Genomic DNA, 215,965 nt, shown 5'->3' with positions numbered 1-215,965 from the left:
GGCAAAGTCCACACTCATTATCTTCTTCCAATCCTCCATACCTACCACCTCTCGCACTTTTGAGGCCTAACGGCCTCGACAGAGAATAAGGCTCAATGACTTTTAAGCACTGAACCAAAAAAATGGAGAAATCTCCCGAAACGGGAAAAACAGTTCGATTAAACCGTTTTCTCCAGCTTATAGCTCCTGTGATAGAGGTGCTTGATCACCATGCTCACCGACACGTCCCGTGGAGAAACGCCAAGCTCTCTCGCCAGCCTCTCACGAACCCTCAACACAATCTCCCTCGCCTCTTGGTCAAGGTAAACCCCCACCGGTCTCACCACCCACTTATCGATGTTTAGACATAAAACCCTAACGCCAGCCAGACCACGACAGCCAACCCATAAATGTAGCCGACCAGGAACTCGACCACGTCCCCTAGAGTAGCAGCCGGTTTCTCCGATTCACTGATCTCATACAGGAGTGAACATAACCAAAACTACTAAGCTCCATGCCAAAAGGAACGCCGAAGCAAAGCCAAGGAGAGCATGGAACACCGAAAGCCAGTCATCAAACAGGTACTCCCTCGCCATGGCATCACCCGTAGTGCCTCGTCCTCCTGATGACCAATTCACGCTTGATCACCCTCACCTTATCCGGCGGAACAAACTCTACCAAATCGTGCTTTCTCAACTGATCGTTCAACTCAGAAAACCCTGGAATCATTCTGTTGAGGTAGATGATGTCATTCGGAACGTAGTGCTGGAAGATAAAATGCCGCTGCGCCTGACGAAAGAGGAGCTTTGGAAAATCCGCTATCGACTGAGTAATCGCCACCGTGTAGAGCCTCCCATCACGACCCTCCCTAAACAACTGCTCCAACTCCTTCCCCGGCCTCCTCGAGGACGGATTATACCTATGAGCCTCCTCCACCACAATAATCCTATCTCGATCCCGCCTGAACAGCTCATCCAGAAGAGGCTTATAGTACTGCTCCACAAGGCCGTCCACGCCAATCCTGCTGATAGTCCCCCTCGTAGGGACCACGAGGACCTGATCAAAATCAATGAGCTTTTTCCAGTTGTACCTCGCACCCACCTTTACCTTGAGCAGCTTAACCCCAGGAAGGGTAACCAGACCGATGTGGTTCTTAACCTTCGTATCCAGCACGATGAACCTTCGACCCCTCTCATAAGCCTGCTCAATAAGCCACCCAGCGAAAAAGCTCTTCCCGCTCCCCGTGTTCCCATAGATTAAATCAATGCTCCACGGCGGAATATCCACGTCCAGAATCGCCACGATCCCACCTCCAAAAAGAGAAATCAAGAACCAAGGTTCTTCTGAATCTTATTCAAAAGCTCGCTTTTAGGAGGCTCAGGCTCCTTCGGCTTCGCCTTCTCCCTCAAGGCCTCGGCCTCAGTCTTAACCGGCTTCTCAGGCTCACCCGTCCTCTTCTCACCCCCAGCAGCCGGACCCTTATCGGCCTTCTCTTTACCCTTCTTCTTCAAAGCACTCCTATACATCCACGTCAGGAGAAGCAAACTCCCAGCACCGACTAGAAGGCCAAACTTCCCGCTCACCTGGAGACTCTGACCCTCGACCTTCTCCATGTACCAGAGGCCAGCATTGAAGCTCGGCCGGCCAACGTCCCACCACAGGGAAAAGTCCACATCCAACCCCTGCTCCCTCGCCTTCCTCTCAAGGTTCTTCACGTAAAAATTGGCAAAGATTGTGAGACTGTGATCCTTCTCCTGGAACTCATCAATCCTCGCGTTGAACTCCTCCTCAGTCATTAAGCCTGAAGTCCCGGCAACCTCTTCAACCTCGGCCTCCCCCTCATTCAGTAGCTCCTCAACCTCCTCGAGGTCCTTATCAACATCCTCGACGAGAGAGGTAATGTCCTTCTCGTCCAGGACGACCTCTTGAGCAACGGCTTCCTCACTCATCACCCTCACCCTTAATGACCATTTTCATATCAGGTTCAATGGCCTCCTCAAGGTCGAGGAGATACCGCTTAGCTTTCTCAAGGTAAAGAACCGCCAACCCAATCTGCCGTAACGTAGCCTCAGCCTGTCCAATGACTTCAAACACACAGTCCCCTGTCTCAGAAATCGTTACAATCACCCGCAAATCACTCATCACCAATCACCTTAAAGCTCGCAACAAGCCTAAGCTTCCTCTTCTTACCCAGCTCAATCACCAGGGAATTCCGGTCCTCCAGGTGTTTCACCTTCGCCTTGCTGAGGAGAGTCATGACGGCATCCTGAAAGTCCTCGCTCTCCGGCGGTTCAACGTCAGTCTCATCCAACGCTTCCACCAGGGAATCAACCCAATCACTGAGCCTCTTCACTTTCACTGCAGTAACAGGGTTTGCCATCGCCATGGCAAGTTTCGCCTTATCAAACACCCTCAACCCCTCCTCACTCAACTATTTTGTACAGGATAATCCCAATTATAACCTCGGCAGCTCCCACAATCCTCTCAGAGGGATCATTTGAAACCACGACCCTCCTACCACCATCTATTGCCAGAAATCCACTGCTCATCTTCCACGCCTTAGTGAAAAGGTCTTCTCTGGCCACTTGCATTACCCCCTCCTCAGGTTCTCCTCAATCTTACCCAGAACAGGACTCGACCGGACGACCGGCTTGTCCTCCTCATCCTCCTTGGCGTCCTTTAACGCGCCGAGCCTCTTCAGGTGATCAAACAACGCATCGAACCAGCCAACCTTATAGAGATAGTACGAAAAAGCCAGGCCAATGCCAATAGCGTAAACCTTCCACGACAGCTTAGGCCTCGGCAGAGAAAACCGCTTCACCCTTTCACCCTTCACCTTCTCCCCCTTCTTATCCCCCGAGTTCACCCGGGGGATTTTGGGTGAATCACCCTTTTTCACCTGGGGATTCTTGGTGATTTCGGGGGATTCACCCATTTTCACCCTATCTCCCCCACTTTCACCCGGGGATTCTGAGGGATTCCCCTCAACATCCCCCGAAACCACCTTAGAATCACCCTGAGAATCCCCCGATTTCACCCTTTCTCCCTGCTCATCCCCATGTACCTGCTGAACCTTAAAGCCTCCAAGAAGCTTCTGCTTCTCCTCTTCAGGAAGCTTCAGAAAGTCCTCGTAAAGCATGACCCTCTTAGACTTGCAAACCGAGCACTGAGGCTTCTTAGCCCTGCTCCAGAACCTATGGCCGCACCTCAAACAGATGTAGTACTTCCTCTCGCCATCACCCACCGGTCTCACCACCAGAATCCCCCAATTTCACCGGGGGATTTCGAGGGGATTCACCCTTTTTCACCCGGGATCCTGGGTGAATCACCCTCAATCACCAATTTTCACCCTGGTGATTTAAACACTGAACCAGAAAAATGGAGAAATCTCCCGAAACGGGAGATCACCCCACCAACTTCAATCTATTAGCCTCAACCTCCGCAACTCTCCCATGAGTCATAAGATCCCGTAGGACCTGCACCACCTTCTCCTTTGGATAACCCTTCTCCACCATAGCATCCACCACAGTCCCCCAAGGAACCCCATTCGGGAACCAAGAAGAGGCTTCCCTCAGAAAACCAATCACCCTCTCCTGAAGGTCCAGCACATCACTCGGCACCCCAACCTCGAGGATGGCCAAGTCATACTGATCCGTCTCAGGATCATACGCAATCATCCTGATCGAAGACTCAAAGAGGTTCACCGCTCTCTCAACATCAACAGGCTCCACCGTCTCACTCAACCTCAGCTTAGCAAAGGCCTCCGCGATCCTCATAAGGCCATTGAAATAACGCAGATTCAGCGCGATTTTCCCACTCTTATACTTCTTCCTTAACTCCTTGAAGCCAGCCTTAATGGCCTCCTTAGCCTCCTCCGAGAACCTCGGCCTCAAACTCCTCGCGTAAACAAAGAACTTCCTCAACAGGTCCTCAGGTATAGGTCCCGCTGCTCCAGCATCGTTCACCTCCATCACATAGTCCAGGACATCATCCCCCTCCTGGTAATCGTCCAGGACGACAAAAGCCAGGTCAAAGCGATTGAGAAGCGTCGGCGGAAAGTCAATCTGCTCGATGACAGTCTTATCCCTGTCAAACTTCCCACCCTTCGGGTTAGCAGTTGCCATGATCGTCGTGTCAATCTTGAGGACCACATTGACCCCAGCCTTATTGATCGGGATAAGCTGCTGCTCCATGGCCGTGTGTAAAGCCTTCCGCTCATCCTCCTTCATCTTCTCCAGCTCATCAATAAGACATACTCCCCCGCTCGCCAGGACCAGCGCACCGCCAACGATCATCCAGTCCCCCTTACTGACCTCGTTCCTCTTAACCGTCGCCGTAAGGCCAACACCACTCGACCCGGGACCAGAGGTAAAGATCGCCTTAGGCGCAACCCTCTCCACGGCCCTCAACAGCTCAGTCTTACCACACCCAGGATCACCAACGAGCAAGAGGTGAATATGACCCCTCGGCTTCGCCTGAGTCGGGACGCCACCAACAATAGACACAGCCGCACCCAACTTCTCCCTCTCCAGGCCGTAGAGATTCGGCGCAATCGAAGAAGCCACCACAAAAGGCAGCTTATCCCCATGCACCCTCGCCAGCTCCCTGACCCTCCTCAGGTCCTCCTCACTCAGCTCCTCAACCGACATGGCCTTGTCTAGAACCTCCACATGATTCACCTCCAGAACCCGCTCATAGACCGGAAGATCATCCTTCTTGTAAACACGCTCCCGAACAATAGCGCTCAACCTCACCCTCATACCACCCTTCAGAATCCCAGCCTGAGGACCAATCACGTAAGCCAGCCTCTCCGACGGCTCACCACCACTCAAATCCTCAGGCGAATCCTGCACCTTGAAGAACTGGAAGTCCAGCTTATCACTCTCCTCCTCGAGCAGTTCAACGTTCCTCGAACCACAGGCCTCACACCTCTTTGGCCTCACCAGAGGCTTCAAAGGCTGCTGCAGCCTCGCCATCCTCGCGCCACAGTCCAAACACACGAACACCGCCTTCCTGTAAAACGACCGAACATTGCTCACCCCAGTAACGAGGCCCTTGATCTCAACCAGCTTCCCAACATGCTCCGCCCTAACATCATCAGGCTTCAGCTTATCCCTAAGATTCGTGAAGTGAACCGACCACTCACCCCTGACCTCGACCATCAGGTCCTCCTCAATGAACCGCCTCAAGGCATCATTGAAGGCCTTGATGGCAACAACAGGACGCTCGACAACGGCCTCCGCCAGCTGAGGCAGGACAGCATTAAGCTCCATCCAGTCCACAACAATAAACCGATCCCTCGAACCCGTCAAAGCCTCCGCGATCCTATCCCTGTAAAACTCCCTAAAGAACTCACGAGCGAGATTCACTAAGTCCTCATGATCCTTAGCCTTGGCCTCCTCCAGCTCCCTGAGCTTAGCCTCAACCTGAAGAACATTCAGAATCTCCTCCACTGCCTCAGGCTTCAGCTCATAGTAGGTAATGCCGAGCTCCTTGTCCTTCACCTCGAGGACGTTGGTCTTATCACGGCGAAGAACGGATAAAGCTACTTTTAAGGAACTGTGAGTATATGGCTTAGGTAAATGGCTGTTGTATTCTTCCATTATCTCCTTCAACTTTGTTAAGCTGAGTCTCCCATTGGTCCAGAGAACATAATAGGGTAGGGCTTCAACAGTTCTTTGTAGATTAAACGCTTTCTGGATTAGGTTTAGAAACTCGATTACATTCCGATACTTTTCGGTTACCTCAGTTACATTCCGATACATCTCATTTGTAACGCCAGAATTGTCTTTATTTTCCGAAATCTCGCCTGTAACGTCTGTAACTTTTGTTAACATCTCACCCTCTCTCTCACTCATTCTCTCTCCCTCCCGCATGATTTTGAAAGATTTTTGCAAAGAAAAGAAAGCATGGTCAGGACCTCTTCATCTCGTCCCTGAGCAGGATCCCGAAGGAGATCCCTATCATGCTCCCGAGCATGAAGCCGAAGAGGAAGAACACCCAGTCCATACCCTATCACCTCCGAAAGGGTTAAGTCCGCAAAAACCGAAAGGGTGTCGGGTGGTAGAATGGCCGAGGATAAGGTTGATTTTGAGATACCTGAGACTCCCAAGGAGTCTCTAAAGGCCGTTGATAGGGAGTTACTGGAGACTTTGAATAAGGCGATAAAGGCTGTTGAGCGGCTTGGGGACAGGTATTTTGATGTTAGGGAGAAAGATATTACCTCCCGAAAGGAGCTTGAGCTGGAGAAGTACCGATACTGGAGCAGGACGGTTATCACTTTATCAATTCTTGCGATAACTCTGATTAGTGGGGTTCTGTACCTTGGTAATGAGAAGGTTCTGAGTAACGAGGGTGTTTCGTTTCTTCTTGGCACTATAGCTGGGTACCTGTTCAGCATCCTTGGCGGGCTTATCAGCGGCGGGGTTGTGAGGGAGAAGCGAGCTGAGGAGTGATTCACAGTTCCTCTAGGCATCTCTCTATCACCTTTATTGGAGTTAGGATAGTAGTTTTGACGGCCTTTCCTGTGGCCTCAACGGCTCCTGGAGCATATTTCTCTATCAGAATCCCGAGCAAGAGGCCGAGGCCTACCTTTTTGATGTCGTCCATTCTCTCACCTCTCCATCAGCCTCTTCAGAAACCTGTGAACCATCTCGCCGTGGTTGTAGCGTTCGGCCTTGTCCAGTGGAAGGAGAACTATCTTCCTCCCGTCGGCGAGCTTTCTCCTCACGGCGAGGCCTCTCTCGACCTTCCAGACGAGCCACTTCACCCGCGTCTTGACCACGTAGAAGACGGGGACGCCGAGGTAGTTCCCGAGGTCCTCGAGGAAGGTGTATTGAGGCTCATCGAAGATGGCGTAGCCGTCGCTCTCCTGGAGCTGGTGGCGGTTTTTGACTTCGAGTAGCGCTATCGGCATGGCGTTCTTGAAGTCCCAGATGATCATGTCCACGTCGAAGACGCCGATCCTGGTGATGCCGTACTTCTCCTTGGCCTCCTGGACGAGGTCGGAGAACTCTTCGTGTGCGCTGAATCCCTGAAGCTGGTTGAAGATGGCGCTTATGGTCTGCCTCCTTACTTTCCTGATCTCTCTGCTGGTCGTGATGAGGTTCCTCCTGTCGCCGTCGTTGGTCATTCAGCATCCCTCCTTTCTGGCCGGAGCATGGTCGTGATTTCGTATCTGTAATGTAGTACGCTACCAGCCTGCGAGCGGAGATACTCTAAAAGTAGCTCATCAGAACCGAGGATTGTCACTCCGTCGTACTCCCAGCACTTTGTTATTTCGTTGAACTTGTATCTGATGACAACCCACTCCGTCATGCTACCACCACCGCACCTGGGAGAGCATTTTTGACAAGCTCGATGGAGTCCTCGGGGACGTTGAGGATGACCGCGATGTCGTCCTCGATTGTAGTGATTTTCTCGACTTCAACGGGGACGATGATTCTAAGCTCCTCGATTCTCTGGAGAGCCTTGGAGAATTCCGAGAGCTGGGAAACATCAAAATAGAGAACGGCGCGGGTCATGCTCTCACCCCTGTTTCTTCTGGAAAGTTCCTGAGCTGTTCAAGCTCTGAGAAGCTGAAGCGCCTCACTCCAGTCTCCTCAACCGCGAGAATGCTTAAATCACTCTTTCCAGCCTTACTCCTCCTGACCTCGAGGTTGAGGTCCCTGACGATCTTCTCGATGTCGGCAGAGGTCGGAAGATCTCTCACGTGAACCTTCTCCCCACCCCTGAGGAGAAGATCCACCTCGATGTGTTCTCCGCCGCCGTAGAGGCTGTTCATGATGACGATCTGTTGAACTTCAGAGAGATCTACGAGCCTGATCTCAAACTCCTCCGCGAACCTGCCGAGAACCGCCAGCCAGCTCATTCCCTCACCCTCCCGAGGTTTTTGAGAGAGTAGCTCGAAAAAGGAAAGCTCTGTTTGACGATGAAGCGAGCCGTTCTCTCGGCTTCCTCCCGCGTCTTGGCTTGGATTATTATCTCGCGGTTTTCTCTCCCGTGTATTCTCACAAGCCATGCCTTGAGAACGGGTTTTCTCCCGCGCCTGCTCATGGTCTCACCTCCTCGAGAATGGCCGTTATCATCCTGACCAGCTCTTTCACATCTTCAATCTCTTCATCAAGCACCTCCGCCTTGAGGGCGTCTTCAAACAGCTCCGGAGGGTACATAGTGTCATTGTAGCCATACTTCCCTTCCTCTATAGCCACGTCTGCAACGAATTCCCTGGCTTCCCTCAGCCACTCCTCAAGCTCAGCCTTTTGCGATTGCAAGAGTTTCCTGAGCTTTTCCTCAAGGTCAGCAGTCATGCCCTCACCTCCTCACCAGTCCCCACCGACGTGTTTTGTGTCGTAGAACTCGATTTCGAGGAGTCCGTGCCTTATGTCGATGAGGACCTCCAGGTTGCGCTCCTTTGCGAATGTGAGGATTCTTTCCAGGTCCTCCCGGTACAGCTTTGAGGCATGTACCCTTAGCACGTAGCTGTCGTCAGCAGGCCAGTAGTTGTTGCCAACGCAGGGGGTCAGTCCGATATCGCCGAGGTGGCGGGGTAGGTCCTTCATCAACTCCAGAACCTCCTCACGCCTCATGGTCTCACCCTCCTGTAGTAGTTGCGCGGCCTCTTAGGGTGTGAGGCAGTTTTCTCCCGTTTCGGGAGATTTCTCCAGTTGTTGGCGGGGATGAATTCCCTGTACAGGTCGGCCGGGTAGAAGAGGCTGTCCTCGTCGAGGACCCAGTCGGCTTCCCTGAGCTTCTTCATGGCTTCCTCAAGGGGAAGCTCCCTCAACTCAAACACCGAGACAACGCGCATTGGCGACACCTTGACATTTTTGTCAAAAATGTCATTAATGTCATCGCAAATAAGGTTTGTGGTAAAAATGTCGTCATTGTTTTTGATGTCATAATGTCATATATGTCAAAAATACAAAACCGTTAGGTATTTATGTCAAAAATGGCAAAATGTCTTAGGTGGTGCTCGTGGCGAAGGTGGACAACGTCGAGATTGTTGGAAGGGTCAGCGCGAATGGGAGGGTTGTAATCCCGAAGGATATCCGGGATCTTTTGAACATAGAAGATGGAGACTTTGTGAGGCTGGTGATCACAGAAGTCATAAAAGTGCCAAAATCTGCTAAAACAGGATCAAACAACAAGAAGAAGCGATGAGGCCAAAGTCTTGAGGTTGTTCCGGTGGAGGGTTAGGTTTATTTTTCTTTTGTGAGTGCGTAGAGTAGGCCGAGGAGGAGGATTATCGCGAGGAGTGCGTTGAAGTCTTTTTGTTCTTCGGCGATTTTCTTTTCTTTTTCGAGGATTTGTGCGAGTTCTATGGCTTCGTCTCTGGTTATGGTTCCTGCTCGGAGTTTTTCGGTTAGTTCTCTTCTTCTTTGGACTTCTTCGAGTGTTAGTTTAGTCATGGTGCTCACCTCTTATGATGCGGTTTTCGAGGTTTGCCAATTCTTTTTCGAGGGTTGTGAGGATTAGGGTGGGGAGGTCGTCTAAGCCTTTTTCTACTTTGCTCATTCTTTCTTTTAGGTCGAGGATGTTCTTGTTTATGTTTTCTATTGTCTTGTTCATTTTGTCGAATTGTTCGGTGTTTTCTTTTATTTTCTCTTCGTTCCTTGCTGAGCGTTCTCCGAGCTGGTAAACCCGTATGATCAGGAAGGAGATTATTATGCCGAGAACTGTGTTTGCTATTTGGGAGATGTCAATGTTTATTGTCGTCATTTTTGGCACCGTTCATTATTTGGTGCTTCTTAAGAAAAACTTTTATCCAAGAATTCTCAATGAATTTTGGCGAGGTGATGAATTGTGGTTGGTATAGTCTCGTATTGGCAAGAGAGGTGGTGGGTTCTTGAACTTGTGGGAATGGTCTCATTGCCTGGTGTCATCTCGGGAGCGGTGGGAGCGTCTTTGTGGATGCTGACTGGGAACTTCTGGGTTTCAGTCCTTGTTGCTGGTGCTCTGTTGTTTTTCTTGACGCCTCCCTTTGAGGAGGAGGCCGTGAGATTCTTAAATAAGAGAACGAGAGGGATTGCAAGGGAAAAGGTTTCTAGTGTTCAATCCAGCATTCAAGATGTGGTTAGGTCTGTAAAGGAGGAAAGGCCTGAGAACGATCCTGAGCGTAGGGAGTTGGAAGAGCTTCTTCGAAAGTTTAGGCGGTATGGTCCTGAGGCCTTGACTTGTAATGAATTCATGAGGTTGAAGTATTTGTTGGGAAAATACCGGCCGGGGGATGAAGATGTACTTCTCTTGGCGATGTATGCTGTGGGAATGTTAGTTGGGTACAGGTGTTTTGGGAAGGGGTCTAAGACTTGAGAGTTGTTCTGGCGGTGGGTTTTTACTCTCTTTTCGTCATGTGTCGTTCCTGGTTGAATGTCCTGCTGCCGAGCTGCTGCAGGACCGGGACAAAAAGAAGGCACGAGCGGGCTTTTTTGGTGTTCTTTTCTGTACTTTACGACGGGTGTCGGGTTAAAGTTGTTCAATTCGTAAGGCTTTTAGGCTAAAAATTTATAAAGTCTGGTGGGTGTTTTCGTCATGGTAAAATCGTCTGGTGTGTCTGGACACTCCTATGCTGGGGAGCGGGAGCAGGCTGGAGCGCGGAAGCGGAGGAAGCCGAGGCGCCTTTCACCGCGTCTGCACATTACGCTACCGCCAGAGATATACTGGAAGGCCAAGGAGCGCTGGGATAACGTGAGCCGCGTGGTTGCGAGCTTGCTTGAGGTGGCTTTGTCTGAGGATTTGACGGTTGAGGAGGTCGTGACGGCGGTTACGCTTATTAGGAGCGGCGCTTTGGTGGTGAATTCGCCTTTGGGTGCGGGGGTTGCCGAGCCTGGTCAAAGGCGGTGGACTCAAGATCCACTCCCGCAGGGGTTCCGGGGTTCAAATCCCCGCCCCCGCACCACAGAAACTTTGCTGGGCAAAGTTTCATCAAAGATGGAATGTCCTTTTGAGTGCCCAGCTTTTCAGTGATTCTCACCATAAATTGGAAATCCTCAAGGGGTTTGCTCGCAGTATAACGCCCGAAGGGCGTTAAAAAGAAGAAAAACCCTATTCATCTGCAAATTTGTCATGAGAATCCCAATCCTCAGCCAATATCACGAAGACATTCAAACTTTTGGTCAAGCTTTTTTCCAAAAGCTTCAGCGCCGCTTTCACTAGCGTTCAAGCGTCCTCAACGGATGGTGGAAAGTTGGATGCGTTTTTAAGCAGGCAGTCTTCCACAAGAACCGTCCAAGGAAAAATCAACACAGAAACTAAGAAGAAAAGAAAGAATCAGTAGTCAATTTCTCCCTTCTCCTTGAGTTCTCGGTACATCCTCCAAGTAATTACTGGCTTCTTCGCCGCTAGGACGTCGTCGACCCTCCTGACGGCGGTGTTGTGGGGTGCGCTCGTGACGATTTCAGGATTGCTGTATGCTTCCTCGCTGATCCTCTTAAGAGCGTCAACATATGCATCAAGCTCCTCCTTGCTGACGGTCTCAGTCGGCTCTATCATAAGCGCTTCATGGACTATCAGCGGGAAGTAGATGGTCGGCGCGTGCATGCCGAAGTCGAGTAGCCTCTTCGCAACGTCAAGGGCCTTAACGCCCGTCTCCTTCTTCATCGGCTCTGCTGAAAAGACAGTCTCGTGCTTTCTAAGCTCTTTGCCTGGGAGTTCGTAACCGCGAGTTCCCTTGAGCTTCTGGGTAAGGTAGTTGGCGTTGAGAACGGCGACTTCACTGACTTCCTTAAGACCGTCTTTACCCATTATCTTGAGGTAGGTCAGGGCCCTAACAATAACCGCAAAGTTGCCGTAGAGCTCCTTTACCTTGCCTATGCTCCTCGGAACGTTGTAGTCGAGGTAGTAGCGGTCGTTCTCTGCATCGTAGCTTACGAGCGGGACGGGGAGGTAGTCCTTGAGGAAGTCCTTCACTCCAACGGGCCCGCTTCCCGGGCCGCCGCCACCGTGGGGAGTCGAGAAGGTTTTGTGAAGGTTGAGGTGAACGACGTCGAAGCCCATGTCCCCCGGCCTTATCTTTCCGAGGACGGCGTTAAGGTTGGCACCGTCGTAGTAGAGCAGACCACCTGCTTTGTGGACTATCTTCGCTATCTCAAGTATCTCGTCCTCGAAGATGCCCAATGTGTTCGGGTTCGTTAGCATTAGGCCGGCCGTCCTCTCGCTCACCGCGTTCTCAAGGGCCTCAAGGTCAACCGTTCCGTTCTCGTTTGAGGGTATCTCTATGACCTTGAAGCCGGCCATGGCTGCGCTTGCAGGGTTCGTTCCGTGGGCGGAATCAGGAACGAGCATCTCCGTCCTCTGGGTCTCACCGCGGTCAATGTGATAGGCGCGGATTATGGAAACTCCAGTGAACTCGCCGTTCGCTCCGGCAGCCGGCTGGAGGGTGAAGCGGTCCATTCCAGTTATTTCCTTAAGCCACTGCTCAAGCTCCCACATTATCTTGAGCGCTCCCTGGACGGTTCCTTCGTCCTGATACGGGTGTACATAGGCAACACCTGGATGGGAAGCTATCTCTTCATTGATCTTGGGGTTGTACTTCATGGTGCACGAACCGAGCGGGTAGATACCTGAATCAACGCCGTAGTTCATCTCGCTTAGACGGGTGTAGTGTTTAACAACCTCGGGCTCGCTCAGCTCCGGGAGGTTGAGTGGGCTCTTCCTCCTCAGCTTCTCAGGAATATCGACATCAACGTCCTCGATGGGCTTGGGTAGGGTGTATCCAATCCTTCCGGGACGGGAAAGCTCAAATATAGTAGGTTCATCCCATTTTGCCTGGTGGAACATCTTCATCACCTCACAGCTCGGCCTCTCCTATTATCTCCCGAAGGGCATCAACGAGACCATCGACCCATTCCTTCCTCGTGGTTTCAGTAGCGGCGAAGAGAGCGGTCTCCCCAAGCTCCTGGAAGTGTTTTCCGATGTAGTAACCGCCGTGAATGTTCCTCTCAAGGAGCCTCTCGTGGATCACGCTGTACGGAACCTCAAACCTTACCGGCACGTCCTTGAAGTTCACTCCGTCAAAGACTATCTCCCCGACCTCAGCCAGGCGCTTCTTCAGGTAGGCAGTGTTCTTGAGTATGACCTCGCCGAGCTCCCTAACCCCCTTCGGGCCAAGTGTAGCGAGGTGTATGGCTGCCGCAACTGCAACGAGGGCCTCGTTGGAGCAGATGTTCGACGTTGCCTTGGCACGCCTTATGTGCTGCTCCCTCGTCTGGAGGGTCATCACAAAAGCCCTCTTTCCGTCCGCGTCCTTTGTCATGCCTATTATCCTTCCTGGCATCTGCCTAATCAGCTTCCTGTCGTTTCTGACCGCAAAAATTCCAGCCCTCGGGCCTCCGAAGTTCATGGGGCTACCAAAGTAAGCGGCCTCGCCAACGACTATATCAGCCCCAAGCTCTCCGGGGGCCTCGACTATCCCGAGGATCGTGGGGTCAACACCGACAACGAAGAGTGCACCAGCATCGTGGGCTATCTCGCCGATTTCCCTTATGTTCTCCTCAAGAAGGCCGAAGAAGTTCGGCATCTCGATGTAAACGCCGGCGGCACCTTCAACCGCTTCCTTGAGCTTCTCGATATCCATCTGCCCCCTCTCGTCCCAAGGAACCTCAACCGTCTCAAGGCCCGGGCCGGCGGTGTAGGTCTTGAGGACAAGCTTCTTCTCGGGGCTGAGGTGCTTCGGAACGACGAACTTGTTCCTCTTCGTCACGCGGGCTGACATCAGGGCGGCTTCAGCCATTGCTGTTCCCCAATCGTACATCGAGGAGTTAACAATGGGAAGGCCGACGAGTTCAGCTATGAGGCTCTGGTACTCAAAGAGGGCCTGAAGCATACCCTGGCTTATCTCCGGCTGGTAGGGGGTATAAGCGGTGAGGAACTCGCTCCTCTCAATAAGGTACTTCACGTGGGCCGGAACGTAGTGGAAATATGTTCCCGCCCCAAGGAAGCTCGGCATCTCAAGGACTGTCTTGTTTTTGCTCAGCGTCTCGTTGAGCTCCGTGAAAACCTCGTACTCGCTCTTACCCTCGGGAAGGTTGAACTCCTTCACCATTCCTTTTGGAACGTCCGAGAACAGGTCTTCAATCGAGGAAAAGCCGATTTCCTTCAGCATTTCATCTTTATGGGCTGAGTTCGGGATGTAGTGTTTGCCCATACTTATCACCTTCTAAGCTTTTAAATGCTCATTGAAAGTTAGTGCAGGATAATATATGCTTTGTGGCATGATGGACTGAATTAGGGATATGGACAAAAAGCGACATCAACATTACCCTATCCACACCAAAATAGTTTCAAAAAAGTTAAATCAAAATCGAAAGATCACCCGCTGACACCAACGTCCTCGAAGAACTTCTCCATGAGACCAGCGACGGCCCTGATGTCGTACTGCATGGTCTCGTAAACCGCCCACTGAACCTTGCTGTACTCCCTTCCGTCGAGGGTCTTGAAGCCGCTCGGAGCGTTGACGTCGAAGTTGGCGTGGAGTTCGATGTTCCTAATGGCCCAGCCGTCAACGTCGTCGTCAAGCCAGTCGTCCTTATCAACATGGGTGTAGATATAGACGGTATCCCCTGGAACGGTGACGCTCGTATCCACCAGCGGGTTTGGATCCTGAGCGTAGCGCGCTATGAGGTTCCAGTTCTTGTCGTATATCTCGACGTAGCCGAGGGTCTTGAAGTAGGCGTTCTGCATGTCTATGTCCTTGAAGACAATGGTTATCGAACTCGCTCCAAGGAACTGGAGCTTGAGTATGCTCCAATCACCCTTCTTAAGCTCCTTCGTCCAGAAGTAGCTTCCGAGATGGCCGCGCTCGCTCCAGAGATTGATGTCCTTCCCTGTGGAATAGAGCATGTAGCGCCAGGCGTTGTGGGCTATCATGTCCGCGTAGGCCCAGGCGACGCCGTGGGAGAGATCCATATGACCGTTCTCGTTGTCTGCAACGTAGATCTCCTCACCGATTATAAACCTCTGCTTCTCCTGGGGTATCTGCCACCACTTTATGGGCATGAGGTCGAGGGGAACGCGGTTGTTGAGGATGTCATCGGCGACCGTCGGAGAAATCTCGTTCTCAACGAAGTCGTGGGCCTCTTCCGCGTAGCTGAACTCGTCGAGGGTCTCAAAGAGGTGCGGAGTAGTATGGGCTATGAGCATGCTCATGTCCTCAAGGATGTGGACGGCCCTTCCGAGGTAGAGCATGGCCTCTTCCTTCTTTCCCTGCTTCCAGAGCTGAACGGCCTGATCGTAGAGCTGCTGGGCCATGTCGGCGGCGGAAGACTTTCCGTCGCCAAAGAGGTCAACGGTTATCAGCTCGGCGTGATCCATAGGATCCAAGAAGTGGTACTGGCTCTGGAGGGTGTACACTTTCCCGTTGAACGTTATGTTCCCACCGCGCCAGTCCTCGTCGTAGGCGCCGTAGAGGAGCTGATCCTTGTACTGCATGAGGATAGCGCCGAGCCCGGGTTGTCTGCATAGACCGCCTCGATGGCCTTGTATGTCAGCTTCTGGTGGACGTTCATCGGGTCGTCGAGGGTCGGGCCGTTGGTCGGCCACGCACTTACAAAGCCTAGATTACCGAGGAGTAAAGCCAGAACCGCCAGGACTTTAACGGCCTTCATTTTACCACCTCGAAATTTTATGCATGGCGGATACAGGAGATAGGCCTAAAAAATTAACGGCGCTCGAAATACTTTTAAAAGTGGCTGGCCCTTCCAAGATGTTATGAACTGGAAGAGGGTCACCGTGATCGCGATAGTTAGTCTTATCCTAACAATAGTCCATTTTTCCTTGGGATGCCTGGGAACTTCCAAAAACAACCCTCACCCCCAGACTGAACCAGTACAGTGGATAGCTAATGGCAAAATAAGCAGTGGCGAATACACAGTAGAAAAGAACGTTGGTGAAATGTCCCTTCACTTCCGCGTTGAGAACGACACACTCTACGTCGGAATTTCCGCTGAAACCCATGGCTGGGTGGCAATTGGTTTCGGCGGCGGACCTGGAATGAGGAACACCGACATAGTGATAGCATATGTTCTCCCCAACGGGACTGTTGAAATAAGCGACTCGTACTCGACGGGCTTCTCTGGACCGCATAATCCCGACACGTTCCTTGGGGGACACACCGACATACTATCTTACGGCGGACGCGAGGACGAGAACGGAACCGTTGTTGAGTTCTCAAGACCGTTGAATACTGGTGACGGGTATGACTACGTTATACCCACAGAAGAGTCTTTCAGGATCATCTGGGCCTACGGGCCGACAGACGACTTTCAATCGATGCACATAAAAGCAGGTCACATTTACGTAACGCTGGAGGAGGATGGGAAATGATAATCGCCTTCGACTTCGACGGGACTCTTGCCGATACTTATTCATGCATCGAAGATGCTTTTAAGCGTGCTCTAGAAAAGCGCTACCGCTGGCTCCCAGGAAAAGCCCTCTGGGCGAAGCTGCTCACCAAAATAGAGTTTCAGTTCGAGAGGCCAACCTTTGGAAAGCACAGGGGCAAAATTAAGTCCCCATTCTTCATGAGAACGAAGTTCTTTGAGACCTGGTTTGAGGAAAGGGCCAAGCTTAGCAAGCCGATTGACGACGCACCGGAACTCCTGAAGAAGCTTAAGGAGCAGGGTCACACTGTAATTTCCTTCTCGGCCGAAGACTTCATTGACGGAATGAAGGTCAAAAGGCTGAAGGCGATGGGGATATACGACCTCTTTGATGACGTCATTGTATTCGGAAGGGATTTGACGATAGAGGAGGCATTCAAGCTGGTGCGCGAGAAGTATGGCGACGATATCTTTATCTGGGTTGACGACAAGCCGTGGCGCTTCATAGGGCACGGCGATGAGAACACGGAATACGTCTGGTACTACTTCCCCATTACGGCGAAGTTCGTGGAGAAGAAGCGAGAGATGCTGGCTCTAATACCCCACCTCCACGTGATAAGGGATCTGTGGAGTCTGTTCGATGTAATCAAAAACGTCGAGAGGCAGAGGAGAAGTGCCAAAGAAAAAGCATAAAGTATTTTATTCTCTTTTTCCTACTTATTCCTAGGAGATGCCCATGACCAATCCTCTAAAAAACAGGGTATTGATCCTCCTGCTGGTGCTGTTCGTGGTGATTACAGTACTATCAACAACCCCCTGGATGAACAAGATATCAGAGAGCATAAGATCAGCGGAACCAAATGTAACAGCCGTTTACATTGGAACCACAGCCCCCAACGGAACGTGGCAGTTCAAAGTAGAGGATAGGGTACTGACTGACTGTGTAGTGGCTTACGTTTACAACTACACCCCCCCTGGGAAGCTTGTTGTTTATGAGCTGGATTCTAAAGCACTCAAAGTAATTAACCCCTCCGAAGAAATACCTTCGTCCGAGTGCAAGGGAGAGCCAATATATGGATACCTCACTGCGAACTTCACGAAACTTCCTGAAACGTTAACCATAGACGTTTGGGTCGGAACAACCTCAACAAACGATGGGTACATATACTTCCGCCAGATTGGCGACTGGATGTTCATAAACGGCTCATACGTTGGATATAAAGCTCCCTCCCTAAGCAACAACTACATGCTGATGCCCATCAAAGAACTGGGAAAAATAACGAACTCGACCGGGATTCACGTGGTCAATCGCCGCTGAGGTACTCCAGAGTGTCTTCAACAAACTCGTCATAATCTTCTTTTTCAGTTTCCTCAAGTCTCAGACGAAACTCCTTACCCAGCGACCATCTTATAGCAACGTCCCCCTTGTTTGTCTCAGCAATGATAAGTCCAAACGGGGCGTCGCCCATCCAGTGGTGCTTTGAAAAACCCACTTCAAACCCCCGCCTTCTCAGTTCATCAAGTATCGTCTCATAAGTTTTTGAAGGATTGTAAGGACTTCGAGCGAACCCAATGTAGGCCATCTTTACTCACCCCTGTGAAATACTGGTCAGAAGTTAAAACCTTTTCGGTTCCCCTAACAAAACTTAAAAGCCAAAGCACAAACTTTCTACCATGAAACCAAAACCTCTACCAGAGAAAGCACTAAAACTGGGAAAGAACGTTATCATAGCCGACGTTCACCTCGGCTACGAAATAGCGATGGCCAAAGAGGGGTTCTATCTCCCCAGGGTCTTTCACGACGTTGTTAGGAATTTGAAAAACATCATACAAAGGGAAAAGCCGAAGGGGCTGATAATAAACGGGGACTTCAAGCACTCATTTGTTCCTGAGTGGCGGGAAAAAACAGAGCTCAGAGCTTTTCTTGAAGAGGTGTCTCCCCTGGTATCAGAGATAATCTTAGTGAGGGGCAACCACGACGTCGGCGTCCTTTGGCTGAAGGAACTCGGCGTTGAGATTGTGGATGAACTTGAAATTGGAAGATGGAAGCTCGTTCATGGGCACAAACTCGTGGAGGGTGAGAACTTCATAATCGGGCATGAACACCCCGCAATAAGGCTGAGGGACGAGGTTGGGGCCGTTATCAAAGTGCCTGCGTTTCTAATGGGGAAACATCTGATAGTCCTGCCAGCGTTCAGCCCTTGGGCCTACGGCAACGATGTTTTGAGGGAGATCGTGTCCCCTTTTTTGAAGTACAGACGAGAGGACTTTAGAGTTTTAGTACCTGTGGGCAGGGAGGTTCTCGACTTTGGAACTCTATCAAAACTTCAGGAAGCCCTAAAAAGGCTGTAGCAAAAGGTTTAAACATCAAAGGCCAGAATAAAATGGAGGTCGCGAAGATGAGTCTCATAACGTATATCGCGTTCTTTGCCTACGCCCCAGCGCTCGCCATACTATGGTACTTTTACCACAAGGACAAATATGAGCCAGAGCCAAAGAGATACGTGATAGCAACGTTCCTACTCGGAGCCACTCTGTCAGTCGGAATCTCATATATTCTTGAAAGCGTGCTCACTATAGGGGGGATAATAAAGCCGATCCTACCTGCAACGGCCTTTTACGTTGCGCTAGTGGCGGGGATTGTAGAAGAGCCCGCAAAGGCACTCGCAATAAGGTACCCCTTCGCGGCGGGCCAGATAGACGGCATTATGGACGGGCTTGTCTACGGTGTCGCGGCAGGCCTTGGGTTCGCCGCCACTGAGAACTTCCTCTACGGACTCGGCTGGGGAGTGGGAGTCACAATAGCGAGGGCTTTCTTAACACCATTTGCTCACGCCACGTGGAGTGCCATAGTAGGCGTGGGGTACGGGCTGGTGTCCGAGGGAAAAGCGTATTCAACGGGAAGCTTTCTGATCCTGGCAATGTTCCTGCACGCGATCTGGGACTATTTCGCGTTCCTCAGCGCTGGAATCCCTGCCTACAATCTAGTACTTATATTCCTTATCCTGCTAAACGCTGCAATACTGCGCTACTTCCTCATGCTAGCCGAGATGGAGGAGAGAAGCAAACTCTGGTACTACATATTCAGGAGGGGTATGCGGTGAAGGGGAAGGATGTCCTAGATGAAGCACTCTTCGAGGCGAGGCCTTACGTTGAATACTGGGACAGGCTTAAAGAACTAGTTGAAAAGCTGTGGGAAGAGTCTACGGATGAGAAAAACTTCATCGAGCTTCTCAACGAGGAAATGGAGAGGGCAGAGGAGCCGTTCAAGACTGACCTCAAAATATTCCTTCAGAAATTTACGGCGTTGATAAGCGGATGAACGGAGGTGAGCCCAAATGAAGGGCTCACGAGCGGTTCTAGGGGCTCTCATAATTGGATTAGTTGTCCTTGGGGGCTACCTCTACACCCAGAGGGCCAGTGACCACTCGCCTCAAGTAGACACCAGTAGAGCACAGATTTTAGCCTATCTCGGCGGTTTGGACTGCTATTCCTATCATGAAAACATCACCACAATCATCGGGGACGAAACCATTGAGTCCTCAATAAATGGGGGCAGGATAAACGGGACGTACTACTTTGAGGGCCAGCGCTCCGGACTGCACTGGTACGCCGTCGTCATCAACAACACGCTGAAGGAGCGTATCATGACAAACAGGACCACGAAGGACGTTAACATCACTCTCTCAAAGGACGAAAGGGCCATGTTCTTATCGGTTGATCCAGTTAAAATGGGTCTTCAGGCCGTCGGGGTGGGAAAACTTGTGGAAAAGAATAAGGACAAAATTACATACGCCTTTGAGATAACTCTGTCACCGAGCACAGACTTCAGAATGAACGGCACTGTTACCGTCCTCTGGGATGGTGGAAGGGTCACCAAACTTATATTCAACGTGGAAGTGTGGACACAGGGAAGACAGAGTGAAAATAGAACAATTATCGCAGCAATAAAAGAGAACTGTGTACAGCCCAAATGGCTCAAAGAACTGTCCCCATAGTTTCTTCTGGATTGTCAAAGACCATTACATTATCTCACCTTTTCCCAATCTAGTGTTTTCGCATGTTTAAATATCAAACTAATTGCAATAACTCAGTATTCCAAAAAGTATTTAAACTCAGATTCAAGGTTTATTATGAAACAACATACGGAGGTAATAATATGAGAAAAATCCTAACAACATTCCTCCTAGCTGCGATAGTAGTTATGAGCGGCTGTATTGGAGAAAATGCTGGACTCACCAAGGAGAAGGTTCTAACGGCTATCCAGAGCATAGAGACTGCCCGCTACAATGAAAGCTTCTCCATGAGCATGAACATATTTGATCCGAACACCAACAAGACGGTCAACGTGACGATGTCAGGCAGCATAGCCGGAGTCTTCAACAAGAGCGCGGGCATTGAAGCAGGCAATATGAACTTAACAACCCGCATGATGGGGATGGACATAAATATGAACTGGCCGTATTTCACCAACGGCTCCGACGTATACTTTAATATCGACGGCAAATGGTACTTCGTCCCATCCAACAATGACCTCCACAACAGAGCCAGAGCCTCTCTAAATGTGGACTATATAGAGAAGCTCCTCAGGGAGAAAAACGTGACTTTCAAAAAACTAGGCGATGTCTACGCCTTCCGCGTTAACGTAACTTTCTGGGAGTTCGTCAACGCTACTAACCAGACCACATACCTCAACGAGGCGTGGGGCCCGCTCTCCGACAACATAACGGTCAACACGAACGCTGGCTGGGTCGAGGTCCACTTCAGAGACGACGGGACTCCAACGTTTATTGAGACCTACATGGACTTAACAATAATAATCCCTGATGAATTTCTGCAAGAACCTGTAACCATTCGCGAGACAATCCACGATTCAATGGTCTTTTCAGACATAAACAAGCCAGCCAACATAATAATTCCAGAGGGAATAGAAAGCGCAGGAGACTTTGAGGAAGTATTTGGGTGAGGGGCTAAGCGCCCCTCGTGGCCACTATTTTTATCCCTTCCCACTCCGCAACCACTTGGCCAACGCTCACCGGTGCCTTGAGCTTCAGATTTGCCAGGAACTTCATCAGCTCTGGTATCTTTTCCTTGGGAACGGGCTCCGCTGTTTTAACGCTCACCGTCGGGAGGGCACCGCCTTCAACGGGGACAACGCTCATGACGACCCTTTTTGGACTGGTAACTTCCTGAATTGCCCACTCCATTCCCCTAGGGCATTTACAACCCCTTACTTCCTTGACCTTACCGTTTTCGACGTCAACTTCAATGGAGCATCCTAGGGGGCAGACAATACATGTGAAGCGGTATATCATGCTCTCACCACCTCAACGGTGAGCCTTTCGCCGGCTTTCTGAATCTCCTCTGCCCTCAGCTTCAGCCGTATCATCTCGGCGGGTTTAACAACCGGGAGTCTGAGCTTCTTTCCAATCTCGGGAATCCTTAGCTCAACGTTCTCCATCGGCCTGGCGACGCGGAGGTAGAGATAAACGTCGCGGTCGCCGCCGAGGTAGTGCGGAGCAATCAGGCGGACGTTCTGGCCCTTCTCAACTTTCACCCACTTCCTGCTCTCTATTCCGCCATTCTCTATGAACTCCTTGGCACTCTTAGCCGCTAACTCTCCCTGCTCGGCCACGTAGTCAACGAGGTCGTTTATGAGGAGAGAGTTTCCGGCAACGAAGATTCCAGGAACGCTTGTCTCAAGCCTGTCGTTCACAACCGGTCCGCCGGTGGCTGGGTCTATCTTGACACCTATCTTCTTGAGCTTCTTAACGCTCGGGATTAATCCAGCTGAAATGACGAGGGTGTCGGCCTCAATCCAGAACTCGCTTCCGGGGACTTCGTTAAGGTTCTCGTCCACCTTGACTACCTTAACTCTCTGAACTCTTCCCTTTCCGCGGACTTCAACGACCTTGTGGCTCAAATAGAGGGGAATGTTGAAATCGCGAAGTATCATGACGTTCCTCGCAAGACCGCCAGGATAGGGCATGAGCTCAACGACCGCCTTCACCTTTGCACCCTCAAGGGCGAACCTGCGCGCCATTATTAACCCCACATCTCCAGAGCCGACGATGACGACCTCTTTGCCCGGGAGGACGCCGTAAATGTCCATGAGGGTTTGGGCCTCTCCTGCCGTATAGATTCCAGCGACACGGTCTCCTACGATGCCGATCTCAAAGGCGTGCCTCTCTCTGGCGCCTGCCGCGTAGATGATGGCCTTCGCCCAGACCTGATAAACTCCGGCGGGCGAGGTGAATATCACCACCTTCTCAAGGTCGGAGTAGTTCTTTATCTCCAGCACCCTCGCGGCTGTCCTGTACTCAACGCCGAGCTCCACCAGGCGCTTAGCGAGCCTCGACGCGAACTCCGGGCCTGTAAGCTCCTCCTTAAAGTAGTGGAGACCAAAGCCTGGGTGTATGCACTGCGGGAGGATTCCGCCTAAATAATCGTTCTCATCGAGGAGGAGTACGTTGAGCCCAAGCTCCTTGGCCTTTGCCGCGGCCGCCATTCCAGCTGGACCACCGCCAATGACAACGACGTCGTAGGAGAGCATCGGTATCTGGGGCATCGGCTCCATCATGCTTCCTCCCCCCTGAGGAGGGCCTTAACGTCGCCTATTCCAATCTCACTTCCCTTCCCCTTGAGGGTTACCTCCCAGGGCTCGACGCCGTATTCGCTAGCAAGGAGTTGGACGATCCTCGGCCTGCAGAAGCTCCCCTGGCAGGTTCCGGTTGTTGCCTTCGTCCTGAACTTTACGGAATCAACGCTCGGGGTTTTAACTCCTATGAATTTCATCCTCTCGATGGCTTCAAGGATGTCGCCCTCGCTAACGTGGTTGCATCTGCAGACTATCTTTCCGTAGGAGGGGTTCTTCTTTATCAGCTCGTTCGCCTTCTCTGGCGGGAGCATGAAGAAGTGCGTTATCTCCTTTCTGTACGGGTTCCACTTTTCCTTCTCCACGAGATTAATTCCGAGGTCGCGCTGGAGGATCTCCGCAACCTCATATGCTATGGCGGGAGCGCTAGTTAAACCCGGAGAGCGTATTCCTGCGACGTTTATGAAGCCCCATACCTCTTCCTCTGCCTTGATTATGAAGTCCCCTCCTGTGGGCTCAGGTCTCAAACCTGCAAAGGTCCTTATCACCTTGCTCTTCGGCGGGAGGTTCGGCCAGAGCTTTTTAGCGCCTTCCCAGACCTCTCTTAGTCCCTCCTTCGTCGTGGCGAGGTTGTCCTTCTCCTCGGGCGGAAGGTCCTGGGCGTTCGGCCCTATCATGAGGTGGCCGCTTATCTCCGTTGTAACAACGATACCCTTGCTTATCGGCGTCGGCGTCGGGAAGAGAACCCTTCTCGGGCCGGGAACATCGTCGTCAAAGAGGTAGTACTCACCCTTTCTCGGATGTATCTCGAAGTAGTCTATTCCTGCCATTCTGGCAATCTCATCGGCGTAGAGGCCTGCGGCGTTTATAACGATGTCCGCCTCGATGAAGCCGTTGTTGGTCTCGACGCCCTTAACCTCGCCGTTCTCGACCTTTATGCCCCTAACTTCCGTCTCAAGGTGGGTTTTGACGCCGTTTGCCACGGCGTTCTCAACCAGGGCTATAACCGCTGGAATCGGGCCAATCTGGCCAACTATCGGAACCCATAGAGCACCTATCGCCTCCCTCGTGAGGCCCGGCTCAAGGTGAAAGAGCTCGTCCCTATCGACAATCCTCATTTCGGGGACGCCGTTTCTCCGCCCGCGCTCCAGAAGCTTCTCCAGCTCGTCGAAGTCCTCTTCCTTCGTGGCGACTATCAGAGCGCCGTTCCACACATGAGGAATTTGAAGCTCCTTAACCCACTGGTGCCAGAGGCGGTTTCCCCTGATGCAGAGCTTTGCCCTCATAGGGTATCTGTCCGGATCGTCGTCATAGCCGCCGTGGATGAGGGCAGTGTTGGCTTTACTGACACCCCAGCCAACGTCGGGAGCTTTCTCTATCAGATGAACTTCCAGGTTCTCATATTTGCTCAAGACGCGCGCTATACTCGCACCGCTTATCCCAGCACCGATGATGGCAACCTTGGTCTTCATGTCCACACCTCCAAACTAAAAGGAAGAACTGATTCTCCAGTTTTAAAGCTTTCTTTAACCTTTAGTTTGGCTTAACGGAGATTAAAGAACGATTTTGGGCACAAAAAGGGAGAACAGAGGAGAACATGCCTCAAATGTATGAACATGTCCATGCCCTATTTAGTATTCCTCTGCTTCATTCTCCATTTCTGTATCTTTAACCATTATTAGTAGGGTGTTTATCCCAACGGATCCCTCTGGATGCTCAGGATCCTTAGGGAATTCAGGCCCAGATGGATTATCAAATGGATTCAAACCAATGAAGTATTCATCAGTATTGTCAAATCTATTGAACTGAGAAACTAAGTAGCTTAAGTACATCCCTCTTTGTAGCTTGTTCTTCTTTTTTAGCCCTCCCAATGTTGAAACTCTATGGGCAGTATCACTTAGAAGATCATGGATGATATGATTCCATCCACACTGACGGGAGCTAGAAAGACTAAGATTTGTGGAAAACGCCCACCCGTCATAACCTATCATCATTCCATAAATAGAACATCCAAATGGATAATTATGGCAACAACACCATGGGAAATAACAGATCCATGGGGGGCAATAGTATGACTTGTCACTGTCTAAAAATTCAAGTCTTGTTGTTTCACATTCCGGATAAATTCTGAGGTATTTTAAACCCCGTGATCTAGGTCTTCTCCAAGGGAATCTACGAGAATAAGTTTGGGGGTTTTGGTTTCCTTGTGTTCTGTGTCCACAGTTTTGTGTAGTAATACTGCAGGAGTTATTTTTAATATTACATTCGTCCGGTCTAGAAAACCTAAATCTAACATTCTCTTCGTATAATACATATTGGGCATCCTCCACTGGGTTATTACCAATCTTGGCTTGAGACAGAAACGCCCTGTTTATTAGAGGAAGGTTGTTCTGATCAACAAACGTGAATATAACGAGGAGATCACCTATTTCGCATCTCTTTTTGGATAGCCCACGGACACGAGGGTGATTGGGATCCAATTCTACTATGGGACTTTGATGGACAAAGATTCCCCCAAACTTTAGTTGAAAACCCTCTTTATCAAGTTTGTTTCCAGGTTTAGAATTAGGGAGAACATTGTTTAGATATTCGAGACCATATCTTAGATATGCTCCTACATAAGTTGGTTCACTAGGGCGAGGATGATTTCTTACATGTGAAAATGCGTACCGCCAGCTGTTTTCTGAAAATATAAGAATTTCTCCCCAGTGCTTTTTTATTATTCTTCTAAATTTTTGATACCTGGATTGAATAGTGTATTTTCCCATTACCATCACCAGAAAAACTTTGTTGAGAAATAGTTTTAAATATTTTGTTATAAACATCATAACAAGAGATACTAAAAATGAGGATAGTCGAAATTGAGGTTAATAATTTCAGGTCACTAAGAGCTGTAAAAATGCCCCTCGATGAACTTACAGTGTTGATCGGGAGAAATGGAGCTGGAAAATCATCGCTATTGCAGGCATTAGATTTGTTTTTTAACCCAAATGCCAAGTATTCCGAGGAAGACTTCTATAACAGAGATACGAGCAAACCCATACGAATTGCCATTAAATTTAGACTTGAGAACGATAAAGAACGTGAGGAATTTCAAAAATATGTGATAAATGAAGACAATGATCATGACTATATAAAAGTCGTGAAGATTATGAAATTTCCAGCATCAAAATCCAACCAGTCTTACCATGGAGTTGTCAAGAGTATTCCCCAGTTTTCAAACTTACCTTCGAGGAAAGAGGACTTAATAGAAAGATACAAAGGGCTACAGAAAGAATTTCCCGATTTACCCCATTTAGGGAGTAAGCCTACTAAGAAAAAGATTCTTGAAGCACTTGAAGAGTACAAAAACTCGCATCCTGAGAAATGGGAAGAAACACTGCAAGAAGACCAGTTTTTTGGATATAAAGAAGTCGGTCATGGAAAGATTGACAAGTTTATAAAGTTCTTATTAGTGCCCGCAGTTAAAAGTGTCTCTGAAGAGACTGAATACAAAAAGGGGAGTATTATTACAGAACTTACCCAATTGATAATAGAAGAACATATAAGGTCAATTCCTGAGTTTAATCGTCTAGAAAAGAGGTATAAACACTTACTTAAAAGTCTAGAGGCACACAGAAAAACAGGAAAGGATAAGCTATTCTCTGAACTTAGCAACGAGCTAACACAAATCCTAGAAAAATTTGCACCAAATACACAAGCCAACATCAGTTGGGGTAATCTAGATGATTTCAAGATCCCACTACCAGTCCCAACTGTGTTAGTTACAGAAGACGGTTTCGAAACGAGTGCCGAACGAGTTGGTCATGGTACGCAAAGGGCTCTTTTGTTCTCTTTATTGCAGTATATGACTGCAAAAAGACATGAACTCAATAAAATGAAAAATGTGGGTAGAGATTCAGATGAAAAAGATCAGAAATTAACTCTACTTTTGGTTATTGAAGAACTAGAGTTATATCAACACCCTCAGCGTCAAAAGCATCTGCACAAATTATTCAAGGATCTTGCTGGGAATACTTTTGGTGGATTTAATATACAGGTAATGTACTCCACTCATTCTCCTTTTTTAATTAGTACTGACACATTTGATAGCCTGAGAGTATTCAAGAAAATTAAAACCCAAAAATCACGTAAACTAAGAGAGACCAAAATTTATTGGTATCCACAACAGGAACTTCAGAAAGACCTAAAACGCTACGGGATAGACTCCCCATCAAAACACGTTAAAAAATTCACGACTACAGTAAATCCTGTGATGAGTGAAGGATTCTTCGCGGATAAAGTAGTATTAGTTGAGGGAGAAAGTGACAGAGCCGCTCTAGAGGTCGTTGCTGAACATAACGGTGTTGACCTCAATGGCAACAATATTTCAATAATCCCCGTAGGCGGGAAGGGGAACATACTTACGGCATATTTAATGTTTAATGGATTTAATATTCCAACGTACCCTATATGGGATCTAGACCTGTATCCCGATGAAATGAACAAAAAATTGTTTAGTGCAGTACAGTACAAAACTAAAAGGACACCTACTTCCCCTATTGTGAGGAAGAATTTCGCAGTCTTTAACAAAAATTTAGAAGACGTAATAAAAAACGACTTAGGTGAGAAAAATTGGGGGGTGTTGTTTAGTAAACTAAAACGAGAAAATCTTGTCATTAGTGGAAAGGATTTAAAGAATTATACCCCCATGAGACGATTCATTGAACTATGGTATTATCCACCAAATGACATCAAAGACAGGTTATCCCGCGATGCCTCTCTTAAAATACTGGAAAGAATAGTTGAAAAGATATCACGATTGTAGGGTATATCAATTTGATTTTGCACTATCAACGACCTTTGCCCACCCCATAGCCCTCTTTACCGCTTCTTTCCAGCCTTTGTAGAGTCTCTCTCTAGTTTTCTCATCCATCTTCGGCTCGAAAATTCTTTCAGCCTTCCACAGCTCGGCTATTTCTCTCGTGTCCGCCCAATAATCAACGGCAAGCCCCGCGAGGTAAGCGGCGCCAAGAGCCGTTGTCTCCTTCACGACGGGCCTTATCACCTTTCTGTTCAAGATGTCCGCCTGGAACTGCATGAGGAAGTCGTTTGCGGTGGCGCCACCATCGACGCGGAGCTCCTTGATCTGGACGAGCTTTTCCATCTCGTCAACGACATCCCTGGTGAGGTATGCTATCGCCTCAAGCGTCGCCCTCGCGAGGTGCTCCCTGCCCGTGCCGCGCGTTATGCCGATTATAATGCCCCTGGCAAACTGATCCCAGTAGGGAGCCCCTAGACCAACGAAGGCGGGAACGAAATAAACGCCTTCGTTGCTCTCAAGCTTTGTGGCGAGTTCCTCTGTCTCAGAGGCATGCTTTATGATTTTTATTCCGTCTCTGAGCCACTGGACTGCCGCTCCAGTTACGAAAATGCTCCCCTCGAGGGCGTAGCTGACCCTTCCATTTAGGCCCCATGCTATCGTCGTGAGCAGGTTGTCCGAATAGAGCACCATCTTGTCCGTGTTCACGAGGATAAAGCTCCCCGTACCATAGGTGGCCTTCACCATTCCCGCCTCGAACGCCGCCTGTCCGAAGAGGGCCGCCTGCTGGTCACCTGCATCGCCGCTTACGGGAATCTCAGCCCCGAGAAGCTCCTTCTTTGTGTAGCCGTAAACTTCACTAGACTCCCTGACCTCAGGTAAAACGCTCTCAGGAATGTCGAAGAGCTCAAGGAGCTCATCGTCCCAGTCGAGCTTCTTGATGTTGAAGAGCATCGTCCTTGATGCATTGGAATAGTCCGTAACGTGCTCTCCTGTGAGACGGTAGATGAGGAAGGTATCGACCGTTCCGAACATCACCTCGCCTTTCTCGGCCTTCCCCCTTAAACCTGGAACGTTGTCAAGGAGCCACTTGAGCTTCGAGGCAGAAAAGTAGGCATCGGGGACGAGGCCGGTCTTCTCCTTTATCATCGTCCCGTACTCACGCTTTATCTCCTCAACCATTTCAGCCGTTCTTCTGCACTGCCAGACTATTGCGTTGTAGAGCGGCTTACCCTTTTTGTCCCATACAAGCGTCGTCTCGCGCTGGTTGGTGACTCCTATAGCCGCTATCTGATTCGGCTCTATTCTAGCGCTCTGGATGGCATCTTTTATTGCCCTGAGCTGGGCGTCCCATATCTCCTCGGGATTGTGCTCGACCCATCCCGGCCTTGGATAGTGCTGGGGGAACTCATACTGGCCTATTCCGTGGATGTTGCTCTCCCTGTCGAAGATTATTGCCCTGGCGGAAGTTGTACCCTCGTCAAGAGAAAGAACGAACTTTTCCATCTGCAATCACCTAAGAAAAATTAGAGGAAAGAGAACTTATTAGACTTGCTCATCTCAGCCCGAGCTTTTTAAGGTACTCTATCATCCTCACCACGTCGTTCGCTATAACCACTTCAAAGAGCCCCTTGAGCTTGGCGAGGTTATCGTCCTTGTAGAAGAGAACGTCGTTTTCAGTCCACAGAACAACCTTCAGGCCCAGGGAGCGGACCCAGTGAAGGGTCTGGAGGGTCTTTTCAAGCCCTATGAGCGGTATCGCCTCCATGGGGACGTTCACCGACCAGAGGTTGAGCTCATCCTTGAGCTTCGGGATTAAAGGCACCACTTCCTCACGGTCTATGAGGAGGCCCATCGTGGTCTCATCGTCGTACTTTCTGTACTCGCGGAGGGCATCCATATCGAAGGATGATATCATTACCCTTTCGGGATTGTTCTCGGCAACGATTTCAGCAACTTCGCGGGCGGCGTCCCTGTCCTTCAGCTCAACGTTCACAAGCGCATTCCTCGGAATGGCCTCAAAGACCTCTTCAAGCGTCGGAATTCTCTCACCCTGCCCCACATCCGCCTTCTTGAGCTCTTCGAGGGTCATGTCCTTCTGCCTGCCCTTCATGTTGCTCGTCCTGTCTATGGTCTCGTCGTGCATCACCACTACGCGCCCGTCCTTTGTAAGCCAGACGTCCAGCTCTATGCCGTCCGCGCCGGCCTCAACAGCCTTCCTGAAGGCAAGAAGGGTGTTTTCGGGGTAGTCGCTCATGTACCCCCTGTGTCCGAGGACGATAACCCTATCGCGCTCCCACATAACAACCGCCTCGCGTTCAATACGCATCGTTCATAAAAGCTTTTCTCAGGCGGGTAGGATCGTCGGAAATTACTGCATCAACAAATGGCAGAAGTCTTGGAACCCATGTCAGCTCGTCCATCCTGTAGTTCCAGAGGAAAATCTTGAGCCCCCTTTTCCGGGCAGCCCGGAGAATTGCAGTTAGGTTCCTGAAGCCAATGTATGAAACTGCATCTATTGGAACGTGAACGGAATAGAGCCCCTTTAAAGTTGGAAGGACAACGGCGTTTGAATATCCAATTATTGAGAAGCCCACCCTGCAAGCAGGACACTCGGAGATCAGTTTCTTCCCGATATCGGGATTATCTGCAGAAAACACCGAAGATGTAAAAAGGGAGTTCCTCTCAATCAGGTTCAAAAGCGGTTCCACTGCTTCAGGTTCTTTAACATCAAAATCGAAAAATCCTGAAACACTCCTGATCACTTCCTCAACGCTTGGAACGAGCTTTCCAAGAGGGTGAAGGCGCTTTATTTCAGCAAAGGTTAATTCAGAGACGCGATAATACTCTCCATCGCTCCAGAAGCCCTCATCGTGGTGGGCTATAATCTTACCATCCCCAGTAACCCTGACGTCCATCTCAACACCGTCAGCCCATCTGAGGGCCCTTTTGAAGGCTGGAATGGTGTTCTCAATCTTCCCCCTGCAACCCCTGTGTCCCAACGTGAGCACTCTCATCCTGCCCGATTATGTTCAAAAAACCCTTAAAAATGCTTCTTCCATAGATTTGGAGACTATAAACGACAATAAAACAAGGGGTGATGGAAGTGGCGGAGTTCAAATACAGCAGGATTTTCCTGCTCGGCTTCGGTTTCTTCGGTATAAGCATAATATGGGCTCTTTACAACGCATACATACCGCTATTTCTCCAAGACACGTTCCACATGAACAGGACGATAACTGGATTCATAATGACGATAGACAACCTCTTTGCAGTCCTGCTTCTGCCCTTCCTGGGCGCGCTCAGCGACATGACGAGGACAAGGCTCGGAAGGAGAAAGCCGTACATCCTGCTCGGCGCACCTTCAGCCGCGCTGATGTTCGCGCTCATTCCCGTGGCGAGGGAACATGGCAACCTTGCTCTTTTCATGGGCACAATAATCTTCATGAACTTCTTCATGGCGCTCTTCCGCTCACCGGTCGTTGCGTTCATGCCCGATATAACCCCCAGCGAAAAGAGGAGCCAGGCTAATGGTATAATCAACTTCATGGGCGGCCTCGGAGCCCTTTTAGCATACTTCGGCGGCAAAGTGCTCTACGACATGAACTACGCCTACCCGTTCTACGCGGGCGCCCTTATTATGCTCCTTGCAAATCTGCTGGTTGTGCTCTTTGTTCCTGAGCCCGAGGAATACCGCGTTCCGGGTAAAAAGATAAACTTGAGAGAACTCCTCTCAGAGACCTCACGCAAAAGCTTCGGCGAGCTCAAGGAGAACCTCAAGGACGTCTTCGCCAGCCACGAGAGGAGCCTTCTTGCAATACTCCTGGCGATATTCTTCTGGTTTATAGCTTTTAACTCCCTTGAGACGTTCTTCACAAGCTACGTCAAGTACCACCTCTATGGAATTCCCGTTGGAGCGGCTGAAACGGAGATAACGAGGAAAATAGAAAGCACGGGTGCCTTCATGCTTGGAATGTTCAGCCTCAGCTTCATGATCTTTGCAATACCCGCAGGATTCCTTGGAGCGAGAATAGGAAGAAGGAAAACGATAACCCTCGGTCTCCTAACGATAATCGCGATAATCCTTGCGGCGTTCTTCATCGGCGAAACATCAAAGCCACAGGAAGTTGCACTCACAGACCCCGTTATCATGAAGTTCATGGGCCTGTTCTTCGTCGGGGGAATAGGCTGGGCCATGATTAACGTCAACTCGCTACCAATGGTCGTTGACATGACCGTGGACGAGAAAGTCGGCGGCTACACAGGACTCTACTACTTCTTCAGCCAGGCGGCCAACCTGGTGGCGCCGCCTTTCGCAGGTGCACTGCTTGATCTGATAGGCTACGAAACCCTCCTGCCGTTTGCAATGGCGTTCTTCCTGCTGGCACTGATAGCGATGCAGTTCGTCAGGAGGGGTGATGTCAAGGGTGGCGCCGAGGACGTTTACGAGTACGTCCCCGATATGGACTGAAGCTTCCTTTCCTTCTTTGCTGTTTTTGTCTTTGGAAATCCAAAAGTGTAAAAAGTCACGACAACCAGAATTTTGTTTAGTCTAGATACATCTAGCGAAACAATGGGAAAATTAGGGGGGTGTTAACATGGAATCCGAATCGAACCAGGGTGTTGTGAGGAAGGGCTTCAGCTGGGGTCTTGTCCTTGGTCTCGCCCTGCTCGGTTTCAGTAGGAGCGTTGGATGGGCTCTAAACAAGGGGCTGTCCTTCCCGCTGTTGTCGAGCTATACCCAGTCGGCGTTTGTTAAAGGTACGATACTGGCCCTCGAGGGATTGATCGGAATACTTGTCCCACCGCTCCTCGGCTATTACAGCGATACCCTGAAGTCGAAGCACGGGAGGAGAAGACCTTTCATTATGATTGGAGGCCTTCTGGCGGGCATAGCAGCTATAATGATATACACCGCCTACGCCATGAGTGTTCCGCTGATCGGCTTCGCCCTGACGCTGGCGTTCTTCTATCTCTCAATGCATCTCTACACGGCCCAGTTCAGGGCCCTTATGCCCGATACAGTTGAGAGCGGAAAGCGTGGAACTGCGAGCGGCGTTATAACCTTGCTGGAGTGGGCCGGTAACCTCTTCCTCTTCGGACTGGCCGGCTACCTAATCGCTAAGGCCGTGGACATGACTGGGGAGAGTGAGGGAATAAAGGCACTCACCCAGACGCCTTACCTCAAGATACCCTTCCTCGTCACGGCGTTCTTCCTTATTGGTGCAGCAGTCTTTGTCTACCTCATTGTCAGAGAACCCGAGGCACCCGACATCGAGGAGAACGAGAGCCTTGGAGAGTACCTCTGGAGCATCGTCAGGAACAGGGACTTCCTCAAGTTCTACGCGGCTCAGACTCTCTGGTGGATGAGCTTTGAGTTCATCGCGGTTTTCCTCTACGGAATCCTCGCGTTCATACTCTACGGTTCAGCAACGGAGGAGAACATCAAGGCGGTAACATCCCTCGGCCTTTACCTGATGGCGCTCTTCAACGTCGCCGTTCTTCTCGGTGCCCTGCCAGGAGGAATCATCTACGACAAGCTCGGCAGAAGGCTGAGCATAGTCCTTGGAGGCCTGATCTTTGCAATTCCGCAGCTTTGGGGATGGTTCATAACGACCAAGGCCCAGATAACGATAGCCTTAGGAATAGCGGGCATAGGCTGGGGAATCCTCATGGCGGCATCGTACCCAGTAATCGGCGACCTTCTGACCAAGTTCGAGAGGGAAGCGTTCACGGGCAGATACTACGGCTTCTTCGAAGCCACCCGCTCCCTCCCGGTGCTCCTCGCAGGAACGATCGGTGGGGCAATCGTTGACCTCGCGGGCGAGAACTACAGGGTTCTCTTCCCGATAGGTGCCCTCCTCGTACTCCTCGCGCTACCGATGGTGTGGATGATGAAGAACCTTGACGTCGAGGGAGGGAAGGAGTAATGGGATTGCTCCTTTCCATTTTTGTCCTTGCAGTCATTGTTTTTCTCGCGTTTGTGGCCTTCGTCGGCTACAAGATGGTCAAACCCCCGAGGCTGGTTGAGGACTGGACACCAAAGGACTTGGGCTTTGACTACGAGGATGTCGAATTTACCACAGAAGACGGCCTTAAGCTGAGCGGCTGGTGGGTTGACAACGGGAGCAATAAGACTGTAATTCCGCTCCACGGTTACACTGCGAGCAGATGGTACTCCCTCTACATGAAGCCGACCGTCGAGTTCCTACTAAAGGAGGGCTACAACGTCCTCGTCTTTGACTTCCGCGCCCACGGAAAGAGCGAGGGGAAGTACACAACGGTTGGCGACAAAGAGCTCTTGGACGTTAAGGCCGCCGTGGAGTGGCTGAAAAAGACCCACCCGGAGAGGGCAGACAAGATTGGACTCATCGGCTTCTCAATGGGGGCTATGGTCACCATAAGGTCGCTCGCTGAGATTGAAGACGTCTGTTGTGGCGTTGCCGACTCACCCCCAATGGATCTTGACAAAACTGGGGCAAGGGGCCTGAAGTACTTCGCTAACCTTCCAGAGTGGCTTTACGTCTTTGTCAAGCCATTTACGAAGCTCTTCAGCGGTGGAAAGGAGATACATCCCATCGAGTACGCGGACAGAGTTAGGAAGCCGCTCCTCATTATAGCAGGAGAGAAAGACCCGCTCGTTAAGGTGGAAGAAGTCAGGGAGTTCTACGAGAGGAACAGGAAAATCAACCCGGACATTGAGCTGTGGGTTACCGATGCACCCCACGTTAGAACCCTCAAGTTCCACCCAGAGGAGTGGAAGGCAAGAGTCAGGGAGTTTTTTAACAGAGCCTTCAACAACCCATGAATTACCCTTTTTGATTTTTTGTAGCAACACTTTTAAAAGGAAACTACATCACTACCCCTATGAAAAAATTGCTGGTAATAACAACGGCACTTATCCTGGCAATCGGGGCGGGCATCTTTCTGTATGAGAATCGGGAATATTACTCTCCGGATTTGTCCATAACACAGAACGATAGTGTGTCAGAGAGTCACGCCAACACATCCAGCACATTTCCTAGCTCCTGTCGGCTTGTTATCCTCGTCCACGATGTAAGCCCGGTTTACCTCAAAGAGCTTAAGGAAATAACCGAGATAATCGACGAATACGGCATGGCCAACAACACGTACTTCTTTGTGATCCCAAACCACACGGGAAAACATCCCATAGATAAGGATCCCGATTTTGTAAATTTCCTGAAAGAGTCCCAAGCTAAAGGTTACCATATAGAGCTCCACGGCTACATACATGAATACAGAGAGTTCGACTGCGACGCGGGAACTGCGCGCAAGAAGCTGGAGCTTGGCCTGGAAGAGTTGAGGGCACTGAACTTTTCGCCCAGCTACTTCGTACCTCCCAACTACGCCATATCTGAAGATGCCCTGAAGGTAGTGCTATCCCACAATCTGAGCGTTATAACCAAAGACACATTGTACACTCCCCAAGGAACTTCATACAAAATCATGAACAGGGAGTACACCTGGTACCTTTCGAATTCAAGTACTAAGTTCAGCCTCACATTGAAAAGAGCAAAACATGACTATACGAGATGCAGGGGCACCTTCTACTTATCAATTCACCCAAAGGCCGTAAACTATGGGGCAGGACTCAAGTTTCTGAGGGAGTTCCTCTCCTTCGCCGTTGAAAGGAACTCTCCCAACCACGAACGTTGAATTCAAGAAAAACCCAAGGATTCTTGAAAAGAATGAATCGTGGCCTCGGCTAACCCTCTTTTCTTCATCAGTCAGCGTGGCTAACGCTCGTCATCGGCCGAGGAGAGTTAGGGAGAACTCTTTTAAAAAGCAACCGGAAAATAAGACGGGGGATGAAGAGCGTTTACCGGTCTGATTAGCTACCGGATGAAGAGACTGGCACTGGCCGACCCCTTCACTCTTCTCCGAGGAGCGTCTCAATGAGCGCGATTATCTGGTTGTGGACGGTCTCAACGTCCTCCATCGCGTTGATTATCTTCATTTCAGGGAACATCTCGGCCAGCTTTAGGTAGTTCTCCCTGACCTTTCTTTGAAGCTCGAATATCTTGTCGAACTCGCTCTTCACTTTCCTGCTTCTTATTCTGTTCATGCTCTCCTTTACCGGAAGGTCAAGGAGAAAAACTATGTCGGGCTTTACGGCGAAGCGGTTGAGGTCTATGAGCCACTCAAGGTCAAGGCCCCTCGCCCACTGATACGCGAGGGACGAATAGAAGTAACGGTCGGATATAACGACTTTTCCGGCCTCAAGGGAAGGCTTAATCAGCTTGTCAACGTGCTCAGCCCTGTCGGCTGCGAAGAGAAGTGCCTCAGCCTCATGGCTTATTTTAGCACCGTCTATTATCCCTTCTTTACCACCCGTAAGAACGAGCCGCCTTATGAGTTTACCAAAAGGAGTGTCCGTTGGTTCTTTCGTTAGAACAACTTCGTATCCTCTGTTTTCAAACCACTCCGCCAGTAGCTTTGCCTGCGTGGACTTGCCGGCGCCGTCTATTCCCTCGAGTACGATGAACATCAGTGCCACCCCCAAAATAGGACAGATAGTAGAGAGGAGCAGCTCTTATAAAACTGCCGCCCTCACTTAAAGACCCTCTTGAGGTAATCAAAGAGGGACCACATGCTCGTAAACGTCTTCTCCTCGCCGTCCTTGTAGAACTCGGCTATCCCGTCCGGCCTGAAGCGCAGTCCGAAGGTGTAGTCGCCCTTGTTCAGCTTGTGGAGGAAGACTTCCTTCGGTTTCGGCGGGATGTAGCTGGTCATCATGTCGTTTATAAGCTCAGCCTCAAAGCCGAAGTGCTCGCTGAGCCTGGGGAAAAAGAGCACCGCAGGAGTGTTCATAGCATCCACAAGGGCCTTTCCGCCGATCTTAAAGTTGTAGCGCTTGAAAAGGTCGTGAAGGAAGTCATCGAGGGCGTTTGGATAATAAACGGTGGCACCTATGTCGTTTGGATGGGCCTCTATGAAGCTCCTGCTCTTCAGGATTGCCTCAACCTCATCAACGTCCAGGCCGTTCACCTCGACCCTAACGCCCCCGTGGTAGTAAACGTAAGCTAAGGGCATCCCTTTGCTGTGGGCAAAGTCCTTCAGCGCTATCAGCGGGATAAGCCTAACATCCATTATCGTTGAGCCGGTACTGACTATGCCCACAACCATGGCACGCTTTCCATACCTCGATATCGCCCTGCCGTCTCTGCCGACTATTACCGTCCCCTGGGCCACGGTACCAATGGCCCTTCCCAGAAGGGCAAGCTCTTCGGGGTTGAACTTTTCAGAGTAGTATAACTCCACTTCTTTTCACCTCCTTGTATCACCGTGAGTGTTTAAAACCATCCCATTTTTGAGGTTATCGGTAGCTTTCGATGTCCGTGTTTATTCGTTAGAGTACTTAAACTTACCGACAAACTATTTTAATACATCGGAGCATCACCTCTGGAGGCGGTATCATGAACGCTCTTGAACGGCTTGAAAAGCTCCTTGATAAGGAGCAGTTTGAGAAGGTAAAGGCCATAGACAACCCAGAACTCCACGAATTTCTGGCGGAATGGATTGAGTGGCTCGAACCGGACAAAGTTTTCGTCTGCACCGACAGCCCCGAGGACGAGGGGTACGTTCGGTGGAAGGCCCTCTACTACGGCGAAGAAAAGATGCTGGAAACGCCAAACCACACCGTTCACTACGACAACTATTACGACCAGGCAAGGGACAAGGCCAACACCGCTATCCTTCTCCCTGGAGGCAAGAAGCTCCCATACATCAATACCAAGGACAGAGACGAAGGCCTGAAGGAGATACGCGAGCTGATGAAGGGAATCATGAAGGGCAAGGAGTTATTCGTGTGCTTCTTCGTCCTTGGGCCTAAGAACTCGATATTCACAATTCCAGCAGTCCAGCTCACTGATTCGGCCTACGTTGCTCACTCGGAGTTCATCCTTTACAGGAAGGGCTACGAGGAGTTCAAGCGCTTGGGTAGGAGTGCGCGCTTCTTCAGGTTCGTTCACAGTGCTGGTGAGCTCGACGAGAGAAAAACCAGCAAGAACCTCGACAAGAGGAGAATATACATCGACCTCGAAGACGAGACGGTCTATTCTGTCAACACCCAGTACGGCGGGAACACGATAGGCCTCAAGAAGCTCGCCTTCAGGCTCACAATCAAGAGGGCCGTTGAGGAAGGCTGGCTGAGCGAGCACATGTTCCTGATGCGCGTGAACGGCCCGCACGGCAGGAAGACATACTTCACCGGGGCCTATCCGAGCATGTGCGGAAAAACGTCAACCGCCATGATACCCTGGGAGAACATCGTCGGCGACGACCTGACTTTCATCCTGCCTGTGAACGGAATCGCAAGGGGAGCGAACGTCGAGAAGGGCGTCTTCGGCATAATCCAGGGTGTAAACCCAGAGGACGACCCAATAATCTGGCAGGTTCTCCACTCTCCGGTCGAGATAATCTTCTCCAACGTCCTCGTCAAGGACGGAAAGCCCTACTGGAACGACATGGGCATAGAGATTCCAGACGAAGGCGAGAACCACAGCGGAAAGTGGTGGCGCGGAAAGAAAGACGCTGAGGGCAACGAGATACCGCCGAGCCACAAGAACGCGCGCTTCACAGTTTCGCTCGAACACTTTCCGAACGTCGATATGGAGGCCCTTGAGAACCCGTGCGGCGTGGAAGTCGGCGGCATGATATTCGGCGGCAGGGACGCAGATACCTGGCCGCCGGTCAGGGAAGCCTTCAACTGGGAGCACGGCGTCATAACGATGGGTGCCTCACTTGAGAGCGAGACCACCGCGGCGACCCTCGGAAAGGAGGGAGTCAGGGCCTTCAATCCCATGGCCATCCTCGACTTCATGAGCGTCCACCTTGGGGACTACCTCAGGAACTACCTTGAGTTCGGCAGGAAGCTCATGAAGACTCCGAAGATATTCGCCGTGAACTACTTCCTCCGCGAGAACGGCGTCTGGCTCAACCACAAGCTCGACAAAGCCGTCTGGCTTAAGTGGATGGAGCTTAGGGTTCACGGCGACGTTGAGGCCATAGAAACCCCCATCGGCTACATTCCAAAGTACAAGGACCTAGCCAAGCTGTTCAAGGACGTCCTCAACAAGGAGTACACAAAGGAGGACTACGAGAGGCAGTTCAAGATAAGGGTTCCAGAGTTACTGGCGAAGATAGACAGAATCGAGGAGATTTACAGAAAGCTCGACAACGTTCCCGAAGAGCTGTTTAGAGTTCTTGAAGAGGAGAGGCAAAGACTTCTTGAAGCCAGGGAGAAGTACGGGGACTACATAAGTCCCTTCGCCCTTGAGGGCGAGTGAGCCTTTTCTCCTTTTTTCGTCATTCGACGAGCGGCAAGACTTTTTAAGTCCCACTCCTATTGGGTATCACCGAAGATGATACACGGGTGATGGCTATGGTGAACGTTTCCAATGCCGTTGAGGATGAAATAAGGAAAAAGCTCCCGTATCCGCTTGGAGACCTCGCCGATCTGGCCTACAACTACTGGTGGAGCTGGAACAGGAGGGCCACGAAGCTCTGGGAGTACATTGACCCTGAGCACTGGAGGGAGTACAAGAACCCGGTAAAGCTGCTCCTCGACACTCCAGAGGAGCGGTTTAAGGAGCTCGTCCGCGACGACGACTTCATGAACCTCTACGAGCTGGTGATGGATCAATTCCACGCCTATATGAACCCGCGCTCGACCTGGTTCTCCACCAACTACCCCAAGTGGGACAAGCCCATAGTCTATCTCTGTATGGAGTACGGCATAAGCAAGAGCCTGCCAATTTATTCTGGCGGCCTTGGAATCCTCGCCGGAGACCACGTGAAGACCGCAAGCGATCTGGGGCTTCCGTTCATCGCTATAGGCCTCCTCTACAAGCACGGCTACTTCAGGCAGGAGATAGATGGAAACGGCAGGCAGGTCGAAATATTCCCCGAGTACAAGCCCGAGGAGATGCCGATAAAGCCCGTCCTCGACAGGGAAGGAAAGCCGCTCCGCATTGAGGTTCCGATTGAGGACAGGATTGTCTATGCAAGGGCCTTTGAGGTAAACGTCGGCAGGGTGAAGCTCTACCTCCTCGACACCGACGTCCCAGAGAACAGCCCCGACGACAGGACGATCTGCGACTACCTCTACAACGCCGAGATGGACAAGAGGATAAAGCAGGAAATCCTCCTTGGAATCGGCGGGATGAGGCTTCTCAAGGCCCTTGAAATCGAGCCTGGGGTCATTCACCTCAACGAGGGGCACCCAGCCTTTGCGAACCTCCAGAGGATAGCCTGGTACATGGAAGAGGGTCTGACCTTCACCGAGGCCCTGAGCATCGTGAGGGGAACGACGGTCTTTACAACCCACACTCCTGTTCCAGCAGGCCACGACAGGTTCCCGATCGAGGAAGTCAAGAAGAGACTCGCAAAGTTCCTTGAAGGAAGAGAGGAACTCCTTGAACTCGGAAGAGAGGGAGATCAGCTCAACATGACCCTTCTTGCCATAAGAACATCCAGCTACGTTAACGGCGTCAGCCAGCTCCACGCTGAGGTAAGCAAGAGGATGTGGAAGGATCTCTGGCCGGGAGTTCCGCTCAACGAGATACCGATAGAAGGAATCACGAACGGCGTCCACACCATGACATGGGTGCACAACGAGATGAGAAAGCTCTTTGACAGGTACATCGGCAAGGTCTGGAGGGAACACACGAACCTTGAGGGCATCTGGTACGCCGTCGAGAGGATTCCTGACGAGGAACTGTGGGAAGCCCACCTCCAGGCAAAGAGGGAGTTTATAGACCTCCTGAGAAGGAAGGCCATAGAGAGAAACAAGAGGCTCGGGGTAGACGACCCCATACCAAACATAGACGAGAACGCCCTCATAATAGGATTCGCGAGGAGGTTCGCGACCTACAAGCGCGCTACACTTCTCCTCACGGACCTCGAGAGGCTGAAGAAGATTGTGAACAACCCGGAGAGGCCCGTTTACATAGTCTTCGGCGGCAAGGCCCACCCGAGGGACGAGGGAGGAAAGGAGTTCCTCAGGAGAGTGTACGAGGTCTCCAAGATGCCCGAGTTCAGGGGTAAGATATTCGTGATGGAGAACTACGACATGGGCAGCGCGAGGCTCATGGTGGCAGGCGTCGATGTCTGGCTCAACAACCCGCGCAGGCCTATGGAAGCCAGCGGGACGAGCGGAATGAAGGCCGGGCTGAACGGCGTTCTGAACGTCAGCATCTACGACGGCTGGTGGGTCGAGGGCTACAACGGAAAGAACGGCTGGGTCATTGGAGAAGAAACTACCGAACCTGAAACGGAAGCGGACGACCCGAAGGACGCTGAGAGCCTCTACACCCTGCTTGAGGAGGAAGTCATACCAACCTACTACGAGAACAGGGCAAAGTGGATATACATGATGAAGGAGAGCATAAAGAGCATAGCCCCGCGCTTCAGCACCCACAGGATGGTCAAGGAGTACATGGACAGGTTCTATTCCAAGGCCATGAGCAACTACATCTGGCTCACAAGGGAAAACTACAGCGGCGCAAAGGAGATAGCGGCGTGGAAGGACAGGGTTAGGGCCTCGTGGGACAAAGTGGAGATAAGGGACGCCAAGGCCGAGGGCAACAGGCTTGAGGTAAGGGTTTACCTCGATGGTCTCAAGCCGGAGGACGTTGAGGTTGAGCTCTACTACGGCGTCAGGGCGCAGGGCTACGAGATTGAAAAGCCCCACATCGTTGAGCTCAGACACCCAGAGCAGGTGGGAGAGGGTGAATGGCTATACACCTACGAAGGAAACGCCCTCAGACACCTGGGAGACCCGTGCTGGCACTACGCGGTCAGGGTTCACCCGCACCATGAAAAGCTTCCGCACAGGTTCCTGTTGGGTCTGGTCAAGTGGAAGGGGCTTGACTGATTCCTTCCCTTTTTCAATATAACAATTCGTTCTTTTTCCCCACCAAATACAAATAAATTAGTACCAAAGTTATAGATTAGCCCAAAATTAACAAGAGCAATAGTTTTAAGGATTACTTCGGTAAACTTCCCGATATAATAATGGGGGTGATAAAATGGATCAGACACAGAAGTGGACGATGTATCTGATATTCCTCGTGGCTGGATTCGCAACGGGAATTGGGAGCCTCGGCCTGTTCCCACAGTTCTGGCTCCACTACGGGTTGACTGGCCTGGTAGTGCACCTCGGATTCCTGCTGGTGTTCACTTTGGTGGCCATATTTGAAACAGAAAGGGTAATGAAGTCTGGCTACTACTTCGTAGAGCTGTACAGAAAAGTCCTTCAGAGACCAGCGATGATACTCGCCATCGCAGTAACTATAATAGCATTCCTATCTTACTACACGGCAAACGTTATGCTAATTCTTCTCGGTCCGTACGTTGGTACTGAAACCATCGGCAGACTCGTAGCGAAGATCATAATGCTGGCGCTGATATTCGTGATAATAACGAGGGCAAAGGAAAAGACCTTCACAATCATGTCCCTTGGATCGCTGTTCTTCATAGCGGTTGCTATCATTACTGCCATCCTTTTCAAAGTCAAAATACCCCCAACGGCGGCCTTCCTTGCAACTGCAAAGCACATGGCCTACAGCTGGCAGCCTTTAAGCCTCTCACTGATTAGAGCAGCCGCTGAGAGGGCACTTTACGGCGTTGGACTTGGCTTCGGCTTCTACATAATGCTTGGCAGTTTCATAAACGAGCGCTTCAACGCTAAGACGATCATAGGGGTCGGTATCCTAATGCAGGTGATGGTGAGCCTTTTGGCTACCCTGACAATTATCTACGCAATAGCCCCCAGCAGTCCCGAGAGGCTTTTCTTCTACGCATATGGGGGAGAAGAAGACGCTCTCCAACTTATAAAGGACTTACCAGACATACTATCTGGATATTCCTACCTACTAATCCTAATAGGGCTCTCCATATTCTTCGCAGGGCTTACAAGCATACTGCCCACAGCTGAGGTTGGAGTTCAGATAATAGCGTCCGTGTTCAGAATTTCCAGAACAAAAGCGGCCACGTATCTCATAGCAGCATCACTGCTCCTCGGCATTCCAGATTCGGTTCCATCCGTGGCCGATATGATGCTAAGAGCAGTTACCATAGCCACGTTCTTCATGGCAATATATGAGCTATACCCAGTAATATCCAGCAGGGCGCTTAAGATTCTGAACTCAAAGCTGTCGCCGCTTGAAATGGGAGTTGCTGCAGTGGCCATTACGTTCTTCATAGTCGAGGGCCTTTACTCAATGTACACAGCAGCAAAAAAGGGAGACTTGTACCTCCTCTCTCCAGTGATCGCCCTGATAATAATTCTGTTTGGCATCTTAGGCGACAAAATATGGGTTACGGAAGCCCCCGAGTGAGGGGGCTTTTATCTTTTCACTTGTGGGCAAAAATCGCAACAACTTTCTCTGGCCTGACGTCGTCGATTCTAACGAAGCCGAAGCGCTCGAACTGGACGATGTCGTCCACCTTAACGTCCGCGTCGCTCTCAAGAAGCCCCTCCCTGATGATCAGCTCGTCTCCCTCGGGAACCCAGACCTCACAGGCCTTTCCTTCTGTGACCCAGTGAACCATCCTCCAGCGGTTCTCCCTCGCGACTTCGTATTCAAAGCTGTGGAACCTGGCCCTAATGCCGTCCTCATTCACTTCCATGATTTCAACGTTGAAGAGATCCTTGAGGCGGACGAAGTTCCCGGGCTTGAACAGATCCATGTCGTCCTTTGAGACGTAGACAGGCTTATTCGGCTCAAACTTGAGCCTCCTAACTCCCCTCTCCGGGTAATCTGGATGGAGGGGTATCTCGGCCGTGAACTCCTGGGCACCTTCAACGTACATCGGAATCGGATCAGCGACGAAGAAGTAGCGGTTGGCTATCGGCTCGACTATCTTCCTGTTTATCGCCGCAAGGTTGTCCCAGCTTATAGTGGTGTCGCTCCTCTTGAGACCGACCTCTATGATGAGCTCCCTTATGGCTTCAGGTTTTATGCCGCGCCGTCTAAGGGCCCTTATTGTTCCAAGGCGCGGGTCGTCCCAGCCGAGGTACTTGCCTTCTTCGATTCCCTTTCTCGTCTTGGATTTGCTGAGGATCACGCCCTCGATTGAAAGCCTTCCGTGGTGGACGGTAACGGGATACTCCCAGCCAAAATACTCATAGACATACCTCTGCCTCGTCTCGTTCTCTGCATGCTCCTGTCCGCGGAAGATGTGGGTGACCCCAAGCTCGTGGTCGTCAATGGCAGAGGCGAAGTTGTAGAGCGGCCAGACGCGGTACTTGTTTCCAGTCCTCGGATGGTTCGGGTTGTCTATTATTCTGAGGGCTGGCCAGTCCCTTACGGCAGGATTCGGGTGGTTGAGGTCGGTCTTTATCCTCACCACCGCCTCGCCCTCTCTGTATTCGCCGTTGAGAATCTTCCTCCAGCGTTCGAGCTGGACTTCAACTGGCTCCTCCCTGTGGGGGCAGGCTATCCCCTTATCCCTGAGCTCGCGGAACTTCTCGGGCTCACAGGTGCAGACGTAGGCCTTGCCCATCTTTATGAGCTTCTCAGCGTAGTCGTAGTAGATTTCAAGCCTGTCGCTCGCTATGTGGATCTCATCTATCCTGAAGCCGAGCCATTCGAGGTCCTCCTTTATCCACTCGTAGAATATCGGCTCAGGCCTCTTGACCTTGGGGTCTGTGTCATCGAAGCGGAGAATGAACTTGCCGTCGTACATCCTGGCGTACTCATGGCTAAGGATCGCTGCCCTAGCGTTCCCGAGGTGGAAAGCACCGTCGGGGTTCGGGGCAAAGCGGGTAACGACCTTACCCCTCTCGGCCTTCGGGAGCGGGGGAAGACCCTTCTTTTCCTCTTTTTTCTCATTCTTCTCTTCAAAGAACTCTGGATAGATTTCTCTAAGCTTTGCCTCCTGCTCCTCAAGTGAGAGGGAGTTCACTTCATTAACGACCTCGTTCACAAGGGGAATTATCTCCTTTGCCCTCTTTCTAAGCTCTGGGTTCTCACCGAGGACTTTGCCGATGACCGCCTTCGGGTTTGCCTTTCCCCTGTGCGTGTAGGCGTTTATGAGCGCGTACTTCAGGACAAGCTCCCTAATTTCCCCCATCTTTGACCACCGGGAAAAGAAGAGGTGGGGACGTTATAAAGTTTAGTCCTAGTGTTCCCCGTATTCAGGTGTTTCTTCAATCTTCTCTTCTAGTTCTTTCCAGCCCTCATGGAGCAGGATCACAAACCCGACGATCCCAAAGAGAAGTCCGAGCAGTCCAAACTGAAAGAGCGTCAGCAGGATGGCCCAGAGCAGCACTCCAATCGCAAAGAGCAACACATCTATCCTCATCATGACATGCCCAGAAGAAGTTTACCTTCAAAAGTTAAAAATATTGCGAAGAAAATTAGAAAAGAAATCACTCAGCGAAAGTGATGATCTTGAGACTGACGGGCCTTCTAACGACGTTGTACTTGCGAGCGCCTACGATATACTTAACCCCGCTTTCACTGACAGTATCAATGAGCCTCTGGGTTATCACACCGTTGAAGACAACAGCGTAGACGTCCTTGCGCTCTTTCAGCTGGTTCGTCAGCTCCCTCACTGGGATCTCAGTTATTACGTTCTTGTTCTCGTCGAGGAGCAGCGCAATGCCGTCTTTCTTTACCCTCTCTATAAACTCCCTGAACTCTTCAAGCTCGGGTGCACTCTTCGACGTTTCAATGGGCTTTACTATCTTCTCGGCTGAAGGCCTAACGACGGTAGCTGGCTCCCTCTTTTCTTCGGGCGTTTCAGCCTTGGGCTGAGCCTTAACGACTTCAGGTTCGGGCTTGGTCACCTGCCTTGGCTGCCTCTCACTCTCGCTCTCCCTCTCCCTGATCAGCTCGTAGAAACTTCTGCCCTTGTTGAACATCTCGTTGATGACCTGCTCAGCCGGTACCTTGCTCCTGAGGGCCTTCACGATCTCCTTCTTGGTGAGCTCTTCAACTTCCTTGCCCTCAGGTGCCCTGGCAACGTAGTCAACATCCGCCACCTGGAGAAGCTCCTTGAGGATGAGCTCACCGCCGCGGTCTCCGTCTGTGAAGGCCGTAACTATTCTCTCCTTGCTGAGCTTGATTATCGTCTCCGGTATCGAAGTTCCCTCGACGGCTATGGCGTTCTTTATGCCGTGCTTGAGCAGGTTGAGAACGTCAGCCCTACCCTCAACGACGATGATTGAGTCGGAGAACGGCACGTGCGGGCCAGCTGGCAGCTTCTCCGGGCCGTACTCGATCAGCTCCTTGGCACGGACGGCCTTCTTAACCTCTTCGGTTATCTCCTGAGTCTCTGGTATCTCCTGCTCCATCAGGGTTTCAAGGATCTCCTTCGCCCTCTCAATGATGTACTTTCTCTTTGTAGCCCTGACGTCCTCAATGCGGAGAACCTTTATCCTGGCCTCTGCTGGTCCAACCCTGTCAATGGTCTCCAAAGCAGCGGCTAGAACCGCGGTTTCGACCCTATCCAGGCTCGACGGAACCGTTATCGTCCCGTATGTCTTGCCAGCCTTGTTGTGAACCTCAACCCTTATTCTGCCGATCCTTCCGGTTTTCTGGAGTTCCCTCAGGTCGAGGTCGTCTCCAAGAAGACCTTCGGTCTGACCGAAGATTGCACCAACGACGTCGGGCCTTTCAACGACACCGTTTGCCTCAAACTCAGCGTAAATGACGTACTTGGTCGTTCCGAACTCGTCCTTTCCGGACATACCATCACCTTCCTTGACCTTTTTTCGTTTTTCGGACAAAATCTGCTGGAGCACGGTTTTCTTTCTCTTCATTGGATTCCCTCCAGCAGGGGGTCAGAAACGGAGACTACCCGAAGGTAGAGGCCGTACAGGTCTTCAACTCCCTTTATGTCCTTTCTGACGAGCTTCCTGAGTTCCTTCCACGTCTCTATGTCCACACTGCAGGGATAGCCGGCCAGATAGTTGAGGAGTTTTTTGGCCAGCTCTTCCCCCTTCTTATCAAAGTCTGTGAGTATCATGACCTCTTTGTGGGATGATGCAATGAGCGCCACCTCGGACAGGGGAAGGCGTGAGAGCCTTATTATCTCCGCTCTGACCCCCAGATTCCTTAGAGCCACCTCGTCTCGCAGGCCCTCCACTATGAGGGCACCCTCAAACTCTCGCAGTTTGTCTATAAGCTCCAGGAACCTTTTATAGTTTTCGGGGTACATGAGACCCTCGCAGGTAGATACTCACTGGAGTTATAAGGTTTTGGGTCTATGTGTATCTAACAGACCTCCCTAACTCTCCCGTGATACGCCATAGGCTCCTCGTAGAACTCCTCTATGAGCCTCTGAAGCCTCCTAGACAGCTCAATCTGCTTGCCCCAGGAGCCCTCAATCTTTCCCTTCGCGGCCATTCTGCCGAGGAACTTCTTCATCTCATCGCTTAGAGGCGATGGCCTGCACCTCGACCATGGAGTTCCCGGAAGGGGCATGAAGTAGTGCGCCCGTACCTTTCCACCCTTCGCCATAATCCACTTCATCAGCTCGATGCTCTTTCTCTGGCTTTCCTCGGTCTCGTTTGGCAGTCCAACAATGAAGTCAACAACAGGCTCAAAGCCATATTCAAGCATATATTCAACAGCCCTCTGGACGTGCTCGACCCTATGAAGTCTGTGCATGGCCTTTAGCATGGCGTCGTCACCGCTCTGTGCACCTATGGCCAGTCTCCTGTTGTCGGCGTAGTCTATGAGAAGTTCGAGGGTTTCAGGTAGAACAAACTCCGGCCTTACTTCGCTCGGAAACGTCCCATAGAACAGCCTCCTGCCCTCCTTCCTCAGCGGCTGAAGGGCCTTGAGTAGGGCCTCAAGTTTGTCGAGTTTTAAGATTGCACCCGGGCTTCCGTAAGCAAAGGCGTTCGGCGTTATATAACGCATGTCTTTCATTCTCTTCGAGTACTTAACGATCTGGTCTATCGGCCTGTGCCTCATGCGGAAACCCTTAATGTAGGGTGTCTGACAGTAGTAGCAGCCGAAGGGACATCCGCGGGTGATTTCTATCGGCGAAATCAGGCGAACGCTCTCGGGGTAAGGCGGGAAGCGCCAGAAGTCCTCGACCTTGGCGAAGCCCGTAAAGACGAACTCACCGTTTAAGTAGAACGCAAGACCCTTAATGTTGGCGAGCTCTTTCGTGATTTTATATCCCGTCTTCTTTAGAGTCGTGAGGAGCTGGTAGAGAACCTCTTCCCCCTCACCAATGACCGCTATGTCAAAACCGAGCACATTTAACGTATGTTTTGGCATGGCTATCGCATGATAGCCCCCCGCAACTAATAGAGCCCCCCGTTCCTTTAAAAGTCTGATTTCATCCCTCAACGAGCCCCAGATCTCCTCGGTGAAGAAAGAGTACAGGACAACTTTAGGTTTAGCTCTGAGTATTTCATTGAAATCCTTGGTGATCAGGAGCTCTCCTAGATCAAAGCCCTGACTCTCCAGGGCACCGAGAAGGTGAACGAACGCGTTGTGGTTCCTCTTAGTCATCCTTACGGCTATCTCTGGCATGGGTTCAGAGCAGTAAAAGGGTCTTAAAATGATAACGGTGGGGAAACGAGAAGAGCAAAAGCGGAAAAGGGCCAAAAAGGCCTTCAGGCCTTAATGGCAAGCTTGATGTCCTCGGCCTTGACGGTCTTCCTGCCAGCGTGCCTGGCGAAATCGACGGCCTTCTTGCTGAGCTCGATGGCGTACTCCTCAAGGTACTCGGCGAGAACCTTGGCGGCATCCTCACTGACCCTCTCAGCGCCAGCCTTCCTTATAAGCCTGTCAACCGGGGCAATCGGAAGCTCGGCCATTCACAACACCTCCTTAAAGGGCTTTTCATTAAGCTTTAGGCAATTGGAGATATATAAAGATTTCGGTAAACGGAGCTATTTCTCAGGGTCTAACAACGAATGAACCCTTAGATACATTCAATTTTCAGAGATGAGTGCTACTAATAATTTAATCATGACCTCAATTCAGGAGAGGGAAACTAAACCCTATCAAAGGGCTTACCCAGGTGAAGTGGTTTAATTGGATTTAAAGGCGTTTAAAAAGTAAAAAACCAAAGACAACCATTCTAAGCGGAGTGGATTATAATCGGGCCAGAAAAAACAATGAAAACGAACAAACAGCTGATTACCAACGTCGGTTACCGTTTCCTTTTTGAGAGCGCTAGATGTTTGCTTCCCTGGTAATTTCCACGATAGGGGTTTTTAGCAGGCCCCTCCAGCCGGATAAACGCTATCTGAACAAAGCGCTCGCCGTATTTGAGCTCCACAGATTCGTTGGAAGCGTTGAACAGGGCTAGAGTGAGATTTCCATCCCATCCAGGGTCAACCCAGGCAAAAGAACCGATTAAGCCCTCTCTGGCTAGACTGCTCCTAAGCTTCATGTCGCCCATTACATCATCCGGAAGCTTGATCCTCTCGAGAGTCAGAACCAAGGCGTAAGTCTTTGGGGGTATTGTAACTCCCCCCGCATCCTTAACGTCGAGTATTTCACCGTTTACGTAAGCTTCGCCTCCAACCCTTAGGTCATATCCTGCAGGCTGCAGGGATTCTTCACTGAAAGGCTCGATCAAAATTTCCTTTCTAATCTTCCAATCGGGAAGCATCATTTAGACCACCGAAAGAGCTATATAAGTGAGAACTATAAAAACCGCACGGCCGAGGATGAGCGGTTTGGCCCGGCACTGACCTGTGCTGAGGGCCACCACATCTGAGGCGGGATGGGCCGGTGGCCTAGTCTGGACGGGGCGTCGGCCTCCGGAGCCGAAGGTCGCGGGTTCGAATCCCGCCCGGCCCGCCATCAGCCCTTGCTTGCGCAAGCGCTGGTGGAAGATGAGTATGCGTTTTTAATGAGCTGGCTTTTGAGCGGGTTTGCTTATCTAGTTGCTAGATTTACAGGATTTCCTCACAGTATAGCGCTCAAAGAGCGCTAAAAAGAAAGTTCGAAATCACAATTAACGAGAGATTTTGAAAGTAAACCCACGCGAACTTGCTTTCTGGAAGAGCATACGCTCCTCAATAAGCAAAGTTCGAGAAGAAGGGCACACTTTTGGTCAAGCTTTTTCCAAAAGCTTGAAGGGCAAAGTTTCATCAAAGAGGGAATGTCCTTTTTTACACTGCCGAGTTTTCAGTGATTCTCTCACTTCAATTGGCTATTTCAAGGGGTTACTCACAATATAACGCCCAAAGGGCGTTAAAAATAAGAAAACCCACACTCCTCTACCTATTCCTACCTATTCATTGCGAGAATTCCCCAATCCACAGCCAACTCCAAGAAGACATTCAAACTTTTGGTCAAGCTTTTGGAAAAAGCTTCCTGCGCGAAGTTTGATGAAGGTTTGTGGTTCCTTTTGAAATTGCCCTTCTACAAGGAAATTCTCTCAAAATGACCCGTCAGACAAGAACCACAAACTTTGCCTTGCAAAGGTTTCTTTGGTCAAGCTTTTCCCAAAAGCTTGCTGCGCGACGTTGAAGCTCCGCTTCAACGCACGGGACGATAGTCCCATTGAGTTTGATCAAGGTTCGTAGCTCTTTTCCAGAATGCCAATTCACTATGATTCTCCCAACAAACGGCTGTTCTTGAACGCGAGAACCCTTAATCAACTTCAAGACAAAGCTTTCCAAAAACCCAATGAAGAATTCTCATCCAAGAATATAGAGAAAATAGGGGAAGAGGACTTCAGCCGAAGAGGGCGCCGAGACCGGCGAGGGCCTCCTCCTCGCTGGCCTCCTCCTCTTCTTCCTCTTCCTCCTCCTGGGCAGCCTCAGCGGCACCGCCCTCGGCGGCCGGAGCGGCGGCAACTGCAACCGGAGCGGCGACCGGCATAGCTGCCTTCTCGATGACCTCGTCGATGTTGACGCCCTCGAGAGCGGCAACGAGAGCCTTTATCCTGGCCTCATCCGGGGTAACACCAGCGGCCTCAAGGACTGCCTTGAGGTTCTCCTCAGTTATCTCCTTACCAGCGGCGTGGAGCAGCAGAGCGGCATACACGTACTCCATCTTTCGCACCTCCAATCATCTTCATCCTTTTTTCTTTTATCACGGGTTGAGGGATACATGGGAAAGGAAATCAGCCGAAGAGCGCGCCCAGTCCAGCGAGCGCGTCCTCCTCAGAGGCTTCCTCCTCTTCCTCTTCTTCCTCCGCCTCCTCAACCTTCTCCTCGGTCGGCTGAGGAGCGGCGGCAACTGCCATTTGTGCCTGAGCGTTTAAAAGTTCTTTGGTCTTCTCGTCGAGCAGATCCTCAGGCAGGTTCTGTGCTATGAGCAGGACGGCACGTATAGCCCTGCCAAAGATGTCCTCCACAGTGTCCTTGGTGATGTAGCCGGCCTCGACTGCAACGTTCTTCGCTCCGAGATAGGCTTTCTGGAGGATGGCCTCGATTGTCTGCTTGGTTGGGTAGGCTATGTTGACTGACAGGTTGAACGCGTGCATGTAAGCCTTCTGGAGCATGTTGATGTACTCGCTCTCGTCGATTGCAAGGACGTCCGGGGTGTAGACAATCCCGTCCTCGTAAGCAGCGAGCAGGTTGAGACCGACTTCGAGCGGCTCAATACCTAGGGCGTTGAGGATCCTCGCGAGCTGCTCGGTTATGACCTCACCTGCCTTAAGGACGGTGTAGTCCTTCTGGATGCTGACCTTACCCTTCTCAATCCTCGCCGGAATGCCAAGGGCCTGCATCTCACCAACGAGCGGGCCTGGGGCTAGTGACGTCGGCCCAGCGGGAATTACAACATCCTTTGGAACGACTGCACCGGCTTTAGCAGGAGCCGGGGTCTTGCTCTCCTCAAGGAGCTTGTAGAGCTTGAACGGGTTCATCTCGGTGGCGAGTATTGCAGCACCGCCCTGAATGTGGTCGATGAGCTTCTCAAGCTCCGGCTTTCCAAGCTCCTGGGCAGCCCTCTTTATGGCGAGCTCTATGAGAGTGTTTCTGCTGACCCTGAGAAGGGCCTTACCGCGGAGCTTGTCACGCATCTTGCTGAGCGGGTACGCTGGGACACCGGCCACGTCAACGAGCGCTATCACTGGGTAGCTCTTGATGATGTTGGCAAGCTCTTCAACTTCCTTCTTCTTCCACTCTGCCACGTGAGCCATCTCCCTCACCTCTCAACCTTAACGGCCGGGCCCATTGTGGTCTTGATGTACACTGACTTCACCTGGTTTTCACCGCGCTCAAGCTTGTTGATGATGGCGTTGAGCACTGCCTCGGCGTTCTCGGCAAGCTTCTCGTCGTCCATGTCCTCGGTTCCTATTGGGGCATGAACTACAGGGTTGTTCTTGAGCTGTATCCTGACGGTCTTTTTGAGCTTCTCAACGATGGGCTCGAGGTTGGTCATTGTCGGCGGAACAACCTGCGGCATCTTGTTCCTTGGACCGAGGTACCTACCTAGGTACTTACCGATCTTCGGCATCAGCGGAGCCGCTGCTATGAAGAAGTCGTATTTTTTAGCGAGTTTTCTGGCCTGGCGTGGGCTCTTAGCCAGCTCCTCCAGCTCCTCACCACTAATCACATCAAGCCCGAGCTTTTTAGCCGCCTCGGCCACGGCACCATCAGCGATGACCGCGATCTTTGGCTCCTTCCCACGACCGTGGGGCAGCACAACCTCAAGCTTAAACCTGTTCTCCGGCTTGCGGAGATCCACATCCTTGAGGTTGACTGCCATCTCGACGGTCTGTGTGAAGTTGCGCGGCTTAGCCCGGGCCTTCGCCTCCTTCACCGCTTCCACGAGTTTCTGCCTGTCGAAGGCCACTTTACAGCCCTCCCTCTCATTTTCGTTGATTTAAACAGCCAAACGGAGAATCAAAGATGCCTTTAGGAATGTGTTTTTAAAGTTTTCCCCAAACGGGAAGGGAAAAAGAGGCCTCACTGGGCCTCCTCAGCCTTTGCAAAGAGCTCGTCATAGACACCCTCGTCGATCTCTTTCTGAACTTCCCTGGGATCCTTGCCCTCAACGGTAACGCCCATGCTGAGCGCAGTTCCGATGACCTCCTTGGCGGCAGCCTTAAGGTTCGGTGCGAGCATCTGGTCGATCTTCATCTTGGCTATCTTGATGACCTGCTCCATTGTAAGGTTGCCCACCGGAGTGTGGCCGGCTTCGCTTGAGCCCTTCGGAATGCCGAGCTCCTTCTTGATAAGCTGGCTCGTCGGCGGGATACCGACCTCGATGCGGAAGGTCTTCTTCTTGGGGTCTTCAACGATAATCTTGACGGGAACCTGCATTCCCTCGAACTCTTTGGTAGCCTTGTTGATCTCGTCAACGACCTGCTTGACGTTGAGTCCGAGCGGACCGATAGCCGGACCAAGGGGCGGTCCAGGGGATGCCTTTCCACCTTCGACAAGAACTTCAACAACCTGTGCCATTTATCTCACCTCTCAAACTTAGTCCTGTTGCCCGTCACTCCTTCTGGCGTTTGCTTATAAGTCTAACGTATTCTCCCCTAACAGTCACGGGGATTGGCACCACAGAGCTGACGAGTTCGACGACTATTTCATCCTTACTCTCGTCAACGCGGACAACCTTGGCTTTCTCACCCTTGAAGGGACCTGCAATGAGCTCGACGATGTCTCCTGGCTCGAATCCGCTGACTGCCGGCTTCTCTTCGAGGAAGTGCTCTATCTCACTGAAGGGTATCTCCCCTGGCAGAACGCGCTTTGCATGCCTGATGCCCCTGATTGCTTCCTCAACGGCACTCTTGTTGGGAGCCTCGATGAAGATGTAGCCTTTAACCTTGCTTGGAGAGAGGATAGCATAAAGGGGCAGGTTGTAAGTCTTGGCCTTGCTATAGATGAGATTGGCCGTGGTTGTCTCCTGACCAACGGTTACGCTCACTGTGAATATCTTTCCCTCTGCCATGTGTATTCACCTTTTAGAGCCGTTAGGAGCCCGTCACGAGGTAGCCTATTATTCTTATTATCATGCCAATGGTTCCAATAAGGATCATACCGATGCCAGTTATCTTAGCAGCAAGCTTGAACTCCTTCATTCCTGGCTTCTTTGTAACGAGCAGTACCCTCTTGGACTCCGCCAGGAAGGACTTGACCTTTTCGGTGAACTCTGCCATCCTTACCCCTCCTTAAAAAGATTTCATGAATTAAAGCTCGTCGAGGTCGAGCTTTATCGGCCTTCTCTCCTCCTCACCAAAGTATGACTCCTCCTCTTCCTCGGCAACCGAATAAGGTGAACTGACACCTGTGACGACGAGGAGGATCCTTATCATCTTGCCGAGCTCTTCGTCAAGCTGGATACCCCAGATGACCTGAGCCTCTGGATCGAGCTTGCTGGTGACGAGCTCTATGATCTGCTGGGCCTCCTCAAGCTTGACGTCGCTTCCGCTGATGCTTATGAGAGCGCCCTTGGCACCGCTGATGTCAACGTCGAGGAGCGGACTGTTGAGGGCCTGCTGAGCGGCTTCAAGAGCACGCTTCTCGCTGTCACTCTCACCGATACCGATCATTGCAACGCCGCCGTCCTTCATAACGGCCCTAACGTCGTTGAAGTCGAGGTTGACGAGGCCAGGCTTGGTGATGAGCTCGGTTATGCCCTTGACCGCCTGGACGAGTATCTCGTCGGCGACCTTGAAGGCCATGTGGATCGGCAGGTTCGGAGCAACCTCCATGAGCTTGTCGTTCGGGATTACTATGACGGTGTCGGTGTTCTTCTTGAGCCTTTCAAGGCCGTACTCGGCGTTCTTGATTCTCCTTATGCCCTCGACGGTGAACGGAAGGGTAACAACTGCCACCGTCAAAGCTCCCATCTTCTTTGCGATCTCCGCAACGACCGGGGCGGCTCCAGTACCGGTTCCGCCGCCGAGACCGCAGGTAATAAAGACCATGTCAGCGCCCTCGAGAGCCTCTCTAATTTCTCTCTCACTCTCTTTGGCTGCCTCCTCACCGATCTTTGGGTTGTTTCCAGCACCAAGCCCTCTGGTAAGCTCTTTACCGAGGAGTATCTTTTTGTGAGCCCTAACCTTTAACAAATCCTGGGCATCGGTGTTCATAGCGATTATCTTGGCACCCTGGATTCCAACCTGCATCATCCTGTTTATCGTGTTGCAGCCCGCACCGCCAACACCGACGACATATATCTTCGCCTGAATCTGCTCAAGGAGCTTCTTAAGCTCCTCGTCAATATCGGATTGAGTTCTAACCTCAGGAGCGCTGGCCTGCGGAGCGGCGGAGGTCCTTTCAATCGCATCTTCAATCAGCTTTAACATGGGTTCACCCTCCAAACAGTTTAATTCCCTCAATTTTTGAGGGAGAGTGGTATATAAACATAGCTAACCCAAACTGAAGGGTAAATGGCCAGTATATCCTTTAAATGTTTCGGCCTTAATCCCTGATGAACTCAAGTCCCAGCTCCTCCGCAACTGCCCTCGCCATCTGTCGGGTCTCCCCCTTGCTACCCTTCCAGTCAACGTAGATTGCATCAACGCGCTCGGCTGTTCTCTCGATGGCCTTTAGGAGGAGCTCCTTGTTGAGGGAATGTGCATATTTTGGGGCTATGTGCCCAAACGCCAGATCTGTCTGAAGTGCCCTCTTTGTCTGCTTCGGTGCATAGTGCCCCCCGCCAATACCAACGGCGACCTTGAACTTCGAATTCTGGTAGTTCTCAAGGACGTATATTATGGTTTCGGCTACAATCTCGCCGGCCCTATCGTTGACCCATTCTTCCTCGCTCGAACCGATCTCTATAAAAAAGCTTGGCACATCAAGCTCGCTTGGCCCGTGGTGGGTTGCCTCGTAGCAGACAGTCCATCCAAGGTCATTCAGTTCATTCATCTTAAGCAGAGCAAGCTTCATAGCACTTGGCTGTGCTATTGCAAGGCTTTCATCCTTCCCGCCATAAAGAGCTTTTCCCCAGTTTCCTGTCACGTGGGTCGTAAGGGCTGGGAGTTTCTGTTTGCTGGAGTGCCTGGAGGCAAATGCTATAATCTCGGGCTTTATTCCAGTCTGACGCTCGATAGCCCTATCGAGGCCATCATAGTAAATCATCTCCTGATTGGTTGTCAGTATCACTACATCATCCTTCTGGTACACTGGATTGCCGTCAAAGAGGAGTTCATCCTCTTTAAAACCAAAGTTCTCGATGAGCTTCTCCCTGATGTTCATTGACGCGAGATCTACTTTTGTAGTCATCACAACTTTCATTTTCAAAACACCTCAAAAAGAAGAGGGAACCTGTTTAATAGCGTTTCCTTCAACGTCCAGATGACGTCATATTCTTGAGAATCTCCGATATTTCCTTAGTAGTCTGGTTGATTTGTACTGCCACGTTCTGTGCAACTTCATGAACGTACCTGATAGTAATCGTGACCATAATAAGGGCCAATGCGACCATGAATAGGTATTCCAAGGCTCCCTGTGCGCGTCTCATCATTTTACTCACCCCACATAAATAAAATGGGGTAGGAATATATAACCCTTTGGTATAAAAACCCAAGTAAATAACTCAATCAACTAGTACAGCATTACCTCGAAGCCAAGTTCACTCAGCAGGTCTGAAAGCTCCTCCGGGTCAACATAGGCTAAGAGATGGTGATTCCCGAGCGTGCCATCAACGAATTCTGGAGCGTCCTCAAGTTTCAGCCTTACTTGCGTCCTGCACCGCGACTCAAGGAACTCGTTGCCCTCAACTTCAACTCCAGCAACAACTGCATGCCTCCCCCGTATCTTGAAAAGGGTAGCCTTGCCAGGAGGGAACTCAACGGCAACACCGACTCCCCTGCCGCTCTCAAAGTGAGTTCTAAGGATGTACTTTGACACCAGGGGTGCTGTGCAGTGGGCGATGACCACATGGTTTTCGTCGAAATCTGCGAGATTACCCATAAATGCAGGTTCATCAAAGAACTTCCGGATTATCATCATGCCAATCAGGGCGTTGAGTTCACCCTCGCATGCAGCAGGAATGCCCTGAGCATTGAACATGGCAAGGGCAAGGCAGGGTGTAGTTCCAATCTTCCCGATAAGGTCAAAGCACCCAACTGTAAAGCCCTCAAGATGATAGTCTTCAAGAATGCGCTTTATGGCAACGTACACCCTTCCAGCCCTCGTAAGGGACTCCCTATCTGGCTCCTTAATTTCCTCAGCGTTTTCAACGATTTCCTTAACGGCCTCCCAGCCTTCCTCAGCGGTTGTCTTCTCATAGTACTCATAGAACTTTTTGAGGCTTATGCGGGTGTAAGGTATGTCCAGCTTCTCGTTTATCAGCCAGGGGGAAACCCTCCCTATAAGGCCTATTCTGGCTCTAAGAAACCTGTCGAGAACATCTTTCATATCATCATACGCAAGGAGAGCGGCTTTAAGCTCCTCCGAACTCTTCACAACGGTGGAGGGAATGAGCCTGTCCCTGAAGTACTCCCTGAGTTCGATTGCGGCTGCAAGGGAGTTGTTGAAAGGGTTCCCGTAAAATACAGTTGGACGCCTAAACACGGAAAACTCCTTGAGAAATCCCTCCGTCCCACCTGTCAGAGGGAACAGGACCAGAGCGTCAACATCGTTGAAGTTTATCTTCTCTTTCAGGTTCCTGAAGTCGCTCCGTGACTGGATTATTTCCCCACCAACAACATCAAAATCTGGCTCAAGTACTCTGACAAAGTTCGCCGCCTCTCCTCTAAAAGCCTCAGGACTTGCCAGTTCACTGACTCCAAAAACGAGACCGACCTTCATCGAATCACCCAGATTTTTAAGGGAGAGCACCTTAAATAAAGTTGTGGTGGGCATGAAGTTCGTCCTCGATACCAGCATATTCGTGAATCCCGAGGTCAGAAAGAACTTCGGGGATAATCCCACAGAGGCCATGAAGACCTTCCTGAGCTATGCCGAGAAGCTCTTCGGTAAGGTCGAGTTCTACATGCCACCAGGGATATACAGGGAGGTCATGCATTTCGTCGACAGCGAAGAGCTAAGGCCCGCAATAGAGCTGTACATCATCAAAAAGCCCCCAAATGTCCACGAGTTGAAGATACCGGCCTTCGTTGTTTACGAGCTTATAGAGGATATCCGGCGGAGGATAGACAAGGGGCTCAGAGTGGCAGAAAAGGCCGTGAGGGAGAGCGTACTGGACACCGATAACGTTGACAACATAATTCAAAAGCTGAGGAGGAATTACCGGAGGGCGTTGAGAGAAGGAATCGTTGACAGCAAGGAAGACTTTGAGCTTATACTCCTGGCGATGGAACTCGACGCCACCATAGTGTCAGCGGACGTTGGGATACTCACCTGGGCACAGAAGATGGGGATAAAATGGGTAGACTCATCCGTGTTCAGGGAGGTTCTCGAGGGACTCGTTGAGAAGCTCGAAGGGAAAAATTTATAAAGGCTCTTCGTCATCGTATCAACGACGCCCCGGTGGCTCAGCCTGGTGGAGCGGCCGCTTGGTAAGCGGCAGGTCGCGGGTTCAAACCCCGCCCGGGGCTCCACAACAGCTTTTCTGGGGACATACTCTAACACGACATTTTTGAGGATCTAAGATGAAACTCCTGCTGTTCTTAAGGTTCTTCACGGGACAAGCGAAAAGCTTAAGAAGTACAGGCCATAATCAGCACCGCCGTCCTGGGGGGGCCGTGGGGTAGCTTGGTCTATCCTGCGGGCTTTGGGAGCCCGTGACCCGGGTTCAAATCCCGGCGGCCCCACCAGTACAAACTTCGCCTGCGCGAAGTTTGATCAAGGCTCGTGGTTCTCTTCCAAATTTGCCTTTCTACGAGGATTTTCAAGATACTCAAGCCAAACATCAGTGAATTCCCCTAAGTTTCAGCCTGCTGAAAAGGAGTTTTCTCACCTTGACGCCCTACGGGCGCCGATTAAAAAGCAAACTCAAAAAAGAGGGAGCGAATAAAAGTGGAATTCACAACCCAAGACAGCATTCAAAAAGAAAATCCTCTCGAAAGACCTGTCAAACAAGAACCACAAACTTTGACGAAACTTTTCGCCAGCAAGATTTTCCCAAAAGCTTGACCAAAAGTGCACCCTTCTCCTTGAACTTGCCTGTTAAGAGGGTGTATGCTCGTTCAGAAGGCAACTTTGTACTGGTTTACTTTCAAAATCTCTCGTTAATTGTGATTTCGAACTTTCTTTTTAGCGCTCTTCGAGCGCTATACTGTGAGGAAATCCTGTGAATCTAGCAACTCGGTAAGTAAACCCACTCGAAAGTCAGCCCGTTAAAAGCGCATACTTTTCTTCCGCCAGCGCTTTCGTGAGAAAGGGCTGCTGTGGTGCGGGGGCGGGGATTTGAACCCCGGAACCCCTGCGGGACGGGACCCTAAATCCCGCGCCTTTGGCCAGGCTCGGCTACCCCCGCACTGCCCGATAGAACGAAAATTGTGGAACTTATAAATTTAACCCAGTGGGCAAAAAAGAAAAGTTCACCTCTCCATTCTCTTAACGCCTTCTGGAGTCCCAACGAGGATTATGTCGGCGATGTCGGCGAATATTCCGTTTTCGACGACGCCAGGTATTGTGTTAAGCTCGATTTCGAGGTCGAGCGGATCCTCGATGCGGGCGAACTTGGCGTCCAGTATGAAGTTGCCGTTGTCCGTAACGACCGGGCCGTCCTTCTTCACTGCCATTCTGAGCTCCGCTGTCGCGTTGAAGACCTCAAGTTCCTCAGCGATTGCCCTCCACGCGGCAGGGATGACCTCAATCGGTACGGGCATCTTCTGGCCCAGGTACTCAACGAGCTTGCTCTCATCGACCAGGACGATGAACATCCCGGCCCTATACTCGATGATTTTTTCCATAGTGAGGGCAGCGCCGCGCCCCTTTATCAGGTTCATGTGCGGGTCAACTTCATCGGCCCCGTCCACGGCTATGTCTATTGCATCCACTTCGTCAAGGCTCACAACGGGAATTCCCGCCTCAAGGGCAAGAAGTCTGGCCTGGTGAGAAGTTGGAACGCCGTAAACGTCCTCAAGCTCCCCTTCCATGAGGAGCTTTCCGAGGTACTTGATGAAGTAGGCGGTCGTTGAGCCGGTCCCAAGCCCAACTACCATCTCATCCTCAATGAACTTGAGAGCCTCTTTGGCTACGGCCTTTTTCATTTCTTCAACGTTCATAAAATCACCCCGTAATGTTGAAGACGCACTTTATTGAAGCGTTTCCACTTTCAACCATTTTGTAGAGCAGGCTCTGGTTTGAATAGCAGACTGGCTGGAAGTCCGTCACGAGGGTGTAGGTCATCATCGTGAAGAAGAGCCAGAACAGGAACCAGCCCCAGAAGGCCTTTCTGAGTATCATCCTCGGCTCGGGGATGTCCTCCGGAAGCTCCTTCACGACTGCCATCACGAACTTATCAACCAGAACGTACAGGAGAAAGCCCAGCAGCCAGCCGGCATCATTGTAATAAGCGAGCAGACCGCTGACTATCCCAGTGATTGCTCCCCACAGGTAAACAGTTAGCGAAAACTTGTGCTCGACCGTCAGCTTCACTCTCTCTCACCTAAAGCCAATTGTCTTGGGTGGGCTTTAAAACCTTTCCCGAAGAGAAAAAGAAGAGGAATCACTTGAGCCTTATAGCATCTAGGTTGTTGGGAGCGCGGGTTGAGATACCGAACTTCTTGTGGATGCTGGAGCTGAGGTCGAGACACTTGTGGGCCTCTCCGTGGACGGTTATTATCCTCTCTGGCCTTGGCCTCACCCTTGCCACGTAGCTCATGAGCTCCCTCCTGTCGGCGTGGCCCGAGAAGCCGTCTATTGTGTGGACTTCCATGTTGACGTTGATAACCTCGGTCCTGCCGTCCTCGCCGACTATGGGTATCTCGCGAAGTCCCCTCTGAACCTGCCTTCCGAGGGTTCCCTCGGCCTGGTAGCTGACGAAGATTATGCTGTTCTTCGGGTCCGGTGCGAGCTGCTTGAAGTACTCAACGCTCGGTCCGCCGACGAGCATACCAGAGGTCGCTATGATTATGGCCGGCTCTCCTGAGTCTATTATGTCCTGCCTCTCCCTGCTGTTGGCGACACTCTTGAATATCGGGTTCAGGAACGGGTTGTAGCCCTCGTGGAATATCTGCTCGCGGATGTGCTTGCTGAGGTACTCCGGATAGGCAGTGTGGATTGCCGTTGCCTCCCAGATCATTCCGTCGAGGTAAATAGGAACTTCTATTCCGCCGACGCGGGCGTACTCCTCGAGGACCATCATTATCTCCTGCGCCCTACCAACGGCCATCGCCGGGATGAGCACCTTACCTCCGCGCTTCAGCGTCTGGTGAATTACCTCTATAAGCCTCTTCTCAGCTTCCTCACGCGGCATCTGGTAGTCGTTGCTTCCACCGTAGGTTGACTCCATGACAAGGGTCTCCAGGCGCGGGAACCTGCTCACCGCCGGTTCAAAGAGCCTCGTCGGTATGAACTTGAAGTCGCCAGTTATGGCTATGTTGTGGAGGCCGTTGCCTATGTGGAGATGGACTATCGATGAACCAAGAATGTGGCCCGCGTTGTGAAGGGTGAGCCTTATGTCGGGCGCTATGTCCCTGACCTCGCCGTAGTCAAGGGTTATCGTGTGCTTTATGACCTCCTTGATGTCCTTCGGCCTGTAGAGAGGCTCGACGCCGTTCATATGCTGTATCTCGATGAAATCCTGCTGGAGGAGGGTCATCAGGTCCCTGGTTGGAGGCGTTGTGTAGATCGGCCCATCGAAGAGCTTGTAGCGGAAGAGATACGGCAACATTCCGCTGTGGTCGAGGTGGGCGTGGGTGATAATTATTGCATCGAGGAGGCCCTCATCAAGAACGTACCTGAACTCCGGAGCATCAAAGTGTGGATAGGCCTTTGTCGGATCCTTGAGGGCGGCGATGTTGACACCGAAATCCACCAGAACGTAGCTCTCGTCGGTCTGGACGAGGAGAGCACTTCTACCTACCTCTCGGAAGCCTCCGAGACCCGTTATTCTTATCCATCTGCTCTTGTACTCGGACTTCCTGTAGATGTTCCTTCCGACCTGCCTCAGGAACTTCCTTCTGTCCTTGCTCTCAGTCTGGAGGATGCTCCTTATCGAGTATATGGTCTGGCTCTGTATCGGCGGCGTCCTCACTACCCTTGGCGCCCAGTGGACTTTTTGGGTGATGAGCCTGAGGGTCTCTCCGTTCTTTCCAATTACGAGACCGGGTTTCCTGGCTTCGATGAGGACTTCACCAACAGACGGATCAAAGCTTATGTTGGTTATCTCGGCCTCAGGTGGAACGAGCTGCTTTATCAGTTCCTCAGCCTTCTCTGGAGGCAGTAGAATGTCGGGATCCGGGCGGACGCTTATGCGCTTTTTGAGGACTTTGGCGAGGTTTTTAATCAGCTCCCCGTCCTTCATCATGGCCTCAGGATTCTTGACGTATATGACAAGCTCCGGCCCTTCGAACTCAACGTCGGTAATCCCTGCTTCCCTTGGGACCATCTGGGCTATTATCTCCCTGATTTCCTTGAGAATATCGTCAACAAAAGTTTCACGGCGTATCATAGAACCACCTCACTCAAGAAGAGACTTCAGCTCCTCCTCACTCCACTCACGGTAGCCCTCCTCAGTTATCGTTACGAGAGTAACGCCACCACCCGTGAAAACATCCCTTTTTGTGGCGGCCTTGATGGCCTTGAGAGCGAGTTTAACACCTTCCTCAAGGGGAATACCATCACGATAGTTCTCCTCCAGAACGGAGAACGCAAACTCCATGCCAGAACCAGCAGCTGTAAAGCGGTCTTCGGTTACACCACCCGCGGCATCTATGGAGTACAGCCTCGGGGCGGAGTCATAGCCACCGACGAGGAACCACGCCATATAGGCGAAACCCCTGCCGCTGTGGAGTATGTTCGATGTAAGGGTCGCAAGTGCCTTAACGCTCATCTCCCTGCCGACCTTGGCACGGTAGAGTTTTGCCTCAGCCCTGAGCAGTCTGACGAGGCTGAGGATATCCCCGACCGTTCCAGCTCCGGCTATCGCCAGGTGGTCGTCTATCTGAAACACCTTTGTTACTCCCTCAGAGAGCACCATGTTGCCGAGCGATGCCCTCCTGTCGGCCGCTAGCACTACGCCGTCCTTACATACAATACCGACGGTGGTGGTACCCTTTAGCTTCTCAGTCAAACTACAACACCCCTGGATTTGGTTTTTAGAATAGAAGAACCTCTGAAGGGCCTTTAGGGAAAGAGTATTTAAAGGTTTCGCCAAATTCTGGAGGGGTGTGCTGAAATGAGGAGGGAAGTAATACTCCTCACCGGACCACCGCTCAACGGCAGGGATGAGTACATAGGTGAAGCCCTCGAAAGGGCAAACGGAGAGAGCTACGCCTACTACCACGTCTTTGACTACATTCGCGAGGTGGGAAAGGAACGCGGGGTTAGGATTACCCGGAAGAACGTTCTTGACTTTGCGATAAGCCACCCCGATATAATGAACGAAATAAGGGACAAGGCCTTTGAGAGGATAAGAAAGGAAATTGACGAGAGCGATAAGAGAGTTCACCTCGTATCAACTCCAAGTCTCTTCCGCTGGGGAAGTGGAAGTGTCATTGGATTCACGCTGAGCAATCTGAAGCTTTTGAGGCCAGACAGGGTCATCATAATCCTCGATGACGTCCTTTCTGTCAGGAGAAGAATAATAAACGACCCGGAGTGGTTCGAGCGCTTCGGTGAAAACCCCGAGAACATCAAGCTGACCACGTTGGTTATGTGGCGTGAGGACGCGATAAACCACGTCAAAACCCTCGTCCACGAGCTGAAAAAGGAGGGAATAAACGTCCGCTACGTCCTTCAGTTCGGTATAAGACACCCCCACGAGGTCTTTCTCGACCTGATATTCCGGGAGAACGAAAAGCCGCTGGTGTACCTAAGCTACCCCATGACTGGCCATGAGGAGGAGTACTACCACCGCGTCAGGGGATTCTACGAGAAGCTCAGCGAGCACTTCACGGTTCTTGACCCCGGAGCGCTGGACGACTGGTGGGTAGTTGCCGAATACGACAACCAGGTCAACCAGAACCCGAACATCAAGAGGATTAAAATCAAACACCTCCTCGATGGTGACGTTGTTGAGGAGCTTGAGAGGGAGGATATAGAGCAGGCGACTGACATACTCAGGAGACAGCTCGTTGAGAGGGACTTCAACCTCGTTGATGTGAGCAAGGCGATAGCGGTTTATCACTACGCCGAAGGCGTTTCGGCTGGCGTTATCAGTGAGATGGCAGAGGCTTACAGGACTTTAGCTGCGATATACCTCTACTACCCATTCAAGAGAAGGCCAAGCCCGTTCATGGAGTTCTACGGCATGCAGAACCCGTCGAGAAGGACGATGTTCAAGGACGAGGACGAGATGATAAGGGCGATGGTTGAGGAGAAGGAGTACTGGACGAAGGCTTAAACTTCTGTTTCGTTTTTATTTAGTTTTTTGAATAGCGGCAAGTTGGTTTTTTAATCTTTAGAGAACCATCAGAACGTCAGAAAAGTAAGGACAAGGGAAAAGGGAGAAGAAATCACTTCTTCACCCATCCGCGGTGCTTCATTGCCTCGTAGACCCTGCTGACGGCGACGACGTAGGCAGCGTCCCTCATGTGGATGTTCTTCTCCTTGTGGGTGTTGAAGACGTCCCAGAAGGCCTTGGTCATCTTGTCGTCGAGCCTCTTCCTGGTCTCCTCGACCGTCCAGTAGAAGCCGTTTATGTTCTGGACCCACTCGAAGTAGCTGACGGTGACGCCACCGGCGTTACAGAGGAAGTCTGGGATCTGGAGGATGCCCTTCTCGTGGAGTATCTCGTCGGCCTCTGGGGTGACCGGACCGTTGGCAACTTCAGCGACGATCTTGGCCTTGACGTTGTCGGCGTTCTCTTTGGTTATGACGCCCTCAATGGCGCTCGGGGCGAGGATGTCGACCTCAAGCTCAAGGAGCTCCTCGTTGGTGATGTTCTGGGTTCCGGGCATGTCCTTGACTGAGCCGTGCTCCTTCTTCCACTTGAGAACCTCGTCAGCCGGCGGAAGTCCGTCCGGGTTGTAGATGCCGCCCTTGCTGTCGCTTACCGCGACGACCTTCATGCCGAACTCCTCACTCATTATCTTGTGGAGGTAGTAGCCGGCGTTACCGTAGCCCTGGATGGCTATGGTCTTGCCCTTGAGGTCGTCCCAGCCGAGGGCCTTAGCGGCTTCCCTGATAGTGAAGGCGGCACCGCGAGCGGTGGCGTCCATCCTGGCGACGATACCGCCAACTCCCGGCGGCTTTCCGGTGATGACACCGAAGGCCGGGCCCTTTCTCCTCATTATGGTCTCGTACTCGTCCATCATCCAGGCCATGATCTTCGGGTTGGTGTAAACGTCAGGGGCCGGGATGTCGGTCCACGGGCCAATGACGTCGTAGACGGCCCTTATGTAGCTCCTAGCGAGCCTCTCCTGCTCCCTCTCGGAGAGCTTCTTCGGGTCAACGATGATACCACCCTTACCTCCACCGTAGGGGAGGTCAACGACTGCGACCTTCCAGGTCATCCAGGTGGCGAGGGCCTTAACGGTGCTGAGGGTCTCGGCCGGGTGCCACCTTATACCACCCTTGGTCGGACCGCGGGCCCAGTTGTGCTGGACACGGAAACCGGTGAAAACCTTGACAGAACCGTCGTCCATCTCGACGGGAACGCTAACCTCAACAATCCTCATGGGCCTCTTGAGCCACTCAAGGGCCTCTTCGCTTATGTCCATGAACTGGGCAGCCCTCTCAAGCTGCTGGACGGCCATCTCAAACGGGTCAATCTCGACCATTCATACCACCTCATTTCGGTAATCTGCGAGGTTAACTTAGGCGTTTGCATATATAAACCTTTCGATAAACAGGCTGGAAAACAGTCTGTTTTGAACAAAAAGTTAGATACTGAAATTTCCAAAAGAACAAAGGCCAATTCTCGGAGATTTCGCCAAAAGAAGCGATGTACATCGAGGAATTTTTATACACTAAAGGACTTTTACGTTCATCAAAGTTCATAAAAATGATGAAATGCCCTCAGCGAGAAGTCGGTCATCATCTCTCAGCTCACTCTCTTTCCAATCATCGGGCAACGGGCCATAGGGAGGTCGTGTTTAAAATTATTTTCCACTCATCTCAAAATTGCCGGGATGTCTAAAATCACTTAACGAGCCAAGATAGATTTGAAAAAGTGACAAAAATTGGATATTGATTATTTTATGCCCAAGTAAATCGTCTTTTGTCGAAAACTACCGTTCAAAAGCTTTTTATACCACGACCGAATATATACATAGTGCCCGTACTGTGGGCACTTCAGCCCGATTAAATACCAACGGAATCGGAGGTGGGATATAATGGAAGCCCAAAGGGATCAATGGGCGACCAAGCTCGGTTTGATTTTAGCAATGGCTGGAAACGCAGTCGGTCTCGGTAACCTCGTAAGGTTCCCGACTCAGGTTGCCCAGAACGGTGGCGGCGCCTTCATGGTGCCGTACTTCATAGCGCTGTTCTTCCTCGGTATTCCAGTGATGTGGGTTGAGTGGGTTGCCGGTCGCTACGGTGGCAAGTATGGCCACGGTACCCTCGGCCCGACGTACTACCTCATGGCGAGGGAGAGCCTCAAGCCCAGGAGCGCGTTCTGGTTCGGTGTGATATCCGGAATGCTGGCGTTCTCGCTGACCGTGCTCCTCAACAGCTACTACCTGCACCTGATCGGATGGTCGGCCGCTTACACCTACTTCAGCGCGGCGGGTTCCTACTTCGGACAGCCCACAGGAGAGTTCTTCAGCAACTACCTAAGCAACCACGGCCAGGTCATGCTCTTCTGGGGCATAACAGTGATCCTGCTCGCAATCGCAGTTGGCCAGGGTGTCAGCAAGGGTATCGAGCGCTGGGTCAAGGTTATGATGCCACTCCTGTACGTCTTCGCAATCCTAATGATAATATACATATTCACCCTCGGCTCCCCAGTTGACCCGAACTGGAGCACCATAGATGGCTTCCGCTTCATCTGGACTCCGAACTGGAGCTACCTCGGCGACCACCTCTGGCAGGTAATGCTGGCCGCGACTGGACAGATATTCTTCACGCTGTCCCTCGGTATGGGTATCATCCAGAACTACGCAAGCTACCTCGGCCCGAAGGACGACGTCGCCCTCTCTGGTATAGCCACAGTCTCGCTCAACGAGTTCGCCGAGGTTGTTCTCGGTGGTTCAATAGCCATACCGCTCGCAACTGCCTACGCTCCGAAGATAGTTCCGCCCGATGTCCTCCAGCAGGGCAAGACCGCAGCACTCGAATGGATAGGACAGAAGTTCGGCCTTGGCTTCTCCTACACCAGCCTCCCGAACGTCTTCGTCAGCATGGGCGACATCGGAAGGCTCTTCGGCGCCCTCTGGTTCCTCCTGCTGTGGTTCGCGGGCTTCACATCAGCCATAGCTATGTACAACTACCTCGTTGCAATGCTTGAAGAGGACATGCACATCAAGAGGTCAGTGGGCACCTGGGTGATATTCCTCGTGTACCTCATAGCGGGTCTCCCCGTCATCTACATCGACGGCTACATGGACCAGGTCGACGCGTGGGTAAACTTCCAGCTAACCCTGCTGGCGTTCTTTGACATAATCATTGCAGTGTACCTCTTCAAACCAGACAACTTCTGGAGGGAGCTTCACGAGGGAGCCTGGATCAAAGTTCCAGGGTTCTACAAGTGGGTCACTCTCTACATCGCACCACTACTGCTCCTGATACCCATGATCGGCTACTTCAAGCCGCTGGTTCAGACAACACTTGAGTGGCCGGCTAGACTGGCAATAATCCTCATGTGGACCCTCGGTGCCATCGAGAGCTACTACGCAATCAAGAAGAAGTACAAAGAGGAACTCGACAAGAACGAGGTAATCATCAAGGTCTGAGGTGATGACAATGGAGAGCTGGGTAATCTACATGTTGATAGCATGGACAGTAATTCTCGGCATGGTGTACTGGAGCGTTAGCAAGCTCCTGAGCGCCGAGAAGGAAGCAAAGGGGTAAGGTATTAAATCCCTTCTTTCCCTTTTTGATTTGGGGGTGTTCTCGTGAAAAGCAGGGATATTCTTCTGGAGACAGCCGAGGTTCTTGAGTCCACACTCGATAAAATCGACAGGCTCAAGGTGCTCTCGGAGAAAGAGAAGGAGGCCGTTAAAACCAAACTAAAAAACGCTGCGGCGAATTTCAAAAAGCTGGCCGAGGAAGCTGAGAAGGACAACGAGGAACTGGCTGAGTTCTTCCTGAAGAAGGCGAAGGAGCTGAAGCTGGCGAGCGTTGATAAGAAAATCGAGGAGATGGGGAAGAAAGAATATCTAAAACTGGTTAACAGGATTGAACTCTACTCCCGTTCAGCTGAGTACGACTTCAAGCCAGAAAAGCTCGCCGAGCTGAAAAGAGTCTATCGTAAGTACATCTTCGGAATGACGTCGTTCTTCATACTGACGGGAATTTACTTGAATCAATTCCTGGCGGTGACGGCTCTAATCCTTGCGATACCGATAATACTCTCGATGCTGTCCCTCCAGAGGAGGGGCTACCTCGGGCTTCTGCTGGCATATTCAGCCATACCAATACCGCTGATAGTCGGCGCAATGGCGGCAAGCTACGGAATCAGGGCCCTCAACGATCCAGCAAAGATCGCGGAGATAGCGGGACACCTTAACAAGAGCACTACCTTCGCGCAGGGATACCTCGTCGTCCTAACGCTCCTCGCCGCGGTAGAGCTCTACCTCCTGGTCAGCGCAGCGGTGGGGCTTTACAGGCACAGGCACGCTTTCCTTTAGTGGAGGGCCTCTTCTCCCCTTTCTCCGGTTCTTATTCTCACGACATCGTATACCGGAAGCACGAATATCTTGCCGTCCCCAGGGATTCCTCTCCTGGCATGCCGCACTATTATCCCAATGACATCGTCAACATCCTTGTCTGGGACAACGATCTCGATCTTCATCTTCGGCAGGAGGTCGTAGGGCGGAATACCACCCTGAACGCCGCGCCCCTGGACGGGATAGGCCGTCAGAGAAACGTAGCCTGCACTCTTCAGCGCCTTCTTGACGGTCTCAAAGTCTTCGGGCCTGAGAACTGCCTCAACCTTCTTCATGATACCACCAGAATAATTTGGAAAAAGTTGCCAAAAAGGTTTCGAAAAGGAAAAGCTCACTCCACTTGAGCTATGAACTTTTTCAATCTCTTGGTAGATATGCCGGTCTTTCTGGCGAGGTCTTCTATGTTGGCGTTCTTCAGGTCTTCGATAGTTTCAACGCCAGCCCTCTTGAGCTTTTGGAAGGTCTTCGGACCGATGCCCTTTATGGACAGCAAGTCTGAAGGCCCTTTTGAAGAAGCTTTCTTACTTACTTTTCGGGGTAGCCTTTTTGACTTTGAGGACTTTCTCTTCCCCCTCTTTGAGGCTTCGACGGCCTTTTTCTTAACTTCCCTGGTCTCTTCCTTTACCGGCTTGACCTTCTTCACGGCCAGTGCAAGGGAAGTTGCCTTCTCCGTGAGAACCTTGGGCTTTTCCTCAGTTTCCTCCTTCTCTGGCGGAACTTCTGGAGGTTCAACGTACTCCTCAAGCTCCGGCGGGTTTTCGCTGACGTAGGGCCCGACAACGACGGGCCTGAACGGGTTGTCACGCTCCTCAAGCTCTTCGAGGAGCTTAACGTCGAACTCGCCGGTCTTGACGTACCTCACCAGTTCGTTGGCCAGCCTGTGGAAGTCTCTGCTGTGAATGAGAACCCTCCTCTTGGCGTACTCCTTTGCCTGTCCAGTCGTTATTAGGAACTGCCAGTCGCTTGCCTCCAGTATCAAAAGCTCCCTCGCCAGCTGCTCTATCGTCCTGTTCGTGAGCTCATCCCCTCCGCGGAAGCGGCTCACTATAGCCACCATCCTGTCCTCCGCGCGGTAGATGTGCGGCCATGTCCACTCAGTCTCCTCGTTCCACCAAGTTGAGTGGTCGGAGTTGGCTCCCCATGAACCTTCTGGAAGCTCTATCTCGTGCTTTTCTCCTGAGTACTCCTCAAGGAACCTTGAGAGCGTCGGTGTCTCAACTCCCCTCTGATAGAGGAGCTCTAAAACCCTGCCGAGCCATTTAACACCCTCGAACCACCAGTGGCCGAAGAGCTCGGTGTCGTAGGGAGCTACTATGATGCCCTTCTCGCCGAACTTCTCCTCGTGCTCTCTCAGGAGTCTCTCAACTAGCGAGACGAAGTGCCTGGCGTGCTCTTCAACGCGCTCCATCGCCTTGTCCGGGTCGTAGAACTCCTTCTCTCCAAGGTCAACTTCCTTGCTCGTTATCCTCCAGTACTGCCCGCCACTCTTCGGGGCCTTTTTGTGGAACTCCCTGTACCAGAAGTCGCCAGGATAGCCGTAGTGGGCACTCCAGACCTGGTGGCCAGTCTCTCTGTTGCGGGCGAATACAGCGACGTTTGAGCCCTTTATCCAGTAGGGCCTCAGGGTGGTCTTCTCGGTATCCGCGAGAAGAACCTCCCCATAGACATTGCTCGCCGGGCCCTCATCGATGAGCCTGCTCTCCACGAAGAAGTATCTCAGCCCGAACTCCTCAAGGAACTTTTCTATACCCTGTCTCTTTACTTTCCTCCCGCCGGGAAGCTCCCACTCGCCGGCAGGTCTGTAGGCACATTCGGGAAGCCAAATCCCCTTCGGCTTCCTGCCGAAGTGCTTCTCGTACGTTGCAACACCGTTGGCTATCTGAGCCCTTATCGCCTCGTCCCTTCCGAGGAGCGGAAGGTAGCCGTGGGTCGCGGCTGAGGTAATAACCTCGACGTAGCCCTGATCCTGGAGCTCCCTGAGCTTGCCTATTATATCTCCGTTTATGGCCTTCCAGTAGTCGTAAACCTTCCGGAAGTAGTTGAGCATGTATGAGACTGCTTTTTCGTCGTACTTCCTGGACTTCAGGTCTTCCTCCATTGCCTTCAGCTTTCTTTCCATGTACTCCTCAAACGCCTTCTTCATGTACTCGTCGGTTAGCTGTTCTGCCAGCACCGGCGTCACGTTTACCACTATACCGAACTTTACTCCCGAGTCCCTGAGCCTCTCAAACTCCATGAGCAGGGGAATGTAAGTCTCGCTTATTGCCTCAAAGACCCACTCCTCCCCGAAAGGCCACTTTCCGTGCTTCCTAACGTAGGGGATGTGAGTGTGAAGGACAAAAGTCAGGTAACCCTTCATAGTATCACCTGGAGTGGTTACACAGCTGAGTATTTAACGTTAGCGTGTCCTCAGTTGGGCCTCGGCAAAAAGATGTACATCAACAACGTTGGGGAAAAGTTAATTTAACATCACTCGCTAAACATTAAAAGGTGAGCCCGATGGAGTCCCTAAAAAAGGAAGCCGGTTCGGGCATTCTGATGGGCATCGTTGGAGTGCTCCTGCTGGGGGCGATAATAAGGACCCTCGCAATGCCCGTCAGCGCTGCCCTAAAGCTTGGGGGAGTTATCTTCGACATAGGCGTTGCTGGGCTGGCATGGGTATTTCTTGACGAAGCCATTGAAAGTGCTGAATCCGACATATACCGGGCCATTCTGGCAATAGCCGCCGCTATCCTTGTGGCATTTGCGTGGTAATTCTCCGAGAGATAAGTCCTTATAAACTTCTTTCCTCAACTTTTCCCGGGTGAGAGAATGAAGGAAGAGATGAGCAGCGTTGACATACGCTATATCGTGCGCGAACTTCAGTGGCTGGTCGGTTCTCGCGTTGACAAGGTTTACCACGACGGCGACGAGGTGAGGTTCAAGCTGAGGACGAAGGAGGGGAGAGCAGACCTAATCCTCGAAGCCGGGAAGAGATTCCACCTCACGAGCTACATCAAAGAGGCCCCCAAAACCCCCTCGAGCTTCACGATGCTCCTGAGGAAGCACCTCGGAGGGGGCTTCATAGACGCCATAGAGCAGCACCAGTTCGACAGGATAGTCAAGATCAGAATAGGAAACTACACACTCATCGGCGAGCTCTTCAGGAGGGGCAACATAATCCTCGTGGATTCCGAAAACAAAATAGTCGCCGCGCTCCGCTACGAGGAGTACAAGGACAGGACAATAAAGCCGAAGGCGGAGTACAAGTTCCCTCCTGCCAGAGAGAACCCTCTCGAAGTGTCTTTTGAGAGGTTCCTCGAGCTGATGAGGGAAGAGCCTGAGCTTGAGCTCGTCAGGGCTTTGGCGAGGAAGCTCAACATGGGCGGGATGTACGCGGAGGAGATTTCCCTGAGGGCGGGCTTCGAGAAGACGACGCCGGTCAAGGAGCTGAGCGACGAAGACCTGAAGAGAGTCTATGACGAGATGATAAGAACCTTCAACGACGAGCCCAAGCCGAACATCGTCTTCAAGGACGGGGTTATGCACGACGTCGTCCCGATAGAGCTGAAAATCTACGAGGGGTTCGAGAAGCGCTATTTCCCCACGTTCAGCGAGGCCCTGGATGAGTACTTCGGGAAGATAACGCTTGAAAAGGCCAAAATAGAGCAGACCAAAAAGCTCGAAGAGAAGAAGAGACAACTTATGGCCACCCTCAGGAAGCAGGAGGAGATGCTCAAGGGCTTTGAAAAGGCCATGAGAGAGAACCAGGAGATAGGCGATTTAATCTACGCCAACTACACCCTAATCGAGCGCCTTCTGGAAGAGTTCAGGAAGGCCACCGAAACCCTCGGCTGGGACGAGTTCAAGCGGAGGATAGAGGAGGGCAAGAAAGCAGGAAACAAAGTCGCGCTCATGGTCAAAGGAATGGACCCGAAAGAGAAGGCCGTAACGATAGAGCTCGACGGCAAAAAGGTGAAGCTCTACCTTGAGAAGAGTATAGGCGAGAACGCCGAAATCTACTACGAGAAGGCCAAGAAGTTCAGGCACAAGTATGAGGGGGCCTTAAAGGCCTACGAGGACACGAAGAGGAAGCTCGAGGAGATTGAAAAGCTCATCGAGGAAGAGCAGAAGAAGGAACTGAACGTGAAGAAGCTAGAGAGGAGAAAGAGGAAGTGGTTCGAGAAGTTCCGCTGGTTCGTCTCGAGCGAGGGCTTTCTGGTTCTGGCTGGAAAGGACGCGAGCACCAACGAGGTTCTCGTCAAGAAACATATGGAGGATAACGACCTCTACTGCCACGCGGACGTTTACGGCGCTCCGCACGTCGTCATAAAGGACGGTCAGAAGGCGGGAGAGAGGACGATCTTCGAGGCCTGCCAGTTTGCTGTTTCCATGAGCAGGGCTTGGAGCCAGGGCCTCTATTCAGCAGATGCCTACTGGGCCTACCCCAACCAGGTAACGAAGCAGGCCCCGAGCGGCGAGTACCTCGGCAAGGGCGCCTTCATGGTCTACGGAAAGAGGAACTGGATGCACGGCCTTCCGCTCAAGCTAGCTGTGGGTGTGATAAACTATGATGGCGAAGAATACGTAGTCTGCGCGCCGGTTGAAGCGATTAAGGCCCACACCGACAGATACATCGTCATAAGGCCCGGCTCAATGAAGAAGGGAGAGCTCGTGAAGAAGCTCCGCGGAATACTCAAGAAGTGGGGCTACGAGGTGAGGGAAGAAGACCTGAACGCCATCCTCCCGCCGGGAGGGGGAGAGATAGTGGAAGTGGTGGGTTAGACGAGCTCCTTCCCGGTTCCCGTCATGACGAGTTTGCCGTGCTTCACTCCCTTGAGGCTCAGGAGCCTGTCCGCGATTTCTTTTATCCTCTTGGCCTTCCCCTTGACTATAACAACCTCAAGGCAGTTGTGTTCGTCCATATGGACGTGAATGCTTGAGATTATCTCGTTGAGATAGTCATGCTGGAGATCGAGGAGCTCCTTAACAACGTCAGCTTCATCATGGTTGTAGAGCATCGTTATCGTCCCGGCCACCTCTTTATCGCCCGCTTCCCATTCGTGCCGCACTATGAAGTCCCTCATGAGGTCCCTTATCGCCTCGCTCCTGTTAACGTAGCCCTTCTCCGCTATTATCTGATCGAACTTCTCAAGGAGTTCTTCAGGCACGGACACACCAAATCTTATGATCTTCATGCCACCACCTTTACGGTGTTCTCGCAGAAGTTAAAAAGGTGTTCGAAGAATAGTTCCGCCGGGGGTAGGAATGGGAGTCGAAGAGCTCTATCAAATAGCCAAGGGAGAATTCGCGGAGGACTTGATATTTGAGTTGGAGGGCGTCCCAATCACTGTCTCCATAAAGGGCCTGCTCCTGGCGAGAGTTAAATCAAGCACGTACAACTTTTCGTTCTTCGAGGTAACTGAGACCGAGAGCGTTCTCGCCGTTCAAATGAAGGACTTCGTTGTTTACCTCGCCTTTGAAACGGACGAAGAACTCAGTGAAGAGGAGTTCGCAGAAATAGGAAAGGCCCTTCTGGAGTACCTGACTCCAAAGATAGCACTTCTGACAACGAAGGCGGAGAAGCTCTACAGAGGAAATGCCGACATCCTGCTCGATGATGGCATGAGTCCGGACTTGAGGGAGTTTATGTACTCCCTCCTCCTAAAGCACAGGAAGGGTGAGAGTCCGTACGAACAGACCGAGGTCGCTTAGGGTGGTGGAAATGAGCAGGCTTTCAAAACGGCGTTAAGGTGCTGATGCTCCTGTACTCAAGCGAAGACCAAGTAAAATACGCTGAATACATTATGAAAAAGAAGGACAGGGGCCTGCACTTTCTCAGTGGTGATGCCGAGGATTACAGGGTGTTAATAGCTTTGAAAGGCAGGAAAGCCGACGTAAAAGCCGTGGAAACGGCACTCCAAGGTCCGCCAGTTAGATGAAACGCCAAAATTTTAGCCCTGTTTCTCCCTTTTTCCGTCATTTTTACAGGAGTACGGGCAAAAGACATATAAAGCCTGAACTCTTCAGAACTCCGATGCCCAATGAGTGCCAGGAGTGATTGTTTTTGGCGTTAGGAGTTTGCCCCTTCTCAAGATGGTTAGCCTGAAAACTGACGGGCGGGATCGTTTTTGGAGTGATTAGGGGGGCTTGCTTTTGGCCTCTGCTGTGAAGGTACCAAAACTTCTAGCTTAGCATTAACGTTCTTCGTCTTCACAGCTTTCACGCTCATTATTCCCTCGTTTTTGGGACTTGTTCTTTCTAAAGCGGAGTTTAGCTCAAAAACTCTGGAGGTGTTAGAATGAAAGCCGTTCTGCCCGATTCGAAAATACCAAAGAAGTGGTACAACATCCTGCCCGACCTCCCTGAACCGCTGGCGCCACCGCTCGACCCCGAGACGGACGAGCCTATGGAGCCGGAGAAGCTCCTAAGGATTTTCGCGGAGGAGCTTGTGAAGCAGGAAATGAGCGCAGAGAGATACATCGAAATCCCGAAAGAAGTTAGAGGGCTCTACTCCAAAATAGGCCGTCCAACACCGCTCTTTAGGGCAACAAACCTTGAGAGAGCTCTCGGCACTCCGGCGAGAATTTACTTCAAGTACGAGGGAGCAACGGTAACGGGAAGCCACAAGATAAACACCGCCCTAGCTCAGGCTTACTACGCCAAGAGGCAGGGAATAGAAAGGCTCGTAACCGAGACTGGAGCAGGCCAGTGGGGAACTGCCCTAAGCCTCGCCGGGGCACTTCTTGGTCTCAATGTAAGGGTGTACATGGCGAGGGCGAGCTACCAGCAGAAGCCCTACAGGAAGACCATAATGCGCTTGTATGGTGCTGAAATCTATCCGAGTCCAAGCGATAGAACAGAGATAGGCAGAAAGTTCCTGGCCGAGGATCCAAACCACCCCGGAGGTCTCGGTATAGCGATAAGTGAGGCCATCGAAGACGTTTTAAGGGACGAAAAGGCCCGCTACGCCCTGGGAAGCGTCCTCAACCACGTCCTCATGCACCAGACCGTCATAGGTCTTGAGGCCCAGGAGCAGATGAAGGAGTTCGAAGAGCCCGACGTTATAATCGGCTGTGTGGGCGGAGGAAGCAACTTCGCAGGCTTGGCTTATCCGTTCGTCAGAGACGTTCTGAAAGGAGAGGCTGAATATGAGTTCATAGCGGTTGAGCCTAAGGCCGCTCCCTCGATGACGAGGGGAGTTTACAAGTACGACTACGGTGATTCAGGAGGATACACGCCGAAGATGAAGATGCACACCCTCGGCCACACATACTACGTCCCGCCGATCCATGCGGGCGGTCTGCGCTATCACGGACTTGCTCCGACGCTCAGCGTCCTTATAAACCACGGGATAGTTAAGCCCGTTGCCTACCACCAGAACGAGGTCTTCCAGGCGGCTCACCTCTTCGCGAAGACCGAGGGGATAGTTCCAGCTCCAGAGAGCGCCCATGCCATTAAAGGGGCCATAGACCGCGCCCTGGAGGCAAAGCGGGAAGGACGTGAAGAGATCATACTCTTCAACCTCAGCGGGCACGGCTTCCTCGACCTTAAGGGCTACGAGGATTACCTGGATGGAAAGCTTGAGGACTACGAGCCGGACTACTTCCCGGCTTTGGAGAGCTACTGACCTTCTTTTTTCATTTCTTAAGACGATTAAGGAAGAGAAGAGAGGGATTACTTCAGATAGCCGAGCCTGTGGGCCAGCTCGGCGTTGAGAACCGAACCTCCAGCGGCACCCCTGACGAGGTTGTGGCCCGTTACCACGTACTTGAAGCTCCCGCTGCTCTCCTCAAGCCTCCCGACCGTAACGGTTAGGCCCCTTCCCCTGTCCCTGTGGAGCCGCGGCTGGGGAACATCGGAGTAGACGAGGGGCCTCTCGTAGCTTGGAAGGCCGAGCTCTCCAAGCGGATCGAAGGATTCGAAGGCCTCCCTGACCTCCTCTAGGCTCCCCCGCTTAAGTTTGACGAAGACAGCCTCAGTGTGCCCGTGTAGCACTGGAACGCGGGTAGCTATTGCGCTTATTCTGAATTCGGCGGGCTTTACCTCCACTCCGTCGAGCTCGCCGAGGATCTTCCTGCTCTCGTTTTCGATCTTCCACTCCTCCCCTGGGATGGAGGGAATCACGTTGTCCTGGATTGCCAGGGCAGAGAGGCCAGAATAACCTGCCCCGCTTATTGCCTGCATCGTCGCCACTTTGACCTCCCTGATTCCGAAACCGCGGAGCGCCGCGAGCGAGACCGTGAGTATGGCCGTCGAGCAGTTCGGGTTCGTCACTATGAAGCCTTCCCAGCCCCTCCTCTCCCTCTGAACATCTATCAGCTTAAGGTGCTCCCGGTTGACCTCGGGAACTAATATTGGCACGTCATGGTCGTAGCGGTGGCTCCTCGCGTTGGTGAACACCGGAAGGCTTTGAGCGAGCTCCTCCTCCACCCCCCTTGAGATCGATGCTGGAAGGGCGTTGAAGACGAGGTCAACGTCCGGGTCTCCGAGAAATTCAGGGAGGGAAGTCACCTCCACATCTCTGAACTCCTCCGGCGAATCATCGACCAGCTCTCCGTACTTCCTTCCGGCACTCCTCTCAGAGGCAACCAGTTTCTCAACTCTGAACCAGGGATGGCCAGCAAGAAGCCTCACGAAGGTTCTCCCGACCATTCCCGTGGCACCGAGAACGGCAACCCTCATTTCGACACCTCCAAAGCTTAAAGCCAAAACGCACCAACCCCTGCGCGGGTAATGTAAACCTCGGCATCGACGCCGATCTCCAGAAAGGCCTCGGCAATCGCTTTCCCAATGGCGTGAAGATCTTCACCCAGCGCGAAGATAGCGGGCCCCGAGCCAGACACAAAGGCCCCGTAGGCACCTGCATCAAGGGCGGCTTTCCAGACCCTTGCGAACCACGGCATTAGCCTCAGCCTGTAGGGAAGGGCTATCCTGTCTTCAAGAAGCCTCCCCACGGTTTGGACGTCTCCGCTCGTTAAGGCCTTAACCAGGGCCCCTGCGAGTGCCACATTTCTTACCGCGTCGCCCATCGGAACCCTCTCGGGCAGAATCCTTCTGGCTTCTCTAGTTGGAACCTCAATCTGAGGCAGAACAACCACCAGCGGAAAATCAACTGGTATTCTATGAACCCTCAAGGGGTTAAGGGACTCGATTATCGTGAAGTCTCCATAGTAAGCCGGAACCACGTTGTCCCCGTGAGCACTTCCCGAGGCAGCTTCCTCTCCCGCGAGTGCCGCCTTTATTATCAGCCCATCATCCTCGATGCCCAGAACCCTTGCCGCCGCCAACGCTCCTGCTAGGGATGAGGCCCCCGAACTACCGAGCCCGCTCCTTGGCCTTATCTCCTTTCTGAGCTTCATCCGTAGGTAAAGTTCCTCACCGACAAGCGTAGCGAGGGCCCTTGCCGCAACGACCGCCACGTTCCTCCCGTCGGTAGGGACGTCGTAACCCTCCACCTCAATCTCCCATTCGTCAGATTCCACGAACTTGAGCTCATCGTAGGGTTCCCCTATCCCTACGCCGAAGACGTCGAAACCCGGCCCGAAGTTCGCTATTGTCGCTGGAACCCTGATTCGCATATCCCCCACCCCACGGAACGGAAGACCTCTAAACGTTGCCAGCACTGACTCCCCCGCGGATAATGGACAGAGCCCTCGGCGGGCTTATTCTGTCCGCTATCAGCCGAAGATGTATGAGATTGAGGGTGCTCCCTAGGCGGGCACTCGGGACGGTCAGCCTGACCAGGGGAATACCCAGTTCAGAACCGTTTTCTCCATCAAAGCCTGGAACTTCCGCAACTCCGACAGCGGTTATAACCGCCTCCTCGCCGGCTACCCTGTGGACCAGGATCGGCAGGCTGGACGACTCGTAGCCCGCTATTGTTCCGATACTCCAGTCCCTCGTTCTGCCGAAGATTATTGGGATACCCCTCACGACATCAATTGCCCCGTGGTGTATCGCCTTCATCCCGGCCTTTGATGCCACGTAGAGCTCGTCGTAGGATACGAAGGGAATAAGCCTTGCTGAGACGACTCTTCTTGGATCCGCCGTGTAAATGCCGTCAACGCCGCTCATTATCAGGACGGCCCTCGCTTTCAATCCTTTACCGAGAACCGCGGCGGTGTAGTCGCTCCCCTCCCTTCCGAGGGTCGTTCTGAGGCCGTTGTAAGAGCCGACGAAGCCTGGAATGACGGCAACCCTGCCCCTCTCCAACGCCTCCTCCACGACCTTGAGGTTTCTGGAGGTCTTCGCTATGTCAACCCTGGCGTTACCGAAGTTCCCGTCGGTCTCTAGTATTTCCCATGGCTCAAAGAGTTCCACCTGTATGCCCTCCCGCCTCAAAGCCTCAGCAAACGCCAGCCCCGAAAGCCACTCCCCGTAGGAGAGCACGTGGTCCCTGTAGGCCTCAAAGGAGGGGAAATCCTCTCTTGAGAGTTTTTTAAGCTCCCTCAATGGAGCGGCGAGGGTCTCAAAGGGAATCCCGTACTTCTTCGCGAAGTCCCTGTGGACCTTCTCTATCCATTCAAAGCCCTCCCCAGTTCTTGAAAATTTTAATAGGGCGTCGGTAACGCCCTTAATCGCCGAAACCACCAGGGCCACTTCGTTCTCGTCCCAGAGGCGGGAGACGAAGGTAACCGCCTCCCTAAAGTCGTCCCTGACCGAGGTCCCTCCGAACTTGACCACGAGTCTCCCGCCCGAGTAGAGCACTATACCTCCCTCCTGAAGGGTATGGAGGTTTTGCCCTCCCTCGCCAGCTCTCTCCTGACGATCTCGACGCCCTTAACCATGTTCACGAGCTTCTGGTAGGCGATTCTCCTGTCGAGCAGCTTGAGACCACAGTCGGGGTTGATGTAGAGCCTCTCTGGCTCAATGTATTCCATAACCTTGCGGATGGCCTTCGCTACTTCCTCCGGGCTCTCGACGCGCGGGTTGTGGACGTCAACTACTCCAAATCCGAGCTCCTGGTGGGTGAGCTTCTTGAGGTAGTCCAGATCGCGGAAGTTTCTGTTGGCGGCCTCAAGGGCGAACTGGGAAACCTTTATGTCGTCAAAGTAGTCCGCGAGCAAGTAGTAGTTCGAGTAGCAGACGTGAAGCCCGAACTTCACCTTAACGCCCTTTACGGCCCTGTTTATTGCTTCAACTGCTATGGAAACCTCATCCGGGTGGTTGAGCATGGCCGGCTCGTCGATCTGGATGAAGGTTGCCCCCTCCTTCTCCAGAAGCTTGAACTCCTTGTTCAGAATCTTCGCCAGGTCAAAGGCGAGCTCCTCCTTGCTCGAATAGTACTCGTTGAAGCTCCACTCGGCTATCGTGTATGGCCCCGTTATCGGGACTTTGATTATCTCCCTGGTGGTGTTCTCCTTGACCCAGCGGAACTCGTCGAGTACGAGGGGTTCCCGGTACTCGAGTTTCGAGACGGCCGCCGCCTTGTTGAAGTAGGCGTTTCCCCAGACCCTAATTGGTCCGTAGAATTTGAAGCCAGATATTTTGGCGGTGAAGTATTCAGTCATCTCGCTCCTGCCCATCTCACCGTCCCAGGGGATATCAACGCCCGCCCTCTCGTGCTCCCTTAGGATGGCTACACTCGCATCTCTAACGGCCTCCCTGAAGTCCTCCTCCGGCAGTCTACCGAGCTCCCTAAGGTTGTACATCCTCAGGAGCCATCTTGGTTTGGGATAGCTCCCAATGATGCTGGTGGGAAGTATTGGAAGCTCCATTTCACTCACCTCCGAGCTTTCCGAGAAGCTTGAGCTTTCTCCAGGCGACGCTCTCCGGGAGGAAGTCCAGGAGCGTGTTCGGGGTGACGTAAATCCTGCTGTGCTTTCTGAGGTAGGGCCTCAGCTTGTCCTCCAGGCGGTCCCTGCGCTCCATCCTGGTCTCTCTAGCGTCAACTATGCCCAGACCGAGCTCTCCAGAGTACTTTTCCGGAACCGAGCCGCTGACGAGGTCGACGTTCAGGATGACGTTATTCGGGAGAACCTGGGGGGTTCCGAAGTAAGTAACAACCCAAAGCTTCTTGACCTTTGAGAGGCGCTCTATCAGGGTCTTAGCGGTCTCCTTCGATACCTCGTCGCTCTTTTCCCTCGTGGCCCTTGAGAGCTCAGCCGCCAGGGCGGGTTCCTGAATTTCCACGAGCTCAACCGGAAGCTCCTTGATGGCCTCCTCAATCACTCCCGCGTAGGCCTCTGAGAGTTCGTCGAGGTTTTTGTAGTACTCGTTAAGTGAGTGGTAGGCCAGGGTTACCGGGCCGGGCAGGACGGCCTTAAGCGTTGCCCCGGGGTAAACTTCCTCCTTTATGGCCAGCGCCTGGTTGAGCCACTCGGGAAGAGGGTTCTCGCGCAGGGAAAGCTCCCCCCTCACGATTGGCGAGCGGTAGAAGAAGTTGTTCTCATAGAACTTGAAAAGTCCGTTGACCTCAATCCCCTCTATGAAGCGTATGAAGGGGTTGAAGATGTCGTCCCAGCGGTAGAGGCCATCGGTGATCACCCGTATTCCGGCCTCCCTGAGCTTGATGAAGGCCCTCCTCGTGTGCTCAAGGTAGGCCTTTTCGAGGTCTTCCTCCCCAAGTCTTCCTATCGAGTACTGCTCGATTTTCTTAGCCAGGGAAACGGGTCTTGGAAGGCTTCCAATAAGGGCTGGCACTATCATTCAAACACCCCCTTGATTATTTCTCTGGCCTCCCTCCAGAGGCCCAGCCATTCCTCCAGACTCCTGGAGCTGACTATGAGGTTGAGGCCCCTCACAGCCTCCACGGCCTTTAACTCCTCCAAAAGGGCCTCGAATGGCTCATCCCCCACGGGTATGCCCAGAGCCCTAAGGAAGGGCTTCATCTCCTCCTTCATGGGGTAGAGCACCGATGCGATTATCGGGACATCAACGTCCGCGTATTTTTTGAGCTCTTCAACGATCTTTGAAATCCCAGTTGCGCTCTCCCCCGCCGCTACCACCTGGGTGAAAAAGGCCTCACTTCCCGCTATCAGCTTCCTTGCCAGTCTCCTTGCCTCCAGTTTGGGTCTGTAATGAGGGTTCATTGTGCTCGCAACCCGCGGCCTGCTCTCGACTTCAAGGACTTCCTTGGTCGGCATCACCCCTGCAAAGACGAGCCTGGCCAGGCGTATCAGGTTCGAGGCGTCAACGTCAAATACGGGCCTGCTGGGTACCGCAAAGCCCGGCCAGTCGCCGGTTGTAAGCAGAACGGCCTCACAGCCGAAGACCTGGGCGGTCCTGAGCTCCGACGTCAGGGCGTTCAGGTTCCTGTCCTTTGCGGTGATGTGTGGCATTACTCCAGAGCGCAGTCCCAGGGATTTAAGGTAGCAGGCCACCGCAATGGGGTCGTAGTGAGGATATCCAAGGGGATTATCTGGCACCGTTACCAGGTTAGCTCTGATCTCTCTAAGAACCTGGAGGGATTCCTCGGGCTTTGAGACCGACGCCACGGGAAACTCAACGCTGAAGGCCCTTCCCCTCTCTAGGTTCTGCCAGAAAGCCGAATCCCTGGGCCTGGAGTCTCTCTCCACGAGGTCTTCGAGCTCAAGGAGTAATGGATGCTCTTCAAAGAGAGTCGCGGGGTCAACGTTGAACCTCTCCAGTATCCTGACCCAGGGGCATTCTTTTCCATCCACCTCGCACCTCTCGTTCAGCGCCCCCCCGCAAGGACCGTTGAGGAGATCCTTTGGACACGTTGTCACCTGGATATCAACCACCCCCCAGGGCCCTGTCTATGTCCTCGATGAGAAGATCGGCGTCCTCAACGCCAACCGAGAGCCTGATGAGGCCCGGGGTAATTCCGAGGAGCCTGCGCCTCTCCTCTGGCATAGTCTTGGCGGCACTCATCACGGGGTAGGATGCCAGGCTCTCAACGCCCCCAAGAGAGGGCGAGGGGAATACCCTCTTCAGCCTCCTGAGAAACGCCTTAGCTCCGCTTTCCCCCTCCCTGTGGAGGAAGCTGAGGACTCCGCCGAAGAGGGGCTTTGAGAATATCCTCCTGGCGGTGGAATGGTATGGATCGTCCTTGAGGCCAGGGTAGTGAACTTTTTCAATCTTTGGATGCTCGCTCAGGAACTCGGCTATTGCATGGGCAGTCCTGCTCTGTCTCTCAAAGCGCAGCTCCAAAGTCTTGAGGCCCCTGATTACCAGCCAGGCCTCGAAGGGCTGGATTATCGATCCAAGCCTCCTCCTCCAGTGCCAGAGGTTTTCAGGATCAAGGTCGCCCCATATCAGAGCCCCGCCCATAACGTCATTGTGGCCAGCTATGTATTTGGTGAGGCTGTGGATTACCCCATCTGCCCCAACTTTTAGCGGCTTGAAAATCAATGGAGAGAATGTGTTGTCAACTACGACCGTTGCCCCCACCTCTTTCGCCCGCCTTATGACTTCAGGAACGTCTATTACCTTCAGGGTCGGGTTGGTGACTACTTCTGTAAGAACCAGCCTGGTGTTCTCCGTTATCGCCTCATTGAGGGCTTCTGAACTCGGATATGCAAGCTTGACCCTCACACCGAACTTCCTCAGCTCCTCTGCGAGCTGGATCGTCGTTCCATAGCCCTCCATGGGAAGAACTACTTCTTCGCCCGCTTTGAGAGTGGAAATGTATAGAGCGCTTATGGCTGCCATCCCGCTGTTGAATGCCAGAGAATCCGTGCCCCCCTCTATAGAAGCAACTTTCTTTTCCAGGAGCCTTACCGTTGGATTCTCTTCCCTGGAGTACTTGAGGTCAAAACCCCTGTCCGAGAGCCCCGTCTCGCCTGCCTGCTCAAAGGCAACCGTGAGGTACACTGGATCATGGAGAGGCTTCACTGCAACCACCCACGTCCACTTCCCCCACATCTTTATATATTTTTCGACATATTTTTTGGCATTAAATATTCCTTGTAGTTATTCAACGCTGGATAGTTAGAACGGCAGAAGGTCATCCCCCCATTTTGGCAAAAAATAGACATGAAAACTTCAATAAACTCAAAAATTATAGCTATTATAAACAAATAAATGCAAATATTGAAGAAACGCTAAAGCTTCCAGACAATAGTTCTAGGGTAGAAGTTCAGGCTCGCCCTCGCCTCGGGTATTTCCATTCCTATATTTATCCCAAGGCTCATCAAATCCCTCGGGCCCCTCACTTCCCACCTGCTCTCTGCGGAAGACGTGATAAACCTGGGGACGCGGTACTTCTTCACCAGCTGCCAGGTCTTCATCATGAAACGGAGAATCTGCGCTCTCCCATAGGGATTAGCATTCAGGAGGGGTGAGAGGGAGAACCCTATCGCAACTCCCCGTCTCGCGGCCATTCCGGCCAAAGTATGGTCAAAGCCCGGATCCTTTCTGCCGAACCATGGACTAATCAGGGCATCTACACCGCTCTCTATTGCCATCCTGTTTATTCTCATGTCGCCGCCCTGAACGTAGAGTAGGGCCTTGAGGTTTCTGCTCTTTACTTCCCTGATGAGGCTCGGCTTTCTGGTCACGAGGAGGAGTGCGACCTTTCCGTACTTCCCGCGGAGCTCCTTGAGTTCTTCTTTTAGAGAGCCCCAATCTGGAGGGTCTTCGAGGACGAGCTTTTTTGTGAAGACTACTTCGTCAAACCAATCGCTGGCAAGTTCGTGGGCCTCTTCATCCCTAACGTCCATCTCGACGAAGTAGTCACGTGAAAAAGAAACTTCCTCCTCGCTCATTCCTCCAGCCACTCCCTAATCGCTTTGACGACCGCTTCCTTCCTCATCGGGAAGGCCTTGACCTTTATCCTAACCTGAATGACGTCGGGCCCCTCGTCAACCTCTGCCTCACCGAGATAGGCCTTCTGCTTGTTGAAGCGGACGTAGAAAGTCCCCTCCTCGTCAACCTTCTCGTCGAGATGGTCGAGGAGGTACTTCTTGTCTTTCTCGCTAAGCAGTTCCTTGAAGTACTCCAGGAACTTTCTTACCGCTTTGCTCCTCTTTATCTCGACGTTCACAACCTTTATTGGGTTCCCGAAGTAGCCCTCCGTCTCTAGGATGTCAAAGAGGACGTCGTCCTCGTCTATCTCCTCTGGAATGAACGTTGCTATTGCGTCGAGCACCTTGTCCTCGTCTTCCGTCGCCTGGATGAAGGTCGTGAGCCTGACGTGGTGTGCCTTGAGCTGCGCCATCTTTCTCACCGGAGAAGGGTTTGGCGAGGGGCTTAAAAACCATTTCACTGTGCGGTTCTGAGAGAATGGCTTGACTGGTAAGGTTAGCATGGGAATGTTCATGGAAAATCATGAATCCTTCAAGAGGTTTTCCAGGGCCTGTGATGCGCTTATCCCCCCACTTCCCTTACCCTTCCCTTCTCCACCAGCACGAGCCTGTCCACGAGCTTGGTTGTGGACGGCCTGTGGGATATCGCGACCAGGGTTATCCCCCTGGCTTTTATCTCCCCGATTATCTCCGCCTCCACGTCCGGATCAACTCCCGAAAGGGCTTCATCCAGGATGAGAACCTCTGGTTTGCGGATCAGGGCCCTGGCCAGGGCTATCCTCTGCCGCTCTCCCAAGGAGACTTCCCTGTAACTTGGCCCGATCTTCTCGTCCAGGGGCAGGTTCACCTTCGCAATACTTACGGCTTCCCTAAGCTCCTCTTCGTCGAACTCTTCCCAGAGGGTTACGTTCTCCCTAACAGTGCCGGGGAATATGAACTCGTTTGTTTCCACCAGGATTATCTTTCTCCTCAGGTTCCCGAACTCCTTGGCAGGGATGTCGTTAACCAAAACTTCTCCTTCCTCCGGGCGGTAGTGGCAGGCGATTACGTTCGCGAGGGTCGTCTTGCCGCTTCCGCTCTCCCCGACGATGCCCACACTCTCCCCGCGAGATATCTTGAGGTTCACGTTCTTCAGGATCGTGCCGTACGAGACGTTTTTCAGCTCTATGCTCTCAACCCGAGTGAGGGTTCTCTCTCCAAACTTCTCCCCCTCCATGTTGAGGGCCTCATCGATTCTCTTCAGAGCGGGGTAAGATTCTGGAACGTGGCCGAGGTCGTTTAAAATTACGACCAGGGGCTCTATGATCTCTCCCGCCATCATGTAGAACGCCACCAGAGTGCCTGTGTCCATCCTCCAGAGGAGCCCGACCAGAACGCTGATAAGGGGTACGAGCCTGTAGAGGGTGTGGTAAAGATACCTGTACTTCAAAGACGCGAGCACGAGCCCCTTGACCGAGTTGTACCATCCCGTACACTCGTCGTTCAGCTTCCTCATGGCCCCTCTCAAAGAGTCCGTGTTTTTAATGCTTTTTCTCCCTTCGAGGTTCGTCCTTATCCTCTCAATCAGCATTGAGAACCTGTCCCTCTCTTTCGAGGACACCTTGGCGAGTTCCCCGACCTGCTTTTTGAAGAGGAGAACGGTCGCTATCAAAAACGGGAGCAGGACGAGGGAGAGCCTTGGACTCAGGAGAAATAGGGCTATTAGATAAGCCCCAAAGCTCACCGCGTTCACGATCAGAGCCGGTATAAGGGCTGCCGAGAGCGAGCTGACGTAGACGACGTTTGAAACCAGGTCAGTAAGGTATTCCCCGGGAGTTTTCACCCTGAAGGTTTCCTCCTTTGCGTGGAGGATTTTCTCGTAAATCCTGCCTATTATCTCCACCTGCATTGCCCTCTTGGATACGTCAAGGAGGTAGGTAACCACGAAGCTCAGGGCGTTTATCAAGACGAGAAAACCTCCAAGGATGAGTATTCTGCTCGTGTTCGGGCTGTTTATCGTGTCCCTCAGCATCAGGGCAAAGCGGACGTTCAGGTACGAGACAATCAAATTCAGGAGAATGATGAGCGCCTGCCTCTTCCTCAGCGTCCTGGAAAGCTCCCAGTACTTGGAAAACGAGTACCTGAGCACGCCCATCACAGTACCTCCTTTGCAAGCGGGGTCTTTTATCCCAATATCTCAATGCAGATAAATAAACTTTACTAAATAACAACCTAAGGTTAACAACTCTATATTATGAGCATAAGCATTCAGAAATGTTTAGTCCCCCAGCAACTATTGTGGATGAAATAAAACAGTCCTGCTTATTCGGGATCCTCAAGCATTATCCCCTTAATCCCAACCTTCTCGTAAACTGTGTCCGAGCTTATTTTGCCGCGTGGAATGCATCGAAGGCGTTAGGCTGTACTCCCCAATGCCACTGGATAACCCTCACCATCGGTGAGTGCCGAGATTAAAGTTAAAAATAGAAACATCAACGCTCTCTCACCCCCTCAGGATTAACTTCAACTTCGAATTTCAGCGCATCCGTTGGGACAATCATCCTGTTGGCAATGTTGAACTTCGCTTGGGCTTCAAAGGACAACCGGGCATTGTTCTGCGTGGAGACGAGGATAACGCTCGGATTTGCATCGAGGATCATCCCATAAGCGGGTCGCGATAGCCTCCCATTTCCAATCTTCTTCACAAAGTCATAGTGGATAAACTCAACATCCCTGCCAATCTCACGACTCTTAACCTTCCATCTAAACGTGATACCATCGTTGGTATCCTCACTAGTTGATGCAGAGGCCGAATAACCGAGCGTGTTCCCGTCCACGCTTATCTGTGAGGTGTACGAGTAGTATCTTTTGGGCCCCCCGTCCATTTGGGGGAGCCACTTGCTTATCCATATCTTCGAAAGGGGTATTTCGGCGGGAACACTGACATCAACTACCATTTCATCAACGGCTATATCATGTCTCTTGGGTTTGGCAACCTGATGAATCCCCACCAGATAGTAAATCATCCCAGATGTTGTGGAAACGTAGCTGAACTCCGCAGTTACCCCCATCTCCATTGTCGTCCCGATAGAAGCCTTTTTCCATGTGATCGCACCGATGTCGGTCCAATTCCTAGTTCGTCCCAGCATCGATGCTTCTCTAAATGTTGGTCTCTGCGAGAAGTGCCTAGCATTTTTGATAAAGTCCCTCAGAGCAGCCTCCTTTTTTACGGGCCCCTCAACAATGTAGTAATACACCCTACCGTCTGGATTCTCGTACACTCCAAGGAACGTTATTCGGGATAACTCGTAGTTGAGAACTATTCTTAGGGTCATGTTTTTGTGTTCAAGCTCTGTCAAGGCTTTCACAGCATCTCCGCCATAGAAGTACATCGTTTTGCCCAGTGGTGCTGGGGGAAGTTTGATGTCCAACGTATTGTTGGATTCTGTGGGCTTGACCATTGGGCGGCTTGTTTCAGCCATCGCTATTCCTACCATCAGCAGTCCCAACAGGACTGCGAACAGGGGCTTCCACTTCACGAAGTTCACCTATTTTCAGTTTTTTACATTATTCATTAATCAACTCATCAACTCATCTTTATAAATTTTTCCTCTTACTTAGCATAAGAAATCTTTCTTTTTTCAAATATTAATTAGTTCCAAGTTGAATTTTTAGTTTAGAACGAATCAAAAGAAGGTCAGGTCAAAGAATTGCCCGGAAATGCAAAAGTTGAACCATGGAAGCAGAGATGTATTTCAATGGAGCCTTAAGCCACTATCATAAGAACTCAGAATTAAAGGAAGGGGGAGAAAAATCACTTACCCTTACCCTGGTGGGCCCTTATGCTGGGCCTGACCTTCTCGGCGCCCTTACCCTTGTTGAGCAGGCCGCGGCTCCTCTTACCAGCGCTTGTCAGACCGCGGAAGACCCTGCCCTTGTGGGCCTTGCCGGCTATCCAGGCGATCTTCGGGTCGCTCTTGATGACCGGGTGGTGCGGGTCAACCATTATGACCTCAAACCACTTGTACATACCATCCTCGCCGACCCAGTAGGAGTTGAGAACCTCGAGGTTCGGGAACTTCCTAGCGGCCTTCTCCTCGGCTATCCACTGGAGGCTCTTCTTCGGTGAGTACTTGACCATACCCATCTTGCTCGGCTTTCTACCGCCCTTCCACCTGGGCCTCTTCCTTCCGCCTCTCCTAACGCGGACGCGGACAACGACGTAGCCCTGCTTGGCCTGGTAGCCGAGGCTCCTGGCCCTGTCAAGCCTCGTCGGCCTCTCGATCCTCTTAACTACCGGGTCCCTTCTCCACTGGATCATCCTCTTCTTGAGGAGCTCTCCCACGTAGCTCTTCTTCGGGCTCTTCCAGGCTTCCCTAATGTACTTGTACATTCCCATCTCGTTCACCTCTTCCCTGTTTGTGGTTCTCCCTTACGGGAACATCCCGCGGGTCTGCCCCGCCTAGTCGGTCGTGGTTCGAGGGTGAGTTTTTAAGGGTTGCGGAATACCAGAACCGGTGGTGTCCATGCGCGTAGAAAAACTGGCCGCCCTGATGGAAGAAAGGGGCTTCAATGGAGCTCTTGTAAGCCCCGGAGCGAACTTCTACTACCTAACAGGTCTCAACATCCACGAAGCGGGCGAGAGGCTGACGGTTCTTGCGGTCAACCCTGATGGGGAATACCACCTCCTCGCCCCGAGCCTCTACCAGAACGTCATAAAGGACTTTCCCGTTACGTTCTGGAGGGACGGTGAGAACCCGTACTCAAAGCTCGGGACGATAATGAAAGAGCTTGGAATCGGCGGGAAAGTTTTGGTCGAGAACACCATGCGCGCTGACTGGCTCATCGGGATTTTCCACAGCGACAACCGCTTCGATCCCTATCCTCTCAGCATGCTCATGAGGGAGCTGAGAATGCGGAAGGACAAGGAGGAGCTTAAGCTTATGCAGAAGGCCGCCGAAGTCGCAGACAGGGTGTTCGAGGAAATACTTGGCTGGGACATCGTTGGGATGACCGAGAAGGAATTAGCTCTCAAGATAGAACTCAGGATAAGGGAGCTCAGCGATGGAATATCCTTCGAGCCGATAGTGGCGAGCGGTGAGAACGGGGCGAACCCCCACCACGAGCCGGGCGACAGGAAGATACGCAAAGGGGACATGGTGATCCTCGACTACGGAGCGAGATGGAAGGGCTACTGCTCGGACATAACTAGGACAGTAGCCATCGGAAAGCCCGATGAAAAACTCCTCGAGATATACGGGATAGTGAAAGAAGCGCAGGAAAACGCCTTCCAGAGCGTCAGAGAAGGGATAAAGGCAAAAGAAGTTGACAGAGCTGCGAGGGAGACGATATCAAAAGCCGGCTATGGGGAGTACTTCACCCACAGAACCGGGCACGGCCTCGGTCTTGACGTTCATGAGGAACCATACATAGGGCCGGATGGGGAAGTCGTCCTTAAAAACGGCATGACCTTCACAATAGAACCCGGGATATACCTTCCAGGCCTCGGAGGAGTCAGAATTGAGGACGACGTCGCTGTCATCAATGGCAGAGGAAAGAGACTGACCAGAGCGGACAGGGAGCTGGTGATCCTCTGAAGTTACCCCTACAGTTATTTTCAAGAAGGCCAAAAATAGGGCAGAATCAAAGGCGCTGAGAGACTATTCCTCCTCTATCTGCTCTCCTTCTTCACCTCTTTCATTGGACAGCTCTCTGAGTCTGTCAATACCAGAGCCAACGGCTATGAGCACGTCCCCCTCCTCGATGGTCTCATCCTTTGAAGGGTTGTATATGTACCTTCCGCCCCTTTTGATTGCGATGAGCCTAACTCCGACCTTGGTCGGGAGCTTAAGCTGCTTGAGGGGCTTTCCTATGAGTATTGAACCTTTGTTAACCTTTATCCGGCCTATCTCCTCATCGACGTCGTGCATTATCTTCCTGATGATGGGGTGGGGCTCCACGTCCCTGAGAACGAGGTCGGCGATCTCGTAGGCCGAATCACTTATCTGCTCGTTTATGGTCGCCATCTCTATGACGCTGAGTAGTTTTTCAGGATTTTCCTCGTGCTTCGCAGCTCTAAGGGCGAGCTTTTTGACCCTCAGGGTCAGCTCGTCCATCTTTTCCTCAAGGATGTAGACCTCGTCAGCTATGTCCTCGCTGTCGTACATGACGGCCGAAAACGCGAGGTCGACCATGAGTGATGAAAGGTTCTTCATCTCGATGAGGCAGTTCCGTATTTCCTCAAGCTCTTTCATCGCCTACCACCCTTATGACTCCCCTGGCTATCTCCTTCAGGTGCTCAACGGAGGTGTGAGTGCCCCTGCCGATTAAAACGTCTCCGGGCTTTATCTTGAAGTCGCCGTCGGGGGCTATTATCCATCTCTTGCCCCTTCTCACCGCTATTATCCAGACTCCAGTATTGCTTGCTAGGGCCAGCTCTCCCAGAGTCCTGCCCACGAGGACGGAGTCAGGCTTTACCTGGATCTTCGCTATTATCTCCTCACTCTCGAGTATTGCCTCCGTGATAACGGGGTGAAGCTCAAGGCCCTCAAGCACCATCTTGGCGAGATCCCCAGCGGCGTTGGAGATGTCCTCTATGGAGTTCGCCATCTGGAGAACTGAAGTTATCTGTTCTGCCTCTTTGGGATTCCTAGCGGCAAGAACGGCGTGGGTCATGAGGTGGTAGTTAAGGAGATCCATCCTCTCCTCCAGGTCCAGCACCTCTTCGGCAATCTCCTTGTCGTTGAAGAGCACGGCACTGTAGGCGAGGTCAACCATGAGCTCGACGATGTTCTTCATCTCGATGAATATCTCCTTCACGCTCTTGGGCCGATACTCAAACTCCTCAAAGTCCTCCATTCTTTTTCTCCTCCTGCCCTTCTTAGGCCCCACCTCTTTAATCTTTTTCGGGGCTAGACGATCATGTGGGCAACGGCAACGATAAAGAGGGTGGAGATTATGTCGGCTATGGTCGTTATCGTGGGCACGGTGGCGTTGTCCGGGTCGAGGCCGGTCCTGTCAAAGATTATTGCCATGAAGTAGGCCATCCACATCACGCCGAAGATGAGGATCGGATAGAGAACCAGGAAAGGCTTTACCAGACCCACTCTGGCTCCAAGGGTCACCTTCACAACGAGGATGGCTATGATGTTGGCCAGCAAACCCAGCAGCGCACCCACAGCGCTGTAAACGAGGATCTCAACCAGAATCTTTCTGTTGAGGAAGCCTTCCAGCTCTCCAAGGTGGATCCTTGTGGATGTTTTTGTACCGATTATCGCGCCCAGGTTGCCGGTTGTGGCCAGGACGGCAGGATACATGACGCTGAATATCACCGAGGCGTAGATCAGCCCGCTGTAAGTCTCAAGGAGGCCTCCTGAGACGCTAGACAGGAGTGCCAGGGCACCCACAACCCCAAGTACTTCTGCGAGCACTCTCCTATCGCTTTTCTCTATCTTTGAGAACTTGGCGAGCAGTCCGAGGAGAACCAGCCCCGCCACGAAGAGGGCGTAGAACTCAACTGAAAATTTTTCATAGAGGAGCACAAAGCTGACGAGGAGGGGAACGGTTATCAGGTCGGCGGCGGAAGTGACTATGGGGGCCGCTACGGCATCAGGGTCGATCTCATGTTTGAAGGGGATTATCGTTGCGAGGGCCGTTATGTAGCCGAGCACTATGCCAGCAAAAACAGTCGAGGCTATGATTATGAGCAGAACGGCAATCGCTATCTCGAGGCTCCTTATTTTAATCGCACCTATGCTCCAGAGTATCAGAACTGGAACGAGAGAGAGAATGATTGAGATAAAAACGTTTTTCGTGACGTTTCTGTCTTTGATTGTAGGTGTCATTTCACCAAGATGGAGCATTGTAGTGAAGCGGGAGGCAAGCGAGCCGTAGATGTTTCCCCTGAGCCCCATGAGGCCGGGAAGAATAACGAGGATTATGGGGTATTCGTTCATAATCTTGTCGAAGAACTTACCTAGAAAAGCTCCCGCGAAGAAGTCCAGCAGGAGGCACAGCAGGAGCGCTGGAAACGAAGCGAGCATTACTTCCCTTATGAACTCCCTGAACTCCTCTGATATCCAAGCGCGGACTACTGCCATTTCCATCACCCTCCATTGCCGCTTCCCTCCTTTGGAACACTGTTTGCTATCACCTCAACTTTTTTCAGGGCGTATAAAAACGTTTTGTCGCTTTCATATTGAATTTTAGGCCAGTAGATAGCCCACACAGCCCCTAAGTTTGACTGTTCAGCGTATTTGACTGATTATTGCCACCTTCTGAACCATAGGCGAATGTCCCAATAAGATTGGTTTGGCCAACCAAAAGGGCAGTAGAGAACAATCAAACCCATCCAAATTTCTGTTCCAGCTCGGTCCTCAGCGTTCCATTTAATTAAACTACTTGTTTTTTGATGTCTTTAGCCCAACAAAGCTCAAAACCATTCTTAAACATTTGAAACGTGCGTTTCAGGGGCTTTTTCACCGTGTCCCTAAAATAGGAGTTCAGTACTACACACTATCGAGGTGACGGCCATGAGGTGGCTGAAGGTATGGTTGATAATAGGCCTCCTGCTGGGAAGCATAGTCCCGGCAGGGATGGCACTTGCAGACGAGGCCGGGACGGCCCCACTGCCGCCGGAGATTCAGGACAACAGTACCACCGAGACGCAGGTTGTAGCAGAACACATAGTCTCCGCCCTTGAGAGGCTCCACAATGTAACATCAACGATAATTGAGAAGGCAAACGTCAGCGAGAACTCAACGGTCTTCGAGCACTACCAGAAGGCAGAGGAGTACCGTGAGGCTGCCATCCAGGACTACCAGAATGGAAACTACGAGGGTGCAATAGCAAACGGCATCCTTGCCATGAGGCACTACAAGGTTATCCTCGAGAAGGTCAAGAACGTGAGAAACGATGTCGGGGAGAGGCTCCAGGAGGAGCTCAGGAGGATGCAGGGCTATTTCATGGCTGCTGAGAAGACCATCAGAAAGGCCCAGGAAGAAGGGATAGACGTTGGAGACGCACCCCAGCTCCTTAATCAGACAAAGGAAGCCTACAGGCAGGTCATGGAAGACATAAAGAACAAAGACATTGAGAAAGCCAAGGAAGACCTAGCGGTAGCAAGGGAGCTCAAGAAGGGGCTCGATGAGAAACTGGTGGAGATAAGGAAGGAGCTCGCCTACGCAAACGCTGACAAAATAGTAAACGCTTTCCTCAGAAGGGGGGAGAACGCAATGAAGTTCGCCCAGAGAGTCATAGAGAAGGCAAATGCTAGCGGTAGAAACGTTACTGAGCTCCAGGAGATGCTGGAAGAGTTCCAGGCAGTCTACGAGCAAGTCAAGGAGTTGGCCGACCAGGGCAACTACACGGAAGCGCTCGACGTTATAACCGCCAACAAGGAGACAATAGGAAAGTTCCACAAGGCCATTGAACTGACCAAGAGGAAGATCCACGAAGTTGAAGTCAAGGAAAAGATAAAGAACATGGCCAAGCTCATCGGAGAGCTCAACGAGCGCATTGGAAAGGACGCAAGGGCACTCGCTGAGCCCCACAGAAAGGGAGTTGACACCAGGACCGCCCAGCTCAAGCTCAAGACAGCAGCCCAGGAGGTTCGCCTCAGCGCGGAGCTCCTCAAGCGCGGAAAGAAAGCCGAGGCCAAGGCCCACCTGCTCATAGCCCTCGACCTGCTCGAAGACGTTGAGAGCTTCATAGTTAAGCACGCCTGATATTCTTTATTCTCTTTATTCAATTCAGGGGAAGTTAAAGCCCCCAGTATGTCTGTCCAGCAAAACTTATATCCCCTTGCTTTTCAGTATTTCTGGTGAAGAACTGTGGATGAGATTAAATTGCTCACATCAGATTTAGAAAAGCTCGTGGAAATGAGTTCTATCCCTCTTGACTCGCTTAACGAAGTAAAAAGAGAACTTAAAACTCGGGACATGGTTGAGTACCTGGATGCGATAGTTGAGAGGGCCAAGCCCGAAGAAAGCCTGAGGCAGAACTTCTTCTACAAGGGAGCCCCGATAATGAAGCTTCTCGGAGTTAGAGGCTCCCCAGAAGTAAGGATAGGTTCAGGCTACGTGGATCTGGTGTTGAGGGATTCCCTCGGTAGGAAAATCATCGTCGAATTCAAACGTCTCTTCGAACTTAGAAGGAACAAGCTTCTGAGAACTGACTTAAACTGGAAAGAGCATGAGGAGCAAATAAAGAAATATGTTTTTTCTGAAGAGTCCAGATTTGTCGTGTTGACGAATCTCTACGAGTGGTACTTCTTCAGCTCCAAAACGATAATAAGAAAATCCGAACCGTTTTACTACGCTACTTTTATTGACCTCGTCCATGACATAGAGCAGTATGGGAGCCTCTACGATCTTCTTGAGAGGAAGGAACACGGAATACAAAAAGGGGAGCTTGACAACAGATTTTTCAAGAGCCTACGTGAGTGGATAAAGACCCTCGAGGATGTTGAGTTCAAAACAGACGAGAGAATCAAGATGCACCTGATTTTGCATCTCATTAACAAATTCATATTCATTCAGACTCTCGACGATTATGGGGTCGTTGAGTTCAACTGGCTCTATAAGAAGTGGATGGGCTTCTCCGACAGAATTCGGCTGGCGGAGAGACATAAAGAGAAGCCCGAAGTAGCGGGGAGGCATTACAAGTCCTTCATAGAGAAGTTCCTCGGGGAGATAAACGACTTCTTTTACCCATTGTATGACACAGAGCTTTTCTCAGACAGACTGATTGAGTTTATAAAAGATGAACCCGAGAACTGGGCACGCTTTTACAAGGCCTTAGAGACCGTCCTTGGATTCGCCCCGTGGCAGGAGACCGGTCTTAAGATGGGCATAACCCAGTACGACTACAGCCAGATAGACGAGGACATCCTTGGAAGAGCTTATGAGACATACCTGGCTGAAAAGAGGAAGGAGAAGGGAATCTACTACACCCCCAAGTACGTTACCCAGTTCATAGTCGAGGAAACCCTTGGGAAAAGACTAAACGAGCTTAAGGAAGGAATAACAACCGCAATACGGGAGAACGACTTTGAGACTGCGGAAAGGCTCAGCAAAGAGCTTTTTGAGATTAAAGTAGCAGATCTCGCCTCGGGTTCAGGCTCGTTCCTCATCAAAGTTCTCAGGGGGCTCTGGGATACATATTCGGCGGTTATTGACGAGCTGAAGAAAAAGGAAGAAGAACTGATCGGCAAGAAGACCTCAGATCTCTCCGCCCTCGTCCAGAGAAAGGACATCATAGAGGGCATAGCAAAAATGAGAGAGCTCTTCCCGAGTGATGAGAGGATTCTAATGTCCCAGATGGTTCTGAGGCACGTCTTTGCGGTTGATCTCGACGAGAACGCCGTTGAAGTGGCCAAGATGAACCTCTGGAGAGAGCTCATAAAGCTCAACCCCAAGGCCTTCCGCTGGGATAACCTAGGAGAAAATGAGCACGTCCTTCCAAACCTGAGCCTGAATCTCGTGAGCGGGGACTCGCTACTCGGCTTTGCTGACCCCAAGATTTTGGAGGGCAGGGAAGAAGTAAGAAAGCTTATGGAGCTGTGGGAGAAGTTCATCGAGAACCCCGAAGACCTGGAGGTTCTTAACGAGATCAAAGAGATAAAGGAAACCCTCAGAGGAGAACTCGATGAAAGGTATCGGGAGCTGTTGAGGGAGAAGCTTGGAGAGAAGGCCGAAGCCCTGAACAACAGATTTATTCACCACCCGTTGGAGTTCTTCATGGCCTTCTTCAATCCGGACGGCTCGCTTAGAGGAGGTTTTGACTTCATAGTCGGCAACCCGCCCTACGTCAGGATACAGAACCTCAAGAAGGAGAGCCCTGAGTACGTGGAGTTCTTGAACAGGTTCTACGAGAGCGCACACAAGAACTACGATTTGGCAATTCCATTCATTGAGAGGGGCTACAACCTGCTTAGGGAAGGCGGAGAGCTTGGCTTCATAGTCACCAAGAAGTGGATGAAAATAGATTACGGTGAAAAACTCAGGGGACTTTTGTCAAGGGAGAGAGCCGTCAGGTTAATCATTGACTTCGGCGATGAACAGGTCTTCAAGGGAGCAACGACGTACACCATGATACTTGTTCTGAGGAAGGAGAGGAACGATAAGCTAACCTATGCCAAGGTGGAGGAGCTGAAGGAAACCGTTGACCAGCTCAGGGCCGTGAATGAGCCGGACAAGTGGAACTCGGAAAGGTTGAGCGTCATCAAAGTTCCCACCAAGGAGCTTTCCGAAAAGCCCTGGGTGTTTTTGACCGAGGAGGAGAAGAAGATCGTGGAAAAGATCTACAATGGAAGCAAGAGGCTGGGAGAGGTTACCGATATCTTTGTGGGGCTTCAAACAAGTGCTGACCCAGTTTACATTCTCGAATACGTTGGGGAGAGTGGTAACTACTACATAGTCCACTCAAAGATTACGAACCAAGAACACAGGCTTGAAAAAGATCTACTCCATCCTCTCCTGAAAGGAGAGGAAATAAGACGCTGGATGATCCCAGAATATCGTTATCTCATCCTGTTCCCGTACAAAGTACATCTGGTAAACGGTGAAAGAAAAGCAGAGCTAATACCTATCGAGGAGCTTGCGAGCAAATATCCAAGGATCTGGGAGTATTTAAACATTTCAGAGGTTAGAAAAAAGCTTGAAGGGAGAGAGCGAGGTAGCCTTAAAGGTTCTCCAAAATGGTACAGCTATGTTTATGAGAAGAATCACGAAAAGTTTGAACTTCCAAAATTAATAACGGGCGTTCTTTCAAGTGAACCTCGCTTTGCACTTGACAAAAACGGAGACTATTACTTTGTCGGTGGCGGAACCGCAGGAGGCTATGGTGTCCTGATAAAGGACGATTACAAAGATAGGATTTCCCTGCAGTTCATTGGAGCGCTTCTTAACAGTTCACTCCTTGACTGGCGTGTAAAGCAAATAGGAAGCGAGTTCGAGGGTGGATTCTACTCTTATGGAAGGGCATCAATAAAAGACCTTCCAATCAAACTCCCCTCAACCGATGAGGAAAAAACCCTCAAGGAGGAAATAGAGGACACCGTCGAGGAGATAATCGCCCTCCTTAAAAAGCACTACGTAGTAAAATCCCTGTGGAGGGAGTGGAGCAAAAAGCTGGCTAACAAGGGAACCACACTAGGAAAGCTCATCGAAGGCTGGAAGAAGGGCGTCGGAAAGCTCCCGCCTGAAAAGCTCTTCTTCACGGATGTGAGACTCATCTCGAATGAAGAAATGGAATACGAAGGCTTTGAGCTTGAGCTGAAGGACGGAACTCTAAGGCTCTTCGGAAGGGAGTGGGACATGCTCACGCCCATTCTCGAGCTTGAGGGGGACGAGGAGATACTCGAACACGTTTATCTTTCGATGCTCGAACTCCTCGAATCGAGGCAGAGGGTCAAAAACCTCAAGGACATCCTGAACAAAACAAGAGTCCTCACCATAGGAAATGATCCCGAGGAAACAAGGAGGATCGTTAAAACCGTTAAGCAAAGGGCCGGTGTGAAGCACCTAACTTCATTTCTGGAGCTCGTTAGAGAGAACGAGGCATACCTCGACGCTCTCGTCTTCAAACTTTATGGACTGAGTACTGAAGAGGCTAGGATCGTTCTCAGAAACCTTAACAAAACTCAGGACTACATTGACTCCGTCGTCAGGCACCTCTGACTTTATCTTTTTACTCTCGATGTCACTTTTCCAAAAAACTTAAATACCCAAAACTGCTACTCGCTCCGATGCCGATGAGGGGGGAGTACCTTCTCCACCGTTCAGCGGGCGTTTCGCTCTGATTACCTAAATGGCCCCCCTATTCTGGACTCTGAATCGCGCGCTCTTTTGAAAAACTTTTGAGGAGGTATAGCCATGGCTGAGCTTAACTTTAAGGCCATCGAGGAGAAGTGGCAGAAGCGCTGGATGGAAGCGAGGGTTTTTGAGCCAGACAGGAAGGCAAAGCCCAAGGAGAAGAAGTTCTACATAACGGTTGCGTTCCCATACCTCTCGGGCCACCTTCACGTCGGCCACGCGAGGACGTACACGATACCCGATGTTATAGCCCGCTTCAAGAGGATGCAGGGCTACAACGTGCTGTTCCCGATGGGCTGGCACATCACAGGCGCGCCGATAGTCGGTATCGCCGAGAGGATAAAGAACCGCGACCCCAAGACAATCCACATCTACCGCGACGTTTACAAGGTTCCCGAAGAGATACTGTGGAAGTTCGAAGACCCGAAGGAGATAGTTAAGTACTTCATGAAGGCCGCGAAAGAGACATTCATAAGGGCCGGCTTCTCCGTTGACTGGACGAGGGAGTTCCACACAACCAGCCTCTTTCCGCCCTTCAGCAAGTTCATAGAGTGGCAGTTTTGGACGCTCAAAGACATGGGTCTGGTCGTCAAGGGCGCCCACAGGGTCAGGTGGGATCCTGTCGTGGGCACTCCCCTCGGCGACCACGACATAATGGAGGGTGAGGACGTCCAGATACTGGAGTACGTCATAATCAAGTTCATCCTTGAGGAGAACGGCGAGACCATCTACCTGCCAGCCGCGACCCTGAGGCCCGAAACTGTTTATGGAGTCACTAACATGTGGCTGAATCCAGAGGCAACCTACGTGAAGGCAAAGGTGAGGAAGGGCGACAGGGAGGAACTCTGGATCGTCAGCAAGGAAGCAGCTTACAAGCTCTCCTTCCAGGACAGGGAGATAGAGGTCATCGAGGAGTTCAAGGGCGAGAAGCTCATCGGAAAGTACGTCAAGAATCCGGTGACGGGTGACGAGGTTATAATCTTGCCAGCCGAGTTCGTTGACCCTGACAACGCCACGGGCGTCGTCATGAGTGTCCCAGCCCACGCACCCTTCGACCACATAGCCCTCGAAGACCTGAAGAAGGAGACCGAGATACTGCTCAAGTACGACATCGACCCGCGCGTCGTGGAGGAGATAAGCTACATCTCGCTGATAAGCCTAGAGGGCTACGGCGAGTTCCCGGCTGTTGAAGAGGCCGAGAGGCTCGGAGTCAAGAGCCAGAAGGACAAGGAGAAGCTGGAGCAGGCGACCAAGAACATCTACAAGGCCGAGTACCACAAGGGAATCTTCAAGATAGAGCCCTACGCCGGAAAACCCGTGCAAGAGGTCAAGGAGCTTGTTGCCAAGGAAATGATGGAGAAGGGCATCGCCGAGATAATGTACGAGTTCGCCGACAAACCTGTCATAAGCCGCTTCGGAAACCAGGCCGTCATCAAGATAATCCACGACCAGTGGTTCATAGACTACGGAAACCCAGAGTGGAAGGCCAAGGCGAGGGAAGCACTTGCTAATATGACCATCTACCCCGAGAGCAGGAGGGCGCAGTTTGAAGCAGTTATAGACTGGCTGGACAAGAAGGCCTGTGCCAGGAAGGTTGGCCTTGGAACACCGCTCCCGTGGGACCCGGACTGGGTTATCGAGAGCCTTAGCGACTCGACGATCTACATGGCCTACTACACCATAAGCAGACACATCAACCAGCTGAGGAAGGAAGGTAAACTCGACGCCGAGAAGCTCGACAGGGAGTTCTTCGACTACATCTTCCGCGAGCCCTTCAGCGAGGAGAAGGAGAGGAAACTGAGCGAGAAGACGGGGATTCCGGCGGAGACCATCCACGAGATGAAGGAAGAGTTCGAGTACTGGTACCCGCTCGACTGGCGCTGTTCGGCCAAAGACCTAATCCCGAACCACCTGACGTTCTTCATCTTCAACCACGTGGCCATCTTTGATAAAAAGCACTGGCCCAAGGGAATAGCGGTAAACGGCTTCGGAACGCTGGAAGGCCAGAAGATGAGCAAGAGCAAGGGCAACGTGCTGAACTTCATTGACGCAATCGAGGAGAACGGCGCCGACGTTGTGAGGCTCTACATAATGGGCCTGGCCGAGCACGACAGCGACTTCGACTGGAGGAGGAAGGAAGTGGGCAAGCTGAGGAAGCAGGTCGAGAGGTTCTACGAGCTGGTGAGCGAGTTCGCCACGTACGAGGCCAAGGAAGGCGTCGAGCTGAAGGACATAGACAGGTGGATGCTCCACCGCCTGAACAAGGCCATTGAAGGAGCAACCAAAGCCCTTGAGGAGTTTAGAACGAGAACCGCTGTGCAGTGGGCGTTCTACACCGTCCTCAACGACCTCCGCTGGTACCTGAGGAGAACGGAGGGAAGGGACGACGATGCAAAGCGCTATGTCCTGAGAACGCTCGCCGACGTCTGGGTCAGGCTGATGGCCCCGTTCACGCCTCACATCAGCGAGGAGCTCTGGGAGAAGCTCGGCGGAGAGGGCTTCGTCAGCCTCGCTCCCTGGCCCGAGCCGGTTCCGGAGTGGTGGAACGAGACGGTTGAGGCCGAGGAAGACTTTGTCAAGTCCCTCATAGAGGACATCAAGGAGATCATAACAGTCGCAAAGATAGAGAACCCGAAGAGGGCATACATATACACCGCTCCAGAGTGGAAGTGGAGGGTCGTTGAGGTAGTTGCTGAAAAGAGGGACTTCAAGGCGGCGATGGCAGAGCTGATGAAGGACCCTGAGATGAGGAAGCACGGCAAGGAAGTTAGCAAGCTCATACAGAGGCTCATAAAGGAAAGGGCCTTCGAGGTGAAGCGCATAGACGAAGAAAAGGCCCTTAGGGAAGCGAAGGACTTCATCGAGAAGGAGCTCGGCATCGAGATAATCATCAACCCGGAGGAGGACAGGGGCGGAAAGAAGAAGCAGGCCATGCCGCTGAAGCCCGCGGTGTTTGTGGAGTGAGGGGGTTTCTCTTCTTTTTTTTCTAAGTTTGGTCAACTCCCTGAAACAGTTCCCTGTACTCCCGATTCTTTGTTTTGGTACTCTGTGTAGCCTCCTAAGAATCCCACTAGAAGGCTTGCAACTGGCCAATAGCCGAGAATAAACATAATTGGGATTATAACAACGAGAATCAGGGCAGTGAATCTTGGTAATTTGCCGTTAAGGACCGACAGAGTTCCACGCTGAAATATTGAGACTCCCCACAATGCAATAGCAATGGAGAATGCGAGCTCTAGGGAGTTCCCTTTAATCCACGCTAGAGGACTTATCAAAGAATAGATTACTGGACCTGCTATCACTCCTAAAAAATAAATGAGAAGCATATCTTCAAAAAAGGTAAATAGGACTTCAGATAAGTACCTTTCCACCGTCTCCCACCTTTTTATTCTTTGAGTGTACACAGTAGCCTGTTGAAATGAATAACTAAAGCAATATCACCTCCTGTTTATGAACCATGGGTACATTTCCACTGTGAATTCAATTGGAGGTGCTTGGACGGTGTGCCTTGGGTGGGAAACCCAACAATTGTAGCCCAAGCAGATGATAACATCCTCTTCATAAACGAACTCTGCTTCACCCCTTAGCTTAAGCTCTATCATGTGGAATGGTGTTCCCTTTTTAACGAATGGGACAACAACAGGGTGTGCCACGAATATTTTGCCCCACGCGGGAGAGCTGCTCAGTAACCCTTTTTTCTTCAGGTCATAAAACTGAAATTCAATATCGCGGTTGGCATCGATGTCGTCCGTGTACCATTTGAAAATGAGCCCCTTAGTGTAAGTCTCACTGAAGCCTGCTGCTGCACTTGGAAGGCCCTTAGCGTCGATCCCTATATTTAAGCCCCAAGTGACGGTTGGCTCTGATGAAGAACCACTGCCTTCTGGCCTGAAACTCCCCACGCCAAAGTAGGCTTGTTCAGGTGAGGGATTAAGGATCGTTGCCCTTTCTCTGACCTCCTTAACTGCCACTCGGAAATTCTTAGGGAAATCTCTCTCACTGGGCACTTTTGCCTCATGGCTCATGTAGACGTAGTAATAATATCCCATTCTTGCTTCGGCTACCCAAAAATCAGCACCAAGCTTGTTGTACACATGAACTTTGTGCCCCTCTCTGATTGTTATTTCCTCTGATGTAGTCACCGTGCTAATCCGGCCTATTGACGTCCACTCTCTTGGGGGTTCATCTGCGAGCGCACCTCTAACTTTGAGAGGGAGCTTTCCGAACTTTCTGGCCTCAATGTAGAAGCTTTTCGTCATGACTTCAACATCCGAGGCCTTAACATCGTACCCGAGGTAATACAATGGGGCATACGCTCCTGAGGGAAGTCTTCTCAGGGCAATACCAACGAAAGTAGCATTACTGAACTCCTCAAGGTTTATCCTGAGTGTTAGCCTATCCCAGTATTTCTGCAAAAACTGTTCAGCCATTTGTGTACTGGATTTTCCGGAAAAAGTTTTCAATGCAACATTATCCCCTGGGACTGGCAATGGCAATGAGGGCTCCTTTTGAGGCGATGGAGAAACTCCAACCTCTTCATACCCTCGAACCTCGGCAAGTACTACGCTGCCAACCACAAGTAGCCCCAGCAGGACTGCGAACAAGGGCTTCCACTTCATGCTTGCACCTCTTACAGTTGTTTGCACTATATTTTGCGACAGACACATTTATAAACTTTACTATTCAAAGTTTTTAAAATGACTATGCCAATAGTAATTTTATTAATACTTCTAAAATTCCGACTTCTCTGGGAAAATAAGCCGTGAGTAAAAAGTGTTGCATGGGGATGTAAGTGAGCCGTAGAGACTTATTAAATCAAGCCTTTTGGGAGAAACCCTGAAACTCCAAAATTTCTCCCTGCCATTAATTCAACACCGCCTTATAAAACATTTTCCCAAAAACGCTTTAAACAGAGGTTCTTTAGCTCTCTTTGGTGTTCTCCATGCCTGCCAACGAAGAAAAGTTTAGAGAAGAGATCCTTTCCAAAATCCCACCCCGGAACGAGCCACCTTTGCCTCCCAACTGGTTGCATATTGAAATGCTCGAACGATTCCGTGTCCTCAGGTTCGCGCCCCTAAGAGAAGGCATGAACGTCCTCGAAATCGGCTGTGGTGCTCACGCGATAACAACAGTTCCGCTCGCTTACCTCGTTGATGAGACCGGTAGGGTAGTTGCCGTGGATAAAGCCCGCTGGCACTTCTTCGAGGAAATAACATCCGTTGCTGGACTGAAACACAGGATAATCCCCATGAAACTCGACGCGAGAGAGCTGCCCTTTCCATTCAAAGCGTTTGACCTGGCAGTTCTCGTCCACGGCATCAGAAGTCTGAAAAACGAAGAAACCATCGTAAAGGTCATATCTGAGATGCTCCGCGTTTCTGATAGAGTTTTCATAGCCGAGAGCCTCCCAATAGCAAACAACGAGCGCCAGAGGGCACACCTTGAGCTGTACAACCTGAGGCAGGAGATATTCGAGGCTTTGTTCGGTGAGAAGGACGACCTGCACTACTTCCCGCTGGAAAAGCTGGAGGAGTTTGTGGAGCGCGCCGGAGGACGGATCGTTGAGAGCGGAACCTTCGAGCCCAACCTGCCGCACTACCTCGCATACATACCGCGGGAGTACGTATCGCAGATAAAAGACGAGAAAAAGCGCACTGAACTCCTGGAGCGCTGGGATAGGGCCTATGAAAAGTGGAAGAACGGGGCCGAACATCCACCCGTGGGATGGCTGATTGCCGAAAGCGAGGTCAACCGAAACCCTTAAAATTAATAACGCGATATTAAATACCATGATATTAAAATTCATCGATCGGGAAGAGGAGCTCCGGGCACTTGAGGAGCTTTACGCCCAGGACAAGGCTCACCTCGTCCTCATCTACGGCAGGAGAAGGGTGGGAAAGACCGAGCTTGTGAAGCAGTTCATAAATGGAAAGAAGGCCTTCTACTTCCTAGCTAAAAAAGAGCCGATGGAGCTTGAGCTGGATAGGCTCGTAAGGGCCTTCAACAGGAAGTTCAACGTCTTCATCGAGGCTGAGAACCTTGAGGAGTTCTTTGAGAGAGTAAAAGAGTTCGGAAAGATAGCCTTCGTAATAGACGAGTTCCCTTACTGGGTTGAGGAAGATAAGGGGATTCCCTCAACATTCCAGTACATCTGGGATGAGGTGCTGAAGGACTCAAAGGTTTTTCTCGTTCTGCTCGGTTCTTCGATCTCGACGATGGAGAGCCTTATGAGTTACAAGAACCCGCTCTACGGCAGGAGGACTGGTCAGATAAAGCTCCGTCCCCTTGAATTCTTCCACCTGAAGGAGGCTTTCCCGCGCTACAGCTGGGAGGAGCTCGTTAAGGTCTATGGAACTATAGACGGAATTCCAGCTTACTTCCAGTACTTCGATGACTCTCTTTCAGTGGAGAAAAACATCGAGAACAACTTCTACAACCGGGTGAGTGTCCTCTATGAAGACGCCGAGAGGTTGCTGAAAGACGAGCTGAGGGAGCCGACTACGTACCTCAACATCCTGAAGGCCATAAACGACGGAAAGGCGAAGCTCACGGAGATAGCTAATGAGACGAGGGTCGCTGTGACGAACCTCCCGAAGTACCTCAAAGTTCTTGAGACCCTCGACCTCGTAAAGAAGGAGTACCCGATAAACCAGAGAAAGCGCGGGCGCGGTGTTTACAGGGTGAAAGACTTTTACCACCGCTTCTGGCTCCGCTTTGTCTACCCCTACCGCGATGACATAGAGATCGGAGCAATAAGCTTCGAGGACTTCCAGAGCGACTTCAACCGCTACCTCGGCGAGGTCTTCGAGAGCGTTGCCGGACAGTTCCTGATCAGGATGAACCGTCTCGGAAAGCTGCCCTTCAGGTTTACGAAGCTCGGAAGGTGGTGGCACAAGGGGGAGGAGATCGACTTGGTTGCCCTCAACAGCATCACAGGGGAAGCGGGCTTTTTCGAGGCCAAGTGGAAGAACTTGAGCGAGAGAGAAGCGAGGGGAATCCTGAAAGACCTTGAAAGAAAAGCGGAGCTCACGGGAATACCAGGGAATTACTTCGGACTGATCGGGAAGAGGATAGAAGGAAAAGAGAGCCTCAGAGAGAAAGGCTACCTCGTCTTTGACCTCGAGGATTTCAATGAAGTTGGGGAGGAAGGGCGCTGACTACTCCCTCACCAGCCTCCTCGCCAGCTCAGCGTAGAGCGCCGGCATCTTACGGAGCGAGTCTACCTCAACGTACTCGTTCGGGCCGTGGATGTTGCCTCCCCTCGGGCCAAAGTCTATAGCCTTCACTCCGTAGGGCGTGAAGAACCTTGAGTCAGCCGCGCCAGGCCCCTCCACTGGTTCCGCCTTCTCGCCGAGCTCCTCAAGGACCTCCAGAGTTACCCTGACGATCTTTTCCTCCGGGTGAGTGAAGAGGTAACCTGCCTTCTCATTGGTGGTAACTTCAACCTCTGCCTCTGGATGGTTGAACTCCGCCACTTCTCCCATCGCACGCTCAATCTCGTCCTTTGAACGGCTCATAGCCCTAACGTCGAACTTGAGGACGTGCTTCTCATCTTCGATGGAGTACAGGTTAGGCGTGATCGAGACCCCGTAGTCGCTGTACTTCTCCGCTTTTATCGGCGCCCTCACAAAGGGGACCACGGCCTTGAGGAGCCTCGTGAGGCCGAGGTCTACCTCGACTTCATCGCCCTCGCCAGGAACAACGTACGTAAGGGTCACTTCACCCGGCACGACGTTGCCCTTGAGGAACTTCCCTTCGAGCGAAACGGCGAAAGCCTCTCTGTTCCTGAGGAAGTGCGAGGCCGCTATGAGCGGGTGGATATCAACGCCGGGCAGGAAGTAGGCAGCGTGCCTCGTCTCCACCACGGGCGTCCTTATCCTGAAGGTCTCGCGCTTAACGGTACCCTTAACTTTCGTTTTCTCCGAGGGGACGCTCACGGTAACTCCAAAACCCTTTCTTCTCCTGATTATCGGCTTCATTCCAATCCCATCAGCGTTCACCATGTACTCAGGAAGTTTTCCCTCTTGAGCAAGCCTTTCAGCTAGGTGCATGGCCATCCTGCCGCCGATTTCCTCATCGCCCGTGAAGGCAAAGAGAACCTTCCCATCGAGCTCCTCCTTTGAGAGCTCCTTCAGCGCGAGCATTATCGAGGCAACGTTGCCCTTGTCGTCGGCGCTCCCCCTCCCGTAGGCGCGGTCTCCTTTTACTGTGAGCTTAAAGGGATCGGTCTCCCACTCCTCCCTGTTTACGGGCACGACGTCGAAGTGGGCCATAAAAAGGAGCTTCGGCTTTCCTTCCCCAATCTCACCGTAGACCGCGTAGTAGCCGTCGCGCTCGATCAGCTCGCTCTCTATCCCCCACGATGCGAGCGTATCCCTTATGAAGGCCGGGCAGTCCCTGGAAGGCCTTATCCCCCTGGCCGGGTCGTTCACAGTCTCAAAGGACACAAGGCTTGAGAGAAGTTCGAGAACGTCCATCTAGACCACCGTTAAGATAAACGTCGAAATGGTATTTAAGGGTTGGTCTGGTTTGAGACATAGACTACCTCAACCTCCGCCCTGAAGTTTGCCGCAATAACCAGGATAACCAAAACAAGGAGCAGAACTAATCCTTTGGAGACCCAGCTCGGATAAGGTTCAGGAAATTCGATTTCTGACTTCATAACTGTGCCTTCGTCCCACACAGGGGCTTCAGACGGCATCTTTGAGAGCACGAGGAGTATCAAAAAGTCCCCCGCCATTCCAGCGGTGTTGAAGATGTATAGGAGTGCCCAGAAGGGAGAGCGAGTAAGCCACGAGACTAAGAAGGCAGCAATGGAAATTAAAATAGGAGCCACTATCACGTATCTCGCTTTCTTAACTGTCAAGGGAGTCCTAAAGCTGATGTAAGGCGTAACCATTCCATACTTGGCTGAGATCCCAAAGCCGACGTCAGCGCCGCAGAGCTTTGCCACAAGGGCGTGAAACCCCTCGTGAAGAAGGACGGTAAGGACGAGCGGAAGAGCAAGGTAGTAAAGGGTATCCCAGTATGAACGAAACGACACTTCAAGCCAGGGTGCTGTTAGGGCAGAGCCTATGAGCAGAAGCAGGGATAGGATTATGACGTCGTTGTAGTACTTGAAGATGTCAAATTCTCCTCCCGAAACGTCCTCCCCCATCGCCATTCCAGCACAAACTAACGATGGAAAGTTAAAAAGATTTTGACCAACAAGTGAGTGAGAGAAAGAGGCCTCAGAACTCCCTCTCGACGAGGAACTCCGCGAGAAGCTCAAGGTCTCTCCTGGCTTCGCTCTCAGGGAGAACCTTGAGGGCCTCGTTCGCTTCCCTGATGAGGTTCTTGGCATAGTTTGCCGCGTAGTCTATGCTGCCGTACTTCTTGAGGAGTTCGATGGCCTTCGCGACCTCCTCCTTGACGTTCTCGTCGTGTATCAGCGCATCGCCCTTAGCATCGCCAGCATACTTGCCGAAGACTTTCAGGAACTCGGCCTTGTCCTCCTCGCTCGCGTGCTCAAAGAAGTGGCTCACTATGAGCGTCTTCTTACCCTTCCTTATGTCGCTTCCAACGGGCTTTCCGAGCTTCTCCTCGTCGGCAATCAGATCGAGGACGTCGTCCCATATCTGGAAGGCTATTCCGACGTTCATGCCCCACTTTGAGAGGGCCCTGATGTACTCCTCGTCCTCCGTGCCCACTATGGCACCTATCTCTGCCGAGCCCTGGAAGAGCGCCCCTGTCTTGCCGCTTATCATCTTGAGGTACTCCTCAACGGTAACCTCTTCCCTCGTCTCGAACTCTATGTCGAGGGCCTGGCCTTCACAGAGAAGGTTGGAAGTCCTGACGAGAACATCCAGGATTCTCGCCTTCTTCTCGGCTGGGACTTCCGCTTTGGCTATCGCCTCGAAAGCCTTGCTGAAGAGCAGATCACCAGCGAGGATTGCCATGTTCACGCCCCAGAGCTTGTGGACGGTCGGCCTGCCGCGCCTGAGCTCGTCCATATCCATTATATCGTCGTGAACGAGGGAGTAGTTGTGGATGAACTCGACGGAGGCCGCTGGATAGAGGGCCTTCTCCGGGTCGCCGCCCACAGCCTCTGCCGCGCGTAGGACGACGAAGGGCCTAACGCGCTTTCCACCTGCAAGAGGGTAGTGTCTAGCAGCTTTATAAAGCTCAAGAGGCTCCTTTTCGGGAACAAGTTCGAGAATGACCCTATCAACGTCCTTCGCCTTCTCCTTAATCCTTGCAAACAGCTCATCGTACTTTCCCATGATACCACCCCGTGAGCAATGAAAGTGAAGCTGAAAAAAGAGAGAAGGTATCCTTTATCAGTTTTACCCTCACTCAATCTCAACCGTGTATCCGTTCCTCGACACGAAGACATCTCTGCCGATCAGGTAGCCCTCTTCCTCGGCAAGCTCGGCGTAATGGGTGAGCATCCTGAACTCGCCGTGGGCCGGAACGATGTTCTCAGGGTTGAGCATCCTGAGGAGGTAGCGGTGGTCTTCCCTGCTCGCGTGGCCGGAGACGTGGAGATCTTTTATCATCCTGACGCCCTTCATCTTGAGTTTTGTCTCCAGGATGTAGCGCTGGGCCCTGTTGAGGGGGTTCGGTATCGTTCCAGCGGAGAAAACGACCGTATCCTGCTTTCCTATGTCGTAGAGCTCACCGTTCGCCATCCTGGTCAATACTGCCCCCGGTTCACCCTGATGGCCCGTAACAACGAGGAGGTAGTTCTCCCTCGCTCCAGAGACTTCAGCGAGGACTTTCTTTATGGCGTTCGGGCTTCTGACCGCTCTCGCTCCCTTCATCTTTATCAGGCCGAGCTGTTTGGCTATTCCGGTGTACTTCGCCAGAGACCTGCCAACGAAGACGGCCTGCCTGCCCATCTTGTTGGCTATCCAGATGAGCTCCTGGAGACGGGCTATATGGCTGGCAAAGGTGGTCGCTATGAGACCCTTCTCGTCCATACCTTCGTAGAGGAAGAAGTCTTCCAAGAGCATCTGGGCAACGGCCTCGCTCGGCGTCTTAGTCGGCTCTGCAACGCGGGTTGATTCGGCTATGAGAACCTTGACGCCCTCCTTGCCGAGCTCCTTTAGACGTTTGTAGTCGGGCCTCTCACCGAGCGGGTTGTTGTTGTCGAACTTGAAGTCGCCGGTGTGGACGACCGCACCCTCGGGAGTGTGGACAACCACCATCGCCGCCTGAGGTATCGAGTGAGTTGTCCTCACGAACTCTATCGCCAGGTTCTCGCTCACCTGGACTATCTCACCAAATTCCGTTTCGTACATCGGGTTATTGACCTCGAAGTACTGCTCGCTCTTGACCTCGCTCTTGGCCAGCTTTATCGTGTAAGGAGTTCCGTATATCGGAACGTCCGGGTAGTGAGGTGCTATTTTCCCGACCGCTCCAATGTGGTCGAGATGGCCGTGGGTGAACGTTATCGCCACGACCTTCTTGTTTCTCAGAATTGAATCATCGGGTATTGCACCGAGCCTCTGGAGCTCCTTGGTCGGGAACTGCTGAATGTTGACATCCTCGTGGATGAGAACGCGGTCGAGCCTTATGCCCATGTCAATTATAACGACTTCCTCTTTCCTGCCGTCAGAATAGCCGACGGCGGTCATGTTCTTACCGACTTCCTCGTAGCCGCTGATTGTGTAAACTCTAATCATGCCTAATCCTCCTCCTGCCCCAGGCCCCTCTCGAGGCGTGGGGCTGCGTTGCTCATAGTTGTTGTCATGGGTTTAAAAAGGTGTGCATTTGAAAGAAGTACGAGAAGAAAGAGGGAAAGCGCAAAGGACGGAAATCAGATGCCCCTGTTCCTCAAGTAAGAGGGCAGGTCAATCCTCTGCTCCAGCCACTCCCTTGTGAAGCCCGTTATTACGAGCGGAACCTTTCTCAGCTCCTCGACATTTCTGGCCCCGACGAGGAACATGGCGTTTCTTATCTCCTCTATGTAACGCCTGAGGATTTTTATCACGCCCTCAACATCGCCCTTGACGGCCGGCTTGAGGAGTGGCAGAGCAACACCCGCGAAGGTGGCTCCCATCGCTAAAGCCTTCGCCATCGCTATGCCGTCCCTCATCCCGCCTGTGGCTATTATCGGGAGTTCTGTGGCGTACCTAACTTCCGCAACGCTGATGGCGGTCTTTATGCCCCAGTCCCAGAAGCGAAGGGCTAAGTCCTTTCCGATCTCATCTTTCGCACGATAGTACTCCACACCGCTCCAGCTCGTCCCGCCGAGGCCACCCACGTCGATGGCGTCGATACCTATGCTCTCAAGCCTCACCGCGACCTCCATGGAGACCCCTGCCCCGGTCTCCTTCGCGATTATCGGATACGGAAACTCGGCCTTCAGCTCTGCTAAAGCCTTCAAAACGCCCCTGTACTGTGTGTCCCCCTCGGGCTGGACGCTCTCCTGGAGAGGGTTCATGTGGATGGCCAAGGCATCGGCCTGGATGGTCTCAACGGCCTTAAGCGCCTCCTCAAGGCCGTAGCGCTCCCTGATTGTCTCGGAGAACTGAGGAGCACCGAGGTTTCCAACGAGAAACACATCGGGAGCAACGTCCCTGACGTAGTAGCTCTCCCAGGTCTCGGGCTTCCTTATCATAGCTCTCTGACTGCCAACGCCCATCGGAATGTTGAGCTCCTGGGCGGCTTTGGCAAGGGTTTTGTTAATCCTCCCCGCGAGCTGTGAACCCTTCGTTCCGCCGGTCATTCCAGCGATGAAAATCGGATAGTCGAACTTCCTCCCAAGAAACTCGACGCTCAGGTCGATTTCATCCTTGTCAATCTCGGGCAGGCTCATGTGGACGAAGTGGACATCCTCAAAACCGTTGGTGACATGCGCCTGGACGTTCCTCTTGAGGCAGTGCTCTATGTGCTCGAACTTCCTGATGATCGTGAGTTCCTCCCTATCAAACTCCCCCATTACAACCACCGAAGGAATAGAGGAAAAGAAGTTAAAGAAGTTTCCGCTCACTCCATCGCCTTCTCGATGAGCGCCCTCATGTGAATCTCTGCGCTGTCGAGGACTTCTATGCTAACGTCGCCGGGCTTTATTGCCAGCGGGAGCTCGGTACAGCCCAGGATTACACCTTCAACGCCTTCCCGGGCGTACTTTTCAATCAGCCCAACGAGGTACGGCTTGCTCTCAAGCTTGCCCAGGGCCAGCTCGTTGAATATTATCGAGTTTACCCTCTCGCGCTCTTCCTCGTCTGGAACTACAACATGGAAGCCCTTCTTTTCGAGAGCCTCCCTGTAAAACGGCATTTCCATCGTGGTTTTTGTACCGAGCAAGAGGAGCTTTTTAAGGCCGCGTCTCCTTGCCTCCTCCGCAACTGCACCTATTATGCTAACCATTTCAGCGTTCACGGCCTCCTGAACGTCCGGGAAGACTAAGTGCGGCGTGTTCGCGGCGATGCCGATTACCTCCGCTCCGGCCCTCTCAAGGGCCTTAGCCGCTTCGATGAGCATCTCCTTCCTCCCTTCCCAGCCGCGCGGGTTGTCCTTGAAGGTCTTGAAGTTCATCGAGAAAACAACCAGCTCCGGGAAGAAGTAGGGCTCGAAGAGCTCCCTCGATATTTCGATGTATTTGCGGTAGTAGTACTCGGTTGATTCAGGGGTTGTTCCGCCGATGAGACCTATCCTTTTCATCGGGATCACCAACGCAAGTGGACAGAAATGGTTAATAGTCTTTCCAATGAAAGGGATTTCAAGAAAAGAAGGAAGTGAAGGTCAGGCCTCTTCCAGCCTTATTCCCCTGCTTTCGAGGTACTCAACAGTTTTCTCCAGTTCTCCTTCGTCTTCTGCAAAGATTATCAGCCCTATGTACTTCCCGAAGCCTTTGGGAGAGGAGTGAATTCTGACATTGAACCTCTCAAGCGCCTCCCTGAGAATGGGAGCCAGCTTGCTCTCGTCGGTTATCTCGGCCAGAAACTTCCTCTGGACGAACTTTCTCCTTCCAAGTCTTGGAAGGACTTCCTTCTCAAGCATGGCCTTCATTTCCCTTGGCATACCTGGGAGGACGAATATCTTCACACCCTCATGCTCGATGAAAGCCCCTGGCGCGGCTCCCTCAGTGTTCTCAAGCGGCTCAGCCCCCTCAGGCAGGTAAGCCATCTTCTTCCTCCCCTCGTTGAGGTTCGGGTCGTCTATGTAGCCCTCGCGGTGGAGCCTCTCGTAGAAGGCCTTTATCTTCTCAAGGCACTTCTCGCAGAGGACGAGCTTTCTCCCGAGGGCCTCCGCAACTGCCAGCATTGTAACGTCGTCGTGGGTCGGACCAAGGCCGCCGCTGATGACAAGAACTTCCGGCTTTCTGGCGAGTATCTCCCCAATTACTGCCTTTATCTCCTCAACGTCGTCTCCGACCGTCGTTATCCTCCTCACCCAGTAGCCCCGCTCGGTCAGCTTCGAGGCTATGAAGGCAGAGTTGCTGTCAACGGTATGGCCGGTCAAAAGTTCATCGCCGATGGTGAGGATTTCGGCAAACATAACCCTCACCTCAGCCTCGTCCCGAAGCCGTCCCCCCTAATAGCCCCGCTCAGCCTTCCGGGAACTTTACCGTTTACGAACCAGACTTCAGAGTAGTGGGCCATCTCGTAGGCTTTCCTCAGCTTGTTGCATATCCCCCCGGTAACGTCCGTCCCTGAGGCTGTACAGTGAAGCCTTTCGAGGAGGGCAGGAACTTGCTCGCGGGCAAGTTCCGGAATGAGAGTCCCCTCGCCAGGTTTTCCGTCGTAGATGCCGTCAACGTCCATGAGGAATATCGCCTTCTTCGGCTTGAGCATTTTCGTGAGGTACGCCATTATCTGGTCGCCTGAGAGGATGTCTATTCCCTGGGCGACATCAACGGAAACATCACCGAAGAGGATTGGAATGAAATCCAGCTCAAGGAGCTTCTCAATGACCTCTATGTCGGCGTAGAGTATCTCCCCTCTTTCCGTTATGAACAGGGAGGAAGTGGATATTGAAAACCCTGGAAGGTTGTGGTCAGTAAATATCTCAACGAACTTGGAATTGGCCCTAAGCATTGACTGATGAGTTAGTGAAAAGCCGAGTCTCCTCCAGCTGTCAATCCCCCAGCTCCCGGAAAGCCCCTCTCTTATGGAGTACTCTTTAGCATAGTGGTGTCCAAAGCTGCCTCCCCCATGGACTATAACGAATTTTTCATCGGGATAGAACTCAGCCAGCTCTCTTGCAATTTCCTCAACGACGTCCGTCCTGAAGTTTTCTGGCTCCCCCCTCTTATCACTGAAGACGCTACCGCCGATCTTGATGAGTATCACTCTTCCACCTCCTCAATCCTCAGGCCTTCCCTGCTTATCCTAGTCACCATTGGCGTTCCGCCGGCTATGGTTATGGCCGTTGCCACCTCGCTCTGCTTCCCAGGGGCAAGGGCGTACATACAGCCACCGCCACCAGCACCGGTAATTTTTGCTCCAAGAGCGCCGGCGGTTCTGGCAGCGTAAACCAGCTCGCTGAGCTTCTTGGTCGAGACGCCAAGAGCATCGAGGAGGCCGTGGTTTATGTTCATTAGCTTCCCGAGTGTCTGGAACTTCAGTTCCCTGTCGAGGTCGGAGGTGATGACTTCCCTGGCCTTCTCAACGAGCCTGCCCATTGAGTTCAATATCGGCTCGAATATCTCTGGCATCTCCTCGTAGTTTTTCCTGACCATTGCAACGAGCTCTTTGGTTGAGCCGCTCGAACCTGTGTATCCAACCACGATTGGAAGCTCCATGAAGGGAAGGTGCTCGAACTTGCCCTTCTGGTAGTGTATGAAGCCGCCTATGGCGGAAACTGTTGGATCGATGCCGCTCGATGCGCCTTGGACGAGGAGCTCAACCTTGTGGCCGAGCTTTCCAACCTCCTCGTTACTAAGCTCGAGGCCGAGGAGCCTTGAGACAGCGCCTATGGTCGCAACGGCAACGGCAGCAGAGCTTCCAAGACCAGCGCCGACGGGAATCTGGGAGGTTATCGAGACGGTTATACCCTTCCCGTTTGCGCCCGCTTCCTCTTTCACGAGCTCTATCGCCTGTCTAACATAGCCTAGAACCTCGGCGGCCTTTCCGTAGTCGCTTTCAAAGTAGATGCTGTCCTCGGTGAAGGAAACTATCAGGCCCGGCGTCCTTATGTCGTGGGCCTCTATCTTTATTGCCCCCGTATCGTTGAACTCGGCGCTGACGTACGTCCTCAGGTCTATGGCAGCCGCTATGGCGGGTTTTCCGTAAACAACGCTGTGCTCTCCAAAGAGGATAATTTTAGCCGGTGCCGAGGCAAGAACCCTTTTAACGCTCATTTTTGACCCTCCAAAAACTTCTCTATAGTCTCAATGAACTCATAAATGTCATCTAGATGCTCGCGAAGTGCCTCAAAGGCAAGTTCATCGTTTATCCTGCCGTATCTATGAACCAAGACGTTTCTAAAGCCCTTCATGAGCCTCAGCTTTTGGGCCAGCCCCTTGGAGATGATCCCTCCTCTAACAAGTCCTTCAAATACGTCCTCTTCCTTCTCAGGGATTCCCAGCTTTAGGTCAGAGTTTATGATTGCGCAGATATCGATGACGTTCTGTATAGCAAACTCAACGCGCTTGTAAATCCCGTCCTTTATGAGACCCAGCGACTGGAAGGTCTCGAAGTCCTCTGGCAGGTGCTCTTCAACCAGCTTCAGGCTTTCTAGTATTTCCTCGATCTTCGAGCGTATCAGCTCAACCCTCATTCTATCGCCTCCAGGCCGAGGTAGTCGTAATAATAGCGCTTGAAGTCCTCCCACTCCTTCAAAACCTCATAGGCGAGGTCGTAGAGAAAAGTCTCGTCGCGACAGAAGAGAATCTTCCCCTTGAGGCACTCCCTTTTCAGGGGCAGAGGAAGGAGCTGGAAGATCTGAACGTCATATTTGTCCGGAAGGTTTCCCAGAACGAGCACCCTGAACCTGAAGGCCTCCTTTTCGTTCCCTTCGTAATAAACGCAGAGGTCGTAGTCGCTGTCTTTGCGAGCGTCTCCCCTCGCCCTCGAGCCAAAGAGGATTATAAACTTGACCTTATCTCCACCAAGCTGGAGGATTCTGGCAACGGCCTCGTCGAGGTTCATAGTAGAAAATATGGAAAAGGGCTTATCACACTTTCGCTAGCGCCTGAAGACTATGCTCGCGTACCCGACAACTGCTTCTGTTGAGCGGCTCACCTCAAAGCTCGTTGTGTAGTGGAGAAGCTCAGCCTCGACCGCACCAGCGAGGCGGGAGTAGACTATTGCAGTCCCTACACCGCCAGGCCCGCACATGGTGTGGTTCATCTCCCTTATCTCCTCAAACATCCCCCTTACGTCGAAGTCGAGGATTCTCCTTATTATCCTGAAGTCCCACTCCTTTATCCTGTGGGGGAGCTCGTCCGCCCTCGCTCTGAAGGGCACGTAGCCGTAGATCTGGCCGTAGTGCATGAAGTCAGTGCTCGCTATGACCACCACGTCCTTTCCTAGCTCCCTGCTCGCCTCGAAGATGGCTCTTCCAAGGTCTTCGGCAACGTCTTCGTCCTGAATACCGAGTGTTATCGGGACGATCTTTACATCTTTCCCTGCCTTCTCCGCGAGGTACTGTATGAACGGAACCTGAACCTCGATGGAGTGCTCGTACTTGTGGGCGAGGTCGTCAAGGTCAGCTATGCCTGAGATTTTTGCTATTTCCCTGGCAAGCTCGCCGTCGACCTCAATCTCGCCGAGCGGCGTTATCCAAGTGCCCGGAGGGTGAACCGCTATCGGAGAGCCGAGGCCGGTGTGGTTCGGCCCGAGGATCACGAACGTCTCCGGAAGACCGTCCTCAAAGATGGCCTTATAGGCTCTGCTCGCCGTGTAGCCGGAGAATATGTAGCCCGCGTGGGGAGCAACTCCTGCAGTTATTCTCCTCTCGCTTCCTTCCTCGCCGAGGTCGCTGAAGAACCTCTCCAGCATGAGGACTAGCTCCTCGTCAGCGGGATAGAAGCTTCCAGCTACAGCGGGATACCTTACCACCATCTCCATCACCCCCAATGGATTTTAGCTCGAGAGTTTAAATACCTTCGGTTATTTTAAGGCCCGAACCAGATAGGGGAAGGAGAACTTTGGAACCTTCGGGTATTTCACCCGAATCCACGAGCTTCCACATCCCAGCAAGAACAACGGCAGATGTCGGTTCTACAAGGAAGCCCGCGTTGATGAGCCACTCAAGCGCTTCCCTCGTCTCGGCCTCACCAACGCTCACGCAGAGGCCGTTGCTCTCCTCCAGAGCCCTGAGCATGTCCTCCTTTCGCGGAGGCTCGGGAATTGCTATCCCGTCGGCGAGACGGTTTTTCATTACGGAGCGCTCGCAGAGGCTCTCGTAACCTTCTGCCTGGACGGCTACAAGCCGGGGAACCTCGTTTATCTCCCCCATCTCCCTAAGCTCTCTAAAGCCCTTCCAGAGACCGAGGAAGAGCGTTCCAGAACCGGTAGGAGCCAAGACATAGTCAGGAACTCCAACCTGCTCGTAGGCCTCGTAGGCGATGAGCTTCGTCCCCTCGATGAAGTAAGGGTTGAGCCAGTGGGTCACGTAGGTTATACCCTCCCTCTTCGCGAACTCTATAGCCTCTTTGTGAACTTCCATTCTGTCCCCATCAACGAAGTGAATCACCGCCCCAAGCCGCTGGAGTAGGGAAATCTTTGCGGGCATTGCATCATAGGAGACGAAAGTGTGAACCCGGATTCTAGCGGGAAGTGAGTAGAGGGCGAAGCTCAAAGCCGCGTTTCCCGAGCTGTCGATTACTACTTCACTTACCCCCTCCTCCATCAGCTTTGCCACAGTCACCCACGTGCCCCTGTCCTTAAACGAGCCGCTTGGCTGGAGGTAGTCGAGCTTGAAGAGAGCAGTAACAGGGCCGACCTGAAGTTCAACCGTTGGCGTTATGGCGGGTACTGGCGGTGGAAGAAGGTTACCGCTAACGGGCAAAAAGTTGATGTATCTCCTTGCATCAAGGTAGGGCATGAGGCTCCCGAAGAAGTCGAAGTACTCCCTCTCCACAAAGAGCGTTCCGCTGCAGTCGCACTTCAGCATGAAGGTCTCAGGATAGGTTTTTCCGCACCTTGAACACCTGAGCATGCCATCACCTTTTTTAGGTCTTGGGAAGAGTAAATGATATCAAGTTAAAAAGGTGGTTGCCATGGTCGAGAAGTTCGTTTCCGCAGAGAGACCGCAGACCGAGGAAGGAATGCAGTACCATATAGCCTGCAAGCCGGGCGATGTTGCTCGCTACGTCCTCCTTCCGGGCGATCCAGAGAGAGTACCCAAGATAAGCTCGCTCTGGGATGAGGCGAGGGAGATAGCATTCCACAGGGAGTACAGGACGCACACCGGAAAGTACAAAGGCGTGCCGATAAGCGTTACCTCAACGGGCATAGGCGGGCCATCAACGGCCATAGCCATCGAGGAGCTTGCGGCAATAGGGGCCGACACCTTCATCCGCGTTGGCTCCACGGGTGCAATACAGCCCGGGATTGAGATAGGAGACCTCATCATAGCGAAAGCCGCTGTTAGGCTTGAGGGAACTTCAAAACAGTACGTCAGAATCGAATATCCTGCCGTTGCAGACCTTGAGGTCACCCTCGCCCTCATAGAGGCCGCCGAAAGCCTTGGAGTGAGGTACCACATAGGAATAACGGCTTCAACCGACAGCTTCTACCTCGGACAGGGTAGGCCAGGGCTGAACGGCTACTTCCCAAGCTTTGCCAGGAACCTTGTTGACGACCTCAGACAGGCCCGCGTGACGAACTTCGAAATGGAGGCCGCGACCCTCTACACACTCGCCAACATCTACGGGCTCAGGGCGGGCTGTGTGTGCGCAGTATTCGCCAACAGGGTAACAAACGAGTTCGGTAAGGCTGGCGAGAAGGAGGCTGCTTTGGTCGCGAGTGAGGCCGTCAAGATACTCGCGGAGTGGGACGAGGAAAAGGAGAAGGCCGGAAAGAGGGTATGGCACCCTGGCCTGAGGGGTTGAAATGGACGAGAGGCTATTCATTATCAAAACCCTGCTGAGGGATGGAAGAAGGGAAGAGGCGCTCAAAGAAGCCCGGAAGATTAAGGACTCCTACTGGCGCTCCTACGCGCTCCGGTGGGTTGCTGAGAGCTATGCAACAGAACCTGAGAAAGCCCTTGAGGTAGCGAGTGAAATAGAAGAGCACTCAATCAGGGACGAGACCCTCGCCTCCCTTTCCTACCTTTTCTCAAGAAATGGGGAGTTTAAGAAAGCCCTAGAAGCGGCGAGGCTTATCAAAGACCAGTTCGTCAGGAAGAAGGCCTTCAGATCGGTGAGCAATCTTCTGGCAATAGCGGTTGCACGCGGCGGGACTGAGATAAGGCTCAGCGACCTGAAGCTGGATGAGAGGGACATTGAGGAGTTGAAGCCACTCCCCCATGGAATCGTCTACAAGGACGGAAAGCTCATGCCCGGAGCCACCCTGCACAGGATAAAGGGAGAGGTTCAGACGGGAGTAGTGGAGCGTTTTGAAAAGAGGCCCAAATGGAGGCCCCCAGAACCAGAGTTCGAGGAGAAAGGGCAGACCAATGAATACGTATTAAGCTACATAAACAGGCTTTTGAATGAAGGGAAACTTGAAGAGGCCGAAAAACTTGCCAAAGGACTTCCTGAGCCCGTGAGGAGCGCATATCTTGAGAGGGTGGGCATTGAGTATCTAAACAGGGGCAATGCAGAAAAGGCCGAAGAGATATTCTCCCAGCTTGAAGTCGCAAATACTCTTGGGCACGCCCTAATACACCATTATGGATACGAGGTTGATAGGGCACTTGAATACATCAAGAAGGTTTTCGATCCCCTTCCCAGGATGCTGATAGCCTACGAGCTCGCAAAAAAACATGGCGCAAAAGAGAAAGCCATTCTTGAAGTTCTTTCGTGGAGGGGAACCCCCTCAAAGATAGCCAGGGTTCTCAAGTTCTTGGCCTTTGAAATGCTAGAAGAGTCTAAGAAGTCAAAGGATGATGAGATGAGAAAAACTTCTAAGGAGCTCTTTGAGCTGGGCAGGAAAATTGAAACTGGAGAACACGCTCTTTAGACCCTTTTTAGCGCCTAAACCTGCCGGAAACTGAATTAATTAGGTGTCCAAAAGGGCTACGAAATAAATTGCCACGAGAAGAAGCTTTGAATGCTTGGAAAGCCCAGAAGATTGTGGTGCGGTGGCCGGGATTTGAACCCGGGCCAGCGGCGTGGCAGGCCGCTGTCCTAGCCAGGCTAGACTACCACCGCAGTTCCAGCCCGTAGGATACTCATTGGGGACTCGTTTATAAATCTTTCGGTCTGTTCCGAAGGTTAAATTTATAAAGAGTCTTCAGAAAGGGTTAGCGGGCGTGCCCCGGTGGCCTAGTCTGGATAGGGCGCGAGGCTGCGGACCTCGAGGTCCGGGGTTCAAATCCCCGCCGGGGCGCCATAGAAACTTTTCTGGCGAAAAGTTTCATCAAAGAGGGAATGTCTTTTTAAACTGCTGAGTTTCAGCTATTCTCATTACCAAATTAGCAGTTTTCAAGGGGTTTGCTCGCAGTATAACGCCCAACGAGCGTTAAAAAGAAGAAAAACCCAAATTCTCTTGCCTGTACATTAGGAGAATCTCCATTCTCAGCAAATATCACGAAGACATTCAAGCTTTTGGTGAAGCTTTCTCCAAAAGCTTCCTCGTGAAGTTTGATCAAGTTCGTGGTTCTCTTGAAATTGCCCTTCTAAAAGGATTTTCACGATAAATTAGCTAAAAGTGAGTGAATTCTTCGAGCATACTTAATTGGAAAGGAGTTTTCTCGCCTTGACGCCCTATGGGCGTCGATTAAAAAGCAAACTCACAAAGAGCGAGCGAACAAAAATGGAATTCACAATCCAAGACAGCATTCAAAAGGAAATCCTCTCAAAACAACCCTCTAATCAAGAACCACAAACTTTGATGAAACTTTGCCGGGCAAAGTTTCTTTGGTGAAGCTTTCCCAAAAGCTTGCTAGAAAATGAAAGGGGAATTCAGGCCCCCGCTCTCAGCTTTGCCAGAGCATCCTCCGCTGCCTGGAGTATCTGGTATCCGACTGGAGAAGCCGTGAGGAGCGGGTGAGTCGCTATCTGGAGGGTGTAGAGCTCGCTAGCCGTAAGCCTCTTCTGTATGGCCAGTGCAAGAACGTTGATCATCTCGCCAACGCTCTTTCCACCGGCTAGCTGGGCACCCAGAATGGCCCCCCTGTCCCTGGAGAATATAAGCTTGACCGTTACCATCGAAGTATCCTCGAACTTTGCTGGATGTCTGTCGGGGCCAGTAGCCCGTCCAACAATGACCTCAAAGCCCTCTCTCTTGGCGGCTTCCTCAGTTAGTCCTGCGGCGGCTAAGGTCAAGCCAGCAACGTGGGTGGAGTAAGCGCCTATTGTCCTCCTGTTCTCCCTGACTATCTGGAGCTTAAAGAGGTTCGCCCCTGCTATCCTCGCCTCGAAGGTTGCCGTTGAGGCCAGCATCAGTGGGAAGGGCTTTCCTGTAAAGAAGTCCCTGTGCTCGACGCAGTCGCCGACGGCGAATATGTCCGGGCAGGAGGTTCTCATGTACTCGTCAGTCCAGATGCCGTATCTTGTAACTTTTAGACCTGTTTTTACTGCCAGCTCAACGTTTGGGCGGTAGCCCGTTGAGAGAATTACCAGATCGGCGGGGATTTCCCCACCTTCGACGAGCTTGACACCTTCAACGCGCTCTCTGCCGACTAGCCTCTCCACGTGCCCGTAAACAACGTTTATTCCAACTTCCTTGAGCCTGTTCTCGATCATCTCACTGAATTCGGGGTCGAAAGAGTTTCTCAACAGCCTGCTTCTGACAACTATCGTAACGTCCTTCCCGAGCTTTCTGATCTCGTCCCCAACTTCAAGGGCTATGAAACCGCCGCCGATAATGACAACCTTCTCGGCATCCTCTACTCTCTTCTTGAGCTCTTTGAGGTAGTGGTAGTCCTTGGAGACGGTGTACACACCCTCAAGCTCAACGCCGGGGATGTCAGGGATCTGGGGTCTCGAACCAGTCGCCAGAACGAGCTTTTCCCAGCCTATCTCTCTCCCTGACTTCGTCAGGAGTGTCTTGGACTTGGGATTTATTTCCGTGACTTCATCAACCAGAACGTCGATGCCGAGGGGTTTGAGAAACCTCTCCGTTGGGAGAACATCATCCTCAACGCTCCTCAGGGTACCGAAGATGTACGGAATCCCGCAAGGAATCATGGAAACGTCCTCTTTCTTGATCACGAGGACGCTTTTGTCGGGATAGAACCTCTTGGCAGAGATCGCAGCCGTTAGACCGCCAGCACTTCCACCTATAACAACCACATCGTACTTCATTAACCTCACCAAAGAGAGTTCTCAAAAGACTATTAAACACTTTCTTTAACTCGAGGTTTAAAACGTAAGCACAGTTAAGAAGAAGGGAGAACGGAGAAGGACACTACTCGCCGGTCGCGCCCTTCAGTGCATCCTTGCAGGGGCACCTTCTTTCCTTTGGAATGTACTCGATGGCCTTCATGAGCAGGAGCTTTATCTCGTTGGACTTCTGGGCCATAAGCTCGACCACTTCCGTGTGAGTGAGCTTGTTGGGGCTTATGCCAGCGGCGTAGTTGGTGACTATGGCAACGCTCGCGTAGCACATCTCAAGCTCCCTCGCGAGTGCCGCTTCTGGACACTGGGTCATTCCAACGACGTCGGCCCCGAGGATCTTTAGCGCTCTTATCTCAGCCCTCGTCTCAAAGCGGGGCCCTTCCATGCAGGCATAAGTTCCCGTGGGGTGATATGTAAAGCCCAGCCCCCTGGCGGCGTTCATCAGGGCTTTTCTCAGCTCGGGACAGTAGGGTTCAGTAAAGTCAACGTGGGCGACGAACTTTCTATCGTGGGGGCTTTCTTCACCGTCGTAGAATGTGTAGTGCCGGGTCTTAGTGAAGTCAATAAGCTGGTCGAGAATAACGAAGTCACCAGGCTTCATGTCTAGGTTGAGAGAACCAACGGCCGAAGTCGAAAGAATCCTCTCGACGCCGAGCTCGTAGAGTGCCCAGATGTTCGCGCGGTAGTTTATCTTGTGCGGTGGAACGCTGTGTCCCTCGCCGTGCCTGGCGAGAAATACTATTTCCTCGCCGTTGTACTCGCCGATCTTGACTTTGACCGTTCCATAGGGTGTTTCAACGGTCTCTTCCCTGATGTTGGTCAGAAGTGCGGGGTCGTAAACTCCAGAACCACCTATTATCGCTATCCTTGGCATTCGCATCACCTAGACAGATAAAAGAAACGTGCCTTAAAACGTTATTCATCTGCCCACAGGCGCTTTTGCTCCTCTGCCCGCTCCTCTATATCCTCAACCACGCGACCACTGGCCTGAAGCTCTGCTATCTTCGCCAAAATCTCGCTGAGCAACCATGAACCCCACCTCGGATCCTTAACCTCGAGGGCCGCGTCTATGGCTCCATCTATGTCGCCCTCTTTGAGCTTCTCGATTGCTATACTCCCAAAGGCGAGGGAGCGCAGGTGGGGGTCACTTATAGAGGAAGCAAGATTCCAAGCCCCCTCATAGTCATGGAGTTTCGAGAGATAACGGACGGCCTTGACCTTCAAGCGTTCCGAAGAGACAAAAGAGCCTATTTTTCTGACGAGTTCTAGGTACTCCGAACTTGGAGGCCTTTCAAGAAGAATATCCAGCACATATCCCGCTGCGAGTAGTTTAGCATCCTCAGGCAGCGAATCAATGAACTCCTCAACAAGCTCCACTCTATCGATTATAGAGGATACAACGGCAGATATCACCTCATCCCATTGCTCACGGGGGATTCTCTCAAGGGACTCTGAAACGAACTTGATTTCACCCTGGACCGCCAGACTGACAAGGAACGATTTAAGAACGTCAACGCTAACATCCGACGAAAGGCCGACTATAAACTGGAAAACTTTCTCGTAAACCGCGGAGTCCAGACTGCCCGATTTTTTGAGGTAAACAGCCACAGCCTTCACGGCCTCACCAAGCCAGTAATCACTCTTGAACTGAGAAAGCATGCCCAGAGCTGTGCCAAGCTCATCTCTTTTGAGATGCTCCTTCAGGATATTGAAGAGCGCAAGCGACTTCCAAGGCTCGTTTTGGATTTTTTCAACAATTTTGTGCGCATTTCTCAGATTGCCATCCTGGATGTGCTTATTCAGGATCAGGAGTAGTGCATCATTTCTTTTAACTTCGTTTTCAATCTCCAAAGAATACTCAAACGCCCTGTCCATGAAGTCTATTTGAACGAGTTTTTTCACTAAGCGATAGAGGAAATCATCCCTTGGTGCTTGCGGCATTTTGAGTATTGCCTCATAGGCGCTTTCGAAAACACGGTTAGCACTCTGAGGGTTTATACTGCTCAAAAGTGTCCCGACCTCAATTAGAGCGTGAACCATAAGGGGAGGATTTTCAATCGAGGCTATTGCCCGGAGAGCAGAAGAGAACGCATCTTTATATTTGGGACGTTTGGCTAGATACATATAGTAGCCGATTCTAGCATACGTAAGTGCCCTTAGATAGGGGTCTTGAATACTACGGGCTATTGACAGCAACTCAAAATAAACGTCTTTGGACAAACTATACCACCCCAAAAAATATCCAATGATGTTGTATTTATATGTTATGCCCCCATGTTCAAGATCAAAACACATAAAAGTTACAGAAATCCAAAAGAATCAGCTGAGGTCGTCGTACACAACTCCAACGACTTCCCCATCGTCCAGGGAAACGAAGCTGACCTTTGTCTTCTTTCCGGTTTTCGGATCCACAACGACAAAATCCGGGCTGGCCAAGTACTGGCTCGAGGGCATCTTCCAGACATCGCCGTAATGGATGCGAAGCTCCTTCAAAAACCTCTTGGGATCGCGCTTGATAACCGTTGGCATAGGTATCACCAATGATATATACAACTTCAACATATAAAAAGCTTTCCTAAAGACATTCGTTAAAAAATGATTCGACAATCGACGAATAATTTGAAAAAGCACCCAATCCGTCCGACGAAAACCATAGAAATGCTAAGAACAGCCAAAAAAAGAAAAACAGCCCTATCAGACTCACCTACGGAGCATCTCAACGTACTCAAGCTCCTCAGGAATCGGCCTTCTCTTTCTCCTCTCGTTCTCCTTGGTGAACATGTACTCGTAAACGAGCATCCACGGAAGCATTCTCTCACCCCCTATGTTTCTCTCCGTTAGTCAATAGCATTTTCAGGCTTAAAAACTTTTGTAGATTGTTTTTTCACAGAAATGAACCGAAAAGAACTCCAAACTCAATAAAAGAGACCATAGAATTGGATTTAGCTTCAATGTACAAAAAATTACATCTTAAGCGGCTCTAAAACGGCTGATTAAACGAAATGAATACATTTTACAAGAACTCAAAGACCCAACCGTTTATAAGGTTATGGTTCATCTCTAAACAAGGTGAGAAAAATGGCACTTGAGAAGCTCGGCCAAGCACTGAACAGCGCTCTCAAAAAACTCGCCCGTTCGAGCACCGTTGATGAGGCCACGATCAAAGAGATTGTGAGGGATATCCAGAGGGCACTACTCCAGGCAGACGTTAACGTCAAGCTCGTCCTTCAGTTAACAAAGCAGATACAAAAGCGTGCGCTCGAAGAAGAACCCCCCGCAGGGGTCAGCAAGAAGGAGCACATAATAAAGATCGTGTACGAAGAACTAACCAAGTTTCTCGGAACCGAAGCAAAGCCCCTTGAGATAAAGCACAAGCCGACCGTTATCCTCACGGTTGGAATCCAGGGTTCCGGAAAGACGACAAGCGTCGCAAAGCTCGCCCGCTACCTTCAGAAGAGGGGGTACAAAGTCGGCGTTGTCTGTTCCGACACCTGGAGACCGGGAGCTTACTACCAGCTCAGACAGCTTCTCGACCCGTTTGGCATAGAGGTTTTTGGTGATCCAGAAGAGAAAGACGCAGTCAAGCTCGCGAGGGAAGGCGTTGAGCACTTCCGTGAGAAGGGTGTTGACGTCATAATAGTCGACTCCGCGGGAAGGCACAAGGAAGAGAAGGGCCTCATCGAGGAGATGAGGCAGATAAGCGAGGCCATTAAGCCCCATGAAGTCATACTTGTAATAGACGGTACTATCGGCCAGCAGGCGTACAACCAGGCAATGGCCTTCAAGGAGGCAACCCCCATAGGATCAATAATCGTGACGAAGCTCGATGGAAGCGCCAAGGGTGGTGGAGCGCTCTCAGCAGTAGCGGCGACGGGTGCTCCGATAAAGTTCATCGGAACCGGAGAGAGGATAGACGACCTTGAGCCCTTTGATCCAAAGCGCTTCGTTTCGAGGCTGCTCGGTCTCGGCGACATACAGGGCCTCCTGGAGAAGATAGAAGAGCTCCAGAAGGAGCAGGAGTTCAGGGAAGAGGACATGGAGAAGTTCCTGCGCGGAAAGTTCAACCTCAAGGACATGTACGCCCAGCTTGAAGCGATGCAGAAGATGGGCCCTCTGAAGCAGATACTCCAGATGATACCGGGACTTGGCTATTCCCTCCCGGAGGACGCAGTTAGGGTAGGAGAAGAAAAGCTAAAGAGGTACAAAGTCATAATGGACTCAATGACGGAAGAAGAGCTTGAAAACCCGGAGATCATCAACTATTCGAGGATAAAGCGCATAGCCAGAGGATCTGGGGCAACAACGGCGGAAGTAAGGGAGCTTCTCAACCAGTACAATCAAATGAAGAAGATGTTCAAGAGCTTGAATAAGAGAAAGCTCGCGAAGATGGCCAAGAAGTTCAATTTCGGGGGGCTGGGAATATGATAGAGGCAATCGTTCTGATAGTTGTGAAACCCGGAAACGAGGAAAAGGTCTATCAGGAGATAATAAAAGACCCCCGCGTTAAAGAGGCCTACAGAGTATACGGAGAGTACGACATTATAATCCGCATCGAAGTCCCCAGCATTGAGGAGCTAGACAGGTTCCACGACGAAGTTCTCAGGAAGATCAAGGACATTGAACTAACGGAGACCCTTATAGCAAGCAGCTACCGGAGGTGAACGAATTGAAAAGGTGGGTCGCGACAGTCGACCTAGTCACTTTGGAGGTCGAGTCCGACCCAACCTTCAAATTTAAGTGCATTGAGAACTGCGGACTTTGCTGTGAGAGGCTTGAAATCCCGCTCAGGGATGAGGACATAGAGAGAATCGAAGGATTGGGCTACAATACCTGGGAGTTCGTGGACTATGAAAAGCTCTTCTACAGAGGGGATAAGTTTCTCGGGTATGCGATAAAGAAGAACCCCGTTACTGATGCATGCGTCTTTCTCGATCCAGAAACAAAGAAGTGCAAAATCTACAACCACAGGCCACTCGCATGCAGGCTGTATCCATTTGTCTTTGTTAAAAACGGGGAGAGAATGGAGATCTATATTAAGGAAGATTCATTCTGCCCTGGCATTAACCATCCCGACGGTAAACCAGTCACCAAAGATTTCCTCATGAAAGAATACTGGGACATCATCGAGGAATACAGACAAAAAGTAATCCACAAAGGCCAGAAAACCCAGGTGAATGCGAGCGTTTAGACCGAAACATATTTATACATTTTTTTGTTAATCCCTGGCCACCTGGAGGTGAGAGGGTGAGCCAGTTAAAGGCAGTTCAGGAAAAGCTGAGACTGATAAGAATCCTGAGGCTGTTAAAGAAGTCTTACACATACGAGGAGCTGTCCCGCATAACGGGATTGCCAATAACGGTCCTTAACCGATACGTTAGGGGAAAGGTACTACCAAGCTCCGAGAGGACTAAAGAGCTTATGGAGCTGCTTGCACCCTATATCAACATTGAAGAAGAGGTTCGCAAGAGGATAAAGTTCGATGAAAGGGGATTCTTCGACAACATGCCCGCCCTGAGCGACACCGCGCTGATGAGTCTGATAGCGGAGGAAGTTGCCAGCAAGTACATGGACAAGGACATTGACAAAGTCCTCACAGCCGAAACCGACGGCATTGTCCTGGGAACGCACATAGCGAGGGAGCTGGGGGCAGACCTGATATACGCAAAGAAGAAGAAGGAAGTCGGCGTCGAGAAGTTCTACGAGGTGAACTACGTACCAAGTGCATCGGGAAGCGTTATGACTCTCTATCTGCCACAATGGGCACTGAAGAAGGGAGAGACCGTGCTCATCGTTGACGATGTCATAAGGAGCGGTGAGACCCAGAGGGCGCTCGTGGAGCTGGCACACCAGGCCGGTGCAAAGCCCGTCGGCATGTTCTTCCTGATAAGCGTTGGAGACGAAGTGGAAAAACTCAAAGGGGAGTACCCATTCCCCGTTGAGAGCCTCATAAAGCTCTGAGGGATTTCCATGAAGGGGTTCATTTACAACGCCGCCGGGCTGAGCATCCCAGTCGAGTTCACGCCCGGCGTTCCTTTTAGATTTGAGTGCCCCGAAGAAGACTGCGGAAAGGTTGTGGTCATAGAAGGCGTGATAGAAGAAGTCGATGAAGTTGAATTCACAAAGGTTCTCGAGAAAACAATAAAGGAAAATCCGTCCTTCAGCAAAATCAGGGAGATAACTTCCAGAAGGTTTGTTTTCAAAGGGAAAGTTAATGAAAGGGAAGTAACTCTTCCCGTGGAAAGTTTTCAGGACTTTACCGAAAGATTCCTCAGGGAAGTCCTAATCCTCAAGGGATAGTCTCGGTTCCTCTTTAACAACCTGCATGACCACGCTCGTGTTCGTTTTTTCAACGCCGTCGAGCGACAGCAGCCATTTTACAAACCTGTTCATATCAGCCCTGTCCTTGAACTTTGCGATTACGAATATATCGAACTCTCCCGTAATGTCATAGACCATCATGGCCCTGCCGCTCTCCGCGATTTTTCGCTCAATCTCAATTATTTTCTTCCCCTGGGCCTTAACTCCAACTAGGGCAGTCAAACCAAAACCCAGCTTTTCATAGTCAACAATCGGGGCGTATCCCTTAATAACCCCGCTCTCCTCAAGACGCTTAATGCGGTTGTATACAGTGCCGACAGCCACCCCCAGCTCCTTCGCTATCTCCCTGTAGGAAAGCCTAGCGTTTTTCTGGAGTAATGACAGTATCCTCATGTCAAGCTCATCGACCACAATCACCACCGGAGAGAATACACCGTAAACTTTAAATACCCTTCTCTAAGAGGGATTAGCGGGCAGTGGACCGGTAGCCTAGCCAGGATAGGGCGGCGGCCTCCTAAGCCGCAGGTCCGGGGTTCGAAGCCCCGCCGGTCCGCCATCAGCCCTTGCTTGCGCAAGCGCTGGCGGAAGATTGGTATGCTTTCTTTTTAGATATGCCTGCTTTTGAAGGGTTTACTTCCAATTGGCTGATTCAAAAGGATTTTCTCACCGTATAGTGCCCGAAGGGCACTAAAAAGAAAGTCAAAAATCACAATTAGCGCGGGGATTTTGGAGTTAAACCCGCGCGAGCCTGCCTTCTTGAGAGCATACACTCCCTAACAGGCGAGATCGAGGAGAAGGGCACACACTTTTGGTGAAGCTTTTTCTAAAAGCTTCCTGCGCGAAGTTTGATCAAGGTTCGTAGCTCTTTTTCGGAATGCCAATTCACCGTGATTTTCCAACTCAAATGGCTTTTTGAGAGTGAGAACCCTTAATCCACCCTGCCAACGTGTGTTTAACTCAAAATCGACGCCCAAAAGGCATCAAAGAAAAGAAAACACCCTCTTCAAGAAGCTTCCTAAAAGGTTCTCACTCAAAAATGAGCACTTGCAGTCTAAAATCTTAAAATAAAACTCTCCTTGAAGAAGAGCTACAAACTTTTGGTCAAGCTTTTCCCAAAAGCTTCAGCGCCGCTTTCACTAGCGTTCAAGCGTCCTTACCGGATGGCGGAAAAGAGGTATGCGTTTTTAATGAGCTGGCTTTTGAGCGGGTTTACTTTCGAGTTGCCAGACTTACAGGATTTTCCCCACAGTATAGCGCTCGAAGAGCGCTAAAAAGAAAGTTCGAAATCACAATTAACGAGAGATTTTTAAGAACAAACCCACACGCGAACCTGCTTTCTGGGGAGCATACACTCCCGATAAGCAAAGTTCGAGAAGAAGGGCACACTTTTGGTCAAGCTTTTTCCAAAAGCTTGCTGGAAACGAAAGGCTTAAATACTTCAACACTTTTATTTTCTTCAGGTAAGAAAAAAGGAGGTGGTGGCCATGGTGTACGTGGCCGTTCTCGCGAACATCAACGGCAACCTTCCAGCACTGGCAAAGGCCCTTGAAAAGATAGAGGCCCTAAAGGAGGAAGGGTATGAAATAGAGAAGTACTATGTTCTGGGCAACATCGTTGGTCTATTCCCCTACCCGAAGGAAGTCCTTGACACTCTTGACGACCTCATCAGGAACAACACAGTCAAGGTCATCAGAGGTGAGTTCGACCAGGTAATAGCCGAGAGCGACCCCCACGCGGAAGGACCGGACTACATTGACAAGGTTGAATATCCCGACTACATAAAGAAGGCCCTCAAGTACACCTGGGAAGCCCTTGGTCACGAAGGGCGCGAGTTCATAAGGGACCTTCCAATATACCTTGTCGACAAGATTGGAAAGAACGACATATTCGGAGTCTATGGAAGTCCTCTGAACCCGTTTGGAGGAGTTGTACTGCCAGACCAGCCGACCAGCTACTACGAAGCCATCATGAGGCCGGTCAAAGACTATGAGATACTCTTTGTTGCATCACCCAAGTATCCGGTCAACGCTATGACCCGTTACGGTAGAGTCATCTGTCCCGGAAGCATTGGATACCCACCAGGCAAGAACCACAAAGCAACCTTTGCCCTCGTTGATGTGGACACTCTACACACCAAGTTCATAGAAGTGGACTATGATGACGAGAAAAAGCTCATAGAGGAGAAAATCAAGAAAGAGGGCCTTCCGGAAGAGCTCATCAAGATACTCTATCATGGAAAGGTCTGACCCCTTTAACCTTTTTTGAACCCTAAGTAGAAGCCTGCAACAAACGCACCGGTACCTGGGAGTATCCCAAGAGCCTTCTGTCCAAGACCTAGTACCTGCTGGGTCACGTTCTCACTCAGGTTGAAGAGCTTGTCAGTGTTTATTGTTATCACTCCCTTCTGCTGGAGCCAGAAGAGGCTCAAAAGGTAGGCTCCTATTAATGTCATCACGATTTTCACGAACTTCTTCAGAGCGTATCCTGTTACAAAGCCCACTATTGCACCGACACCCAAGTCCCCAAACATCCCGCCCATGTCGAACTCCATGAGACCACCACTAGCAAATCGGGCGAGAAGAAAGATAAACCTTTTGTCGGCAAAACCCTTAAATTATATGGATCTAAAATATTTCACAAAGAACAAAAGGGTGAGAGTATGACAACCCCCCTAGAGAGATTGCAAAACAAGATTACAAAGGAAGTTCTATGGCTCTACATACTCCGGCTTTTGAAAGAGCGCCCCATGTACGCCTACGAGCTAAAGGAGAAGATAAAAGAGGCTTTCAACTTTGAACCTGCCACAGTCAGCTCTTACGTGGTGCTTTACAAGCTTGAGAAAGAGGGATACGTAACCTCAGAATGGCAGGAGACGACCGGGGGTAAACCCGCCAGGAAGTACTACAAGCTTACACCAAAGGGAGAAGAACTCCTAAAAGAGGGAATAAACTTCCTCGAAGAAACATTGAAAAAACTGAAGGGGGAGTGATCAGCGTCCTCCACCGCGCGGTTCTCTGGCCTTCGGGCGAAGGCCCTTGTAGCCGCACTTTCTGCACTTCTTTGCGCCCCACGGGTTAGTGGCACCGCAGCGCATGCACACGAGTTTCCTAAAGATCCTAGCCTCAGCCTCAGGGAATCTCGCCATTCTTATCACCTCGATAACCTTAAAGCCTGCAACCCTTTGATCTGGAACTTTTAAACCTTTGGTGCGGGGGACGGGATTCGAACCCGCGCAGCCCTACGGCAGCGGATCTTAAGTCCGCCCCCTTTGGCCAGGCTCGGGCACCCCCGCGCGAGGGAAAGTAAAGCGAGGGGCGTTAAAAATTTTCCCCTCAGGTTCTTATGATCCTCATCTCGAAGTCCTCAACCGGTATCTTGAAGTCTTCCCTGCTCTCGATCTCCTTCCTGTTGTAGAGGACTTCCCTGGCAAGTATCCAGTAGATGAGGGCGAGAGCCTTCCTGCCCTTGTTGTTGGTTGGGATTGCGATATCAACGTAGCTCAGGAAGTTCTCGGTGTCAACGAGGGCCACTATGGGTATTCCAATCTCAACGGCCTCCTTAAGGGCCTGGTGGTCGGCCCTCGGGTCGGTAACTATGAGAACGTCGGGCTCAATGAAGTTCTTGACCTGCGGGTTGGTCATAGTTCCTGGAAGGAAACGACCGGGTATAGCTTTGGCGCCAGTGACCTCACCGAACTTCTTAACGGGCCTCTGGCCGTAGAGCCTGACGCTCACGGCAAGTATGCTCTCGGGGTCGAACTTGGCAAGGAACTTTCCAGCGACACGAAGCCTCTCATCGGTCTTCCTAACGTCGAGGACGTAGAGTCCGTCCTGCCTTACCCTGTATATGAACTTCTTCATGTCCTTGGTCTTCTGCTGGGTGCCGATGTGGACACCGGCAGCGAGGTACTGGTCGAGCGGAACGAGATACTCCTCCATCTTTCACACCTCCTCATCCTTCAAACGTTATCACCCTACCCCTTTCACCAAGGTCTTCGGCTATCCTTATCAGCTCGTTGAGCTTGGCGATGGAGTCCTTGCGGAGCACCACCGCCGGACACCTAAAGCCCACGGCCATGTGGGCGAGCGCCTCGTCGGAGGACTCAAAACGAGCCTCCGCGAGGATCGGAACAATCCTCTCCGACTTTGCGTCGTTAATAAGATTGTATAAGTCGGTGAGCGTGCCCAGATTTATCGGCTTTATGGACAGGGCGTTGTAGTAGCGCCTGTCTAGTATGTCCTTCTGGCGGAACAGGTACTCTCCATCTATAAAAACACCGTGAGTTCCGGCAATAAGCTCAAGGAAGAGCTCCTCGTCACCTATTGGTTTTAGATAAGCCACGTTGTTGTCTTCAACGAGGGTCAGCAGTTTTTCCATGTCCATGGGAGCCTTCTGGGCGAGTCCCAGAGCAACATCGAGACCGAGCTCACTGCTGGCTTTTTCTGTTGCCTCCGAGTACCCTTCAACAGTCGCCTCTTTGAGGTTGGAGAGCACGCCGTTTACGGCATCGACAACATCGGTTATCTCCATCAGGTCGCGCACCATTACGTAGTAGTCAAACTCACTGTCGCTCGCGAACTCAAGTATCGGGACTGGGAGTTCAGTGGTGAACGTCCCGCCAAGGTAAGTGTAGAGCGGAAGGTTCTTCTCGCTGGCTGCTGCCTTTGCCGTGGCAACCGATACAGCTAAGGCCGTGTTTGCACCGATGTGGCTGAAGTCCTCGGTGCCGTCTATCTCCCACAGATAGCTGTCTATAAGCTCCTGCTCCGTTGCGTCAAACCCGATAAGCTCTGGCCCTATTATCTCGTCAACCTCACTGACGGCCCTGTGGGCTTCCGCTATGTAGAGATCCGGATTCTCGTCTACCGGGGCGGCGAACCTGCCAAAACCCGAGCTAGTTATAACGTCAACCTCAACCGAATACCTGCCGCCCCTGAGTACTGTTACCCTGCCGACTATGTTCTCTATCACCGTCATCTCTCATCAGCTCGGCCTTATTACGGTGATCGGTATCACACCTTTCTCGAACTCGAGGAGAGCCGCCTGAAGGGGAGTAATTCCCTCGGGTACATCGATTAGCACCGGGGCTCCCATCGCTATCTGGAGAGCCCTGGCTCCAATGATGCGGGCCTTTTCAAAGCGGGTGTACCTAAACACGACTACCACCCCACTTCCTGTGCACAGATCAAATTTTGGTGGGGCCGCCGGGATTTGAACCCGGGTCTCCGGCACCCCAAGCCGGGAGGATAGACCAAGCTACCCCACGGCCCCGCCCAGAAATGCGGTTTTTAGTAGACTTTATAAACCATTACCTGGTCGATCAGCTCTACGTGGCTCAGCAGGGTTCTCCTGCAGCAGTACCTCTCAACACCGAGGTCGTCGAGGACCTTACCCGGGTCTTCCCCGGCCTCAACCCTCTTCTTGAACTCGTAGTACTTGTCTGCGAGCACCTTTCCGCAGGTGAAGCACCTGACGGGGACTATCATTTTTCACACCTCAAAGGGTTAAAGGAAAGGCATCAGCGGTATGACTTCTGCCTCTTGGCCCTCGGACCCTTGGTTGAGCGGTTGGGCTTGTGGGGCTCGGTTCTCCTGCTGTCGCCGACGAGCATTGTCCTGTCGTACTTCATAAACTTTTCCTTCAGGTTCATGTCGTTGGTCCACTCAACGAGGGCCCTGGCTATGGCAACTCTAGCTGCCTCAGCCTGGCCCATGAAGCCTCCGCCCTCAACCTTGACGTCTATGTCAACCTTGCTGACGATCTCTTCACCTGCAAGGATGAGCGGCTCCATGATGGTGAAGCGCGCTATCTCCGGCTCGATGATCTCGACGGGCTTGTGGTTGATCCTGACGCGGCCCTTTCCTTCCCTTATAGTGGCCCTCGCAACGGCCGTCTTCCTCTTACCAGCAGTCTGGATGACCCTCATTTTTCTCACCTCAGAACTTTCCACCGAGGAACTTCGCGACCTCTCCAACGGTAACGTACTTCGGAGTGGCAAGCCTCGACATGTGGGCCTCGCTTATGGTCTCGAACTCCTTGCCCTCGAACTCCTTGGGAACTCCGACGTAGACCTTGAGCCTCTTGAAGGCCTTCCTTCCGCGGTCGGTCTTCCAGGGGAGCATGCCCCTAACAGTTCTCCTGACGATCTCGTCGCTCCTCTTCGGATAGAACGGACCCCTCCTCGGGTTGGTCCTGGTTCTGAGCTCGGTCCTCTGCTTGTACTTGGCGAAGATGTCCTCCCTGTTGCCGGTGATGATGGCCTTTTCGGCGTTGACGATGACTACCTCCTCGCCCTCGAGGAGCATCTTGGCGACCTTCGAGGCGAGCCTTCCGAGTATGAGTCCTTCAGCGTTAATTATCCTCATGGCCCATCACTCCATTATGATTACTCCACTACCCTTCGGGTTTCTCTCCATAAGCTCCTCAATGCTTATGGCCTCTCCACCGGCCTCGATTATCTTCCTCCTGGCTGCCTCGCTGAACTTCCAAGCTGCAACGACGACCTTGTGCTCAAGCCTTCCTGCACCGAGGACGCTTCCCGGGACGATAACAACATCGCCATCCTTGGTGTAGCGGTTGATCCTGCTGATGTTCACCTCAGCCCTCTGCCTCCTGGGCTTCTCAAGGCGCCAGGCGATGTCCTTCCATATCTTGACTCCTTCCTCGTTTGACTTTTTCCTGAGGGTGCGGATGAGCCTTCTCAGGTTAATATCGGTCGGTCCAGTTCTCTTAACCATGAACATACCTCCTCACAGCTCTCGCAGGGAAACCGACAGTCGGACGGGGTGAGCGTAATTATGGTGCGGGGGCGGGGATTTGAACCCCGGAACCCCTACGGGACGGGACCCTGAATCCCGCGCCTTTGGCCAGGCTCGGCTACCCCCGCGTCAGTCGGCTAATTTATGGAGCTCGTTTATAAATCTATCGCTCTTCCTCATGAGTATTTTGAGCGCTATGCTCACGATTTCCTCAACGGGAAGTTCACCGTTCGTTTCGACGGTAAACACGAATGAACCGGGCACTATCTCCTCTCTGATCCCCCTACCCATGTGCTCCTCGAACTTCCTGGGCAGGTAAAAGGCCTTTATCGTGGTTATGACTATCTCCTCATCACTCTCCTCGACGGGGAGTCCGCGCCTCTCAGCGAGCTCTTTGAGCTCCTCCCAGTCGGGAACGTCTTTGCTGACGTGTATCTTGGTCAGGTACTTGTAGTACACGAAGCCCGGTTGCCACTTGGCGTGATCCTTTCCGCGGCCGAGCCTCGCATAAGCGTTGAACGTTAGTCTCTGACCTTCTGCGAGCTTTACTATGGGGATGTTCGGGTTGGCGGGCTTTACATCTCCATCGCTACTCTTGAGGTCGCCCGAGTACACCATGCCAGGGCCCTCAGCCTCAAGCGAGAGGGTAACCGTGTAGTCATCAAGCTCAAGGGCATCGAGCGAGAACCTCTCATGAGGAGTCGTGAGCGGTATCATGGCAAGCCTGTGCGCTATTATCTCGTCGAAAAGTGCAGAATCGTTCTCTAGGAACTCGACCTCATCAACGGCAAAGGTTGGGACTTCCGAGAGAATAGTCCTTCTAAGGGCGTTCGCGAACGGTACATCAACGCCGCTGACGATGAACTTTATTGAGTCGGGCCTCTTCTCAAGAATCTTGAACTCTACCATTGGCATCACCAAAAAAGAAGTTGTAGGGGATCAGACGCGCCTGCCCCTTCTCCCGCCCTTCGGCCTGGTACCGTCGTGCGGGATCGGGGTGACGTCCTCAACCCTTCCAATCCTAAGGCCGGCCCTGGAGAGGGCCCTAATGGCTGCCTGAGCACCTGGTCCCGGGCTCTTGCTCTTGCTTCCTCCAGGGGCGCGGACCTTGATGTGGACGCCGGTGATGCCCTTCTCCATGGCCTCTTCGGCGGCCCTTCTCGCGGCTATCATAGCAGCATACGGTGAGGGCTCGTCCCTGTCGGCCTTGACGACCATACCACCGCTCCACCTGGAGATGGTCTCGGCCCCGGTGAGGTCCGTGATGTGGATGATGGTGTTGTTGTATGAGGAGTAGATGTGGGCGACACCCCACTTCTCCTTCTTCTTTATGTTAACCTGAGTGGTCTGCTCCTCGCTCATGCCTCACCACCCTGCTTAGCCTGTTCGATAACCATCCTCTCGGGGTGGCCCTCCTTGGCGAAGGGTGAGCCCTTGGCGTAGGTTATCGTGTCCTCCTCCTCGCGGAGGACGAGGTAGCCAGGAGAGCGGATGACCTGACCGTTAACCTCGATGTGGCCGTGAACGATGAGCTGCCTAGCCTGCTTCATAGTCCTGGCGAGGCCCTTCCTGTAGACGATGGTCTGAAGCCTCCTCTCAAGGACGTCCTCAACGGTGAGCGAGAGAACATCATCGAGGACTGCATCGGCCGGAAGAAGGCCAAGCCTGTAGAGCCTCTGGAGGAGCTGCTGCCTCTCGATTTCGGCCTGCTTTCCACGGGCCGCAAGGAGCCTTCTAGCCCTACGCCTGAACTCCTTGAGCTGGGTCTCGTGGCGCCAGAGCTCCTTCTTGTTCTTGAGGGCGTAGTTCCTCTTCAGAACCCTCTCGCGGTCAAGCCTCTCCTTAATCCACGGGTGAGAGGGAGTTTCGTACTTCTTCCTCTGCCTCTTCGGGTCTCCCATTTACACCACCTCACTTCTTCCTTCTGCTCACACCGACGGTTGTACCGTGCCTGAAGTTGGACCTGGTCCTCTGTCCCCTGACAGGGAGACCGAGCTCGTGCCTTATACCGCGGTAAGCCCTGATCCTCCTGAGCCTGTTGACATCCTCACGCCAGGCCATAACGAGCTTGGCAGTGATGAGGTGCATGTCCTTGCCAGTCTCGTAGTCCTTCGGCCTGTTTACGGCCCAAGCGGGTATTCCGTGGGCGACCGGGTCAGCGAGTATCTCCTCGATCTTCTTCACCTGCTCGTCGGTGAGGTAACCTGCCTTCATGAACGGGTCTATTCCTGCAACCCTGAGCACCATTGTGGCGAAGTTTATGCCGATGCCCTTTATGCCCGTAAGGGCCCACCTAACCTGCTTATGTCCGTCTATATCCACTCCCGCAACACGGACGATGTGCCTAAAGTTCTCGGTCATTACGAATACACCTCCACATCCCTTTGAAACGATAAGGGATTTTGGCGCCGGGACGGGGATTTGAACCCCGGTGGCCATACGGCCACGGGCTCTCAAGGCCCGCGCCATCCCAGGCTAGGCGATCCCGGCATACACCCGATAGCCGCTCCCCTTCGCGAGCTCTCTCACTTCGGTGAAAGTCTCATCCATGAGGGACTTAATATACTTTGCCCCCTGCTTGGTCTTGATGACCAGCTGGAGGTAGCCACCATCGTTCAGATGCCGTGGAGCGTTTATAACTATTTCCCTCAGGACTTCCTTCCCTGCGTGCACAGGGGGGTTCGTGATTATGGAGTCGAACTTTTCTCCAGCGACCGGTTCGTAGAGACTCCCCCAGCGAACCTCTGCGTTCCTAACGCCGTTGATTTTTAAGTTTTTCTTCGCTATGCTGACCGCCCTGCGGTTTACATCAGTCATGACGACATAATCCACAAAGCGAGAGGCAACGATGCCTATGGGACCGTATCCACAGCCGAGGTCAAGGACCCTCCACCCTGGCTGAAGAACCATGCTCTCGATGAGGAGTTCCGTTCCCCTGTCGAGCCTGCCGAAGGAGAAAACCCCGCTCGCTGTGATGAACTTGAAACAGTGCCCTCTAACGCAGACTTCGATAGTCTTCGTCTTCAGCGGAGTGCTCGGCTCTTCTGAGTAGTAGTGGCTCATGGTCGGGGATTCGATAAGGGGTTTATAAAGGTGAAGGAAAGCTAAACTCCCCGTATTAGATTCCACGCAATAGCTGCACCCAACACCGCAACAAGGAGGAGGACAAGGAAGCCAAGCTTCCCCCGCTTCGGGAATAGATAGGCCTCAACGGTACCAAAGGCGGCACTCTGAGCGGACAGTAGAAGAAGGTCTTTGAAGAGCTGATCGTTTCTGCCCAACCTCAAAAGTTCATCGACCATCTCAATGGAAGAACTTTCTACAATGTGTCCCAGGAGGTAAACACCAACCAGCAAACCGGCACCGAACAGAGAGGTCTGTATAATCCACAGGCCGAGGTCCCTAGCCGATGTTACCGTCCATTCCTTCCCAGAGGCGAGAGCATACAAAGTGAAGGGAATGTCTAATATCCACTGCACCATGAGGAGGAAGATAGGGATAAACGAAAAAATTTCCAGAAACATGGCGACCACGGAAATTGCCGCCCCCACAACGTTTCCGGTCAAAAAGAGGGCCATGCCGAGCAGATACCAAACGATTATGTGATGACCAATTATTTCCTGTACATCCTTCACAAACCTGTCCCTGCCCCAGTTCTCCTCGAGGATTACGTGGAGCCGCTTAACGTCTTCCCTCCGATAGCCGTGCTTCTCAAGATAGCGGCCGATGAAAAAGAGAGCAGAAACTCCGAAGAGCGGGAGAAGTGCAAACATCGTCACGAGCAGTCCAGCATCTATGGTTTCTCTACCACTGCGGGCCCCCAAAAAGAGGAGGGCCATTAATATGGAAATCATACCAACAACGGTCTCAATTACCAGCTTGAGGCCCTTCCTCCCCTCCATGAAAAGCACCCCAAAGAAGGGAAAGAGAAATCACTCTTTCTCCTTCCACAGCTTGGGATACCAGTCCCTCGGCATGAAGACCTTGTCCACATCGACCGCTATGCCCTTGCTCTTCTGGAGCATCTCACCGGTTGTCATCATGGCTTTGCCTAGTGCAACAAGCTCGTCCTTGAGGGTCATTATTGCAACGAGGTCTCCCTTCTTTATTCCCTTGTGGAGCTTGACTACGCCAGGAACTGCTAAATCAGCGCCGTGAGTAACAGCGGCAACTGCAGAGTCCCTTATCCAGACCTTGGGCAAATGTTCTACTGCCTTCTCCATCGGCTGGATTGCCTTCCTGAAGTACTCCTCAACCCCGTCCTCCTTCCAGAAGTGGTAGTAGTCCACGAGGTCATGGAGCGTTACGAGGGTCTCATCCTCCTTGAAAGGGCCACTTCTCGTTCTCCTGAGCTCGGCCATGTGGGCACCGACCCCGAGGGCGAGGCCGAGGTGGTGTATGAGCGAACGGATGTAGGTTCCAGCCTCGACTCCAACCCTGAAGAGAACGTCCCTGCCCTCTATCTCCAGCACGTCTATGTAGTAGACCTTCCTCGTCCTGAGCCTCCTCTTTACCGCACTCCTCAGCGGCGGCCTCTGTATTATCTCTCCCTGGAACTCCCTCATAACGGCGAGTATCTTGTCCTCGGGAACGTCGCCGTGGAGGTGCATCAAAGCCACGTACTCCTTTCCAGCTGGCAGAAGGGCCTGCACAACCCTTGTTGCTCTCTCCAGGGCAACCGGAAGGACTCCACTGACCTTCGGATCTAGCGTTCCACCGTGTCCTGCCTTGTTAAGGTTCAGTATCCTCTTGACCCAGGCGACGACCTCGTGGCTCGTCGGCCCGGGCGGCTTGTCGAGGTTGATTATGCCGAACTGGATGTGCATCTCGATTGGCCGTTTCTCCGGCGGAAAGCCCCACTTCGGATTCGTCTCGGCCTTCTCGTCCTTCACAACCACTTCCCTCTTGATGTCAGCGGGAAGGATCCTCCTCACTTCGTCCCTCGCCATGATCATCACCAATAAGCGTTATCGGTCTAAGTTTGTTCCCCGCTTTATAAATCCACCTAATATCTGAAGCGGTATGTAAAGACGGGCCAGTTGGGCAGGTATTTAACGAGCTTCAGGTAGCCGGGCACAAAGACCTCACGCTTGTTCTTTTTAATGCCGTTAAGCACCGCATCGGCTACCCGCTCAGGTTCGATTGACCCCCTGGGAATCTTACCCTTCCAGAACTCGCTCTTCACCTGCTTGGGATAGACTCTAATCGTGCTTATTCCCAGCTCCGCCAGCTCCTTCTCTAGGTTCACAGTTAGATAATGGAGCGCACCTTTGGTGGCGCAGTATGAGGGGATCTCAGGGACATTGACAAAGGCAACGCCGCTTATTACAAAGACGACCTTTGAGCCCTTCCCGAGAAACGGGAGGAGCTCCTTCGTAAGCCAGATGGGAGTAAAGACGTTTACTCTGAATATGTTCTCAAGCTCTTCACTGGAATGCTCCAGGAGGGGCTTTCTGATGGCGTAGCCAGCGTTGTTTATGAGCAGGTCGAGCTTTCTTATTCCCATACTAGCTAAAGCATCCCTGATTTTGGCCGGAGCTTCCGTGTCGGAAAGGTCAGCAGCTATGTAATCAAAGCTTTTCAGGGCCTTGGATAGCTCCCTGAGCTTATCCTCTCTCCTCGCAACACAGATTACGTGGTAGCCCTGCCTAACAAGCCTCTCTGACAGTGCCCTCCCAATGCCGCCGGTGGCGCCAGTAATTAGGGCAGTCTTCATAACCTCTCACCAAAGTTTATGCCCAGAACAGGGCTATAAAATCTTGGGATACAAAAGGCAGAACAAAGAACCAGAACCGAGAATGAGAATTGTGAGGGGAAGGCCCCTCACTCGAGGCTGATTCCAGCCCCCTCGAGGGCAGCCTTGATCTCCTCGTCGGAAGCGCCGCGCTGAATGTTGACCTTTTCCGGAAGGGGCTCGAGGTGCTTGACGTTCATCCTCCTGCGCTTGACCTTGTTGAGGCCAGCACCGGTAACGAGGACGAAGTTCTTGTCGATTATGTCGGCAACGACGACCTTCTGTCCAGCCCTCCTTCCGGCGATAACGACGGCAATCCTTCCAACCTCAATAGCTGGCATTCATCCCACCTCCTTTTCTTTTTCATCCTCCCCCGCGTCACCGCTGGGGGAAAGGTGGTCGATGGCGGCCTTCACAATCGCGAAGACGCCATCGGGGCCCCAGTGGGCCGTGTTAATAATCAAGTCATAAATGGACTTGTCCTCGATGTCGATTCCGTAGAGGTTTAAATACCTTTTCCTGTTCTGCTTCTCCCTCTCGGCTATCTTAACGAAGGCCTCCTCAACGGAGATGCCTTCCCTCTTGGCAACCCTCTTGGCGCGCTCCATTATCGGAGCGTCAAGCCAGATTTTCAGGTCAGCATTCTTGACCATCCAGCCAGCGAGGCGGCCTTCAATAACGACGTTGCACTCCTTGGCTGCCTCGATCTGCCTTCTGTCAATTTCCCTGTCTATCTCAGGGTGTAGCTCCACGTACTTCTGAAACTCCTCGAGGGTCATACCCATTTCCTTGGCCATCTGTCTGAATATAAGCCCGGCGTAGACGTGCTTGAAGCCGTAGTGCTTGGCGAGGTTCCTGCAGAGGGTTGTTGTGCCGGACCCTGCCAGACCGCTGACGGTTATGACGAGGCAGCCCTTGGGCATTCCGCACCACGTCAGGCAGTGATTGAAGCCCTAACCTGGGCCTTCATGACCTTCCTCATGCAGCTCGGGCAGAGGTTCGGGTAGGGCCTCTCGGGCCTCTTCTTGGTCTTCGGAAGCTTCCTGAGCTCGCTAGGCCTGCCGCGCGGGACGCCGTTGAGCGGCCTGCCGCACATAGCGCAGTGGGCTATCTTTGGCTTCCTTCTCTCGAAGTGGATGACGGTCCTTCCACCGGGAGTCCTGACGTACTTCCTCCTCCATGACCTTGACCTGTACATGGGCTTCATACTCTCACCTCGCAACCTCATTTTGCAGAGCGTTTTTAAATTTATCCCATATTAAGGAACTTCCTCAGTATCATACCGACCGCGTAGCTGGTCAGGAAGTACCAGCCGACGTATCCGAGCTGGTCGGGCGGCAGCGCCGAGTGCTGCCAGCTGTGGAACCAGTCAAAGAGGAAGAAGTTGAAGGGGGCTTTGACTATTCCAACCTCGACGTACCAGCGCCTGAGCCACGCGAAGAATATCCAAAATACGGGAAGCGTCAGGAACATTGGGATCATCTGCTGCTGCATAAGTTCACTCTGCATCTTCATAAGCTCCATCTGCTTCTTTTGAACTTTTTTAAGCTTCTTTTCGTCGCCACTCTTCTGAGCTTCACGCATCTCCTTCTGGAGCTCTTTGGCAAGCTTCTGCATGTGCCTCTGCTTCTCAATATCCGTGAAGAAGTAGTAGATCAAAGTGTAAGTCCCGCCGATTATTGCCCCAGCTACCGTAATGACCCACATGGGATGGTAGCCAGTTATGAACGGTCCAAACAGGTTGTCAAGGAACGCGTATATTCCCTCAAGCATACTCACTCACCGCCAGATCGAGTACTTTAACGAGCTCGTTTACGGCCTCTTCAAGACCTTTATCCTCGTGGTTTTCAATGATTTTGATAAGCGCGTTAGAGTGCATTGCGTACGCTATGGCCGCGGCCCTGTTGAGATCCTGATGCCTCGCTATCTGCTCCTCGGTCTCAACGTCCCTATCCCTCTTGAGGTCACGCAGGCGCCTTCCGAGGATTTCACTCGGGGCAGCCTCAATAATGACTATAAAGTTCGGATTGAGGATTTCTATAACCTCCCTTGGAAATCCGAGAAGGTATCCAGCGGGGGTCCGGATAGTCGCGTGGGTATCGAGCAGAACGGGTTCTTTCCTGGCAATCTCAACAATCCTCTGGGCGACTTTAAGCTGAAGTTCCTTCTGGGTCAGGGGGTCAAGCTTTCTCATCTCGTCCCTGTGCTTCACAAGCCCCATATTGACGGCCTCTTCGAACATCAGATCCCCAAAATTGACGAGTCTAAACTTGGCTCGGGTCTTTTTGAGGGCCAGCTTCGTTATGGTGCTCTTGCCCACACCTGGAATACCCGTGATCACGACAACAAACGGCATGGCTCTCACCCAGAGGACTCAAAGATTTACTCCAAAAGGATACAGAAAAACGAGCTTAAAAGGTTTTGCAAAAAGGAAAGGGTCACTTGGCGAAGAACTTCCTGAGTGCAGGGAACATCTCGGTGGCCTGTTCCCTGGCTATCTCCTCGTAGAACCTGTAGAGTATACCTACCGTCAGGAGAATTCCTGTTCCAGTACCGAGAGCACCGAGGAAGTCCGCCAGCACTGCCACGAGGGCTATGGTGAAGGAGCCCCAGAATGTCACGTATGGAATGTACCTCTGAAGGACCCTCTCGAGGATTCTTGGATCCCTCCTGAAACCGGGTATCTGGAGACCAGCGTTCTGGAGCTGCCTTGCAATGCTCCTAGCGTCAAGGCCCGTGAGCTCAACCCACAGGAATCCAAAGATCAGCGACCAGAATATTGTCATTAACGCGTACACCAGCGCCCTCACTGGGTCGTTGATCACGTGGAAGATGTCCCTGGGCGGGTAGAGGTATATGACGAAACCACCGACTGGATTGCCTGCGCTGTCGAACTGGCCAAGGATTGGGTGGCCGTAGTTGGCGAGGAGCCTAGCCCAGAGCTGTATGTTGGCGTAGAGTGCCATAGTAAGGATGATCGGAATGTTGCTGACGTACATGAACCTTATCGGATACCTGCCGCGGACAGTAACACGGCCGTAGCTGAGGGGTATCTCGACGCGCATGCTCTCCAGATAGACGACCACGAGGAAGACCACTATCGTTCCAATCAGCTTTACGATGTCTGGAAGGGTTCCACCACGGTATATTGCGCCGCTTATGTCCCCTTTGAGGATGTGCTGAATGAAAGCAGGAATCGCACCGACCAGGGCAGGTTCTCCGGTGAGCGGGTCTATGTACTGGTTGCTCTGAACGGGAGCCAGGGATTTGTAGATAACCGTCTGGGAGACACCCGCAGCAATGAAGAGGCTGATACCGCTTCCGATGCCCCACTTGCTCACCAGCTCGTCCAGGAGTATGAGCAGTGTCGAGGCTAGACCGAGCTGGAGAACGATGAGGAGTGCAAGGCCTATTCCAATGTAGATCGGCCCGTTGGGGATTGAAACGGTCTGGAACGCACCTATTCCGGTGTTCACCTTACCGAAGGCACCGGCGAATACATAGATGAACGCCTCGAAAAAGCTCATGAACACGGCGAATACCCTTTGGGTGGCCTGGTAAAAGCGCCTGTCCTCGGGATTTGAGAGGTCGAGCCTAACTATCTCAGAACCAACGAGAAGCTGCATGATTATACTGGCGGTAACGATTGGACCGATACCGAGGGTCAGGAGCGAGCCGCTCCTACCTGCGAGCACGAAACGGAGTGTTGCAAAATAATCCTGAACCTGCTGGGGTATTCCATAGAGGGGTATCTCGGCCAGAACGAAGTAGAGCAGCAGGGCAATCCCTGTCCACATGAATTTTTCCTTTAGGGGAACGTGCCTCTTGGGCCTTTCAACTTCTGGGAACCAGCGTTCGATGGCGTAGACTACTTCCCGGACTCCCATCTTCAACACCTGTGGGATTGTTAAAAGTTAAAGAAGACAGTCAGGCGAGGAGAACCTCGCCGCCAGCAGCCTTGATCTTCTCCTCTGCCTTGGGGGTAACGTAGTAGGCCTTCACGGCGAGGGCCCTTGTGAGCTTACCTGTGCCGAGTATCTTGTCAACGCCGAGGGCAGTCGCGTCGAAGACGAGCTTTCCGTCCTCCTCGTATATTATGCCCGCATCCTTGAACAGTTCAAAGTTCTCGTCTATGTCGTTGAGGTTTATGACCTTCGGGATGTACTGAACTGCTTTCGGCCTGTGGAAGCCCCTCTTACCGAGCCTGTCCGGGGCGTACTTGATGGTCCAAGTCCACTTCTGGTCCTTCCTCTTACCGGTGCCCGCCATACCGCGGCCACCCTTGCTTCCACCGCCGCGGTGCTTCTTCTTGCAGCCCCATCCGTGAGTGTGACTTCCGCGGAGCTTCCTAACCTTCTTCCTCCTCCTAATCATCTCTCGCCACCTCAGAGCATTCTCTCAATGAGCTCGTTTATCTTCTCGCCGCGGTAACCGAGTGCTCCGCCCTCCTTGAAGGAGCGCTTCTTGCTGCCCTTAAGGCCGCCCCTCGGCGGGTGGAGCCTGAAGACCGGCTTGATGTTCGGCAGATCCCTGAGCTTCATCTCGCCGTTGACGACCTTCTCGGCGAACTCCTCGATCGTCATGCCGAGCTTCTCCTTGACGTACTCGTCGGTTATCGGCTTGTTTCCTATGAGTCTGCCCCTCTTCCTGAGGAGCTTGGCTAGGGTCTCCTTGTCGATCTCGCCCCAGGTTATGTAGTCCTTGACCTTCTGAATCATTCCGCGGTAGCTCGGGGTGTCGTCAACTATGACAAGGTGGTTGATCCTGTGGAGGCGGAGCATGGCGAGGGTGTCTCTCACTTCACCCCTCGCCCTAATCCCGCTCCTAAGCCTGATGAGCGCAAGCTTTGCCATCTTCTCTCACCTCACTCAACCTCGAAGGTCGTGGGCATCGCCCTACCCACGACGATACCGTAGCGCTCGATGTCCTCGGGCTTGATGGCAACGCGGTTGGTGTTGTAGAGGGCGTTGAACACTGCCTTCGCGAAGTTGACGGTGGTTCTAGTCTCACCGAGGGTCTGTGACCAGACGTCCTGAACGCCGGCCAGCGTGAGTATCTTCTTGCCCACGTCACCGATAACGAGGCCGAGGCCACGCGGTCCGGGCATGAGCTTGACGCGGACGCTGCCTTCCTTCCCCTCGACGGCGAACGGAATTGAGTGCGGCCTCCTGCACCTGCACTCCCAGCTTCCACAGCCGCGCTTGATCTCGATGATGTTCATCTTGGCGTAGTTGATGGCCTTCCTGATGGCTATACCGACTTCCCTTCCGTGGCCGATTCCAAGGCCGACGTAGCCGTCCCTGTTGCCAACGGCAGCGAGAACCCTGAACCTGATCCTCCTGCCGCTGTCGGTCATTCTCACCGTGAGGGCTATGTCGAGTACTTCCTGGTTCTCCCTGAGGTTGACCTCCGGAAGGAGGACGTCAACGATCTCGGGCTCCTTTATCTGGTAGCCCTTCCTAAATATCTCGTGAATGTCAGTGATCTGGCCTTCCTTAACGAGCCTGCCGAGCTTGGTCTTTGGTTCCCACTCCTCAAGAACCCTCTGGGCTATCTCTCTCGGGTCGCTCATTCTCTCGCCCCCTCAAACTTCTCGATTATCTTGGCCTTAACCTCTTCAAAGTGCTCGGGGAGCTTCTCGGGCTCAAGGCCCTTGACGAGATATCCAGAGAACTGCTTCCTGTAGAGGGCCTCGTCCTCCTCCTTGAGGGCCTTGGCGTAGTTGGCTATGTGCTCGCCGTTTATCCTGTAGTCCTCTGGATAGATCTCCTCGCTGTGCGGGACGTTTAAACCAGCATCAACGGCACCCTTGAGGACCGCGAAGATGCTCGAACCCCTGGTCGGCGGGTGGAGACCTATGTCGAGGATGGCCTCCTCTATACCCGCCTGCTTGGCCTTGTAGCCGATGAGGAGACCGAGCAGGTAAGCGCTAGGAGTGTTTCCTCCGTGTCCCTTCCAGCCGAAGTCCCTCATGAGCTCCCTGGTGTGAGCTGAAACGAGCGTTTTGTCTCCCTTCGGGTCGTAGACAACGATCTGAGCAATGTGGTGGTTGAGGGTCTTCCTCACGACGAGCCTCGGCTTCTTGCTCTTGAGGAGCTTGAGCCTCTTGTGATAGTTAGTCTTACCCTCTCTCCTCCTTCTGAACGGAACCCTATACCTCGGTCCGTGTGCCATCTCTCTCACCTCACTCCTTCAAAATACCGTGCTCCTGCATGAACATGTAGAGCTGCCTCTTGTTCTTGAACTGGCCGCCCTTGGCACGGATGTAGAGCCTCCTATAGGTGTGGGCATCGAGCTTGCCCTCGGCCTTAAGCTTCCGGAGCTCCTTCCTGAGGGCCCTTATGGTCATCATCCAGACTTCCTTCTTGCCCATCCTGGCGGTCTTCTTGCCCTTCTTGCTTCCTGGACCACGGTGGCGGCCCTTCTTCCTGGCCTCCTGGAAGGCCCTAGCCCTGGCCCTGCTCTGGCCCTTGATAGGCTTCTTCTTGATGACGCCGTCGTGGATGAGCCTCTTTATGTCCTCCCTCGTTATGGCGGCAGCAACGTCCTCAATCCTCTCGGGGTCGATCCATATCCTGTTCTCGCCACACTTCAACAGCTCGGCTGCAATTCTCCTCTGGGTCTTGAGCATGATCATCACCTCACGGGTTGAGAACCTTCACTCCGAGCTCCTTGGCTCTGGTGAGTATCATCTCTCTCTTCCTGGCGCCGACTGTTCCCGCTATCCTGGCGGCCTGCCTGGTCGGGTCTATGGCCTCAAGATCCTTGACGTTGTGGACGAGGACTTCCTCGTAGCCGCTCGGGTGGAGCCCGCGAACTGCTTTGGGTGAGCTCCATCCGATGCTCGGTGAGCGCGGCTTGCCCTTCTTCTTGAGCCTCATCTTGCTGTCGATTCCCTTAGGCCTTCTCCACTTCGGGTCGTTCTTGAACTTCGGGTACCTCCACCACTCCTGGCGGAGGAACCTTGGCTTCTTCCTCTTGAGCTTGGCCCTTATCCTCAGGAGTCTCGCCTTTTCGTTCATCTCTCACACCTCACCATCAGAACTTTATCGGCTTGCCAGCCTTCTCAACTATGTAGATACCGTCCTGGAAGACACGCCTGTCCCACTTGGTTATCCTCGTGGCCTGCTCGATGTTCGCAGCTGTCTGACCGACGGCTTCTTTGTCAATGCCCTCAACCTCGATCTCGCTTCCCTTGACCTTGACGGTAACACCCGGAAGGATCTTGGCCCTCCTCGGGTTCTTCTCACCGAGGAAGTTCTCGATGACAACCTCATCGCCCTGAACCTTAACGGTCATCGGGAAGTGGCTGTAAACCACTTTAAGCCTGTACTTGAAGCCCTCGGTAACGCCCTTGATCATGTTGTTGATGTGGGCCTTGAATGTTCTCACGATGGCGACGTCCTTCTTCCTTGGAAACTCCTTGTAGATGACGACCTTACCGTCCTCGGTGAAGATTTGAACGCCGGGGTACTTGAGCTCCCTCTGAAGCTCTCCCTTCGGCCCCTTGACCTTGACGGTGTTACCCTCGACGGTGACCTCGACTCCCTCTGGTATCTCAATCTCCTCACGAATCCAAGCGTCCACCGGCATTTTTCTCACCTCAGTAGACGTAGGCTATCAGCCTGCCGCCGATTCCCTTTTCGAGCGCTTCCTTGTGGGTCATAACACCCTGGGACGTTGAGACGATGAGGATACCGAACTCGAAGGCTGGAAGGAACCTCTTCTCCCACTTCTCGTAGTCCCTGGCCTTGACCGGGAAGCGCGGCTTTATTGCGCCGGCCTTGTTGATCTTACCTATGAGCTGAACCCTGTATATACCAGCCCTTCCGTCGTCGATGAGCTCGAACTCGCCGATGTAGCCGTTCTCGAGCATAACCCTGAGAACCTCACCGATGAGCTTCGAGGCGGGCTTGATGTAGACCTCCTTCTTCCCAACTCTCTCGCTGTTCGTTATGTGTGAAAGCGCGTTTGCCAGAGGGTCAAGCAGAGTCATCTTCTCTCACCTCACTCATACTTCTTGAAGCCGAGCTTCGGGGCGACCTCGCGGAAGCAGTGCCTGCAGAGCATAAGGCCGTGTATCCTGATTATCGGCCCGTACTGGCCGCAGCGCATGCACCTTCTCGCTCCCTTACCAAACTTCCTCGGCTTCCTCTTGTTGTAATCGGCCTTCGCCATCTCACAATCCCTCCACCTTAGCCTTGAGCTCTTCCATAGCGAAGACTATACCCTCTTCCTTAGTCAGCTTGTGCTTGGTCGGTATCTTCCTCCTCTGCCTCTTCCTCTTGGCGACCCTAAACCCTGGCCTCTCGAGGGTGACGCAGACATCCATACCGAAGATACCGATCTCGGGGTCGTACTCGACGCCCGGTATGTTGATGTGCTCCTGGATTCCAAAGCAGAAGTTTCCGTGCTCGTCGAAGTTGCTCGCTTTGAGCTTTCTGTCAACGGCCTCAAGGAGCCTGTCGAGCATCTGGTAGGCCTTCTCTCCACGGAGGGTGACCTTGACCGCTATCGGCTCGCCCCTCCTGATTCCGAAGTCCCTGTTGGTCTGCTTGGCCCTCCTCCTTATCGGCTTCTGGCCGACGAGCTGCTCAAGCATGGTCTCGGCCTTGGTGAGCCTCTCACCGCTCTCGCCAACACCTATGTTTATCGTGACCTTGGCTATCCTCGGCTTCCTCATCGGGTGAGCTTCCCAGTCAGCCAGGATTGCCTCTCTGTTGATCTGCATCTCATCTCACCTCTCACGGAAGGGAAATCTCAGGCTTGTCCTTACCAATGACGAAGGCGTACTCCTTCAGGGTGTCGAAGAGCTCGCCGTTCTCGTCCTCGATTGTAACGACGTCGGGCCAGCCCATCGGGAACTGCCTGACCTCGACGATCTTACCCTTTCTGGCAACGTTCTTACCCTGGGTAACGAAGACGTAGGCACCGACCTCGAACGGGAGCACCTTGACTATCTGCCTCTCCGGAACCTGCATTATGACAGTGTAGGAGGTCTTGTAGGCGTCCTTCTCGGCAAGGCTGACGAGGTGGTTGCTTCCGTCGTGGAGGTTTAGCTGAACCTTAGCGCCCTTGACCATCCTCTTGTTGTCGATCCTGAAGGGCTTGAGCTTGGCCTCTTCCTCGCTTATCGGGTGGAGTATAAGCTTGCCTATCCTGTTCGGGAGAACCCTGTAGTGCTCACCCGTCTCTGGGATTGAGACGACGTCCATGATTCCAACGGGGAACTTGTAGTCCTTCCTGACCCTGCCGTCAACGAGGATCTTGCCCTCGTTGAGGATCTTCCTGGCTTCCCTGGCGGTCTTGGCGTAGCCGAGGTAGTCCCTGACTATGTAGATCAGCGGTATGGAAGTCTTCATGCTGTGCGGACCCGGACTGGGCCTGACGGCCCACTTGTAAGCCTTCCTGTGAATGTACCAGGAAGTCGGAGCGGCAAGCCTCTTAAGGTGCCTCTTCGGACCCTTCCTCGCCATCAAGCAGCCCTCCTCTCAATTATCTTCTCTCTCTTTTCGTCTTCGAGGTTGAGCTCAACAATCATGACGTTCGAGGGGTGGAGCGGGTAGAAGACCTCGGTACCGTCGGTCTTCTTGTGGGTAACGCCCTCAACGTGAATCCTGTACCTCTTGAGGTCAACCTCCACGACCTTACCCTCGACGCCCTTGAAGTCACCGCGCATAACCTTGACCTTGTCGCCAACCCTAATGGGCAGGTTTCTCACTCCGTACTTCTCCCTAAGCTCCTTGCTGAGGGGGGCGCTCATTATCTTGCCCCTCAGGTGAAGGGGAGCGTTGTAGAGGAACTTCCTCTGCTTCCTCGGCTGCTTCATATCAAGCTTCATCTCATCTCACCTCACAGCACTATGCTCGCTATACTACCGAGCCTGACCCACCTCTCGGCGGCTTCCCTCGCTATTGCACCCCTGATTTCGGTTCCCCTCGGGACACCTTCGGGAGTGACTATCGCAGCCGCGTTGTCCTCGAACTTAACGCGCATGCCGTCGAGCCTCCTGTACTCCTTCCTCTGCCTGACAACGACGGCCCTGACGACCTGGTGCCTCATGTCGGGCCTTCCCTTCTTAACGGTGGCGACGACCATGTCACCAACGCCAGCGGCCGCGAGCCTCCTCCTGGTTCCCTTGTATCCAACGACGCCTATGATCTGAATGACCTTGGCACCGCTGTTGTCGGCAACCTTGAGGTAAGCACCTATCGGGAGGGCGCGCGTCGGCCTGACGGGGCTAATACCCCTGGTTGCACCAGCACCCTTCTTGGCCATGCATCACACCTCCTCAGCCCTCTCGGCCCTCTGGAGGACGGCCACGACGACCCAGCTCTTGGTCTTGCTTATCGGCCTGGTCTCGGCTATGAGCACTTTGTCGCCAACTTTAGCGTTGATGCACTCTGGGTTGTGGGCGTGAACCTTGCTCTTCCTGAGCTCGTATCTCTCGTATTTCTTGAGGTAGTGGTAGTACTGCCTCTCGACGACGACCGTCTTCTTGCCCTTGTCGCTAACGACTATACCCTCAACGTATCTACCGTGTATCTTGAGGTTCCCGTGCCAGGGGCACTTGGGATCGTTACAAACCTCAGCGGGAGGCTGAACCCTCAATCCAATCTCTCTCATTTCCGCCACCTCTTTTTGAGTCTCATCTCGGGTCTTCCCACCAGATCCTTTCCGTTGACACGGATTTTTTCATTGCCAAGGTCAAACTCGATCTCGACCACGTCCTTCGGGACTATCCAGACCCTATCTCCCACCAGGACGAGAGTGTTCCTCGTCTCATCAAGGACGTAGCCCTCGATGCCGACCAGCTCTGGATGAGATGCCCTTATAACCTTTGCTTTAAGGCCTATCAGCTCGTGCCAGATTATGTTTTTCCGGGTCACTCGACCTCTATGAGCTCCTCTGAAAATCCAAGCTCTGCCAGCAACTTCTTGACCCTGTCTCTGTGGTCTCCCTGCAGTTCTATCCTTCCGTTCTTTGCCGTTCCGCCGCATGCCAGCTTCGCCTTAAGCTTTTTTGCGATGTCCTCAAGGTCGAACTCCTTCTCATCTATGCCCTCGATTATGGTCTTGAGCTTGCCGTAGCGGGCCCTCTCCACGTAGACCCTTATCCTCTGCTGCTCCTTCAGGACCTCCTTAAAGAGCATCTCATCCAGAGGGTTCACAATCCTCGGCACCTAACCTCACCTTTTCTCCCTAAGCTTCTCCCTCTTTATGGTAAGCAGGCGCGCGATATCGCGCCTGAGGTTGCGGATGACCATGGGGTTCTCCATGGAGGCCCCCATGGTGAGCACGCCACGCTCCTTGGCCAGTTCGAGGCGGAGCTCCCTTATCTTCTTGTCGATCTCCTCGATGCTCATCTCCCTAATCTCACTGGGCTTCATTGGCGCTCACCTCTTCCTCAACGATCTCCTTAATCTCGATCTCATCCGGAAGCTTAGCGTCGGGCGGCATGATGGAGACCTTAACACCGATGACACCGAGCTTGAGCTGAGCCTGGGCGTAACCCCTGCTGACGAGGGTCTCGGCCGGGTTTCCGACCTTAGCGAGGTAGCCCTGGTAGAACCTGACGCTCTTGGCCCTCTCACCGGTGAGCTTTCCGCTGAGCCTTATCTCAACGCCACGAGCACCGTTCCTCATGATGGCCCTGATGGCAGAGTAGGCAGCCCTCCTGAAGTGGATGCCCCTCTCAAGGGCCTGGGCGAGCCTGACGGCCTGAACCTTGGCGTTGAGGTAGGGGTTCTTGATCTCCTCGACCTCGATCTGCGGGTTCTCAAGGCCGAACTGCTTCTCAAGGATCCTCGTGAGCTCCCTTATCCTCCTGCCACCCCTTCCGATAACGTAACCGGGGTTGGCGGCGAAGATGGTGACCTTGGTTCCGAGGGGAGTCTTCTTTATGTCGAGGCCGCCGTAGCCGGCCCTCCTAAGCTCCTTCTCGAGGAACTCGTCGATGAGCATCTCCTTAACGCCTTCCTTGATGAAGTACCTCTCGATCGCCAAAGGTCTCACCTCCTAATCTCCTCGACGACTATCTCTATGTGGGTGGTCTGCTCGTTGAACGGTGTGGCCCTACCGAAGGCCCTCGGGATGTATCCCCTGAGGACTGGGCCCCTGTGGGCTGCGGCGTGGATTATCTTAAGCCTGTCAACATCAAGGCCCTTCTGCTCGGCGTTGTTCTTGGCGTTGAGGAGTATCTTCTTGACTGCCTTGGCGACCTTGACCGGGTACCTTCCTGGGCCAAAGCCCTTGCCCGGCTTGTGGCCCTGGCTGTCGTTGAAGCGCTTCATCGGAACCGGCCTCTTCTTGGCTATGACGTCGTCGAGGTAGCGGAGAGCGTCGTTGAGCATCATGCCCCTTATCTCCCTGAGGAGCTCGACGCTGTGCTTGGGTGAAATCCTGAGGTCCCTTCCGCTGGCCCTCGCCATCCTCTCGGGGTCAAAATTTTGGAATGAGTAGGAAAACCTGCCCCTGCTCATCTAAACCACCTCACTTGACCGCCACGAACATCGAGGACCTTGTAGCACCGACACCAGGTGAGCCGTGCTGGACGACCTTCCTCGTCATGGCGAACTCGCCGAGGTAGTGGCCGATCATCTCCTCCTTGATCTCAACGGGAACGAACTCCTTTCCGTTGTAGACGTGGATGGTCATGCCCACCATCTCGGGGAGGACTATCATGTCCCTGCTGTGGGTCCTTATCGGCTTGCTGTACTTGCCCTTCTTAGCGAGCCTTATCTTCCTGAGGAGCTTCTTCTGCTCAGGTGAAAGGCCCCTCTTGAGGCTCCTCCTCTGCCTGCTCGGGAGGAGCTTTGCGAATTCCTCCAGTGACATGTTGAGAAGCTCATCAAGGGTGTAGCCCCTATACCTAAACTCCTTCTTTCTCGCCATCTTCATCACTTCCTCCTACCAGTTCTTCTCGCGGCTATGTGACCAACCTTCCTTCCGGGCGGAGCGCGCCTTGAAACGGTTGATGGCCTTCCAATGTGGTGCTCCTTACCACCGTGCGGGTGGTTGACGGCGTTCATCTTGACACCCCTCGGCTTCGGCCAGAACCTGTTCCTGGCCTTGGCTATGTAGTAGGCCTTTCCTGCCTTGACGATCGGCTTCTCAAGCCTTCCACCGCCGGCAACGACACCGATGGTGGCCCTGCACATCGGGTTGAAGGCCTTGAGCTCACCGCTCGGGAGCTGAACTATGACCTTGTCCTTCTCCCTGCTGACGACGAGCGCGTAGGTTCCTCCGGCCCTGACGTACTTTCCACCGTCGCCCGGAACTCCCTCGATGTCGTAAACGTAAGTACCCTCCGGGATCTTGGCGAGCGGAAGGGTGTTGCCGATTGCTATCGGGGCCTCGGGGCCGATGTAAATCTCCTGCCCGACGAGGACTCCCTCGGGGGCTATGATGAGCTTCTTGGTGCCGTCCTCGAACTTAACCCTCGCGACCGGGGCGGTCCTGCCCGGGTCGTGGAGTATCTCCTCAACGACGCCCCTGAGTGTCCTCTCCTGGACGAGGTTGAGCGGGACGTACCTAACGGCGCCCCTGTACCTGTGTGAAGGGGCCCTAAATGTGGTGGTTCCCTTACCTCTCCTCTGCTGGATCAGACTCTTTCCCATCTCACTCACCCCTTCAGAACAATCCCAATCTGGCAGCTATCTCACTTGCATCGTACTCAGGCTTGAGCTTCACGTAGGCCTTCTTCTCGCCCTTCATGGTCACGAGCGTGTTGACCTTCTCGACCTTGACGTTGAACATCTCTTCCACGGCCCTCTTGATGTCCTGCTTGGTGGCCCTCCTGTCAACTATGAAGGTGAGCTTGTTCTCCCTCTCGATGAGGGAGACGGCCTTTTCGGTAACGAGCGGCCTTATGATGACCTTGTACGGATCCATCTCTCATCACCCGTAAATCTCCCTAAGCCTCTCTATGGCACCCTTGGTCCAGATCGTAAGCCTTCCCGGGTGGGTACCCGGTGCGAGGTACTCAACGCCGAGGTTGTCAACAGTTACAACGTCAACGCCCGGGTGGTTCCTCGCTCCCTGGACGATGCCCTCGTTCTTGGCAACGACGATGAGCGGACCCTTGGCCTTCTTGTACCTCCTTCCGCGCATCTTGCCCTTTCCTGCCCTGATCTTGGTGTTCTTCTTGGCCCTCTCGATGTCGTCCCAGACGCCGAGCTTCTTGAATATCTCCCTGGTCTGGGCGGTCTTGAAGACCTTCTGCAGGTCGTCGGTAACGACGAGCGGGATCTGAACGACGTTGTCAACCACGTGACCCCTAGCCCTGACGAGGTCGTAGTTGGCCGTTGCAGCTATGGCGCTCATTATGGCGAGCCTTCTCTCCTTCTTGTTGATGTCCTCCCAGATTATCTTCTCGACCTTGGGCGGATGGGTCCTCCTTCCGCCAACGGCGAACGGGACGAAGGCGGCGAACCTCGGTGAGGTCTTTATCCTCTCAACCCTTGCCATTCCGTGGCCTTTTCCAATGTTCTCGGTGACGCGCCTCTTACCCGCCTGCGGGTCCCTTCCCTGCGGCTGAATCCTGTGAGTCCAGGAAGCGATGACAGCCCTCCTTATGAGGTCCGGCCTGAAGGGGGTGCTGAACACCTTGGGAAGCTCGATCTCTTCAACGGGCTCGCCTTCGAGATTGAAAACCTTGACCTTCATCTATCTCACCTCACTGCTTGGACTCCCTACTGACGTAGGTTATCTGCGGCCTCTCAACCGGCGGCCTCTTCTTAGGCGGCCTTATAGCCGGCCTGACCCTTATTATCCTCTTGAATGAGCCTGGAATCGTACCCTCGATCATGAGGAAGTCGCTCCTAACAATGCCGTAGTGCGGGAAGCCGCCCTTCGGGGTGATCTCGATCTCGTTTCCGTCGAGAACCAGCTTGCCGTTCTCACCTATGGCGATGAGCCTCTTGTTGAACTCGGTCCTGTGGTGGAAGCCCATCTGACCGGCCTGCGGAACGGTCCACATGACCCTTGCCGGGTGCCACGGACCGAGGTTACCGATGTGCCTGCCCTTGCCAGCCCTCTGGGCCTTGTGGAACTGCACCTTGACGCCCCACCTCTTGACCGGGCCCTGGGTTCCCTTACCCTTGGTGACGGCTATGACGTCGAGGAGCTCGCCCTCGTGGAGAACCTCCCCGGCGCGAAGCTCCTTGCCAATCTTCTCCTTGGCGTACTCAAACTTGGCCTTGACGTCGTCGCCACCGATGGCGTACTCCATAACCTCCGGCTTCTTCTTGAGGCCGATGAGCCAGGGCTGGGTGTGGACGAGAAGCCTGACGTCGGCTATCTCGCCATCGTTGACGAGGTCCTCAAGCTGGCCGAGCTTCGCCTGGAAGGCCTCCTCGTTGTAGTTCTTCGGCAGGGTCTTTATCCTCCTGGCCACGTTCTTGTGGAGGTCGTGGAACCAGACCTCGGTGGCCGTTTCAAGGCCGAGGTATCCCTGCTTGTAGGCCCTTATACCGTAGACGAAGAGCGGCGGAACCTCGACTATGGTGACCGGCACGAATATCTCCTTGCCCTTGGTGAGCCCTGGGCTGTCGTCGATCATGAGGATGTGGGTCATGCCAGCCTTGTAGCCAGCGAAACCGAGCATCCTGACTTCACTGTCCTTTGGCCAGCTCCTAATCCTGGGCACTATGCTCTTTGCCCTCTTCCTCGGGGAATATGCCAGTGAACCTCTCCTTGGCCTGTGTATTTTTCCCATCTCAATCCCTCCTTATGAGATTAAATATCGCGAGGGTTGCAAGCAATGCCTCCTCGGTGCGGACCGTTTCAGTCCGCTGATTTGGAATGGTGTTGAGGATTAGATGGAACTCAAACTTCTCCTCGCCGAGGAGCTCCATCACGCCTTTCCTCGGTGAGCCGAACACGAAACCGACCTCCCCCTCGAGCGGGGGGATCTCAACCTCTCTTATGTCGCGACCCTTCCTCGAGGTCGCGATGACCAGATCAAGCCCGGCCTTTTTAAGTGTTTTCGCCAGCGACTTCCTCGTGAGGTGAACCCTGTAGCCCCAGTAGTCCTCCGGTTTTGTCGGGACGACCCTCAGAGGTCTCGTCGAGACGATTTTGAACGTTGCGCGCCCTTCGACGTTCCCTTCAACGACCGCCAGCTCGTCGAGGCCGATGTCCGCGTAAGTTCTTTTCCCCCTTCTGAAGGCGAAACCCTCTCGGATTTCGCCGACCCTTGGCCTTCCCTTGAGTTTGTGGTGCGGCGTCCTCAGCGGCGGTATCACTCCCACGTACTTGAGCTCGGGCATCAGCGGGAACAGCCTCTTCCTGAGGTACTGGGGGGTCTCCGCGTACTCGAGGACGGTCTTGATGAACTTTCCGTCCCTGCCGCCGGCCCTGTAAATCCAGATGTGCTCAACGCCGAATATTGAGCAGGCCCTGGCTACCTGTCCGACCTTGTACGTTCTGATCTTTGGGTCGTCGGTCTCTTCGAGGAGCGAATCGGGAATGAAGACGTGCCAGGCCATTTTTCCGTCATCCTTTGATGTGGTAGCTCCAATGCTGAACTGGGGTCTATGGAGACTATTTAAAAGGCTTTCGAACCTTTCCACCCTCTTTTGGGTTGAGGAGTGTGAAATTTTTTTGCAAAGGAAACTTTGCAGGGCAAAGTTTCATCAAAGAGTGAATGTCCTTTTGAGCGCCCTGCGTTCAGTGATTCTCAATCATTAATTGGCAATTCTCAAGGGTTTACTCACAATATAACGCCCAAAGGGCGTTAAAAAATAAGAAAACCCGCACTTCTCCGCCCATCTATCAAGAGAATCTAACCGTATCAAGCCAATCCTCGGAGACATTCAAACTTTGGTGAAGCTTTTCCCAAAAGCTTCCTGCGCGACGTTGAAGCTTCGCTTCAACGCACGGGACGATAGTCCCGTTGAGTTTGATCAAGGTTCGTAGCTCATCCTTAAAAAGCTAGATTTCACGCGATTTTCTTCTTTGGAAAGCCAGTTTGAACATGAAAACACTTGAAATACCTTAGTTGTGTTGGTTTTAACTCCAAAACCAACGCCCAAAGGGGCGTCAAAAGAAAAATTAAAAAATTCCTGAAAGCATCCGACGAACGGCAAGAGCGACAAGGGAACCACCCCTTAAACTTGGGTCTTTGAGGAAATAAGCCTTTCGAAGTCTCCTAAATCCCATACTAACCAGCCATCATCCCTGAGCTCTTCCTTTCCCTCGACGCTTTTAGCCACAAGCCCATAGCTCTTCTCCCATCCATCGAGGCCCGTAAGCTCGGCCTTCCTCTCCAAGTCCTTCAAAACCCCCCTCGCTTCCCTCTCTTTGAGCTCCTTCCACTTAACCTCAACGAACAGCGCCTTCTTTTCACGCTCGTTGAGGGCAACGAGGTCAATCTCCTCGCCCTTGTGCCACCAGCGGCCGAAGCGGTGGTACAAGCTGGGAAGGTGCCCCTTGGCCGAGAGCATTATCAGGAACTCCCTCGCAACCTTTTCGAAGGTAGTCCCCAGGTAGGTGTTGAAGTTCTTCCTGAAGTCCTCTATGGCGGGCTCAGGATTGAGGCCCTCAATGTCCTCATAGTGCGGGCTGACGAAGCGGTAGTAGAAGCGGAAGTACTCATCCTCGATTGTGTAGATCCCCCTCTTCGAGACCCTTTTGGTGACCGGAACCTCGCGCTTGACTATTCCAAGATCCTGGAGAACCCGAAGGTAGGCCGGAAGGTCCTTCGCCTCCATCATCGCGTACTGGGAGATCTCGGTGAGCCTCGTCTTCCCCAGGGCTATGGCCTCGATGATCTGGGCGTAGGTCGTCGGGTTTCTAAGCTCCTCCATTAGCAGAAGCCTCGCCTCGTTGAAGAGGAAAGCCGTTGGCTCAAAGAAGTTCGCGATTATCTCCTCGTCGCTCCCGTCCTTTAAGAGCTCCATGTACCTCGGAACTCCCCAGGTGACGCCGTAGAGGCGGACGAGCCTCTCAAAATCGCTCCCGTACCATTCCACCATGTCAAAGAACCTGAAGGGCTTCAGCTTCATTATACCCCTGGCCCTGCCGTAGAGGGGAGCCTTGTAGCCCAGAACCTCCCGCTCCATCATCCCCACACTTGAGCCCGAGAGGATGAGGGTGACCTGGGAGTCCTTGATTATGAGGTCTACTATCTCCTGGAACACTGAAACTATGGGTCTGTAGGCCTCTATGAGATAGGGAAACTCATCGATTACCACTACGAGCTTTCCCTGCTTTGTAAGGAACCTAAAAGCGTCCTCAAAGCTCCCGAACCTCACTGGCATACCAATGAACTCGCTCACTTCCTCCGAGAACCGTTCGAGGTCCTTTTCATACCCCCTCTGAGAGCACAGGAAGTAAATCCCCCTCTTGCCCTCAAGGAACTTTCTAAGGAGTGTTGTTTTCCCAACTCTCCTCCGCCCGTACACTACAATCAGGTTTGCCCCTCTGTTGTAGAGCTCCTCCAGCACCTCAAGCTCCCGTTTTCTGTTCACGAATTTACGGATCATAATTATAATAACCGTGATTCGAATATTTAAACCTTTCCCAGCTTGGAAATGAATGGAAATCCTTCAGTCCACGAACGCCAGCCCGTTCCACAGCTCCCTGATTTCCCTCGTCGCGTCTGGGTAAACGCGCTTGAAGGTTATCCTCCAGTAGCCGTTGCCGAGGTCTTCGATGTCCTCGATATGTATCTTAACCCCCAGCCTCTCAAAGTGGGTCACCATCTTGTGAGCGGTCGTTATGTTCTTGACGCGAACGGTGAAGGTCTCGTCAACCTCGCCGCCGTTGGCAACTTCATGAATGCTCTCGACGAAGGGCCTCAGGAGGGCAGTGCCGAGGGCCTTTGCATAGTTTTCGAACTCCTCTCCCTTGACGTGATTTTCAGCGAGATAGAAGGCGAGCCTCTTTATCCTCTGCATGAAGTAGCCGTGGGGTAAGTCGAAGAAGATGTGTGAGCCTATCTTTATGTCGTTGATGTTGGCGTAGGGAGTGACGTACTTCGCGATTCTCTTCATGTCGGGGCTTTTCATAACTATGCCCTCTCTTTTTTCCTCGCTGAGCCGCTCGATGAGCTCTTTCAGCTCCCCAACCTTGGAAGAGTCGTAGAGGCCGAAGCGCTCCACCTGCGGGATTCCGTACTCCTCGGCCAGCCTGTACCTTTCCTCCGCCGGAAGACTCCTCCCGGTTCCCTTCTCCTGGATGTCGAATAGGAAAAACTGAATGTCCTCTTTGACGTATGGCGGCCCCTCGACGAGGTAGGGGCTTTCAGGCCCGGCCATCTCACCGACCAGGATGAGGTTTGGATAGTCCTTGAAGAAGTCGAAGTTCACGAAGTCCTCAATCCTCTCGGTCGTGAAGGGGCAGACGAAGCCGCCCCTCGTTATCGCAAGAATCTTATCCTTTACCTTGACGACGCGGACATTGTACCCATCAACCTTCTCCTCCACGTAGAAAGGTTTGTTCTTGAAAACGCGCCTTATTCCGTTCTCGAGCTGGACAACGCGCTTTATGTGCGGAAACCCGAGAACAGCTTCCCCAGTTTCGAATACCACAGTTCCCCTCCTAAAGTTCCTCGCTGAATCCCTGAAGCGGACGTACCTGATTCCCTCGAACTCGTCCTCGGCTAAGGCCCCCTTTCCTTCAAGGACTTCCAGCCTTTCCTCTGGAAGGCCCAGCTTGAGGAGCAGGTTCCTAAAGTACGAGCTTACCATTCTCTCACCACCAGTAAGTATGGCAGCATCATTAATAATCATTATTATGAATCTGCATCACCCAGCAACACAAGACAAAACGTGAGGACTGAAGGGCAGTACAGAACTCGCTTTAGGGATAAAGCATAGAAAAGTAGGGAAAAGTCGGTTCAGAGCTTCATCGTGGAGAGAACCTTGGTGGTAACGTCGTTGCCTTCCTTGTCGTAGATCCTGTAGTAAGCGCTGTACGGAAGCTTCATCTTGGCCCTGTGCATGGCACCGAGGGCGAACTTGAGGTGCTGGCCGTTCACCCAGACGGTGAGTATCTTCTGGTCCTTCCTGACGCGAGCAGCTAATCCAATCGGCTTTCCGAAGGGCCTGCGCATACCGTTTCCGTAACGGTCGGCCTTCCTTCCAGTAGCCATCGGGTTCTCACGGAGAACCTGGAACGGGTAAACCCTTATCTTGAAGTGGTAGTTGCTCCTACCAACGTTCTTCTGGAGGTACCTGTTGACCTGGATACGGATGGCCTCGAGGGCGTTCTGCCTGATCTGCATGGCCTGCTCGGCGTGAAGGCTCACCTCGTACTCGAACTCGGCTGAGAGGTTGCCCATGTCGAAGATCGTTATCTTCGGACCGGGGGCACCGCGGATGTATTCCCTCCTCGTGTAAGCGGGCTTGTCAACGTCCCTATCAATCTTTGCTGGCCTAAGTCCCATACTCTCACCTCCAAATGAGCGTAAGTTAAAGCCTAAACTTAGCTGGCCATCGCTTTTATAAAAGTTTTGGATGGCGAGATCTCAACAGAGTCCTTACTCCCTCCCACCTTTAAGCTTAACGGCCTGAATTAGAAGGGCCAGCGAGACCGGCGTAAACGCCAGGAGCGCCCCGTTCAAGGTAACCCCAATGGGGATTTCTCCTATTGAATACGCAAGGCCAAAGAGAACCCCTCCGATGAAAGTCGATAGGTTCTGGACACCGTTAACCCCGCCTATGGCTAGGGAAGAGCGGTGGTAGCTGGCAAGCACCTTCCTGGATATGGGCCTAAAGCTCTGGAAGGCGAAGAGCGCGAGGAATATTCCGAAGAAAACGGTGAACGATGTTTTAACGGCCGCGAGGATCGGCGAAATCCCGGCAAGTACGGCCGTCAGCTTTACCATCCCAACCTCGCTGACCTTGTCTGCGAACCAGGAGGAGAAGTAGCTGAGAAGGGAAGCGAAGAAGCCAACCCACCCCAGCAGGGTCGCGGTAGTTGCCTTTTCCAACCCAAGGGCCTCGGAGACGTAGACGTACGTTATCTCTCCGGAGGTAAACGCCACTATAACTGCCATCAGGGAGGCTATCACGAGAACCTTCCCGGGATCAAGGGAAGGCCTTTGGGAGCTCTTTTTCTCCCTTTTCGGTGCTACCCAGTCGTTCAGGAGGATGTAAGCGATTATCATTATCAGCCCGGTCAGCACAAAGAAGACAGAAGATACCCACATCTGGCCAGAAAGTCCCAAATCTATCGTGTAAGCATAAGCATAGTTGCCAATGAGGGAAGCGATGCTGCCGAAGAAGAAGTAAACGGCCGTAACCCGGGCCCTTATCTCCCGTGGAGTTGCCACGGCAACGACGAACTGGGCCATGGGCCAGCTGAGGCCGTTGAGAAAGCCGTTGAGGAGCTTTATTCCAGCGACCTGAATCCAGTTAGAGGTGAGGGGATAGAGGTGCACAGCCAGGGCGTTCCCCATCATGGCTATTCCGCCGATGTGGAGGAGGGACTTCCTCTTCTCAAGGAGGAGACCACCGAACACCGAGGAAAAAGCCCTCGCCAGAACAAAGGACATGGAAACTATTGAAACCGCCAGCATGCTCGCGCTGAGCGTGTCCCTCGTGTAGAAGGCTATGGCGGGTGTGGCGAGACGAAAGGCGAGAGTGCCGGTGAAGGCAGAGAGCACGAGCAGGACGATGCCGGCGAGTCTTCTCCGTTCCATCAGACCACCGACTGAACGTTTGAGTACCTGTTTAAAAGTCTTGGGTGGAGTGAATGAAATTCTCATTAAAGATGAAGTTTCCGATTAACTTTCGGAGAGCCTTTGATAGGTCTAAAGCAAACCCTTTTTACCCCCTTGAGCAACTAAGGGCGAGGTGATAACTATGGAGCTCCACTTTGACATGACCTATGAGGACGCCTACAGGGAAGTTTACGAGATGGTGAAGCCGAAGTACAAGCTCTTTACAGCCGGTCCCGTCGCGTGCTTCCCCGAGGTTCTCGCTATTATGAGCGTCCAGATGTTCAGCCACCGCTCTGCCGAGGCGAAGGCCGTTCACGTTGATACACTCGAGAGGCTCAAGGCCTTTCTTGAGGCCGACAAGGGGGAGATAATACTCTTCCCGAGCTCCGGAACGGGCTTCATGGAGGCAGCAGTCAGGAATACAATTCCACGCGGCGGAAAGGTTCTCGTCACGGTTATTGGAGCGTTTGGAAAGCGCTTTGCGGATGTTGTGAACGCCAACGGAAGGGAAGCCGTTATCCTTGAGAAAGAGCCTGGAAAGGCCATAAAGCCCGAGGAACTCGACGATGCCCTCAGGAAAAATCCAGACGTCCACGCGGTTACGATAACCTACAACGAGACCTCAACCGGTGTCCTCAACCCGCTCCCCGAGCTGGCCAAGGTGGTTCAGGAGCACGACAAGCTCCTCTTCGTCGATGCGGTCTCAGCTATGGGCGGAGCGGACATCAAGTTCGACAAGTGGGGTCTCGACATGATATTCGCGAGCTCTCAGAAGGCCTTCGGCGTCCCGCCGGGACTGGCCGTAGCGGCTGTCAGTGAGAGAGTCTTCGAGATAGCCGAGAAGATGCCGGAGCGCGGCTGGTACTTTGACTTGCCCCTCTACAAGAAGTTCAACGAGAAGAAGAAGGGAACGCCCTCAACCCCACCGCTCCCGCAGATATTCGGTCTCAACGTCGTTCTCAGGATAGTTGAGAAAATGGGCGGCAAGGAAGCCTGGCTCGACATGTACAGGAAGAGAAGCGAGATGATAAGGGAGGGCGTGAAGGAGATGGGCCTCGGAATCCTCGCCGAGCCGGGCTACGAGAGCCCCACTATTACAGCTGTCGTTGTCCCGGAGGGAATGAAGGGAGTTGACGTTTACAACGCGATGCGCGAGCGCGGCTTCGAGCTTGCCAAGGGCTACGGAAGCGTCGCCGAGAAGACCTTCCGCATTGGCAACATGGGCTACATGACCTTCGACGACATAAGGGAGATGCTCGACAACCTCAGGGAAGTTATCGAGGATCTCAAGAAGAAGTGATTCCACTTCTCCCTCTTTTCCCCTTCTTATCTCCCAGATTGAAGAATTTGGCTGAAGTACGAGAAAAGAAAATCGATGGTTAAAGAATCTGGATAAGCTCCCCGTCCTTGACCTTGTAAATCCTGTTTATCTTCCTGACCCCAGTCCTCCAGTCCCTCGCCAGCTCGACAACCACGTCAAACCTGTTGAACGTATCCTCGTCTATCCTGAGCCAGTGCATAACCTCGCCTTTGATGTCATCAGTCAGTGCGAGTGACGTCACAATAAACGCGTAGTCGTCTATGAGGGTTTTGAGTATCTTCGCAACATCAACAGTATGAACCGTATCGATGACAACGTAGTCCGGGTTGATGCGCCTTATTTTCTCTATGACTTCAGAAGTTCTAACATCCGTAGAGCGCCTGTCGAACTCCGTGTCAATAACCTCGATGTTGGGCCTGAAGGGCTTGAACTCGCCGTAGGCCGTGATGACTGCGATCTTCCATTCGTCGGGGACGTAGTGAAGGAGAGCCTCAACGAGCTTTGTCTTTCCGCTCCTGCTCGTTCCAACTATGAGGATGTCCTTTTTTTCGAGAACTGCCTCCCTGAGAACTTCCAGCTGTTCGGGCCTTGCGGAACCGTACCTGACGAGGTCTTCGGGGGTAAAGATGTAGACTCCCATGATACCACCGATTTTAGTTGTTTCTCAGTGGTTATAACGATATCGAGTCTCAAAACCCGGAAAAGATTGAACACTGCTATCCTGATTGGCACTACATTCTTGTCTTTATGTCAAAAATTTAGGAAATAATCTGTTAAAATTGGCCCAAATGACAGTTATTTTTGGATAAAAGACATAAAGAAGAAGCGCTCAATTATCCACCGGTGATGCTCATGAACGCAGTCCAGATGGTAAGCAGGAGAATAGAACCCGTTGTTAGGGTGCAGACCGAGGCCATAAGATACCTCACCGGCGAGCTGACTTCCAGAGGGTTTAGGTGGCTATTACCAGTCATGCTCAGCTCGATAACAGACCCGCTCTGGCCCGACCCGGCCGCGAGCAAGATGAGGGCGCCCGAGATTGAAGCGTATGGCAGTAAGCTGAAGCTCATGCACAGCATGATCCTCCATAAGCAGTTTGCGGTAGCGATGGGTCTGGAAAAGATATTCGTCCTCTCGCCAAACATCAGGCTTGAGGAAAGGGAAAGTGATGACGGAAGGCACGCCTACGAGTTCACCCAGCTCGACTTTGAAATAGCCCACGCCAGCATGGACGACGTTATGAGGCTGGTAGAAGAACTAATCGTGGGCCTGTTCAGGGAGCTCAGGGGGCCAGTGTGGGAAACTTTTGAAAGAGAACTTCCGAGAATAAAGCGGCCCTTCAAACGCTTTACCCTTGAAGAAGTTATTGAGGAGTTTGGCAGTGAAGAGAAAGCAAGCAGAGAGATGGGCGAACCCTTCTGGATAACAGACATACCAAGGGAGTTCTACGACAGGGAAGTCGATGGAGTCTGGAGGAACTACGATCTCTATCTCCCGGAAGGCTACGGCGAGGTCTCCAGCGGCGGCGAGAGGGAGTGGGAGTACGAGAAGATACAGAGGAAGATCAGGGACGCGGGGCTGAGCGAGGAGGCCTTCAGGCCCTACCTCGAAGTTGCCAGGGCCGGGATGCTCAAGCCGAGTGCGGGGGCCGGGATTGGCATCGAGAGGCTGGTCAGGTACATGGTCGGGGCGAAGCACATCGCCGAAGTTCAGCCATTCCCGAGAGTGCCGGGAATTCCGGCGGTGATATGAGCTTACCGTTCAATTTTTCCGTCAAGGTTCAGCTTTTTCAGGACGATTTCCCACTGCTCCTCGGGGACTTCGGGGGGAGCGGTAAGCTTCTCAGCCCTCTCCCTGTCCATTAAGCCGTACCTCACGAGGGCCGCTATCCTTCTGTGCTCAAAGGAGTGCCCGTGAACCTTGTAGTAGCGCTCAAGAGCCGGGCCAAGAACGAGGCAGTTGGTCGTGTAGCCTGGGAGCTCGGGGAACTCAAAGGGGAGCTTTTCCAGGATTTCAAACCTCTCGCGCTCCGTCATCAGGGAGAGGAGCCTTATCTGGACAACACCACCGCTCATGAGCCTGTAGGGCTTGTGGCCGAAGGGGAGCTCATGGCCGGTGATGATGTAGCGGTAGCCGTTTTTCAGGGCGTACTTTCGGAGTCTCTCCATCGTCCTCCTCGAACAGGCCCTGCAGGGACTTTGGGCCTTCAGCAGGGCCTCCCTGAAGATGTCCGAGTAGTCGTAGCGGAGGATTTTGAAGGGGACTCCAAGGGCCTCGGCCATCCTCCGGGCGTTCTCGATGGCTTCCTCCGCCATTAACCCGTGGTCTACCATTACAGCCTCAAGCTCCGGGACTTTGTAGACTTCCTTCGCCAGATAAAGGGCAACGACGCTGTCCTTCCCTCCAGAGTAAGCCACGATGGCCCTATCAACTTTCTCCATCAGCTCATCAAGTTCTCTTCTGATTTTCTCCCTGTCAAAGGGATGCTTTAGATAAACCTGGCACTCCCTACATATCGGCTTTCCGTTGATTATGTCTATCGTCGCAGTCCTCTCATCATGAATGCAGATTGAACACTTCAGCACCACTAACCCCCACTCGGTCGGTGAATGGGGGTCTTAAAAACACTTCTCTTTAACTTGATTCGTTTGTCACCACCTTTAACCTGCGCCTCCAGAAGAACTCGACCAAGAGGTACGCGAGGACAACCACCCACCCGATTGCAGAATAGGCCCTAAGGCGCATAAACGGGTCGCGGAACTCGGCGTCCACCGTGGATTTCCCCGAGACAGTAATCAGCGTAAGCCCCGTGCGGTCGTCCCTAATTGGTTCCACAAGCTTTCCGTTCACCCTAATTTTCCAGTGGGGGTAGTAGCTCTCGGATATCCGCACAAGCATCGGTCTCGACGGTGAGAGTCCAAGCGAGTACTCACCGTCCGATCTGGAAAAGAGCGTGTAGTTCAGGCTTCCATCGATCCCTGCGAGGCCGAAGATCAACTCCGCCTCCTTCTTTGAGTTCCAGTAGAGGCTGTGGTACAGGAGGTTGCCCCCAACGAGGTAGAGGGTGCCGTTTCCAAGCTTCACCAAACCGATCATAGCCTTATCCCCAACCGAGAGGAGCGGCGTCACGTTCTCAAAGACGGGACCGTACCAGGGCATTCCCTCGTACTCGAAGGGGGCAAAGATCGAGACGTTGAAGACATCAGAGCTTAGGCGAGAATTATCAATGCGCTCCATTACGCCGCACACACCAAAGAGGCATCCGCTCCCCTCGGGAACCCATACGACCGTACCGCCGTTCCTCACGAAGTTCCAGAGAAGATCCTCCTCTTCCTTTGACGGGTTTCCAGCGTAAACAACGCCAACGGAACCTGGTGGAATCGCAGCAAGGTTAGACGGATCCTCAAAGTAGGCGTAGTCCACCGGGAGGTCATAGAAGTTTCCAAGGAGCACTGCCCCAACGGGTTCAACGAAACTGACGTTGGAGGTGTAGATCCAATAGTTACCTATCCTCTCAATCCGAGAATAGTCTTTCACAGTGACGTTGATGGACGCCATCAAAAACTTCGCAGCGTAGATCTTGAGGTATAAGGATGCATCATTACCAGTGGACAGAGCATACCACATCCTAAGGTGTCCCTCTTCTGCGGGATCCCCCTCGTGGTACCATCCGTTTAGAGTAGATTTACCCGTAAGAACGGGCAGGTAGCTATGGTGTGAAACACCCGGATGCACTACAAACCTCCAATCTTCCCCTGGCTGTTCGCGGAGGAACTCGGCGACCTCCATCAAGTCCCCGGGATAAGGCGGGATGGGCTCGGCATAGGGCAGTGCACCGAAGATCAAAATGCCCACAGATAAGGCTCCAGCAACGAGCCTCCACTTAAGTTCTACTCCCGTTAAGGCGTCGGCAACGATGAGGGGAACCAGCAGGTTGACCATGTCCATCCATCTATACTGGGGTATCATCGAGAGAACCGGAAGGGAATGAATCCATGGGGTCGGCGAGTAGTACCCGAGCGCGAGGTAGATATAAAGTGCGATGAGGCCAAGGGTGCGGCGCTGGAGAGTCCCCCTGAAATAAGCAACGATAAGGAACGCTGAAAAGACGGCGGTTGATGCTATCCCCACCGGCTCAAGAAAGCGCGAAGGCGACACGCTGTAACTCTTGAAGAGCCAAGAATACTGGTATATCTTCCAAAAGTTTGTCCATTCTCTCTCTAAGAGGAATGGGACGTACCAAAAAGATGTAAGTGCCACGACGATTCCGCCGACCTTGAAAAAGTTTGAGAGAACGCGGGTTTTCCTGAAGTTTTCAAAGAGCAGTACGAGACCAGTGATAACGAGCGGAACCATGGCCGAGTGATGGATCAAAGAGATAACCGAGATCGCCACGGCGGATGCCGCCAGGTACCTTTCACGAATGTCAACCGCCCAGAGAAGTGCGAGAAGAAAGAGGGGAAACAGGTTTATTGAGTTGGCCCTCGGAAAGTTGGCCTCGATATATGCAACTCCAAGGTGCCAGGGAAAGAGCAGAAAAACAACGGGAGCAACGTACGGCTCGCGTCCGGTCCTCCTCAGGTAGAAGTGTAGCGCGACCGCACCCACGAACGAGGTCAGCATCAGGGTTGCGGCGTATCCCCTTATATCGCTCCCGAGCAAGATGCCAAGGAAAGCCCCTATGAGGTACGACAGGGGAGGATAAAATCTGAGGAACGGAAAGCCTGAGTACCAGTCTTCAATCCACGGCTCCCACCCATCGCTCATGAGCTTGTGTATCTTGAATAGATGACCGTTGCCGTCCGTATTGAGGGCCGGGGGAGACGGAGCAGTGAACAGCGGGAGGTATAAGAGCACCGCAATTACCGCCAGAAGGATGAAGTAGGCTCTCCTCAAGACGATCCCTCCAGGAGTTCGACGAGCTCAACAAGCCCCTCCAGGTTCGAAGCGAAGAACGTTGAGTGCCCATCGGTGCCAAGCCAAAGTCCCCTAACAACCTTCAGGATTTCAACCCTCCCCCAAGAAGCATCTATGAAGCCGCTCGGCACGCCTTTAACTGGAACGTTGGCGACACCTATTATCACCGCCTTTCGAAGGTGCTCTTCGTGGAGGATGAGGTCACTGAGAACGAATTTCAATAAATCAGGTTCAAACCACACCGTTACCGTGTTTTCGGGATAATGACAAACGAGACGTACGTTCCCGCCGTCAACTGAGTACTCGGCTAGGTACCTGTCCCTGCCCTGCCAAGCACTCACCCTGTTCTCCCTCAGAAACTTGTCCAGGAACTTCACAAGGTAGGCAACGTTTCTTATTTGTACCACCGCCATTTCAACCAGTAGGTATTTTAAGCACCTCAAATAAAACCCTTACCATGAAACCGGCCCTGAAGTTTCAATCAGCCCTCTATCTGTACATTCTGATAACCATCGGACTGACACTCATAGTTCCGCCGGCCTATGCACTAGAGGCGGTCCTGATATTCCTGTTCCTAATTGTGTTTTCTGGAACGATATTCTACTCCTTACTGATCGCTGCCTCAAGACGTGACTATCCCTTTAAAGTTGAAGCCCATAAGGGAAACCCCTTCTTTGAACCGCTCGTTTACGTCCTGATTCCTGCCCACAATGAAGAGAAAGTCATAGAGATAACGGCCAGAACCGTACTCAACCAGGACTACCACAACTTCAAGCTGTTCCTGATAAACGACAACTCCACTGACTCAACGAAAGAGATCATGGAGAGAATAGCCTCTGAAAATCCAAAAAGGGTCGTTGTAATTGACGTTCCCCCCGAAAGGGGAAGGAGCAAGCCAAGGGCCCTTAATTACACCCTTGAACTAATAGAACAGTCAAGGGATCACCCCGATTACGTTTTCATTCTCGATGCAGACTACCTCTTACCTTCCAACGCCCTCCGCACCCTCGTCGGGATAATGGAAAATGCCCCCGAGTACGTCCTGGGCGTTCAAGGGAACGTGAGGCCTAGGAACTGGGACAGGAACTTCGTAACAAAATTCATAACCCTTGAAAGGCTGGTGGGCTTCAACGTCGCCATAGAGGGGGACATGAAGCTAAACGAAAACGGGAAATACGGTGGGACAGTTGCCCTCCTGAGGTTTTCACACCTTCTCAGGCTCGGCATGTTCAGGGAGGATTCCGTCACTGAGGACACAGACCTGTGGGCCAGGGCCATGATTTCGGGCTACCGCTTCTGGTACTACCATGGGGTAATCGGCTGGGAGGAGGCCGTAGAGACCTTGAAGGACTACATAAAGCAGAGGTCGCGCTGGGCACAGGGTCACTTCCAGGTAATGCTCGATTACTACTGGAACGTCCTGAGGAGCTGCTCCGGAATCACGGAGGGGTTTATAGAGCACTTTTATCTAATAAGCTATCTCGTTCCAGTGTTCTGGTTCCTCTCGGTTGTCCTGAACGGCTACATCATCCTGTCAGGCAACGTACCGCTCATGCTGGCCAAACCCGGGCTGTTCCTTGCCGTCTCGATAACCGCGTTTTTGGTGTTCTGGGCATCAGTAGCGTATTCCAACTGGGTGGAGATGAAGAGACACAACTACCACGTGCCCTGGAGCTTCGTCGCGGCGTATCCCCTGTACTTCATGGTTTTCGTCCTTGCGGGGGTTGTGTACACCATGAGGGGCCTCACAAAGCTCCTGATAGGAAAACTCACATGGGAGAAGACGCAGAGGTTCACTTGAAGGGGTCTTTGAGGGAGAGCCTATCAAAGTCGCCTCCTATTACCGAGGCATAAAGAACGGACGCCACTTTCAAGTCATCCCTAAAGAGTCCCAGGACGTACTCAACTATACCCTTTAGCAGCAACAGAGTGGCAACGAGCGCATACCCACCCCTGAGCACGTCGGCAGTGTAAAAGATTACGGAAGCAAGGACGTGGACTGAGGCGTATGCCCCAAAGGGAGGGCTGAAATATTCCTCAAGGGCACGGAGATATTGGACAAACCTGGTTTTCCTTAGAGAGAGGTAAACCTCACGGTACATCAGGAACGAGGCAAAGAAAAACATCGACGCTACAAGGTAAACGATGGCATGGGGGAGACTGGCCTCCATAACCCAGAACGCGGTAAAGACCGAGCAAATAACCGCACTAACAAGCAGCGCTACCATGTAGAATTTTAGAAGGGCCAGCACACGCCTTCGTTCCCCAGGAAACTTTACCACGACCCTCATTTTTCCACCCTGAAGTCAATGGGCTTCTCCAGCTTCCAGAAGCGGCAGAACGAACAGACCTCTCCGCTCGACGGCATACCGCAGACCTTGCACTCCCTAAGCTCGGTCTCTTTCAGCTCGGCCTCGAAGAGATGCTTCTTCCTCAGGTAGCCCTTGACGAAGTTTATCTTCGTTCCGGGCCTCTTCTCCTCCATCTCGTTGAGGATTGCCTTCCACTCGAGGGTCGTGGCTCCCCTCGCATAGGGACACTCGTCTATCTCGTACTCTATGCCGTTGGCCAAAGCGTAGGCAACAACCTCCCTTTCGGTCACCTCGTAGAGGGGCTTTACTTTCTTCACAAGCTTTCCGTTGAACTGGGAGGAGGTTACCGGGCCCTGCTTCGCCAGGTACTGCGTGTTCCAGTTCATTATGTTGTTGAAGATGAAGCTCGCCTCGTCGTCGAGGTTGTGGCCGGTGGCAACTGCGTCGAAGCCGTTGTCGTAGGCGAACTTGTTGAAGATATAGCGCTTGGTCAAGCCACAGTAGGAGCACGTCGGCCTCCTCGTTCTCACCTCGCCGATACCATAGCCGAGAAGCTCTTTGAGCCTGACAATGTGAAGGGGAGCACCTATCTTCTCGCACTGCATCTTCGCGTATCTCTCACCCTTCTCCGAGTACTCACCGATGCCGAGGTTTATGTGGAGGCACTCGATATTGTAGCCGAGCTTTTTGAGGACGTGGGCTGTAACTGCCGAGTCCTTACCACCACTGACGACGACCAGGACTCTTTCGTCGGGTTTGAGCATCTTGTAGCGCTCTATCGTCCTCTTCACCTTTCTCTCAAAGTACTCGGTGAAGTGCTCCTCGCAGAGGTACATTTTTGGATAGTGGAGCTTGATGAAAGCTGGTCTCTCACAGAACTTACATTTCATCGGCATTTTCTACACCAAAAATAAAAGAAGTCAGCGGCTTTTAACATTAACCCCTAGTTATCTTGAAAGGATAAACTCCCTTCCTTTTTGCAACGATTGCGGAATAATAGCGCTTGTCCTTCCTCCATTGTGATATCAACGGCTCCGTGCTTTTCATGAGCTTTATGTAGACCTCACGGATTTCGTCGTATTCCCTCACTACTGGGCGCTCCTGCTTTGCAGTCTTTATTCTCACCTTAGGAACCTGCTTCTTCAGGAGCAGCCCCCTTGTTTCATACTCGATTCCGCCGAACTTGCCTGCGTATGCTCTCCCATCACCGTCCACGATTATCAGGACAGCGCTTTTTGGGATGCCATCAAGGAGTGCCCTCTTATCGATTCGAACGGCGTGTTTAACGGCAACCTTTGTGTACCTAGTGTTTCGAGGAGTGATGTTATAGTCGGGAGTCTTAAACATCTCCACAATGTTCAGACCTCGACTGAGCTCTAACTCCTCTACCCACTCCTTCTCCCTTCCTCCAGACAGGACAAGATAAGCCACTGCAGAACCCACTATCATAGCAAGGGGATCCACACTATCACCCGAAGGAATATTGGAAAAAAGACCTTTAGAAATTTTGCGGTTCAAAAAATGATAAACTTAGCCATCATGAATCAAGTCCCCCAACAACACTCTTCCAGTTGCCAGGTCTCCTGAAGTCCTTCTCAGTGTAAAGACCTTCCTTCTTGAGTATCCCCCTCGCGGCGAGAAGGCCAGTCGCGGCAGCGTTCACTATGTCCCTGCTCAGCCCGGCCCCGTCTCCTGCCGCAAAGATGTTCTCGATGCTCGCCTCAAGGTTCTCATTCACCTCTGCCCTCATCGCGTAGTACTTAATCTCCGGGGCGTAAAGTAAGGTGTGGTCGCTGGCAACGCCCGGAAGGACTCTGTCAAGCTTCTCAAGGCCCTCTATGATGTTTGTGACGACGCGGTGTGGCAGGGCCATCGCTATATCTCCCGGAGTAACGTGCTTGAGGGTCGGCTCAACGTCGCTCCTCCGTATCCTGGCCCAGGTGCTCCTCCTGCCCCTCCTCAGGTCTCCAAGGCGCTGGATGAGGGGCTTTCCACCGCCTATCGTGGTTGCGAGCTGGGCGATGCTCTTTCCATAGGCTGTCGTGTCCTCGACCGGCTCGGTCAGTTCTATCCTCGTCAGGAAGGCGAAGTTGGTGTTGTTGCTCTTCTTTTCGTGCATGGAGTGGCCGTTCACGCCGACGTAGGAATCGTACTTCTCCTCGACCACGAAGCCGTTCGGATTGGTGCAGAAGGTCCTCACGAAGTCGTCGTACGTGTCAGTATAGATGTGGAACTTGGGGTCGTGGTTTATGCTCGTTATCGGCTCCATAACTATCGCCGGAACCTCAACGCGAACTCCAACGTCAATCGGCCCGTGCCTTGCCTTCAGTCCAATCTTCTGGGCAACGTCGTGGAACCAGTCGGCGCCTCCCCTCCCCGGGGCGACTATGATGTATTTAGCTCTAATCTCAAAGACGTCCTTTCCGCGCTTTACCTTCACCCAACCCTTGTTGAACTCAAGGGCCTTCGTCCAGAGAAGGAATTTGACACCCTTGCTCTCCAGGTATCGCTTAATGTCGCCTATTACCTCGGGCGTCCTGTCGGAGCCTATGTGCCTCTGGATTATCGGGATGAACTTCACCCCAGCCTGGGCAGCCCTCTGTTCCCAGTACTTGACCTGCTCTGGATCGCCCTTGAAGAGGTTCCTTGGGGCCTTATGTCTCAGGAGAATCTGGTCGACCTCCCAGACGAGCTGCCAGGCGTAGTTCTCGTCGTTGGTCAGCTCCCTAAGGTCGCCGCCGATGTCCGGGCGGAGGTTTATCGTGCCATCGCTCAGCCCGCCCGCGCCACCGACGCCGCTCATTATGTGGCAGGGCTGGCAGCCGACACAGTAGCCGAGCTCGTACATTGGGCACTTCCTCTGGTCAACGTCGCCACCCTCGTCGATGACGAGAACCTTAAAATCGCTCTTTTCGGCAAGCTCGTAGGCTGCAAAAAGGCCAGCGGGGCCAGCACCGATTATAACAACATCGTACGCCTTTCCGCTTCCGTTTCCAGAAACCATATTTCCCTTACCGATGTCTATGGCCATTGCCTTAAAAAGTTTTTGGCTAAAATTAGTCAAAAAATTCAAAAGATTTCGAGATATTTAAACATTTTTATGTCAAAAAACGCCCGAAACATTTAAACGCATTCAGACAATAGACTTGTACCAGTGAGTACAATGGAGGACGTTTCAGGTGTCTCGAATACAAAAGCAACCAAGGCCAAGAAAGTCCACATAATCCACAGCAAGAGGCGCCTTCTGATGCTCCAGAGAAAGGAGGAGCTGAGCCACAACATCCGCTACATCTCAAAGGTCCCGGTGAGCCTCGTGATGGATACGGAGTTCCTGACGCTTCACCCAAGTGACTCATTATCCAAGCTCGTTCAGGAGTTGAGGGGAGAGGAGAGCTCCGCGGTTGTCATCGACGGGGAAGGTAAGCTTCTGGGCTTCGTAACCATGAAGGATCTGCTCAACTTCTTTGCACCGCCGAAAAGGTACTCCATAGTGGGCTTAGACCTGCTGAAGAGGTACTCCATCAACAGAGCTTCCCGCGTTGAGGACATAATGGTTAAGAAGCCGATAACGATTCACGTTGACGAAAACCTGGGAAGGGCCATTCAAATCATGCTCGAAACCGGAAAACACCACCTTCCCGTCGTTGACGATGAAAACCGCGTCCACGGCGTCCTTGAGGTTAAGGACATCATCCGGCTCATCCGCATAGTTTCGTACTGAGGTTTGGCAACCACTGCAGGGTTGAATAAACTGCAGGGGATGACAATCATGGACGTGTTCCTGGAACTGGCGCTGATACTGGTAGTTGCAAAGCTGTTCGGATACCTTACCGTTCGCCTCGGCTTTCCAGCCGCTCTCGGCCAGCTCATTGGGGGGATTCTCATAGGGCCTTCTATACTCGGAATAGTCTCCTACGACGAGGCCGTTAGGCTCATTGGGGAACTCGGTGTCGTTATGCTCCTCTTTTTGGCTGGTCTTGAAACGGACATCGAGGAGTTCAAGCACGTCGGGATTCCTGCCTTTATAGTTGCGGCGATGGGTGTCCTCGTCCCTTTTCTCCTCGGCTATTTTGGCGCCCTCGCCTGGGGGTATTCGCACGTCCAGGCCCTCTTCCTCGGGGGTATTCTCACGGCGACGAGCGTCGGCCTGACTACCAGCATTCTGATGGAGATGAAGAAGCTAAGGACAAGGGTCGGGACAACGATTTTAGCTGCCGCCGTAGTTGATGACGTCCTCGGCATCATCGCCCTGACGATCCTCGTGGGGATAAACACGCGTGGAAGCGTCTACGCCAAGGACCTCCTCATAATCATTGGAGAGGTAGCACTATTCTTCCTCATTGGCCTTCTCGTGGGGACTCCCGCGGTTAAAGAGGCCCTGAAGGCGTCGGAAAAGATAACCCTGCCCGAGACGGTAACGGCCATGGCAATAGCAATCATGCTAATCTTCGCCTACCTTGCCGAACAGTTCCAGATAGCCGGAATAACCGGTGCTTACTTAGCTGGAATACTAGTGGCAACGACCGAGGAAGCCAGGAAAGTGGCCGACAAGACGGTGACGATAGGGTACTCCCTCTTCATTCCTGTCTTCCTTGTGAGCATCGGAATAGAGAGCGACGTCAGGATTCTAACCACGGCTGGAACCTTCGCCCTAATTTACGCCCTGCTCGCCGTAGTTAGCAAAGTGGTTGGCTGTGGACTCGGCGCACTCTTTGCCAAGTTCAAACCCATTGAAGCGATCCAAGTCGGTGTCGGCATGGTTCCGAGGATGGAAGTTGCCCTCATCATGGCCAACGTCGCCCTTAGAGAAGGCGTCTTTGACAGGGGTGTTTTCGCGATTCCGGTCACAATGGTGGTGATAACGACGATTGTAACCCCGTTCCTCCTGAAGTGGGCGTTCTCAAGGGAGTAGAGGCGGTAACATGGAGATACTGCTCCTCATAGCCATAATGCTCGCAACGGCAAAGGTGATGGGCTACCTCTTCGAGAGGATCGGCCAGCCCGTCGTTCTGGGCCAGATATTCGGGGGTCTGTTAATCGGCATCTTCTTCGAAACTAACCCGGTCATCGCCCAATTCTCCAACCTCGGTGTCCTGCTCCTCCTGTTCATGGCCGGCCTCGAGAGCGAGCTCGAGGAGTTCAAGCGCGTCGGAAAGCAGAGCGTCTTCGTTGCTGGAGTAGGTGTCATAGTTGCATTTCTCTTTGGATTCGGCGTTGCATACTTCTTTGTGCCGTTCCATGAGGCGGTTCTCTACGGTGCATTGATGACGCCTACGAGTGTGAGCATAACCGTCAAAGTCCTAATGGAGCTGAGGAAGCTGAACACGCGCGAGGGGACGACGATTCTCGCTGCTGCCGTCGTTGACGATGTTCTTGGAATCCTCGTGCTCACCGTCGCGATATCAATGATTAAGGGAGGTTCGGTTAATTATTCTAGCTTGGCAGAGGTGCTCATCTCAGTTTCCCTTCTCCTGTTCTTCTTCCTCTACTTCGGCCCGGAGATTGCAGATAGAGTCTTCCGCTACGTCTCAAAGATCGACCTCCCCGAGAGCGAGACTGCCTTCGCCCTCGTCTTCCTGATAGTCTTTGCGTACCTCGCCGAGCACCTGAACCTCGCCTCGATCCTCGGTGCTTACCTCACCGGCCTTGCCCTCGGCCAGATTCCGAAGAAAAAGGCCATCATGGAGCATATGAACGTCCTCGGTTATTCCCTCTTCATCCCGCTCTTCTTCGTTGAGGTGGGCATGAGGATAGAGTTGTCCTACATCCTCCACGCGGGTCTCTTTGCGGTTCTCTACACCACTGCGGCAATAGTCAGCAAGGTAATCGGCTGTGGACTTGGGGCGAGACTTGGCGGCTTCGACTGGGCGGCTTCCCTGAGGATAGGCGTCGGAATGATACCGAGGATGGGTGTCGAGCTGGCTATGCTGGCCGTTGCGATGTCGAGCGGCGTAATAAGCGGCGATGCCCTTACTGTGGCAATCCTGATGATCTTCACGACGACGATAATAACGCCTCCACTCCTCAAGTGGCTCTACTCAAGGTAGCTCAGACAACCGAGTGCTCATCACTGATCAGCCAGTGCCGGTGTCATCATAGCAAGGGAAATTGGCATAGCTTTTTAAATCCCTTTTCCAACGCGACGATATGAGCGAACTGGGGACGATACTGAGTTCAGCTTTACTCATGCTCATCATGATAGACCCGAGCGACAAGATACTCCTAGTTACGTTCCTCCGCGAAGACTTCCACATAGAGGACATAAAAGCCCTCATAATCAGGGCAAACCTCATCGGGTTCATTCTCCTGGCCAGCTTCGCCGTCGCCGGCCAGATAATCCTCCAGGAGATATTCCACATTGATATAAACGCCCTCAAGGTTGCGGGCGGTTTCGTCCTCTTCAAGATAGGCCTTGAGGCCCTCGAGGGCGGTGGCATGTTCACACTCAAGAGGGAAAAGGACATACTGGCTTTGGCGGCCGTTCCGGTGGCAATGCCCCTGATAGCTGGCCCGGCCGCGATAACCGCCGTAATAACAATGACGGCTGAGTACGGCTACTTCGTCTCCCTCACCGCAACGGCCATAGCAATTCTAATAGTCGCGATCTCAATGTTCATAGCCCTCTACATGATGAAATCCGTGAACAAGAGCTTCCTCAGCATAACCATCAGAATAATCGGTCTCTTCATCATGGCAATCGGCGCCCAGATGATGGTGGAAGGGGTCATAGGGATATACCTTCTGATGACCGGAGCGTAGTTTCTGATTTTCATTCAGCAACCCTTTTAACCTCCAAAACCCTCCTTCTGCCAGGTGTTGAAAATGGCGAGACTTGATAAAGTCAAGGGGACGAGAGACTTACTCCCCGAGGAAATGGCGAAGAGGAGATGGGTGTTTGAGAGAATAAGGGAAGTTTTCGAGGGCTTTAACTTCCAGGAAGTTCTAACACCAACGTTTGAATATACCGAGCTGTTCAAGCTGAGGAGTGGAGAGGAAGTCGTCAAACAGCTCTACGCCTTCCAAGACAAGGGCGGAAGGGACATCTCTCTAAGGCCGGACATGACATCAAGCGTCGCCCGGCTCTACGTGAACAGGTTCCAGAACGCGCCGAAGCCGATAAAGTGGTACTACATAGCGAATATGTTCCGCTATGAGGAACCGCAGAGCGGCCGTTATCGCGAGTTCTGGCAGGCGGGAGTGGAGCTGATAGGAAGTGACAGAGTGGAGGCCGATGCGGAGGTCATAGCCCTCTTCACCCAGAGCTACCTCGCGGTCGGCCTTGAGGACTTCACAGTGAACATCGGGGACAGAATCCTCCTCGACGAGTTCGCCAAGATGCTGGGCGTTGAGGACGATATCGGCCTTATGAGGCTCATCGACAAGAAGGACAAGATGAGCAGGGAAGAGTTCGTGGGGGCGCTCAGGGAGTTCGGGCTGAACGATGATGGCGTTGAGAAAGTCCTCTCGCTGATCGAGATTAAAGGTCTCCCCGATGAAGTCCTTCCAAAGGCTGAAGAGCTCTTCACGAGCGAGGAGGCGAAAGCCGAAATAAAGAGGCTCTACGAGCTCGTTGACCTTCTCGATGCCTACGGTGTCTCCAAGTGGGTAAGGATAGACCTTGGCATAGCCCGCGGTTTCGACTACTACACCAGCGTCGTCTTCGAGGCGATAGCCCCCAACGACCTCGGAATAGGCTCCATCGGTGGCGGCGGCCGCTACGACAACCTCATCGAGGTTTTTGGCGGGAAGCCAACCCCCGCAACCGGTTTTGCCATTGGCATCGAGAGACTCATCCCGATACTTGAATGGAAAGGCCTCCTCCCTGAGATCAAGCTCAGGCCGGACGTTTACGTTATTCCAATCGGAGATGATAGAGAGGTGAAGAAGACTGCCATAGAGATAACCCAGGGCCTCAGGGAAGCCACCGTGAGGGCGGATATTGAGCTTACTGGGAGAAAGCTCAGAAAAGCCCTCGACTACGCCGGAAAGCTCGGAGTCCCCTACGTGGTTTTAGTCGGCAAGAAAGACCTCGAAGCTGGAAAAGTGACCCTCAGGGATATGAAATCGGGCGAGCAGAAGAGCATAGAGAAGGAAAGAGCCGTTGAGGAAATCCTCAACATCTTGGGAGTTTAACATTTCCTAGCTTCTTTTCCCGTTTTACTGTTAATGGATTGTCCTTGTAAAAAACAAAATCAGGGACCCCTAACACTCCAGAAGTAGTTGATCACCTCCTCCGCGAGCTGTTTGGAGATTATCTTAACGCTAACCTCGTGGTTCCAGTGGAGGGCGGATTCACTCCAGTTGTGGCTTCCAAGGAAGACTATCCTGCCGTCGACAACGACAATCTTGGCGTGGAGGGTCGTTGATGGGGAGTCGTATGAAACGTCGATTCCATTGGACTTAAGGTAGTTATACGCTTCCCTGTTGGTATCTAGGCTGTTCTCCAGAAGAATGTGGACCTCAACGCCGCGGCGTCTGGCGCGGATCAGTGCGTTTATCAAATCGTTGGCCTCGTCCGACCAGTCGTCTGGGTCGTAGAGCATCGAGAACATCATTACGTATATTTCCTGCGTTGCGCCATCAATTGCCTCAATCGCCTCCTCGTAGTAATCACGCTCTATGAGGAGTTCAACACTTCCATCGGTGTAAGTCCTGTTGAGGACGTCATAGGTTTCATTGAGCTTCAGTCGGCACTCTTCCAGCTCCGAAGAAAGCTGGTCAGAGGTTACCCTACACTCCTTGAGCTCCTCTTGAGCGCTTTCAAGCTCTTTCTGGCAGTTCTCAAGTTTCAAACTGGTCGAGTTGCAGGTTGAGAGATGAGCCAGACACCCATTATACTCAGAAGTCAGGACGGCCAACCTGCTCTGGGTAACGTTGAGCGAATACTTCAAAAGGGAGGCGTTGCTGCGGCACTCCCTCAGGCTCGCGTTCAAAAGCTCTACCTTAGTTTTGAGGTCGGAGAGCTCTTTACTAAGATCGCTTGAGACGTTGCGGACACACTTTTCTTCCGAAACGGTTGCTACCGTGGTCCTTGATGCGGGTGAATAGTTAGAGGAGTTAGAATGAGTTCCAGGACTAGGGGTGCCCAAGCATCCAGCCGCTACCAAAACCAGCACCATCAAAACTGAAATTATTCCCCTCATAATGGGTCACTGCGGAAGAACTAGCTTAAAAGTATTTTTGTAGTCAGAGCTTCACCTTAAACTCCTTTGCCCTCCTTTTCATCCTCCAGGCTTCTAACTTTCTCACGAATGGACACCTTGAGCGCCATTTCAGGTAGAGGACTTTAAGTCTGCTCTTCATTCCGACCACCAGGTTTTTATTCATGGAAAGGTTTAAGCCATTAACGGTTTACGGGATGATGAGTCTGGAGCCCCCTGAGAGGTGAAGAGGTTTCGCGGGGCTGACCGGCATGATAAAGAGAAGGCTCTGCAGGGAGTACGTTGAGGAGATAGAGAGGCTTGAACGCTCAATAGTAGAGTTAGAAGAGCAGATAAACGAGCTGAAGATGCAGCTCCGCCTCAAAGTAGAGGAAGCCAACAGCCTCGCGATAGAGAACACGAGCCTCAGGCACAAACTCGACATGATGAAGAAAAGGGAAAAGTACCTCATTGAACTTCTCAAGAAATTTGGAGTCCCCTTTGTCATCGTTGACGAAGACGAGTTCGAGGACGTGGATATATCAGAATGAACCGATGATACGTTTTGCTCAAAAGCTCTTGAGACTATATCAGCTTCGATGATTCTCCAGTAGCAGAGTCAAACGGTTTGTGGTACCAAGATCGGTTTTCATAAACATAAACATCGAACAATATAACCAAGTAATACTCTCGGATAGTAAATTTTTTATAGAAATGTGTTTGTCTTATAACTGAGGTGATTAGTAAGTGATAAGGCGGAAGACTGTTGTAGTCTTATTCCTTATGTCAACCCTCAGCCTGAGCATTGTTTCCCTAGTCGCCGCAGCAACATGGGGTCTCAGTGAGGGGGAACCCCTCCGAATCTTCGGTTATGACGTTTACAAGTTTGAAGGCTCGGGCCACTATGCTATCTTCTACCCAATGCCAGACGGCTCAATAAAACTCCTAAAAACCGGAAAAATCGGAATCTTCCCAACTTTTGTTAAAGTCCCAAGAAATGCCTGGATAAAAGAATACGCCACTACAGGAAACACGCTAAAAGCCATGCCAACTCCGATAGTGATATTCGTGAACGATAAAGGATTGGGAATAGCAAGCCTCAAAGGAAGCAGGGTAAAACTCAAAGAACTAGAAATCCCGGAGATCTCAAAAATTACCACTGCATCAGCCCACTCCTGTCCCAAGGATTACATCCCCGAAGGATACCGCTACTGCATCCCAAAAAACCCCGAAAGAAACTGGATTAGAGTGATCACCTCAAAAACTGTAACAGAAAAAATATCCTTCCTCGGACTCAGAATAGACAACCACGTCCTAAAAGACATAGACTTCGATATGAGGCTATTCCTAAGCGAAGCCACGTACTCGCACTGGACCGCTGGCATCGACGTCGGACCAGTAACACTCACCACGACAAAATTCGGGGAGAGCTTCAAAGGAAAGGGCCTGAAGCTGGAGTACACCACCCCCCGCGAAGTCAATCCTCAAAGCTCTATGTGGTCTCGTTATGTGAACCTGGACGTCAAGTATGTGGTTACCGTATATGGTGTTCTCGCCTATGACCGTTATACTGGTAAATATACTGAAATGCCATTAATCCTCACTTACCCACTCGAAATACTCACCACGGGCAGCTACAAAATCTACGAAACCCCGGACGGCAGTCAAAAGTATGTTGAGTCCAAGCCGGGATCAACGTTCTACACTCCAAGCATAACCAGAGAACCGCACTATCTAGAGATTCCTGGCTCTGCAGATTCAGAGAGGATATTGATAAATCAAGGGGACGGTAGGGGGCTCATAATTGACGAGTGGCTCAACGAAAGCTGGCACCTTTCGAGTGAGTCTAGCTTTTCAATACCGATAGGGCCGGCCGCGGTTAAGGCCCTGGAAAAAGAGGGAGTACTGAAGAAATACCCGCAAGTCCGCAGAATCCTAAACAGCATATCACTAACCATCGGATTCCACAAAACAGCAAACCAAAGGTCAATGCTGATTTACCGCCTGCAGGCGACTCCGCGGGAGAACTGCTATGCCTTAAGGTACTATCAAAAACTGGACGTTGCCGAGGACTACAATAAGGTGAAAGTGCCAATGTTCCTGGTTACAGTGACGAATGGAAAATCACCCGGGTTCTGCGACCCGAGAACAGGCCTCTGCACAACCAGCACTGGATAATCAAGAAGCAGGCCAATGTGGCATTGTTTTCTGTTTTTATCCTTCTATACCTCGCCTGTTCTTTCTTCCTATGCACCTCAAGTTTCAGCCAGCCGGAACGGAAACCTTAATTAACTCCCCCTCTTTTTTAGGTTCAGCTAAATGAACGGGTGATGCTTATGAGCATGGACATGACAACTCGAATGTTCAAGGAAGAGGGATGGATAAGGAAGAAGTGCCCCAAGTGCGGTAAGTACTTCTGGACTCTCGACCCGGACAGGGAGACCTGCGGAGACCCGCCGTGTGACGAGTACCAGTTCATAGGAAAGCCCGGAATCCCGAAGAAGTACACACTCGACGAGATGCGCGAGAAGTTCCTGAGCTTCTTCGAAAAGCACGAGCGCTATCCCCACGGCAGGGTCAAGCGCTACCCCGTCCTTCCGCGCTGGAGGGACGATGTGCTCCTCGTCGGGGCTTCAATCATGGACTTCCAGCCCTGGGTCATAAGCGGCGAAGCTGATCCCCCCGCAAACCCGCTCACAATAAGCCAGCCCTCGATTCGCTTTACTGACATTGACAACGTCGGAATAACCGGAAGGCACTTCACGATATTCGAGATGATGGCCCACCACGCCTTCAACTACCCCGGCAAGCCGATATACTGGATGGACGAGACTGTCGAGCTAGCCTTCGAATTCTTCACCAAGGAGTTGAAGATGAAGCCAGAGGACATAACTTTCAAGGAGAACCCCTGGGCGGGTGGCGGAAACGCCGGGCCGGCATTCGAGGTTCTCTACCGCGGCCTTGAGGTGGCTACGCTCGTCTTCATGCAGTACAAGAAGGCCCCGGCCGATGCTGACCCGAGCCAGGTCGTTGAGATAAAGGGAGACTACTACGTCCCGATGGAGACGCGCGTAGTTGACACAGGCTATGGCCTTGAGAGGCTCGTCTGGATGAGCCACGGAACCCCAACGGCCTACGACGCGGTTCTCGGCTACGTCATTGAGCCGCTCAAGAAGATGGCTGGAGTTGAGAAGATAGACGAGCGCATCCTGATGGAGAACTCCAGGTTGGCTGGGATGTTCGACATCGAGGACATGGGCGACCTGCGCTATCTGAGAGAGCAGGTTGCCAAGCGCGTCGGCATAAGCGTCGAGGAGCTTGAGAAGGCCGTTAGACCCTACGAGCTGATCTATGCGATAGCCGACCACACAAAAGCCCTAACCTTTATGCTCGCCGACGGAGTTATCCCGTCCAACGTGAAAGCGGGTTACCTGGCGCGCCTGCTGATAAGGAAGAGCATAAGGCACCTCCGCGAGCTCGGCCTTGAGATTCCGCTCGCTGAGATAGTCGCCATGCACATCAAGGAGCTCTCTCCGACTTTCCCCGAGTTCAAGGAGATGGAGGATGTAATCCTCGATATAATCAACGTCGAGGAGAAGCGCTACGCCGAGACTCTCAGGCGCGGAAGCGACCTCGTGAAGAGGGAGATAGCCAAGCTCAAGAAGAAGGGCATCAACGAGCTCCCGCTGGAGAAGCTCATACTGTTCTACGAGAGCCACGGATTAACGCCGGAGATAGTTGCGGAGGTCGCGGAGAAGGAGGGCATAAAGGTTAACATCCCGGACAATTTCTACACCCTGGTGGCGAAGGAAGCCGAAAAGCAGGCCGAGAAGAAAGAGGCGGCGGAATATGTCGTAGACTTCGAGCTGGTCAAGGACTTACCAGACACGAGGACGCTCTACTACGAAGACCCGTTCATGAAGGAATTCGACGCGAGAGTCCTGAAGGTCATAGCCGACTGGGTTGTCCTCGACCAGACTGCCTTCTACCCGGAGGGCGGCGGTCAGCCCTACGACACAGGCGTTTTGGAAGTGAACGGTGAGAAAGTTAAGGTCACGAACGTCCAGAAGGTCGGAAAGGTCATTCTCCATAAGGTTGAGAAGCCGGAGCTCTTCAAGGAAGGTGTCACCGTCCACGGGAGGCTCGACTGGGACAGGAGAATACAGCATATGCGCCACCACACTGGAACCCACGTCCTTATGGGAGCGCTCGTTCGCGTATTAGGAAAGCACGTCTGGCAGGCTGGCTCACAGCTCCACACCGATTGGGCCAGGCTCGATATCTCCCACTACAAGCGCATCACCGAAGAGGAGCTGAGAGAGATTGAGAGGCTCGCCAACAGGGTCGTCATGGAGAACAGGAAGGTCACCTGGGAGTGGCTCCCGAGGACCGAGGCGGAGATGAAGTACGGTTTCAGACTCTACCAGGGCGGTGTCGTCCCGGGAAGGGTCATCAGGGTTCTCAAGATAGAGGACTGGGACGTCCAGGCCTGTGGTGGAACCCACCTGCCGAACACCGGCCTAATAGGTCCGATCAAGATACTCAGAACCGAGAGGATACAGGACGGTGTGGAGCGCATCATATTCGCGGCTGGAGAAGCCGCTATCAACTGGATGCAGGAAACCGAGAGGCTCCTCAAGAGGACGGCAGAGATATTCCGCGTCCCGCCCGAGAAGGTGCCAGAAACTGCCGAGAGGTTCTTTAACGAGTGGAAGGAGGCCAGGAAGGAAGTCGAGAAGCTCAGGAAAGAGCTTGCAAAGCTCCTCGTCTACGAACTCCAGGAGAAGGTCGAGAAAGTGGGTAACGTAGAGTTCATCGGAGCTGTAGTTGAAGGAACAATAGACGACCTCAGGGAGGCTGCCAACAGGCTCAGGAAGGAGAACCGCGTCGTCGTGCTGATAAGCAGGGAAGGTCACTTCGTGGTTGCTGTCGGAGACGGCCTCGACCTCAAGGCCGGAGAGCTGGCGAAGGTGATAACGAGCGTCGCCGGCGGTGGTGGAGGCGGAAGGAAGGAGCTCGCTCAGGGCAGGATAAAGAACCCGCTCAAGGCCGAGGAAGCGATTGAAGAGGTCAAGAAGATGCTTGGATGACTTTTATTTTTCTATGCCCCAAAATTTCTCCATTCTTGCCTTTTTCTTTTGAGAGCTTGTCCTTAAGGGCGGGAAGTCAACCCCCTACAGCCTACCCAAAGTTTCTGTATGCCTGTGTGATTTACATTCCAAATTTAATGATTCATGAATACAACTGAGTGAATTGTCATACCTTAACGTATAGTTTAACACCACAAGTTGCAAAAAGCATTATAAAAACAATAAAGTACAATAGAGTGCATATTGGTACGTTGAAATGGGAGGGTGCACAATGGAAGCCCAGACTCAAATGTTGATTGTTCTGGTTGGGTATCTTTTGTTTTTGATAAGCGTCGGTATCTACCAGGGCAGGAAGACCAAGAGCAGTAAAGACTTCGCCATAGCCGGCCGACAGTTGCCCGGATGGGTCGCCGCACTGTCAGAGCGCGCCACTGGAGAATCTGCATGGGCTCTTCTTGGACTACCAGGGTTTGCGTTCGCGGCGGGCCTGGCGGCAATCTGGCCAGCTATAGGCTGTGTCCTCGGAATCGTCGTCGCTTGGGTAATCTTCGCTCCCAGACTGAGAAGGGAGGCCGAAAAATACGACGCATCGACTTTCGTGGACTACATAGCGAAGAGACATCCCGACGCTGAAAAGTGGATAAGGATTCTCGGCAGTCTGACGATAGCGTTCTTCTTTTTCTTCTACGTCGGTGCACAGTTCATAGGCGGCGGAAAGACCCTAAATGCCCTCTTCGACATTGACCCCAAGATTGGAATGATCATCACAGCGATGATAATACTCCCGTACACGGTAGCGGGAGGCCTGAAGAGCGTTGCGTACACGGACACAATCCAGGCAATCGTCATGATAGTCACGCTCATCATCGCCCCAATAGTTGGAATCCACTACATCTCCACGCACCATGATGTCTTTGCTCACTCGGTTACTGAGGCGCTCAAAGCTTCCGGACCAGAATACTCAACGATACTCGGGGGACTCGCCGGGAGTGCGGCAATCATATTCGTGATAGCCGAGTTCTCCTGGTTCTTTGGATACCTCGGCGGAATGCCACAGCTCAGCATAAGATTCATGGCAATAAAGGATGAGGAAAACGCCAAGCTGGCCAGAAACGTCGGCGTTGCATGGACGATAATAGCCTACATAGGTGCCCTTCTAATCGGCTGGATCGGCATAGCGATCTTTGGGCCGAGCGGACTCGCGGATCAGGAGCAGGTTATGCCGGAGGTAATGCTCAAGCTCTTCCCGCCTGCCTTGGCGGCGGTCTTCATAACAGGCGCTGTAGCGGCCATGCTCTCCACTGCGGACTCTCTCCTCATCCTCGCGTCAACGGAGCTCTCCGAGAATTTCCTCAGGCCATTTGTGCTCGCCAAAGACATGGATCCACGCAGGGGCCTGACGATCTCCAGAATCACAACCATCGCACTCGGAATAATAGCCCTCATAATGGCCTTCATTGTTCCGTCGGACCTAATCTACACAATAGTCGGCTACACCTGGGCAGGAATCGGGGACACGTTCTCGGTCATAGTGATCCTGACTCTCTTCTGGAAGAAGTTCCACGGAAAGGCGGTCCCACCGACGATAATCGCAGGACTGCTCTTCACGGTATTCTGGGTCAGCTCGGGTCTCGATGCAAAGGTCTCAGCGAGGCTGATGACGTTCATAGTGACTGCCATCGTGGCCGTTGTTGCAACGTACGCCATAAAGCCTGAGAACACCCGGACAGGGGCATGAATTCCCCAACGTTTCTTTGCTTTTTCAAAAGTCAAAATGGGAAGGTCTGTACCCCCAAATTCTGAACTCAGTATGCCCTCCTGTAAATCTCCTCAAGATCCTCAACGCTCAGATTCCCCGGCGTGACGTCTATAACACCCTTCATCATCCTGTAGGCCGTTTCCGCCATCTTCGGAATGTCCTCCTCCTTCACGCCGAGCTCCCTGAGCTTCTTGTTGACTCCAAAGAGACTCTGGAAGTCGCGGAGCTTCTTGACCGCGAGCTCTGCAGCCTTTCTGTCGTTGCTCTCGTAGACCCCGAAAACCTCCCTGCCAACGATTGCAAGGCGCTCGTAGGCGTGATCGAGGATGTACTCGAACAGGTATGGCCCCAGGATGCACAGTCCCAACCCGTGGGGCACTTCGGGGTAGAACCCGCTGAGCCCGTGTTCGAGAGCGTGGTTCGCTATAACTCCCGTTAGGGTCTCGGTTATCCCCGCCTCGGTGCTCGCCCAGGCGAGCTGGGTTCTTGCTTCCAGGTCTTGGAGGTTTTCGTAGGCTATCGGGAGGTAGGTAACAACTCGTCTCATCGAGTCGAGGGCCAGGACGTCGGAGTATGGCTGGGCCCTGACGTTGAGGAAAGCTTCGATGGAGTGGTAGAAAGCGTCCATCGATGTGTAGACGGTCTGGTTCTGTGGCAGGGTTACCATGACCTCAGGGTCGACTATTGAAAACTTCGGAAAGAGGACATCGTACCCTATCCCCTGCTTCTCCTTCGTTTCAGGGTTGGTTATGACCGCGTAGGGGTCCGCCTCTGTGCCAGTCCCGTGGGTTGTGGGTATCGCCACTATCGGCAGCGCCCCGCTCGGCTTTTTTCCTCCGCCGACGGCCGGAACGTAGTCCCAGTACTTGCCCCCGCTCTTGGCGGTCATGGCTATTGCCTTGGCGCTGTCTATCGCGCTTCCGCCGCCGAGCCCCACGACGAAGTCCACATTCTCCCTCCTCGCGAGCTCAGCGGCTTCATCCACGTGGGTTGAAATCGGATTCGGAATGACTCTGTCGAAGACGATGCTCTCAACGCCCGCCTTCTTGAGAAGCTCCTGAACCCTGTAGAGGAGGCCAGTTTTCTTAGTGCTGCTCCTCCCCGTGACTATCAGGGCCTTTCCTGAAAGCCCGTGCCTTTCTAAAAGCTCGGGGAGCCTCTTTCTCCCAAAATTTTTGTTCGAGCTATCGCAAAGATTTTGAAGGAAGGGTAGAAAAAAGGAGGGGTGCCAAAAATTAAGGTCAAAACTCTGACCCGCCAGATTGTAGAGCTTTCAGAAAAGCTTGGTCTTCAGGCCGTTCCCGAATACAGAACTCCAGACGGCACGAGAATAGACGTTGCAATTCTCAACGGAGATGAGAAAATTCTCGCCATCGAGCTTGAAGCTTCCTTCAAGTGGTTTCCCCAAAGACTCCTCTACGACGTCGTTAAGGCACAGAGGGCGGGTTTCCCAGAGCTGTGGGTGGTAACTTCAATGCCCCAAAAGCCCGGCTGGATTGAGGGGTACGCAGAAGAGATTGGGATAAAACTCAAATTAATAAAGGAGAAAGAAGTCCTTCAGCTCTTCTCTTCCTTGCGGTACTTAATGTAGATGACATCTTCACTGTGCCAGAATGGGAGTTTATCGCCAGTTATTTTGATTTCTGGAGTTGCCCCTTCGTAGATCACTTTCTTGGTGAGCTCCTCCGGAAGCTGAAAATGAACGTAAACTTCCTGAGGAGCGTCTCCCTTGTGAACCTTAACCTTGAACGTTGTCTCTCCCTTAAACTGCTCGGAACCGTAGCGGACGAGGTAAGTGGTGCCCTCCGGGAACTCAATCTTAAGCTCGAAGTTGTCCACGTGCGGGCTAACCTTCATTGTGAACAGCCCAAAGCCGTCCTGGGTAACAAATGTAACGCTCTGGTTATCCACGTAAAAGACCTCCGTGTACTCTATACTGGCCGGTGGAAGCTGGGCGGTTTCAAAGGCATAAACCACCAGCGCTATTGTGATGACTGCCATGATGACGAGAGCTTTGTTCATAGTGGTCCCTCCAAATAGGTTACGCCCATTCCGTTATTAACCCTTTTGTGTAGGTTGTTACGCGCCATGATGAAGAAAATCAAAAATCAAAGGCCGGTCGACTCGTCGATGAAAAATACATCCAGCCCGAACTTCTTCCCGAGGACTGGCATCAGGGCCTTAACGCCAAGGGTCTCCGTTTTGTAGTGGCCGGCAACGAGAACGCTCTGCGGCAGGTCAACGGCCGTTAGGTAGTCCGCGTGCCCAAACTCCCCTGTTATGAGCAGGTCGATTCCCTTTCTCCAGGCCTCTTCAAGGGCAAACGCCCCCGCCCCGCTGATTGCTCCAACGGTCTTTATCTCCCTCTTCCCGAACTCGTAGGCCCTAACCGTCGTGTCGAGCTTCTCCGCGACTATCTGCGCGATCTTCTCTATGGGCTGAGGCTCCTCAAACTCGCCCCAGAAGCCTATGGTCAGCCCTCTATACTCGCCAAAGGGCCCCTTCGGCTCCAGGCCAAGGAGTCTGAGCAGTTCCACGTTGTTCCCCACCTCTGGGTGGGCATCGAGGGGAAGATGGGCAACGTAGAGGTTCAGACCGTTCTCTATGAGAGCTTTCAGACGCCTGTAGTGCACCCCCGTTACGTACTCTAACCCGCCCCAGATCATGCCGTGGTGGACTACCATCATGTCAGCCCTGGCTTTAGCGGCGCGTTCTATGGTTCTGAGTGTAGTGTCAACGGTGAACGCTACCCTCTCAACTTCTTCCTTCCCCTCAACCTGAAGGCCGTTGCTCGACTTGTCTGGGTAGGCAGATATGTTTAGGTACTCGTCGAGGAAAGAGACGAGTTCATCGCGGTTCATTCTGATCCCTCCAGGAGTTCTCTAATCCTGTCCTCATCTATAACCTTAACCCCCTCAGGGACGTGCTTGAAACTCTTACCAATCAGGAGATAGTGGGCTTCCCCCTTCCAGCCAGTCAGCTCTACATTCTTTCTGAGTTCTTCCACGAGTTTCTTCCCATTCTGGGCACGGTTTCTCCATTTGCACTCTCCGAATATTGCGCGCTTTCCGGTCTCGTCAAGGGCGACAACGTCTATTTCGTACACCTTCTTAACTCCGTCTTCCCTGTAATATCCCCAGTGTCTTCCGATGGTCGCTGGCCTAAAGGGCAGTTCCTCAAGGAGAACCAGCTCCCTGCAGGCGAAGTCAAACCTCTTGCCCATGTAATCGCCCAGCCCCTTTTTCACTTCTTCCCACACTTTCTCCCTGTCGAACTCGTACATGCTCAGCTTTGGCTGAACGAACCTGAACCAGAAAGCTATCAGCGGGTGGCTTATGTAGAGGATGCTCCTTTTCCCAAGAACTGCCCTGTCGTAGTCAACAAGTCTGAAATAGTAAACGAGCTCCCTGAGCTGTCTAGTCAGAGAAGTTTCGTCCCTGTTGAGATAGCCGGCTATTCCGCTTATCGAGGTGGCCCCGTTGGCTATGGCCTCCAAGATATCATAGTAAACCCCAGATCTCTTTCCGAACTCAAGGGAGAGCATCTTGGGCACTTCTTCGGCGAGAGGGGCGTATTCCTCGAAAAACAGCTCCCTCAGGATTTCCTCTGCGCTTCTCCCTTCCAGACCTTCATCCTCGATGGCCACCCAGTAGCGCGGAAAGCCCCCGAACACCGAGTGAACCTTAAAGAAATCGTCCAGCTTTACAATATCGAGTTCTCTCGCCATTTCGTAGCTCCCACGGATGTCCAGCGGCTTAAGGTGAATCTCACGCTTTATTCTCCCGTACAGGGGCTCCTTTGAATCCCTGAACAGCTTTTCGATCATCCCGATAGTTGAACCTGTAAAGATCAAGAGGAGGTTTTTCCTCTCCTCGTTCTCATCGATGAGCCTCTGAAGGGTAGGGTAAACCGAGGGCTCTACAAACCTGAAGTCCTGGAACTCGTCGAAGGCGACCACTCCTTCAAACCTCTCAAAGAGAACCTCAAAAAAATCGTCCCAGCTTTCTATTCTCTCCCTCTTCGTTATCACGCCCTTTTCCCGGAGGATGTTTTCGTATTCCCTGAGCAACCCTGTGCTTCCCTTCTCCCGATTAACGAAGAAATAAATGTCCTTCTCTCCCAGGAATTCTCTCAAGAGCCGCGTTTTGCCAACCCTTCTCAGACCGTAAATGGCTAGGGTGTAGAGCTTTTTTCTGCTCCTTTCCCTCGCTTTACGCAAGACCTCAAGCTCCCTCTCGCGGTCGATAAACCGCATTATATTCACCAACTGAATTATTCACTAACTGAATATAAACTTTTCCTCAATTCTGTCTCCAAACCCTTTTAAAACCGCCCCTCAAGTAGTGCCGAGAGGTGTTGGTATGGGCGAGATGAGAGACGGTGAGAAATTCAGGAGGGCAGTTGAGGAGATAGCGAGAGCCGTGTTAGCGGGTGAGATAAAGGATAGGGACGAGCTCAACCGCTACAAGATCATCGTGTCGCGGAAGTATCACCTTTCAAAGATTCCAGGCAACTCAGACATCCTGAAGGCCATTCCAGAGGAGGAGCGCGACAGATTTAGGGAACTCCTCAAGAGGAAGCCGACGAGGACGATCAGCGGAGTTGCCGTTGTGGCCATGATGACAAAGCCCTTCCCCTGCCCGCACGGCAGGTGCATCTACTGCCCGGGCGGGCCTTCAGTTGGTTCTCCCCAGAGCTACACCGGAAAGGAGCCTTCAGCACTGAGGGCGGTCCAGAGCGCCTACCATCCATACATCATCATGATGCGCAGGCTAAAACAGCTCACCGACATCGGCCATGACGTTGACAAGGTGGAAGTCATAATCCAGGGCGGAACTTTTCCGGCCGTTGACCTCGACTATCAGGAATGGTACGTTAAGTGCGCCTTCAAGGCCATGAACGACTTTCCGTACTTCAAGGACATAGAGAACCTTGAGGACAAGCTTGTGAGACTCATAGTTAAGGGCGACAAGTCTGTTTTCGAGGAAGACCCCGAGTTCAAGAGGGCCTGGGAGCTGACCCACAGGAAGCCCTACTACTACCTCGAAGACGAGCAGAGGAAGAACGAGAAGGCCAAGGTCAGAATGGTCGGCCTCACGATAGAGACCCGTCCCGACTGGGCCTTCGAGAGGCAGATAGACAGAATGCTCAAATTGGGGACAACAAGGGTCGAGCTTGGAGTTCAGACCGTATTCAACTTCATCCACGAGAGGACTAAGAGGGGTCACGGCGTTGAGGAGATAATAAAGGCCACCCAGTTGCTTCGCGATGCCGGCTTAAAGATAAACTACCACATAATGCCCGGCCTGCCGGGGAGTAACTTCGAGAGGGATCTGTACACCTTCAGGAAGATATTCGAAGATCCCCGCTTCCGCCCGGACATGCTGAAGATTTATCCAACCCTCGTTACTGCCGACGCTCCTCTCTATGCCTGGTACAAGGCTGGAAAGTACAGGCCCTACACGACGGAGGAGGCCGTCGAGCTCCTTGTCGAGGCCTACAAGCTCTTCCCGAAGTGGGTTAGGGTTATGAGAATCCAGAGAGACATACCGGCTAAGCTCATAGTTGCAGGGGTTAAGCACTCAAACCTCGGCCAGCTCGTCTTCAACGAACTGATAAAGAGGGGAATAAGGCCGAGGGAGATACGCTTTAGGGAAGTCGGCCACATGATGCAGAAGTTCGGAGTCCAGCCAGAAATTGAGCACATAAAACTCCTCCGCGAGGACTACGACGCCGCTGGGGGAAAGGAGATATTCCTGAGTTTCGAAGACGTGAAGAACGACATACTGATAGGCTTTATCCGCCTCAGAATCCCGAGCGAGAAGGCTCACAGGAAGGAGATAAACTGCTGTCCGTCTGCCATAGTCAGGGAACTCCACGTATACGGCCCGCTCGTGCCCATAGGTGGAAAGCCGAAGTACGAGTGGCAGCACCGCGGGTATGGCAGGGAGCTTCTAGCAGAGGCCGAGAGGATTGCTCGCGAGGAGTTCGAGGTCAAGAAGATGCTCGTCATCAGCGGCGTCGGTGTCAGAGAGTACTACAGGAAGTTCGGCTACAGGAAGAACGGACCGTACGTGGCGAAGAGGCTCGACAAGAGCTACGCAGAATACAAAAAGAGCAAAGAGTTCGACGCACACCTGAACACCTAACTACCGGAAAGCATCTCCTCTTCCATTCTTTTCAGTTCTGCTTTTTTAACGGCCTCTTCGTGCTCTTTATCGCCCTTTATACCCCTGACGCGCTTTGACAGATTTAAGAGCGCCTCTTCAGGACCGTAGCAGATCAAAATATCCCCTGGAAGAATTTGAGTGTCACCTCGGGGTGCCCCCAAGTACTTCTCGCCCTCGGGGGTCTTCCTAAATATTCCAAGCACTAAAACTCCCTCTTTGTCCAGTTCAAGCTCTCTCAGTGTCTTGTTTGCCAGCCAGCTGTTTCTCTTAACCTGTATCCTTGAGATCGAATACCCCCTCGAGAGTCCAAGAAGCTGGTTGTAGTCGTAAACTTTGAGCTCTGGAAACCTCTTTTCAAGGAACCTCTTTATGACCCTCCTCATCCACCTCTCGACCCTCTTTGAGGTGAAGAAGACGTATAGAAAGACGAGGCTAAAAACGAGTATTACAAGGGAATTCAGGGCTTCCCCTCTGCTCTTTCCAACGAAAGTAAGGACGAGCGTCGCTATTGCCGAGGTTATTCCAGCGCTCCCAAGGAATATCAGAAGCCTGATAATCTTTCTCCTGGCAGGGTGAGAGACCACGTATTCGCTTTCACTCGTTGTGAACCCCGTGCCAGAATAGGCAGACTGAGCCTGAAAAGCTGCCACATCCCTGGATAGGCCCGTCAGCTCGAGGGCTATTGCGCCTATCCTGACGATTATTACGGAGAGCACGACCACAAGAATAAAGGAAAGCAGGGCGAACACTTTTCACATCACCCACCTGCAGCTTTTGCCTCCGCCTCATGCTCGACCTTGGCAGCGAGGGCTATCGCTATGTAGTTGGCACCGGCCATTATAAGGTCTATGGATATGAACAGGCCAACCGCCCAGAGGCTGGACCACGGCCACTGGAGGACTATCAGCAGGCCCAGAAAGACAGTCAGAACTCCAGAGAGCAACATGAGTGCCCACTGGGAGATGTCCTTGTTCTGGAAGGCAACGGCAATCCTGAGAAAGCCTATGAACATCAGAGACAGGCCGAGGATAAGCGTGTATATTGCAGTCGCGAGGACGGGGTTTATCATTGCGAAGATTCCACCGAGGACGTAGATGAGTCCCATTACGATGTGTAAGGTTCTGCTCTTCCACTCCCTAGCCTTTGTGATACCCTGAACCATCTGGAGAACTCCACCGACGACCATGAACGCTCCAAAGAGAGTTACACTGGTTATGCTGAGCAGGGGCAGAACCATCAGCCCGGCAACTCCAAGGGTTATGAATATCAGTCCAAGTCCGAGCATCCAGACCCAGTTCTTCCCGACTTCTCCGTACTTCATCTGACCACCTCCAGATTATTCTCACCAAAGGTTAATTTATTGGTTTAAAAATTTTTCTGTATTTGTGTTATCAAAATAGCAATAGTCTCGATGGAAATCTGCCTCGGATTATGTCTCAAAAAAGATGAAACCAAAAGCCGCCACAATTAGCGGCGGCCGTACTTCCGTAGAAGGATTCCCAGGAGCACCAGAGCACCAAGAATTACCGCTATACCGATGTATTCCGAGCCGCCACCCTTCGTAACAGTGACTCTGATCTTCTCCTCTGACTTGTCCTGGTCACTGACTGCTGAAATCTTGACAACGTAGTCCCCAGAATCAACGTTTGCGGGGACTGTAAACTTTACTGTGAACTCGGCCACTTCGTCCCTCCCAAGCTCTGACATTCTCTCGGGGGTGATTTGGGCCTTTGTTTTCCAGTCCTCTGGTAGCTCAACATTGAGTTTAACATTGGTGAGTGGACTCGTTCCAGTGTTGTAGACCCTAACATGGAGCTCGGCACTCTTTCCAGCTTCTATTTTCAGACTGTACTTGCCGGGGGATAGTGCTATTCCATAGCTGCCCGAGAGGGAGGCCGTGAAGTTTAAGATTTTCTCCTCGCCGCTTCCCAGGGAGGTGATTTTGAGCGCCGCGTGGTAGTCCCCGATTTCGGCGGTGTCGGGTGGGATCAAAACAACGTACAGCCGAGTATCCGAACCGCTCTCGACGTACACGCTTCCCATGCCCCTTCTCGAACTCGGGTCGTCGGTCACAAGTGCCCCCCATCCCTCGGGAGCTTTCAAATCGAACGTGTATGTATCGTCGTTTTCCCCCAGGTTCTTCAAAACAACCTCGTAAACGAACACATCACCCAGAACTCCGCTCTTGGTTGGGCTAAGTGCATCGGCGGTAAAGTAGTAGGGGAGCTTTTTCAGCGAGACTTTCACTTCAACCTCAGAACCCGCGGTTACCCTGATCGTCCGCCTTACCGTATTGTACGCATCCTTCGTGACGATCAGAGTGTATTCCCCTTCGGGGGCTTCAATAACGGCGGTTCCATCGGAGAGCGTTCTGGCAGAGACAACGGTTTCGCCATCACGAAGGAGCTGAACAGAGGCCCCCGGGATGTAGTTTCCCGACTCGGGATCGAGTACCTTAACGGTCACTGTTCCATTCTCCCCAGCATGGCTTTTTGATACGTAGACTGATAGGGTAGTCCGCGCGTCTCCGGCGCCTACCTCAATGGGATACCAGCCAACCGAAGCGTTGCTAGGCACGCTGACGAGGAGCTCAACGGTGCTTTCTCCAGAGAGGTAAACTCCCCTAACGAAGTCACCCCCGGCCAGGAACTTCCCCTCCCATCCAGAAGGGAGGGTAACGTTGAGGGGCACCGTGACGGGTACCTTCGAAGAAAGAACGAGCGAAAACGAGACGTTCCTGCCCGCTTCAACTTCCTTAACGGGGTAAGGACAGGTTATTTCAACACCCCTACCAACTACAGTAACCCACAGAGTCAGCTCGGAGTCCCCCGCTTGGAGGACAACAGGGTACTTCCCAGGACGGGAGGGAGGCCTCAAAACAACCGAGACCTCAGCGGTCTCGCCGCTCTTGAGGTACACCCCATCAACTTCCGAGTTGCCGGCCAGAACTTTCGCATCCCACCCCCTCGGAGCTGTTACGACCACCGGAACGAACCCTTCCTGGCCGAGGTTCCGTACCCGAACGGTAAACACGACATCCTCCCCTGGCTGAGTAATCTTGCTGGGAAACCTGCTCTCAAGCTGGATGTTGGATGGTTGCTCCCCCATGCTGATGTTTTCCCCATAGAGGACAAGCAGCACTGAACTCTCAGAAAAGCTCAAGCTACCCACTGTCAGGTTTATCCCCTTCACCACCTCGATGGTGTCTCCATAGGAAAGCACGTGAGTAGTCCCCTTGACCTGTACTGCCACCCGCCCGTCCTCTGAAAAGTCTAGGAACCGAACCGTAACCCCGTTCACGGATATACTCTGGCCAGTATGCAGGACAATGGTAAAGGTCTCTGCCGAGGCCAGAGCCGAAGTAGCAAGCAACACTGCAAAAAAGACGATAAAGATGCGCCTCATGGCGATCACCTGATCTCGGCCCTCACGAAGCCCAGGTATGCAATAACCGTCCAGAGCACGAGGTATGCCACCATCATTCCGAGCTCCTTCTTGACGAAGGACAGGCTCTCCGAAAGGCTGTAGCTCGGGGGCTCCTCTTCATCAAAGTCTCTATCGTAATAAACGAACCAATCCTCAGAGCCCTTCTCGGGGTTGAGAACGTACTCAGACACCTGGTCGAAGTCATATTCAGGCGATATTATCTGAACGTACTCTATAGTTTTCCAGTACTTTTTGCTCCACTCCTCAATTTTTTGGCTGTACTCCTCCTGCAGTACCTCCATCTTTTTCTGAATATCCTCCACCTTTGCCATGTCTTCGGGGGTCACATTTTCACTGCTGAATATGCGCTCCATTTCCTCGTAGTAAGCCCTCAGCTCCTCAGGCTCCTGCGGCCTTGGACCGGCGACGCCGTAGGCAACGAGCTCCGCCACGGGGAGGGTTAAAGTGGTGAGAATTAAAAAGGCCACTAAGGCGTACATGAGGGCGCTGCCACTTGAGCTGGAGTGGGCCGAAAACGCCACCCCCATTGTGAAAAAGACCATGAAGTAGAGGTACATTACGAGGAAGTACATCACCATCCTAGCGTAGCTGTCGATAGTAACGCCTATCCACAGGAGAAGCCCGGTCATTATGAGGGCAGTTATGAGGACGGAGACCGCCAGCGTTATAGCCCCCCCAAGTATCTTCCCCAGTATCACCTGGTCTCTGAAGACGGGATGCCCCATCAGAACGTTCATGGTTCTGTTCTCCTTCTCCTTCGTCACGGCGTCGAAGCCGAGGGCTAGGGCAAAGATCCCTCCAACGGAGCCGATAAGGTAGTTGACGCCCCAGAGGACGTGGTACACCTTGGGAGCTTCATCATCCCCGCCCGGCATGTACATTCCGTACAGGTCCAGTTTAACCAGGATCAGGGACAGTACGACTACTGCAAGAAGGAAACCGAACACTACAAAGAACCTTTTACTCGTTAGATTATCTCTAAACTCTTTTTCAGCAATAGCACCGATCATAGATTCTTCCCCCCATAAACAAGCTCCATGAACACATCCTCCAGGGTGGGTTCCTGGAGGTGAACGTCGAGAACCGTGTACCCGGCGCTCTCCAACATCCTGAGGAGCTCAACCCTGATGTCCCTCTCAGAATAAACCACAAGGCGGTTCTGACCCTCGAGCCTAAGGTCCGCTGCGTCGAGATCAAGCGAGCCAACGTCAATCGGCTCCACTGTCTCGGCGACTATCATGTACCTTCCCTCAATGAACTTGCGCTTTATCTCGTCCTGACTGCCGCTGATCAGGAGCTTCCCCTTGGAGATTATGCCTATCTCATCGCTTATGATCTCTACTTCAGAGAGGATGTGACTTGAAAACAGGATCGTCTTCCCATCTTTCTTCAGATCCCTGAGAACGTCTCTGAGCTCAACTACGCCCCTAGGATCGAGTCCGTTGGTCGGTTCGTCAAGGAACAGGACCAGTGGATCATTTATGAGGGCCTGAGCGAGAAGGAGTCTCTGCTTCATTCCTGTTGAAAAGCTTCCAACCTTTTTGTCCGCGACATCCTTAAGTCCAACGAGCTCCAGAAGCTCCCTGGCACGCTTCTCTGCCTCGGATTTGGGCATCCTGTAGAACTTGGCGAAATAAAGCAGATTATCAAGGGCGCTCATGTTGGGGTACAAGCTACCCTCACCAGGCATGTAACCGCTTATCCTCTTAACTTCCACAGGGTTCTCCTGAACATTTATGCCGTTGACGTACGCCTCCCCCTTTGTAGGCTGAATTAGTCCCAGGAACATCAGTATGGTCGTCGTCTTTCCGGCGCCGTTGGGCCCAAGGAAGCCGAAGATCGTTCCTTTTTTGACCGCGAGGTTCAGCCCATCAACGGCGACGGTGTCTCCATAAACCTTCGTCAAACCCCTTGCCTCAATCATGTTCATACTATCCACCATCAATCAGTAACAACTTACAGTTATAAATTTTTTGACTGAAATAGACACGTATTAGTTGATATTGATGAATATTAAATCCAATAGGTAAGGACAAGTTTTTAAGGCACATCCATGAATGTGGAGCCATGCGCTTTAAACCCAAGCCATTTACAGAACCGGTTGGCTTCCGCTGTCTCTACTGCCTTGACTGCTGCAGGGGAAGGCACGTTTACCTGACGCTAAAGGACATCGAAAGGATCGCCAGGACTGGAAAAGACCCACAGGACTTCGTGACTTTCTCCATTGAAGGCGAAAAAATCCGCTTCGTGCTCTCCGTTAGGGAGTGGGACTTAGGCTGCGTCTTCCACGACCCCGAAACCGGAAAGTGTACTATTCATAAGGCCAGACCCCTTATCTGCAGGATTTATCCATTCATGGTGTCGAAAAAGCCGCTCGGCGTTGAAGGGGAGAAGTCCTTTGAATACAGGGGAGAAAGGCTCTGGCTATACTACGACGAGAGCTGTCCGGGAGTAAACGCAGAAGAGCCAGAAACCACGATAACGCCGGAGGAGATAGCGGAGCTCGGGCTAGAGTTCGAAAAGGAGCTGGAAGAGACTGATATGGACGGTTTAGCCGAACTTCTTGAGAGGCTGTGAACGCTCACGTTTTTAAGTACCCCGCCTAAATTTCCCCGATGACCCAGGAAGAACTCCGCTACCGGCGTGCCTCATCATGGGAGTACGACCTCATCCTCCGTGAGGCGGAAAAGTACGGCGAGCTTAGACATCACTTCTTTGCAGTAGTTGAGGGCAAGTTCCGTGACGTTTATGCTGTGAATGAGAGGGTGTGGAGAGAGATAGAGAGCCTGGATCTCAAGCCCTACGCCTACGGAACTTTCGTCGGCACGATAAAGGTCGATAAAAACCTCGTCGAGAAGTTCTATCCAAACATAGAGTTCTTCTACTTCGTAGATGTGCAGAAGAACTACGCAGTTCTAAGCCCAAAGGCTGGGTTCCTCTTCACGACCGGAAAGGACGTGCCTAAGAGCGGCGTGCGGTCTTATAACTGGCAGGGCACCAAAAAGCTCGTAATCTACGATGAAAACGGGATAATCTTGGGAATCGGCAGAATAAATCCAGGGAGCAGAAATAAGTTCATTCTCAACGTCACCGACATCGGGGAGTTCCTCAGGAGGAAGCGCTGACTTTTCTTACCCAACGTAATCTTTTTAAGCCCTTCCACACAGGAACATAATGGTAACCAAAAGTAAATTTAAGGGGGTGGTCACGATGATTAAGAGGGTAAAGACCGGCATCCCTGGCATGGACGAGATACTCCACGGGGGAATACCCGAGAGGAACGTCGTTCTTCTCAGCGGCGGGCCCGGAACCGGAAAGTCAATCTTCTCACAGCAGTTCCTCTGGAACGGCCTCCAGATGGGTGAGCCGGGGATCTACGTGGCTCTGGAAGAGCACCCGGTTCAGGTGAGACAAAACATGGCTCAGTTCGGCTGGGATGTCAGGAAATACGAGGAAGAAGGATTATTCGCGATGGTAGATGCCTTCACCGCTGGAATCGGCAAGAGCAAGGAGTACGAGAAGTACATCGTCCACGATTTGACGGACATCAGGGAGTTCATAGACGTCCTCAGGACGGCCGTCAAGGACATTGGAGCCAAGAGGCTGGTCGTTGATTCAGTTACGACGCTCTACATCAACAAACCAGCTATGGCGAGAAGCATTGTGATGCAGCTCAAGCGCGTTCTGGCCGGCCTCGGAGTCACGAGCATCTTCGTCAGCCAGATAAGCGTCGGTGAGAGGGGCTTTGGCGGCCCCGGTGTCGAGCACGGCGTTGACGGCATAATCCGCCTCGACCTCGACGAGATAGACGGCGAGCTGAAGCGCTCTCTGATAGTCTGGAAGATGCGCGGAACGAGCCACAGTATGAGAAGGCACCCGTTTGATATCACCGACAAGGGAATAATCGTCTATCCTGACAAGGTCCTCAAGAGGAAGGCCGTCATCGAGCTTGAGTGAAAACTGAAGGGAGGTGATGGAAATGGTGGAGGTTCCACTGAACCCGATGGGAAGGGAGGAAATCCACAGGCTTGAGAGCATACTCCTGTTTGCGACGCTCTTCAGGCCGGAGGTCATAGAGCTGATAAAGGATCCAGCCGAGAGACTTACCTGGGTTGACAGCCTGGCAGTGGCTGCCGGTGCGATAGCCAGGGAGAAGGCTGGCATGACCGTCAGCGAGATAGCCGAAGAGCTCGGCAGGACGGAGCAGACAATAAGGAAGCACCTCAAGGGCGAGACGAAGGCCGGCCAGCTCGTCAGGGAGACCTACGAGCTCATCAAGCAGGGCAAGCTCGACGAGCTCGTAAAGAACGTTGAGGTTCTAGCCAAGGGCGGCCAGATCGTTGCGGTGGAGGAGTACGAGAAGCTCAAGAAGGAGAAGGAGGAGCTCGAAGCAAAAGTCAGGGAGCTTGAGGAGAAGGTCAAGGCCCTCGAGGAGGAGAACCACCAGCTCAAGGCAAAGCTTGAAAACGTTAGAAAAGTCCTAAACGACGCCCTGGAGAGAGTGAAGGAAATAGAAAAGCTGCTCTGAACTTCTTAGCCGCTTCCGTTTCCGTTCTTTCTTAATGCTTCTTCCCAGGTCATTATCATGTGGGTGAAGGTCTCGTCGTCCTCTTCGATGCCACGCTTTATCTCTGAGACGTGAGCGTACTTGGCCTTAAACTGCTCGAGGATGTAGTCAACGGCCTTCTCGGGGTTGGCCTTGGTGCCGCAGGTGTAGACGTCGAGTGCGGCGTAACCCTTCTCCGGCCAGGTGTGGACTGAGATGTGGCTCTCAGCGACTATGACGACGCCGCTGACCCCTGTCGGGGAGAACTTGAAGAAGTAGCTTGCCTTGACCTCCATGTTGCCCACTTTGGCCGCTTCGAGGAATATCTGCCTTATCCTGTCAGCGTTACCGAGAACCTCAGGATCGCAACCGGCAGCCTCAACAACGTAGTGAAAACCTATCGTCTCTATCTCGGTCATGGCTCTCACCTGAACCTTTGGTTGTTGACACCCTTTTTAAAGTTAATCCCAAAATAGAAGGGCAAGTAACGGGCCGATTCTGGACTGAGCGGACATTTACCGTTTTCTATCGATTTAAACCGACTTTTTCTGGGTGTTTTTGATTATAACTGCAATTTTTATCCCAATTGGGCATAAAGTCTACCACAACGGCCCGAACCCAAAAAACAAACACCGAAAAGTGAATCCATGAAATCCACCACTAATTTTAAAACCGTCGGGGTTTTTATTAACCAACAAGTTACCGAATCAAAACTTTCAGGGGTGAACGTATGGCCAAGGATAAAACTCAAAAGCCCGGACAAACCGCCGAAGTTCGGGCAAAAAGCAGGGAAAAGCTGAGGTTTCTTGCTGAAATGGAGCCCAAGAAAATGATAACCTACCCGCTTGTTGTTTTCATAGTGGCACTCCTCCTGCTGGCAGTGCACTTCCCGCCCCTCGGAATAGACCTCAAGGGCGGTGTTGTGGTAACTGGAGAGGGAATCAGCGCAAACCCTGACCAGCTGGAGAAGGAACTGAGCGGCTGGCTTGGCATCGAAGCCCACGTTGAGAGCTTCACCAGCGTTAGTGGATCAAAGGGAATAAGGGTCTACGCTCCCGCTGGAACCGATCCTCAAAAAATAATAGACATCCTCAAGGAAAAGTACCCCAACGCAGACTTCACCCACAGCGATGTTCAGCCGACCTTCGGAGAGATGGCAAAGAAACAGGGCACTAGGGCGATCATCTTCGCGTTCATCGCAATGGCGATTGTTGTGTTCCTGTTCTTCAGGAACCCAGTGTCATCTCTGGCGATAATCTTCTCGGCGCTCTCCGACATGATCATAGCCGTTGCCGTTATGGGAATATTCGGAATTCAGCTCACAACCGCCACGATAGCTGCTCTCTTGATGCTCATAGGTTACACCGTGGACAGCAACATCCTCCTCACAACAAAACTGACTAAGAGAAAGGAGTACACCATCGAAGAGGCCTATCTAAGCGCTGTTTCAACCGGCTTCACGATGAGCACAACAACACTCGGTGCCCTCCTGATGCTGTGGATAATATCAACCTCACCCGTCCTGGACAACATAGCGGCTGTCCTGATATTCGGTCTGCTGGCCGATTTTATGAACACATGGATTTTCAACGCAGGTGTTCTGCGGTGGTACCTCTCGAGGGGGGTTGAACTATGAACAGAAAGCTCAAGAAAATCCTCCTGAACTGGAAGGTTCTCCTGCTCATTATATTCCTCATAGGCTCAATAGGCTCTCTCTACACAAGGGGACTCACCTTCGGAATAGACATCTCCGGCGGTGTCGCGCTTATCGCGCAGACGGAAGAGCCCGTTGACTCAAAGACAATGGAGCTCGTCGTGGATTCCCTCCAGAAGAGGCTCAACACCTTCGGTCTAAGGGACATCTCAGTTGAAGGTCAGGGCAACAGCATAGTCGTGGTTAAGGTTGCAAACGTGAGCTCAACAGAAGAGGCAAACCAGCTCAAACAGGTTATTGAGAGCCAGGGTGTCTTCTTCATGGAGTTCAACGGTGTTGTCTTTGGAACCGGAAAGGACATCACCTACGTCGGCCCCTATGAGATAAAATCCGACAACAGCTGGGCGGTTCCGTTCAGGATATCGAAGAGCGCCGCCGAGAAGTTTGCGGAGCTGGCCAAGGGAAAGGCGGGATGGCCAGTTGATATGTTCCTCGATCCACCGATTAATTCCCTCCTTGTTGTTCCTCAGGATGTCTTCATGACAATGAACGGAACGGCCTTTAACGCGGGCGCCCCCGATGCACCACCACTGGCCGCCAGGATAGAGAAGGCCCTTAACATAACGACCATAATGTACACCAACCAGAGCGCCACCGAACTCAAGGAAATGGCAAACGGCAGGGCAATCGTCCTCGCAGGAGTTCCCAGGGAGCTCTACGACGGGCTGAAGGATATGAACGTGAGCGTTAAGTACATCCCGAGTGAGCCAAGTGCTGACACTACATCCTTCGTCAAGGAAATACTCGGACTCTACGGCCCGTATTCGCTCGGTGAAGGACTTGCCAACGGTGTTCCTCAGACCGACGTTCAGATAACCGGACGCGCATCCAACAGGGTTGAAGCGGAAAGGGAAGCTAAAACTGTGTACACCGTGCTCAAGAGCGGTTCCCTCCCGGTCAAGCTCAAGGTCATCAGCATGGAGTTCATATCTCCAAAGCTCGGGCAGGACTTTAAGAAGCAGGCCCTTTATGCGGGCCTCGCCGCACTGGTGGCGGTCCTCCTCATCGTTTACTTCCACTACAGGAACTGGAAGATAGCAATACCCGTCGCGAGCACCAGCCTCTTTGAGGTCATAATCATCCTCGGAATAGCTGCCCTTATCAAGTGGAACCTCGATCTGCCGAGCATAGCCGGTATAATCGCGGCAATAGGTACGGGCGTTGACCAGCAGGTAGTCATAACCGACGAGCTCCTCGGCGGAGAGAGGAGCACAAGGATAACCAGACGTGCCGGAGCTCTCAAGAGAATCGGAAGGGCGTTCTTCATAATATTCGCCTCGGCGGCAACCACCATAGCGGCAATGAGCTTCCTCCTCGTGTACTTCGTCGGAACGCTCAAGGGCTTCGCGGTGACGACGATAATCGGCGTTCTCATCGGAATATTCGTGACGAGACCCGCCTATGCAGAGGTTGCCAAGTACCTCATCGGTGAGGAGTGATGTACGTCATAATAATGGGCGCTGGAAGAGTGGGATACCTCGTGGCAAAGATGCTTGAAGAGGACGGCCACGACGTAACGATAATAGAAATGGACCGGGACAGGGCGAAGGAGCTCTCCCTAATGATAAACGGCCTGGTAATCGAGGGAGATGCGACCGACACGAAGACGCTGGAGGAGGCCAACATAAAGCAGGCAGATGCCTTCGCGGCTTTAACGGGAAGGGACGACGCAAACCTCCTAGCCTGCATACTGGCGAAGAGCCTCAACCCGAACATCAAGACATCCCTGAGGGTCAGCAACCCCAAGAACAGGAGGATATTCGAAGAGGTCAAAGACCTGAAAAAGTACTTTGACTTCGTCATATCCCCCGAGGAGATAGCGGCGGAGTACATAAGCAGGAACATCGTTACTCCTGGCTTTGACAGAGTCCTGTTCCCGAAGGAGGGTGCCGAGATAGTTAGGTTCACCATAGACGAGAACAGCAAGGTTGCAGGAAAGCTCGTGAAAGACCTCAACCTTCCGAGGGATGCTCTGATAGTGGCCATCTACGACGGCAAGGGCAACCTGATAATACCATCTGGAGACACCAAACTGCCAGAGAAGGGCCAGATAATAATATTCGCAAAGAACTCTGCCCTCAAAGAGGTCAAAGAGCTGTTTGAGGATAGAAAAGAGGAATCCGAATAAATTCCAATTTTACCTCTTTTTTCTCAAACTTTCTAGACCGACCATAAACTATTTAAAGCGATTAGGCTAGCCAAAGCTGTCAGAGGAACCTGTTTTCACTGTCATCGGAGGGACGGCTCATGGAAGACGTCATCAAGCGGATTGTTGAAGCAGAAAAAGAGGCAGAGACCCGCATTGAAAAGGCAGAGCATGAGGCAAAGGAGATAATAAGGAAAGCAAAGGAAGAAGCTAAGAAAATTGAGGAAGAGACCATCAAAAAGGCCGAGGAGGAGTCACAGAACCTCATAGAGAAGGCCCGCCTTGAGGGTGAAACCGAAGCCAAGAAAATCCTCGAGGAGGGGGAGAAAGAGATTTCTGCACTCCGCGAGAGGGCGGAGTCAAACTTTGAGACCGCCATCCAGGAAGCCATAGAACTCGTCAGGGGGGCCTGATGTGTTCCGGCCCGAAGAGATGGTAAAACTCGAGGTAATTACACTTAACAGGTATAAGGACACCCTTCTAACGTACCTCCACGAGGCTGGAGCGGTCGAAGTAAGAGAGGTTAAAGTCGAGCTCGCCCAGAAAGACACTCCAAACGAGTACCACAGAAAAGCCGCGTCCTACAGCATAAGCATGTCCAGGCTCGTCGAGTTCCTTGGGACATACAGGAAGGCCGCTGGAGGGGGCATCAAAGAGTTCTTCTTCCCGAAGGAAAAGCCGAAGAGAACATATAGATACGAAAGACTTGAAAAGCTCATAAAAGACGTGGAAGAGTTCTTGGGGAAAGTAGAGCCAGAGATAAAGGCCATTGAAGGTAGAATGAACTCTTTGAGCACAGAAATCGAAAGAATAAAAGAGCAAATTGGCATTTTGGACATCCTCACACCCCTCAATATAGACGTAAGTTATCTAAGACATTGTGGTGTCGTGGAGGTAACCGTTGGTCTCGTAGACAGGACAAGAGTGAAGGAGTTAGCAGACGCCCTAAAGAAAGAAACCGAGAACCACGTTGCCATTATCACCAAAGAAGCCAGCGACAAAGCACTTGTAGTCATTGTCAACCTGGCTAGAGACCATGACAAGGTGAACACCCTCCTAGCCAAGTTCTCCGTTGAGAAACTCGAGATTCCAGAAGGCGAGGGCACTCCGAAGGAGCTCATGAAGGAGTACTCAAAGAAGCTCGCAGAAAAAGAGAAGGAACTTGAGGAGGCCAAGAAAGAAGCCTCAAAGCTCGCCGAAAAGTACTACGACGACGTCCTATTCTACAAGGAACTGGTGGACAACGAGCGCGACAAGTCAACGGTACTGCCAATGCTCGCGAGAACCAACATGACGTTCGCTCTTACAGGCTGGGTGCCGAGGCCGGACGTCCAGAAGATACTCGAGGGCATCAAGAGGATAACGGAAGGAAAGGCCTACATAAACGTCCGTGAACCAAGGAAAGAAGAACTCGAAGAAATGCCCGTAAAGCTCAAGAATCCGGGATGGGCCAGACCCTTCGAGATGCTCACCGAGATGTACGGTGTTCCTAGGCACGACGAGATAGACCCAACGCCGATAATAGCCTTTACATACTCGTTCTTCTTCGGATTCATGCTCACCGACTTCCTCTACGGTCTGATAGTCGGCATAGTGGCGGCTCTCCTAGTTAAGGGCCACAAGAAGTTCAACGACGGAACCTACAAGTTTGCATACATCCTACTCTGGAGCGCGTTCTTCACGATGCTTCTCGGAGCACTCTTCGGAAGCTACTTTGGAAACGCTGCAGACATAATGCTCCAATACATAACCGGTGATCAGAACGCCCACGCGTGGCGCCTCCTCGATCCGCTCAGAGAACCTATGCCTATGCTTCTAGCCGCGCTTGCCATAGGCTTGGCACACCTATTCCTTGGGTACACGCTAGGTTTCGTCATCAAGTGGAAGAATGGAGACAGAAAGGGCGCAGTGTTTGAGCAGCTTCCGTGGATGATCATCATCATAGGTGTTGCTCTCCTCGCTAGCCAGAGGGAAGGTCTCGATGCAGCAGCAAAGGCCATCCTCGGTACTGGCATAGCCCTGTTTGCGGTGGGCGAGCTGGTAATCAACGGTGGACTAGCAGCACTGATGATAATCTCAGACTTCTTCGGCTTCGTCGGCAACTGGCTCAGCTACGCAAGACTGATGGCGCTGGCGCTGGCAACGGGCGGAATAGCGATGGTCATAAACGTTCTCGTTGGAATGGTCTGGGCCATAAAGTTCCTCTACATAGGGCCGATAATAGGCCTGATAATATTCTTCGGCGGCCAGCTGTTTTCAACGGCCATAAACGCACTCGGAGCATTTGTTCATGCCCTACGTCTGCATTATGTTGAGTTCTTCGGAACGTTTTACTCAGGTGAGGGTAAAAGGTTCGAGCCCTTTAAATCCAAGAGGGAAGTCTCAAAGCTTGAACTTGAGGTCTAGTTAGGAGGTGCAAAGAGATGGATCCGATAGTTTACGTCGTGTTGGGCGCCGCACTCGCGGCGGGAATAGCGGGTATAGCCTCAGCTTTCGGTATAGGAATCGCTGGAGCTGCAGCGGCAGGAGCGGTTGCGGAGGACGAGAAGAACTTCAAGAACGCCCTCATCCTTGAGGGTCTGCCGATGACCCAGAGCATCTACGGTCTCATCACCCTGTTCCTCATTATGCTCAGCGCTGGGATCATCGGCGGCGGATTCAAGTTTGCCGAAGCGACCACAGAGAACCTTGTGAAGAGCGCCATACTATTCGGCGCCGGTCTTACCGTTGGCCTCACCGGTCTCTCAGCTATACCTCAGGGTATCATCGCCAGCGCAGGAATAGGCGCCGCTGCCAAGAACCCGAAGACCTTCACTCAGGGCGTCATATTCGCGGCTATGGCCGAGACCACGGCGATCTTCGGTCTCGTCGGTGCGCTTATCATGATCGCCACTGGAGTTGGCTTCTGAAGCCCTCTCCTTTTTATAATCTTTGAGGGGGACTGAATAATGGAAGGCGCAGAACTGATAATTCAGGAAATAAACAGGGAAGCGGAGCAGAAGATACAGTACATCCTCAGCGAGGCCCAGAAAGAGGCTGAGAAGATCAAGGAAGAGGCTAGGAAGAGGGCCGAGGACAGGGCCCAGTGGATACTCAGGAAGGCCAAGACCCAGGCTGAGATGGAGAAACAGAGAGCGATAGCCAGCGCCAGGCTGGAGGTAAGGAAGAAGAGGCTCGAAGTCCAAGAAGAGATGATAAGGGCAGTTCTCTCGGCCTTAAGGGAGAGGCTCGCTTCACTTCCCGCTGATGAGTACTTCCAGACCCTCGTCACGCTCACTACCGAAGCCCTTGAGGAGCTCAACATCGACTCCGCCGTCGTCCGCTCCAACGAGGAGACCCTCAAGCTCATCGTTGAAAAGCTCCCAGAGTTCAAGAAGAGCGTTTCAGAGAAGCTCGGGAAAGAGGTCGAGATAACGGTTGGAGAACCGATAAGCACAATCGGCGGCGTCCTGGTTGAGAGCTCCGACGGAAGCGTCAGGGTTGACAACACCTTTGAAGCCAGGATTGAGAGGCTCGAAGCGGATCTGAGGGCCAGGATCGCCAAGGCTCTCTTTGGGTGAGGATGATGAACGTAATCGAGGGAATCCTCAACACGACGCTCGGCGTTGTCTTCACCTGGGTCGGGTGGAAGACATACAGGATACTCTGGAAGTACACGCCCTACTCCTACCCGAACGCAAGGATCAGGGCAATGGAGGCAAAACTCCTGACGGAACAGCGCTTTAACGAGCTCGCCGAGAGCAGAACCCTTCAGAACTTCGTTGCCAGCCTCGAGGACACCGACTACAAGGAGACCCTCTCGAACGTCTCAAGCTATTCGGTGGAGGAGATAGAGAGGGCGCTCGATGCTTCCCTCGCGAAGACCTACGAGCTCATGTTCAAGATACTTCCCAAGCGTTCAAGGGACTTCTTCAGGCTCATGATGGAGGAGTGGGACGTCAGAAACATAGCCAACGTCGTGAAGGCGAAGCTGGCAAACGAGCCCGCCTCGGACTACATTATCGAACTCGGCCCGATGCTTCCGAAGGTCAAGGCAATGGCGGAAGCCAAGACCCTAGAGGAGATACTCGTAATCCTTGAGGGCACTCCCTACGAGGGCCCATATCAGGAGCTAATCGCTGGAAACATCGACGTCAGCACGTTTGAAACCGAACTCTACAGGATGTACTATAAGAAGCTTCTCAACTATGCCCGCTCAAGGAAGGACGATGAAAAAACTCTTCTCACGGAGTTCATTAAGCTCAAGATAGACAAACTCAACTTAATGACCACACTCAGGGGGAAACTGGCAGGGCTTTCAGCCAAGGAAATACGCTCAATGCTCATCCCCGGTGGTTCACTGGACGTTGAGCCCCTCTTGCACATAGATTCCATCGAAATGACGCTTGCCCAGCTGGACTCAACGGAGTACGGTGAGTTCATAAGGAAAGTCCGTGAGGAGGCCGAGAAGGACATCAGCGTCATCGAGAGGGCCTTTGACGAGCACCTGATCAAAAAGGTCACGGAGTTCGACAGGTTCCATCCGCTCAGCATAGCTGCTCCCCTCGCCTACGTGCTCAAGAAGGAGAGGGAAGTCAGGAAGCTCAGGGCCATGGTAAAGCTCATAGGTGATGGCCTCGAACCTGAAGTGATCAAGGAGTTTGTGGGTGAGGTCGCATGAAGATAGCCGTGCTCGGGGACAGCGACACCGTACTCGGTTTCCGCCTTGCAGGTGTCCACGAGGCTTATGCCTTCGAGGAAACTCCACTGGACATTGAAAGGCTCAAGAATAAACTCAACGAACTTATTGAGAGAGAGGATGTTGGGATAATCCTGATAACCGAGAGACTGGCAGAGAAGGTTGAAATTCCCGATGTTAAGCTCCCTATCATCCTTCAGGTGCCGGATAAGTCCGGCTCTAAACTGGGTGAAAAGGCCCTCAGGGAGATAGTAAGGAGGGCCATTGGTGTCGAGTTGAAGAGGTGAAGGAAAATGGGAAGGATAATACGCGTTACAGGACCACTCGTCGTTGCGGACGGCATGAAAGGGGCCAAGATGTACGAGGTCGTCCGCGTCGGAGAGATTGGACTCATAGGAGAAATCATCCGCCTTGAGGGTGACAAGGCCGTCATACAGGTCTACGAGGAGACCGCTGGTATAAGACCGGGTGAGCCCGTCGAGGGAACGGGTTCATCCCTGAGCGTTGAGCTCGGTCCCGGGCTTTTGACAGCAATGTACGACGGTATTCAGAGGCCGCTCGAGGTTCTCAGGCAGCTCAGTGGAGATTTCATAGCGAGGGGTCTCACCGCTCCCGCTCTCCCGAGGGACAAGAAGTGGCACTTCACTCCAAAGGTCAAGGTCGGCGACAAGGTCGTCGGTGGAGACGTCCTCGGTGTGGTTCCCGAGACCAGCATCATTGAGCACAAGATACTCGTCCCGCCATGGGTCGAAGGTGAGATAGTTGAGATCGCCGAGGAGGGCGACTACACCGTCGAGGAAGTCATAGCCAAGGTCAAGAAGCCCGACGGAACCATCGAGGAGCTCAAGATGTACCACCGCTGGCCCGTCCGTGTCAAGAGGCCCTACAAGCAGAAGCTCCCGCCGGAGGTTCCGCTCATCACCGGTCAGAGAACCATTGACACCTTCTTCAGCCAGGCCAAGGGTGGAACGGCCGCAATCCCTGGCCCGTTCGGTTCGGGTAAGACCGTCACCCAGCACCAGCTCGCGAAGTGGAGTGACGCTCAGGTCGTCGTCTACATCGGTTGCGGTGAGCGCGGTAACGAGATGACCGACGTTCTTGAGGAGTTCCCGAAGCTCAAGGACCCGAAGACCGGAAAGCCGCTCATGGAGAGAACCGTTCTCATAGCCAACACCTCAAACATGCCCGTCGCTGCCCGTGAGGCTTCAATCTACACAGGAATCACCATCGCCGAGTACTTCCGCGACCAGGGCTACGACGTCGCTCTGATGGCAGATTCGACTTCAAGATGGGCAGAGGCCCTCCGTGAGATTTCAGGCCGTCTCGAGGAGATGCCCGGTGAGGAGGGTTATCCAGCCTATCTAGCCTCCAAGATAGCCGAGTTCTATGAGAGAGCTGGTCGTGTCATCACCCTCGGAAGCGACGAGAGGGTAGGCAGTGTTTCGGTCATAGGTGCCGTTTCACCGCCCGGCGGTGACTTCAGCGAGCCGGTCGTCCAGAACACCCTCCGTGTCGTCAAGGTCTTCTGGGCCCTCGACGCTGACCTCGCTAGGAGAAGGCACTTCCCAGCTATCAACTGGCTTAGGAGCTACTCGCTCTACATCGACGCCATCCAGGACTGGTGGCACAAGAACGTCGACCCAGAGTGGAGGAAGATGCGCGATACGGCAATGGCGCTCCTCCAGAAGGAGGCGGAACTCCAGGAAATCGTCCGTATCGTCGGTCCGGATGCCCTGCCAGACAGGGAGAAGGCGATACTCATCGTCACCAGGATGCTCCGTGAGGACTACCTCCAGCAGGATGCATTCGACGAGGTCGACACCTACTGCCCGCCGAAGAAGCAGGTAACGATGATGCGCGTCATCCTCAACTTCTACGAGAAGACCATGCAGGCAGTTGACAGGGGGGTTCCTGTTGACGAGATAGCCAAGCTTCCGGTCAGAGAGAAGATAGGCCGTATGAAGTTCGAGCCAGATGTGGAGAAGGTTAGGGCGCTCATCGATGAGACCAACGAGCAGTTTGAAGAGCTCTTCAAGAAGTACGGGGCGTGATGATCATGCCGGGTATGGAGTACTCAACCGTTAGCAAGATTTACGGGCCGCTGATGATAGTCCAGGGCGTCAAAGGCGTTGCTTACGGTGAGGTCGTTGAGATAGAGACCGAGAGCGGCGAGAAGAGGAAGGGACAGGTCCTTGAGGCAAGGGAGGACATGGCCATCGTCCAGGTCTTCGAGGGAACCAGAGACCTCGACATCAAGACCACCAGGGTTCGCTTCACGGGCGAGACCCTCAAGGTTCCGGTTTCAATGGACATGCTCGGAAGGATATTCAACGGTATCGGCAAGCCGATCGACGGCGGCCCGGAGATCATCCCTGAGGACAGGCGCGATGTGCACGGTGCGCCGCTCAACCCGGTCGCCCGTGCCTACCCGAGGGACTTCATCCAGACCGGTATCTCGGCCATAGACGGTATGAACACGCTCGTCCGCGGCCAGAAGCTCCCGATATTCAGCGGTTCAGGTCTGCCGCACAACATGCTCGCGGCCCAGATAGCGAGGCAGGCAAAGGTCCTCGGTGAGGAGGAGCAGTTCGCGGTAGTTTTCGCGGCCATGGGTATCACCTACGAGGAGGCAAACTTCTTCAAGAAGAGCTTTGAGGAGACCGGTGCAATAGAGAGGGCGGTCCTGTTCCTTAACTTGGCAGACGACCCGGCAATAGAGCGTATCATCACCCCGCGTATGGCCCTCACAGTTGCAGAATACCTCGCCTTCGACTACGACATGCAGGTTCTCGTTATCCTTACGGATATGACCAACTACGCCGAAGCCCTTCGTGAGATTTCAGCTGCCAGAGAGGAGGTTCCCGGAAGGCGTGGCTATCCGGGTTACATGTACACCGACCTGGCAACTATCTACGAGCGTGCTGGTCGTGTGAGGGGCAAGAAGGGAAGCATAACCCAGATGCCCATCCTCACAATGCCTGACGACGACATCACCCACCCGATTCCAGATTTGACCGGTTACATCACCGAGGGGCAGATCGTTCTCAGCAGGGAGCTCCACAGAAAGGGTATCTACCCACCAATTGACGTTCTTCCGTCCCTCAGCCGTCTGATGAAGGACGGTATTGGAAAGGGTAGAACCAGGGAAGACCACCCGCAGCTCAGCCAGCAGCTCTACGCGGCCTACGCCGAAGGTAGGTCTCTCAGAGACCTCGTGGCAGTCGTCGGTGAAGAGGCCCTGAGCGAGACCGACAGGAAGTACCTCAAGTTCGCGGACAGGTTCGAGAGGGAGTTCGTCGCCCAGAGGTACGACGAGGACAGGAGCATCTTCGAAACCCTCGACCTCGGCTGGGAGCTGTTGGCGGAGCTCCCGGAGAGCGAGCTCAAGCGTGTCAGGAAGGAGTACATCCTCAAGTACCACCCGAAGTACAGGAAGAGGGGCGAGTGAGCCCCTTCAAAATTTTTAGGTGGTCGAGATGGCAGAGCTGCTCAACGTGAAGCCCACCAGGATGGAGCTCCTGAACCTCAAGAGGCGCATCACCTTAGCTAAAAAGGGCCACAAGCTCCTCAAGGACAAGCAGGACGCCCTCGTCATGGAGTTCTTCACCATCTACGACGAGGCGCTCCGCCTGAGGGAAGAGCTGAACGAGAAGATGATGGAGGCCTTTAAAGCCCTCCAGAGAGCGGAAATTGACGTCGGTACACTCCGCATGAAGGAGATAAGCCTCTCAGTCAAGCCAAACAGGGAGGTTGAGGTAAAGACCAGGAACGTGATGGGCGTTCCAGTCCCGCTCATCGAGGCCGAGTCCTTCAAGAGGAGCGCCGGAGAAAGGGGATACGCCTTCGTCTCAAGCTCGGCAAGGGTGGATCTGGCCGCAGAAAAGTTTGAAGAGGTTCTTGACTTAGCCGTCCGCCTTGCCGAGGTAGAAGAGACCCTCAAAAGGCTCGCCAAGGAGATCGAGGTCACTAAGAGGCGCGTCAACGCTCTCGAGTACATCATAATTCCGCGCATGGAGGCAACCGTCAAGTTCATCAAGCAGCGCTTGGATGAGATGGAGCGCGAGAACTTCTTCAGGCTGAAGAGGGTCAAGGCCCTCATTGAGGCCAGAAGTGGCTCTTAAGTGTTTTTCTCTTTTATTCCGGTTTATGTAGGTTCTTATGTAGGCAAACTGCTTAAATATTTCCTTTGTTAAACTTTTCTGGAGAGTGGTGGCTATGGGAGAATACTTCATAGAACCTGGACTCGACCCTCGAAAAGATCACGTTCTCTACAGGGATGAGGAGCATACGGTCGTTTACTTGGGCACCCAGGAAGGTGGTGAGGACGTTGACGTCAACAGCTATCTGATAGTCAGCAGGGGGAGAGGTTTCCTCCTGGATCCAGGAGGGTACAAGATATTCTCAAAAGTTCTCGCAAACGCCTCCAAGTACGTTGATCCAAGGAACATAGAGTACATCTACATCTGCCACCAGGATCCCGACGTTGCCGGAAGCCTTCCCCTGTGGAGGGAGATAAGCAACGCTAAGATAGTTACCCACTGGCTCTGGACGAGGTTTCTGCCGCACTTCGGCTTTGAGGACTCCAAGAGTGTAACCCACGAGCTTCCCGATGAGGGCGAAACCCTGAACTTTGGCGCCACTACGCTTGAGTTCATACCTGCACATTTCCTCCACAGTCCGGGGCACTTCACGGTGTACGACCGCAGGAGCAAGTTTCTGTTTACTGGGGACATAGGAATAGCCCTCCTAGACGATCCCTACATAGTCGTTGAAAACATGGAAAGACACATACAAGCTATGAGGCCCATACACGAGAGGCTCATGGCGAGCAACAAGGCCATAAAGGCCTGGCTCAACAGGGTGAGACACCTCGATGTAGAGGCTATACTGCCACAGCACGGCGCTATAATTCCAAAGAGACACATTCCAAGATTCTACGACTTCCTTGAGAACCTCAAGTGCGGGGTCGATCTGCTCCGCTGAGGTGGTAGCATGGATATCAGGAACATAGAAAAGGCATCGAGCGCACTTGCACAATCGGTTAGAATAAAAACCTCGAGCAAAGAGTCCAGCAGGATAATCAGTGAGCTGGCGGAGGAAATCAGTGGGCAGTTCATGGATAACAACACGACCATAATAGAGAACATCGCCAAGCTTTCCGAGGTTATGGAGCAGCTTGAAACGTTTCAGCGGGACTTTCTTCCTTTCTTTCAGCGTTTTGAGACCTTCGCCAAGGAGTTTAACACCCTCGTGGAAAACCTGGAGTACGTTTCAAGGATAAGCGACTCAATAGCAACCGTTGCAAAGCAGACAAACCTCGTTGCCTTAAACGCCTCTATTGAAGCGGCAAGGGCGGGCGACGCTGGAAGGGGTTTCGCCGTTGTGGCTGAGGAGATAAGAAAGATGGCAGTCCAGACGATGGAGCTGGCCAAGGAGATAAAGGACTTCAACTCCAAGGTAATGAACCAGCTTGAAACTCTGAGGGATGCACTGGCGGTTATGGACAGAATAAAGGAGGGAACAGAAATCCTTGGCAAAGATATAAGCACAATAGTTGAGATAAGCTCCGTCCTCAGTGAGATCTCCAAGGAGCAGGAGGAAATCGTTAACGATATCAAAAGGCTCAACGGAATAGCGGTCGCCCTCAAAAAGTTCTCGGAAATGCAGGACAGATACAATAAAGAACTAGCGTCCCTGCTTAGGAATATGGTTAGCGAATACTCGAAGGAGAGTGGTGCAAATGACTGAAAAGCTGTTTTATAAGGATCCCTACCTTCGTGAAGCTAGGGCAAAGATTGAAAAAATTGAAGCCGTAGAAGACGGGAAGATAAGGGTTCTTCTCGACAGAACAATATTCTACCCAGAAGGGGGTGGCCAGCCCTCGGACAGGGGGATTATCGAGGGAGACGGTTTCAGGGTTCTAGTCGAGAAAGTCAGCGGAAAAGAAGAGATATGGCATGAAGGAAAGTTAGAAGGGAGGCTGCCAGAGGCTAGGGAAGAAGTTAGGCTCGTTCTCGACTGGGAGTGGAGATACGAGAACATGAAGAACCACACTGGCCAGCACGTTCTTTCGGCGATAATCAAAGGGCTCTACGGGGCAGAGACAACGGGCTTCCAGATTTTTGAGAACTACAACAAGATCGAGATTGACTATCCTGGAGAACTTACGTGGGAGATGATACACGAGATAGAGAGAAAGACCAACGAAGTCATCTGGGGCGATCTTCCGGTGGAAGTGGAGGAGTACCAGTACCTCCCGGAGGACGTTGTGAAAATCCTCAGAAAGCATGTCAGCAAAGTCCACGATAGGATAAGAATCGTCAAAATCGGAACCGTTGATGCGACACCATGCGGAGGAACCCACGTGAAGAGCACCCGCGAGATTGGCTTCCTCAAGATACTCAGGTTCTACAGGAAGAGCAGGAAGCTCTGGAGGATAGAGTTCGTCGCGGGGAACAGGGCTATAAAAGCTCTCAACAACATTCTATCGGATTACTGGAACGCACTAGACGAGATGCCAAACAAAAACCCGCCTCTAGTTGAAAGGGTTCAGGAGCTTAAAGAGAAAATGGACAAGCTGGAGGCAGAGAAAGATGAACTCAAGGAGGAGCTCTGGGAATGGAAGGGCAAGTACCTCCTAGAGAAGTCCGAGAAGATAGGGGACATCAGAGTGGTAACCCTGATTGAAGGCAAGCCTATGAAAGAAGTCCAGGGCTTTGCGGTGAAATTCGTTGAGAAGAACCCCAGAACGGTACTGCTCGTGGTAGGAGAGAACTATGTACTATTTGCCAGAAACGAGGATGTAAACGTTTCAATGAGGGAGCTCTTTGAGCGAGTGGCTTCGCAGCTGGGAGGAAAGGGCGGAGGAACCGACAACCTGGCCAGAGGGAAAGTTGATGCAGAGCCGAGAGTAATACTGCAGA

The 215,965-nt window shown here is 52.4% G+C and carries 242 protein-coding genes and 12 tRNA genes (1 of these 254 cut by a window edge); 83 read left to right on the top strand and 171 right to left on the bottom strand.

What is annotated here, in order from left to right; translation table 11 throughout:
- Positions 1-158: 158 nt before the first annotated feature.
- The 8 genes from ACZ5TN_RS10970 to ACZ5TN_RS10935 form a co-directional block, all read right to left on the bottom strand.
- On the bottom strand, positions 159-323 hold the full coding sequence (locus ACZ5TN_RS10970; RefSeq protein ID WP_011250305.1) for a hypothetical protein: 165 nt from the start codon (positions 321-323) through the stop codon (positions 159-161).
- 256 nt (positions 324-579) lie between these two features.
- Positions 580-1,281: a helicase HerA domain-containing protein gene (locus ACZ5TN_RS10965; RefSeq protein WP_011250307.1), complete on the bottom strand. Its 702-nt coding sequence runs from the start codon at positions 1,279-1,281 to the stop codon at positions 580-582.
- Positions 1,282-1,304: 23 nt separating this feature from the next.
- Complete coding sequence (locus ACZ5TN_RS10960) at positions 1,305-1,928, bottom strand: hypothetical protein (RefSeq protein WP_011250308.1); 624 nt, start codon at positions 1,926-1,928, stop codon at positions 1,305-1,307.
- Positions 1,921-2,121, bottom strand: coding sequence for a hypothetical protein (locus tag ACZ5TN_RS10955; RefSeq protein ID WP_011250309.1), 201 nt, complete (start codon positions 2,119-2,121; stop codon positions 1,921-1,923). Before ACZ5TN_RS10955 ends, ACZ5TN_RS10960 begins: the two co-directional genes overlap by 8 nt.
- Positions 2,114-2,389 carry a hypothetical protein gene (locus ACZ5TN_RS10950; protein ID WP_011250310.1) on the bottom strand — a complete coding sequence of 92 codons (276 nt, stop codon included), beginning with the start codon at positions 2,387-2,389 and terminating at the stop codon, positions 2,114-2,116. Before ACZ5TN_RS10950 ends, ACZ5TN_RS10955 begins: the two co-directional genes overlap by 8 nt.
- A gap of 13 nt (positions 2,390-2,402) precedes the next feature.
- Positions 2,403-2,564: a hypothetical protein gene (locus tag ACZ5TN_RS10945; RefSeq protein WP_464916725.1), complete on the bottom strand. Its 162-nt coding sequence runs from the start codon at positions 2,562-2,564 to the stop codon at positions 2,403-2,405.
- Between the two features lie 5 nt (positions 2,565-2,569).
- Complete coding sequence (locus ACZ5TN_RS10940; protein ID WP_464916724.1) at positions 2,570-3,223, bottom strand: hypothetical protein; 654 nt, start codon at positions 3,221-3,223, stop codon at positions 2,570-2,572.
- 160 nt (positions 3,224-3,383) lie between these two features.
- On the bottom strand, positions 3,384-5,837 hold the full coding sequence (locus ACZ5TN_RS10935) for an AAA family ATPase (protein ID WP_464916723.1): 2,454 nt from the start codon (positions 5,835-5,837) through the stop codon (positions 3,384-3,386).
- 210 nt (positions 5,838-6,047) lie between these two features.
- On the opposite strand from ACZ5TN_RS10935, the gene ACZ5TN_RS10930 reads away from it, so the two are divergent.
- Entirely contained in the window at positions 6,048-6,434 is a 387-nt protein-coding gene (locus tag ACZ5TN_RS10930) for a hypothetical protein (protein WP_464916722.1), read from the top strand.
- Position 6,435: 1 nt separating this feature from the next.
- Here the strand turns inward: ACZ5TN_RS10930 and ACZ5TN_RS10925 are convergent, their stop codons facing one another.
- Genes ACZ5TN_RS10925 through ACZ5TN_RS10885 form a run of 9 tightly spaced genes read right to left on the bottom strand, consistent with a single transcriptional unit; the run spans position 6,436 to position 8,788 of the window.
- Complete coding sequence (locus ACZ5TN_RS10925) at positions 6,436-6,588, bottom strand: hypothetical protein (protein WP_011250314.1); 153 nt, start codon at positions 6,586-6,588, stop codon at positions 6,436-6,438.
- A 4-nt stretch (positions 6,589-6,592) separates the two neighbouring features.
- On the bottom strand, positions 6,593-7,111 hold the full coding sequence (locus tag ACZ5TN_RS10920) for a hypothetical protein (RefSeq protein WP_011250315.1): 519 nt from the start codon (positions 7,109-7,111) through the stop codon (positions 6,593-6,595).
- Complete coding sequence (locus tag ACZ5TN_RS10915; protein WP_054839922.1) at positions 7,108-7,296, bottom strand: hypothetical protein; 189 nt, start codon at positions 7,294-7,296, stop codon at positions 7,108-7,110. Before ACZ5TN_RS10915 ends, ACZ5TN_RS10920 begins: the two co-directional genes overlap by 4 nt.
- Positions 7,293-7,502, bottom strand: a complete 210-nt coding sequence (locus tag ACZ5TN_RS10910) for a hypothetical protein (RefSeq protein ID WP_464916721.1) — start codon at positions 7,500-7,502, stop codon at positions 7,293-7,295. The genes ACZ5TN_RS10915 and ACZ5TN_RS10910 overlap by 4 nt, the downstream gene beginning before the upstream one ends.
- Positions 7,499-7,849 (bottom strand): hypothetical protein, encoded by a 351-nt coding sequence (locus ACZ5TN_RS10905; RefSeq protein ID WP_011250318.1) that lies wholly within the window; start codon positions 7,847-7,849, stop codon positions 7,499-7,501. Before ACZ5TN_RS10905 ends, ACZ5TN_RS10910 begins: the two co-directional genes overlap by 4 nt.
- Positions 7,846-8,034 carry a hypothetical protein gene (locus ACZ5TN_RS10900; RefSeq protein WP_011250319.1) on the bottom strand — a complete coding sequence of 63 codons (189 nt, stop codon included), beginning with the start codon at positions 8,032-8,034 and terminating at the stop codon, positions 7,846-7,848. Before ACZ5TN_RS10900 ends, ACZ5TN_RS10905 begins: the two co-directional genes overlap by 4 nt.
- Positions 8,031-8,288 carry a hypothetical protein gene (locus tag ACZ5TN_RS10895; protein WP_011250320.1) on the bottom strand — a complete coding sequence of 86 codons (258 nt, stop codon included), beginning with the start codon at positions 8,286-8,288 and terminating at the stop codon, positions 8,031-8,033. Before ACZ5TN_RS10895 ends, ACZ5TN_RS10900 begins: the two co-directional genes overlap by 4 nt.
- 12 nt (positions 8,289-8,300) lie before the next feature.
- A complete protein-coding gene (locus ACZ5TN_RS10890) occupies positions 8,301-8,567 on the bottom strand; it encodes a hypothetical protein (RefSeq protein WP_464916720.1) in 267 nt (88 codons plus the stop codon).
- A complete protein-coding gene (locus ACZ5TN_RS10885; protein ID WP_464916719.1) occupies positions 8,564-8,788 on the bottom strand; it encodes a hypothetical protein in 225 nt (74 codons plus the stop codon). The genes ACZ5TN_RS10890 and ACZ5TN_RS10885 overlap by 4 nt, the downstream gene beginning before the upstream one ends.
- Positions 8,789-8,949: 161 nt before the next feature.
- Between ACZ5TN_RS10885 and ACZ5TN_RS10880 the strand changes: the two genes are divergently transcribed.
- On the top strand, positions 8,950-9,141 hold the full coding sequence (locus ACZ5TN_RS10880; protein WP_198407735.1) for an AbrB/MazE/SpoVT family DNA-binding domain-containing protein: 192 nt from the start codon (positions 8,950-8,952) through the stop codon (positions 9,139-9,141).
- A gap of 38 nt (positions 9,142-9,179) precedes the next feature.
- On the opposite strand, the gene ACZ5TN_RS10875 is transcribed toward ACZ5TN_RS10880, so the two are convergent.
- Both ACZ5TN_RS10875 and ACZ5TN_RS10870 read right to left on the bottom strand, forming a co-directional pair.
- A complete protein-coding gene (locus tag ACZ5TN_RS10875) occupies positions 9,180-9,389 on the bottom strand; it encodes a hypothetical protein (protein ID WP_011250324.1) in 210 nt (69 codons plus the stop codon).
- Positions 9,382-9,708: a hypothetical protein gene (locus ACZ5TN_RS10870; RefSeq protein WP_011250325.1), complete on the bottom strand. Its 327-nt coding sequence runs from the start codon at positions 9,706-9,708 to the stop codon at positions 9,382-9,384. The genes ACZ5TN_RS10875 and ACZ5TN_RS10870 overlap by 8 nt, the downstream gene beginning before the upstream one ends.
- A 75-nt stretch (positions 9,709-9,783) precedes the next feature.
- On the opposite strand from ACZ5TN_RS10870, the gene ACZ5TN_RS10865 reads away from it, so the two are divergent.
- A complete protein-coding gene (locus ACZ5TN_RS10865) occupies positions 9,784-10,290 on the top strand; it encodes a hypothetical protein (protein ID WP_011250326.1) in 507 nt (168 codons plus the stop codon).
- Positions 10,291-10,788: 498 nt separating this feature from the next.
- Positions 10,789-10,876 (top strand) — tRNA-Leu (locus tag ACZ5TN_RS10860).
- Positions 10,877-11,247: 371 nt separating this feature from the next.
- Here ACZ5TN_RS10860 and gcvPB read toward each other — a convergent pair.
- From gcvPB to ACZ5TN_RS10840, 4 genes are all read right to left on the bottom strand, one after another.
- Positions 11,248-12,756, bottom strand: coding sequence for an aminomethyl-transferring glycine dehydrogenase subunit GcvPB (gene gcvPB / locus ACZ5TN_RS10855; protein ID WP_464917635.1), 1,509 nt, complete (start codon positions 12,754-12,756; stop codon positions 11,248-11,250).
- A 10-nt stretch (positions 12,757-12,766) separates the two neighbouring features.
- Positions 12,767-14,122, bottom strand: coding sequence for an aminomethyl-transferring glycine dehydrogenase subunit GcvPA (gene gcvPA, locus ACZ5TN_RS10850; RefSeq protein WP_464916718.1), 1,356 nt, complete (start codon positions 14,120-14,122; stop codon positions 12,767-12,769).
- A gap of 164 nt (positions 14,123-14,286) precedes the next feature.
- On the bottom strand, positions 14,287-15,405 hold the full coding sequence (locus ACZ5TN_RS10845) for a phospholipase C/P1 nuclease family protein (RefSeq protein ID WP_464916717.1): 1,119 nt from the start codon (positions 15,403-15,405) through the stop codon (positions 14,287-14,289).
- Positions 15,342-15,581, bottom strand: coding sequence for a hypothetical protein (locus tag ACZ5TN_RS10840; protein WP_367884387.1), 240 nt, complete (start codon positions 15,579-15,581; stop codon positions 15,342-15,344). The genes ACZ5TN_RS10845 and ACZ5TN_RS10840 overlap by 64 nt, the downstream gene beginning before the upstream one ends.
- Before the next feature lie 286 nt (positions 15,582-15,867).
- Between ACZ5TN_RS10840 and ACZ5TN_RS10835 the strand changes: the two genes are divergently transcribed.
- The 3 genes from ACZ5TN_RS10835 to ACZ5TN_RS10825 all read left to right on the top strand — a co-directional run bounded on the left by ACZ5TN_RS10835 (position 15,868) and on the right by ACZ5TN_RS10825 (position 17,613).
- Positions 15,868-16,299 (top strand): DOMON domain-containing protein, encoded by a 432-nt coding sequence (locus ACZ5TN_RS10835; protein ID WP_464916716.1) that lies wholly within the window; start codon positions 15,868-15,870, stop codon positions 16,297-16,299.
- Positions 16,296-16,988: an HAD family hydrolase gene (locus tag ACZ5TN_RS10830; protein WP_464916715.1), complete on the top strand. Its 693-nt coding sequence runs from the start codon at positions 16,296-16,298 to the stop codon at positions 16,986-16,988. Before ACZ5TN_RS10835 ends, ACZ5TN_RS10830 begins: the two co-directional genes overlap by 4 nt.
- A gap of 85 nt (positions 16,989-17,073) precedes the next feature.
- Complete coding sequence (locus ACZ5TN_RS10825) at positions 17,074-17,613, top strand: hypothetical protein (RefSeq protein ID WP_464916714.1); 540 nt, start codon at positions 17,074-17,076, stop codon at positions 17,611-17,613.
- Here the strand turns inward: ACZ5TN_RS10825 and ACZ5TN_RS10820 are convergent.
- Positions 17,600-17,878: a hypothetical protein gene (locus ACZ5TN_RS10820; RefSeq protein WP_464916713.1), complete on the bottom strand. Its 279-nt coding sequence runs from the start codon at positions 17,876-17,878 to the stop codon at positions 17,600-17,602. The two genes, ACZ5TN_RS10825 and ACZ5TN_RS10820, sit on opposite strands and share 14 nt — an antisense overlap.
- Before the next feature lie 91 nt (positions 17,879-17,969).
- On the opposite strand from ACZ5TN_RS10820, the gene ACZ5TN_RS10815 reads away from it, so the two are divergent.
- From ACZ5TN_RS10815 to ACZ5TN_RS10795, 5 genes are all read left to right on the top strand, one after another.
- A complete protein-coding gene (locus tag ACZ5TN_RS10815) occupies positions 17,970-18,647 on the top strand; it encodes a metallophosphoesterase (protein WP_464916712.1) in 678 nt (225 codons plus the stop codon).
- Positions 18,648-18,694: 47 nt separating this feature from the next.
- Positions 18,695-19,399, top strand: coding sequence for a PrsW family intramembrane metalloprotease (locus ACZ5TN_RS10810; protein ID WP_464917634.1), 705 nt, complete (start codon positions 18,695-18,697; stop codon positions 19,397-19,399).
- Complete coding sequence (locus tag ACZ5TN_RS10805) at positions 19,396-19,617, top strand: hypothetical protein (protein WP_464916711.1); 222 nt, start codon at positions 19,396-19,398, stop codon at positions 19,615-19,617. Before ACZ5TN_RS10810 ends, ACZ5TN_RS10805 begins: the two co-directional genes overlap by 4 nt.
- A gap of 16 nt (positions 19,618-19,633) precedes the next feature.
- On the top strand, positions 19,634-20,293 hold the full coding sequence (locus tag ACZ5TN_RS10800; RefSeq protein ID WP_464916710.1) for a hypothetical protein: 660 nt from the start codon (positions 19,634-19,636) through the stop codon (positions 20,291-20,293).
- Positions 20,294-20,454: 161 nt separating this feature from the next.
- Complete coding sequence (locus ACZ5TN_RS10795; RefSeq protein WP_464916709.1) at positions 20,455-21,261, top strand: hypothetical protein; 807 nt, start codon at positions 20,455-20,457, stop codon at positions 21,259-21,261.
- A 4-nt stretch (positions 21,262-21,265) separates the two neighbouring features.
- On the opposite strand, the gene ACZ5TN_RS10790 is transcribed toward ACZ5TN_RS10795, so the two are convergent.
- From ACZ5TN_RS10790 to ACZ5TN_RS10775, 4 genes are all read right to left on the bottom strand, one after another.
- Positions 21,266-21,610: a DUF1667 domain-containing protein gene (locus ACZ5TN_RS10790; protein WP_464916708.1), complete on the bottom strand. Its 345-nt coding sequence runs from the start codon at positions 21,608-21,610 to the stop codon at positions 21,266-21,268.
- Positions 21,607-22,872 carry an NAD(P)/FAD-dependent oxidoreductase gene (locus tag ACZ5TN_RS10785; RefSeq protein WP_464917633.1) on the bottom strand — a complete coding sequence of 422 codons (1,266 nt, stop codon included), beginning with the start codon at positions 22,870-22,872 and terminating at the stop codon, positions 21,607-21,609. The genes ACZ5TN_RS10790 and ACZ5TN_RS10785 overlap by 4 nt, the downstream gene beginning before the upstream one ends.
- A complete protein-coding gene (locus ACZ5TN_RS10780) occupies positions 22,872-24,362 on the bottom strand; it encodes an FAD-dependent oxidoreductase (RefSeq protein ID WP_464916707.1) in 1,491 nt (496 codons plus the stop codon). Before ACZ5TN_RS10780 ends, ACZ5TN_RS10785 begins: the two co-directional genes overlap by 1 nt.
- 159 nt (positions 24,363-24,521) lie before the next feature.
- On the bottom strand, positions 24,522-25,667 hold the full coding sequence (locus tag ACZ5TN_RS10775; RefSeq protein ID WP_143598699.1) for a hypothetical protein: 1,146 nt from the start codon (positions 25,665-25,667) through the stop codon (positions 24,522-24,524).
- Between the two features lie 68 nt (positions 25,668-25,735).
- On the opposite strand from ACZ5TN_RS10775, the gene ACZ5TN_RS10770 reads away from it, so the two are divergent.
- On the top strand, positions 25,736-27,697 hold the full coding sequence (locus tag ACZ5TN_RS10770; protein ID WP_011250346.1) for an AAA family ATPase: 1,962 nt from the start codon (positions 25,736-25,738) through the stop codon (positions 27,695-27,697).
- Between the two features lie 6 nt (positions 27,698-27,703).
- On the opposite strand, the gene glpK is transcribed toward ACZ5TN_RS10770, so the two are convergent.
- From glpK to ACZ5TN_RS10755, 3 genes are read right to left on the bottom strand one after another with little or no spacing between them, the layout of a single operon-like run.
- Positions 27,704-29,197 carry a glycerol kinase GlpK gene (gene glpK / locus ACZ5TN_RS10765; RefSeq protein WP_464916706.1) on the bottom strand — a complete coding sequence of 498 codons (1,494 nt, stop codon included), beginning with the start codon at positions 29,195-29,197 and terminating at the stop codon, positions 27,704-27,706.
- Positions 29,198-29,246: 49 nt separating this feature from the next.
- Positions 29,247-29,993: a glycerophosphodiester phosphodiesterase family protein gene (locus tag ACZ5TN_RS10760; RefSeq protein ID WP_464917632.1), complete on the bottom strand. Its 747-nt coding sequence runs from the start codon at positions 29,991-29,993 to the stop codon at positions 29,247-29,249.
- Positions 29,994-30,009: 16 nt separating this feature from the next.
- A complete protein-coding gene (locus tag ACZ5TN_RS10755; RefSeq protein ID WP_464916705.1) occupies positions 30,010-30,708 on the bottom strand; it encodes a glycerophosphodiester phosphodiesterase family protein in 699 nt (232 codons plus the stop codon).
- Positions 30,709-30,791: 83 nt separating this feature from the next.
- Here ACZ5TN_RS10755 and ACZ5TN_RS10750 point away from each other — a divergent pair, with 83 nt between their 5' ends.
- The 4 genes from ACZ5TN_RS10750 (at position 30,792) to ACZ5TN_RS10735 (ending at position 35,368) form a co-directional block, all read left to right on the top strand.
- Positions 30,792-32,162: an SLC45 family MFS transporter gene (locus ACZ5TN_RS10750; RefSeq protein ID WP_464916704.1), complete on the top strand. Its 1,371-nt coding sequence runs from the start codon at positions 30,792-30,794 to the stop codon at positions 32,160-32,162.
- A gap of 127 nt (positions 32,163-32,289) precedes the next feature.
- Positions 32,290-33,621 carry an MFS transporter gene (locus tag ACZ5TN_RS10745; protein WP_464916703.1) on the top strand — a complete coding sequence of 444 codons (1,332 nt, stop codon included), beginning with the start codon at positions 32,290-32,292 and terminating at the stop codon, positions 33,619-33,621.
- Positions 33,621-34,499 carry an alpha/beta hydrolase gene (locus ACZ5TN_RS10740; protein ID WP_464916702.1) on the top strand — a complete coding sequence of 293 codons (879 nt, stop codon included), beginning with the start codon at positions 33,621-33,623 and terminating at the stop codon, positions 34,497-34,499. The genes ACZ5TN_RS10745 and ACZ5TN_RS10740 overlap by 1 nt, the downstream gene beginning before the upstream one ends.
- A 59-nt stretch (positions 34,500-34,558) precedes the next feature.
- Positions 34,559-35,368 carry a DUF2334 domain-containing protein gene (locus tag ACZ5TN_RS10735; RefSeq protein ID WP_464916701.1) on the top strand — a complete coding sequence of 270 codons (810 nt, stop codon included), beginning with the start codon at positions 34,559-34,561 and terminating at the stop codon, positions 35,366-35,368.
- A 214-nt stretch (positions 35,369-35,582) separates the two neighbouring features.
- On the opposite strand, the gene tmk is transcribed toward ACZ5TN_RS10735, so the two are convergent.
- Both tmk and ACZ5TN_RS10725 read right to left on the bottom strand, forming a co-directional pair.
- Complete coding sequence (gene tmk / locus ACZ5TN_RS10730; RefSeq protein ID WP_011250354.1) at positions 35,583-36,200, bottom strand: dTMP kinase; 618 nt, start codon at positions 36,198-36,200, stop codon at positions 35,583-35,585.
- Positions 36,201-36,262: 62 nt separating this feature from the next.
- A complete protein-coding gene (locus tag ACZ5TN_RS10725; RefSeq protein WP_011250355.1) occupies positions 36,263-36,973 on the bottom strand; it encodes a phosphohexomutase domain-containing protein in 711 nt (236 codons plus the stop codon).
- 155 nt (positions 36,974-37,128) lie between these two features.
- Between ACZ5TN_RS10725 and ACZ5TN_RS10720 the strand changes: the two genes are divergently transcribed.
- The 3 genes from ACZ5TN_RS10720 to ACZ5TN_RS10710 all read left to right on the top strand — a co-directional run bounded on the left by ACZ5TN_RS10720 (position 37,129) and on the right by ACZ5TN_RS10710 (position 43,053).
- Positions 37,129-39,000 (top strand): phosphoenolpyruvate carboxykinase (GTP), encoded by a 1,872-nt coding sequence (locus tag ACZ5TN_RS10720; protein ID WP_464916700.1) that lies wholly within the window; start codon positions 37,129-37,131, stop codon positions 38,998-39,000.
- A 95-nt stretch (positions 39,001-39,095) separates the two neighbouring features.
- Positions 39,096-41,588 carry a maltodextrin phosphorylase gene (gene malP, locus ACZ5TN_RS10715; protein WP_464917631.1) on the top strand — a complete coding sequence of 831 codons (2,493 nt, stop codon included), beginning with the start codon at positions 39,096-39,098 and terminating at the stop codon, positions 41,586-41,588.
- A 154-nt stretch (positions 41,589-41,742) separates the two neighbouring features.
- A complete protein-coding gene (locus ACZ5TN_RS10710; protein WP_464916699.1) occupies positions 41,743-43,053 on the top strand; it encodes a sodium-dependent transporter in 1,311 nt (436 codons plus the stop codon).
- Between the two features lie 16 nt (positions 43,054-43,069).
- Here ACZ5TN_RS10710 and ACZ5TN_RS10705 read toward each other — a convergent pair whose 3' ends face one another.
- The 7 genes from ACZ5TN_RS10705 to dcd all read right to left on the bottom strand — a co-directional run bounded on the left by ACZ5TN_RS10705 (position 43,070) and on the right by dcd (position 49,306).
- The gene (locus tag ACZ5TN_RS10705; protein ID WP_464916698.1) at positions 43,070-44,791 is read right to left on the bottom strand and encodes a glutamate--tRNA ligase; all 1,722 of its coding nucleotides are present in this window, start codon (positions 44,789-44,791) and stop codon (positions 43,070-43,072) included.
- A 48-nt stretch (positions 44,792-44,839) separates the two neighbouring features.
- The gene (locus tag ACZ5TN_RS10700; RefSeq protein WP_054839904.1) at positions 44,840-45,025 is read right to left on the bottom strand and encodes a hypothetical protein; all 186 of its coding nucleotides are present in this window, start codon (positions 45,023-45,025) and stop codon (positions 44,840-44,842) included.
- Positions 45,026-45,089: 64 nt separating this feature from the next.
- Positions 45,090-46,484 (bottom strand): DNA primase DnaG, encoded by a 1,395-nt coding sequence (gene dnaG, locus ACZ5TN_RS10695; RefSeq protein WP_464916697.1) that lies wholly within the window; start codon positions 46,482-46,484, stop codon positions 45,090-45,092.
- Complete coding sequence (locus ACZ5TN_RS10690) at positions 46,481-46,882, bottom strand: toprim domain-containing protein (protein WP_011250362.1); 402 nt, start codon at positions 46,880-46,882, stop codon at positions 46,481-46,483. The genes dnaG and ACZ5TN_RS10690 overlap by 4 nt, the downstream gene beginning before the upstream one ends.
- A gap of 56 nt (positions 46,883-46,938) precedes the next feature.
- Positions 46,939-48,213: a TIGR04013 family B12-binding domain/radical SAM domain-containing protein gene (locus ACZ5TN_RS10685; RefSeq protein ID WP_464916696.1), complete on the bottom strand. Its 1,275-nt coding sequence runs from the start codon at positions 48,211-48,213 to the stop codon at positions 46,939-46,941.
- Between the two features lie 83 nt (positions 48,214-48,296).
- On the bottom strand, positions 48,297-48,500 hold the full coding sequence (hpkA, locus tag ACZ5TN_RS10680; RefSeq protein ID WP_011250364.1) for an archaeal histone HpkA: 204 nt from the start codon (positions 48,498-48,500) through the stop codon (positions 48,297-48,299).
- A 338-nt stretch (positions 48,501-48,838) separates the two neighbouring features.
- A complete protein-coding gene (gene dcd, locus ACZ5TN_RS10675) occupies positions 48,839-49,306 on the bottom strand; it encodes a dCTP deaminase (protein ID WP_464916695.1) in 468 nt (155 codons plus the stop codon).
- Between the two features lie 113 nt (positions 49,307-49,419).
- Between dcd and ACZ5TN_RS10670 the strand changes: the two genes are divergently transcribed.
- Positions 49,420-49,497, top strand: a tRNA-Arg gene (locus ACZ5TN_RS10670).
- An 879-nt stretch (positions 49,498-50,376) separates the two neighbouring features.
- Here the strand turns inward: ACZ5TN_RS10670 and rpl12p are convergent.
- The 10 genes from rpl12p to ACZ5TN_RS10620 form a co-directional block, all read right to left on the bottom strand.
- Positions 50,377-50,697: a 50S ribosomal protein P1 gene (rpl12p, locus tag ACZ5TN_RS10665; RefSeq protein ID WP_011250366.1), complete on the bottom strand. Its 321-nt coding sequence runs from the start codon at positions 50,695-50,697 to the stop codon at positions 50,377-50,379.
- Between the two features lie 70 nt (positions 50,698-50,767).
- Positions 50,768-51,790, bottom strand: a complete 1,023-nt coding sequence (locus ACZ5TN_RS10660) for a 50S ribosomal protein L10 (RefSeq protein WP_464916694.1) — start codon at positions 51,788-51,790, stop codon at positions 50,768-50,770.
- A gap of 5 nt (positions 51,791-51,795) precedes the next feature.
- Entirely contained in the window at positions 51,796-52,446 is a 651-nt protein-coding gene (locus ACZ5TN_RS10655; RefSeq protein WP_054839900.1) for a 50S ribosomal protein L1, read from the bottom strand.
- 113 nt (positions 52,447-52,559) lie between these two features.
- The gene (locus tag ACZ5TN_RS10650) at positions 52,560-53,057 is read right to left on the bottom strand and encodes a 50S ribosomal protein L11 (protein WP_464916693.1); all 498 of its coding nucleotides are present in this window, start codon (positions 53,055-53,057) and stop codon (positions 52,560-52,562) included.
- A 34-nt stretch (positions 53,058-53,091) separates the two neighbouring features.
- On the bottom strand, positions 53,092-53,550 hold the full coding sequence (locus tag ACZ5TN_RS10645; RefSeq protein WP_011250370.1) for a transcription elongation factor Spt5: 459 nt from the start codon (positions 53,548-53,550) through the stop codon (positions 53,092-53,094).
- A gap of 22 nt (positions 53,551-53,572) precedes the next feature.
- Entirely contained in the window at positions 53,573-53,758 is a 186-nt protein-coding gene (locus ACZ5TN_RS10640) for a protein translocase SEC61 complex subunit gamma (protein WP_011250371.1), read from the bottom strand.
- Positions 53,759-53,788: 30 nt separating this feature from the next.
- Entirely contained in the window at positions 53,789-54,910 is a 1,122-nt protein-coding gene (gene ftsZ, locus ACZ5TN_RS10635; RefSeq protein WP_011250372.1) for a cell division protein FtsZ, read from the bottom strand.
- A gap of 115 nt (positions 54,911-55,025) precedes the next feature.
- Entirely contained in the window at positions 55,026-55,844 is an 819-nt protein-coding gene (locus ACZ5TN_RS10630) for a D-aminoacyl-tRNA deacylase (RefSeq protein ID WP_464916692.1), read from the bottom strand.
- A gap of 49 nt (positions 55,845-55,893) precedes the next feature.
- The gene (locus ACZ5TN_RS10625; RefSeq protein ID WP_048053729.1) at positions 55,894-56,073 is read right to left on the bottom strand and encodes a class III signal peptide-containing protein; all 180 of its coding nucleotides are present in this window, start codon (positions 56,071-56,073) and stop codon (positions 55,894-55,896) included.
- 80 nt (positions 56,074-56,153) lie between these two features.
- Positions 56,154-57,362, bottom strand: coding sequence for an L-fucose/L-arabinose isomerase family protein (locus ACZ5TN_RS10620; RefSeq protein WP_464916691.1), 1,209 nt, complete (start codon positions 57,360-57,362; stop codon positions 56,154-56,156).
- Between the two features lie 52 nt (positions 57,363-57,414).
- Here ACZ5TN_RS10620 and ACZ5TN_RS10615 point away from each other — a divergent pair, with 52 nt between their 5' ends.
- From ACZ5TN_RS10615 to ACZ5TN_RS10605, 3 genes are all read left to right on the top strand, one after another.
- On the top strand, positions 57,415-58,011 hold the full coding sequence (locus ACZ5TN_RS10615) for an RNA ligase partner protein (protein WP_011250376.1): 597 nt from the start codon (positions 57,415-57,417) through the stop codon (positions 58,009-58,011).
- 26 nt (positions 58,012-58,037) lie between these two features.
- Positions 58,038-58,114: transfer RNA gene (locus ACZ5TN_RS10610), tRNA-Thr, on the top strand.
- Between the two features lie 138 nt (positions 58,115-58,252).
- Positions 58,253-58,330 (top strand) — tRNA-Pro (locus tag ACZ5TN_RS10605).
- Between the two features lie 574 nt (positions 58,331-58,904).
- Here ACZ5TN_RS10605 and ACZ5TN_RS10600 read toward each other — a convergent pair.
- From ACZ5TN_RS10600 to psmB, 5 genes are all read right to left on the bottom strand, one after another.
- Positions 58,905-58,992 (bottom strand) — tRNA-Leu (locus ACZ5TN_RS10600).
- Positions 58,993-59,056: 64 nt separating this feature from the next.
- Positions 59,057-59,746 (bottom strand): ribose-5-phosphate isomerase RpiA, encoded by a 690-nt coding sequence (gene rpiA / locus ACZ5TN_RS10595; protein ID WP_464916690.1) that lies wholly within the window; start codon positions 59,744-59,746, stop codon positions 59,057-59,059.
- 4 nt (positions 59,747-59,750) lie between these two features.
- A complete protein-coding gene (locus tag ACZ5TN_RS10590) occupies positions 59,751-60,119 on the bottom strand; it encodes a hypothetical protein (protein ID WP_464916689.1) in 369 nt (122 codons plus the stop codon).
- A gap of 70 nt (positions 60,120-60,189) precedes the next feature.
- Positions 60,190-62,136 carry a beta-CASP ribonuclease aCPSF1 gene (locus tag ACZ5TN_RS10585; protein WP_464916688.1) on the bottom strand — a complete coding sequence of 649 codons (1,947 nt, stop codon included), beginning with the start codon at positions 62,134-62,136 and terminating at the stop codon, positions 60,190-60,192.
- A gap of 9 nt (positions 62,137-62,145) precedes the next feature.
- Positions 62,146-62,757, bottom strand: a complete 612-nt coding sequence (gene psmB / locus ACZ5TN_RS10580; RefSeq protein ID WP_464916687.1) for an archaeal proteasome endopeptidase complex subunit beta — start codon at positions 62,755-62,757, stop codon at positions 62,146-62,148.
- Between the two features lie 105 nt (positions 62,758-62,862).
- On the opposite strand from psmB, the gene ACZ5TN_RS10575 reads away from it, so the two are divergent.
- Positions 62,863-64,029 carry a hypothetical protein gene (locus ACZ5TN_RS10575; RefSeq protein WP_464916686.1) on the top strand — a complete coding sequence of 389 codons (1,167 nt, stop codon included), beginning with the start codon at positions 62,863-62,865 and terminating at the stop codon, positions 64,027-64,029.
- Between the two features lie 112 nt (positions 64,030-64,141).
- Here ACZ5TN_RS10575 and gdhA read toward each other — a convergent pair whose 3' ends face one another.
- Positions 64,142-65,407: a glutamate dehydrogenase gene (gene gdhA / locus ACZ5TN_RS10570; RefSeq protein ID WP_011250382.1), complete on the bottom strand. Its 1,266-nt coding sequence runs from the start codon at positions 65,405-65,407 to the stop codon at positions 64,142-64,144.
- Positions 65,408-65,962: 555 nt separating this feature from the next.
- Here gdhA and ACZ5TN_RS10565 point away from each other — a divergent pair.
- Positions 65,963-67,522 (top strand): sodium:neurotransmitter symporter family protein, encoded by a 1,560-nt coding sequence (locus ACZ5TN_RS10565; protein WP_464916685.1) that lies wholly within the window; start codon positions 65,963-65,965, stop codon positions 67,520-67,522.
- A gap of 162 nt (positions 67,523-67,684) precedes the next feature.
- Complete coding sequence (locus ACZ5TN_RS10560) at positions 67,685-68,419, top strand: alpha-glucosidase (protein ID WP_464916684.1); 735 nt, start codon at positions 67,685-67,687, stop codon at positions 68,417-68,419.
- Here ACZ5TN_RS10560 and ACZ5TN_RS10555 read toward each other — a convergent pair.
- Both ACZ5TN_RS10555 and ACZ5TN_RS10550 read right to left on the bottom strand, forming a co-directional pair.
- Complete coding sequence (locus ACZ5TN_RS10555) at positions 68,416-68,733, bottom strand: P-II family nitrogen regulator (RefSeq protein ID WP_011250386.1); 318 nt, start codon at positions 68,731-68,733, stop codon at positions 68,416-68,418. The genes ACZ5TN_RS10560 and ACZ5TN_RS10555 overlap by 4 nt on opposite strands.
- Before the next feature lie 56 nt (positions 68,734-68,789).
- A complete protein-coding gene (locus ACZ5TN_RS10550; protein ID WP_464916683.1) occupies positions 68,790-70,817 on the bottom strand; it encodes a 1,4-alpha-glucan branching protein in 2,028 nt (675 codons plus the stop codon).
- A gap of 140 nt (positions 70,818-70,957) precedes the next feature.
- Here ACZ5TN_RS10550 and ACZ5TN_RS10545 point away from each other — a divergent pair, with 140 nt between their 5' ends.
- Both ACZ5TN_RS10545 and rqcH read left to right on the top strand, forming a co-directional pair.
- The gene (locus ACZ5TN_RS10545) at positions 70,958-71,212 is read left to right on the top strand and encodes a hypothetical protein (protein ID WP_464916682.1); all 255 of its coding nucleotides are present in this window, start codon (positions 70,958-70,960) and stop codon (positions 71,210-71,212) included.
- 57 nt (positions 71,213-71,269) lie between these two features.
- Positions 71,270-73,222, top strand: a complete 1,953-nt coding sequence (gene rqcH / locus ACZ5TN_RS10540) for a ribosome rescue protein RqcH (RefSeq protein ID WP_464916681.1) — start codon at positions 71,270-71,272, stop codon at positions 73,220-73,222.
- On the opposite strand, the gene nikR is transcribed toward rqcH, so the two are convergent.
- A complete protein-coding gene (gene nikR / locus ACZ5TN_RS10535; protein ID WP_011250390.1) occupies positions 73,219-73,635 on the bottom strand; it encodes a nickel-responsive transcriptional regulator NikR in 417 nt (138 codons plus the stop codon). The genes rqcH and nikR overlap by 4 nt on opposite strands.
- A 70-nt stretch (positions 73,636-73,705) precedes the next feature.
- Here nikR and ACZ5TN_RS10530 point away from each other — a divergent pair, with 70 nt between their 5' ends.
- The 3 genes from ACZ5TN_RS10530 to ACZ5TN_RS10520 all read left to right on the top strand — a co-directional run bounded on the left by ACZ5TN_RS10530 (position 73,706) and on the right by ACZ5TN_RS10520 (position 76,067).
- Positions 73,706-74,152 carry a hypothetical protein gene (locus ACZ5TN_RS10530; RefSeq protein WP_054839893.1) on the top strand — a complete coding sequence of 149 codons (447 nt, stop codon included), beginning with the start codon at positions 73,706-73,708 and terminating at the stop codon, positions 74,150-74,152.
- A gap of 38 nt (positions 74,153-74,190) precedes the next feature.
- A complete protein-coding gene (locus ACZ5TN_RS10525) occupies positions 74,191-74,379 on the top strand; it encodes a hypothetical protein (protein ID WP_464916680.1) in 189 nt (62 codons plus the stop codon).
- 359 nt (positions 74,380-74,738) lie between these two features.
- Positions 74,739-76,067, top strand: coding sequence for a TrpB-like pyridoxal phosphate-dependent enzyme (locus ACZ5TN_RS10520; RefSeq protein ID WP_464916679.1), 1,329 nt, complete (start codon positions 74,739-74,741; stop codon positions 76,065-76,067).
- Positions 76,068-76,114: 47 nt separating this feature from the next.
- On the opposite strand, the gene asd is transcribed toward ACZ5TN_RS10520, so the two are convergent.
- The 12 genes from asd to ACZ5TN_RS10460 form a co-directional block, all read right to left on the bottom strand.
- Positions 76,115-77,122: an aspartate-semialdehyde dehydrogenase gene (asd, locus tag ACZ5TN_RS10515; protein ID WP_464916678.1), complete on the bottom strand. Its 1,008-nt coding sequence runs from the start codon at positions 77,120-77,122 to the stop codon at positions 76,115-76,117.
- A gap of 17 nt (positions 77,123-77,139) precedes the next feature.
- Positions 77,140-78,018, bottom strand: a complete 879-nt coding sequence (locus ACZ5TN_RS10510; protein WP_011250395.1) for a homoserine kinase — start codon at positions 78,016-78,018, stop codon at positions 77,140-77,142.
- A 28-nt stretch (positions 78,019-78,046) separates the two neighbouring features.
- Positions 78,047-79,147, bottom strand: a complete 1,101-nt coding sequence (locus ACZ5TN_RS10505) for an aspartate kinase (protein WP_464916677.1) — start codon at positions 79,145-79,147, stop codon at positions 78,047-78,049.
- Entirely contained in the window at positions 79,147-80,157 is a 1,011-nt protein-coding gene (locus ACZ5TN_RS10500) for a methionine synthase (RefSeq protein ID WP_464916676.1), read from the bottom strand. The genes ACZ5TN_RS10505 and ACZ5TN_RS10500 overlap by 1 nt, the downstream gene beginning before the upstream one ends.
- Position 80,158: 1 nt before the next feature.
- Complete coding sequence (locus ACZ5TN_RS10495) at positions 80,159-81,088, bottom strand: uroporphyrinogen decarboxylase/cobalamine-independent methonine synthase family protein (RefSeq protein WP_464916675.1); 930 nt, start codon at positions 81,086-81,088, stop codon at positions 80,159-80,161.
- Positions 81,085-82,143 (bottom strand): methylenetetrahydrofolate reductase C-terminal domain-containing protein, encoded by a 1,059-nt coding sequence (locus tag ACZ5TN_RS10490; protein WP_464916674.1) that lies wholly within the window; start codon positions 82,141-82,143, stop codon positions 81,085-81,087. The genes ACZ5TN_RS10495 and ACZ5TN_RS10490 overlap by 4 nt, the downstream gene beginning before the upstream one ends.
- Positions 82,136-83,245, bottom strand: a complete 1,110-nt coding sequence (locus ACZ5TN_RS10485) for a cystathionine gamma-synthase family protein (protein ID WP_464916673.1) — start codon at positions 83,243-83,245, stop codon at positions 82,136-82,138. Before ACZ5TN_RS10485 ends, ACZ5TN_RS10490 begins: the two co-directional genes overlap by 8 nt.
- Before the next feature lie 200 nt (positions 83,246-83,445).
- A complete protein-coding gene (locus ACZ5TN_RS10480; protein WP_011250401.1) occupies positions 83,446-84,108 on the bottom strand; it encodes a Ribonuclease P protein component 3 in 663 nt (220 codons plus the stop codon).
- The gene (locus tag ACZ5TN_RS10475; protein ID WP_464917630.1) at positions 84,105-84,560 is read right to left on the bottom strand and encodes an RNA-binding protein; all 456 of its coding nucleotides are present in this window, start codon (positions 84,558-84,560) and stop codon (positions 84,105-84,107) included. Before ACZ5TN_RS10475 ends, ACZ5TN_RS10480 begins: the two co-directional genes overlap by 4 nt.
- Before the next feature lie 149 nt (positions 84,561-84,709).
- The gene (locus ACZ5TN_RS10470) at positions 84,710-86,281 is read right to left on the bottom strand and encodes an ABC transporter ATP-binding protein (protein WP_464916672.1); all 1,572 of its coding nucleotides are present in this window, start codon (positions 86,279-86,281) and stop codon (positions 84,710-84,712) included.
- 337 nt (positions 86,282-86,618) lie between these two features.
- Positions 86,619-87,665, bottom strand: a complete 1,047-nt coding sequence (locus tag ACZ5TN_RS10465) for a hypothetical protein (protein ID WP_464916671.1) — start codon at positions 87,663-87,665, stop codon at positions 86,619-86,621.
- A gap of 275 nt (positions 87,666-87,940) precedes the next feature.
- Positions 87,941-88,525, bottom strand: coding sequence for a 50S ribosomal protein L15e (locus ACZ5TN_RS10460; protein ID WP_011250405.1), 585 nt, complete (start codon positions 88,523-88,525; stop codon positions 87,941-87,943).
- 127 nt (positions 88,526-88,652) lie between these two features.
- On the opposite strand from ACZ5TN_RS10460, the gene ACZ5TN_RS10455 reads away from it, so the two are divergent.
- Positions 88,653-89,723 (top strand): M24 family metallopeptidase, encoded by a 1,071-nt coding sequence (locus ACZ5TN_RS10455; protein ID WP_464917629.1) that lies wholly within the window; start codon positions 88,653-88,655, stop codon positions 89,721-89,723.
- Between the two features lie 63 nt (positions 89,724-89,786).
- Here ACZ5TN_RS10455 and ACZ5TN_RS10450 read toward each other — a convergent pair whose 3' ends face one another.
- From ACZ5TN_RS10450 to ACZ5TN_RS10440, 3 genes are read right to left on the bottom strand one after another with little or no spacing between them, the layout of a single operon-like run.
- Positions 89,787-90,380, bottom strand: coding sequence for a potassium channel family protein (locus ACZ5TN_RS10450; RefSeq protein WP_011250407.1), 594 nt, complete (start codon positions 90,378-90,380; stop codon positions 89,787-89,789).
- On the bottom strand, positions 90,367-90,984 hold the full coding sequence (locus ACZ5TN_RS10445) for a potassium channel family protein (protein ID WP_011250408.1): 618 nt from the start codon (positions 90,982-90,984) through the stop codon (positions 90,367-90,369). The genes ACZ5TN_RS10450 and ACZ5TN_RS10445 overlap by 14 nt, the downstream gene beginning before the upstream one ends.
- A 53-nt stretch (positions 90,985-91,037) precedes the next feature.
- The gene (locus tag ACZ5TN_RS10440; RefSeq protein WP_464916670.1) at positions 91,038-92,231 is read right to left on the bottom strand and encodes a magnesium transporter; all 1,194 of its coding nucleotides are present in this window, start codon (positions 92,229-92,231) and stop codon (positions 91,038-91,040) included.
- 426 nt (positions 92,232-92,657) lie between these two features.
- Here ACZ5TN_RS10440 and ACZ5TN_RS10435 point away from each other — a divergent pair, with 426 nt between their 5' ends.
- The 3 genes from ACZ5TN_RS10435 to leuS all read left to right on the top strand — a co-directional run bounded on the left by ACZ5TN_RS10435 (position 92,658) and on the right by leuS (position 100,904).
- The gene (locus tag ACZ5TN_RS10435) at positions 92,658-93,851 is read left to right on the top strand and encodes a hypothetical protein (protein WP_011250410.1); all 1,194 of its coding nucleotides are present in this window, start codon (positions 92,658-92,660) and stop codon (positions 93,849-93,851) included.
- 213 nt (positions 93,852-94,064) lie between these two features.
- Positions 94,065-97,805 (top strand): Eco57I restriction-modification methylase domain-containing protein, encoded by a 3,741-nt coding sequence (locus ACZ5TN_RS10430; RefSeq protein ID WP_158298054.1) that lies wholly within the window; start codon positions 94,065-94,067, stop codon positions 97,803-97,805.
- Between the two features lie 195 nt (positions 97,806-98,000).
- Positions 98,001-100,904, top strand: coding sequence for a leucine--tRNA ligase (gene leuS / locus ACZ5TN_RS10425; RefSeq protein WP_011250412.1), 2,904 nt, complete (start codon positions 98,001-98,003; stop codon positions 100,902-100,904).
- A 32-nt stretch (positions 100,905-100,936) separates the two neighbouring features.
- On the opposite strand, the gene ACZ5TN_RS10420 is transcribed toward leuS, so the two are convergent.
- Together ACZ5TN_RS10420 and ACZ5TN_RS10415 are read right to left on the bottom strand one after the other, a co-directional pair.
- Positions 100,937-101,311 (bottom strand): hypothetical protein, encoded by a 375-nt coding sequence (locus tag ACZ5TN_RS10420; protein WP_048053730.1) that lies wholly within the window; start codon positions 101,309-101,311, stop codon positions 100,937-100,939.
- 66 nt (positions 101,312-101,377) lie between these two features.
- Positions 101,378-102,559, bottom strand: coding sequence for a hypothetical protein (locus tag ACZ5TN_RS10415; protein ID WP_464916669.1), 1,182 nt, complete (start codon positions 102,557-102,559; stop codon positions 101,378-101,380).
- Positions 102,560-102,882: 323 nt separating this feature from the next.
- Between ACZ5TN_RS10415 and ACZ5TN_RS10410 the strand changes: the two genes are divergently transcribed.
- On the top strand, positions 102,883-103,704 hold the full coding sequence (locus ACZ5TN_RS10410) for a class I SAM-dependent methyltransferase (RefSeq protein WP_011250415.1): 822 nt from the start codon (positions 102,883-102,885) through the stop codon (positions 103,702-103,704).
- 25 nt (positions 103,705-103,729) lie between these two features.
- Positions 103,730-105,097 carry an ATP-binding protein gene (locus tag ACZ5TN_RS10405; RefSeq protein WP_011250416.1) on the top strand — a complete coding sequence of 456 codons (1,368 nt, stop codon included), beginning with the start codon at positions 103,730-103,732 and terminating at the stop codon, positions 105,095-105,097.
- Here the strand turns inward: ACZ5TN_RS10405 and ACZ5TN_RS10400 are convergent, their stop codons facing one another.
- The 13 genes from ACZ5TN_RS10400 to ACZ5TN_RS10340 form a co-directional block, all read right to left on the bottom strand.
- A complete protein-coding gene (locus tag ACZ5TN_RS10400) occupies positions 105,098-106,417 on the bottom strand; it encodes a M20/M25/M40 family metallo-hydrolase (RefSeq protein WP_464916668.1) in 1,320 nt (439 codons plus the stop codon).
- A gap of 35 nt (positions 106,418-106,452) precedes the next feature.
- Positions 106,453-107,103, bottom strand: a complete 651-nt coding sequence (locus ACZ5TN_RS10395) for a DUF3267 domain-containing protein (RefSeq protein ID WP_464916667.1) — start codon at positions 107,101-107,103, stop codon at positions 106,453-106,455.
- A 67-nt stretch (positions 107,104-107,170) separates the two neighbouring features.
- A complete protein-coding gene (locus ACZ5TN_RS10390) occupies positions 107,171-108,202 on the bottom strand; it encodes a polyprenyl synthetase family protein (protein ID WP_464916666.1) in 1,032 nt (343 codons plus the stop codon).
- A 69-nt stretch (positions 108,203-108,271) separates the two neighbouring features.
- Positions 108,272-109,606, bottom strand: a complete 1,335-nt coding sequence (locus ACZ5TN_RS10385; RefSeq protein ID WP_464916665.1) for an RNase J family beta-CASP ribonuclease — start codon at positions 109,604-109,606, stop codon at positions 108,272-108,274.
- 134 nt (positions 109,607-109,740) lie between these two features.
- On the bottom strand, positions 109,741-110,865 hold the full coding sequence (gene fni / locus ACZ5TN_RS10380) for a type 2 isopentenyl-diphosphate Delta-isomerase (protein WP_011250421.1): 1,125 nt from the start codon (positions 110,863-110,865) through the stop codon (positions 109,741-109,743).
- A gap of 47 nt (positions 110,866-110,912) precedes the next feature.
- Positions 110,913-111,590 (bottom strand): aspartate/glutamate racemase family protein, encoded by a 678-nt coding sequence (locus ACZ5TN_RS10375; RefSeq protein ID WP_464917628.1) that lies wholly within the window; start codon positions 111,588-111,590, stop codon positions 110,913-110,915.
- A gap of 81 nt (positions 111,591-111,671) precedes the next feature.
- Positions 111,672-112,427: a molybdopterin-binding protein gene (locus ACZ5TN_RS10370; protein ID WP_464916664.1), complete on the bottom strand. Its 756-nt coding sequence runs from the start codon at positions 112,425-112,427 to the stop codon at positions 111,672-111,674.
- A gap of 5 nt (positions 112,428-112,432) precedes the next feature.
- Positions 112,433-113,221, bottom strand: coding sequence for an isopentenyl phosphate kinase (locus ACZ5TN_RS10365; RefSeq protein ID WP_464916663.1), 789 nt, complete (start codon positions 113,219-113,221; stop codon positions 112,433-112,435).
- Complete coding sequence (locus ACZ5TN_RS10360) at positions 113,218-114,231, bottom strand: mevalonate kinase (RefSeq protein ID WP_464916662.1); 1,014 nt, start codon at positions 114,229-114,231, stop codon at positions 113,218-113,220. The genes ACZ5TN_RS10365 and ACZ5TN_RS10360 overlap by 4 nt, the downstream gene beginning before the upstream one ends.
- Positions 114,228-114,650, bottom strand: coding sequence for a type VII toxin-antitoxin system HepT family RNase toxin (gene hepT / locus ACZ5TN_RS10355; protein ID WP_011250426.1), 423 nt, complete (start codon positions 114,648-114,650; stop codon positions 114,228-114,230). Before hepT ends, ACZ5TN_RS10360 begins: the two co-directional genes overlap by 4 nt.
- Positions 114,647-115,021: a type VII toxin-antitoxin system MntA family adenylyltransferase antitoxin gene (gene mntA / locus ACZ5TN_RS10350; RefSeq protein ID WP_011250427.1), complete on the bottom strand. Its 375-nt coding sequence runs from the start codon at positions 115,019-115,021 to the stop codon at positions 114,647-114,649. Before mntA ends, hepT begins: the two co-directional genes overlap by 4 nt.
- A gap of 36 nt (positions 115,022-115,057) precedes the next feature.
- Complete coding sequence (locus ACZ5TN_RS10345) at positions 115,058-115,936, bottom strand: MEMO1 family protein (RefSeq protein ID WP_464917627.1); 879 nt, start codon at positions 115,934-115,936, stop codon at positions 115,058-115,060.
- A gap of 34 nt (positions 115,937-115,970) precedes the next feature.
- On the bottom strand, positions 115,971-117,035 hold the full coding sequence (locus ACZ5TN_RS10340; protein ID WP_464916661.1) for a pyridoxal-phosphate dependent enzyme: 1,065 nt from the start codon (positions 117,033-117,035) through the stop codon (positions 115,971-115,973).
- Positions 117,036-117,096: 61 nt separating this feature from the next.
- On the opposite strand from ACZ5TN_RS10340, the gene udp reads away from it, so the two are divergent.
- Both udp and ACZ5TN_RS10330 read left to right on the top strand, forming a co-directional pair.
- Positions 117,097-117,930 (top strand): uridine phosphorylase, encoded by an 834-nt coding sequence (udp, locus tag ACZ5TN_RS10335; RefSeq protein ID WP_464916660.1) that lies wholly within the window; start codon positions 117,097-117,099, stop codon positions 117,928-117,930.
- A gap of 1 nt (position 117,931) precedes the next feature.
- Complete coding sequence (locus ACZ5TN_RS10330) at positions 117,932-119,002, top strand: hypothetical protein (protein ID WP_464916659.1); 1,071 nt, start codon at positions 117,932-117,934, stop codon at positions 119,000-119,002.
- Positions 119,003-119,116: 114 nt separating this feature from the next.
- Here ACZ5TN_RS10330 and ACZ5TN_RS10325 read toward each other — a convergent pair.
- Positions 119,117-119,193: transfer RNA gene (locus tag ACZ5TN_RS10325), tRNA-Gly, on the bottom strand.
- Positions 119,194-119,296: 103 nt separating this feature from the next.
- Between ACZ5TN_RS10325 and ACZ5TN_RS10320 the strand changes: the two genes are divergently transcribed.
- A tRNA-Arg gene (locus ACZ5TN_RS10320) sits at positions 119,297-119,374 on the top strand.
- A gap of 572 nt (positions 119,375-119,946) precedes the next feature.
- Here ACZ5TN_RS10320 and ACZ5TN_RS10315 read toward each other — a convergent pair.
- The 4 genes from ACZ5TN_RS10315 to ACZ5TN_RS10300 all read right to left on the bottom strand — a co-directional run bounded on the left by ACZ5TN_RS10315 (position 119,947) and on the right by ACZ5TN_RS10300 (position 123,852).
- Positions 119,947-121,290, bottom strand: a complete 1,344-nt coding sequence (locus tag ACZ5TN_RS10315) for an FAD-dependent oxidoreductase (protein ID WP_011250432.1) — start codon at positions 121,288-121,290, stop codon at positions 119,947-119,949.
- 103 nt (positions 121,291-121,393) lie between these two features.
- Positions 121,394-122,197, bottom strand: coding sequence for an S-methyl-5'-thioadenosine phosphorylase (gene mtnP / locus ACZ5TN_RS10310; RefSeq protein ID WP_464917626.1), 804 nt, complete (start codon positions 122,195-122,197; stop codon positions 121,394-121,396).
- Between the two features lie 41 nt (positions 122,198-122,238).
- Complete coding sequence (locus tag ACZ5TN_RS10305) at positions 122,239-123,543, bottom strand: hypothetical protein (protein ID WP_464916658.1); 1,305 nt, start codon at positions 123,541-123,543, stop codon at positions 122,239-122,241.
- A gap of 99 nt (positions 123,544-123,642) precedes the next feature.
- Positions 123,643-123,852, bottom strand: a complete 210-nt coding sequence (locus ACZ5TN_RS10300; protein ID WP_011250435.1) for a hypothetical protein — start codon at positions 123,850-123,852, stop codon at positions 123,643-123,645.
- A 549-nt stretch (positions 123,853-124,401) separates the two neighbouring features.
- Here ACZ5TN_RS10300 and ACZ5TN_RS10295 point away from each other — a divergent pair.
- Genes ACZ5TN_RS10295 through ACZ5TN_RS10275 form a run of 5 tightly spaced genes read left to right on the top strand, consistent with a single transcriptional unit; the run spans position 124,402 to position 127,620 of the window.
- Positions 124,402-125,748: a signal recognition particle protein Srp54 gene (locus ACZ5TN_RS10295; protein ID WP_011250437.1), complete on the top strand. Its 1,347-nt coding sequence runs from the start codon at positions 124,402-124,404 to the stop codon at positions 125,746-125,748.
- Complete coding sequence (locus ACZ5TN_RS10290) at positions 125,745-125,984, top strand: Lrp/AsnC family transcriptional regulator (RefSeq protein WP_011250438.1); 240 nt, start codon at positions 125,745-125,747, stop codon at positions 125,982-125,984. Before ACZ5TN_RS10295 ends, ACZ5TN_RS10290 begins: the two co-directional genes overlap by 4 nt.
- A gap of 5 nt (positions 125,985-125,989) precedes the next feature.
- Positions 125,990-126,511, top strand: a complete 522-nt coding sequence (locus tag ACZ5TN_RS10285; RefSeq protein ID WP_464916657.1) for a YkgJ family cysteine cluster protein — start codon at positions 125,990-125,992, stop codon at positions 126,509-126,511.
- 56 nt (positions 126,512-126,567) lie between these two features.
- Positions 126,568-127,281 (top strand): phosphoribosyltransferase family protein, encoded by a 714-nt coding sequence (locus ACZ5TN_RS10280; protein WP_464916656.1) that lies wholly within the window; start codon positions 126,568-126,570, stop codon positions 127,279-127,281.
- A gap of 9 nt (positions 127,282-127,290) precedes the next feature.
- Positions 127,291-127,620: a hypothetical protein gene (locus ACZ5TN_RS10275; RefSeq protein ID WP_011250441.1), complete on the top strand. Its 330-nt coding sequence runs from the start codon at positions 127,291-127,293 to the stop codon at positions 127,618-127,620.
- On the opposite strand, the gene ACZ5TN_RS10270 is transcribed toward ACZ5TN_RS10275, so the two are convergent.
- The gene (locus ACZ5TN_RS10270; protein WP_464917625.1) at positions 127,603-128,052 is read right to left on the bottom strand and encodes an Lrp/AsnC family transcriptional regulator; all 450 of its coding nucleotides are present in this window, start codon (positions 128,050-128,052) and stop codon (positions 127,603-127,605) included. The genes ACZ5TN_RS10275 and ACZ5TN_RS10270 overlap by 18 nt on opposite strands.
- A gap of 67 nt (positions 128,053-128,119) precedes the next feature.
- Here ACZ5TN_RS10270 and ACZ5TN_RS10265 point away from each other — a divergent pair.
- The 3 genes from ACZ5TN_RS10265 to ACZ5TN_RS10255 all read left to right on the top strand — a co-directional run bounded on the left by ACZ5TN_RS10265 (position 128,120) and on the right by ACZ5TN_RS10255 (position 129,887).
- Positions 128,120-128,197 (top strand) — tRNA-Arg (locus ACZ5TN_RS10265).
- 520 nt (positions 128,198-128,717) lie between these two features.
- Complete coding sequence (locus ACZ5TN_RS10260; protein ID WP_464916655.1) at positions 128,718-128,912, top strand: hypothetical protein; 195 nt, start codon at positions 128,718-128,720, stop codon at positions 128,910-128,912.
- 213 nt (positions 128,913-129,125) lie between these two features.
- Positions 129,126-129,887 carry a metallophosphoesterase family protein gene (locus ACZ5TN_RS10255; RefSeq protein ID WP_464917624.1) on the top strand — a complete coding sequence of 254 codons (762 nt, stop codon included), beginning with the start codon at positions 129,126-129,128 and terminating at the stop codon, positions 129,885-129,887.
- 5 nt (positions 129,888-129,892) lie between these two features.
- On the opposite strand, the gene ACZ5TN_RS10250 is transcribed toward ACZ5TN_RS10255, so the two are convergent.
- Positions 129,893-130,192, bottom strand: a complete 300-nt coding sequence (locus ACZ5TN_RS10250; protein ID WP_464916654.1) for an FUN14 domain-containing protein — start codon at positions 130,190-130,192, stop codon at positions 129,893-129,895.
- A gap of 108 nt (positions 130,193-130,300) precedes the next feature.
- Between ACZ5TN_RS10250 and ACZ5TN_RS10245 the strand changes: the two genes are divergently transcribed.
- Positions 130,301-130,630, top strand: a complete 330-nt coding sequence (locus tag ACZ5TN_RS10245) for a PadR family transcriptional regulator (RefSeq protein ID WP_011250445.1) — start codon at positions 130,301-130,303, stop codon at positions 130,628-130,630.
- Here ACZ5TN_RS10245 and ACZ5TN_RS10240 read toward each other — a convergent pair whose 3' ends face one another.
- The 55 genes from ACZ5TN_RS10240 to ACZ5TN_RS09970 all read right to left on the bottom strand — a co-directional run bounded on the left by ACZ5TN_RS10240 (position 130,631) and on the right by ACZ5TN_RS09970 (position 161,781).
- Positions 130,631-130,786, bottom strand: a complete 156-nt coding sequence (locus ACZ5TN_RS10240) for a 50S ribosomal protein L40e (RefSeq protein WP_011250446.1) — start codon at positions 130,784-130,786, stop codon at positions 130,631-130,633. It abuts the gene before it with no gap.
- A gap of 59 nt (positions 130,787-130,845) precedes the next feature.
- Positions 130,846-130,933, bottom strand: a tRNA-Leu gene (locus tag ACZ5TN_RS10235).
- Between the two features lie 40 nt (positions 130,934-130,973).
- Positions 130,974-131,579 carry a 30S ribosomal protein S2 gene (gene rpsB / locus ACZ5TN_RS10230; RefSeq protein WP_011250447.1) on the bottom strand — a complete coding sequence of 202 codons (606 nt, stop codon included), beginning with the start codon at positions 131,577-131,579 and terminating at the stop codon, positions 130,974-130,976.
- A 13-nt stretch (positions 131,580-131,592) separates the two neighbouring features.
- A complete protein-coding gene (locus tag ACZ5TN_RS10225; RefSeq protein ID WP_464916653.1) occupies positions 131,593-132,618 on the bottom strand; it encodes a hypothetical protein in 1,026 nt (341 codons plus the stop codon).
- Between the two features lie 6 nt (positions 132,619-132,624).
- Positions 132,625-132,798: a DNA-directed RNA polymerase subunit K gene (locus ACZ5TN_RS10220; protein WP_011250449.1), complete on the bottom strand. Its 174-nt coding sequence runs from the start codon at positions 132,796-132,798 to the stop codon at positions 132,625-132,627.
- Between the two features lie 36 nt (positions 132,799-132,834).
- Positions 132,835-132,912, bottom strand: a tRNA-Pro gene (locus tag ACZ5TN_RS10215).
- A 17-nt stretch (positions 132,913-132,929) separates the two neighbouring features.
- Positions 132,930-133,127, bottom strand: coding sequence for a DNA-directed RNA polymerase subunit N (locus tag ACZ5TN_RS10210; RefSeq protein WP_011250450.1), 198 nt, complete (start codon positions 133,125-133,127; stop codon positions 132,930-132,932).
- A 32-nt stretch (positions 133,128-133,159) separates the two neighbouring features.
- Positions 133,160-133,567, bottom strand: coding sequence for a 30S ribosomal protein S9 (locus tag ACZ5TN_RS10205; protein WP_062390029.1), 408 nt, complete (start codon positions 133,565-133,567; stop codon positions 133,160-133,162).
- Positions 133,568-133,577: 10 nt separating this feature from the next.
- Positions 133,578-134,006 (bottom strand): 50S ribosomal protein L13, encoded by a 429-nt coding sequence (rplM, locus tag ACZ5TN_RS10200; RefSeq protein ID WP_011250452.1) that lies wholly within the window; start codon positions 134,004-134,006, stop codon positions 133,578-133,580.
- A gap of 6 nt (positions 134,007-134,012) precedes the next feature.
- Positions 134,013-134,378: a 50S ribosomal protein L18e gene (locus ACZ5TN_RS10195; RefSeq protein WP_054839856.1), complete on the bottom strand. Its 366-nt coding sequence runs from the start codon at positions 134,376-134,378 to the stop codon at positions 134,013-134,015.
- Between the two features lie 61 nt (positions 134,379-134,439).
- A tRNA-Leu gene (locus ACZ5TN_RS10190) sits at positions 134,440-134,527 on the bottom strand.
- Position 134,528: 1 nt separating this feature from the next.
- Complete coding sequence (locus ACZ5TN_RS10185; protein ID WP_464917623.1) at positions 134,529-135,308, bottom strand: DNA-directed RNA polymerase subunit D; 780 nt, start codon at positions 135,306-135,308, stop codon at positions 134,529-134,531.
- A gap of 30 nt (positions 135,309-135,338) precedes the next feature.
- Positions 135,339-135,761, bottom strand: coding sequence for a 30S ribosomal protein S11 (locus tag ACZ5TN_RS10180; protein WP_011250455.1), 423 nt, complete (start codon positions 135,759-135,761; stop codon positions 135,339-135,341).
- Positions 135,758-136,300, bottom strand: a complete 543-nt coding sequence (locus ACZ5TN_RS10175; RefSeq protein WP_011250456.1) for a 30S ribosomal protein S4 — start codon at positions 136,298-136,300, stop codon at positions 135,758-135,760. Before ACZ5TN_RS10175 ends, ACZ5TN_RS10180 begins: the two co-directional genes overlap by 4 nt.
- 10 nt (positions 136,301-136,310) lie before the next feature.
- Positions 136,311-136,760: a 30S ribosomal protein S13 gene (locus ACZ5TN_RS10170; protein WP_011250457.1), complete on the bottom strand. Its 450-nt coding sequence runs from the start codon at positions 136,758-136,760 to the stop codon at positions 136,311-136,313.
- 42 nt (positions 136,761-136,802) lie between these two features.
- Positions 136,803-136,889 (bottom strand) — tRNA-Ser (locus ACZ5TN_RS10165).
- Complete coding sequence (locus ACZ5TN_RS10160) at positions 136,875-137,462, bottom strand: class I SAM-dependent methyltransferase (protein WP_011250458.1); 588 nt, start codon at positions 137,460-137,462, stop codon at positions 136,875-136,877. The genes ACZ5TN_RS10165 and ACZ5TN_RS10160 overlap by 15 nt, the downstream gene beginning before the upstream one ends.
- A 41-nt stretch (positions 137,463-137,503) precedes the next feature.
- Positions 137,504-138,301, bottom strand: a complete 798-nt coding sequence (locus ACZ5TN_RS10155) for a hypothetical protein (RefSeq protein ID WP_464916652.1) — start codon at positions 138,299-138,301, stop codon at positions 137,504-137,506.
- Positions 138,302-138,331: 30 nt separating this feature from the next.
- A complete protein-coding gene (locus ACZ5TN_RS10150; RefSeq protein WP_464917622.1) occupies positions 138,332-139,348 on the bottom strand; it encodes an RNA-guided pseudouridylation complex pseudouridine synthase subunit Cbf5 in 1,017 nt (338 codons plus the stop codon).
- Between the two features lie 56 nt (positions 139,349-139,404).
- Entirely contained in the window at positions 139,405-140,115 is a 711-nt protein-coding gene (locus ACZ5TN_RS10145; RefSeq protein WP_464916651.1) for an SDR family NAD(P)-dependent oxidoreductase, read from the bottom strand.
- Between the two features lie 107 nt (positions 140,116-140,222).
- Positions 140,223-140,474: a 50S ribosomal protein L14e gene (locus tag ACZ5TN_RS10140; RefSeq protein WP_464916650.1), complete on the bottom strand. Its 252-nt coding sequence runs from the start codon at positions 140,472-140,474 to the stop codon at positions 140,223-140,225.
- Complete coding sequence (gene cmk / locus ACZ5TN_RS10135; RefSeq protein ID WP_464916649.1) at positions 140,475-141,056, bottom strand: (d)CMP kinase; 582 nt, start codon at positions 141,054-141,056, stop codon at positions 140,475-140,477.
- Positions 141,057-141,067: 11 nt separating this feature from the next.
- Positions 141,068-141,340, bottom strand: coding sequence for a 50S ribosomal protein L34e (locus ACZ5TN_RS10130; RefSeq protein ID WP_054839848.1), 273 nt, complete (start codon positions 141,338-141,340; stop codon positions 141,068-141,070).
- Between the two features lie 41 nt (positions 141,341-141,381).
- Positions 141,382-141,906, bottom strand: a complete 525-nt coding sequence (locus tag ACZ5TN_RS10125; protein ID WP_011250467.1) for an EMC3/TMCO1 family protein — start codon at positions 141,904-141,906, stop codon at positions 141,382-141,384.
- On the bottom strand, positions 141,899-142,489 hold the full coding sequence (locus ACZ5TN_RS10120) for an adenylate kinase (RefSeq protein ID WP_011250468.1): 591 nt from the start codon (positions 142,487-142,489) through the stop codon (positions 141,899-141,901). The genes ACZ5TN_RS10125 and ACZ5TN_RS10120 overlap by 8 nt, the downstream gene beginning before the upstream one ends.
- 82 nt (positions 142,490-142,571) lie before the next feature.
- Positions 142,572-144,020 carry a preprotein translocase subunit SecY gene (secY, locus tag ACZ5TN_RS10115; RefSeq protein ID WP_464916648.1) on the bottom strand — a complete coding sequence of 483 codons (1,449 nt, stop codon included), beginning with the start codon at positions 144,018-144,020 and terminating at the stop codon, positions 142,572-142,574.
- A 40-nt stretch (positions 144,021-144,060) separates the two neighbouring features.
- A complete protein-coding gene (locus ACZ5TN_RS10110) occupies positions 144,061-144,507 on the bottom strand; it encodes an uL15 family ribosomal protein (RefSeq protein ID WP_464916647.1) in 447 nt (148 codons plus the stop codon).
- Between the two features lie 11 nt (positions 144,508-144,518).
- Positions 144,519-144,986 carry a 50S ribosomal protein L30 gene (locus ACZ5TN_RS10105; RefSeq protein ID WP_011250471.1) on the bottom strand — a complete coding sequence of 156 codons (468 nt, stop codon included), beginning with the start codon at positions 144,984-144,986 and terminating at the stop codon, positions 144,519-144,521.
- 11 nt (positions 144,987-144,997) lie between these two features.
- Positions 144,998-145,705, bottom strand: a complete 708-nt coding sequence (rpsE, locus tag ACZ5TN_RS10100) for a 30S ribosomal protein S5 (protein WP_011250472.1) — start codon at positions 145,703-145,705, stop codon at positions 144,998-145,000.
- A complete protein-coding gene (locus ACZ5TN_RS10095) occupies positions 145,702-146,307 on the bottom strand; it encodes a 50S ribosomal protein L18 (protein WP_464916646.1) in 606 nt (201 codons plus the stop codon). Before ACZ5TN_RS10095 ends, rpsE begins: the two co-directional genes overlap by 4 nt.
- A gap of 10 nt (positions 146,308-146,317) precedes the next feature.
- On the bottom strand, positions 146,318-146,770 hold the full coding sequence (locus tag ACZ5TN_RS10090; RefSeq protein ID WP_011250474.1) for a 50S ribosomal protein L19e: 453 nt from the start codon (positions 146,768-146,770) through the stop codon (positions 146,318-146,320).
- Between the two features lie 4 nt (positions 146,771-146,774).
- Positions 146,775-147,155, bottom strand: coding sequence for a 50S ribosomal protein L32e (locus tag ACZ5TN_RS10085; protein WP_054839844.1), 381 nt, complete (start codon positions 147,153-147,155; stop codon positions 146,775-146,777).
- Positions 147,156-147,171: 16 nt separating this feature from the next.
- On the bottom strand, positions 147,172-147,726 hold the full coding sequence (locus ACZ5TN_RS10080) for a 50S ribosomal protein L6 (RefSeq protein ID WP_011250476.1): 555 nt from the start codon (positions 147,724-147,726) through the stop codon (positions 147,172-147,174).
- A gap of 10 nt (positions 147,727-147,736) precedes the next feature.
- Entirely contained in the window at positions 147,737-148,129 is a 393-nt protein-coding gene (locus ACZ5TN_RS10075; RefSeq protein WP_011250477.1) for a 30S ribosomal protein S8, read from the bottom strand.
- Between the two features lie 11 nt (positions 148,130-148,140).
- Complete coding sequence (locus ACZ5TN_RS10070) at positions 148,141-148,311, bottom strand: 30S ribosomal protein S14 (RefSeq protein ID WP_011250478.1); 171 nt, start codon at positions 148,309-148,311, stop codon at positions 148,141-148,143.
- A gap of 1 nt (position 148,312) precedes the next feature.
- Positions 148,313-148,864 carry a 50S ribosomal protein L5 gene (locus ACZ5TN_RS10065; RefSeq protein ID WP_011250479.1) on the bottom strand — a complete coding sequence of 184 codons (552 nt, stop codon included), beginning with the start codon at positions 148,862-148,864 and terminating at the stop codon, positions 148,313-148,315.
- A gap of 13 nt (positions 148,865-148,877) precedes the next feature.
- On the bottom strand, positions 148,878-149,609 hold the full coding sequence (locus ACZ5TN_RS10060; RefSeq protein ID WP_464916645.1) for a 30S ribosomal protein S4e: 732 nt from the start codon (positions 149,607-149,609) through the stop codon (positions 148,878-148,880).
- The gene (rplX, locus tag ACZ5TN_RS10055) at positions 149,609-149,974 is read right to left on the bottom strand and encodes a 50S ribosomal protein L24 (RefSeq protein ID WP_464916644.1); all 366 of its coding nucleotides are present in this window, start codon (positions 149,972-149,974) and stop codon (positions 149,609-149,611) included. The genes ACZ5TN_RS10060 and rplX overlap by 1 nt, the downstream gene beginning before the upstream one ends.
- A gap of 11 nt (positions 149,975-149,985) precedes the next feature.
- Positions 149,986-150,411, bottom strand: a complete 426-nt coding sequence (locus ACZ5TN_RS10050; RefSeq protein ID WP_011250482.1) for a 50S ribosomal protein L14 — start codon at positions 150,409-150,411, stop codon at positions 149,986-149,988.
- A 3-nt stretch (positions 150,412-150,414) separates the two neighbouring features.
- Positions 150,415-150,759 carry a 30S ribosomal protein S17 gene (locus ACZ5TN_RS10045; protein WP_011250483.1) on the bottom strand — a complete coding sequence of 115 codons (345 nt, stop codon included), beginning with the start codon at positions 150,757-150,759 and terminating at the stop codon, positions 150,415-150,417.
- Positions 150,756-151,133 carry a ribonuclease P protein component 1 gene (locus tag ACZ5TN_RS10040; RefSeq protein ID WP_367884345.1) on the bottom strand — a complete coding sequence of 126 codons (378 nt, stop codon included), beginning with the start codon at positions 151,131-151,133 and terminating at the stop codon, positions 150,756-150,758. Before ACZ5TN_RS10040 ends, ACZ5TN_RS10045 begins: the two co-directional genes overlap by 4 nt.
- On the bottom strand, positions 151,019-151,285 hold the full coding sequence (gene yciH / locus ACZ5TN_RS10035; RefSeq protein WP_232500643.1) for a stress response translation initiation inhibitor YciH: 267 nt from the start codon (positions 151,283-151,285) through the stop codon (positions 151,019-151,021). Before yciH ends, ACZ5TN_RS10040 begins: the two co-directional genes overlap by 115 nt.
- Positions 151,286-151,321: 36 nt before the next feature.
- Positions 151,322-151,522 (bottom strand): 50S ribosomal protein L29, encoded by a 201-nt coding sequence (gene rpmC, locus ACZ5TN_RS10030; RefSeq protein WP_011250486.1) that lies wholly within the window; start codon positions 151,520-151,522, stop codon positions 151,322-151,324.
- A complete protein-coding gene (locus tag ACZ5TN_RS10025; protein WP_011250487.1) occupies positions 151,509-152,138 on the bottom strand; it encodes a 30S ribosomal protein S3 in 630 nt (209 codons plus the stop codon). The genes rpmC and ACZ5TN_RS10025 overlap by 14 nt, the downstream gene beginning before the upstream one ends.
- A gap of 5 nt (positions 152,139-152,143) precedes the next feature.
- Positions 152,144-152,614: a 50S ribosomal protein L22 gene (rplV, locus tag ACZ5TN_RS10020; RefSeq protein WP_011250488.1), complete on the bottom strand. Its 471-nt coding sequence runs from the start codon at positions 152,612-152,614 to the stop codon at positions 152,144-152,146.
- Between the two features lie 10 nt (positions 152,615-152,624).
- Complete coding sequence (locus ACZ5TN_RS10015; RefSeq protein WP_464917621.1) at positions 152,625-153,026, bottom strand: 30S ribosomal protein S19; 402 nt, start codon at positions 153,024-153,026, stop codon at positions 152,625-152,627.
- Positions 153,027-153,031: 5 nt separating this feature from the next.
- A complete protein-coding gene (locus ACZ5TN_RS10010; RefSeq protein WP_011250490.1) occupies positions 153,032-153,751 on the bottom strand; it encodes a 50S ribosomal protein L2 in 720 nt (239 codons plus the stop codon).
- Positions 153,752-153,764: 13 nt separating this feature from the next.
- Complete coding sequence (locus ACZ5TN_RS10005) at positions 153,765-154,025, bottom strand: 50S ribosomal protein L23 (RefSeq protein WP_054839833.1); 261 nt, start codon at positions 154,023-154,025, stop codon at positions 153,765-153,767.
- A gap of 6 nt (positions 154,026-154,031) precedes the next feature.
- Positions 154,032-154,799 carry a 50S ribosomal protein L4 gene (rpl4p, locus tag ACZ5TN_RS10000; RefSeq protein WP_011250492.1) on the bottom strand — a complete coding sequence of 256 codons (768 nt, stop codon included), beginning with the start codon at positions 154,797-154,799 and terminating at the stop codon, positions 154,032-154,034.
- A 10-nt stretch (positions 154,800-154,809) separates the two neighbouring features.
- Positions 154,810-155,850 (bottom strand): 50S ribosomal protein L3, encoded by a 1,041-nt coding sequence (locus tag ACZ5TN_RS09995; protein WP_464916643.1) that lies wholly within the window; start codon positions 155,848-155,850, stop codon positions 154,810-154,812.
- A 1-nt stretch (position 155,851) separates the two neighbouring features.
- Positions 155,852-156,622 carry a putative RNA uridine N3 methyltransferase gene (locus tag ACZ5TN_RS09990; protein ID WP_011250494.1) on the bottom strand — a complete coding sequence of 257 codons (771 nt, stop codon included), beginning with the start codon at positions 156,620-156,622 and terminating at the stop codon, positions 155,852-155,854.
- A gap of 621 nt (positions 156,623-157,243) precedes the next feature.
- Positions 157,244-158,620, bottom strand: coding sequence for an ATP-binding protein (locus tag ACZ5TN_RS09985; RefSeq protein WP_464916642.1), 1,377 nt, complete (start codon positions 158,618-158,620; stop codon positions 157,244-157,246).
- Between the two features lie 63 nt (positions 158,621-158,683).
- Positions 158,684-159,826 carry an RNA ligase gene (locus tag ACZ5TN_RS09980; protein WP_464916641.1) on the bottom strand — a complete coding sequence of 381 codons (1,143 nt, stop codon included), beginning with the start codon at positions 159,824-159,826 and terminating at the stop codon, positions 158,684-158,686.
- Positions 159,827-159,975: 149 nt separating this feature from the next.
- Complete coding sequence (locus ACZ5TN_RS09975; protein WP_011250497.1) at positions 159,976-160,524, bottom strand: 50S ribosomal protein L16; 549 nt, start codon at positions 160,522-160,524, stop codon at positions 159,976-159,978.
- 93 nt (positions 160,525-160,617) lie between these two features.
- Positions 160,618-161,781, bottom strand: a complete 1,164-nt coding sequence (locus ACZ5TN_RS09970) for an MFS transporter (protein WP_464916640.1) — start codon at positions 161,779-161,781, stop codon at positions 160,618-160,620.
- A 163-nt stretch (positions 161,782-161,944) separates the two neighbouring features.
- Between ACZ5TN_RS09970 and ACZ5TN_RS09965 the strand changes: the two genes are divergently transcribed.
- Complete coding sequence (locus tag ACZ5TN_RS09965; protein ID WP_464917620.1) at positions 161,945-163,102, top strand: pyridoxal-phosphate-dependent aminotransferase family protein; 1,158 nt, start codon at positions 161,945-161,947, stop codon at positions 163,100-163,102.
- Between the two features lie 79 nt (positions 163,103-163,181).
- Here the strand turns inward: ACZ5TN_RS09965 and ACZ5TN_RS09960 are convergent, their stop codons facing one another.
- Positions 163,182-163,763 carry a P-loop NTPase family protein gene (locus tag ACZ5TN_RS09960; RefSeq protein WP_464916639.1) on the bottom strand — a complete coding sequence of 194 codons (582 nt, stop codon included), beginning with the start codon at positions 163,761-163,763 and terminating at the stop codon, positions 163,182-163,184.
- Positions 163,764-163,975: 212 nt separating this feature from the next.
- Between ACZ5TN_RS09960 and ACZ5TN_RS09955 the strand changes: the two genes are divergently transcribed.
- Entirely contained in the window at positions 163,976-164,875 is a 900-nt protein-coding gene (locus ACZ5TN_RS09955) for an asparagine synthetase A (RefSeq protein ID WP_464917619.1), read from the top strand.
- A 2-nt stretch (positions 164,876-164,877) separates the two neighbouring features.
- Here the strand turns inward: ACZ5TN_RS09955 and ACZ5TN_RS09950 are convergent, their stop codons facing one another.
- Genes ACZ5TN_RS09950 through ACZ5TN_RS09940 form a run of 3 tightly spaced genes read right to left on the bottom strand, consistent with a single transcriptional unit; the run spans position 164,878 to position 168,447 of the window.
- Positions 164,878-165,708 (bottom strand): Dph6-related ATP pyrophosphatase, encoded by an 831-nt coding sequence (locus ACZ5TN_RS09950; RefSeq protein WP_464916638.1) that lies wholly within the window; start codon positions 165,706-165,708, stop codon positions 164,878-164,880.
- Between the two features lie 49 nt (positions 165,709-165,757).
- A complete protein-coding gene (locus ACZ5TN_RS09945) occupies positions 165,758-168,019 on the bottom strand; it encodes a 6-pyruvoyl-tetrahydropterin synthase-related protein (RefSeq protein WP_464916637.1) in 2,262 nt (753 codons plus the stop codon).
- Positions 168,016-168,447: a hypothetical protein gene (locus tag ACZ5TN_RS09940; RefSeq protein WP_143598702.1), complete on the bottom strand. Its 432-nt coding sequence runs from the start codon at positions 168,445-168,447 to the stop codon at positions 168,016-168,018. Before ACZ5TN_RS09940 ends, ACZ5TN_RS09945 begins: the two co-directional genes overlap by 4 nt.
- A gap of 50 nt (positions 168,448-168,497) precedes the next feature.
- Between ACZ5TN_RS09940 and ACZ5TN_RS09935 the strand changes: the two genes are divergently transcribed.
- Positions 168,498-169,841, top strand: a complete 1,344-nt coding sequence (locus ACZ5TN_RS09935; protein WP_464916636.1) for a glycosyltransferase family 2 protein — start codon at positions 168,498-168,500, stop codon at positions 169,839-169,841.
- On the opposite strand, the gene ACZ5TN_RS09930 is transcribed toward ACZ5TN_RS09935, so the two are convergent.
- The 4 genes from ACZ5TN_RS09930 to ACZ5TN_RS09915 all read right to left on the bottom strand — a co-directional run bounded on the left by ACZ5TN_RS09930 (position 169,834) and on the right by ACZ5TN_RS09915 (position 173,356).
- A complete protein-coding gene (locus ACZ5TN_RS09930; RefSeq protein WP_464916635.1) occupies positions 169,834-170,331 on the bottom strand; it encodes a hypothetical protein in 498 nt (165 codons plus the stop codon). The genes ACZ5TN_RS09935 and ACZ5TN_RS09930 overlap by 8 nt on opposite strands.
- Entirely contained in the window at positions 170,328-171,242 is a 915-nt protein-coding gene (gene ttuA / locus ACZ5TN_RS09925; RefSeq protein WP_464917618.1) for a tRNA-5-methyluridine(54) 2-sulfurtransferase, read from the bottom strand. Before ttuA ends, ACZ5TN_RS09930 begins: the two co-directional genes overlap by 4 nt.
- A 46-nt stretch (positions 171,243-171,288) precedes the next feature.
- Complete coding sequence (locus ACZ5TN_RS09920; protein ID WP_464916634.1) at positions 171,289-171,816, bottom strand: hypothetical protein; 528 nt, start codon at positions 171,814-171,816, stop codon at positions 171,289-171,291.
- A 73-nt stretch (positions 171,817-171,889) separates the two neighbouring features.
- Entirely contained in the window at positions 171,890-173,356 is a 1,467-nt protein-coding gene (locus tag ACZ5TN_RS09915; RefSeq protein WP_464917617.1) for an NAD(P)/FAD-dependent oxidoreductase, read from the bottom strand.
- A gap of 159 nt (positions 173,357-173,515) precedes the next feature.
- On the opposite strand from ACZ5TN_RS09915, the gene ACZ5TN_RS09910 reads away from it, so the two are divergent.
- The 5 genes from ACZ5TN_RS09910 (at position 173,516) to hisS (ending at position 178,485) form a co-directional block, all read left to right on the top strand.
- Positions 173,516-174,073 carry a CBS domain-containing protein gene (locus ACZ5TN_RS09910; protein WP_011250509.1) on the top strand — a complete coding sequence of 186 codons (558 nt, stop codon included), beginning with the start codon at positions 173,516-173,518 and terminating at the stop codon, positions 174,071-174,073.
- A 48-nt stretch (positions 174,074-174,121) separates the two neighbouring features.
- Positions 174,122-175,264 carry a cation:proton antiporter gene (locus ACZ5TN_RS09905; RefSeq protein ID WP_464917616.1) on the top strand — a complete coding sequence of 381 codons (1,143 nt, stop codon included), beginning with the start codon at positions 174,122-174,124 and terminating at the stop codon, positions 175,262-175,264.
- 10 nt (positions 175,265-175,274) lie between these two features.
- Positions 175,275-176,399, top strand: a complete 1,125-nt coding sequence (locus ACZ5TN_RS09900) for a cation:proton antiporter (RefSeq protein WP_011250511.1) — start codon at positions 175,275-175,277, stop codon at positions 176,397-176,399.
- Positions 176,400-176,499: 100 nt separating this feature from the next.
- Positions 176,500-177,111, top strand: coding sequence for a MarC family protein (locus ACZ5TN_RS09895; protein WP_011250512.1), 612 nt, complete (start codon positions 176,500-176,502; stop codon positions 177,109-177,111).
- 63 nt (positions 177,112-177,174) lie between these two features.
- Positions 177,175-178,485, top strand: a complete 1,311-nt coding sequence (gene hisS, locus ACZ5TN_RS09890) for a histidine--tRNA ligase (protein ID WP_011250513.1) — start codon at positions 177,175-177,177, stop codon at positions 178,483-178,485.
- Between the two features lie 59 nt (positions 178,486-178,544).
- Here hisS and ACZ5TN_RS09885 read toward each other — a convergent pair whose 3' ends face one another.
- Both ACZ5TN_RS09885 and ACZ5TN_RS09880 read right to left on the bottom strand, forming a co-directional pair.
- Positions 178,545-179,495 (bottom strand): phospholipase D-like domain-containing protein, encoded by a 951-nt coding sequence (locus tag ACZ5TN_RS09885; protein ID WP_011250514.1) that lies wholly within the window; start codon positions 179,493-179,495, stop codon positions 178,545-178,547.
- A gap of 43 nt (positions 179,496-179,538) precedes the next feature.
- Complete coding sequence (locus ACZ5TN_RS09880) at positions 179,539-179,664, bottom strand: hypothetical protein (protein ID WP_269763431.1); 126 nt, start codon at positions 179,662-179,664, stop codon at positions 179,539-179,541.
- Between the two features lie 100 nt (positions 179,665-179,764).
- On the opposite strand from ACZ5TN_RS09880, the gene ACZ5TN_RS09875 reads away from it, so the two are divergent.
- From ACZ5TN_RS09875 to ACZ5TN_RS09860, 4 genes are all read left to right on the top strand, one after another.
- The gene (locus ACZ5TN_RS09875; RefSeq protein WP_464916633.1) at positions 179,765-180,043 is read left to right on the top strand and encodes a hypothetical protein; all 279 of its coding nucleotides are present in this window, start codon (positions 179,765-179,767) and stop codon (positions 180,041-180,043) included.
- Positions 180,044-180,239: 196 nt separating this feature from the next.
- Positions 180,240-181,670: a hypothetical protein gene (locus tag ACZ5TN_RS09870; protein WP_464916632.1), complete on the top strand. Its 1,431-nt coding sequence runs from the start codon at positions 180,240-180,242 to the stop codon at positions 181,668-181,670.
- A gap of 158 nt (positions 181,671-181,828) precedes the next feature.
- Positions 181,829-184,582, top strand: coding sequence for an alanine--tRNA ligase (gene alaS / locus ACZ5TN_RS09865; RefSeq protein ID WP_464916631.1), 2,754 nt, complete (start codon positions 181,829-181,831; stop codon positions 184,580-184,582).
- Between the two features lie 271 nt (positions 184,583-184,853).
- Complete coding sequence (locus tag ACZ5TN_RS09860) at positions 184,854-186,320, top strand: sodium/proline symporter (RefSeq protein WP_011250519.1); 1,467 nt, start codon at positions 184,854-184,856, stop codon at positions 186,318-186,320.
- A gap of 67 nt (positions 186,321-186,387) precedes the next feature.
- On the opposite strand, the gene ACZ5TN_RS09855 is transcribed toward ACZ5TN_RS09860, so the two are convergent.
- A complete protein-coding gene (locus ACZ5TN_RS09855; RefSeq protein ID WP_011250520.1) occupies positions 186,388-187,452 on the bottom strand; it encodes an iron-containing alcohol dehydrogenase in 1,065 nt (354 codons plus the stop codon).
- 114 nt (positions 187,453-187,566) lie between these two features.
- Here ACZ5TN_RS09855 and ACZ5TN_RS09850 point away from each other — a divergent pair, with 114 nt between their 5' ends.
- On the top strand, positions 187,567-187,932 hold the full coding sequence (locus tag ACZ5TN_RS09850) for a hypothetical protein (protein ID WP_011250521.1): 366 nt from the start codon (positions 187,567-187,569) through the stop codon (positions 187,930-187,932).
- Here ACZ5TN_RS09850 and ACZ5TN_RS09845 read toward each other — a convergent pair.
- The 3 genes from ACZ5TN_RS09845 to ACZ5TN_RS09835 form a co-directional block, all read right to left on the bottom strand.
- Entirely contained in the window at positions 187,899-188,363 is a 465-nt protein-coding gene (locus ACZ5TN_RS09845) for a hypothetical protein (protein ID WP_464916630.1), read from the bottom strand. The genes ACZ5TN_RS09850 and ACZ5TN_RS09845 overlap by 34 nt on opposite strands.
- Positions 188,364-188,449: 86 nt before the next feature.
- The gene (locus ACZ5TN_RS09840; RefSeq protein ID WP_464916629.1) at positions 188,450-189,202 is read right to left on the bottom strand and encodes a Nif3-like dinuclear metal center hexameric protein; all 753 of its coding nucleotides are present in this window, start codon (positions 189,200-189,202) and stop codon (positions 188,450-188,452) included.
- Positions 189,199-190,596, bottom strand: a complete 1,398-nt coding sequence (locus ACZ5TN_RS09835; RefSeq protein WP_464917615.1) for an ATP-binding protein — start codon at positions 190,594-190,596, stop codon at positions 189,199-189,201. Before ACZ5TN_RS09835 ends, ACZ5TN_RS09840 begins: the two co-directional genes overlap by 4 nt.
- Positions 190,597-190,702: 106 nt before the next feature.
- Between ACZ5TN_RS09835 and ACZ5TN_RS09830 the strand changes: the two genes are divergently transcribed.
- On the top strand, positions 190,703-192,490 hold the full coding sequence (locus tag ACZ5TN_RS09830) for a tRNA uridine(34) 5-carboxymethylaminomethyl modification radical SAM/GNAT enzyme Elp3 (protein WP_464916628.1): 1,788 nt from the start codon (positions 190,703-190,705) through the stop codon (positions 192,488-192,490).
- Here the strand turns inward: ACZ5TN_RS09830 and ACZ5TN_RS09825 are convergent.
- The 5 genes from ACZ5TN_RS09825 to ACZ5TN_RS09805 form a co-directional block, all read right to left on the bottom strand.
- A complete protein-coding gene (locus ACZ5TN_RS09825; protein WP_464916627.1) occupies positions 192,487-193,260 on the bottom strand; it encodes a potassium channel family protein in 774 nt (257 codons plus the stop codon). The two genes, ACZ5TN_RS09830 and ACZ5TN_RS09825, sit on opposite strands and share 4 nt — an antisense overlap.
- 8 nt (positions 193,261-193,268) lie before the next feature.
- Positions 193,269-193,832 (bottom strand): HdeD family acid-resistance protein, encoded by a 564-nt coding sequence (locus ACZ5TN_RS09820; RefSeq protein WP_464916626.1) that lies wholly within the window; start codon positions 193,830-193,832, stop codon positions 193,269-193,271.
- Between the two features lie 146 nt (positions 193,833-193,978).
- On the bottom strand, positions 193,979-195,916 hold the full coding sequence (locus tag ACZ5TN_RS09815; protein WP_464916625.1) for a COG1470 family protein: 1,938 nt from the start codon (positions 195,914-195,916) through the stop codon (positions 193,979-193,981).
- Between the two features lie 5 nt (positions 195,917-195,921).
- Positions 195,922-196,968: an ABC transporter permease gene (locus ACZ5TN_RS09810; protein ID WP_464916624.1), complete on the bottom strand. Its 1,047-nt coding sequence runs from the start codon at positions 196,966-196,968 to the stop codon at positions 195,922-195,924.
- A complete protein-coding gene (locus ACZ5TN_RS09805) occupies positions 196,965-197,888 on the bottom strand; it encodes an ABC transporter ATP-binding protein (RefSeq protein WP_011250530.1) in 924 nt (307 codons plus the stop codon). The genes ACZ5TN_RS09810 and ACZ5TN_RS09805 overlap by 4 nt, the downstream gene beginning before the upstream one ends.
- 137 nt (positions 197,889-198,025) lie before the next feature.
- Between ACZ5TN_RS09805 and ACZ5TN_RS09800 the strand changes: the two genes are divergently transcribed.
- The 4 genes from ACZ5TN_RS09800 (at position 198,026) to ACZ5TN_RS09785 (ending at position 200,486) form a co-directional block, all read left to right on the top strand.
- Positions 198,026-198,535, top strand: a complete 510-nt coding sequence (locus ACZ5TN_RS09800) for a YkgJ family cysteine cluster protein (RefSeq protein WP_011250531.1) — start codon at positions 198,026-198,028, stop codon at positions 198,533-198,535.
- A gap of 38 nt (positions 198,536-198,573) precedes the next feature.
- The gene (locus tag ACZ5TN_RS09795; protein ID WP_054840260.1) at positions 198,574-199,083 is read left to right on the top strand and encodes a PUA domain-containing protein; all 510 of its coding nucleotides are present in this window, start codon (positions 198,574-198,576) and stop codon (positions 199,081-199,083) included.
- A gap of 85 nt (positions 199,084-199,168) precedes the next feature.
- Positions 199,169-199,915 (top strand): KaiC domain-containing protein, encoded by a 747-nt coding sequence (locus ACZ5TN_RS09790; protein WP_011250541.1) that lies wholly within the window; start codon positions 199,169-199,171, stop codon positions 199,913-199,915.
- Between the two features lie 25 nt (positions 199,916-199,940).
- Positions 199,941-200,486 (top strand): hypothetical protein, encoded by a 546-nt coding sequence (locus ACZ5TN_RS09785; protein ID WP_464917614.1) that lies wholly within the window; start codon positions 199,941-199,943, stop codon positions 200,484-200,486.
- A gap of 5 nt (positions 200,487-200,491) precedes the next feature.
- Here ACZ5TN_RS09785 and speD read toward each other — a convergent pair whose 3' ends face one another.
- Positions 200,492-200,914, bottom strand: coding sequence for an adenosylmethionine decarboxylase (speD, locus tag ACZ5TN_RS09780; protein WP_048053856.1), 423 nt, complete (start codon positions 200,912-200,914; stop codon positions 200,492-200,494).
- 320 nt (positions 200,915-201,234) lie between these two features.
- Here speD and ACZ5TN_RS09775 point away from each other — a divergent pair, with 320 nt between their 5' ends.
- From ACZ5TN_RS09775 to ACZ5TN_RS09705, 15 genes are all read left to right on the top strand, one after another.
- Positions 201,235-202,140: a protein translocase subunit SecF gene (locus ACZ5TN_RS09775; protein ID WP_464916623.1), complete on the top strand. Its 906-nt coding sequence runs from the start codon at positions 201,235-201,237 to the stop codon at positions 202,138-202,140.
- Positions 202,137-203,657 carry a preprotein translocase subunit SecD gene (locus ACZ5TN_RS09770; RefSeq protein WP_011250545.1) on the top strand — a complete coding sequence of 507 codons (1,521 nt, stop codon included), beginning with the start codon at positions 202,137-202,139 and terminating at the stop codon, positions 203,655-203,657. The genes ACZ5TN_RS09775 and ACZ5TN_RS09770 overlap by 4 nt, the downstream gene beginning before the upstream one ends.
- Entirely contained in the window at positions 203,657-204,346 is a 690-nt protein-coding gene (locus ACZ5TN_RS09765) for a potassium channel family protein (protein WP_011250546.1), read from the top strand. Before ACZ5TN_RS09770 ends, ACZ5TN_RS09765 begins: the two co-directional genes overlap by 1 nt.
- Positions 204,347-204,465: 119 nt before the next feature.
- On the top strand, positions 204,466-204,777 hold the full coding sequence (locus ACZ5TN_RS09760; RefSeq protein ID WP_011250547.1) for a V-type ATP synthase subunit H: 312 nt from the start codon (positions 204,466-204,468) through the stop codon (positions 204,775-204,777).
- A 1-nt stretch (position 204,778) separates the two neighbouring features.
- Positions 204,779-206,770, top strand: coding sequence for a V-type ATP synthase subunit I (locus tag ACZ5TN_RS09755; protein WP_011250548.1), 1,992 nt, complete (start codon positions 204,779-204,781; stop codon positions 206,768-206,770).
- Positions 206,771-206,787: 17 nt separating this feature from the next.
- A complete protein-coding gene (locus ACZ5TN_RS09750) occupies positions 206,788-207,273 on the top strand; it encodes a V-type ATP synthase subunit K (protein ID WP_011250549.1) in 486 nt (161 codons plus the stop codon).
- Positions 207,274-207,312: 39 nt separating this feature from the next.
- Positions 207,313-207,924, top strand: a complete 612-nt coding sequence (locus tag ACZ5TN_RS09745; protein ID WP_011250550.1) for a V-type ATP synthase subunit E — start codon at positions 207,313-207,315, stop codon at positions 207,922-207,924.
- A gap of 2 nt (positions 207,925-207,926) precedes the next feature.
- Entirely contained in the window at positions 207,927-209,024 is a 1,098-nt protein-coding gene (locus tag ACZ5TN_RS09740) for a V-type ATP synthase subunit C (protein ID WP_464917613.1), read from the top strand.
- Complete coding sequence (locus ACZ5TN_RS09735; RefSeq protein ID WP_011250552.1) at positions 209,021-209,329, top strand: V-type ATP synthase subunit F; 309 nt, start codon at positions 209,021-209,023, stop codon at positions 209,327-209,329. The genes ACZ5TN_RS09740 and ACZ5TN_RS09735 overlap by 4 nt, the downstream gene beginning before the upstream one ends.
- A gap of 6 nt (positions 209,330-209,335) precedes the next feature.
- A complete protein-coding gene (locus ACZ5TN_RS09730) occupies positions 209,336-211,093 on the top strand; it encodes an ATP synthase subunit A (RefSeq protein WP_464916622.1) in 1,758 nt (585 codons plus the stop codon).
- Positions 211,094-211,098: 5 nt separating this feature from the next.
- A complete protein-coding gene (locus ACZ5TN_RS09725; RefSeq protein ID WP_048053740.1) occupies positions 211,099-212,490 on the top strand; it encodes an ATP synthase subunit B in 1,392 nt (463 codons plus the stop codon).
- 28 nt (positions 212,491-212,518) lie between these two features.
- The gene (locus ACZ5TN_RS09720) at positions 212,519-213,163 is read left to right on the top strand and encodes a V-type ATP synthase subunit D (protein ID WP_011250555.1); all 645 of its coding nucleotides are present in this window, start codon (positions 212,519-212,521) and stop codon (positions 213,161-213,163) included.
- Positions 213,164-213,257: 94 nt separating this feature from the next.
- Entirely contained in the window at positions 213,258-214,025 is a 768-nt protein-coding gene (locus ACZ5TN_RS09715) for an oxygen-binding di-iron domain-containing protein (protein WP_464917612.1), read from the top strand.
- 9 nt (positions 214,026-214,034) lie between these two features.
- The gene (locus ACZ5TN_RS09710) at positions 214,035-214,790 is read left to right on the top strand and encodes a methyl-accepting chemotaxis protein (RefSeq protein WP_011250557.1); all 756 of its coding nucleotides are present in this window, start codon (positions 214,035-214,037) and stop codon (positions 214,788-214,790) included.
- Positions 214,783-215,965: the 5' portion of an alanyl-tRNA editing protein gene (locus tag ACZ5TN_RS09705; RefSeq protein ID WP_464916621.1), read on the top strand. 38 nt of this gene lie beyond the right edge of the window; the window shows 1,183 of its 1,221 coding nt (coding positions 1-1,183); the start codon lies at positions 214,783-214,785; the stop codon falls past the right edge of the window. Before ACZ5TN_RS09710 ends, ACZ5TN_RS09705 begins: the two co-directional genes overlap by 8 nt.

Source organism: Thermococcus sp. JCM 11816 (genome assembly GCF_055396515.1).
The sequence above is the reverse complement of the archived record's forward strand: the minus strand, read 5'-3'. Positions and strand labels throughout refer to the sequence as shown.

What these genes read in the sequence shown, in the direction of transcription:
- ACZ5TN_RS09885 (WP_011250514.1), bottom strand. Translation starts at nt 179,495, where the DNA reads ATGAGGGGAATAATTTCAGTTTTGATGGTGCTGGTTTTGGTAGCGGCT.
- ACZ5TN_RS09830 (WP_464916628.1), top strand. Translation starts at nt 190,703, where the DNA reads ATGGGCGAGATGAGAGACGGTGAGAAATTCAGGAGGGCAGTTGAGGAG.
- nikR (WP_011250390.1), bottom strand. Translation starts at nt 73,635, where the DNA reads ATGAAGATCATAAGATTTGGTGTGTCCGTGCCTGAAGAACTCCTTGAG.
- ACZ5TN_RS09990 (WP_011250494.1), bottom strand. Translation starts at nt 156,622, where the DNA reads ATGGCCTGGCACGTCTTCATTCCCGATTCGCTCCTCGAAGAGACCGAC.
- ACZ5TN_RS10205 (WP_062390029.1), bottom strand. Translation starts at nt 133,567, where the DNA reads ATGAGGGTCATCCAGACTGCTGGTAAGAGGAAGACGGCCGTTGCGAGG.
- alaS (WP_464916631.1), top strand. Translation starts at nt 181,829, where the DNA reads ATGAGCATGGACATGACAACTCGAATGTTCAAGGAAGAGGGATGGATA.
- ACZ5TN_RS09935 (WP_464916636.1), top strand. Translation starts at nt 168,498, where the DNA reads ATGAAACCGGCCCTGAAGTTTCAATCAGCCCTCTATCTGTACATTCTG.
- ACZ5TN_RS10745 (WP_464916703.1), top strand. Translation starts at nt 32,290, where the DNA reads ATGGAATCCGAATCGAACCAGGGTGTTGTGAGGAAGGGCTTCAGCTGG.
- ACZ5TN_RS10075 (WP_011250477.1), bottom strand. Translation starts at nt 148,129, where the DNA reads ATGACTCTGCTTGACCCTCTGGCAAACGCGCTTTCACACATAACGAAC.
- ACZ5TN_RS10345 (WP_464917627.1), bottom strand. Translation starts at nt 115,936, where the DNA reads ATGGTGGTAAGGTATCCCGCTGTAGCTGGAAGCTTCTATCCCGCTGAC.
- hepT (WP_011250426.1), bottom strand. Translation starts at nt 114,650, where the DNA reads ATGAGGGTTGAGCTGATACGCTCGAAGATCGAGGAAATACTAGAAAGC.
- ACZ5TN_RS09745 (WP_011250550.1), top strand. Translation starts at nt 207,313, where the DNA reads ATGGAAGGCGCAGAACTGATAATTCAGGAAATAAACAGGGAAGCGGAG.
- ACZ5TN_RS10760 (WP_464917632.1), bottom strand. Translation starts at nt 29,993, where the DNA reads ATGTGGGAGCGCGATAGGGTTATCGTCCTCGGACACAGGGGGTACATG.
- ACZ5TN_RS10370 (WP_464916664.1), bottom strand. Translation starts at nt 112,427, where the DNA reads ATGTTTGCCGAAATCCTCACCATCGGCGATGAACTTTTGACCGGCCAT.
- rpsE (WP_011250472.1), bottom strand. Translation starts at nt 145,705, where the DNA reads ATGAGCGACCCGAGAGAGATAGCCCAGAGGGTTCTTGAGGAGTGGGAA.
- ACZ5TN_RS09905 (WP_464917616.1), top strand. Translation starts at nt 174,122, where the DNA reads ATGGACGTGTTCCTGGAACTGGCGCTGATACTGGTAGTTGCAAAGCTG.
- ACZ5TN_RS10795 (WP_464916709.1), top strand. Translation starts at nt 20,455, where the DNA reads ATGAGAAAAATCCTAACAACATTCCTCCTAGCTGCGATAGTAGTTATG.
- ACZ5TN_RS10455 (WP_464917629.1), top strand. Translation starts at nt 88,653, where the DNA reads ATGCGCGTAGAAAAACTGGCCGCCCTGATGGAAGAAAGGGGCTTCAAT.
- ACZ5TN_RS09760 (WP_011250547.1), top strand. Translation starts at nt 204,466, where the DNA reads ATGGAAGACGTCATCAAGCGGATTGTTGAAGCAGAAAAAGAGGCAGAG.
- gdhA (WP_011250382.1), bottom strand. Translation starts at nt 65,407, where the DNA reads ATGGTCGAGATTGACCCGTTTGAGATGGCCGTCCAGCAGCTTGAGAGG.
- ACZ5TN_RS10005 (WP_054839833.1), bottom strand. Translation starts at nt 154,025, where the DNA reads ATGGATCCGTACAAGGTCATCATAAGGCCGCTCGTTACCGAAAAGGCC.
- ACZ5TN_RS09730 (WP_464916622.1), top strand. Translation starts at nt 209,336, where the DNA reads ATGGGAAGGATAATACGCGTTACAGGACCACTCGTCGTTGCGGACGGC.
- rplX (WP_464916644.1), bottom strand. Translation starts at nt 149,974, where the DNA reads ATGAAGCTTGATATGAAGCAGCCGAGGAAGCAGAGGAAGTTCCTCTAC.
- rplM (WP_011250452.1), bottom strand. Translation starts at nt 134,006, where the DNA reads ATGAGGATAATTAACGCTGAAGGACTCATACTCGGAAGGCTCGCCTCG.
- ACZ5TN_RS10890 (WP_464916720.1), bottom strand. Translation starts at nt 8,567, where the DNA reads ATGAGGCGTGAGGAGGTTCTGGAGTTGATGAAGGACCTACCCCGCCAC.
- ACZ5TN_RS10645 (WP_011250370.1), bottom strand. Translation starts at nt 53,550, where the DNA reads ATGGCAGAGGGAAAGATATTCACAGTGAGCGTAACCGTTGGTCAGGAG.
- ACZ5TN_RS09815 (WP_464916625.1), bottom strand. Translation starts at nt 195,916, where the DNA reads ATGAGGCGCATCTTTATCGTCTTTTTTGCAGTGTTGCTTGCTACTTCG.
- cmk (WP_464916649.1), bottom strand. Translation starts at nt 141,056, where the DNA reads ATGCCCAAGGGCTGCCTCGTCATAACCGTCAGCGGTCTGGCAGGGTCC.
- ACZ5TN_RS10040 (WP_367884345.1), bottom strand. Translation starts at nt 151,133, where the DNA reads ATGCGGCGGAACGGCAAAGAACGGAAGGATAGAACTGCAGGGAGACCA.
- ACZ5TN_RS10390 (WP_464916666.1), bottom strand. Translation starts at nt 108,202, where the DNA reads ATGGGAAAGTACGATGAGCTGTTTGCAAGGATTAAGGAGAAGGCGAAG.
- ACZ5TN_RS10240 (WP_011250446.1), bottom strand. Translation starts at nt 130,786, where the DNA reads ATGGCGAGATTCCCTGAGGCTGAGGCTAGGATCTTTAGGAAACTCGTG.
- ACZ5TN_RS10885 (WP_464916719.1), bottom strand. Translation starts at nt 8,788, where the DNA reads ATGCGCGTTGTCTCGGTGTTTGAGTTGAGGGAGCTTCCCCTTGAGGAA.
- ACZ5TN_RS10395 (WP_464916667.1), bottom strand. Translation starts at nt 107,103, where the DNA reads ATGGCGATGGGGGAGGACGTTTCGGGAGGAGAATTTGACATCTTCAAG.
- ACZ5TN_RS10475 (WP_464917630.1), bottom strand. Translation starts at nt 84,560, where the DNA reads ATGGCGCAGCTCAAGGCACACCACGTCAGGCTCACGACCTTCATCCAG.
- mtnP (WP_464917626.1), bottom strand. Translation starts at nt 122,197, where the DNA reads ATGCCAAGGATAGCGATAATAGGTGGTTCTGGAGTTTACGACCCCGCA.
- ACZ5TN_RS10920 (WP_011250315.1), bottom strand. Translation starts at nt 7,111, where the DNA reads ATGACCAACGACGGCGACAGGAGGAACCTCATCACGACCAGCAGAGAG.
- ACZ5TN_RS10955 (WP_011250309.1), bottom strand. Translation starts at nt 2,121, where the DNA reads ATGAGTGATTTGCGGGTGATTGTAACGATTTCTGAGACAGGGGACTGT.
- ACZ5TN_RS10045 (WP_011250483.1), bottom strand. Translation starts at nt 150,759, where the DNA reads ATGAGAGAGATTGGATTGAGGGTTCAGCCTCCCGCTGAGGTTTGTAAC.
- ACZ5TN_RS10210 (WP_011250450.1), bottom strand. Translation starts at nt 133,127, where the DNA reads ATGATAGTCCCCGTCAGGTGCTTCACCTGCGGAAAGGTGCTCGCAGAC.
- secY (WP_464916648.1), bottom strand. Translation starts at nt 144,020, where the DNA reads ATGGGAGTCCGGGAAGTAGTCTACGCCATCGAACGCTGGTTCCCAGAA.
- ACZ5TN_RS10790 (WP_464916708.1), bottom strand. Translation starts at nt 21,610, where the DNA reads ATGATATACCGCTTCACATGTATTGTCTGCCCCCTAGGATGCTCCATT.
- ACZ5TN_RS10930 (WP_464916722.1), top strand. Translation starts at nt 6,048, where the DNA reads ATGGCCGAGGATAAGGTTGATTTTGAGATACCTGAGACTCCCAAGGAG.
- ACZ5TN_RS09955 (WP_464917619.1), top strand. Translation starts at nt 163,976, where the DNA reads ATGAACGCAGTCCAGATGGTAAGCAGGAGAATAGAACCCGTTGTTAGG.
- ACZ5TN_RS09715 (WP_464917612.1), top strand. Translation starts at nt 213,258, where the DNA reads ATGGGAGAATACTTCATAGAACCTGGACTCGACCCTCGAAAAGATCAC.
- ACZ5TN_RS10960 (WP_011250308.1), bottom strand. Translation starts at nt 1,928, where the DNA reads ATGAGTGAGGAAGCCGTTGCTCAAGAGGTCGTCCTGGACGAGAAGGAC.
- ACZ5TN_RS10430 (WP_158298054.1), top strand. Translation starts at nt 94,065, where the DNA reads ATGGTTGAGTACCTGGATGCGATAGTTGAGAGGGCCAAGCCCGAAGAA.
- ACZ5TN_RS10875 (WP_011250324.1), bottom strand. Translation starts at nt 9,389, where the DNA reads ATGACTAAACTAACACTCGAAGAAGTCCAAAGAAGAAGAGAACTAACC.
- ACZ5TN_RS10555 (WP_011250386.1), bottom strand. Translation starts at nt 68,733, where the DNA reads ATGAAGAAGGTTGAGGCAGTTCTCAGGCCCGAAGACTTTGAGACCGTC.
- rplV (WP_011250488.1), bottom strand. Translation starts at nt 152,614, where the DNA reads ATGAGCAGGGGCAGGTTTTCCTACTCATTCCAAAATTTTGACCCCGAG.
- gcvPA (WP_464916718.1), bottom strand. Translation starts at nt 14,122, where the DNA reads ATGGGCAAACACTACATCCCGAACTCAGCCCATAAAGATGAAATGCTG.
- ACZ5TN_RS10660 (WP_464916694.1), bottom strand. Translation starts at nt 51,790, where the DNA reads ATGGCTCACGTGGCAGAGTGGAAGAAGAAGGAAGTTGAAGAGCTTGCC.
- ACZ5TN_RS10910 (WP_464916721.1), bottom strand. Translation starts at nt 7,502, where the DNA reads ATGACCCGCGCCGTTCTCTATTTTGATGTTTCCCAGCTCTCGGAATTC.
- ACZ5TN_RS10810 (WP_464917634.1), top strand. Translation starts at nt 18,695, where the DNA reads ATGAGTCTCATAACGTATATCGCGTTCTTTGCCTACGCCCCAGCGCTC.
- ACZ5TN_RS10400 (WP_464916668.1), bottom strand. Translation starts at nt 106,417, where the DNA reads ATGGACGTTCTCGAACTTCTCTCAAGCCTTGTGTCCTTTGAGACTGTG.
- ACZ5TN_RS10710 (WP_464916699.1), top strand. Translation starts at nt 41,743, where the DNA reads ATGGATCAGACACAGAAGTGGACGATGTATCTGATATTCCTCGTGGCT.
- ACZ5TN_RS10820 (WP_464916713.1), bottom strand. Translation starts at nt 17,878, where the DNA reads ATGGCCTACATTGGGTTCGCTCGAAGTCCTTACAATCCTTCAAAAACT.
- ACZ5TN_RS10195 (WP_054839856.1), bottom strand. Translation starts at nt 134,378, where the DNA reads ATGGTTAAGAGAACTGGACCGACCGATATTAACCTGAGAAGGCTCATC.
- ACZ5TN_RS10705 (WP_464916698.1), bottom strand. Translation starts at nt 44,791, where the DNA reads ATGGGGGAAATTAGGGAGCTTGTCCTGAAGTACGCGCTCATAAACGCC.
- ACZ5TN_RS10445 (WP_011250408.1), bottom strand. Translation starts at nt 90,984, where the DNA reads ATGGAGGACTTTGAGGAGTTTGAGTATCGGCCCAAGAGCGTGAAGGAG.
- ACZ5TN_RS09975 (WP_011250497.1), bottom strand. Translation starts at nt 160,524, where the DNA reads ATGGGACTTAGGCCAGCAAAGATTGATAGGGACGTTGACAAGCCCGCT.
- ACZ5TN_RS10735 (WP_464916701.1), top strand. Translation starts at nt 34,559, where the DNA reads ATGAAAAAATTGCTGGTAATAACAACGGCACTTATCCTGGCAATCGGG.
- ACZ5TN_RS10440 (WP_464916670.1), bottom strand. Translation starts at nt 92,231, where the DNA reads ATGGAAATGGCAGTAGTCCGCGCTTGGATATCAGAGGAGTTCAGGGAG.
- ACZ5TN_RS09735 (WP_011250552.1), top strand. Translation starts at nt 209,021, where the DNA reads ATGAAGATAGCCGTGCTCGGGGACAGCGACACCGTACTCGGTTTCCGC.
- ACZ5TN_RS10550 (WP_464916683.1), bottom strand. Translation starts at nt 70,817, where the DNA reads ATGAAGGGTTACCTGACTTTTGTCCTTCACACTCACATCCCCTACGTT.
- ACZ5TN_RS10095 (WP_464916646.1), bottom strand. Translation starts at nt 146,307, where the DNA reads ATGGCACACGGACCGAGGTATAGGGTTCCGTTCAGAAGGAGGAGAGAG.
- ACZ5TN_RS09750 (WP_011250549.1), top strand. Translation starts at nt 206,788, where the DNA reads ATGGATCCGATAGTTTACGTCGTGTTGGGCGCCGCACTCGCGGCGGGA.
- tmk (WP_011250354.1), bottom strand. Translation starts at nt 36,200, where the DNA reads ATGTTCATCGTACTCGAGGGAATAGACGGCGCCGGCAAGTCCACGCAG.
- ACZ5TN_RS10300 (WP_011250435.1), bottom strand. Translation starts at nt 123,852, where the DNA reads ATGCCAACGGTTATCAAGCGCGATCCCAAGAGGTTTTTGAAGGAGCTT.
- ACZ5TN_RS10060 (WP_464916645.1), bottom strand. Translation starts at nt 149,609, where the DNA reads ATGGCGAGGAAGGGTCCGAAGAGGCACCTTAAGAGGCTTGCCGCTCCG.
- ACZ5TN_RS10685 (WP_464916696.1), bottom strand. Translation starts at nt 48,213, where the DNA reads ATGCCAGAGATAGCCGTAAGGATGACTAAGAGGAACCACAACGCGTTC.
- ACZ5TN_RS10935 (WP_464916723.1), bottom strand. Translation starts at nt 5,837, where the DNA reads ATGAGTGAGAGAGAGGGTGAGATGTTAACAAAAGTTACAGACGTTACA.
- ACZ5TN_RS10185 (WP_464917623.1), bottom strand. Translation starts at nt 135,308, where the DNA reads ATGGTAGAGTTCAAGATTCTTGAGAAGAGGCCCGACTCAATAAAGTTC.
- ACZ5TN_RS10900 (WP_011250319.1), bottom strand. Translation starts at nt 8,034, where the DNA reads ATGAGCAGGCGCGGGAGAAAACCCGTTCTCAAGGCATGGCTTGTGAGA.
- udp (WP_464916660.1), top strand. Translation starts at nt 117,097, where the DNA reads ATGGTCGAGAAGTTCGTTTCCGCAGAGAGACCGCAGACCGAGGAAGGA.
- ACZ5TN_RS10480 (WP_011250401.1), bottom strand. Translation starts at nt 84,108, where the DNA reads ATGAGCGAGGAGGAAGTTTCTTTTTCACGTGACTACTTCGTCGAGATG.
- ACZ5TN_RS10225 (WP_464916653.1), bottom strand. Translation starts at nt 132,618, where the DNA reads ATGACGGTGATAGAGAACATAGTCGGCAGGGTAACAGTACTCAGGGGC.
- ACZ5TN_RS10800 (WP_464916710.1), top strand. Translation starts at nt 19,634, where the DNA reads ATGAAGGGCTCACGAGCGGTTCTAGGGGCTCTCATAATTGGATTAGTT.
- ACZ5TN_RS10385 (WP_464916665.1), bottom strand. Translation starts at nt 109,606, where the DNA reads ATGATTAGAGTTTACACAATCAGCGGCTACGAGGAAGTCGGTAAGAAC.
- ACZ5TN_RS09930 (WP_464916635.1), bottom strand. Translation starts at nt 170,331, where the DNA reads ATGAGGGTCGTGGTAAAGTTTCCTGGGGAACGAAGGCGTGTGCTGGCC.
- ACZ5TN_RS10170 (WP_011250457.1), bottom strand. Translation starts at nt 136,760, where the DNA reads ATGACCGAGAACTTTAGGCACATCGTCCGTGTTGCGGGAGTGGATATA.
- ACZ5TN_RS10845 (WP_464916717.1), bottom strand. Translation starts at nt 15,405, where the DNA reads ATGCAGTACAAGGATCAGCTCCTCTACGGCGCCTACGACGAGGACTGG.
- ACZ5TN_RS09725 (WP_048053740.1), top strand. Translation starts at nt 211,099, where the DNA reads ATGCCGGGTATGGAGTACTCAACCGTTAGCAAGATTTACGGGCCGCTG.
- ACZ5TN_RS09790 (WP_011250541.1), top strand. Translation starts at nt 199,169, where the DNA reads ATGATTAAGAGGGTAAAGACCGGCATCCCTGGCATGGACGAGATACTC.
- ACZ5TN_RS10510 (WP_011250395.1), bottom strand. Translation starts at nt 78,018, where the DNA reads ATGCGAATCAGGGTTCCAGCGACAATAGCGAACTTCGGGCCGGGTTTC.
- ACZ5TN_RS10155 (WP_464916652.1), bottom strand. Translation starts at nt 138,301, where the DNA reads ATGGAGGGGAGGAAGGGCCTCAAGCTGGTAATTGAGACCGTTGTTGGT.
- ACZ5TN_RS09840 (WP_464916629.1), bottom strand. Translation starts at nt 189,202, where the DNA reads ATGAACCGCGATGAACTCGTCTCTTTCCTCGACGAGTACCTAAACATA.
- ACZ5TN_RS10295 (WP_011250437.1), top strand. Translation starts at nt 124,402, where the DNA reads ATGGCACTTGAGAAGCTCGGCCAAGCACTGAACAGCGCTCTCAAAAAA.
- leuS (WP_011250412.1), top strand. Translation starts at nt 98,001, where the DNA reads ATGGCTGAGCTTAACTTTAAGGCCATCGAGGAGAAGTGGCAGAAGCGC.
- ACZ5TN_RS09965 (WP_464917620.1), top strand. Translation starts at nt 161,945, where the DNA reads ATGGAGCTCCACTTTGACATGACCTATGAGGACGCCTACAGGGAAGTT.
- ACZ5TN_RS10450 (WP_011250407.1), bottom strand. Translation starts at nt 90,380, where the DNA reads ATGAAAGAGCTTGAGGAAATACGGAACTGCCTCATCGAGATGAAGAAC.
- ACZ5TN_RS10340 (WP_464916661.1), bottom strand. Translation starts at nt 117,035, where the DNA reads ATGCTCAGGTGTTCAAGGTGCGGAAAAACCTATCCTGAGACCTTCATG.
- ACZ5TN_RS10640 (WP_011250371.1), bottom strand. Translation starts at nt 53,758, where the DNA reads ATGGCAGAGTTCACCGAAAAGGTCAAGTCCTTCCTGGCGGAGTCCAAG.
- ACZ5TN_RS09720 (WP_011250555.1), top strand. Translation starts at nt 212,519, where the DNA reads ATGGCAGAGCTGCTCAACGTGAAGCCCACCAGGATGGAGCTCCTGAAC.
- ACZ5TN_RS10150 (WP_464917622.1), bottom strand. Translation starts at nt 139,348, where the DNA reads ATGGCGAGGGACGAAGTGAGGAGGATCCTTCCCGCTGACATCAAGAGG.
- ACZ5TN_RS10770 (WP_011250346.1), top strand. Translation starts at nt 25,736, where the DNA reads ATGAGGATAGTCGAAATTGAGGTTAATAATTTCAGGTCACTAAGAGCT.
- ACZ5TN_RS10010 (WP_011250490.1), bottom strand. Translation starts at nt 153,751, where the DNA reads ATGGGAAAGAGTCTGATCCAGCAGAGGAGAGGTAAGGGAACCACCACA.
- ACZ5TN_RS10130 (WP_054839848.1), bottom strand. Translation starts at nt 141,340, where the DNA reads ATGAAGCCCATGTACAGGTCAAGGTCATGGAGGAGGAAGTACGTCAGG.
- ACZ5TN_RS09995 (WP_464916643.1), bottom strand. Translation starts at nt 155,850, where the DNA reads ATGGGAAAAATACACAGGCCAAGGAGAGGTTCACTGGCATATTCCCCG.
- ACZ5TN_RS10925 (WP_011250314.1), bottom strand. Translation starts at nt 6,588, where the DNA reads ATGGACGACATCAAAAAGGTAGGCCTCGGCCTCTTGCTCGGGATTCTG.
- ACZ5TN_RS09915 (WP_464917617.1), bottom strand. Translation starts at nt 173,356, where the DNA reads ATGGTTTCTGGAAACGGAAGCGGAAAGGCGTACGATGTTGTTATAATC.
- ACZ5TN_RS10650 (WP_464916693.1), bottom strand. Translation starts at nt 53,057, where the DNA reads ATGGCACAGGTTGTTGAAGTTCTTGTCGAAGGTGGAAAGGCATCCCCT.
- ACZ5TN_RS09895 (WP_011250512.1), top strand. Translation starts at nt 176,500, where the DNA reads ATGAGCGAACTGGGGACGATACTGAGTTCAGCTTTACTCATGCTCATC.
- ACZ5TN_RS10140 (WP_464916650.1), bottom strand. Translation starts at nt 140,474, where the DNA reads ATGCCAGCTATTGAGGTTGGAAGGATTGCCGTCGTTATCGCCGGAAGG.
- dcd (WP_464916695.1), bottom strand. Translation starts at nt 49,306, where the DNA reads ATGATGCTTCCCGATTGGAAGATTAGAAAGGAAATTTTGATCGAGCCT.
- ACZ5TN_RS09900 (WP_011250511.1), top strand. Translation starts at nt 175,275, where the DNA reads ATGGAGATACTGCTCCTCATAGCCATAATGCTCGCAACGGCAAAGGTG.
- ACZ5TN_RS09800 (WP_011250531.1), top strand. Translation starts at nt 198,026, where the DNA reads ATGCGCTTTAAACCCAAGCCATTTACAGAACCGGTTGGCTTCCGCTGT.
- ACZ5TN_RS10145 (WP_464916651.1), bottom strand. Translation starts at nt 140,115, where the DNA reads ATGAAGACTGCCCTAATTACTGGCGCCACCGGCGGCATTGGGAGGGCA.
- ACZ5TN_RS10830 (WP_464916715.1), top strand. Translation starts at nt 16,296, where the DNA reads ATGATAATCGCCTTCGACTTCGACGGGACTCTTGCCGATACTTATTCA.
- ACZ5TN_RS09740 (WP_464917613.1), top strand. Translation starts at nt 207,927, where the DNA reads ATGATGAACGTAATCGAGGGAATCCTCAACACGACGCTCGGCGTTGTC.
- ACZ5TN_RS09980 (WP_464916641.1), bottom strand. Translation starts at nt 159,826, where the DNA reads ATGGTAAGCTCGTACTTTAGGAACCTGCTCCTCAAGCTGGGCCTTCCA.
- ACZ5TN_RS09960 (WP_464916639.1), bottom strand. Translation starts at nt 163,763, where the DNA reads ATGGGAGTCTACATCTTTACCCCCGAAGACCTCGTCAGGTACGGTTCC.
- ACZ5TN_RS10690 (WP_011250362.1), bottom strand. Translation starts at nt 46,882, where the DNA reads ATGTACCCCGAAAACTATAAAAGGTTCCTGGAGCTTATAGACAAACTG.
- ACZ5TN_RS10360 (WP_464916662.1), bottom strand. Translation starts at nt 114,231, where the DNA reads ATGAGCGTTAAAAGGGTTCTTGCCTCGGCACCGGCTAAAATTATCCTC.
- ACZ5TN_RS10435 (WP_011250410.1), top strand. Translation starts at nt 92,658, where the DNA reads ATGAGGTGGCTGAAGGTATGGTTGATAATAGGCCTCCTGCTGGGAAGC.
- ACZ5TN_RS10625 (WP_048053729.1), bottom strand. Translation starts at nt 56,073, where the DNA reads ATGATGAGACGCGCACAGGGAGCCTTGGAATACCTATTCATGGTCGCA.
- ACZ5TN_RS10125 (WP_011250467.1), bottom strand. Translation starts at nt 141,906, where the DNA reads ATGCTTGAGGGAATATACGCGTTCCTTGACAACCTGTTTGGACCGTTC.
- ACZ5TN_RS09860 (WP_011250519.1), top strand. Translation starts at nt 184,854, where the DNA reads ATGGAAGCCCAGACTCAAATGTTGATTGTTCTGGTTGGGTATCTTTTG.
- ACZ5TN_RS10615 (WP_011250376.1), top strand. Translation starts at nt 57,415, where the DNA reads ATGAAGTTCGTCCTCGATACCAGCATATTCGTGAATCCCGAGGTCAGA.
- ACZ5TN_RS10250 (WP_464916654.1), bottom strand. Translation starts at nt 130,192, where the DNA reads ATGGAGTTCGACATGGGCGGGATGTTTGGGGACTTGGGTGTCGGTGCA.
- rpiA (WP_464916690.1), bottom strand. Translation starts at nt 59,746, where the DNA reads ATGAACGTTGAAGAAATGAAAAAGGCCGTAGCCAAAGAGGCTCTCAAG.
- hisS (WP_011250513.1), top strand. Translation starts at nt 177,175, where the DNA reads ATGGCGAGACTTGATAAAGTCAAGGGGACGAGAGACTTACTCCCCGAG.
- ACZ5TN_RS09835 (WP_464917615.1), bottom strand. Translation starts at nt 190,596, where the DNA reads ATGCGGTTTATCGACCGCGAGAGGGAGCTTGAGGTCTTGCGTAAAGCG.
- ACZ5TN_RS09710 (WP_011250557.1), top strand. Translation starts at nt 214,035, where the DNA reads ATGGATATCAGGAACATAGAAAAGGCATCGAGCGCACTTGCACAATCG.
- ACZ5TN_RS10315 (WP_011250432.1), bottom strand. Translation starts at nt 121,290, where the DNA reads ATGAAGTACGATGTGGTTGTTATAGGTGGAAGTGCTGGCGGTCTAACG.
- ACZ5TN_RS10015 (WP_464917621.1), bottom strand. Translation starts at nt 153,026, where the DNA reads ATGGCGAGAAAGAAGGAGTTTAGGTATAGGGGCTACACCCTTGATGAG.
- ACZ5TN_RS09770 (WP_011250545.1), top strand. Translation starts at nt 202,137, where the DNA reads ATGAACAGAAAGCTCAAGAAAATCCTCCTGAACTGGAAGGTTCTCCTG.
- ACZ5TN_RS10120 (WP_011250468.1), bottom strand. Translation starts at nt 142,489, where the DNA reads ATGCCGTTTGTTGTCGTGATCACGGGTATTCCAGGTGTGGGCAAGAGC.
- ACZ5TN_RS10275 (WP_011250441.1), top strand. Translation starts at nt 127,291, where the DNA reads ATGAAGGGGTTCATTTACAACGCCGCCGGGCTGAGCATCCCAGTCGAG.
- ACZ5TN_RS09805 (WP_011250530.1), bottom strand. Translation starts at nt 197,888, where the DNA reads ATGAACATGATTGAGGCAAGGGGTTTGACGAAGGTTTATGGAGACACC.
- ACZ5TN_RS09765 (WP_011250546.1), top strand. Translation starts at nt 203,657, where the DNA reads ATGTACGTCATAATAATGGGCGCTGGAAGAGTGGGATACCTCGTGGCA.
- ACZ5TN_RS10915 (WP_054839922.1), bottom strand. Translation starts at nt 7,296, where the DNA reads ATGACGGAGTGGGTTGTCATCAGATACAAGTTCAACGAAATAACAAAG.
- ACZ5TN_RS10330 (WP_464916659.1), top strand. Translation starts at nt 117,932, where the DNA reads ATGGACGAGAGGCTATTCATTATCAAAACCCTGCTGAGGGATGGAAGA.
- ACZ5TN_RS10780 (WP_464916707.1), bottom strand. Translation starts at nt 24,362, where the DNA reads ATGAAGACCAAGGTTGCCATCATCGGTGCTGGGATAAGCGGTGCGAGT.
- ACZ5TN_RS10070 (WP_011250478.1), bottom strand. Translation starts at nt 148,311, where the DNA reads ATGGCGAAGGCCGATTACAACAAGAGGAAGCCGAGGAAGTTTGGTAAG.
- ACZ5TN_RS10500 (WP_464916676.1), bottom strand. Translation starts at nt 80,157, where the DNA reads ATGGAGCTTCCAATACTTCCCACCAGCATCATTGGGAGCTATCCCAAA.
- glpK (WP_464916706.1), bottom strand. Translation starts at nt 29,197, where the DNA reads ATGGAAAAGTTCGTTCTTTCTCTTGACGAGGGTACAACTTCCGCCAGG.
- ACZ5TN_RS10415 (WP_464916669.1), bottom strand. Translation starts at nt 102,559, where the DNA reads ATGAAGTGGAAGCCCTTGTTCGCAGTCCTGCTGGGGCTACTTGTGGTT.
- ACZ5TN_RS10105 (WP_011250471.1), bottom strand. Translation starts at nt 144,986, where the DNA reads ATGGCAAAGCTTGCGCTCATCAGGCTTAGGAGCGGGATTAGGGCGAGG.
- yciH (WP_232500643.1), bottom strand. Translation starts at nt 151,285, where the DNA reads ATGCTCTTTAAGGAGGTCCTGAAGGAGCAGCAGAGGATAAGGGTCTAC.
- ACZ5TN_RS10520 (WP_464916679.1), top strand. Translation starts at nt 74,739, where the DNA reads ATGAAAGCCGTTCTGCCCGATTCGAAAATACCAAAGAAGTGGTACAAC.
- rpl12p (WP_011250366.1), bottom strand. Translation starts at nt 50,697, where the DNA reads ATGGAGTACGTGTATGCCGCTCTGCTGCTCCACGCCGCTGGTAAGGAG.
- ACZ5TN_RS09875 (WP_464916633.1), top strand. Translation starts at nt 179,765, where the DNA reads ATGATAAAGAGAAGGCTCTGCAGGGAGTACGTTGAGGAGATAGAGAGG.
- ACZ5TN_RS09820 (WP_464916626.1), bottom strand. Translation starts at nt 193,832, where the DNA reads ATGAAGTACGGAGAAGTCGGGAAGAACTGGGTCTGGATGCTCGGACTT.
- ACZ5TN_RS10065 (WP_011250479.1), bottom strand. Translation starts at nt 148,864, where the DNA reads ATGCAGATCAACAGAGAGGCAATCCTGGCTGACTGGGAAGCTCACCCG.
- ACZ5TN_RS09910 (WP_011250509.1), top strand. Translation starts at nt 173,516, where the DNA reads ATGGAGGACGTTTCAGGTGTCTCGAATACAAAAGCAACCAAGGCCAAG.
- ACZ5TN_RS10895 (WP_011250320.1), bottom strand. Translation starts at nt 8,288, where the DNA reads ATGACTGCTGACCTTGAGGAAAAGCTCAGGAAACTCTTGCAATCGCAA.
- rpsB (WP_011250447.1), bottom strand. Translation starts at nt 131,579, where the DNA reads ATGGAGGAGTATCTCGTTCCGCTCGACCAGTACCTCGCTGCCGGTGTC.
- ACZ5TN_RS09845 (WP_464916630.1), bottom strand. Translation starts at nt 188,363, where the DNA reads ATGAACAAAGCTCTCGTCATCATGGCAGTCATCACAATAGCGCTGGTG.
- ACZ5TN_RS10785 (WP_464917633.1), bottom strand. Translation starts at nt 22,872, where the DNA reads ATGGAGCCGATGCCCCAGATACCGATGCTCTCCTACGACGTCGTTGTC.
- ACZ5TN_RS10110 (WP_464916647.1), bottom strand. Translation starts at nt 144,507, where the DNA reads ATGATTAGGAGGAGGAAGAAGGTTAGGAAGCTCCGCGGAAGTCACACT.
- ACZ5TN_RS10470 (WP_464916672.1), bottom strand. Translation starts at nt 86,281, where the DNA reads ATGGGCGTGCTCAGGTACTCGTTTTCCAAGTACTGGGAGCTTTCCAGG.
- ACZ5TN_RS10180 (WP_011250455.1), bottom strand. Translation starts at nt 135,761, where the DNA reads ATGAGCGAGGAGCAGACCACTCAGGTTAACATAAAGAAGAAGGAGAAG.
- ACZ5TN_RS10175 (WP_011250456.1), bottom strand. Translation starts at nt 136,300, where the DNA reads ATGGGAGACCCGAAGAGGCAGAGGAAGAAGTACGAAACTCCCTCTCAC.
- ACZ5TN_RS10050 (WP_011250482.1), bottom strand. Translation starts at nt 150,411, where the DNA reads ATGGCCAAGAAGGGTGCTGGTGCAACCAGGGGTATTAGCCCCGTCAGG.
- rpmC (WP_011250486.1), bottom strand. Translation starts at nt 151,522, where the DNA reads ATGAAGCCCAGTGAGATTAGGGAGATGAGCATCGAGGAGATCGACAAG.
- ACZ5TN_RS10255 (WP_464917624.1), top strand. Translation starts at nt 129,126, where the DNA reads ATGGTGTACGTGGCCGTTCTCGCGAACATCAACGGCAACCTTCCAGCA.
- ttuA (WP_464917618.1), bottom strand. Translation starts at nt 171,242, where the DNA reads ATGAAATGTAAGTTCTGTGAGAGACCAGCTTTCATCAAGCTCCACTAT.
- ACZ5TN_RS09985 (WP_464916642.1), bottom strand. Translation starts at nt 158,620, where the DNA reads ATGATCCGTAAATTCGTGAACAGAAAACGGGAGCTTGAGGTGCTGGAG.
- ftsZ (WP_011250372.1), bottom strand. Translation starts at nt 54,910, where the DNA reads ATGTTAAAGCTGATTGAAGATGCGATTGAAAGGACCTCCGCCGCTCCG.
- ACZ5TN_RS10905 (WP_011250318.1), bottom strand. Translation starts at nt 7,849, where the DNA reads ATGAGCTGGCTGGCGGTTCTCGGCAGGTTCGCGGAGGAGTTTGAGATC.
- ACZ5TN_RS10835 (WP_464916716.1), top strand. Translation starts at nt 15,868, where the DNA reads ATGTCCCTTCACTTCCGCGTTGAGAACGACACACTCTACGTCGGAATT.
- dnaG (WP_464916697.1), bottom strand. Translation starts at nt 46,484, where the DNA reads ATGAAGAGAAAGAAAACCGTGCTCCAGCAGATTTTGTCCGAAAAACGA.
- ACZ5TN_RS10750 (WP_464916704.1), top strand. Translation starts at nt 30,792, where the DNA reads ATGGAAGTGGCGGAGTTCAAATACAGCAGGATTTTCCTGCTCGGCTTC.
- gcvPB (WP_464917635.1), bottom strand. Translation starts at nt 12,756, where the DNA reads ATGTTCCACCAGGCAAAATGGGATGAACCTACTATATTTGAGCTTTCC.
- rpl4p (WP_011250492.1), bottom strand. Translation starts at nt 154,799, where the DNA reads ATGAAGGTCAAGGTTTTCAATCTCGAAGGCGAGCCCGTTGAAGAGATC.
- rqcH (WP_464916681.1), top strand. Translation starts at nt 71,270, where the DNA reads ATGAAGGAAGAGATGAGCAGCGTTGACATACGCTATATCGTGCGCGAA.
- ACZ5TN_RS10565 (WP_464916685.1), top strand. Translation starts at nt 65,963, where the DNA reads ATGGAAGCCCAAAGGGATCAATGGGCGACCAAGCTCGGTTTGATTTTA.
- ACZ5TN_RS10080 (WP_011250476.1), bottom strand. Translation starts at nt 147,726, where the DNA reads ATGCCGGTGGACGCTTGGATTCGTGAGGAGATTGAGATACCAGAGGGA.
- ACZ5TN_RS10375 (WP_464917628.1), bottom strand. Translation starts at nt 111,590, where the DNA reads ATGAAAAGGATAGGTCTCATCGGCGGAACAACCCCTGAATCAACCGAG.
- ACZ5TN_RS10575 (WP_464916686.1), top strand. Translation starts at nt 62,863, where the DNA reads ATGAGGAGGGAAGTAATACTCCTCACCGGACCACCGCTCAACGGCAGG.
- asd (WP_464916678.1), bottom strand. Translation starts at nt 77,122, where the DNA reads ATGAGGGTTGCCGTTCTCGGTGCCACGGGAATGGTCGGGAGAACCTTC.
- malP (WP_464917631.1), top strand. Translation starts at nt 39,096, where the DNA reads ATGGTGAACGTTTCCAATGCCGTTGAGGATGAAATAAGGAAAAAGCTC.
- mntA (WP_011250427.1), bottom strand. Translation starts at nt 115,021, where the DNA reads ATGAACCTCGACGAGGCCGTTGCCAGAATCCTCCAGCTTGGTGGAGAT.
- ACZ5TN_RS09970 (WP_464916640.1), bottom strand. Translation starts at nt 161,781, where the DNA reads ATGGAACGGAGAAGACTCGCCGGCATCGTCCTGCTCGTGCTCTCTGCC.
- ACZ5TN_RS09810 (WP_464916624.1), bottom strand. Translation starts at nt 196,968, where the DNA reads ATGATCGGTGCTATTGCTGAAAAAGAGTTTAGAGATAATCTAACGAGT.
- ACZ5TN_RS10700 (WP_054839904.1), bottom strand. Translation starts at nt 45,025, where the DNA reads ATGATGAGGATAGATGTGTTGCTCTTTGCGATTGGAGTGCTGCTCTGG.
- ACZ5TN_RS10090 (WP_011250474.1), bottom strand. Translation starts at nt 146,770, where the DNA reads ATGATCATGCTCAAGACCCAGAGGAGAATTGCAGCCGAGCTGTTGAAG.
- ACZ5TN_RS10405 (WP_011250416.1), top strand. Translation starts at nt 103,730, where the DNA reads ATGATATTAAAATTCATCGATCGGGAAGAGGAGCTCCGGGCACTTGAG.
- ACZ5TN_RS10545 (WP_464916682.1), top strand. Translation starts at nt 70,958, where the DNA reads ATGGAGTCCCTAAAAAAGGAAGCCGGTTCGGGCATTCTGATGGGCATC.
- hpkA (WP_011250364.1), bottom strand. Translation starts at nt 48,500, where the DNA reads ATGGCCGAGCTTCCGATTGCCCCGGTTGACAGGCTTATAAGGAAGGCT.
- ACZ5TN_RS10720 (WP_464916700.1), top strand. Translation starts at nt 37,129, where the DNA reads ATGAACGCTCTTGAACGGCTTGAAAAGCTCCTTGATAAGGAGCAGTTT.
- ACZ5TN_RS10085 (WP_054839844.1), bottom strand. Translation starts at nt 147,155, where the DNA reads ATGAACGAAAAGGCGAGACTCCTGAGGATAAGGGCCAAGCTCAAGAGG.
- ACZ5TN_RS10530 (WP_054839893.1), top strand. Translation starts at nt 73,706, where the DNA reads ATGGGAGTCGAAGAGCTCTATCAAATAGCCAAGGGAGAATTCGCGGAG.
- ACZ5TN_RS10815 (WP_464916712.1), top strand. Translation starts at nt 17,970, where the DNA reads ATGAAACCAAAACCTCTACCAGAGAAAGCACTAAAACTGGGAAAGAAC.
- fni (WP_011250421.1), bottom strand. Translation starts at nt 110,865, where the DNA reads ATGGGGGAGTTTGATAGGGAGGAACTCACGATCATCAGGAAGTTCGAG.
- ACZ5TN_RS10840 (WP_367884387.1), bottom strand. Translation starts at nt 15,581, where the DNA reads ATGAAGGCCGTTAAAGTCCTGGCGGTTCTGGCTTTACTCCTCGGTAAT.
- ACZ5TN_RS10755 (WP_464916705.1), bottom strand. Translation starts at nt 30,708, where the DNA reads ATGAGAGTGCTCACGTTGGGACACAGGGGTTGCAGGGGGAAGATTGAG.
- ACZ5TN_RS10585 (WP_464916688.1), bottom strand. Translation starts at nt 62,136, where the DNA reads ATGATACGCCGTGAAACTTTTGTTGACGATATTCTCAAGGAAATCAGG.
- ACZ5TN_RS10740 (WP_464916702.1), top strand. Translation starts at nt 33,621, where the DNA reads ATGGGATTGCTCCTTTCCATTTTTGTCCTTGCAGTCATTGTTTTTCTC.
- ACZ5TN_RS10630 (WP_464916692.1), bottom strand. Translation starts at nt 55,844, where the DNA reads ATGAAAGTTGTGATGACTACAAAAGTAGATCTCGCGTCAATGAACATC.
- ACZ5TN_RS10495 (WP_464916675.1), bottom strand. Translation starts at nt 81,088, where the DNA reads ATGATAGTGCCAGCCCTTATTGGAAGCCTTCCAAGACCCGTTTCCCTG.
- ACZ5TN_RS09795 (WP_054840260.1), top strand. Translation starts at nt 198,574, where the DNA reads ATGACCCAGGAAGAACTCCGCTACCGGCGTGCCTCATCATGGGAGTAC.
- ACZ5TN_RS10460 (WP_011250405.1), bottom strand. Translation starts at nt 88,525, where the DNA reads ATGGGAATGTACAAGTACATTAGGGAAGCCTGGAAGAGCCCGAAGAAG.
- ACZ5TN_RS10290 (WP_011250438.1), top strand. Translation starts at nt 125,745, where the DNA reads ATGATAGAGGCAATCGTTCTGATAGTTGTGAAACCCGGAAACGAGGAA.
- ACZ5TN_RS10160 (WP_011250458.1), bottom strand. Translation starts at nt 137,462, where the DNA reads ATGAGCCACTACTACTCAGAAGAGCCGAGCACTCCGCTGAAGACGAAG.
- ACZ5TN_RS10620 (WP_464916691.1), bottom strand. Translation starts at nt 57,362, where the DNA reads ATGAAGGTCGGTCTCGTTTTTGGAGTCAGTGAACTGGCAAGTCCTGAG.
- ACZ5TN_RS10410 (WP_011250415.1), top strand. Translation starts at nt 102,883, where the DNA reads ATGCCTGCCAACGAAGAAAAGTTTAGAGAAGAGATCCTTTCCAAAATC.
- ACZ5TN_RS10245 (WP_011250445.1), top strand. Translation starts at nt 130,301, where the DNA reads ATGACAACCCCCCTAGAGAGATTGCAAAACAAGATTACAAAGGAAGTT.
- ACZ5TN_RS09775 (WP_464916623.1), top strand. Translation starts at nt 201,235, where the DNA reads ATGGCCAAGGATAAAACTCAAAAGCCCGGACAAACCGCCGAAGTTCGG.